The sequence below is a fragment of the Stenotrophomonas bentonitica genome (assembly GCF_013185915.1).
GTDB lineage: Bacteria > Pseudomonadota > Gammaproteobacteria > Xanthomonadales > Xanthomonadaceae > Stenotrophomonas > Stenotrophomonas bentonitica.
Genome location: NZ_JAAZUH010000004.1, coordinates 1 through 229,338 on the forward strand (window position 1 = coordinate 1; position 229,338 = coordinate 229,338).

Genomic DNA, 229,338 nt, shown 5'->3' on the forward strand with positions numbered 1-229,338 from the left:
CGTCCGCCACTCGCCACCCAGAGAGCAAGCTCTCCTGTGCTGCCGTTCGACTTGCATGTGTTAGGCCTACCGCCAGCGTTCACTCTGAGCCAGGATCAAACTCTTCACTTAAAAACGCATAGTCCGAGGACTAAAAATTTAAAGCTGCAGATGCTTGACCGCTGGCAACGTTTCGCTTGCTTTAAAACAATTGATATGTTGCTTGATCAAACGTCTGCAAGATGGACATACATCCTTCCTGCAGGCGCCTTCACAAGATACCTGCGCATACTGTCAAAGAACTTTGGAGTCGGCCTCAGCGCCTTCCTCCGTGTGCCCCGACGTTTCCGTCGTTGCGAGCCGCCCATTATAGCCGGCAAATCCGCTTCGTCAACACCTTTTTTCAAGGCCGTTTCGCCGTAGCGAACCGTTGTTGCCGATGCTGCTTCGTCGTTGCGACCCGGAGGCCTTTTCGTCGAAGCGAGCCGCCTATTATGTCAGGCTTTTCGTTTCCGTCAACACCTTCTTTCGAAGCTTGTTGCCGCCGCTTCGGCTTGGTGTTCACCGGGGTGAAGACCGCGTCGCAGCGAGGGAGCGAATACTAAAGACTTCTGGAAATTCGTCAACCCTTTTTTGATGCTTTCTTCGGATGGAGTGCGTGGGACACGCGTGGCGTGTCGCTACGTTGTTGCGGCATGCGTCATTCGTGCGTGCGTGTTTTGGCAGGAACGCAAAGCGCGCAGCAAGCGCGTTGCGCTTGCTGCGCAGGACTGCCAACAATGCAGTTCTTGTGTGCTCAGGGAAGCAGCGTGATGTCCGGTGGTGCAAAGCGTTCGTTGTGGCGTGATCTCTCGTTGCCTTCTGTAGTGGCTGGCTTCATTACGGTGCTGGTGGGCTTCGCCAGTTCGGCGGTGATCGTGTTCCAGGCTGCACAGGCGGTCGGCGCGACACAGGCGCAGATTGCGTCGTGGATGTGGGCGTTGGGCCTGGGCATGGGCGTGACCTGCATTGGGCTCTCGCTGCGCTATCGCGTGCCCGTGGTCACGGCGTGGTCCACGCCGGGCGCTGCAATGCTGGTAGTGGGTGCAGGCGCTGCGGGCTACAGCGACGCCATCGGTGCGTTCGTGCTGGCTGCGGTGCTGGGGATGCTCGCTGGCTTCTCTGGCGTGTTCGCCAAGGTGATGCGGCGCGTGCCGATGGCGCTGGCCGCCGGCATGCTGGCCGGTGTGCTGCTGCGCTTCGGGCTGGATGTGTTCGTGTCGATGGGCACGCAGCTGGGGATGGCCCTGGCGATGTTCGCCACCTGGCTGCTCGGGCGCCGCCTGTTCGCGCGCTATGCGGTGATTGCCACGTTGCTGGTAGGTGTGGCGGTGGCCGCCGCGCAGGGTCTTCTCCATATAGAGGCGCTCCGGGTCGAACTGGCGGTGCCGGTGTTCACCTGGCCCACGCTGTCCTGGCAGGCGGTGTTCGGCATCGCCCTGCCCCTGTTCGTGGTCACCATGGCCTCGCAGAACATTCCGGGGGTGGCGGTGATCCGGGCGTCCGGCTATGCCACGCCGATCTCACCGGTGATCGGCTGGATCGGGGTGGTCAACACGGTGCTGGCCCCCTTCGGCGCCTATGGGCTCAACCTGGCGGCGATCACGGCGGCGATCTGCATGGGTCGCGAGGCGCATGAGGACCCCGCGCGGCGTTACACCGCAGCGGTGGCTGCGGGTGCCTTCTATCTGCTGGTGGGCTTGTTCGGGGCGACCGTGGCGGCGGTATTCGCTGCGTTCCCGAAGGAACTGGTGGCCTGCGTGGCCGGCATTGCCCTGTTCGGCACCATCGCCAACAGCCTGGCGACCGCCCTGCGCGAGGAAGCCGACCGCGAGGCGGCACTGGTGACCTTCCTGGTGACCGCCTCGGGGTTGTCGCTGGCCGGGATCGGCTCGGCCTTCTGGGGGCTGGTGGCCGGGGGGATCTGCCTGGTGGTGTTGCGGGTGCGGTCGGTGATGTGAGGGGTGGGCTTCGGACGGGGGTGCGTTGAGCCGGCCGGCGGCCGGCACTACCGGGCCACGGCCATACGGGCCGCGTTTCAGAGCGGTTGGACGTTGAACGTTTGCTTGAGGATGTGGCGGGCGCCTGGGGCGAGGGTCACCACGTCTGGGCCGGCGTTGGCGGCTTCCAGGCAGACGTAGTTCTTCCAGCCGGGGCCGACGTCGGCCATGCCGGCTGCGCCCTTCTCGCCCGGGTTCCAGGCCACGAGTGACCGGCTGCCCTGGGTGGTGATCTCGATGCGGCGCTTGAGGCCCGGGTCCTTCAGGACGTAGCGGCCACCGGCCTGGGTATAGATGCGGTCGCTGCGGCCGGGATCGCGTGGGTCGTTGAGCGACCAGTCGCCCTTCTGGACACGCGGGGTGGCGTAGTCCTCGAACTTGTCCAGGTAGCTCAGGCCGTCCAGGCCGGACACGCTGACCTGCAGGGCGTCACTGACCTTGAAGTAGTTGTGCAGCGCCTGGGTGAAGGTGACCGGGGTGGAACCGGTGTTCTCGGTGATCAGCTGCTGTTCCAGGGTGCGGCCGATGCGCAGCTGCATGGTCAGGCGCAGGTCGAGGTTGTCCAGGGTGGGCGGGGCCAGGCTCAGCACCACGGTGCCGTCTGCCTCGCGACGCGCGTCCTTTAGGGTCCACGGCACGTTGCGCACGAACCCATGCGAAGGCACGTCCTTGCCCTGTCCCTGGCGGCCGAAGTACGGCCAGCACACCGGGCTGCCACCGCGGATCGGGGTCGGCAGCGCCTGCGCGGTGGGCGACAGCCACAGCAGGTCCTGGCCCCCCTTGGGAATGAACGACAGCAACTGGCCGCCGAACACCGAGATCGCGGCGCTGGCCAGCGGGGTTTCCACCTTCCAGGCCGGGAAGCCCTGCAGGTCGATCAGGCTCAGCCCCTCCAGCTTCGGCAGGGCGGCGCTGGGCGCGGCCGGCGACTGCACGTAGGCGGCGTGGTTGGGCGGCAGGGTGAACACGGTGCTGTCGGGCATGGCAGTGGTTGGCTTGGGCAAAGGGGGCGCGGTGCGCAGGGTGGTGAGGATGCGTTGGCCGGCACGGCCGTCGGGAGTGGGCCAGCCGAGCTGCTGCTGTTCCAGCTGGATGGCGCGCCGGGTGGCGGTGCCGACCATCCCGTCGGCGGCGCCGATGTCATGGCCGCGCGCGAGCAGCAGGGTCTGCAGCTCGCGCCGCTCGGTGCGGCCCAGGCCGGGGTCGTCGGTCGGCCAGGCCGCGACGATGCCGGGCCCGCCACGCAGGCGGTCGGCCAGGGTGGCGATGGCCAGCGCGTAGCTTTCGGCGGCGTTGTAGGCGTAGATCGCGTCGTAGTTGCGGAACACCAGCCAGGCCGGGCCCTTGGCCCCGGTGGGCAGCAGCAGGGCAGCATTGGCGTCGCCCGGCAGGCCCTCGGGGGCCAGTGCGCCACCGCCGATCGGGGTGATGCCCATGCCGCGCCAGTCGGCCAGCGGCTTGCGCTGGGTGCGTCCGGCCAGCTTGGCGTTGAAGTCCGGCGGCAGCTTGACCTCGATCCCCCATGGCTGGCCGGTGCGCCAGCCGGCCTGCTTCAAATAGTTGGCGGTGGACGCCAGCGCGTCGGGAATGCTGGCGACCAGGTCGCGGCGGCCATCGCCGTCGCCGTCCACCGCGATGCGGGCATAGGTGGACGGCATGAACTGGGTATGGCCGAACGCGCCGGCCCACGAGCCGGTGAGCCCGTCGGCGCTGAGATCGCCGGCATCCAGCAGTTTGAGCAGGGCCAGCAGCTCGCCGCGGAAGAACGGCTGGCGGCGGCCGTTGCAGGACAGCGTGGCCAGCGACTGCAGCAGCGGGCGCTTGCCGAATACGCGACCGTAGTCGCTCTCCACGCCCCACACCGCGACGATGGTGGCCGGATCGACGCCGTACTGCGCAGAGACGCTCGCAAGCAGGTCGCGGTGCTGGGCCAGCTGCGCGCGGCCGTCATCGACGCGCTGGGTGTCGACCAGTGCGGCCAGGTAGTCCCACAGCGGGGTGGTGAACTCCGGCTGCGCGTCCAGCAGCGGCAACACGCTCAGGTCCGGGGTGAGGCCGGCGGTGAGGCGGGTGAAGCCGGCGGTGCTGACCCCCTGCTTGAGCGCCTGCGGCTGCAGCGCGGCCAGGCAGCGGTCGAAGTCGTGCTGCGGCGCGGCCGCGAGCGGGGCGCTGGCCAGGCACAACACGCCGAACAGACCGACGGGGCTGAATCTCATTGGCGTGAATCCGTGCAGCCAAGTAGAACCGCATCATAGCGGCAAGCGATGCGGTTCAGGCCCGTTGCAGCAGACGCAGCCCGAATGCCGGTGATGCCGCATCCCACCGGGTGCGCACGCGCAGGCCGGCTTCTGCGACCAGCGCGGCGAATGATGCGTCGGTGTACTTGTGGCTGTATTCCACGGTCATCGCTTCGCCTTCGGCGAAATCGAAGCTGCGCCCGGCCACGCTCACGCGCTGGCTGCGGGTGCTGACCAGTTCGGTTTCGATGCGCAGGCGCGGCACGCTGTAGCGGGCACGATGCTGGAAGCCGGCCAGGTCGAAGTCGCTGCCGATCTCGCGGTTGAGCCGCTGCAGCAGGTTGAGGGTGAACGCGGCGGTGACCCCGGCGGCGTCGTTGTAGGCGGCCTCGATCAGGGCCGGGTCTTTGTGCAGGTCGATGCCGATCAGGGCCAGGCCGTTCGGGCCCATGGTCTGGCGCATGGCGTCGAGCAGCGCGACCGCGTCGTCGTGGGCGAAGTTGCCGAGCGTGGAGCCGGGGAAGAACAGCAACCGCCGCGCGGGTTCGTTCTGCGGCTCGGGCAGTTCCACCGGACGGGTGAAGTCGGCGCAGACCGGCAGCATTTCGATATCCGGCAGCGCTTCGGCCAGCCGCGCCACGCTGTCGAGCAGGGCCGCGCGCGAGATCTCGATCGGGGTGTAGGCGACCGGGTCGACCAGCGCATGCAGCAGGTGTTCGGTCTTGCGTCCGCTGCCGCTGCCCAGTTCGACCACGTGCACGCGCGGCCCGACCGCGCGGGCGATCTCGCCGGACACGTCTTGCAGCAGCTGCAGTTCGGTGCGGGTGGGGTAGTACTCGGGCTGGCGGGTGATCTGCTCGAACAACGCAGAGCCGCGCGCGTCGTAGAAATACTTGGACGGCAGCTGGCGTGGCTGCAGCGACAGGCCGTGCAGGATGTCGGCGGTGATCCGCGCGCGATCCGGTTGCAGGTCGGTCAACGCGTCGAGGGCATCACTGACAGTGCTCATGCGGCGTCCTTGGCCAGGCGCAGGCCGGCAAACTGCCAGCGCGCCGACGGTGCGAAGAAATTGCGGTAACTGGGGCGGACATGGTCGGCGGGCGTGGCGCAGCTGCCACCGCGCAGCACCCACTGCCCGCACATGAACTTGCCGTTGTACTCGCCGAGGTTGCCTTCGAAGGTGCGGAAGCCGGGATAGGCGCCATACGCGCTGCTGGTCCATTCCCAGACATCGCCGAACAGCTGCTGGTGGCGACCGGCAGGGCCTTCGTGGGCAGGTGCGGACGGGTGCAGGCGGTCATCGTCGGCGAAGTTGCCGGCGGTGCCCTGCCCTGCGGCGGCGGCTTCCCATTCGAACTCGGTGGGCAGGCGCGCACCGGCCCAACGGGCGTAGGCGTCGGCTTCGAAGTAGCTCAGGTGGCAGACCGGCGCATCCGGATCGATCGCGCGCCAGCCGGCCAAGGTGAACTCGCGGGCCAGTGCGTCGTCCCAGTACAGCGGGTGCTGCCAGTGCTCCTGCTGGCACAGGCTCCAGCCTTCGCTCATCCAGAAGCCGGGCTCGCGGTATCCACCGGCTTCGACGAAGCGGCGGAACTCGGCGTTGCTGACCGGGCGCTGCGCCAGTGCATGTGCCGGCACCAGCACGCGGTGCACCGGCGATTCGTTGTCGTAGGCAAATGCGGCGTTGGCCGGCCATGCCGGCGCGCCGATCTCGATGATCTGCTCGGGGCTGTGGATCCATTCCAGCGGCGCAGCGACGCCGGGCCGGCTGACCAGATCGTCGCGGTAGGCCGGCTGCAGCGGGTTGCACCACAGCGCGTGCTTGATGTCGGTGAGCAGCAGCTCCTGGTGCTGCTGTTCGTGGTGCAGGCCCAGTTCCAGTTGCCGCAGTGCCTGCGGGTCGAGCGCGTCGGCCTGCAGCAGTTCGATCACACGCTGGTCGACACGGCTGCGGAACTGCAGCACTTCCTCCAGCGAGGGCCGCGACAGCAGGCCACGCTGCGGCCGCGCATGCGCCGGGCCGATGCTCTGGTAGTAGCTGTTGAACAGGTAGTGCCAGTCGGCGTTGAACGGGGCGTGGTCCGGCTGGGTGCCGAGCACGAAGCGTTCGAAGAACCAGGTGGTGTGGGCCAGGTGCCACTTGGTGGGACTGGCGTCGGGCATGCTCTGCACCATCGCGTCTTCGGCGCTGAGCGGGGCGGCCAGGGCGACGCTGCGGGCGCGCACACTGGCGTAGCGGACGGCCAGCGCGTCGGAGACGCGGGTGGCAGGCGAAGACGGGGCAGCGACAGCGTTCATCCATCCGAGGATCGGCGAGCCCGGGTGAGCACGGTGTCACGGCACGGGGTCTGCCGTATGACCGGTTCACATTGAATGGGGGCTCAGGGAAAGGCGTCGAGGTAGAACCAGCGCCCGTCCAGGCGCACGAAGCGGCTGTGTTCCTGCATTTTGACCGCACTGCCGCCGCCGATCCGGTAGCGCGCGGTGAACCGGACCTGGGCGTGGTCGGGGTCGCCCTTGCTGTGCTCGTGCACGGTCAGCCCCAGCCAGCGCGTGCGCTGCCCGGCGGGCTCGTCCAGCGACAGGGTTTCGGGACGGGTGTCGGGGTGCCAGCTGGCCAGCAGGTACTCGGGCAACTGCTTCACGTAGGCGCTGTAACGCGAGCGCATCAACGCCTCGGCGTCGGGCGCCGCCTCGCCGGCATGGAAACGGCCGCAGCAGGCGGCGTAGGGGTGCGGAAGGCCGCAGGGGCACGGATCGGAAGGGCTCATGCGGGCATTGTCGCCCGAGCGGGCGTATGCTGGCGCGCTTTCCGCCGTGATGTACTGCCGTGTTCGAGCTGGTACCCCCTGAGTTGTTGTGGTTGGTGGCGATTGCCTTCATTGCCGGTCTGGTCGATGCCGCCGTGGGTGGCGGCGGCCTGGTGCAGTTGCCGGGGCTGTTCACGGTGCTGCCGCAGCAGACGCCGGCCATGCTGTTTGGTACCAACAAGTTCAGTTCGATGTTCGGCACCGCCGCGGCGGCATTCCGTTACGCGCGCAATGTGCGCTTCCCGTGGCGGCCGGTGCTGTTCGCAGCGGGCACGGCATTCGTGTTCTCTTTCGCCGGGGCCACCGCGGTCAGCCTGCTGCCCAAGGACGCGGTGCGGCCGCTGGTGCTGGTGCTGCTGGTGGCGATGCTCGGCTACACGCTGTGGAAGAAGGACTTCGGTGCGCTGCACCGGCCGCGCGAGATCGGCCGCAGGGAACTGACCATCGCGCTGGCGATCGGTGCAGTGATCGGCTTCTACGACGGCTTCTTCGGGCCCGGCACCGGCAGCTTCCTGATCTTCCTGTTCGTGCGCTTCTTCGGGCTGGACTTCCTGCGCGCCTCGGCGGCGTCGAAGGTGGTAAACCTGGCCACCAACGTGGCCGCGATCTCGTTCTTCGTGCCCACCGGCAACATCCTGTGGCTGTTCGCGATCCCGATGGCCGCGGCCAACATCACCGGTTCGGTGGTCGGCACGCGGTTGGCGCTGCGCGGCGGTACGCCGTTCATCCGCAAACTGTTCGTCGGCCTGGTCGTGGTGCTGATCGCACGGATGGCCTGGGATACGTTCGCGGGATGAGCGGCCCGGCGCGGGTCAGGCCTCGGCTTCTTCGGCCTGGCGGGTCCGCTCCGGCAGCTTGAGCCGCTTGCCCTCTTCGTCGTACTCGATCAGCAGCACGCCGGAGTCGTGGCGGCCGCTGATCTCGACGAAGCAGGCGCCGCCAATGAACGGTTCGAGCGTCATCACCGACTTCAACGGCGTGGCGACGACCATCTGGAAACCGAAGTTCTCGAAGATGTTCATGGCCAGCGCGGTGAACTCGTTGTCGGCCTTGTCGAAGGCTTCGTCGAGCACCACGGCCGCGTAGCTGGGCAGCTGGCTGTCGGCCCCGCCCAGCTGGTAACGCAGCGCCGCGGCCAGGCAGGTGGTGGCCAGCTTCTGGCGCTGGCCGCCCGACTTGCCGGCACCGCTGCGGTAGATTTCGACCTGCTGGCGGGTGGCGGCGTCCAGTTCGACACCGATGAACTCGACATGCAGGCGCACGTCCAGCACGTTCTCGCGCCAGCGCTTGTCTTCGCCTTCCTGTGAGCCGAGCCGCTTGACCAGCTCGCGCAGGACCGCGAACTGCGATTCGGCCACGTCGCGCTCTTCGGTCTGGTGGTGCGACAGCACCTCGCGCAGCTGCTGGTGGAATTCCAGCACTTCCGGCAGGCGCCGATCGCTGAGTTCGATGGTCAGCAAGGTGCCGCGGTTGAACGGCACCTGCTCCAGCGAGGCGTTGACCTCGTCCAGGCGCTGGCCGATCGACTTGCGCGCTTCGGCGCTGTGCCGCTGCAGGGCCAGCAGGTTGTTCTTGCTCTGGTTCTGCAGCAGGTCGAAGAAGCGTTCTTCGTGCTGCGGCAGGCCATCGCGCTCAAGCCGCTGCAGGCGGGCGAGGAAATCGTCGGCCGAGGCCACCGAGGCGGTGAAATCGCCGGACTCTTCCGGCCAGGCCTGGGCGAAGCGACGGAAACAGGCGACCAGCTGGGTCTCGACGCCGTGCACTTCGTGCTGCGACGAGGCCAGGCTTTCGTTGATGCCCTTGCTGATCTCGCGCATGTGCGCTTCCAGCGTCTCCAGGCCGAGCGTGCCATAGGCGTCCAGGCGCTTCTGCAGCCCGGCCTCCTGGGTCGGGCCCAGCGCCGGCAGCACCAGGGCGCGGCTGTGCTGGCGCCGCGACTCGAGCTTGTCGCGTTCGCGGGTGAGTTCGCGCAGTTCCAGCCGGGTGTCTTCGTAGGTGCGGCGCGCCTGTTCGATGTCGGCGCGGTTGCGGTCGATCTGTGCGGCCAGGCGGGCCAGGTCGGCGTTGCCTTCCTTGAGGTCGCGCAGGGACGATTCGATGTCCTGCAGGCGCTGGGTCGCGGTGGCGACGTCGACCTCTTCCCAGCCGACGTTGACCAGCTGGTTGCAGGCCAGCCGGCGGTCGTTGTCGAGATCACGCTGGCCACGCAGGCGCGCGACGTCCTGGTCGCAGTCGGCGATGCGCTGCGCCAGTTCCTGCGCTTCCCGACGGAACAGCGCGAGCTTCTCCGCGTTGTTGAAGCCCAGCAGCCAGCGGCGGCGGTCGCCGATGGCGTTGCGGTCGTCCTTCTCGAAGCGGTCGCCGGGATGCTTGACCTGCCCTTCTCGCGAGATGCCGCGTTCGACATCGCGCAGCTGCTTGGCGTCCACGCACTCATAGTCATAGCGCTTGCCGAGTTCGCGGCGCAGCCACGGCTCGAACACGCTGTCGCGCAGCTCCAGCTTGTGCAGCAGCGAACGCGCGGACGGCTGGCGCGCCATGGCGTCGTCATTGCGGCGCACGCGATAGTAGGTGAGACGCATGCCGAGGTGGCTGCGGTTCACCCATGCGTTGACCTCGTTGTAATGCTTGTCTTCGACCAGCAGCGACTGCGCGAACCCGAACAGCACGCGCTCGATCGCACCCTGCCACGCGGCATCGTCCTGGCGCACCTGGATCAGCTCGCCGACGAACGGCAGCGCCGCTTCGGGTACGCCGGTCTCTTCGGAAATACGGCTGCGCAGCTTCTGCAGCGGCGCGGGGATGCTGGACGGGTTGCGCTCCATCGCGTCCATTTCGCTGCGGACTTCGGCAAAGCGACGGGTATCGTCCTGCTTGCCGGCCTGGCGCTCGGCGATGGCGTCGTCCAGCGCGGCTGCGGCCTGCTGGCGGTTGTCGAGCTCGGCCTGGGCGCGCCCGATCAGGTGGGCGAAGCCATGGGCGTCGTCGGGCAGCGCTTCCTGCAGCCGTTCGGCGGCCTTGCCGACCTGGGCGCGCTTGGCCTGGCGACGCTCGTGTTCGGACTGCGCGCGGCCCTGCTCGCGCTCCAGCTCCTCGATGCGCTCGCCGCCCTGCTGGCGCCGCTGCAGTTCCAGCTCGGCCAGGTGCTCTTCGTGGTTGGCCAGGGCCTGGCGGCGCTGGGTCTCTTCCCCGAGCAGGCCACGGTGGCGGACGTCGATTTCCTGCAGGCGGGTTTCCAGCAGCTTCTGCAGGCGCGATTCGCGGAAGCTGTCCAGGCCGAGCTTCAGGGTCTCCTCGTCGGCGCGGCGCAGGTTCATCGCCTTCAGTTCGGCGTGCAGCGCGCGCGCCGGCAGCAGGGTTTCCACCTGCTGGCGCGCGGTGACCACCGACTTGTGCGCGCCGTCCAGTTCGGCGAAGTCGCTGACCAGGCGCTCGGACGCGTCGAAGGTGCGGGGCGTGTCGAGCATGAAGTCGCGCAGGAAGACGTTGAGGTCGCCCAGGTTCTTGGCCGACTGCGTCTTGTGCAGCAGGCGCAGCGCCATTTCATTGTCGATGCCGAGAAGGTGGCGGAAGCGCTCCGCATAGCCGGTGAAGCTGTCGAAATGATGCACGTCGCCCAGGCGCTGCTTGAGCTTGCGCAGGTCCAGGTCGAAGCCGCCGAGGTCCTTGGCGATGTCGAACGGCCGCTCGGCGATCAGGTAGTGCTTGCGCACGTCGGCGGCGGCGGCACCGTTGCCGGCGATCCAGAACAGGCGCACCAGGCTGACCACGCGGCCATCGCCGGCGCGGTACTCCAGCACCAGTGCGGTCCAGGTGGCGCCCTTGCGCAGGTACTGCGTGGCGATTTCGCCGGTGCCACGATCCTGCTGATCCGCCCACGCACCACGCACGTAGGACACGAGGTTGCGGTCGCGACCACTGCGTTCGGCTTCACGCGCGGCGGCGTTGAAGTCGACGATGGACGGCGGCACCAGCATGGCCGACATGGCATCGAGCAGGGTCGACTTGCCCGAGCCGGAGCGGCCCACGAACAGGAAGCCGCGCTCGGCGATCGGCACTTCGGTCAGGCCGTTGAACGTGCCCCAGTTGTGGACCTGCAGGCGGCGCATGCGGAACTGCGCCAGCCGCGGATCGGGCAGGCCTTCGGTGAACAGGGCGGGCGTGTGCTTGGAGATGGCCATGCGTAGGGGGTCGTTCCGTTCAGGCGTTGGCGGCCGGGGTCTCGCGCAGCTGTCGGTACACCGACGACAGCGCGGACACGTCTTCGGCGGAGAACAGCAGCTTCAAGGCCGGCGACACTTCGTGCCGGTCTTCCTGGCCGGCCAGCCGGGTCAGGATGTGGTTCTCTTTCATTTTCTGCACCGCCGAGGCGACGCGGCGGTTGAAGCCGGCGCGGTCGGTGGACAGGTTCTTCTCGTAGATGGCCAGCGCTTCGGCCATCTCGGTGTCGGCCACCACCGCGCGGTTGCCGCGCGCATCGGCTTCGGCCAGCTGCTGGCGCAGGTACAGCAGCAGCACCGAGTCGATGAAGGTCAGCGGCGAACTGCGCAGCAGCACCGGCGCTTCGATGTCTTCGGTGTCGGCCTGGCGGGTGAACGCCACGCCGCTGTCGCGGTCCAGCACCAGCTCCAGGAACAGGTCCGAAAGCGCCGAGCGGATCGCCGGCTCGTTGCGGATCAGCGCCGGCCACAGCTTGGCGTGGCGCAGCTGGTCGATGCTGGGACCGATCAGCAGCTGGCACAGCGCGCGCCGCCCGTCGAGCGGCAGGCGGCCGGTGTCGCCCATGTAGAACACGTCGCTGTTGCGCTTCGGCAGCGGGGTGACCACCACCGGTTCGGCGTCGTACTCGTCGCCTGCGCCGTCTACCGGTGCAGCGCCATTGGATTCTTCATGCCAGTTCATGGCGTTTCTCCTGGGTGAACCACACCAGCGGGATGCGGGCGCGTCGCCATTGCCCGTCGTTGCCGCGCCAGTGGGCAAGTTCCTGTTCGCCGTCGACGATGACGCCATGGCGGGTGCCCAGCGACAGGTAACCGATGACGCTGCCCAGGCCCTGCGGCGCGTCGCGCTGCGAGAGTGCCTGGGCGATGCTCAGTTTCGGCTGGATGGCCAGCAGCTCGTGCAGGTCGCGGCGCAGGGTGCGGAAGTCGATTTCCGACGACGCCACGAGATCGCCGACGCTTTCCAGGCTGATGCTGGCCGCGTCGTTGCGCAGCACGCTGCCGTCGACATGCGCGCTGCGCGGGTCGTGCAGCTTCCACTGCGACCAGGAGCGCAGGCGGCTGGTGGTGAGCTGCAGGTCGCGGCCGATCGGCCGCTGGGCGCTGAAGTCGTCGCGCAGGGCCAGCGCTTCGGACTGGGCCTGCTTGAGCAGCTGGTTGAGCCGGCGCTGCTCCAGGTAACCGCGGCTCTGCACGAAGCCGCGCAGGCTGCGCGCGAAGTGCTGCAGCACGTCGTGGACCTGGCCGCCACGGTCGAGCATGGTGCCGGTGAAGCCGCGCAGGAATGCGCGTTCGTTGCGGTCCAGGCGACGGGCGAAGCCGCGCGCCAGCACGGTTTCCAGCGCGGCGTCGAGCTGCGCGCTCTGTTCGGCGTCGTTGAGCAGCCGCCAGAATGCCTGGAAGCTGCGCCCGGCGTCGCTGTCGCCGATCACGTCGACGCCTTCGAACAGCCGCGAGAGCACGTCTCCGCGCTCGCTCTCGTCGTCGATGATGCGTTCGCGGAACTCGCGGTTGAGGCGCTCGAAGTCGTCGCGGACGCGGCGGAAGTCTTCGGTGAGATCGTCGGCCAGGCCGATGATCTGGCGGGCGCGTTCCAGCGCGCGCTTGCCGTCCAAGGTGGTGACCCGGCCGGCGCCGACCCGTGCGATTTCGGCGTCGATGCGGTCGCGTTCGTCGCGCAGCGCCGACAGCCGTGCGTCCGGGTCGGACTCGGTCTGCGCAGCCAGCTGCGAGAGCTGTTCGATCACCAGCGCCAGCCGGCTTTCGGTGGCGGCGACGCGGCTCTGCTCCAGGCTGTCGGCGAAGCGGATCGCCTGCAGGGCCTGGGTGGAGAGCTCGTACTGTTCCTGGTCGGCGCCGTCGGGCAGGCGCCGCTCCAGCCAGCCCTGCGCCAGCCAATGGGCCATGTAGGCCTGGGCGGTACGCGGCAGCTCGCGCGACAGTTCTTCGCCGTTGAGCTGGTCCAGCGCCCGCTGCAGGCGTTCGTGCAGCACCGCCGAGGCCAGCGTGCGCTCGCCGTCCATCAACAGGCTCTGCAGCAGGCCGATGATTTCCGGGGCGTTGGCCGCCGCCAGCAGCTTCCACTGGGGCTGCTCGCGCAGGGTGCGGTAGCGTGTAATCCGTTCGCGGTGCTTCATGTAGTGGGGGCGATCAGCGCTTGCCGCCCACTTCGATGAAACGCAGGAATTCGGCGCGGGTACGCGCGTCCTCGCGGAAGCTGCCGAGCATCTTGGAGGTGACCATGCTGACGCCACGCTTGTGGATGCCGCGGGTGGTCATGCATTCATGCGCACCTTCCACCACCACGCCCACACCGATCGGCTGCAGCACGTCCTGGATGCACTGGGCGATCTGCGCGGTCATCTTTTCCTGGACCTGGAAGCGGCGCGCATAGGCTTCGACCACGCGGGCCAGCTTGCTGATGCCCACCACCTTGCCGGCCGGCAGGTAGCCGACGTGCACGCGGCCGATGATCGGCGCCATGTGGTGTTCGCAGTGGCTTTCGTACTCGATGTCGCGCAGCACGATCAGTTCGTCGTAGCCGGCCACTTCCTCGAAGGTGCGCTCCATGTAGGCGCGCGGGTCGTCGCGGTAGCCGCTGAACCAGTCGCCATACGCTTCGGCCACGCGCCGCGGGGTGTCCAGCAGGCCTTCACGGGTGGGGTCTTCACCGGCCCAGCGCAGCAGGGTGCGCACGGCCGTTTCGGCTTCGGCCTGGGTTACGGGGGTCGCGTCGTTGTCTTTCTGGCTCATGGAATACAGCACCCGAAGGGGGCGAGCATCGTACCCGACGGAGCCCTTGGCCGTCCCCCGCTCCGTTGGGCTGGGGTTCGGCCAGGGGTATTGATAGGATCGTAATTAGTAGTATCCTATCTATCTGCCATGAAACGCTCACTCGACGAACGCACCCAGCTGCAGATGCAGCTCAGCTCCGGCCTGCTCCACTCAGGGCGGCAATGGCAGCGCCTGGCCGACCAGGCCCTGGGCAGCTACGGCATCTCCGCCGCCTGCACCATGCCGCTGCTGATGATCGGCCGCGCCGGCGGCGGTATCCGCCAGGTCACCCTGGCCCAGCAGCTGGGCATGGAAGGCCCCTCGCTGGTCCGCCTGCTGGACAAGCTGTCGGCCAGCGAGCTGGTCCGCCGCGAGAGCGACGCCAGCGACCGCCGCGCCAACCTGCTGTGGCTGACCGACAAGGGCGAGGCCCTGGTCAGCGAACTGGAGCAGCAGCTGATCGGCCTGCGCCAGGACGTGTTCGGCGAGCTCAGCACCGAGGAACTGCGCACGGTGCTGAAGCTGTGGAAGCTGCTGGCCGATGCCTCCGACCGCGTGACGTAAGCCCTGCCCTGCCGTGTTTTCCCGGTGTCGCCCGGCGACGCCGTGGCGTTCCCCTTTCCGCTCCCCTGCGAAGTTCCTGCCCCGATGTACGGTGAATTCAGTCTCTACGGTGTGTTCGTCCCGACCCTGCTCGGGCTGATGCTGCTGGCCTACCTGCTCAAGAGCGGGCTGCGCCTGGTCCTGCAGCGCACCGGCGCCTACCGCCACATCTGGCACCCCGCCCTGTTCAACCTGGCCGTGTACGTGATCGTGCTCGGCGGGTTGTTTTCCCTGATGCGTTGGATGCAATCGTGAACAAGATCCTCAAGCACACCGTCCCGGTCGTCCTGACCGGGGTTGCCGTCATTGCCGCACTGCTGGTGCTGCGCCACCTGTGGTCGTACTACATGGATGAGCCGTGGACCCGCGACGCGCATGTCAGCGCCGACGTCGTCCAGGTAGCGCCGGACGTGTCCGGCCTGGTCGAAGCGGTCAACGTGGCCGACAACCAGCCGGTGAAGCGCGGCGACGTGCTGTTCGTGGTCGACCGCGCGCGCTACCAGATCGCACTGGAGCAGGCCCAGGCAACGCTGGGCGAACGCAACGCCACGCTGCAGCAGCTGCGTCGCGAGATCGCGCGCGACCGCAGCCTGCAGGACCTGGTGGCCGCCGAAGATGCCGAAGTGCGCCGCGCCAAGCTGCAGGCCGCACAGGCCGCGGCGGCCACCGCGCAGGCGGCGGTGGACCTGGCCACGCTCAACCTGGCCCGCACCGAAGTGCGCAGCCCCAGCGACGGCCACGTCAACGACCGTACCGTGCGCGCCGGCGACTATGTCACTGCCGGCCACCCGGTGATGGCGGTGCTCGACACCGGTTCGTTCCGGGTCGATGGCTACTTCGAGGAAACCCGCCTGCGCGGCGTGCACGCCGGGCAGAAGGTCGACATCCGCCTGATGGGCGAGGCGCAGCCGCTGCAGGGCCACGTGCAGAGCATCGCCGCCGGTATCGAGGACCGCTACCGCAGCGAAGGCTCCAGCCTGCTGCCGAACGTGACCCCGGCGTTCGACTGGGTGCGGCTGGCCCAGCGCATCCCGGTGCGCATCCATATCGACAGCGTGCCCGACGGCGTGAACCTGATCGCCGGGCGCACCGCCACCGTCACCATCGAGCCGGACACCGCCCCGGCCACGCCGGCACACCCGGCACGGGCGGCACTGTGAGCCGCCCGGCCCTGCACCGCATCGGCCTGGCGCTGGCCCTGACCAGCCTGGCCGCGTGCCGCACGGTCGGGCCGGACTATGCGGTGCCGGCCGGCGCCGCCTTCCAGCGCCCGGACGCCAACGCTGCTTTCATCGACACCGGCAACGCGCAGATGGCGCCCGGTGCCGAGCTGCCGGCGCGCTGGTGGGAGCTGTACCAGGACCCCACCCTCAACGGGCTGGTCGAGCAGGCGCTGCGCGACAACGTGGAACTCAAGGTCGCCGACGCCAATCTGCGCCGTGCCGCGGCCGTGTACGAACAGGCGCTGGACGCCGGTGGCTTCGAGTACGAAGCCGAGGCCGGGGTCAGCCGCGCGCAGCTGTCGGCCGAGTCGTTCCTGCTCGAGCACGAGCTGCCGCCGATCAACCTGGCCGACGGCAAGTTTGCCGTGTCCTACCAGTTCGACCTGTTCGGCAAGCTCAAGCGCGCCTCCGAGGCGGCGCGGGCCGACGAGCAGGCCACGGCAGCGGCCATGGACCTGGCCCGGGTGTCGCTGGTGGCCCAGGTGGCCGGCAGCTACGTGGAGATCTGCCACGCCAACCACGAGCTGCACGTGGCCGAGCATTCGCTGCAGCTGCAGCAGCGCAGCCGCGAGGTGACCCAGCGCCTGATCGATGCCGGGCGCGGCACGCCGCCGGAGCTGGCGCGTGCCAACGCGCAGGTGGCGATGCTGGAAGCAGCGCTGCCGCCGTTGCGCGCGCAGCGCCAGGCGTCCGAGTACCAGCTGGCGGCCCTGCTCGGGCAGACCCCGGGGCAGATTCCCGCCGGCGTTTCCGATTGCAGCGCGGCGCCGACCCTCGCCCGGCCACTGCCGGTGGGCGATGGCCGCGCGCTGCTGCAGCGCCGCCCGGATATCCGCCAGGCCGAGCGCCGATTGGCTGCTGCCACCGCGCGGATCGGCGTGGCCACTGCCGAGCTGTACCCGGACATCCGCCTGGGCGCCTCGCTGGGCGCAGCCGGCCTGCTGGCCGACTTCGGCGAACCGCTGACCCAGCAGTGGTCGATCGGTCCGCTGATCTCGTGGACGCTGCCGTCCTCGGGCACCCACGCGCGCATCCACGCCACCGAAGCCGGTGCCGACGCGGCGCTGGCCGAATTCGACCACAGCGTGCTGCAGGCGCTGCGCGAAACCCAGACCGCTTTGAGCCGCTATGCGCACGACCTGCAGCGGGTGCAGTCGCTGCAGCAGGCACAGAGCCAGGCCGCGCTGGCTGCCGACCAGAACCGGCGGCTCTACCAGGGCGGGCGCACGCCGTACCTGGCGAGCCTGGACGCCGACCGTACCCTGGTCAGCGCCGACGCGACCCTGGCGCAGGCACAGGCGCAGGTCTCGCGCGACCAGATCCAGCTGTTCCTGGTGCTGGGCGGCGGTTGGAATGTCGACAAGGACTGACCCCATGCTGCTGCTGGACCGCCAGGCGTGGCTGTTTTCGGTGAAGACCTTCCTGGCCGCGCTGGCCGCGCTGTACATCGGCCTGGCCGGCAACCTGTCGCGCCCGTACTGGGCGATGGCCACGGTGTACATCGTGACCCAGCCGATGCTGGGCCCGACCCGGGCCAAGGGCGTGTACCGCATCGTCGGCACCCTGATCGCCGGTGCGGCCACGCTGTGGATGCTGCCGCACCTGGTGGAAACCCCGCTGCTGCTGAGCGCGGCGATGTCGCTGTGGCTGTCGGCGTGCCTGTTCATCGCCCTGCTCAACCGCGGCCCGCGCGGCTACGCGTTCCTGCTGGCGGGCTACACCACTGCCTTCATCGGCTTCCCGGCGGTGACCTCGCCGGACACCATCTTCGACACGGTGGTGGCGCGCAGCGAAGAGATCATCCTGGGCACGGTGGTGGCGGTGCTGTTCGCCTCGCTGTTCTTCCCGAGCTCGGCGCGACCGATGCTGCGCGCGCGGATCGGCAGCTGGATGGGCGATGCGGCGCAGTGGTGCCGGCAGATCCTGCTGCGCGGCCAGGCGCACGCCCCGCGCAACCGGCTGGCCGCCGACCTGGTGCAGTTCGAAGCGCTGATCGAATTCATGCGCCGCGACGACCCGCGCCATGCCGGATCGTCGGTATCGATGGAACGCCTGCGCGAACGCATGCTGCTGATGCTGCCGGTACTGTCCTCGATTGCCGACCGGCTGGGTGCGCTGCGTGCCGGTGGCCGCGCGCTGCCGCCGGGGCTGGAGCCGCTGGTGCAGGACATCGCGGAGTGGCTGGAACAACCGGGCCGTGCCGACAACGCCGACCATGACGCGCTGCGCGCGCGCATCCTGGCGCTGAAACCGGCGGTGGACGGCGAGCTGGACCACCTGTTGCTGGTGACCCTGCTGCTGCGGCTGGAGGAGCTGGTGGACCTGTGGCAGGACTGCGCGACCCTGCAGGACGCCATCGAGCACGGCAGCGCCCCGCGCGATACCGCCCACTACCGGGTGCGGGCCGAACGCATCGGCGATGCGCGCCACGTGGACTACGGCATGGCGCTGTTCTCGGCGGCCAGTGCCGGCGTGGCGCTGATGACCTACTGCGCGCTGTGGATCGGGCTGGGCTGGGAAGGCGGCGGCAACGGCGCGATGATGGCGGCGGTGGCCGCTGCGTTCTTCGCCGCGCAGGACGACCCGGCGCCGAGCATGCTGCAGTTCCTGCTGTGGGCGATCGTGGCCAGCGGCGTTGCGGCGGTGTACCTGTTCGGGGTGTTCCCGGCGGTGCACGACTTCGGTAGCCTGGCGCTGGTACTGGCGGTGATCTTCCTGCCACTGGGCCTGCTGCTGCACCGGCCGAAGACCGCGCTGATCGGGCTGCCGCTGACGGTTAACCTGGTGGCGCTGCTGAATGTGCAGAACACCTACAACGCCAACATCCAGAGCTTCATCAATTCTTCGGTGGCGATGTTCATCGGGATTGGGTTTGCGGTGGTGATGACCCGGGTGTTCCGCTCGGTGGGGGCGGAATGGACCGCGCGCCGCCTGGTCCGCCAGGGCTGGGTGACCCTGGCCGAGGCCGCCGAAGGCCGTGGCCAGCAGGACCGCCAGCGGTTCGCCGCGCGCATGCTGGACCTGCTGGGCCTGCTCGCGCCGCGTCTGGCGGCCACCCCCGAGGGCAGCGACATCGCTTCGGTGGACATGCTGACCGAGGCGCGCATCGGCCTGAACATCCTGCAGCTGCGCCGCGCCCGGCACGGCCTGCCGGCGGCCAGCATGCAGGCCATCGAGACCATCTTGGACGACGTGGCCGCGCACTACCGGGCCCAGGTCGCCCAGCGCCGGCCCCTGCCGGCCCCGCCGGCGTTGCAGGCCCGGCTGGAGGCGTCGCTGCAGCGGGTGCAGACCGTGGACGCCGGCAAGGCCCGCGACGAGGCCCTGATGGGCGTGCTGGGCCTGCGCTATGCGCTGTTCCCCGAGCAGCTGGCGGTCACACAGGGCGGAGTATCCTGACGCCCTGCATTCCTGCATGGCACAAGGTGAAACTTCGATGAGTTATGACGTGATGGTGTTCGACCCGGCCGTGGCGCCGCGCGAAGTCGAAGCGTTCCTGCAGTGGTACGACGCACAGACCGAGTGGAACGAGAAGCACGAGTACGACGACGCAGCCGTCTCGGTGGCGGCGCTGCAGGCGTTCTTCGCCGAGCTGGCCGAAGACTTCCCGCCGATGGACGGTCCGCTCTCGGATGACGAGGATGATCGCCCGCAGGTGAACGACTACAGCATCGGCACCCATGTGATCTACGCCTCGTTCGACGACGAAGTGGCCGAAGACGCGCACGGGCAGGTGCAGATCCTCGCCAACAAGCACGGAGTGGGCTTCTTCGACGTGAGCGGCGACGGCGCGATCGTGTACCCGGACGGCACCGTGCTGGTTCCCGGGGAAGTGGAAGAAGGCGAGTAACGTTGCGTTGTGGAGCCGGGCAGAGCCCGGCTCTACCCGAACAGGTCGCCCTGGGTCGGTGCTTTCGACCCCGCCCCCAACCTGACCGCCAGCCCGGACAACCGGCTGGCGTGGCGCGCCAGCGCTTCCTGCACCACCTCCGCACTGCCCAGTACATGCAGTGCCCGGCGCGCCCGGGTCATGCCGGTGTACACCAGCTCGCGCGACAGCACCCGGTTGTCGCGCCGCGGCAGCTGCAGCCACACCTCGTCGAACTCCGAGCCCTGCGCCTTGTGCACGGTCATCGCGAACGCGCTTTCATGCGCGGGCAGCGCGGCCGGGTGGAACGCGCGCGGGTGTTCCGGGCTGTCGCCGGGGAACCAGGCCAGCACCGCGCCTTCGCTGCTGCGCAGGCACAGGCCGATATCGCCGTTGAACAGGCGGTGCCGATAGCTGTTCTCGGTGATCAGCAGCAGCCGGCCGTGGAAATAGCGCGGCCCACCGCCCGGCCGCGCGCTGCCGGCCAGCGCCGCTTCGATGCGTTCGTTGAGGCCGCGCGCACCCTGCGGCCCTTCGCGCAGCGCGGTGAGCAGGCGCAGCTGGCCGGCCTGGGCCAGCGCCTGCGCCGGGTCCGCCGCCTCGCCGAGTCCGCGCCAGTGCGCCAGCAGGGTCTGCCGATGCTGCTGCAGCGGGTCCACCTGGTCTTCGTGGAAGTGCACGCCGGCCAGCTGGCCGTGCCGCAGCAGCTCCAATGCACGGGCGCTGTCGCCCACGCGCACCGCAGCCGCAAGTGGCGCCAGGTCCAGCGCGTCGCTCTGCCGGTAGCCGCGCTGCAACTGTACGCGACGGCCGGCGAACGGCAGCGGCGCAGCCAGCGGCTGCAACGCGGCCGGCGCCAGCAGCGGGCGCAGCGCAGCGGCATCGTCGGCCTGGGTGCCCAGACCGTCGCCACTGGCCTGCAGCACCGCGCTGAGCACGTCGCCAGCTTCCACCGACGGCAGCTGGTCGGGGTCGCCGAGCAGGATCAGCCGGGTGCCGTTGGCAACCGCCTCCACCAGCTTGGTCATCAGCGGCAGGTCGATCATCGACGCTTCGTCCACCACCACCACATCGAACGGCAACGGGTTGTCGGCGTGATGGCGGAAGCGCGGCGAATCGGGAATCACCCCGAGCAGGCGATGCAGGGTGGCGCCGGTGGTGGGCAGTGCCTCGGCCAGTTCGGCGGCCACCCCGACCAGGCGCAGCCGCTGCAGGGCCAGGCGCAGGCTTTCGGCCATGCGCTCGGCTGCGCGTCCGGTGGGGGCGGCAAGCGCCACCCGGGGCAGCGCGGCGTCGGCCTGCTGCGCCTGTGCGGCCAGCAGCACCAGCAGGCGCGCAATGGTGGTGGTCTTGCCGGTGCCGGGCCCGCCGGTCACCAGCACCAGCGGGTGGCGCAGTGCCACCGCTGCGGCACGCGCCTGGTGATCGATGCCCTCCAGCGCCTGCGGGAACAACTGTGCGAACAGCGGCGCCAGCGCCGCCGGGTCGTGCGCGGGCAGCGGTTGGCTGGCAATGCGCTGCAGGCCCAGCGCCAGCCGCCGTTCGTATTCGCGGTAGCGGCGCAGGTACAGCAGGCCGTGTTCGAGCACGAGCGGTGCATCGGCGGCCGCATGGTCGTCGCGTGCCGGCGTATCCACCCACGGCGAGGCGCGCAGCTGCGCGATCCAGTCGCCGGGCAGCGGCCAGTCCAGGTCGGCATCCACCAGCCGCCGGGGCTGCTGCGGGTCCAGCCCGGCGTGGCCCTGCGCCACCGCCAGCGAGGCCAGCGCGGCTGCGGCGAGCACCGCGTCGGGCGTGTCCGGCTGCAGTCGGCGCAGGCTCTGCGCCAACGCGTGGTCCAGGGTGCGCAGGGTGCCCTGCTGCAACAGCGCGGCGAGCAGGCTCATGCGTCACCCCGCGCGCGTGCCACCAGCCCGGCGTGGGCGTCGGTGCCGCCTGCGAACAGCGCGTCCATCGCCTCCACCAGCGCCGGGTCGAATCGCTGTGCATGCACGCCCGGCGCGTCGGCGCGGCCGGCCTCGAGCCCACGGCAGAACAGGTAGCGGATGCCGCCCATGTCGCGCGCCAGGTCGTAGCCGGCGCCGAGCCGGAAGCGCAGCCAGCGGTGCAGGGCCACGGTGTAGATCAGCGCCTGCAGGTCGTACTCGCTGTGCTGCATGGCCTCGGCCAGGCGCGCGGCGTCGTAGCCAGGGAGACGGTTGGATTTGTAATCGAGCACGTACCAGCGTCCGTCGCGCACGTAGGTGAGGTCGATCTTGCCGGTCATCAGCCCTTCCAGCAGGCGCCGGGTACCAAAGCTGCGCCGGTCGCGCACCAGCCCATGCCGGTGCAGCAGCTGCAGCAGCGCTGGCACGGCGGTGGCCTGCATGGCGAAGTGGAACTCGATCTCGGCGCGACGGTCCTGCGCGGGCAGGCTGCACAGCGCGCCGCCTTCGGGCAGTTGCACGGTCAGGGTCTGCCCGACCAGCGGCACCAGCACTGCCACGCCATCGTCCAGGTCGGCGTCGGCATAGCCTTCGGCGCGCAGCGAGTCGCGCAGCACCCCGGCCTGTTCCGGCGGCGCCGCATCGCCCGCGTGCCAGTCGGACCAGCGCGCGAAGTCGGTGTTCTCCAGCGCATCGTGCAGCACGTTGCCGAAGCGGCTGCCCATGAAGCGCGGATCGATCTCCGGCTGCGGTTCGCTCGGCGCCAGCGGCTCGACCTCGAGCGGCAACTCGCCGCCGGCCGGTTCGTCGGCGGCCGGGGCCGGCGCTTCGGTGGCCATCGCGTCGGTGTCGTGGCCGGCATCCGCGTTGGCCAGCTGGGTAAAGCTGTACACCCACCAGTCGTGCGGCACCCGCCGGGTGACCGCACGCACCGGCGGCAGGTCGCCTTCGCGCTCCACCGGCAGCTGCGCCGGGCGCGGCTCCCCGGGGCCTTCGATCACCTGGATGTCCGGGTTCGCCCGCAGCGCATCGAGGTCGGACAGCATCGGTGCCAGCCGGGTCTTCGCCAGTCCGGCGAGGTCGCCGGCCGCGATCCACAAGCCATGCTCGGCGCGGGTCAGGCCCACGTACAGCAGGCGCGCGTCTTCGGCCTCCTGCTCCTGCGCGGCGCGCGCGCTGGCCGCGCTCCACGCCTCGTCGCGCTCCAGCTTCCAGTGCAGTTCGCGGCGGCCGTCGGCGTACACCGTGCAGTTGGCATCGGTGTTGGCGCCGCCACTGCCGATGCCGACGAAGGGCAGGAACACCAAGGGGTACTCCAGCCCCTTGCTCTTGTGCAGGGTGATGATCTGCACCCGGCGCGCGTCCGATTCCAGCCGCAGCAGCTGCTGTTCGTCGTCCTGGTCGGCGTGCGCCATCTGCACCTGCAGCCAGTCCAGCAGGCCGTGCATGCCCAGCGCCTGGCCGGCCGCCTGCTGCAGCAGTTCACCCAGCTGCAGGTAGTTGGTGAGGCGGCGTTCGCCATCGAGCAGGCCGAGCAGGCGTTCGGCATGTTCGGCGCACAGGTCGGCGATGACCGCGAACGGTCCGCCGCGCAGCCAGCGTTCGCGCCACAGCAGCAGCCGGGTCTGGAACGCGCGCTGCGGGTCGCCGTCGCGTTCCATCGCGTCGATCGCCGCGGCGTTCTCGCCGAGCAGCACGGTCGACAGCGCCGCGCGCAGGCGGCCCTCGTCGGCCGGTTGCAGCAGCGCCAGCAGCAGCACGCGCAGTTCGCGTGCCTCGGCAGTGGCGTACAGGCTCTGCTTGCCGGCGGCCACCGCTGGAATGCCGACCGCACTCAGCGCCTGCTGGATCCGGGTGGCTTCATGGTGGCGGCGCACCAGCACGGCGATGTCACCCGGCTGCACCGGCGCGCCGCGCAGCAGCGCGCGGCCCTGCCGGCCTTCCAGCAGCACCTGGTGGATCGCCGCCACGCAGGCGTCGGTGGCCTGCTGCCGCGACGGGTCGGCCTTGAGTTCGGCACCGTCGTCGCTGCGCAGCAGGCGCAGGGTCAGGCCCGGTGCGGGCTGGTCGTCGCGCAGGAAGTCGGCGTCGCTGCGGGTGCTGCCGGGCAGTACCGGCTCGAAGGCGATGTCCGCTTCCAGGAAGGCGCGTTCGCCCGCCGCGTCGTACAGCGCCTGCAGCGCGCGCAGCACGCCGGGCCGTGAGCGGAAGTTGCGGTTCAAGGCGGGCGCGGCGACCGCCTCGCGCTTGGCCTTGAGGTAGGTGTGGATGTCGCCGCCGCGGAAGCCGTAGATGGCCTGCTTGGGATCGCCGATCAGGAACAGCGCCGGTTCCAGTCCCGCCTCGCGGGTTTCCGGCGAATCGCCGAACACGCGCTGGAAGATGCCCCACTGGCGATCATCGGTGTCCTGGAATTCGTCCACCAGCGCGATCCGGTACTGCGCGCGAAGCTGCCGGACCAGCGCCGCGCGGTGCGGGCCTTCCAGCGCGGCGGCGACGCCGTCGATCAGGTCGTCGTAGGTCTGCACCCGGCCGACCCGCTTCAATTCGTCGAGACGCGCGCGAGCCTGGCCGCGCAGGTCGTGCAGCAGCAGCAGCGCCTGCTGGCGCAGCCACTGGTCATGGCTGTCGGCGGCCTGCCACCAGGTCTGCAGCGCGTCGAACAGCGGCGAGGCCGGGCACAGGCCCTGCTGATCCTCTTTGCAGAAGCCGAGCAGTGCCACCGGCAGCAGCTTGCCCAGGTGCAGCTTGTCGCTGCGCGGCCAGCTGCGCGACGCGCGGCCGGCGAACAGTTCGGCGAAGGCCTTGTCGAAGCTCGGTCGACGTGCGCGGCGGCCGTCGAAGATCTTGCGCTCGAAGGCGTTGGCGATGCTGGCCTGGGCGTCTTCGGCATGCGCGTCGATCGCCAGCGCGAGTGCCTCGGCGGCGTCCTGCAACGCGTCACTGGGATCGTCCAGCCGATGCACGGGCACGGGCGGCAGCAGTGGCAGTGGTTTGATCAGCGCCGACAGGTCGCGTGCCAGCGCGTCCGGATCCGACCACAACCGGGTCAGCGCATCGACCCGTGCGGGGTCGTTGGCGTGCACCCGCCACAGGTCGGCACCGAGCTGGTCGTGCAGTTCGCGCTCGCTGGGCAGCAGGGTCGGCGGGTCGAAGGTGTGGCCGCTCTCCAGCGCGTGTTCGCGCAGCACCCGGGTGCAGAAGCCATGGATGGTGAAGATCGCGGCGAGGTCGATCTCGTCGGCGGCGGTCTGCAGGCGCTGCGCCAGCGCCGCCGGGGTTTCTCGGCCGCGATCCAGTTCGCGCTGCAGCAGGTAGCGGGTGAGCTGCGCGTCGGGCGCTTCGTCTTCAGAGGGCGCGCGCGCCAGCAGCTGCGCGGCCAGGGCCAGGCGCTCGCGGATGCGCTTGCGCAGTTCCTGTGTGGCGGCGTCGGTGAAGGTCACTGCGAGGATCTGGCCGATGCGGTAGCCCTGTTCCACCACCAGCCGGGTGAACAGCGTAGCCAGGGTGAAGGTCTTGCCGGTGCCCGCGCTGGCTTCGATCAGCCGCACGCCGTCCAGCGGCAGGGACAGGTACGGATCGTGCTGCAGGTCCAGGTCGCTCATGCCGGCGCTCCTTCGTCGGTGAAGCCCTGGAACACCCGGCCCTCGCGCACGGCGCAGAACACCCGGAAGCTGGTCTGCAGCAGCTGCTGGTAGCTGTCCGGGTCGGCGAACGGGTCGCGCCCACGCAGGGCCAGCTGCAGGGCGTCGCCGGTGGCCTCGCCCCAGCGGCGGTCGCCGCCATGCCATTGCGCCCAGCCCTCGGCTTCGCGCTTGGCGGCCGGGGTGCGGTACAGCGTCCACGCGGTGTACGGGCCATACAGCAGCGGACCGCGCAGTCCTTCGCCACGCAGCTGCAGCAGGGTCTGCAATGTGGCCTTCGCGGTGGCGGCCGGCAGCGCGGGCAACACGTGCGGCCCTACCCCGTCGTCGCCACCGTCGTGGAACTCGACCAGCGGCAGGGCGTCACCGGCGGCATTGGCCAGCAACCAGTCCAGCCCGTGGCGGATCGCCGCCGGGCCGTTCAGGCCACCGGCGCGCAGGCGCACGATGCCCTGCGGGTGGATGTCGTCGACCCGGCCGTGCAGGCGCACGCCATCGATCTCCACTTCGTAGCGGCGGCTGTCGGCGGTACTGTCGCCGCGCCACTGCGCCAATGCCAGCGCATAGGGGCGGGTCTGCGCCTGCAGCGCCTGGAACTGGCGTTCGCCGAGCGCACCCGATGGCAGCAGCGCGCGTGCGCGCAACCGTGCATACAGCGGCGTGTCATCGCCTTCCAGGGTCGCCTCGATCACCGCATGCTGCAGCAGGCGCTGCTCCAGGCCCCGTCCGGCCAGCACCAGCGGCTCCAGGTCCTCGGCCGTTCCCAGCTCTTCCGGCAGGCGCAGGCCCAGCCGCTGCGACAGGAACTGTCCGGCCGGGTCGGTGAGGAAGCGGCGCAGCGCGTCCAGCGACAGCTCCGGCGCGGCGTCCTCCGGCAACGGCGCCAGCGGCTGCTGGAACCATGCCGGCGGTGTGCGCCGTACGCTGCCGAGCGAGCCTGCCGCCGGGTGCCACTGCTGGCGGTAACTGAAGCGGCGCGGTTCGTCGCCTCCGCCGAACGCGGCCGGCGAGAACGGCTGCAGCGAATGGCGCACGGTGAACTGCTTCACTGCGGCCGGTGGATCCTGGTGGTACTCGGCGGCGGCGTCGATCAGTTCGCTGACCAGCACCGACGGTTCGCGCACGCTGCCGTCGCGGGGGTCTGCGCCCAGGTAGCTCAGGTAGAACACGTCCTGCGCCGAGGCGAACAGCTGCAGGAACAGGAAGCGGTCGTCCTCGCGCAGCGAGCGGTCGCCGTGCCGGCGCTTGTCGGTGCCCAGTTCGGCGGTGAGCTGGTTGAGCCCGGCGGCCGGGTCGCGGCGCGGGAAGTCGCCGTCGTTGAGCCCAAGTACGCAGATCACCCGGAACGGCAGCAGCCGCATCGGCACCATCCGCCCGAAGCTGATGCCACCGGTCAGCAGCGGCGCGCGGGTGTCGGCCTCGCCGAGCACCCCGGCGAAGTGCGCGCGTACCACCTCCGGCGGAACCGGGGCGTTGAAACCGGCGCGTTCGGCCTCGCGGGCGAATTCGTTGATCAGCTTGCGCAGCCGCTCCAGCGCGCGCTGGCTGCTGGCCGCTTCCGGGGTCTCCGGCAGCAGCGCGTCGAGCAGGGCCAGCAGGCGCTGGCGCCACTGCGCCGGGGGCAGTGCATCGCCCAGCGCGCGCTGGTAGCGCGCCAGCACCCGCATCAGCGCGAGCAGGCGGTCCAGCGCGTCCAGCGCGCTGCCTTCCAGCTCCGGCCACGGCGCCACGCCGGCGATGTCGCCGTCGCTGCCGCTGGCATGGCCGAGCAGCAGGCGGTCCAGCGCGAACTGCCAGGTGTAGGCGTCGTCGTTCGGCGCCCGGTGCTGCGCGCGGTGGCTGGCATCCAGGCCCCAGCGCGCGCCGGCGGCCTGCAGCCAGTCGTGCAGGCGGTCGAACGCGGCTGCGTCCAGGCCAGCGGCTTCGGCCAGCGGCGCGCTGGCCAGCAGGTCCAGCACTTCGTTGAGGCCGAAGCGCGACACCGGCAGCCCGAGCAGGTGCACGAACACGTCGGCCAGCGGTTCGCCGGTGAGCGGACTGGTGTCGGCCAGCGCGTAGGGAATGTGGTCCTCGCCACCGCTGCGGCCGCCGAACACCGCCTCCAGGTACGGCACGTAGGGATCGATGTCCGGTGCCAGCACCGCGATATCACGCGCCTGCAGCGGCGGGTCGAAGCGCGGGTCCTGCAGCAGCGCACGCAGCTGGTCGTGCAGGACCTGCAGTTCGCGCAGGCGGGTATGGCAGGCGTGCACCTGCAGGCTGGGGTCGTTGCGCAGCAGCTGCGGGCGCAGCGCGCCTTCCGGCGCGGTGCGGCGGTGGAACAGGTCGCGCTGCAGGCGGTGCAGCAGGCTGTCGGCGAGGCCGCCGTGGGCCATGTCCGCGCGGGTGTCGTCTTCGGGATCGTCGTAGGCGGCGATCTCGCCGGAGGGGTGGACCACTTCGTAGCTGCCCAGCACCGCCATGAAGTCGCGCCCGGCCGCACCCCACGCCTGCAGCAGGCGGTTCTCGTCGGCGCCGCTGCCGAACGGGTCGGCCGCGCCGCTGCGCAGGCGCCCGCCCAGGGTCTGCAGGTCGCCCCAATACGAACGGGTGGGCGTGGGCATGTAGAAGTGCAGCGTGCCCACGCGCGCCTGGGTGGCCACCACCCGCAGCACGTCCGGCGACACGTTCAGGGTGGCAAACGCGAACAGGCGCGGCGGCAGCCCCGCCGGCAACGGTCGCCCGGCGCCTTCGAACTGCTCCAGGTAGGCGTGGATGCGGCGGGCGCGGTACTGGTGGCCGCTGCCGATGCGCCGCCACAGGATCGCCTGCGGGTCGTGCGGGTCGGCACCGGCTTCCCAGCGCAGCAGCCAGTCGCGGCGCCACGCCTGGTACTTCTCGAACACGGCGGCCAGCTCGCCGGCCAGCGCCCACGGCTTGAGCGGGTCCGGTTGGGACAGGTAGGCCTGCAGCGCGCGCAGCGGCGGCTGCGCCATCAGCGCCGGGTCGGTCAGCGCTGCGTAGACCTTCCAGTGCAGCGCGGCGGCGGTGAGATCGTCATGTTCGCCGGGCACATTGGCGTTCAATGCCCGCGCCACGAACTCGCCCGGGGTCAGGAACGCCAGGTTGGCGGCGATGCCATACTCCGCCGCCAGGGTGGACTGCAGCCAGCGCCGCATCGCCACCTGGGGAATCAGCACCACGTCCGGTTCGAGGATCGACTGCCCGGCCACCGGCTCGCGCAGCGTCCTGGCCAGCAGGGCGGCCAGCACATCGAGCGAATTGGAGTGGTACAGGCGGAAGTCTGAAGCGGGGTCGGTCATCGCGGCAGTGTGCCGCAGCGCGGCGCCGATCTCGACCCTCTTTGATATGGACGACGGTGGATGTCGCCCGCGGCCTGCTTTTCGAGATCGCCCGATATGCACTGTTGCAGCCCCCCTCCCCCGTACGGGCGGGGCGCGACAAGACAACATGCGACAATACTGCACGGTCCAGTTCGGTTTTGTTCAGCCGTCCACCACGATCTTAGAACGTTGGAATTTTGTTAATGGCGCCCATGACGGCTTCTGAAGAACCTCTGGTGCAGTTGGACAACGTGCGGATCGACCGCGGCGGTCGCGCCATCCTGCGCGACGTTTCGCTGTCGGTACCGCGTGGCAGCATCACTGCCGTGCTCGGTCCCTCCGGCAGCGGCAAGTCGACGCTGCTCGCGGCGCTGACCGGCGAACTGCGCCCGGCGGCCGGCACCGTGACCCTGTTCGGGCAGCCCATTCCCACCGGCAGCAGCGCCCTGCGCGCGATGCGCCGCAGCGTGGGCGTGCTGCTGCAGGGCAACGGCCTGCTCACCGACCTGACCGTGGCCGAGAACGTGGCGCTGCCGTTGCGCACCCACACGAAGCTGCCGGCCGCCGTGCTGGACCGGCTGGTGGACATGAAGCTGCACGCGGTCGGCCTGCTGGCCGCGGCCGACGCCTGGCCGCGCGAGCTGTCCGGCGGCATGGCGCGCCGCGTGGCGCTGGCCCGCGCGCTGGCGCTGGACCCGCCGCTGATGATTTACGACGAACCGCTGACCGGGCTGGACCCGATCGCCAGCGGCGTGATCATGAGCCTGATCCAACGCCTCAACCACAGCCTGGGCCTGACCAGCATCATCGTCAGCCACCATGTGCATGAAACCCTGCCGATCTGCGACCAGGTGATTGCGATCGCCAATGGCGGGGTGGTGTTCCAGGGCACCCCGGCCGCGCTCGAGTCCAGCCAGGACCCGCTGCTGCGCCAGTTCCTGCACGGGCAGCCGGACGGCCCGATCCCGTTCGATGCCGCGCCCCGCGCGAAGGTGGCCTGATGCCGTTCGTTGAAAGCACCCGCTCACTGGGCCGGGCCGGCCTGTTTTCGCTCACTGTCCTGCGTGGCTCGCTGCCGACCCGCGATTTCCTGGCCGAGCTGACCCGCGAGATCTACAAGATCGGCGCGCGGTCGCTGCCGATCATCGCCGTGGGCGGTGCCTTCGTGGGCCTGGTGCTGACCCTGCAGGGCTACCGCACGCTGACCACGTTCGGCGCCGCCGACGCGCTGTCCACGCTGTTGGGCCTGTCGCTGTACCGCGAGCTGGCACCGGTGCTGACCGCGCTGCTGTTCATCGGCCGCGCCGGCAGCTCGATTGCCGCCGAACTGGGGCTGATGCGCGCCACCGACCAGATCAAGGCGCTGGAGCTGATGGCGATCGATCCGGTCGCCAAGGTGGTGGCGCCGCGCTTCTGGGCAGCGGTGCTGACCGTGCCGCTGCTGACCGGCATCTTCTGCTCGCTGGCAATCAGTGCCAGCTACTTCGAGGCCGTGCACGTGCTCGGCCTGGACAATGGCGTGTTCTGGTCGGCGCTGAGCAACAGCGTGGACTTCCGGGACGACTTCGGCGTGGCAATGCTGAAGTCGGCCATCTTCGGCGGTACCGCCGCGCTGGTGGCTTCGTACGTGGGCTTCCACGCCGAGCCGACCATCGAAGGCACTTCCGTGGCAACCACGCGCGCGGTGGTGAACGCCTCGCTGCTGGTGCTGATGTTCAACTTCGTGCTGTCGGCGATGCTGTTCCGCTGACGCCCTGACGCTCTTCAAATACGGTGATATGAACATGGCCATCCGCGGTCCCAGACTCGAATTTTCCGTCGGCGCTTTCCTGCTGCTGGCGCTGGCCTCGCTGCTGGTGCTGGCGATGGCGTCCACCAACCAGCGCTGGGGGTTCGGCAGCGAAGGGTATGAACTGAAAGCCCGCTTCACCCAGATCGGCCAGCTGCGCAAACAGGCGCCGGTCAAGATCGGCGGCGTTGTGGTGGGCCAGGTCGGCGATATCGACCTGGACCCGACCCGCTTCGATTCGATCGTGACGCTGAAGCTGGATCCGAAGTTCAAGGACCTGCCCGCCGACACCTCCGCCGGCATATTCACCAGCGGTTTGCTTGGCGAAAGCTATATCGGACTGCAGCCGGGCGGCGACCCGGACGTGCTGAAGTCCGGCGACGAGATCGTCTTCACCCAGCCGGCCGTGGACCTGATCCAGATGGTTGGCAAGTACATGTTCAGCGGCCCGGGCAATGCCGGCGCCGCTTCCCAGGATGCTCCCGGCGCAGCCGCGCCGGCAACGGAACCGCAGAAATGAAAAAGACCCTGATTCCGGCGCTGCTTGCTTCGGCCCTGCTCGCCTCCCTGCCCTCGCTGTCCTTCGCCCAGCCCACCCAGGCGGCGGCCGCAGCCACCCAGAGCGCGGCCGGCAAGACCGTGCTCGATGCCAGCTCGCGCATCCTCGCCACGCTGCAGCAGCGCCGCGCCGAGTTCAGCAAGAACCCGGCCGCACTGCGCAGCTACATCGACAGCGAACTGAACCGCACCTTCGACCGCGATTACGCGGCCCGCCTGGTGCTGGGCGCCAACGCGCGCGGCGCTTCGGACGCGGACGTGAAGCTGTTCGCCGACGCCATGGCCGACAACCTGATGCAGCGCTACGGTTCGGCCCTGCTGACCATCCAGGGCAATCCGACCTTCCGGTTCAAGGGTGAAGCGCCGCTGCCGGGCAACCGTGGCGTGAAGGTGTCCACCGAGCTGGTGCGCTCCGGCAGCGAAACCACGCCGGTCGAGTACATGATGCGCAACGTCAACGGCCAGTGGAAAATCTTCGACGTGACCATCGAAGGCATTTCCTACGTGCAGACCTTCCGCACCCAGTTCGACGCGCCGCTGCGCCAGAAGGGCATCAAGCAGGTGGCCGCGGACCTGCGCTCGGGTTCGATGCAGGCCGGGCCGGCCGGCAATGGCAAGTAACAGCGCCAGCGCGCGGATCGACGGGTCGCGCTGCGTGTTCACCGGCGTGCTCGACCGCGACGCCGTGGTGGCGCTGTGGTCGAAGCTGAAGGACCTGCCCGCGAACGTACTGCAGCTGGACCTGAACGCAGTCACGCAGGTGGACAGCGCCGGCCTGGCGCTGCTTGCCGAATTGACTGCACGTGCGCGCGACGACGGGCGTACGCTGGCGGTCAAAGGCAACCCTGCCGGTTTCAACGAACTCAGCGCTGCCTACCGGTTGGCGCCGTCCCTGGATTTCAATGCCTCTACTGCCGCGAGCTGACATGAACGTCGTACGCACCGCCTCCCTTCTCCTGCTGGCCCTGGCGCTCAGCGCCTGCGCGGCCAAGCCGGCCCGCGACAGTGCACCGGCCAGCGTCGTCGTGGCGCCCGCTGCTGCAACCGATGTTGCCGCGCCCGTGACTGACAACGTCGCCTCGACGCCCGCACCGGCACCGACAGCGGCCGTGGACGTTGCACCTGCAGTGACCGGTTCCAGCGCAGCTGCGTCCGACGTGGCCGCCACCGAGGGCGCTGCACCGGCCGCCGGTGGTGCCGCACCCACCGGTGCCGAAGACGACTTCGCCGCGCTGTATGGCGGTCCGGCACCCAACGCTGAAGGCGCCGAGGCGTCGACCTCGGCGTATGACCCGTGGGAAGGCTTCAACCGCCGCGTGCACGCATTCAACAACGTGGTCGACCGCGCCATCGCGCGTCCGCTGGCCACCGCCTACACCACCGTGGTGCCGCGCTTCGCGCGGACCGGCGTGAGCAATTTCTTCAGCAACCTGCGCGCACCGGTGACCATCACCAACCAGCTGCTGCAGGGTCGCCCGGGCGACGCCTGGGACAGCCTGGGCCGGTTCATCATCAACACCACGGTAGGCATCGGCGGCCTGTGGGACCCGGCCAGCGCCGGCCAGGTGCCGCGTCGCAGTGAAGACTTCGGCCAGACCCTGGGCGCGTGGGGCTGGCGCAGCTCGCGTTACGTGGAGCTGCCGTTCTTCGGCCCGCGTACCGTGCGCGATGTGTTCGGCCTGGCCGGCGACATTCCGCTCTCGCCGATCCGGACCATCGAGCAGGACAACATCCGCATTCCGCTGCAGGGCCTGCAGCTGGTGGACATGCGCTCGCAGCTGCTGGCGCTGGACGACATCCGCGACAACGCCGTTGACGAGTACGCGCTCACCCGCGACGCGTGGCTGCAGCGCCGCAACTACCAGATCGTGAACGACCTGCGCGGTCCGCGCGAGCGCGGCAAGGATGCCGACGACTCCGCCCCGATCCCGGTCGACGCGATGCCGATGCCCAACTGGGGTAACTGATCAAAAGAAAAACCCCGCCGAAGCGGGGTTTTTTTTGGCCCCGGATCAGGCGGCGAGGGCCGCTTCGACCGCGGCGAGCAGGCGCGGGTCGTTGGCCGGTACGTCGGGGGCGAAACGGGCGACCACCTGGCCGCTGCGACCGACCAGGAACTTCTCGAAGTTCCACAGCACGCCCGGGGCCGGATTGACCACCAGGTCCGGGTACTTGGCAACCGCGCCCTGCAGCTTTTCGCGCATCGGGCCTTCGCCGGTGGCGGCCGGCTGGGCCTGGGTGAGCTGCTGGTACAGCGGATGGATGTCGTCGCCGGCCACGCTGACCTTGGCGAACATCGGGAAGCTCACGTTGTATTCCAGCTGGCAGAACTGCTGGATCTCCGCCTCGCTGCCCGGCTCCTGGGCCAGGAAGTTGTTGGCCGGGAAGCCCAGTACTTCCAGGCCAGCGGCCTGCTTGTCGGCGTACAGGGCCTGCAGGCCTTCGTACTGCGGGGTCAGGCCGCACTTGGAAGCCACGTTGACCACCAGCAGCACCTTGCCGCGGTAGTCGGCCAGCGAGCTGGGCTGGCCTTCGATGGTGGTGACGGGAATGTCGTAGACGGTCTGGCTCACGGGTGTTCCTGTGCAGTGTGGAAAGGACACATGGGATATGTGCCCCGGAAAGGCGAAATCAATCGACGCAGATCGTGCCCTGGGCAACGCCACCGTCGATGCGCTGGCGGCAGCCGAAGTTCTGGCTGACGTCGGTCTGGCAGATGCCGGTTGCTTTGGTGCCTGCTGCAATCTCCGTTTCGCCATTGGCCAGGCACTGCCCGGTGCAGTCGGCCTTGGCGCTGCAGGTCTTGCCGGCGTCCGCATAGGGAACAACGCACTGCACGCGCTGCAGGCGGCCGACCGGCTTCAGTTCGCCGCCCGAAGCGGCACACGCAGCTGCTTCAGCGGTTGCATCGCCAGCAGGAGCCGGCGCGGCGGTGCTGCCGGCACCAGGTGCAGTGCTGCAGCCGGCCAGCATCAACAGTACGGAGAGCATCAAGGTAAGGCGCATCGATTACGTCCTGGCAGGTCGTGGGCGTGGTCGCACACTGTAGCAACTGCCGATGTCAGTCCTGCGTGGTCGTTGCATCGTCTGCCGACTCGTCCTCGTCGGCCGCGTCCAGTCCGATTCCGCCGAGCAGCTGTTCGGTCTGCTCACTGCCCAGCGACTCCACGCCGCGCAGGCGGCGCTCGATGGTGCGCGTCTTGCGGCTGGCCTCGCCGAGGCTGCGGCCGACCGTGCTGATCTGCTTTTCGGCCTTTTCCAGGATGCCGGCGAACTTGCCGAACTCGCTCTTGACCGCCCCCAGCAGGCTCCACACTTCGCTGGAGCGCTGTTCGATGGCCAGCGTGCGGAAGCCCATCTGCAGGCTGTTGAGCAGCGCGGTGACCGTGGTCGGCCCGGCCACCACCACGCGGTGTTCGCGCTGCAGCAGGTCGACCAGTCCCGGGCGCCGGATCACTTCGGCATACAGCCCTTCGGTGGGCAGGAACATCACCGCGAAGTCGGTGGTGTGCGGCGGCACGATGTACTTGTCGCAGATCGACTTGGCCTGGATGCGGATCGCGCGTTCCAGCTGCGCGCCCTGCACCCGCACGCCGTCGGCGTCGCCCTGCTCCTGCGCATCGAGCAGGCGCTCGTAGTCTTCGCGCGGGAACTTGGAATCGATCGGCAGCCACACGGGCGTGTCTTCATGGCCACGCCCGGGCAGGCGCACCGCGATATCGACCATCTCGCCGCTGTCCGGGCGCACCTTCACCCCGCGCGCGTACTGCTCCTGGGTGAGGGTCTGTTCAAGGATGTTGTCCAGCTGCACTTCGCCCCAGCTGCCGCGGTTCTTGACGTTGGTCAGCACGCGCTTGAGATCGCCCACGCCGGTGGCCAGCTGCTGCATTTCGCCCAGCCCGCGCTGGACCTGTTCCAGGCGGTCGGAGACCAGCTGGAACGAGGCGCCCAGGCGCGCTTCGAGCGTGGTCTGCAGCTTTTCGTCGACGGTGACCCGCATCTGGTCGAGCTTTTCGGCGTTGTCGCTCTGCAGGTTCTTGAGCTGCTGTTCCAGCGTTGCGCGCATCTCGCCGATGCGCAGTTCGTTGCGTTGGGTCATGTCCTGCAGGCGCTGGCCCAGCGATTCGGCCGAACGCTGCTGGGTCACTGCCGCTTCCTCGCGCGCCTTGCGTGCGTCTTCGCCCAGTGCATCGCGCAGCAGGTCCAGGCGCTGGTCGGTGCGGGTGGACAGGTCGGTCAGCGCGCGCGCGAAGGATTCCAGGCGGGCGTCCTGCTGCCGGCCCAGACCCTCCAGCTGCTCGCGCAGTTCGCTGCGGCCCACCCGCGCTTCCTCGCGCAGGGACTGTTCGAGATCGCCATGGCCGGAACGCCGCAGCAGGGACACCAGCTGCAGCACGAGGACGGCACAGAGCAGGCCGCCAAGGATGAGGAATTCAGGTTGCATGGTGGAAGTGTAGGCCGAGCCGGTCTCATCCGCTGCGCCGGCCCACACCCCGATGCGCTGCCTGCGCTCAGAAGCCTTCCAGCACCAGCTTGCCGACCGCGCGGTGGGTTTCGATCAGCGCGTGCGCGCGGCGCAGGTTGGCTGCGTCGATGCGGCCGTAGTTCTCGCCCAGGGTGGTCCGCAGCACGCCGTCATCAACGAGGTCGGCGACCCGGTTGAGCAGGTCGTGCTGGCGCTGCAGGTCCGGGGTGCCGAAGCTGGAGCGGGTGAACATCGACTCCCAGTGCAGCGAGAGGCTCTTGCGCTTGAGCGCCATCACGTCGAGCTGGCCGGGGTCGTCGATCAGGGCCAGCTGGCCCTGCGGTGCCAGCGCGCTGACGATCTGCGCATAGTGCTCGTCGGTGTGGGTCAGGCTGGCCACATGGCTGACCTGCTCGATCCCGATCCGGGCCAGGCCCTCGCCCAGCGGCTGGCTGTGGTCGATCACATGGTGCGCGCCCAGCGCGTACACCCAGTCCTGGCTGTCCGGGCGCGAGGCGGTGCCGATCACGGTCAACCGGGTCAGCTGGCGCGCCAGCTGCACCAGGATCGAGCCAACCCCGCCGGCCGCGCCGATCACCAGCAGGGTCTGGCCTTCGCCGCCGCCTTCGGCAATGCGCAGGCGGTCGAACAGCAGTTCCCAGGCGGTGATCGCGGTCAGCGGCAGTGCGGCGGCGGCGGCATCGTCCAGGCTGGCCGGCTTGCGGCCGACGATGCGCTCGTCCACCAGCTGGTACTCGGCATTGCTGCCGGGGCGGTTGATGTCGCCAGCGTAGTACACCGCATCGCCGGGCTGGAACAGGGTCACTTCGCTGCCGACCGCGTCGACGATGCCGACCGCGTCCCAGCCCAGCACGCGCGGCTCGGACACGGCCGCGCCCTTGCGCACCTTGGTATCGACCGGATTGACCGAGATCGCCCGCACCTGCACGCGCAGGTCTCGCGGACCCGGGGTGGGCACCGGCAGGTCGATGTCGACCAGGGCGGCCGGGTCGGTGATGGGCAGGCCGTGCTGGGTATAGGCGATGGCTTTCATGGGGGAGTCCTTGGGTGAGGCGCTCAGGGTGGCGCGCCCGGGCACCGTCGGAAAGGCGCAGAATGCAGCAGCACTTTCACTGCTGGAATGAAAATGGTCCGTTTCGAGGATCTGCACCTGTTCGCCCGTACCGCCGCGCTGGGCAGCTTCTCCAACGCCGCGCGCGAGGCCGACCTGCTGCCCGGCCAAGTGGCCGCTGCGATCGCCCGGCTGGAACGCGAGCTTGACCTGCGGCTGTTCGTGCGTTCCACCCGCAGCCTGCGCCTGACCGCCGAAGGCGTGCTGTACCTGCCCTACGCGCAGGACATGCTGGCCACCCTGCACGAGGGCCAGGCGCGGGTGCGCGGCGACGAGGCCGAGCTGCAGGGCGTGCTGCAGGTGGCGGCGCCGTCAGACCTGGGCCGCAACGTGCTGTTGCCGTGGCTGACCGAGTTCCGCGCCGCACACCCCAAGCTGCAGCTGCGTCTGCTGCTCTCCGACCAGGTGGCCGACGTGTTCCGCGACCCGGTGGACATCGCCTTCCGGCTGGGTCGCTTCGACACTGCCAGCTACGTGGCGCTGCCGCTGCTGCCGGGCAACCGGCGGGTGCTGGTGGCCTCGCCCGGTTACCTGGCACGGCGTGGAGCGCCCACCGACCTGGACGCACTGAAAGACCACCAGTGCCTGGTCTATCAGCTCGCCGGACGACCGTACGACCGCTGGAGCTTCGAGCAGGACGGGCGGCGCGTGGTGGTGCCCGTACGCGGGCCGCTGGTGTGCGACGACGCCGACGTGGTGCGGCGCTGGGCGGTCGCCGGCGAAGGGATCGTGTTCAAGTCATGGCTGGATGTGTGCGATGACGTGCGTGCCGGGCGCCTGCAGGTGCTGCTGGGGGGCACAGGCGACAGCCTGCCGCTCAATCTGGTGTGCCCGCACCGCAAGCAGTTTTCACCGGCAATCCGCCAGCTGCACGCGTTGTGCGTGCAGCGCCTGGCGCCGATGCTGGCGGATCTGCCCGGGCACGCCACGTAGCGCTGTCCCGGCAGCGCCGGGTAGCCGACAATGGCGCCCCCCCGTTGTCGAGTCGCCGCCATGCCGTGGATGGGCATCCAGGACCTGTGGACCTTCGTCGTTGCCGTGCTGGTATTCCTGGCGCTGCCCGGTCCGGGCACCTTCACCCTGCTCACCGCCACCGGCCGTGGTGGCGTGCGCGGCGGTTACACCGCGCTGTTCGGGCTGCTGCTGGGCGACCAGATCCTGATGTGGCTGGCGGTGGCCGGCGTGGCCGCCCTGCTCCGCGCCAATCCGCTGGTCTTCCACGCCGTGCAGTACCTCGGTGCGGCCTATCTGGTGTGGGTAGGCATCGGCCTGCTGCGTCCCGCCCGCGCCGGCGCTGAAGACGGCGAGGGCGGTGGCATCCGCCTGCAGCCGGGCCGTTACTTCCGCCAGGCGATCCTGATCAGCCTGCTCAATCCGAAGGCGATCATCTTCTACATGGCGTTCCTGCCGTTGTTCATCGACCCGGCCCGGCACCAGGGCGTGCTGACCTTCGCGACCATGGCGGTGCTGATCTTCGTGCTGAGCCTGGCGTACTGCTCGCTTTTGATCGGGGTGGGCAACCTGCTCCGGCGCAGGATCATCCAGCACCCGCGTGTCGGGGTGGTGCTGAAGCGCGTGGCAGGCGTGTTCCTGATCGGGTTCGGGGTGCGGCTGGGGCTGAACGGCTGACCAGCGCGGCATGGTTGGGCACGACACGCGCGCGGCGCGGCAGGCCCGATGGATCGCAAGCGGCCCGTTCGGTTGTGCCGGATTCGTCAAACCCGGTCATTTGAAATGATCGTCAAGCGATTCACGACGCCCGGCAGTAGTAATGCTGCGCCGCGTTCGGTCACACTCGGGAAATTGTCGATACCAGTCACCCTGTGAGGTTCCATGTCATCGCTGCTACGGCGCAAGTCGCTCGATTCCGTCACCGTCCATGAAGCCGGCAGGAGCCTGGTCCGCACCCTGAGCTGGCCGCACCTGATCGCCATGGGGATCGGCGCCATCGTCGGCACCGGCATCTATACCCTGATCGGCGTGGGCGCCAACCTGGCCGGCCCGGCGGTGCTGATCTCCTTCGCCATCGCCGGTGCGGTCTGCGCCTGCGCCGCGCTGTCCTATGCCGAGCTCTCCACCATGATGCCGGCGGCCGGCAGCGCCTATACCTACAGCTACACCGCACTCGGCGAGATCTTCGCGTGGGTGGTGGGGTGGAGCCTGATCCTGGAGTACTCGCTGGTGGTGAGTACCGTGGCGGTCGGGTGGTCCGGCTACTTCGTCGGCTTCCTGGAATGGGTGCATACCCAGATGGGCATCGACATCCGCCTGCCGGCGGCGCTGTCGGCCGGTCCGCACGTGGACGGCGGCCTGTTCAACCTGCCTGCGGTGATCATCACCTGGATCGTGGCCGGCGGCCTGATGCTGGGCACCAAGGAAAGCGCCACACTCAACGCCATCCTGGTGGTGTTGAAGCTGATCGCGCTGGCGGTGTTCGTGGCGGTCGCCCTGCCCGCCTTCGACTCGGCCAACCTGCAGCCGTTCATGCCGTATGGCTTTGCCAAGTCGATGGGCCCGGACGGCATCGAGCGCGGCGTGATGGCGGCGGCGGCGATCATCTTCTTCGCCTTCTATGGCTTCGATGCGATCTCCACCGCGGCCGAGGAAACCAAGAACCCGGGCCGCGACCTGTCGATCGGCATCATCGGTTCCATGGTTGGCTGCACCATCGTCTACATGCTGGTTGCGCTGGGCGCGATCGGCGCGATGAGCTACGCCGTGTTCGGCAGCAGCGCCGAGCCGCTGGCGCTGATCATGCGCCAGCTGGGCCACCCGACCGCGGCATTGGTGATCGGCATCGTCGCCATCGTCGCGCTGCCCACCGTGCTGCTGGCCTTCCTGTTCGGCCAGAGCCGCGTGTTCTTCGTCATGGGCCGCGACGGCCTGCTGCCGCGTGGCCTGTCGGCCGTGAACAAGCGCACCGGCACCCCGGTCGCCACCACGCTGTTCAGTGCCCTGCTGGTCTCGGCCCTTGCGGGCGTGGCGCGCCTGGATGAAATTGCCGCGCTGGCCAATGCCGGTACCCTGGCCGCGTTCACTGCGGTGGGCATCTGCCTGGTAGTGATGCGTCGCCGTGCGCCGGACGCCAAGCGCAGCTTCCGTACCCCGCTGGCCTGGATCGTCGGGCCGGCTGCTGCGCTGGGCTGCATTTACCTGTTCATCAGCCTGCCGCACAGCACCCAGAAGTACTTCCTGATCTGGAACGCGATCGGCCTGGCGGTGTACTTCCTGTACAGCCGCCGGAATGCGTTGATCGGTCGGTAACGGCCAACCCGTGGTGCCGGCCAGCGGCCGGCACTACGGCGCCTTGTACGCCTGCGCCTGCTGCATCACCCGCAGCAGGTTGCCGCCCCAGATGTCGGCGATCTGCTTCTCGCTGTAGCCCTTGCGCAGCAACCACGCGGTGATCTTCGGCAGCGCGCTCACGTCCTGCAGGTCGGCCAGGCCGCCGCCGCCATCCCAGTCCAGCCCGATGCCGACGTGCTCGGGACCGACCACGCCCAGGATGTGCTCGAAGTGGGCGAAGAAGTCGTCCAAGGTGGCCTTGCGCAGGGGCAGCTGCTGGTCGAGCTCGGCCAGGCCCTGCTTCAACGCCACTCCCTGGGCCATGCTCAGGTCGTCGTACTCCGCACCGATCTTCTTGATCAGCGCCTCTTCGGCCTGCTTGCGGGCATCGGTCTTGCCGGTGTCGATCAGGTAGCCGCCATAGGCGTTGACCTGGATCACGCCACCCGCCTTGGCCAGCTGCTTCAGGCGTGCGTCATCCAGGTTGCGCGGGTGGTTGTAGATCGCCTTGGCCGAGCTGTGCGACAGCACGAACGGCACCGGCATGCGCTGGATCAGGTCGTCGAACACCGCGTCGGAGGCATGCGACTGGTCGATGACGATGCCCAGCCGCACCGCCTCGTCCACCAGCGCCTTGCCGGCCGGGCTCAGCCCCTTCCATTCAGCACCCTTTTCATCGGTGGCCGAATCGGCGAACTCGTTGTTGGCGAAGTGCACAGTGCTGAGCAGGCGCAGGCCGGCCGCGTGATAGAAGCTGAGCAGCGAAGGATCGTCCACCAGCGGGCTGGCGTTTTCCATGCTGATGTAGACCACGCGCTTGCCCTCGCGCTTGATCCGCGCGGCATCGGCCGGCGTCAGTGCCAGCGCAAACGTGTCCGGGTGCGCGGCCAGCATTTCGCGGATTTCCATCAGGCGCAGCAGGCCGGCGTCCCGGTCGTGGCGGTGCGCGGCCGGGCTGCGGTCGCCCTGGTCGGTGTAGATGGCGAAGAAGCCGCCATCGAGCGCGCCTTCCTGCATGCGCGGCAGGTCCACCTGCGAAAGCGCGTTGTGGTCATGCCGCTGCGCGATGTCGAAGCCTTCGCGATGGAAGTTGGCCGGCGTGTCCAGGTGGCTGTCGAGGGTGAGCAGCTTCTTCTGCAGCGTTGCAGCGCGCGCCAGCTCCTGCGCGCTGAACTCGATGGCCTGGGCGGACAGCGGCGCGGTGAGCGCCAACGACACCAGCAACGACAGAACACGCACGGTCATGACGCCTCACCACGGATGGGAAACGTCAGACGTTAGCGCAGTTGGGTCCGCGATGACACGCATGGCGTGTCACTACGCGGCTTGGATCGCCAGGGTGGTTTTAATCCACTACCCGGCAGAAGACTGCCTTGAGGTAACGCGACTCCTGCACGTGCGCCATGAACGGATGGTCCGGACCGGCGCCGGCGACCTTCAGGATCTGGATGGTGCGGCCGGAGTAGAACGCTGCGCGGCGCAGCATGTCCAGGAACTGCTCTTCGGACACCAGGCCGGTGCACGAGAACGTGGCAAACAGGCCGCCCGGCTTGACCACGCCCAGCGCCAGCTTGTTCATGTCCAGGTACTTCTTCAGCGCGGTGATCACCTGGTCGCGGTCGCGGGTCATCTTGGCCGGGTCCAGGATCACCACATCAAACTGCTCGCCGCGGTTGGCCGCGTCGCGCAGCCACGGGAAGATGTCGGACTGCACGAAGCGCGGGCGCACGTTGTTCAGGCGCCCATTGGCCTTGGCAATGGCGATCACGTCTTCGTCGATGTCGATGCCCAGCACATCCGAGGCACCGCGCGCGGCGGCGTACACCGCAAAGCCACCGGTGTTGCAGCACAGGTCCAGCACCGACTTGCCTTCCACTTCCTGGCTCAGCCACTGGCGGTTCTCGCGCTGGTCGGCGAAGAAGCCGGTCTTGTGCGCGCCGGCCGGGTCGGCGCGGAACTTCACGCCGTACTCGGTGATCACCGAGGCTTCGGTGGTGGTGTTGCCGTGGAAGTCGAAGCTTTCCTGCTTCTGCACGTGTTCGTCGGCGAAGCTGTGGAAGCGGCAGCCCGGGAACTGCTCGCGCAGGGCCTCATAGACCCACTCGCGGTGGCGGAACATGCCGGCGGCGAAGAACTCCACCACCACCAGGTCGCCATAGCGGTCCACCACCAGGCCGGACAGGCCGTCGCCCTCGCTGTGGACCACGCGCCAGGCGTCGGACACCGTGTCCAGCTTCAGGACATCACGGCGCAATGACACCGCCTGCGCGATCTTCCGCGAGAACCAGCCGGCATCGACGGGGACCCGCTGGTCGGTTTCCAGGATTCGCACCGCAATGCGCGAGTGGCCGTTGTAGAAACCGCGGCCGATCCACTCCCCGTCCACGCCGACCACGTCGACGATGGCACCGGGCTTGGGCCGGACAGCGGGCTTTTCGACCAGTTTCTGGAAGATCCAAGGGTGGCTGGAGCGCCAGGCGTTCTTGAGGCGGACTACGGGGGCAGGGGTATTCATATGTCCATTGTATCCGGGCCGGCGGCTGTCCGATTTGACGCAGGGGCGGCATGCCCCCAGAATCGACCGCAGAAGGGGAGTAGCTCCCAGACGTTGTCGCCGTCAATTCGAGCCCGCAGGCTCCGGTGCAACGGCAGTTCCCACCGCTGGGGACTGCGAGCGAGACCTTCGCCGCATGGCGAAGCTCTGTCCCTGGATCCCCCCTGGTGTTCCGTTGCAGGTCCTCGCCGTCCGGCTTGAGGCATTTCATTCATTCAACGGACAAGACGATGCAGACGATCGGTAATGTGTGGTTATGGGGTGGCTTCGGCGCGGTGGTGATCATCGCGCTGCTGATCGACCTGGTATTGATGCGCCACGGCGGCCCGCACAAGGTGACCTTCAAGGAGGCCCTGTGGTGGTCGGTGGGCTGGGTGGCACTGGCCCTGGCCTTCAACGCGGGCCTCTGGTACTACCTGAACGAGACCGCCGGCCAAGTCGTGGCCAACAAGGTCGGCCTGGAGTTCCTGACCGGTTACCTGGTCGAGAAGGCCCTGGCGGTGGACAACATCTTCGTGTTCCTGATGATCATGGGCTACTTCGCGGTGCCTGAGGAACAGCGTCAAAAGGTGTTGATCATCGGCATCCTTGGCGCCATCGTGCTGCGAACGATCATGATCTTCGCCGGCAGCGTGCTGCTCACCAAGTTCCACTGGCTGCTCTACGTGTTCGGCGCCTTCCTGCTCTTCACCGGCTGGAAGATGTGGTTCTCGGCGGGCCAGGAGCCGGACCTGGAGACCAACCCCGCCCTGCGCTGGATGCGCAAGCACCTGCGCCTGCTGCCGGACTATGCCGGCAATGCCCTGAGCGTCATGCGCGACGGCAAGCGCTGGTACACCCCGCTGTTCGTGGTGCTGATCCTGATCGCGGTGACCGACGTTATCTTCGCCGTGGACAGCATCCCGGCGATCTTCGCGATCACCACCGACCCGTTCATCGTGCTCACCTCCAACGTGTTCGCGGTGCTGGGCCTGCGGGCGATGTTCTTCCTGCTGGCCGGCATGGCCGACCGCTTCCACCTGCTGCCGTACGGCCTGGCCCTGGTGCTGGCGTTCATCGGCATCAAGATGATGCTGATCGACATCTTCAAGATCCCGACCCCGATCTCGCTGGGCGTGGTCGCGGTGATCATCGCCGCCACCGTGGTGCTGAGCCTGAAGAACCCGCCAAAGACCGGCGACGCGTGACCCTGCGTGCCGCCGGCGGGATTGTCCCGCCGGCGGTACCACTCTCTCCCGCTGCGTTGCCCTTGTGTTCAGCCTGGGGCGGCGCAATCCATGAAGGTATGAACGCCAACCTGCCCCTGCCCGCCGGCGAGCCGCCGGTCTCCCCCCGCACCGACCGCGGTCGCGTGATGCGGGCGTTCAACCTGAGCCTGGCCTTCGTGCTGGTGCTGGTGGCGGTGTATACCGCGCAGGGCCACTTCGACTGGCGGCCATGGGCGGTGGCGCCGCTGGAATCGGCCGGGCTGCTGGGCATCCTGGGCGCGCCGCTGCTGCATGGCTCGGTCCAGCACCTGGCCGCCAATAGCTTCGCTCTATTGATCCTTGGCACTTTGGCAGGCAGCGTCTATCCAAAGGCCACCCTGCGCGCCTTCCCGCTGCTGTGGATCGGCTCGGGCCTGGGCGCCTGGCTGCTCGGCGACATCGGCAGCCGCCATCTGGGCGCCAGTGGGATCACCCACGGCCTGATGTTCCTGGTGTTCGTGCTCGGCCTGCTGCGCCGCGACCGGCCCGCCATCGCGGCCGGGCTGATCGCGTTCCTGTTCTACGGCAGCATGCTGATCACCATCCTCCCCCACGAACCGGGCGTATCCTGGCAGTCGCACATGGGCGGCGCCTTCGCCGGCATCATCAGCGCGCTGCTGTTCCGTCTTTCCGACCCGATGGCGCCGCGGAAGCTGTACAGCTGGGAGGAAGAGGAAGAAGACGACCTGGAGGTCCAGCGCGACAGCGATCTGGAGCCGCCCTCCCCGCACCGGGTGCCGGTGTTGTGGCAGCCGCGCGAAGGGCGGGATTTCGTCGTGTTGCCGTTCCGGCGGCCTGACGAGCGGTGATGGACCGCGTGGGACACGCATGGCGTGTCTCTACGCGGCTGCCCGTCCACGCGTAGCGACACGCCACGCGTGTCCCACGCATCACCGTGCCGCGTTCGACTCCCCATCCACCGCGCGCCTGCCCAACGCCGGGTCATCGGTAAAGAACGCATCGATCCCGGTCGCCAGATAGGCGCGCATCTCCGCCACCGACCCGTCCGGGTTCCGCGCGTTCGCCTCGCCCTTGCGGTACTCGGCGGCCATGAACGAATTCTCCGGGCGGAACGTATACGGCACCACCATCAACCCCGCCGCATGCGCGTCGCGCACCAGCGTGGTCGGCGTGCCCAGGCGCCCGCTGGCGTCCAGCGGAATCACCATGCGCAGGCTCGGTCCGATCCCATCGGCATAGCCGGCAATCTGGTCCAGCCCGGCCGGGGTGATCATGTCGGCATAGCGCTGGCTGCCCTTTGCGGCCAGCACATCGCCCGGCTGCTGCTTCGGGTCGCCCAGCAGCTGCAGGAGGCGGATGTTGCTGTCCTTGCCCAGCGTGCTGCGCAGGTAGCGCAGGTTGCTGATCTCGAAGGACTGGATGGTCACCGGCGCCACGCGCGTATACGGGTTGGCCTGCAGGGTCCTCACCAGCAGGTCTTCCATCGGCAGGCCGATCCCCTTGAAGTAGGTGCCGTGCTTGATCTCCGGCACCAACCCGATGCCACGCCCGGCGCGGCCGGCCTGCTGGACCAGGAAGGTGATGATCTCGTCCAGCGTGGCAATCCGGAACTGGCCGTCGAACGCGGTGCTGCGCACCTGCGGCAGGCGCTCGCGCACGTACAGCGTCTTCAGCTCGGCCAAGGTGAAGTCTTCGGTGAACCAGCCTTCCACCCGCTCGCCGTCGATGGTCTTGACGGTCTTGCGGCTGGCGAACTCGGGGTGGGCCGCCACGTCGGTGGTGCCGCTGATCTCGTTCTCGTGGCGGGACACCAGCACCCCGTCCCGGGTCATCACTAGGTCCGGCTCGATGTAGTCGGCGCCGTCGGCAATGGCCTGGGCGTAGGCGGCCAGGGTGTGTTCGGGCAGCAGCGCGCTGGCCCCGCGGTGACCATAGACCGCCGCCTTGCGCGACACCGGGGTGGAGGATTCAGCGCTCATGGCCACCGATGGTGCCACGGCCAGCGACAACAGCAACGCACAACCCCACAACGACTTCGACACTGCAACACCCCTGTTGGTACCGCCCCGCCAGTGCGGCAAGGGCCGGAAAAGACGTGCGGCATTGTGCCGAGGTGGTGTTACAGCCGCAAGAAACGGTGATGCGGGACACGCATGGCGTGTCGCTACTTGCCGATGCAGAAGCTGGAGAAGATGCGGCCCAGCAGGTCGTCGGCGCTCATGCGTCCGGTGATCTCGCCCAGTGCTTCGTGTGCCAGCCGCAGTTCTTCGGCGGCGAGCTCCAGGTGTTCGTGCACCAGCTCGCTTTCGGCGCGTTCGGCGTGGCCGATAGCCAGGGTGATGGCTTCCACGTGACGCGCGCGGGCGGAGAACTCGCCTTCGACGCTGTCGCCTGCGCTGCCGCTGGCCAGTTCGCGCAGGCGGGTGTGCAGGCGCTCCAGGCCTTGGCCGGTGGCGGCCGAGACGTGCACGACGTTGGCGTCGATGTCGGCCGGCAGGGTCTCCAGCAGGTCGCTCTTGTTGTGGATCCACAGCTGCAGCGGGACGTCGACGATGGCGTCGGCCACCGCTTCATGGCCGGCCTGGGGATCGCGGGCGTCGAGCACGATGATGGCCAGGTCGGTGCGCTGCATCTCGGCGCGGGCGCGGCGCATGCCTTCGCGTTCGATGGCGTCTCCGCCTTCGCGCAGGCCGGCGGTGTCGACCAGGGTCAGCTCGAGGCCGTCGATGCGGATGGTTTCGCGCAGGGTGTCGCGGGTGGTGCCGGCAATGTCGGTGACGATGGCGCGTTCGCTGCCGGCTAGTGCGTTGAGCAGCGAGCTCTTGCCCGCATTCGGCGGACCGACCAGCACCGCGTGCAGGCCATCACGCAGGCGGCGACCGCGTTCGGCGTCGTCGCGCAGGGTGACCAGCGCGCGCATGACCTCGCCCAGCCCCTGGCGCACCTGATCGCCGCCCAGGGTATCCAGCGGTTCGTCGGCGAAGTCGATGGCGGCTTCCACATGGATGCGCAGGCGCACCAGCTGCTCACCGGCGTCCTCCACCCGGCGTGAGAACACGCCGTCCAGCGAACGACGCGCGGCACGCGCGGCGCGGGTGTCGCTGGCGGCAATCAGGTCGGCGATGGCTTCGGCCTGGGCGAGGTCGAGCTTGCCGTTGAGGAAGGCCCGCTCGCTGAACTCGCCGGGGCGCGCCTGGCGCGCGCCGAGCGCGATGCAGCGCGCCACCAGCTGCTGCAGCACGACCGGGCTGCCGTGGCCCTGAAGTTCCACCACGTCTTCGCCGGTGAAGCTGCGCGGATTCGGGAAATACAGGGCAATGCCGTCATCGAGGACCTCGCCGGCCGCATCGCGGAAGCGGGCGTAGTGCGCGTGGCGCGGCTGCAGGTTCGGGCAGCCCAGGTCCACGGCAATGCGCAGTGCCTGCGGGCCGGACACGCGCAGCATGCCCACGCCGCCGGCGCCGGGCGCGGTGGCGATGGCAACGATGGTCTCGGTGGTCGCGTTCATGGCTCAGAGCTTCTCCAGCTGGGCGCGGGCCTGCGCAGCGCCACTGCCCTGCGGCTGCAACGCCAGGTAGGTGGTGTAGGCCTGCTTCGCCTTGGCCTTGTCGCCCGCGTTGAAGTACGCGTCGCCCAGGTTGAGGTGGGCCACGGCGCGCGACGGGTCGATCTTCAGCGTGTTCTCCAGCCAGCGCGCGGCTTCAGCGTAGCGCTGCTGGCGGTAATAGACGAAGCCGAGGTTGTTGGCGGCCTGGGCGAAGTCCGGGCGCAGCTTGAGCGCCTCGGTGAACTGGGCCACCGATTCGTCGTAGCGCTTTTCGCGGTACAGCTGCAGGCCGCGGTCGTTGGCCTGCTGTGCGCGCTGGCGGTCGGAGGTCGGCACGGCGGACGGTACCACCAGCGTGCTCCTGCCGCCCTGCAGGTCGGCCACGGTGACCGGCGCCTTGTCGGGCGCGGCGTCCTTGGCGGCATCGACCTTGGTGTTCAGCGCGATGGCGTCTGCGGTGAGCTGGCTCGTGTCGGCATTAAGGTATTCCTGGCTGTCGGGCACCTGGAACACGAACTCGCCGCCCTGCGAACCGGGCAGACTGCCGAATGCCGGGGTCTGGCGGGAGACAGCCGACACCGCCGGTGCCACATAGGCGGCCAGCTCGGTGCCGGTGATCAGGCCGTCGCCATTGAGGTCGCCCTTCCCGGCCAGCGCCTGCAGCAGCACCCAGGTGAATACCGAATGGCCGTTCGGGCCACTGTCGGCCACCTGCTGGTCGCTGCCGCCGGCGGTGAGCATCTGGCGGGCGCTGCGGCGCGCGTTCTCGCGCAGGAAGGCCGACGAGGACGGACCGGCCCGGGTCAGGCCCAGGCCGCTGTAGCAGGCATCCATCACGAACATCACGTGCTTGGCCTGCATGCTTTCGGCGATGTTCTGGATGTCGGTCATGGCGATCGCGTCGGTGGCGAAGGCGTTTGGGTCCGAGTCGACCGGGATGATGTAGCCCAGGTCGCGGCCCGAGGCCAGGCGCTGGGTAGCGCCATGGCCGGCAAAGAACACGAACACGCGGTCGTTGCGGCCGGTGCGGTCATCGGCCAGGCGGTCGTGGAACGCGGCCAGGATGTTGTTGCGGGTGGCCTGCTGGTCCTTGAGCACGATCACCTGCGAGGACGGGAAGCCGAACTGCCCGGTGAGGGTGTCGGCGATGGCCTGCGCATCGTGGCTGGCGTACTCCAGCTTCGGCCACTTGGCATACTGGTCGATGCCGATAACGATCGCCCACGACTTCTCGTAGCCGGTGGTGACCGTGGCCTCGCTGGCGGCGGCATTGCGGGCGCGGCTGACGGTGAATTCGCGGCCGTTCCAGCCGGCGAACTGGTAACCCTCGGCGATCAGCCGGTCCAGGATCTGCGGCAGCGCCTTCACCGCACGGTCGTGGATGTCGTGGAACAGGATGATCCCGCGCTGTTCCTTCTGCACCTGGCCCAGCACGCGCTGCACGATCGACTCGGGCACCGGGTCGGCCCAGTCCATCGAATCGATATTCCACATGATCGACTTCAGGCCGGCTTCGTTGAGCAGCTGCAGGCCTTCGGCATTGCGCGCGCCATAGGGGAAGCGGAACAGCGGTGCGCGGCGCGTGTCCACATCCTTGAGCAGGGTGTCGGTGGCCAGCACCTGCTCGCGCAGCGCATCGCCGGTGGTGCGCGAGAGCTGGGCGTGGGTCAGGCTGTGGTTGCCCACGGCGTAACCCTGCTCCATCAGGTTGCGGCTGATGCCGGCCATCGGGCCCAGCTTGATGCTGCCATCGGCGTGCACCTCGCCGAGGTTGCGGCCGACTTCAAAGAACACGCCGGGCACGTCGTAGCGCTTGAGGATGGCGACGACCTCGTCGGTATAGGCCTTGTGCGGGCCGTCGTCGAAGGTGAGCACCACGGTCTTGGGCGGGAGGTCGCGGCCGAAGATCTCGCGGTCGCTGTCCTTCATCGACATCGGGTAGGGCTCGATCACGCCGTAATCGCGGAGGATCGCGTCGCGGCTGTAGTGCTTCTGCAGGTGCGCGATGTAGTCCACCCACTTCTCGCGCTTCAGTTCAATCGCACGGGTGCGGTCGAAGCGGCTGAAGATGCGGGTGATCTCCTGGTTGTAGTTGCGCTCGATCTCATCGAGGGCGTCCAGGTCTTCGCCGATGCGCTGGTGCAGCTTCACCGCCGGCAGCGAGGAGTCGGCGCCGACGCGCTCGTGCAGGTCGCGCAGGACTTCGCGGAACGCCAGGCGGTCGGCGTCGAACAGCTCCGGGGCCGATTCGATGTAGTCCAGCACCGTGCCGAGGGTGGTGAAGCGCTGCGGGTTGGCAGTGCGCAGCAGCTGGTCGAACTGGGTGGCAATTTCCGTGCGCAGCTCCAACCCGTCGTGGAACAGCTGCTGGCCGATGCGGCTGGAGGTCTCGCGATCGCGCGCGGACTGTTTCTCTTCATCGGCGAGCAGCACGATGATGCGGCGGTGGCCGTCGAGCTGCTTCTGCAGGGCGGCCAGCAGGGGGGCGGCGGCGGGATCCGCAGCAGCAGCGGCCTGCGCGCTGGGTTGCCGCGGCGTGGTTGCGCCCGGGGCCGGGCTGTCCGTGTTGTTTCCGCAGGCGGCGATGGCCAGGGTCAGCAGTGCGGCGATGGAAAAGCGGAACAGCGACGGCGCGCGGGGCATGGGCAATCCATTGGGGGTGCAGCGGGTGGCGTGCCCGCGATTGTATCGCCGGCAAAGAAAAACCCGCCGGGTGGCGGGTTTTTCCGATTATTTCTTGGCGGGTGCCGGCACCGGGTCGCTGCCGTGGCGCTTGGTCATCCACCACTGCTGCAACAGGCCCAGGCCGCCGTTGACCACCCAGTACAGGACCAGGCCGGACGGCATGAAGGCCATCATGACGCCGAAGATCAGCGGCATCATCTGCATCATCTTGGCCTGCATCGGGTCCATGCCCGGGGCCGGGGTCAGCTTCTGCGTGGCCCACATCACCGCCACGTTGATCACCGGCAGGATGAAGTACGGGTCGCGCGCGGTCAGGTCCTGGATCCAGCCGAGCCACGGCGCCTGGCGCAGTTCCACCGATTCCACCAGCACCCAGTACAGCGCGAAGAAGATCGGCATCTGGATGAGGATCGGCAGGCAGCCGCCCATCGGATTGATCTTTTCCTTCTTGTACAGCTCCATCATTGCGGTCTGGAACTTCTGGCGGTCATCGCCATAGCGCTCCTTGAGCTGCGCGATGCGCGGCTGGAAGCGACGCATCTTCGCGCCGCTCTTGTACTGCACCGCCGACAGCGGGTAAAGCACCAGCTTCAGCAGCACCACCAGGCCCACGATGGCCCAGCCCCAGTTGTTGACGACCTTGTGGACCTGGTTCAGTACCCAGAACAGGCCCTGGCCGATCACGGCCATGATCGAGAAGCGGCTGTAGTCGACGACGCGGTCCAGGCCCGGCACGTCTTCCTTGGCGATCTGGTTGACCAGCTTCGGACCCACCCACAGGCGCGCCTCGGTGCTGGCCGTGCTGCCCGGGGCCACGGTGAACGCCGGGCCGGTAGCCTGGATCTGGTCGCGGCCGTCATGCTGGGACAGCTGGTAGTTCGCGGCCTGGTCCTTCTGCGGCACCCACGCGGTGAAGAAGTGGTGCTGAAGCATCGCCACCCAGCCACCGGTGACCTGCTGGTTCAGCGGGCCGTCTTCCAGGAAGTCCTTGAACGCACGACGCTGGTACTTGCCGTCGTTGTCGAACCAGGTCGCGCCGTTGAAGCTGAACGAGTCCGGATTGGTCATGCTGCGCGAGAGGATGGTCGGGGTACGGTCCAGGGTGCGGTACACGTAGCCGCTCCACGGGGTGGTACCGGCATTGACGACCTCGTCCTTGACCTTCACCGCGTACTCGTTGCGGTTGACGGTGAAGGTACGGCGGATGGTCACGCCGTTCGGGCCGTTCCACACGAACGGGATCTGCAGCTCGTTCTGGCCCTTGGCCAGCACGAAGTCCTTCGCATCGCCGACCAGGGTGAAGCCGCTGGCTTCCGGCACCGGCATGCTCTTGTCCTGGCTGGTCCAGCCGGTCACCGCGCGGTACGGGTGGGCCGGGTCTTCGGTCAGCAGGCGGACCGGCGGGCTGCCTTCGGCCTTGGTCTGCGGGAACTGCAGCAGCTCGGCGTCGAGCACGTTGCCGCCATCGAGCACCAGGCGCAGCACGTCGGTGGTGACGGTCACGCGCGGGGCGCCGGCAGCGGCCGCGGTGGCCTGCACGGCCGGGGCGCTGCCCGGCGCCTGCGGCACGTTGGCGCTGGGCACGGTGCCCGCAGCACCCGGCACGGTGCCCTGGGTCTGGGCGGCAACCGGTGCGGTCGGGGCCGGCGCGGTCTTGTCGCGCCCCCACTCCGTCCACAACAGGATGGCCACCATCAGCCAGGCAACAATCAGGAAAACGCGGGTCTGGTTCATCAGCGTGCAGGCTCGACGGGGCTGGCACCAGGTGCCGGCTCGGACTGGGAAGGGGGTAGCGGCGGCATTGTGCCGTCCGCAGCGGGCATGGGCAATGCGCCCAGCCGGCGCAACAGGCGCTCGAAGGCCTGGCGGATCTCGGTATTGCTTGCGGTGCGGGCCGCGCTGCGGGCTACCACGACGTAGTCGCCGGCAGTCATCCACGGTCGCAGGTGGCGTGTGGCCTCGCGCAGCACACGCTTGATGCGGTTGCGACCCACGGCTCGGGGATCGACTTTGCGCGAAACGGCAAGACCCAGCCTGGCTGGCGTGTCGCTCTTCAGCCAGTGCAGGGTCATCAGCGGTTCGGACACACGGCGGGCGCCGTCGAAGACCGTTGTATATTCGGCACGCGTACGAACCCGCGCCGAGCGAGGGAATCGCTTGCGCGGGTCGGAACTGCTCACAGTCAGGATTGCGTCTGCCGCGGGAAGCGGCATCGCAATCAAGCGCTCAGGACTTTACGGCCCTTGGCGCGGCGACGCGACAGGATCTTGCGGCCGTCAGCGGTCTTCATACGGGCACGGAAGCCATGGTCGCGCTTACGCTTGAGGTTGCTGGGTTGGAAAGTGCGCTTGGTGGCCATGCGGGGCCTCTATGAAGGGGACGGAAAGAGCCGGAAAGTCTATAGGGCTGCATATGGCCGCGTCAAGCCTGTGTCACTACGGGATTTCATCGGCCTGTGCAATAGCTGTGGATCATTTTGTGAATAACTTCGGGACAAGCATTCCCGGACCCGGGCGTCGGTGGTAGTCTGCGCCATCCATTCTTTCCCCTTCCGGCCTGCGCTGCTGCGGTTTTCCACGCGCATGCGCCGGCCCCAGACGATTATTGCCGATGGATGCCTGGTCACGTTGCCTCGAACGCCTTGAGGCGGAGTTCCCGCCCGAAGATGTTCACACCTGGTTGAAGCCGCTGCAGGCCGATCTGCGCGTGGACAGCTTGGTGCTGTATGCCCCCAATGCCTTCATCGTGGACCAGGTCCGGGCGCTGTACCTGCCCCGGATCAAGGAACTGATGCTGCATTTCTCCGGTTCGGGCGACGTTTTTCTTGATATCGGCTCGCGTCCGCGCGCCGTGGAGGCGCAGATCGCGCCGATTTCGGCCGTTTCCGCGCCTGCCGCGCCGGCCGAGCCGCTGGTGCCGTTCGCCGGCAACCTGGATTCGCACTACACCTTCGCCAACTTCGTGGAAGGCCGCAGCAACCAGCTGGGCCTGGCTGCGGCGTTCCAGGCGGCGCAGAAGCCCGGCGACCGCGCGCACAACCCGCTGCTGCTGTACGGGGGCACGGGCCTGGGCAAGACCCACCTGATGTTCGCCGCCGGCAACGCCATGCGCCAGGCCAATCCGGCTGCCAAGGTGCTTTACCTGCGCTCCGAACAGTTCTTCAGCGCCATGATCCGGGCCTTGCAGGAAAAGACCATGGATCAGTTCAAGCGCCAGTTCCAGCAGGTCGACGCGCTGCTGATCGACGACATCCAGTTCTTCGCCGGCAAGGACCGCACCCAGGAAGAGTTCTTCCACACCTTCAACGCCCTGTTCGACGGCAAGCAGCAGATCATCCTGACCTGCGACCGGTACCCGCGCGAAGTGGAAGGCCTGGAAGCGCGCCTGAAGTCGCGGCTTGCCTGGGGCCTGTCGGTCGCGATCGAGCCACCGGACTTCGAGACGCGCGCGGCGATCGTGCTGGCCAAGGCCCGCGAGCGCGGTGCGGAGATTCCCGACGATGTGGCGTTTCTGATTGCCAAGAAGATGCGCTCCAACGTGCGCGACCTCGAGGGCGCGCTGAATACCCTGACCGCCCGCGCCAATTTCACCGGCCGCGCGATCACCACCGACTTCGCCCAGGAAACCCTGCGCGACCTGCTTCGCGCCCAGCAGCAGGCGATCAGCATTCCCAACATCCAGAAGACCGTGGCCGACTACTACGGGCTGCAGATCAAGGATCTGCTGTCCAAGCGTCGGACCCGCTCACTGGCCCGTCCGCGACAGGTCGCCATGGCCCTGACCAAGGAACTGACCGAGCACAGCCTGCCTGAGATCGGCGATGCCTTTGCCGGTCGCGACCACACCACGGTGCTGCATGCGTGCCGGCAGATCCGGACGTTGATGGAGACCGACGGCAAGTTGCGGGAAGACTGGGACAAGCTGATCCGGAAGTTGAGCGAATGATGCACGCACGCCACCCAAGCGTCATCGCATAAAACGGTGCAAAATCCGGGTGTAAGCGAGGGACAGGTTGTGGATAAAAACGCCGTTTGAGTCGGGCCGATTTTTATCCACAGCTTTCCCCACCCCTTGGGGGGCAGTAGTGCAGAGGGTTTGAAGGCTATAAAGCTCTTTATTTACAAAGACTTAGCTATGTTTTCCAGCGATTCTGGCACTACCATCACCACCAAGCTTTTGATTTATTCCACATTTTTTTAAAGCATAGGGGCACGGAACCACATGCGTTTCACACTGCAGCGCGAAGCCTTTCTCAAGCCGTTGGCACAAGTCGTCAACGTGGTCGAACGCCGCCAGACCTTGCCGGTTCTGGCTAATTTCCTGGTCCAGGTCCAGAACGGCCAGCTTTCGCTGACCGGTACCGACCTGGAAGTGGAGATGGTGTCGCGGATCGCGGTGGAAGATGCCCAGGACGGCGAAACCACCATCCCGGCACGCAAGCTGTTCGAGATCATCCGCGCCCTGCCCGATGGCAGCCGGATCACCGTCTCGCAGAGCGGCGACAAGATCACCGTCCAGGCCGGGCGCAGCCGTTTCACCCTGGCCACCCTGCCGGCCAACGACTTCCCGTCGGTGGACGAAGTGGAAGCCACCGAGCGCGTAGCCATTGGCGAAGCGACCCTGAAGGAGCTGATCGAGCGCACCGCGTTTGCTATGGCCCAGCAGGACGTCCGCTACTACCTCAACGGTCTGCTGTTCGACCTGCGCGGTGATGCCCTGCGCACCGTGGCCACCGACGGCCATCGCCTGGCGCTGTGCGAAACCGACCTGGAAAAGGCCAGTGGCGCCAAGCGTCAGATCATCGTGCCGCGCAAGGGCGTGACCGAGCTGCAGCGCCTGCTGGAAAGCGGCGATCGCGAGATCGAGCTGGAAGTTGGCCGCAGCCACGTCCGGGTCAAGCGCGACGATGTGACCTTCACCTCCAAGCTGATCGATGGCCGTTTCCCGGATTACGAGGCCGTGATCCCGATCGGCGCCGACCGCGAAGTGAAGGTGGATCGCGAAGCCCTGCGTGCCTCGCTGCAGCGCGCCGCGATCCTGTCCAACGAGAAGTACCGCGGTATCCGCGTGGAAGTGTCGCCGGGCAACCTCAAGATCAGCGCGCACAACCCGGAGCAGGAAGAAGCCCAGGAAGAGATCGAAGCGGACACCACCGTCAGCGACCTCGCCATCGGCTTCAACGTGAACTACCTGCTTGACGCGCTCTCGGCCCTGCGCGACGAGCATGTGGTCATCCAGCTGCGCGATTCGAACTCCTCGGCTCTGGTTCGTGAAGCCAGCAGCGAGAAGTCGCGTCACGTGGTGATGCCGCTGCGCCTCTGACCTGTTCCACGTGGAACAGCGATGAAAAGAACCCGGCCATGCGCCGGGTTTCTTTTTGCCTGGACGTTCCACGTGGATCATTGGGTAGGAGCACCCCGCGTGTCCGAGGTACCCGACCAGCCCGTAGAGACACGCCATGCGTTTCTGGCTCTTCAACCGATTCGAAACCGCCCGGTAGAGCCACGCCCTGCGTGGCTGTTCTCCACCACGTGTCCAGGTCGCCGGCCTGAACGCAGACACGCATGGCGTGTCCCTACCGGGTGCCCCCGGATCACAGCTCTATGCTTTAAAAACTGTATATAAATCTAAAGCTAGGTGGTGATGGTAGGGCCAGATCTGGTTGAAAACTACCTTATCTTATTGAATTTAAAGAGAAATATAGGCCTGAAACCCCCTGTAAAAAGGCCCCTGAAGGTGGGGGTCAGCCTGTGGATATGTTTCAGCGGTGGATTTGGCGGGATTTTTATCCACAACCTGCCCAGCGCTTGTGCATAAGTCATACAGACTGCGTGTGGGTAAGTCGAACCGCATTGCGCTGGATGTTTCACGATCTGTGGAACCTTGCCGGGGCATTGCTCGCAGATTTCAAAGAATTTGGTCCTGGGATCAACCGATGTCCTTCCACAGCCGCTTCGCAAAGCCTCAAATTCTTTGAAATCTGCAAGGCAGAGGCCCTGCCCGTCCTCCAGATTTGAAGGAATTCCGGGTTGGGAAACGCCATGCATGCCCGGTGAAGAGCAGCCACGCAGGGCGTGGCTCTACCGGTTGGTTTCGATCCGGTCGGAAAAGCAGACACGCATGGCGTGCCTCTACAATGGCGGGATGCATATCCGCCGTCTTTCCCTCCACAACGTTCGTCGCTTCGACAGCGTGGAACTTGCTCCACAACCTGGCATCAACCTGATTACGGGCGACAACGGCGCCGGCAAGACCAGCGTGCTGGAAGCCCTGCATGTGATGGCCTATGGGCGGAGTTTCCGTGGGCGGGTGCGCGATGGCCTGGTGCGACAAGGGTTGGAGGCGCTGGATGTCTTCGTCGAGTGGGACGAACAGCGCGCTGGCGCCGATTCGCCCACACGGCGCAAGGCGGGCCTGCGGCATAGCGGCCAGGACTGGAAAGGCCGGCTGGATGGCGAAGACGTCGCCCAGCTGGGAAATCTGTGCGCGGCGCTGGCAGTAGTGACCTTCGAACCTGGGAGCCACGCACTGGTGAGTGGTGGCGGTGAACCACGTCGCCGCTTCCTCGATTGGGGACTGTTCCACGTGGAACCAGACTTCCTGGCACTGTGGCGGCGTTATTCGCGCGCGCTCAAACAGCGCAACGCCCTGCTCAAGCAGGGCGGGCACCCGCACGCGCTGGATGCCTGGGACCACGAGCTGGCCGAGGCGGGCGAACCCCTCACCAGCCGCCGTCAGCACTATCTGGACAGACTGCAGGACCGTGCGATCAGCCTGGCGCAGGACCTGGCGCCGAACCTGGGCATCCAGTCGCTCAGCCTCAGCCCCGGCTGGCGCAAGCAGGACCTGTCCCTGTCCGACGCCCTGCTGCTGGCCCGGGACCGCGATCGCCTGGCGGGTTACACCTCGGTCGGTCCGCACCGCGCAGACTGGAGCGTGGGTTTCGCGAGCATTCCGGGCCGGGACGCGCTCTCACGTGGGCAGGCCAAGCTCACCGCCCTCACCTGCCTGCTGGCCCAGGCCGAGGACTACGCCGAGCAGCGCGGCGAATGGCCGGTGATCGCGCTCGACGACATCGCCTCCGAGCTCGACCGCACCCACCAGGCCCGGGTGCTGGACCGTCTGCGGACCGGCCCGGCGCAGATCTTCATCACCGCCACCGAAACACCGGCAGCACTCGAAGGCCGCGCCGACATCACCCGGTTCCACGTGGAACATGGGCAGGTTCAGCCTGTGCCATAGTGCGGGCAGGGGCGGAAGCGCCCGGCTGGTATAATTGCTGTTGCAACCCCTAAACCCATCGGCGCCCTGCCCCAAGGCGGTGGCCCGACCTGCGGAGCCTATGGCAAGCGCGATGACTGAAGAACAGAACACTCCGGCACCTACCGGCAATTACGACGCCAACAGCATCACCGCACTGGAAGGCCTGGAGGCGGTCCGCAAGCGCCCCGGCATGTACATCGGCGACGTCCATGACGGCACCGGTCTGCACCACATGGTGTTCGAAGTCGTCGACAACTCGATCGACGAAGCGCTGGCCGGCCATGCCGACCACGTGGCCGTGACGATCCACGCCGACGGCTCGGTCTCGGTGTCGGACAACGGCCGCGGCATTCCCACCGGCAAGCACGCGCAGATGAGCCAGAAGCTCGGTCGCGAAGTCTCTGCTGCCGAAGTGGTCATGACCGTGCTGCACGCCGGCGGCAAGTTCGACGACAACAGCTACAAGGTGTCCGGCGGCCTGCACGGCGTGGGCGTCAGCGTGGTGAATGCGCTGTCGCAGAAGCTCACCCTGGACATCTTCCAGGGCGGCTTCCACTACCACCAGGAATACGCCGATGGCGCAGCGGTCAGCCCGCTTGCGCAGGTCGAAGCCAGCAGCAAGCGCGGCACCACCCTGCGCTTCTGGCCGTCGGTCACCGCGTTCCACGACAACGTCGAGTTCCACTACGAGATCCTGGCGCGTCGCCTGCGCGAACTCTCGTTCCTGAACTCCGGGGTCAAGATCGTGCTGGTCGACGAGCGCGGCGATGGCCGTCGCGACGACTTCCACTACGAAGGCGGCATCCGCAGCTTCGTCGAGCATCTGGCCCAGCTGAAGACCCCGCTGCATCCGAACGTGATCTCGGTGGTTGGCGAATCCAATGGCATCACCGTGGACGTGGCGCTGCAGTGGACCGATTCCTACCAGGAAACGATGTACTGCTTCACCAACAACATCCCGCAGAAGGACGGCGGTACCCACCTTGCCGGCTTCCGCGGCGCGCTGACCCGCGTGCTCAACAACTACATCGAGCAGAACGGCATCGCCAAGCAGGCCAAGATCAACCTGACCGGCGATGACATGCGCGAAGGCATGATCGCGGTGCTGTCGGTGAAGGTGCCCGACCCCAGCTTCTCCAGCCAGACCAAGGAAAAGCTGGTCAGCTCGGACGTGCGTCCTGCCGTGGAAAGCGCGTTCGGTACCCGTCTGGAAGAGTTCCTGCAGGAAAACCCGAACGAAGCCAAGGCCATCGCCGGCAAGATCGTCGACGCCGCCCGTGCACGCGAAGCCGCCCGCAAGGCGCGCGACCTGACCCGTCGCAAGGGCGCGCTGGACATCGCCGGCCTGCCCGGCAAGCTGGCCGACTGCCAGGAAAAGGACCCGGCGCTGTCCGAACTGTTCATCGTCGAGGGTGACTCCGCAGGTGGTTCGGCCAAGCAGGGCCGCAACCGCAAGAACCAGGCGGTACTGCCGTTGCGCGGCAAGATCCTCAACGTGGAACGCGCACGCTTCGACCGCATGCTCGCCTCCGACCAGGTCGGTACCCTGATCACCGCGCTGGGCACCGGCATCGGGCGTGACGAGTACAACCCGGACAAGCTGCGTTACCACCGCATCATCATCATGACCGACGCCGACGTCGACGGCGCGCACATCCGTACGCTGCTGTTGACCTTCTTCTACCGGCAGATGCCGGAGCTGATCGAGCGTGGTCACGTCTACATCGGCCTGCCGCCGCTGTACAAGATCAAGCAGGGCAAGCAGGAGCTGTACCTGAAGGACGACCCCGCGCTGGACGCCTACCTGGCCAGCAATGCGGTGGAAAACGCCTCGCTGATTCCGGCCGAGAACGAGCCGGCCATCGAAGGCGTGGCGTTGGAGAAGCTGCTGCTGGCCTACGCCTCGGCGCAGGAAGCGATCGGCCGCAACGCCCATCGCTACGACCGCCAGCTGCTCGAAGCCCTGGTCGACTTCACCCCGATGGACCTGGAGCACCTGCGCAAGGCCGGCGAAGGCGAAGGCCTTTCCGCATTGGCTGCGCGTCTCAACCAGGGCAGCCTGGGCTCGCCGCGCTTCAGCCTGGAACTGCAGGAACCCACCGAAGAGCGCCCCGCCGCCGTGCTGGTCACCCGTCGCCACATGGGCGAGGTGCTGATCCAGGTGCTGCCGCTGGCCGCGTTCGAGACCGGCGAACTGCGTGCCCTGCACCAGTCGTCGCTGCTGCTGCACGGCCTGATCCGCAGCGGTGCGAAGATCGTGCGCGGCGCCAAGTCGTCGGAGATCAGCGGTTTCGCCGACGCGCGCAACTGGCTGCTGGACGAAGCCAAGAAGGGTCGCCAGATCCAGCGCTTCAAGGGCCTGGGCGAAATGAATCCGGAACAGCTGTGGGACACCACGGTGAATCCGGATACGCGTCGCCTGCTGCAGGTACGCATCGAAGATGCCGTGGCCGCCGACCAGATATTCAGCACCCTGATGGGCGATGTGGTGGAGCCGCGCCGCGACTTCATCGAAGACAACGCCCTGCGGGTCGCCAATCTGGATATCTGACACAATCGGGCCAGGGCCGGCCGGTTGCGACCTGCAACCGGCCCGGCTGCCGCCTCTTGCTGCCAGGAACCCGATGTCCGCTACCGCCCCGGCGTCCACGACGCCTCCGCTGCCCCCCGCCGTTCCCAAGGCGCCTCAACGGAAGCCCGGTTCCCCGATCGCGGGGTTCCTGATCGATCTCGGTATCGGCACGCTCGCCCTGCTCGGGTTGAGCATGGCCAGCGGCCTGCTGTGGGGCATGTACCGCGCGATCATCGTGGTGCGCGACACCGGCGCGCAGCCGGCGGAAGCACTCGCCCAGCACGTGGGCCAGCCCGGCGCACTCGCACAGATCCTGATGGCCCTGTTCGCCACCGGTGGTGCGGCGGTGTTCCTGTACTTCCTGCGCCGGCGCGCCGATGCCGCCGAACGCAGTGCCTCGTTCGAAGCTGCGCGCCGTCCCTCGACCTGGGGCTGGACCCTGCTGGTGGCCACGTGCGTGGTGATCGGCAGCAACGGCATTGCGTGGCTGGCCCGGCAGGCCGGCATCGAACCGGTGCCCACCAACCTGGCCCTGATGGAACAGGCGCTGGCCCGATTCCCCTGGTTCCTGGCCCTGTTTGCGATCGTGCTGGCGCCGGCCTACGAAGAGCTGCTGTTCCGCCGCGTGCTATTCGGTCGCCTGTGGAAGGCCGGTCGGCCGTGGTTGGGCATGCTGCTCAGCAGCCTGGCCTTCGCATTGGTCCATGAAGTGCCCGGCACCAGCGCCAACGGCCCGTGGGAAATCGCCCAGCTGTGGCTGGTGTACGGCGGCATGGGGGCTGCGTTTGCCTGGCTGTACCAGCGCACCGGCACGTTGTGGGCGCCGATTGCCGCGCATGCGCTGAACAACGCCATCGCCTTGGCCGCGTTGGTTTTCCTGGGCATCCACTGACATGACACCGGCTTGACGAAACCTTACGTACGGTCAGCGACACTGCTGACATGAACACGGGAGTTCCGCCTTGAAACCGTTGCTGCTTGGACTGGTCATTACCCTGCTGGCCACCGGCTGCGCCACTACCACCTCGCCTACAGGGCGCAGGCAGATGGTGGGCGGCGTTTCCCAGGCCGACCTGGACCAGCTCGGTGCCAAGGCGTTCGCCGAAACCAAGCAGAAAGAGAAAATCAGCACCGACGGCCGCCAGAACGGCTATGTGCAGTGCGTGGTCAATGCGCTGGTTGCGCAGTTGCCCCCTCAGTACCAGGGCGTACGGTGGGAAACCGCCGTCTTCGTAGATGCCGAGCCAAACGCGTTTGCGCTGCCCGGCGGCAAGGTCGGGGTCAACACCGGCATCTTCACCGTGGCCAAGAACCAGGACCAGCTCGCAGCCGTGATCGGGCACGAGATCGGCCATGTCATCTCGCGCCACCACGAAGAACGCCTGACCCGCCAGATGGGCGCGCAGACCGGCCTTGCCGTGCTTGGCGCGCTGGCCGGCGCGGCCTACGGCGACGGCGCCGCCAGCACCGTCAACCAGCTCGGTGGCGCAGGCGCACAAGCGGCGTTCCTGCTGCCCGGCTCACGCACCCAGGAAAGCGAGGCTGACGTGGTCGGCCAGCGGCTGATGGCCGAGGCGGGCTTCGACCCGGCGCAGGCGGTCAACCTGTGGCAGAACATGATGGCGGCCAGCGGCGGTCGTTCCCCGCAGTGGTTGTCCACCCACCCCGACCCGGCCAACCGGATCCGCGAACTCCAGCGCGACGCACCGGCACTGAGCGGCGTATTCCAGCGGGCGCAGGCCGCCGGACGGCGCCCCAAGTGCGGGTGATTCGACTAAAGGATGCTGTGCCGCAGCATCGGAAACGATTTCTCACGCCACCAGTTTCTGATACGTTTGGCGGCTCAGATTTTTCTGACAGTCCGTTTTGATGCCGCCACGGCGGTTTGACCGAGGTGAAAGATGATTCTCCGCAACCCAAAGCAAGCCGTGCTTACCGTACTCATCGCGACCGCCCTCGGTGGCGTCGTGGTCACTGACGCCATCGCGCAGTCCCGCGGCACCGACCGCAGCGCCGATCGTCGGGGTGGCAAGAAGGACCAGGCCAAGGCCGAAGTCCTGTACCCGAACGCCACCCGCGAAGAGCCGAGCGTCAAGGCCTCGCCGAAGCTGGGCAAGCAGCTGCAGAAGCTGATCGACAGCTACAACGATCAGAAGTTCCCGGAGACCCTGGCCGCGGCCAATGAAATCCTGGCCAACAGTGCTGCCAATACCTACGACAAGTCCCTGGCTGCCCAGCTTGCCTCGCAGGCGGCCTATCAGTCCGACGACAGTGCGGCTGCCATCGGCTACCTGAAGCAGGTGCTGGAATTCAACGGCCTGGACAACAACGGCCACTTCCAGTCGATGCTGATGCTGGGCCAGCTGCAGATCCAGGACGACAAGACCGCCGAAGGCCTGGCCACCCTGGACAAGTACTTCGCCGAATCCAAGTCCAACAAGCCGGAAGAGCTGATCATCAAGGGCCAGGCCCTGTACCAGCTCGAGCGCTATCAGGAAGCCATCCCGGTGATCAAGGCGGCCATCGCTGCCAGCACCACGCCGAAGGACAACTGGAACCAGCTGCTGATGGGCGCCATGGCCGAAGCCGGCCAGACCGGTGAAGCGGTCAAGGAAGCCGAAGCCCTGGCGGCCAAGAACCCGAACGACAAGAAGGCCCAGATGAACCTGGCCAGCATGTACCTGCAGGCCGACCAGATGGCCCAGGCCGCTGCGGTCATGGACAAGCTGCTGGCGGCCGGTCAGCTCACTGAAGAACGTGAGTACAAGCAGGCCTACTCCATCTACGCCAACACCGAGAACCAGGAAAAGAAGGTCATCCAGGTCATCGATGACGGCCTGGCCAAGGGTGTGCTGAAGCCGGATTACCAGGTTTACCTGGCCCTGGCCCAGGCCAACTACTACATGGACCCGCCGCAGGTGGAAAAGGCGATCGACGCGTGGCAGAAGGCCGCCCCGCTTTCCAAGGACGGTGAGACCTACCTGAATCTGGCACGCGTCTTGCACTCAGAAGGTCGCGTTCCGGAAGCCAAGCAGGCTGCACAGCAGGCGCTGGCCAAAGGTGTGAAGAATCAGGCAGATGCCAAGAAAATCATCAACCTGAAGTAAGTAGGAATAACGCCTGAACGCCTGCGCAGGTGATGCGCAGGCGCTCAGGATTGGTATAAGCTTGGAGGTTCCTGCGGTGTCATGCACCGCTGATCATGGGTTACCTGCCCCGGGTACCCGGCCCCACTAATGAGCTCTTGGCGCATGACGGAACAACTAGTCGTTCACAGGTACGAACAACGCGATGACACCGGCCTCAGCTGGCCGCGCATCGTGGGTATCGCCTTTGTAATCGCATTGCATCTCGCCGCCCTGATGCTGCTCCTCATTCCTGCCGTGGCCCCCAAGGCCGTCGCGGAAAAGGAACGCAACATCATGGTGACCCTGGTCGACGCTCCGCCGCCGCCCCCACCGCCGCCGCCGCCGCCGCCGCCGACCGAACAGCCGCCGCCGCCGGTGAAGAACCTGTCGCCGCCGAAGCCCTCGCCGGTGCCGCCGCCGCCGCAGGCGCCGGTGATCGACGTGCCGGAACCGCGTCCGAACGACATCGTCACGCCGCCGAGTCCGCCGAGTCCGCCGCAGCCGCCGAGCTCCATCGAGGCCAGCGTCGATATCTCGTCGAAGGCCATGAATCCCCCGCGTTACCCGCCGGCTGCATTCCGCGCAGGTATCCAGGGTGAAGTCATCCTGATCATTGATGTCGATGCCGCCGGCAACGTCACCAATGTGACGGTCGAAAAGTCCAGCCGTAACCGCGATCTGGACCGTGCCGCGATGGAAGCCGCCCGTAAATGGCGCTTTAACGCTGCCGAATCGGGCGGGAAGAAAGCTGCAGGTCGCGTCCGCGTCCCGGTCAACTTTGCGCTGAATTGATGGGTCGGGTGGCCTGGGCCACCCACCCCTCACTTGAACCTAGCTACAACATTCATCACCACACACAACAAAGGTAAGCGTCATGCTGCAGGAACTCTTCATCGCCGCTGCTGCCGGGGGCAACCCGTCGAATGCCCTCTCGCAGATGGGCTTCGAGCATCTGATCCACGAAATGACCTCCAAGCCGGGCGACTTCGCCGTCTCCTGGGTCGTGCTTCTGACCCTGGTGATCATGTCGGCCATGTCCTGGTACTGGACCGTCATCAACATCTTCCGCGCTACCCGTCTGAAGAGCGCTGCTGACAAGGTCGTGAGCCTGTTCTGGGATACCCCGAACGCCCAGGACGCCATCCGTGCGATGGAAGAGCAGCCGGCTTCCGAGCCGTTCTCGAAGATCGCCCTGGACGCTGCGCAGGCTGCTGCCCACCACCAGCGTGCCGAAGGCGGCGCCACCGGTGGCCTGGGTGAAAACCTGAGCCGTTCGGAGTTCGTCGACCGCGCCCTGCGTCAGGCCGTGACCCGCGAAAGCAACAACCTGCAGTCGGGCATGACCCTGCTGGCCACCGTCGGCGCAACCGCTCCGTTCGTCGGTCTGCTCGGTACCGTGTGGGGCATCTACGGCGCGCTGATCAAGATCGGTGCAACCGGTTCCGCCTCGATCGACGCCGTTGCCGGCCCGGTGGGTGAAGCCCTGATCATGACCGCCATCGGTCTGTTCGTGGCAATCCCGGCCGTGTTCGCCTTCAACTTCTTCAGCAAGATCAACAGCGCCACGATCAGCAAGTTCGATACGTTCGCTCACGACCTGCACGACTTCTTCGCCACCGGTTCGCGCGTCCGCTAATTGCGACGCGCTGTACCCAGCGAGAACGTAGTCAACACGATCTAGACGGAGCCCGTTATGGCTTTCAGTAGTGGTAACAGCGGCGGCCCCATGGCCGACATCAACGTTACGCCCCTCGTGGACGTGATGCTGGTGCTGCTGATCATTTTCATCATCACGGCGCCCCTGATGTCCCACAAGGTCAAGGTCGAACTGCCCGAGGCCAACCTGGTGCAGAATCCGGAAGATGCGGCCGACCGCAAGGGTCCGATCACCCTGGCAGTCAAGGAAGACGGCTCCATCTTCTGGAACGACGAAGAAATCGACAAGCAGACTCTCGAGTCGCGCCTGGCGACCGCCGCCCAGCAGACCCCCCAGCCCCCGCTCAATCTGCGTGGTGACCGCACCACCAAGATGCGTGTCATCAACGAGATGACCAAGATCGCGCAGGAGCAGGGCATGCTCGACGTTGGCTTCGTTGCCACCAAAGAGAAGGGGCAGTAAGCCATGGCATTCAGTTCTGGTGGTGGCAAGGGCCCAATGGCCGACATCAACGTTACGCCCCTCGTGGACGTGATGCTGGTGCTGTTGATCATCTTCATCGTTACCGCGCCGATCATGACGTACCCGATCGCCGTGGACCTGCCGCAGCGCGTGCTCAACCCACCGCCGCAGCTGGTCGAACCGCCGCCGCCGATCGAGCTGCGGGTGGACGCCAGCAACCAGGTGTTCTGGAACAACAGCCCGGTTGCAGTGGGCGAACTCCAGCAGCGCATGGAGCAGGAAGTGCAGCGTGACCCGACCAACCAGCCCGAGCTGCGCATCGACGCCAGCCCGGACTCCGAGTACGACGTGATGGCCAAGGTTTTGGCTGCCGCGAAGAATGCTCAGATGAAGAAGATCGGGTTCCAGCAGCAGCAGTAATACGCAACACCAAGTCATGACGCGACTGGAAAGCGCCCCTGGAAACAGGGGCGCTTTTTTTGTGCGCGCACCGGACACCCGCGTCCGGCTATGATCCGCGCATGCTTGCCACCTACCCCGCTCTTGCCGACTGGCTCCACTGGATGGATGCGATTCCGCACCTGCGTCCGCTGATGATTGCCGCCTATGTGCTGTACCTGCTGTGGCTGATCGGCTGGATCATGCTGCAGAAGCGCGAGCCGGTCGCCACGCTCAGCTGGATCCTGTCGCTGGCGGCCCTGCCCTACCTCGGGCTCTTCATCTATTACCTGCTGGGCCCGCAGAAGGTGAAGCGCCAGCGCCTGCGGCGCGGCCGTGCGCGCTCGGGCATGGAGCACTACAACAGCGTGTGCCCACCCGATGCCGACTGCACCGAGCTGGCCAAGATCGGCCAGGCCACCACCGGGCTGGCGCCGAGTTCGGCTACCGAAGTGGAATGGCTGGTCGACGGCGCGCAGACCTATGCCGCCCTGTTGAAGGCGGTGGCACAGGCACGCGACCACCTGCATGTGGAGTACTACATCTTCAACCCCGACCACGCCGGCACCGCGCTGCGTGATGCACTGGTCGAACGCGCCCGCGCCGGTGTGCGCGTGCGCCTGCTGCTGGATGCGGTCGGCTCGTCGTCGATCCGCAAGCGTTTCCTCAAACCGCTGCTCGATGCGGGCGCGGAAGTGGCCTGGTTCCATCCGCGGCAATTGCTCAAGCCGTTCAAGCGGCCGTGGATGAACATGCGCACGCACCGCAAGCTGGTGGTGATCGACGGCCGCGTTGCGTTCACCGGTGGCATCAACATCACCGATGAGGAAGACGAAAGCCGCAACCCGAATGCCTACCGCGACCTGCACATGCGCCTGGCCGGGCACGTGGTGCGCAGCCTGCAGCTGGTGTTCGTCGAAGACTGGATCTACGCCACCGGCGAGCCCAAGGAACGTTTCAACATCGCGCAGCTGTGGCCCAACGACATGCCGGCGCGCAAGGACGGTGCCATCACCACGCAGGTGCTGGTATCCGGGCCGGACTCTTCATGGGAAACCATCCATCGCCTGCAGGTTGCAGCCATCCACGAAGCGCGCGAACGGGTGTGGCTGGTGACCCCGTACTTCGTCCCGGGCGAAGCCGCGCGCATGGCGCTGACCTCGGCCGCGCTCGGTGGCCTGGACGTGCGCCTGCTGGTGCCGAAAATGAGCGACTCCTGGTTCGTCACCCAGGCGGCGCGCTCCTACTTCGACGAGCTGCTGCAGGCCGGGGTGAAGATCTACGAGTATGGCCCGCGCATGCTGCACACCAAGGCCTTCATTGCCGACCACGACGTGTGCATCGCCGGCAGTGCCAACTTCGACCACCGCAGCTTCCGGCTCAACTTCGAGCTTTCGATGATGATCAGCAACGAGGCCTGCGTGGCCGAGCTGGAGAAGATCCTCATTGCAGAGTTCGCCGCTTCCAGCCCGGTCCGCAACGACCGCCGCCGCTCGCTGTGGCTGCACCGGGTTCCCGAGGCCTTCGCCCGCCTCGCCTCGCCGCTGCTGTAGGCACCGCCACGTGGAACCGGGCCCGGCAGCGGCGCTACACTGGCGCGGTCAACCGGGGAGAATGACAATGTATTGGCTGTTCATGCTGCTGGCGATCGGCTGCTTCGCCTTCGCCGTCAAAACGCCCTCGACCGGGCTGATGATGCTTTCACTGTTCGGCGCCCTGCTGTTCCTGTTGGCCTGGGTCCGTGGCCGCTATGTCGCCACCTTCGGCGGCAGCCAGCGCGACACCGGCAGCGAGATCTACAACGCCATCGACCCCACCGAACTGCGCCGGTTGCGCGAGCAGGCGCAGGCCCGCCGCGACGCCGAACGCGACCCGAACGACCTGCCCCCGAGCCCATGACCCAGCTCAGCGTCAACGTGAACAAGATCGCCGTCCTGCGCAACTCGCGGGGCGGCCACGACCCGGATGTGGTGCAGGCGGCGACCGCCTGCCTGGACGCCGGTGCGCATGGCATTACCGTGCACCCGCGGCCGGACCGCCGGCACATCCATGCCGAGGACGTGATCGCGTTGTCCGCACTGACCCGCGCCCGTGGCGTGGAATTCAACATCGAAGGCAACCCGTTCGCCCCGCCGCGCCCGGGCTATCCCGGCCTGCTCCCGCTGTGCGAGCAGACCCGGCCGGCGCAGGCCACCCTGGTGCCGGACGGAGACGGCCAGCTCACCTCCGACCACGGCTTCGACTTCGGTCGCGACGCCGAGCGGCTGCGCCCGCTGATTGCCGAACTGAAGTCGTATGGGTGCCGGGTCAGCCTGTTTGTCGACGCTGGTAACCCGGACATTGCACAGGCGGCCGTGATCGGTGCCGACCGTATCGAGCTCTACACCGGCCCGTACGCCGAAGCCCACGCGGCGGGCGATGCCGCGGTGATGCTGGCGCTGTTCGCCGAGGCCGCGCGCACGGCGCAGGCGGCGGGGTTGGGGGTGAATGCGGGGCACGATCTTTCGCAGGACAACCTGCGGGACTTCCTGCAGGCGGTCCCCGACGTGCTGGAGGTTTCGATCGGGCACGCACTGATCGGGGAGGCGCTTTACGCCGGGCTGGACGCTACGGTCAAGCGGTATCTCGCGCTGGTTTGAGATGGCTTTGACACGCATGGCGTGTCACTACGCGGTCGGGCCATGCCGCATATCGGCGCCCATGACGACCGCGCAAACCGCGTAGCGACACGCCATGCGTGTCCCACGGAAACCCTCCCGAAACCAGGAAACGTTTCCCTGTGGATAACCATGGGGAGAAACCCCAACCGGTTCATCCAGAACCCAACCGCCACAACGCTTCCCCTTCCAAACGCGGCTGTGGTTAGTAATACTACTAACCCTTGAACACCCGATTCCCGCCCGCTTCCGCCGCCCAGACGTCTCAGTCAATGAGACGCCCCAGCCCTACCCTGTAACCACATGGGTATCGCAATCAAAGGCCGCGGCTCCACCACGCACCTGGCAGGCCGTTTCGAGGTCACCGTCAGCGAAGCCATGGACGACGGCTGGGAACCGGACACCCGCGAAGAATTCGCCGCCCCGCGCCTGCGTACTGAAGTCCGCGCCGAAACCGCGCGCAGCATCATCAGCCGCAACAAGTCCCCCGACGTGGGCTTCAGCCAATCGGTCAATCCCTACCGCGGTTGCGAGCACGGCTGCTCCTACTGCTTCGCCCGGCCCTCGCACGCGTTCCTCAACCTGTCCCCGGGCCTGGACTTCGAAACCAAGCTGTTCGCCAAGACCAACGCGCCGCAGCTGCTGCGCAGGGAACTCTCGCGCCCGGCCTACACGCCGCAACCCATTGCGCTGGGCATCAACACCGACGCCTACCAGCCGATCGAACGCAAACTCAAGCTGACCCGACAGCTCATCGAAGTGATGCTGGAAACCCAGCACCCGTTCTCGCTGATCACCAAGAACGCCCTGGTGGAGCGCGACATCGACCTGCTCGCGCCGCTGGCGGAAAAGAACCTGGTCAGCGTGCACTTCTCGGTCACCTCGCTCGACCCGCATCTTTCGGCACGGCTCGAACCCCGCGCCTCCGCACCGCACGCACGCCTGCGCGCCATGCGCCGCCTGCATGACGCCGGCATTCCTGTCGGCGTGATGGTGGCCCCGGTCATTCCCTGGATCAACGACGCCGAACTGGAAGCGGTACTGGAAGCGGCGCGCGACGCCGGCGCCAGCACCGCCGGCTACGTGCTGCTGCGCCTGCCACTGGAAGTCGCCCCGCTGTTCCGCGACTGGCTCGACACCCATCACCCCGACCGCGCCGCGCACGTGATGAGCACCATCAACCAGTTGCGCGGCGGTAAGGATTACAACAGCGAGTTCGGCACCCGCATGCGCGGCGAAGGCGTCTACGCCGATCTGCTCTCGCACCGCTTCAAACTGGCGCGCCGGCGGCTCGGCTTCGATGCGCAGAACAGCCACTGGCCGAAGCTGGACTGCACCAGGTTCGTGCGACCGCTTCCGCCGCGCGAAGACTCGCCACAGGGTTCATTGTTCTAGCCACACTAGCCAGGCTTCTGCGCCTGGTCGCGACGGAACAGCTCCCACTCGTCCACACGGGTGCCGTCCGGCAGGTGGCAGATGCCCTTCTGGTTTCCCTGCGCGTCCTTCTCGATCTCCACCTTGCCGCCCACCTTCTCACAGTGCACCGAAGCGGGGTTCGCCATTCCCACCTGGCTTTCGTGCACCTTCTGGCTCTGCTGGGAACACCCTGCCAGGCCCGCCACGGCAACGGCTGCCAGCACGATCACATAGCTACGCATGACGCTTCTCCAGTGCGGCCGCCATCGGCTCACCGCAGTCTGGAACCGTGGGCGTGAAAGCTCCGTGCGCCGACCAGTAAATCTACTGGGCGCCCGGATGCACCGGCCGAGCGGCGTTATCCTTTGCATATCCAGCCTCTGCGGGTGCGTCCTTGGGAGTGCATGTATGGGTCTGCTCGCGATTCTGATTTCACTGGCGCTGTTGATGTGGCTGGCTTACCGGGGCTGGAGCGTGCTGCTGCTGGCGCCCGCGGCGGCATTGCTGACCGCCATCCTGTCCGGCGAGGTGGTGCTGGCCAATTGGACCACCACTTTCATGTCCGGTGCGGGCAGCTTCGTCATACGCTGGTTCCCGCTGTTCCTGCTCGGCGGCATCTTCGGCAAGCTGATGGACGACACCGGGTCCATCACCTCCATTGCGAAGTACCTGACGAAACAGCTCGGGGTGAAGCGCACCATGCTGGCCGTGGTGCTGGCCTCTGCGGTGGTCACCTACGGTGGCGTCAGCGTCTTCGTGGCGTTCTTCGTGCTGGTGCCGATGACCCGCGAGATGTTCAAGGCCGCCAACATTCCGTCGCGGCTGATGCCTGCGGCCATCGGCCTGGGCGCCTTCACCTTCACCATGTCGGCGATGCCGGGCAGCCCGTCCACCAACAACGCCATTCCGATGCCGTACTTCGGCACCACCACCTTCGCCGCGCCGGGACTGGGCATCGTCGCCTCGATCATCACCATGGCGTTCGGCATGTGGTGGCTGCACCGCGCCGAAGCCAAGGCGCGCACGGCGGGCGAGTCGTATACCGAAGACGATGGAAAGATCGTCATTCCTGAAAAGACCCGCGAGCAGGCCACCAACTCCGGCGACTTCGACCCGGCCGAACTCGAGCACGGCAAGCGCACCGAGGACTACCCCTCCTTCATCGTCGCTGTCATGCCACTGGTCGTGGTCATCGTGGTCAACTTCCTGATGGCGCTGATCGTGCTGCCGCGCGTGGACTTTTCCGCATTGGAAAGCGCGCCGTGGGGGATCGACGTCAACGCATCCATCGGTGTCTGGTCGGTGCTGATCGCGCTGGCCACCGCCAACCTCACCGCCGTGGTGCTCAACTTCAAACGCCTGCAGTCGCTGCGTGAAAGCCTGGATGCCGGCGCCAACTCCTCCGCACTGCCGATCCTCACCATCGCCAGCCTGGTCGGCTTCGGCGCGGTGGTCGCGGCCATGCCTACCTTCGAAGTGGTGCGCGATGCGGTGCTGCAGATCCCGGGCGGCCCACTGGTTTCACTGGTAGTCGCGATGAACTCACTGGCCGCGCTGACCGGCACGGCATCGGGCGGCATGGCCATCGCGCTGAACGCGCTGGGCAGCGAATACATGCGGATGGCCGCCGAGTACGGCATCGACCCGGCATTGATGCACCGACTTACCGTGGTCAGCGCCGGCACCCTGGATGCGCTGCCGCACAACGGCACGGTCCTGCTGCTGCTTCAGATCAGCAAGCAGACCCATGCCAACAGCTACTTCGACATGTTCATGACGGTGATCGTCGGCGTGCTGATCTCGCTGGTGGCGATCTTCTTCCTCGGTGCCACATTCGGTTCCTTCTGAACACAACATCGCTTCCGTATCTGGAGAGTCAGCCATGAAAACGTTGGTGAAGTTCCTCGCGGCCACATCGCTCCTGCTGGCCTTCCCTGCATTGGGGCACGTCAGCGCGACCGACCACGCGCACACCGACTTCGCCGCAGGCCTGGCGCATCCCTTCCTGGGGGTGGACCACATCCTGGCCATGGTCGCGGTGGGTCTGTGGGCGAGTACCCTGGGCCGGCGCGGACTGATCGCGGTGCCTGCCGCGTTCGTGGGGGTGATGGTGCTGGGCTTCCTGGCTGCGCTGGGCGGACTGTCGCTGCCGCTGGTGGAGCCGGTGATCCTGGCGTCGGTGGCGGTGCTCGGGCTGGCCATCGCTTTTGCGCTGCCGGTATCGCCCTTGTTTGGCGCTGCAGTTGCCGGCTTCTTCGGGTTCTTCCATGGCTATGCGCACGGCGCGGAAATCGGCGGCGCGCACATGCTCACCTACGGCGCCGGATTCGTGCTCGCGACCGTGGTGCTGCATGCGGTTGGACTGGGCCTCGGCGTGGGCGCCGGGCGGCTGATGAACGCCAAGGCCGGGCGTCTCTCGCTTCGCGTGGCGGGAGGCGCCATCGCCGCCTGGGGTCTGCTGATGATGGTGGGCTGAAGTGGATTCCAGACCGTGGACTGCTTCGATCCTTCATCTGCACTGCCCCTGCACCTGCTGCGGCTGATAAGCCCCAGCCAGCCGGTTGGCAGCTTCTCGTACTCCAGGGGCCTGGAGCCGGCCGTGCATGCTGGCGTGGTGCACGATGAGCGCACGGCCACCTGCTGGATCCTGGGAGTGCTTGAGCACAGCTACGCGCTGCTCGACGGCGCCCTGTTCTCGCGCATGGCCCATGCCCTGGAGCAGGACGACGGCGCAGCGTTCCTGTCAGCCAACGCCTGGCTGGCCGCAGGACGCGAAAGCAGGGAGCTGGAACTGGAAGACCGGCGCATGAGCGAATCGCTGCTGCGCCTGCTCATCGACCTCGGCGTGCAGCGGGCCAGTGACCATGCCCGCGTGCGACTCACCTATCCCGCGTCCTTTGCATTGGCCTGCGCCCACTGGGACGTAGCGCCACCCACGGCGCTGCGCGGGCTGATGTGGAGCGTCGTGGAAGCCCAGGTCGCCGCCGCGATGCGCCTGGTGCCGTTGGGGCACACCTCCGGCCAACGCATCCTGATCGCCTCGATGCCGGTCATCGAGCGCGCCGCTGGACGCGCGATGACGGTGAGTGACGATGATGTCGGCAACGTCTCACCGGCGCTGGCGATGATGAGCGCGTGGCACGAAACCCAGTACAGCCGGCTGTTCCGCTCCTGATCAGGGCGGGGATTGCGCAACGTGGCGCCGCCGGTTGTCTTCCGGCGTGGTCGACTCGGCCGGCGGCACCGGGACCAGCGCCTTGAAGGCGTACTGCCCGATCAGCATCAACCAGGTCACGATCACGAACGACGAGGTCAGCACCGGCATGCCGATCGGCTTGAGGAAGATCGCCACCGACGCCCACAACCACGCCGACACCGCTGCGCCGAACAGCGCGTAGCAGAAGCTGCGCCAGGTCAGCACCAGGAAGATGCCCCCCAGTGCCATCGCGGTCAGCGCCGCGTTGTAGCCGAACAGGCCATCGCGGATCGCCCCTTCCGGGCCGCCGAACAGGGCGGCGACCACCGTACCCGTGATCGCACCCAGCAGGCACATCCCCGCCGCAATGCGCGAATGCAGGGCGATGCCCAGCAGGATGATGTAGCCGGTGATCCAGTTGTCCTGGAAGAAGATCTGGCCGACCGACGCGCCGATGCCCATGTACCAGGTGGGCAGCACATACGGCGCGACGTATGAGAACTGATCCGGCGACACCGGCTTGGCCATGGGACCGGCCTCGATGGCGTCGAACTTCAGGATGGCGAACAGGAACAACCAGCCGATCAGCACAAACGGCATCGTCAGCGGCGCCACCTTGTGCGGGCCCAGCAGCGCGGCCAGGCTGGCGAAGGCCAGGGTGCTCATGGCCGCGCCACAGACCAGGTAGACGAACATCGCAACGGACGGGACCGCGCCGGTCTGGAAGTCTTCACTGGTGAACGCAATCAGCGCGAGTGCCACCAGCGCGCCGTTGAAGCCGAACAGCCCATCGCGGACCAGCCCGCGGTCGGCCTTGAGGACGACCGCCGTCAACGTGCTGGCCAGCACGCCGACCACGCAGATGGCGGCGTAGATCCAGGAGTTGAACGCGATGCCCAGCAGGATGACCAGGCCGCTCCAGGGGTTGTTCTGGAAGACGACCTGGCCGATCCCGCGCAGTGTCCAGCTGGCCACGTTCATCGCGCTGGCCTAGAACAGGAAGTAGCGCTGGGCCATGGGCAACACATCCACGGGCTCGCAGGTGATCAGCTCGCCGTCCACGCGGACCTGGTAGTTCTGCGGGTCGACCTCCAGCTTGGGGGTGAGCCCGTTGTGGATCATGTCCTTCTTGCGCAGCGAGCGGATCCCCTTGACCGCTACCAGGTGCTTGTTGAGCTTGAGCTTCTCGCCGATGCCATCGGCCAGCGCGCTGCGGGAAACGAACGTGACCCCGGTGGAGGCACCCGCACGGCCCATGCCCGCGTACATGGGCCGGTAATGCACCGGCTGCGGCGTGGAAATGGACGCGTTCGGGTCGCCCATCGGCGCCACCGCGATCATGCCGCCAATCAGCACGGCCTTGGGTTTCACCCCGAAGAAGTCGGTCTTCCACAGCGCGAGGTCGGCGCGCTTGCCGACCTCGATCGAGCCCACCTCGTGCGCCAGGCCGTGGGTGATCGCCGGGTTGATCGTGTACTTGGCCACGTAGCGCTTGACCCGGAAGTTGTCGTTGCGCGCGTTGTCTTCGGGCAACGGCCCGCGCTGCACCTTCATCTTGTGCGCGGTCTGCCAGCAGCGCAGCGTGGTTTCGCCGATGCGTCCCATCGCCTGCGAGTCCGAGGACATCATCGAGAACACACCCATGTCGTGCAGGATGTCTTCGGCGGCGATGGTCTCGCGGCGGATCCGCGACTCGGCAAAGGCGACGTCCTCGGGCACCTGCGAACTGAGGTGATGGCACACCATCAGCATGTCCAGGTGCTCGTCCACGGTATTGATCGTGTACGGCCGGGTCGGATTGGTGGACGAGGGCAGGATGTTCTCTTCCCCGGCGGCAGTGATGATGTCCGGCGCATGGCCACCGCCGGCGCCTTCGGTATGGAAGCTGTGAATGGTGCGGCCCTTCATGGCGGCGAAGCTGTCGCGCACGAAGCCGCTCTCGTTGAGCGTGTCGGTGTGGATCGCGACCTGGATGTCTTCCTCGTCGGCCACAGTCAGGCAGTTGTCGATGGTCGCCGGGGTGGTGCCCCAGTCTTCATGCAGCTTCAGCCCGATCACGCCCGCGCGGATCTGCTCGCGCAGCGGCTCGGGCTGGCTCGCATTGCCCTTGCCCAGCAGGCCGATGTTGAGCGGCAGCACATCGGCGGCCTCCAGCATGCGGTGGATCGCCCACGGTCCGGGCGTCACCGTGGTAGCCAGGGTGCCCACGGTGGGGCCGGTGCCGCCGCCGACCAGCGTGGTGGTGCCGCTGGCCAGTGCCTCGTCGGCCTGCTGCGGGCAGATGAAGTGGATATGCGTGTCGATGCCACCGGCGGTGACGATGTTGCCTTCGCCGGCGATGACGTCCGTACCGGGGCCGATCACGATGTCCACGCCGGGCTGGATGTCCGGATTGCCGGCCTTGCCGATGCCGGAAATGCGCCCGTCCTTGATCCCGATGTCGGCCTTGATGATGCCCCAGTGGTCGAGAATGATCACACTGGTAATGACCACGTCGGCCACCTCGCTGGCCAGGCGTTGGCCCTGGCCCATGCCGTCGCGGATGACCTTGCCACCGCCGAAGATGACCTCTTCACCGTAGATGGTGCGGTCTTCCTCGATCTCGATGATCAGCTCGGTGTCGGCCAGCCGTACACGGTCGCCCTTGGTCGGGCCATAAAGATTCGCATAGGCGTCGCGGGTGATGGTAACCATATGCCTGCCCCTACAGTTTGCCCATGATCAAGCCGTTGAACCCATAGACCTCGCGCGCTCCAGCGAGCGCCACAAGCTCCACCGTGCGGTCCTGGCCCGGCTCGAAACGTACTGCGGTGCCGGCAGGGATGTTCAGACGGAAGCCGCGGGCCTGGTCGCGATCGAACAGCAGTGCCGTGTTGGTTTCGAAGAAGTGGTAATGCGAGCCGACCTGGATGGGACGGTCGCCGGAATTGCTCACCTGCAGGCTGCGGCGTTCGCGTCCCTGGTTGAGCTCGATCGATCCTTCTTCGATGAAATACTCTCCGGGAATCATGGCAGGCACCTCACGGGATCGGATTGTGGACGGTGACCAGCTTGGTGCCGTCCGGGAACGTGGCTTCCACCTGGATGTCGTGGATCATCTCCGCCACGCCTTCCATCACATCGCTGCGGGTCAGCAGCGTGGCGCCATACGACATCAGGTCGGCTACGGTCCTGCCGTCACGCGCGCCCTCCACCACCGCTGCGGAAATCAATGCCACCGCTTCGGGGTAGTTGAGCTTCACGCCCCGCGCCTTGCGTCGTTCGGCGACCAACGCCGCAGTGAACAGCAGCAGCTTGTCTTTTTCACGTGGCAACAGGTCCATGGCTCTGCTCTCGTTGGTTGTCTCAGGTCGCCCAGATGCGCGGTGCGACGCCGCCCTTGCCGATACCGCCCTCGCGCAGCACGTGCCACGCCCTGCGGAACAGCGACTTGGCCTGCGACATGTGGTCGCCCAGATAACGGCAGACCACCACGCGCTCCAGCGCGCTCACCGAGAACACATGCTGCGCGTCCTCGCCGAGTGTGTCGCGGACACGCGCGGCCGCGTCTTCAATGGACGGTCCGGCGTACACCAGCGTGCCCATGATCGGTTGGCCTGCCAGCACGAAGGGCTGGTCTTTCACCGCCTCCGGCCCTGACACGCAGAAGCGTTCGAACCAGATCGGTTCGCCGTCGCGCACGATCTCCACGCACTGCCGGAACGTGCCTGCGCCGAAACGTTCGCCCGCAGCTGGCCGTCCGAAACTTACGAAGTCCCAGCCGATATACACGGCATCAGCCGCGAGCACGGCCTGGGTCTTCATGGAGGCGGTGGCACCGGCGAACACGATGGTCTCCTGGGGAAGGTACTCACAGACCGCTCCAGCGGCGACGTCGATGCGAACCTGCTGCATGCTGGTCCGTTCTTCGCTGCGGTAGAACTTGGTTGCGCCCGGTGTAGTGAGCACCGTCCGCGCCTGCTCGGCCAGGTGGCAGTCGATCACCAGCTGGTCGCCACCGGCAATGCCACCGGGTGGGTGCAGTATGTACACATGTGCGGATCCGTCGGTTTCTGGATAGAACGCGCGCTGCACAGCCAGTGGCCCAACATGCTGGCGTCGCATGAGGCGGGTCTTGCCTTCCTGGTGCTCGAACCACAGCTCAAGCTTGCCACGCCAATCGTTCGCAGCCATCAAGGACTCCCTGTGACTTGCAGGCCAACGACGCATTCGAACCAACTGCGCTAGAGTAGATTCATTGGACACCCGTCATGTTCAGCCGGAGTGAAAGATGCTTAAGGCCATCGCGGTAGAAGACGGTTCCATCGAACCCGGCTGGTTGCCCCGCGTTTCACTGGGCACGCTGGTGCTGAGTTACGACGAACGGCATGTGCGCCGGCGCGCGCTCTCACTGCCGAGCGGCGAGAAGATACTGCTGGACCTGCCTGAACCGGTGGTGCTCGCATCCGGCGCGCAGCTGCTGCTGGAAGACGGCACCGTGGTCCACATTCATGCAGCAGAAGAAGAACTGCTGGAAGTCACCGCGAAGAACCCGCTGCACCTCACCGAACTGGCGTGGCACATCGGCAACCGGCACCTCGCCGCCGCCATCTATCCCGACCGCATCCTGATCGCGCGCGACCACGTCATCACCGCCATGCTGGAAGGCCTTGGTGCGAAGGTGCGCGAAGTCAATGAACCGTTCAGTCCCGTGCGCGGTGCCTACAGCCACCAGCATTCGCATTCGCACGGACATACGCCATGAGCTCACAACATGGTCCCCTGCGCATCGGTATCGGCGGGCCGGTCGGCTCCGGCAAGACCACGCTGACCGAGAAGCTGTGCAAGGCGCTGCGTGATCGCCTCTCCATCGCGGTGATCACCAACGACATCTACACCAAGGAAGACGCGATGATCCTCGCGCGTCGGCAGGCATTGTCCGAAGACCGGATCATGGCGGTGGAAACCGGGGGCTGCCCGCACACCGCCATCCGCGAAGACGCGTCGATCAACCTGCAGGCGATTGCCGAGATGAACCGCGCCTTCCCTGACCTGGACGTGGTGTTCATCGAATCCGGTGGCGACAATCTGGCCGCTACATTCTCACCGGACCTGGCCGACCTTACCCTCTACGTGATCTCGGTCTGCCAGGGCGAGGAAATTCCGCGCAAGGGCGGGCCAGGCATCACCAAGTCTGACTTCCTGGTCATCAACAAGAGCGACCTCGCGCCGTACGTGGATGTTGATCTCGAGGTGATGCAGCGCGACGCGCTGAAAATGCGCGGCACCCGTCCGTTCGGCTTCACGGACCTTTCCAGAGGAAAAGGGCTGGATGAAATTGTCGACTTCATCATGGAAAACGGCGGGCTCCGCGCCTGACGCGGTGACGTCGGGCGATGCGACCGCGTTGCCCGATTCCACGGTCGAGGTGGCGCAGCTGTTCGGCTTCGACAGCGGCATGCGCGTACCCGCCTATGCAGAAGCAGGCGCGCACGTACCAGAGATCGATCCGGACTACGTATTCCATCGCGAGACCACGCTGGCCATTCTCGCCGGCTTCGCCCACCGGCGCCGGGTGATGGTCTCGGGCTACCACGGCACCGGCAAGTCCACCCATATCGAGCAGGTTGCGGCGCGGCTGAACTGGCCGTGCGTGCGCATCAACCTGGACAGCCATGTCAGCCGCATCGATCTGATCGGCAAGGACGCCATCGTGATCCGGGACGGCAGGCAGGTCACCGAGTTCCGCGATGGCATCCTGCCGTGGGCCTACCAGAACAACGTGGCGCTGGTACTCGATGAGTACGACGCCGGTCGGCCGGACGTGATGTTCGTCATCCAGCGCGTGCTGGAGTCCTCCAGCCGGCTTACCCTGCTCGACCAGGCGCGCGTGCTGTTGCCGCACCCCGCATTTCGCCTGTTCGCTACCGCCAACACGGTAGGGCTTGGCGACAGTACCGGCCTGTACCACGGCACGCAGCAGATCAACCAGGCGCAGATGGACCGCTGGTCGATCGTGGCCGCGCTCAACTACCTGGCGCAGGACGATGAAGTGGCGATCGTGCTGGCCAAGGCCAGGCACTACCGCAACGATGCGGGGCGCGAGACGGTGGTGCGGATGGTGCAGGTTGCGAATCTGACCCGCGCCGCATTCACCAACGGCGACATCGCCACGGTGATGAGCCCGCGCACGGTCATTACCTGGGCCGAGAACGCGGAGATCTTCGGCGACATCGCGTTTGCCTTCCGGATCACCTTCCTCAACAAGTGCGACGAACTGGAACGCGGCATCGTGGCGGAGTTCTATCAACGCGTCTTCGGCGAGGAGTTGCCGGAGTCGATAGCCAACGTGCAGTTGCGTTGACATGAACGCGAAGCATGGGCCGGCACAGGATGCGGTCCGGCTGGCCCTGGACGCATGCTCACGCGCCCTTGCAGGTGACCGCATCGTTGAACAGGCCGCTCCGCGAAGCAGTGTCGCGCTGACCCGGCTTGCCGTCACCCGAGGCATCAGCGATGCGCGTGCGCTGCGCCGGGCTCACCATGACGCGCGCATCCATGAGGACATGGCACCGAAGAACCCACAGGCGCGTGCGCTGTACGACGCGTTGGAGAACGTTCGCATTGAAGCCGTGGGAGCCGTTCGCATGCGCGGCGTAGCGCGAAACCTGGCTGCTGCATTGGAGAACGCGCTGGACGAGCGCGAGGCGGACGCAACGACGGCGCTTGCGCTGATCCTTCGAACGCGGCTGACCAGTGAGCCGTCGCCAGTGAGTGGAGCGGCGGCACTCGCGAAGCATGGTGCGTGGGTGCACGACCAGTTCGAAAATATGCTGCAGGAACTTCCATACGTTATGTACGAGCAGTCCAGCTTCGCACGTGTTGTCACCAGGCATCTGGATGCACTGACGGTCGATGTGTTGCTGGAAGCGCACATGGATCGCGCACCTTTGAACAACGCGGGCACCACGTGCACGGGTAACGCTGGCCAGAACAACGTGGCACGTGATGAACAGCGTGAGCACGTCGAAGAGGCGACCGGCTTGGACGAGCCCGCCGTTGCAGATGCGCCTTCACCCCCGGACAGGCGGGATGGACAGCCATTGAATCCGGCACGACTACGCGCGGCGAGCGGAGCGGTGGCCGCTGAGACCGGCTATCGCGTCTTCACCACCGAATTCGATCAGACTGCAAACGCGTGGGACCTTCGCACTCCGCAGGAGCTGCAGCGGCTGCGCGGTGTGCTGGACCGGCATCGCGCCGTGCACCGCGTCACCGTAGGGCGGCTGGCGGCGCGACTCCAGCGGCATCTGATGGCACGCCAGCAGCGCGACTGGGCGTTCGACCTCGAAGAAGGCGAGCTGGACACCGCCCGGGTTGCGCGCATCATCATCGACCCGACGCAGCCGCTGTCGTTCAAGCAGGAGCGCGAGAGTCGCTTCCGGGACACGGCGGTCACCCTGCTGATCGACAACTCCGGCTCCATGCACGGTCGCCCCATCGCCGTGGCTGCGGTCTGTTGCGACATCCTTGCCGCCACGCTGGAGCGCTGTGGTGTCAGCGTTGAGATCCTCGGCTTCACCACAGGCGCATGGAACGGTGGACAGCCACGCGAGACGTGGTTGAAGGCAGGCAGGCCCGCCGCACCCGGTCGCCTCAACCAGACCCGCCACATCATCTACAAATCCGCGCGGCAGCCGCTGCGTCGCGCCAGAAGCAGCCTCGGCCTGATGCTCTGCAGCGATCTCCTGAAGGAGAACATCGACGGTGAGGCCCTGCTATGGGCACACCAGCGCCTGCTCGCCCGACCCGAGCAACGCAGACTTCTCATCGTCGTATCCGACGGCGCGCCCGCCGATGACGCCACCCTTTCAGCCAATCCACGTGACTACCTTGAGCGCCACCTGCGCGCGGTGATCGACATGATCGAAAAGCGCTCGCCCGTAGAGCTGGTGGCGATAGGCATGGGCCATGACGTTGGCAGGTACTACGCGGGTGCAGTAACCATCCGCGAGCCGGAGCAACTGGCAGGTGCGCTGACAGATGAGCTCGGCGGGCTGCTCGTGCAACGCGCCGCCCGTTGACATCACTGCGCCGGCGCCGGCGCCACATCCAGCCGCAGCACCAGGTAACGCATGAAGAACTGTGTGATCGGCCCCACGCACAGTGCGAACACCACCGTCCCCACACCGGCAATGCCACCCAGGGCGAAACCTAGCGCCAGCACCACCAGCTCGATGCAGGTGCGGACCCGCTGGATGGACCACCCCGCACGCCGGGCAAAGCCGGTCATCAGGCCATCGCGCGGGCCGGTGCCCAGTTGCGCGCCGACGTACAGCGCTGTGGCGATCGCGCAGACCACTACGCCGGTGAGCAGGTAGAGCCAGCGCAGCCCCAGGGCCTCAGGCGCGTCGAAAAACTGCAGGTTGATGTCGGTGAACGGCCCCAGCAGCAGGGTGTTGGCCAGCGTGCCCAGCCCGGGCATCTGCCGCAGCGGTATCCACAGCAGCAGCACCACCAGCGCCACCAGCACCATGATCGTGCCCAGCGACAGCGGCAGGTGCCGCGCGGCGCCCTCGTGGAACACCACCCACGGAGAGCCGCCGAGCGTGCTGCGCATCAGCAGCGCGTTGGAAATGCCGTACAGATACAGCCCGACCAGCAGCCGTACCAGGCGTTCGGGCAGTCGGCCCGCACGGAGCTGGGCGAGAGGGCCGAGATTGGCCAGTCCAAGCGGAGAGGTGTTCAGGTTCATGGGGCCAGTATCTCGACAAGTGGCACTTCCACGTAGAGCCAGTTCAGCCATAGTGGCCCCATGAATCGCGCCCTGACTCCCCAGCACCTGGCCACCCTGGTTGGCCAGTTCCCGCGCAAGCCGGCATATCGCGGCCTGCGCCAGGTCCTGCAGGAACTCATCGGCGACGGGCGCATTCCGCTCGACACCCGCCTGCCGAGCGAGCGCGCGGTCTCCGTGCAGCTCGGGGTGTCCCGCAACACAGTCACGCGCGCCTATGCCGACCTTGTGGCTGCCGGTTTCGCCAGCACCCGCCACGGCGCCGGCACGTTCGCCGCAGTGCCCGCCGAACGCCGTCGCGCGCACGACCACGCACTGCGTTCGGTGGCCAATCCGCACGACCCGGAGGGCAGCATCGACCTCACCTGCGCGTCCACCACGGCCATACCTGGCATAGGCGCTGCCTATGAGCGCGCCATGGAGCGATTGCCCGGATACCTGGGCAGCGATGGCTACCGTCCCACCGGCCTGCCCGCGCTGCGTGCCCTGATCGCCCAGCAGTTCGCCCAACGCGGGCTGCCTACCGATCCCGGCCAGATCATGGTGTGCTCAGGCGCATTGGCCGCCACCGCCGTGGTGGCGCGGGCGCTGTCGCGTCCCGGCGACCGGGTGATGATCGAATCGCCGGTCTACCCCAACGTCATCGAAGCGCTTCGGCTGGGCGGCGCGCGGCTGGTGGCCTCTCCCATGGGCGACGCGCTGGGCGAAGAAGGCTGGGACCTGGACGGCGTCGCCGCCACCCTTACCCAGACCCGGCCGCATCTGGCGTACCTCATTCCCGACTTCCAGAATCCCACCGGCTTCCTGATGCGCGACGACCAGCGCGCACGCTATGCCGCCGAACTGAAGGCCACGCGCACCGTCCCCATCGTCGACGAGTCGTTGCAGGCACTGTCGCTCACAGACGCGTCAATGCCGCTGCCGTTCGCCGCGCATGCCCCGGAGACGATCACCCTGGGCAGTGTGTCCAAGCTGTACTGGAGCGGTCTGCGCGTGGGCTGGATCCGCGCGCCGCAGGGAATGATGGACAAGCTCATCAAGGCACGGCTGCAGTTGGACCTGGGCACCGCCCTGTTCGACCAGCTGGTGGTGACCGAACTGCTGCAGGACGGAGCGTTGATGGCCGCCCGCCGCACCCAGCTGCGCGAGCGCCGCGACGCGCTGGCCAACGCCATCATCGAACACCTGCCGGAGTGGCGCTTCCGTCTTCCGCAGGGCGGCATGACGCTGTGGCTGCAGCTGCCTGCCGGCACCAGTGCCACCCAGTTCGCGACCCGCCTGGAAGCTGCCGGCGTACACATCCCGCCCGGCCCGATGTTCAGCGTGGAAGGTGGCGGCGACCAATGGCTGCGCATCCCCTTCGTGCGGCCGGAGGCGGACCTGATCGAAGCCGTGCGGCGCATCGCTGAGGTCTGGTCGAGCGCCCCGTTGCGCCCATCCGCGCGCAGGCAGGGTGCACAGGTCGTGATCCTCTGATTGGTTCACCGCGCTCAACACGCCGTTTCCCGTCCACCGTCTACCGTGCGTCCACGCGCCTGCCTATCGTGCTCCGAACCCCCACGTTCCGGAAACACCATGCAGACCCTCCATGGCAAAACCGCCCTGATCACCGGCGGCAGCAGCGGCATTGGACTGGCGACCGCGAAGCTCTTCGCAGCACAGGGCGCCCAGGTCATCATCACCGGGCGGCGAAAAGACGTCGTTGACGCCGCAGTGGCCTCCATCGGCAGCGCGGCCACGGGCCTTGTTGGAGACGTCGCGGACATCGCCCACCACGACGCAGTGGCGGCGGAGCTGAAGCAACGCTTTGGCGGCCTGGACATCTACATGGCCAACGCCGGCCTGAATACCATCAACGACTCGGCCCAGGTCAGCCCGGACGAATTCGATGCCCAGTTCAGCGCCAATGCGCGCGGCGTGTTTTTCGGCGTGCAGAACATTGCGCCGATCATGCGTGACGGCGGCGCCATCATCATCACCAGCTCGATCGCCAGCCAGAAGGTGCTGGACGGCCACGCCGTGTACGCGGGTTCGAAGGCCGCCATCGAAGCCTTCGCGCGCAGTTGGATGGTCGAGTTCCGCGCACGCCGCATCCGCGTCAACGTGCTCAGCCCGGGTCCGGTCAACACCCCCATCCTGGACAAGCTCGGCATCCCGCCGGAACAGCGAGGTGACTTCGAACAGCAGGTCGCAAGCGCCATCCCATTGGGCCGGCTTGGTGAGCCGGAGGAGCTGGCCAGCGCCGCACTCTTCCTGGCCTCGGACGCGGGCAGCTTCGTCAACGGCGTGGTGCTGCGCGTGGATGGCGGGATGTCGGTGCTGTAGGCACGTCAGATTTCCCTGATACTGCGGCTTCCGCGAACCCGCTAGCATCGGACGCCAACGCCCATCACGATGGCCTACCGATGACAAGCATCAAGGCAATGAAGCTGTTGTTCGCCGGGTTGATCCTGGCAGCTGGAGTGTTCGTAGTCGGCTACCACGGCGGCAAGCAGTTGGCGAAGGCTGAGATCGCCGCGCAGACGTTGACCACGCAGAAGTGATGAAGCGTTGACGGCAGGCGTGCGTTACCTGCCCGCGCGGTCTCCCTGCTCAATGCCAGACGCATCCCGTGGCTTCGTCGAAGCTGGGGACGACAGGTTCTTCAGAACCGACTTGTCGATCCTGGCGGCGACGCCAACGCTGCGCCCAGCCAGATTCACCACTTGGTACTGCACCGCGACACCCAATACCTGGGTGGCTTCGGCCATGTTCAATCCATGGCTTCCGCGCAACCACTGCAGCATGCCGGAGGTAGCCAAGCGCAGCGCGTCGTCACTCGAGCCGCCCTGACCCAACGTCATGATCTGGGTTGGCGACTCCACGCGCGGGGTGTTGATCGAGTGCTGTTTCAGCAGTTCCACCTTCACCACCACATCCAGCGAGGTTTCCAGCGCCCACTGCGTGGTCTCACCATCGCCCTGCAACGCGTGGCCGTCGCCCAGGTACAGCAGTGCACCGGGCTGCTGCACCGGCAGGTACACGGTGTTGCCCTCAACAGCCGCGTTGAAATCCATGTTGCCGCCGAACTCAACCGTGTCGCCGGTAGAAAACGGCGGGTAACCAAAACCGGGTGCCACGGCGATGCCGCCCAGCATCGGCTTCACCGGGATCTCGAAGTTCTTCAGCCCGCCCGTGGCCCCCTGCGGGCGCGCAACGCCTTTGACACGGTCCAGCTCCCAGCGGGCGGGCTGGCCAAGGGAGGCGGTTCATGCCGTGAACGCATGGGTGATGCGTCTGTCCCGATGGTTGGTATCGGGCTGGTCGCTCTGGCCGCGCATCTTCGCGTCATCGATCTGGCCCTCGAAATGATAGGCCTGCCCCTGTGAATCCCTGGCAGTGAACTGCAGTCGCCCACCACGCAGTGACCCGGTGACCGGATCGGCGTCGAGCTTGCCGCTGACCTGTTCACCTTGTACGTCCATGTGCAGGGTCTGGTAATTGGTGCTGCCCCACCAGTCGGTAGCTACGACCCACTGCTCGGCGGCAAGGGCTGGCAACGGCAGCGCCGCCAGCAGCAGGAACAGCTTGGGAGCGAAGGGCATTGCGGAGCTCCATGCAGACCGACAAGGCAGGTTCCGGGAACTTATGGAGGGTGGGGAGGCAGCAGCAGTGTCAAACGTAACGACGGCTTTGCGCACAGTATTCCCGATCAGACAAGATTCCCCTTTCCAATGCCTTCGGCCAAGATCGACCGATCCAGACAGAGGGCAGCGGGAATGAATGCATGGATCTACCTGGCGGTGGCGATCCTCAGTGAGGTCATCGCCACCAGCGCATTGAAGGCCAGCGAAGGCTTCTCCAAGGTGGGGCCTTCCATTCTGGTCGTGCTCTTCTACGGCGTGTCCTTCTATTGCCTCTCGCAGACCCTCAAGAGCGTTCCAGTCGGGGTGGCCTACGCCATCTGGTCCGGCGTCGGGATCGTGTTCATCACACTGGTTGCCTGGGTCCTGCATGGTCAGAAGATCGACCTGTGGGGCGTGATCGGCATGGCGATGATTACCGGCGGCGTAGTGGTCATGAACACGCTCTCCAAGACGTCGGGCCACTGACGAGGAAGATGTATGGTTCAGGGAAAAGCCGTTGAGCTGCGCCAGTCCACCGGACACACTGGCTTCCAGACCACCAACTGACGTATCGGAATCTGCATGTTGAGGCGGCCCCGCGTTCTACTGGTTGAAGACCAGCTGGACCTGCGCGATCTGATTGGTAATGCACTGGCGGACCATGGCGTTGACGTCGTCCTGGCAGAGGACGGCCGATGCGCCGAGGAGCTGATCAGGCTTCATGGCGATTTCGATGTCGTCTTCAGTGACATTGAGATGCCGAACGGCGTATCGGGAATTGAACTGGCCGAAACCGTGGCACGCCACCTGCCCCAGGCGCAGGTGATCCTGGCCTCGGGTTACGCCCGCAGCCAGCTGCCGCCGCTGCCGGAGGGCGTCACCTTCCTGTCCAAGCCCTATCGTCTCAAACAACTCATGGCGCTGTTCAATGCTGTCACGCGCGCCGAGGGTGGAAGCAACGCTTCAGGAACCGATCCGTTCGTTTCGACACCGGGATAGCGCATGAAAGAGTCCGTCGATGTGTTCACTGCCCTTCGCGACCTGCTGCTCCCCTATCGGCAACGGCTCCTCATCGTCCACGATCAAGACGGCCACTTCTACGCCAATTGCCAGAAGCCCGACGTCAAAGGAAAAGCCCAGTTCTTTGGTGCGGTAAAGGCGTCAGGGCGCAAGCAGGTGCTGCATTTCATGCCGGTGTACGACTTCCCGGAGCTGCTGGACAACATCAGCCCTGCACTGAAGAAACGCATGCAGGGGAAGTCGTGCTTCAACTTCGATGCCTGCGATGCTGCCGTGATGGATGAGCTGAAGCAGGTGATCGAGCAGGGTGTATCGCGTTACGAAGGCGCAGGTAAGCTTTAAGCCGCCGCTAGATCCATGATCCGTTGATGACAGCCTCGATTCGGTGTCCGTCCGGGTCCATCAGGAAGGCCGCGTAATAGTGGTCTCCATAGTCGAGGCGTACGCCAGGAGCGCCGTTGCAGGTGCCACCGACGTTCAGCGCGGACACGTGGAAGTCCTGCACGGCTGCACGCGATGGCGCTGCAAAGGCAAGGTGGAAGCCTTCCCCGGGCGGCTGCGCATTCTCCCGCAGCTTCAGGCATAGCAGATCCTCGTCGTCGACCAGCCCGTACCCGACCGCCGTTTCATCTTCGAAGACGCGACGGAAACCCAATGCGCCCAGGGCGGCATCGTAGAAGCGCGCCGATAGATCGAGATCGCGGACGCCGATGGAGATGTGGTGGAGCATCGACGATTACCTTGATCAGAAGCGTTCTTCTACCGCGTATGAATTCTAAATTACGCTTTGCATGCAGGAACATCCGCGGGCGCAGGACTCATGTAGGTTACCTGTCCCGCACAGACTTGAAAAGCGAACGAGATGCTGGCCACGCCGGGGTCTGGAACGCTGGCCGTGTGCATGACCTTGCCGTCGGGCGAGAGCAACTTGATGCGGGCGCCATCCGGACTGCTCGGGTTGCCCGGCGTCGTCAGCTCAAGGGTAAAGCCATCGGAGAGCTGAACCGTGGCGGCTTCGCGAGACGGTAACTGAAGGTCAACGGCGACTGCCGGCAGTGCATCCCGCTGCAGGGTGCCGGTGAACTGCACCCTTTGCGGAGCAGCCGCAGACGAAGAGAACGAAACGCAACAAAGGGACAGTAAAGCGGCTGCGACCTTCATGGTGCACCTCCAATGTGTGGGATATCCGTTCTTGATCAGGGCTTCAATGCCGCAGCGTAACGGTCTGCCGCATTTTCGAAGCCGCCATTTTCTGTTTCCACCCGCTTGAAGAATGACTCGTCGAGGTCACTGAACGGGTCAGTGTCATCATCGAAATCATCCCAGACCTTGTCCAGCGCATCCTCGCGCTCGGAGCGCTCACGAGGATACGTCGGACCAAAGACCTGCATCGCCTTGTCGATCAGCTCTGCGGTCTCTGGCATACCCAAGGCACGGAACGCCTGCACGCCTTCCGGCGCCAGCACGCCCGTGCTGTTGGAAAAGAACTGCTCGAACCCGCCGTTGTTGATCTCGGACTGGCACCAGTGCGCCGCGAACAGGACGCGTGATGCCTCGGGCGAGGCGGTGTACTGCTGGAGGAATACATCGCCACCGTCGTAGATCGATACGGTGTCCCAGATCGGCTCAACCAGCGTCCAATAGCCCACGCACACTCTCCAGAGGGGGCCGGAACGATGCGTCCGACCACCCGCGCAGCGTCGCCGCTGCCGCGCGGAGAATCAAGTGCCCTCAGGCGGCCATCCCGCCGGCGTTGTCCCGCAGTTCCTGCCGGTAGGTCCGGCTGCACGGCAAGGTGGTGCCATCGCGCAGGTGCACGCGCGCATCGCCGGTTTCCAGCGGCTCGATCGAGGCCACGTGCGGCAGGGCCACCATGTAGCTGCGGTGGATGCGTACGAAGCGCTGCGGGTCCAGCCGCGTTTCCACGCCAGCCAGGGTGCTGCGCAGCGGGTAGTCATGCCCGCGCACGCGCAGGTTTACGTAGTTGCCGGCGGCCTGCACCCACTCGATGTCGCTGGCGGCGATCAGGAACTCCCTTCCCAGCTTGCGCACCAGGAAGCGCTCCGGTCGATCCACCGGCTCCAGCGGCGGGCCCTGGTCCGGCGCGCTCAACAGGCTGACCTCGCCCCGCCAGCGTCGCATCACGAACCGGTAGCCTTCCATCACCAGGACGATGGAGATGAAGCTGCGCACGTCCTTGAGGTACTCGTAGGCCAGCTCGCGCGGCCAGGGGCCGAAGTCGTACTCCTGGCCGACCGTACGGTACGCCAGCATCCGCAGCGCCACCATGGCGGTTACGTGTACCAGGCACACGGCCATGCTCACCGGGATGTACTGGATCAGGCGCCGGCGCCAGTTGTCCCACAGCAGCGGGAAGCGGCGGGTGTACCAAGCCAGGAACGGGATGAGCACCAGCAGCCAGACCACCGCGCTGCTGGCCTCCCACACCACCGGCTTCCAGGTCTCGAAACCGGCGTTGAGCCGGCGCAGGTCGATCACCGTGGTGATGCTGTTGCCCAGCAGGTTGGTCCCCACCAGCAACACCCAGAAGCCCCACTCCACCCAACGCCGCCAGGGGAGATATCGTTCGTAGGGCATGGGATCGGGATGGGTCATCGGGAAAGTGTAGGCCGCAGGCCGGTGTCACACCATTCCGGTTCGTCCCCGTGGGTCTGCGGCTCGTCCCTCAGCCCTTGCGGGACGGCCCTTCGCGCTGGCGGGGCCGGGCGACTGGGCCCAGCGTAGGGCTACCTGCCAACTGGAGAGCACCCATGCAACGCCGATACGACCTGGACTGGGTGCGCGTCTGCGCCTTTGGCGTGCTGGTCCTGTACCACGTGGGCATGTACTACGTGACCTGGGACTGGCATGTAAAAAGCCCGAATGCCAGCCACGCGCTGGAGCCCTTCATGGTGCTGACTGCGCCGTGGCGGCTGTCGCTGCTGTTCCTGGTCTCCGGCGCAGCGACCGCCTTCATGTTCGGAAAGATCGACGCCAGGGCGGGGTCCGGCGGCAGCCGGTTGCGGCTGCTGGGGAGCCGCTCGTGGTTCCTGCTGGTGCCATTGATCTTCGGCATGGTCGTGGTCGTGACGCCGCAGTCCTACTACGAGGTGGTGGAGCAGCTGCCGGGTGGGTACCACCACGGCTACCTGACCTTCTGGGGCCAGTACCTTTCCGGCTACGAGGGCTTCTGCGACGCGGACGGCTGCCTGCGGGTGCCCACCTGGAACCATTTGTGGTTCGTTGCCTACCTGTGGGTGTACACGGTGGTGATCTGGCTGCTGTGGAGCCTGGCGCCCGGTGCGCTGCGGGCGATGGGACGGGGACTGGAGCGCATGCTCTCGGGGTACGGCGCTCTGATCTGGCCCGCCGTATTGCTGGCGGTGCTGCGGGTAACGCTTTCCGGTCGCTTCGAATCGACCCACGCGCTGGCGGGCGACTGGTACAACCACGCGCAGTACGGGGCGGTGTTCCTGCTCGGCTTCCTGCTGGCAAGAGCGGAGACGTTCTGGAACGTCCTGGCCCGCCTGCGTTGGACCGCGCTGATCCTGTGGCTCGCCAGCTGGGCAGGACTGATCGCCTACTTCGTGACCTATTACGCCGACGGTGAGCCGCTGCCGGCACTACGCCTGGTCATGCGCGCGGTGTGGGGCGTGAATCAATGGTGCGCCATCGTCGCGGTGCTGGGCTTTGCCCGGCATTGGAACCCCGGTGACAATCGCGCGCTGCGTTATCTCGTCCCAGCGGTGTTCCCGGTGTACATCCTGCACCAGACCATCATCGTGGTGGCCGCGCACAACCTGAAGCCGCTGGGTCTTGCGCCGCTGGTGGAGGGGCCGTTGCTGGTGGTGGTGACGTTTGCGCTGGCGTTCCTGTTCTACGAGGTGATCCGACGGCTGGCGTGGCTGCGGCCCTTGTTTGGTTTGAAGATGCGCGGGCCGACCGTCGCAGCGCCGCTGGCAAGCCGGCCGGCGTGCTAGCCTGCGCGGCTGCGCCCAACCTGTTGCCCGCCCATGCCCTCGTCCCAAGCCCGCGTCGCCACCCGGGACACCGGTTCTGCGTTTCGTACCCTGTGGCCGCTGCTGGTGGTCATGCTGTTCTTCCTCGGCAGTGGGTTCCTGGCCGGCAAGAACATCCAGACCATCCGCGAAGGCAGCGCGCTGGTCATCCGCTCGCAGGAGACGATGAACGCCATGGGCGACGTCCTCTCTGCGGTGCAGGACGCCGAGACCGGCCAGCGCGGCTACCTGCTGACCGGGGACGAAAGCTACCTCGAGCCCTATCGAACCGCGCTGGCCGTGGCCAGCACACGGCTGGAGGCCATGGAAAGCGCGCTCGCAGACGATCCCGCGCAAGGGGACCGGCTCAAGCTGCTGGCGCGCCGGGTCCAGGACAAGATGGACGAGCTGCACGAGACCATCGAACTGCGCCGCACCCAAGGGTTCGAAGCGGCCTTGGCGGTGGTCAATTCCAACAGCGGCAAAGCCGCCATGGACGACATCCGTGCGCGGCTCGCCTCCATGCGCGCGATCGAGCTCGACAAGCGGGCCCAGCGCCTGACGGAAATGGAGTCCGCGTACAACACGGCGCTGAGCTCGGGCACGGCCAGCGCGGTGCTGGGGACGGTACTGACCATCTTCATCGCCTTCCTGCTGCGCCGCCATACCCGCGCCCGCGAACGCGACGCCTGGCTGCAGCGCGGCCGGCTGGAGCTGGCCACCGCGACCGGTGGCGACCTGGACAGCGGTACGCTTGCGCGCACCAGCCTGGGCTTCCTCGCCCGATTCACCGGCGCCGAGGCCGGCATGCTGTTCGTACCGGAGGGCACCGGCTTCAGGCAGATCGGTGCAGTGGGCACCGCCTCGCCGGCCGATGCGCCCGAAGGCGGCGAGCTGCGCGGCAGCGGCAGTCTGCTCGGCCGCGCCGTGGACGAAAAGCGCGTGATCGTGGTGTCCGACGTGCCGCCGGGCTACTTCACCGTCGGTTCGGGCCTGGGCCAGGCCCAGCCGCGCCATCTGGTGATCGCACCCAGCGTCCACGAGGGCGAAACAAGCGGCGTCATCGAGCTGGGCTTCTTCGGTGCGGTGCCGGCCGAGGTGGTGGAGCTGCTCGAGCGCGCCTCCGGAGACATGGCTGTCGCCCTGCGCTCCGCCGCTTACCGCGCCAAGCTCTCCGAGCTGCTGGCCAAGACCCAGCGGCAGTCCGAAACGCTGCAGGTACAGAGCGAGGAGCTGCGCGTCTCCAACGAGGAGCTGGAAGAACAGAGCCGCGCGCTGCGCGCGTCCCAGCACGAGCTGGAAGAGCAGCAGGCCGAGCTGGAGCAGACCAACAACCAGCTGTTCGACCAGTCGCAGCAGCTGGAAGACGAGCGCGACAAACTCGCCCGCGCCAATGCGGCGATCGTGGCCGAATCCAACAACGTGCAGCGCGCCAGCCAGTACAAGTCCGAGTTCCTGGCCAACATGTCGCACGAGCTGCGCACGCCGCTGAACTCCGCGCTCATTCTCTCCAAGCTGCTGGGCGACAACCGCGACGGCAACCTCAGCGCGGAACAGGTGAAGTTCGCGCGGACCATCCACGCGTCCGGCACCGACCTGCTCAACCTGATCAACGAGATCCTGGACCTGTCCAAGATCGAGGCGGGCCACATCGAAGTGCACGCCGAGCGCTTCGGGGTGGAGAAGCTGCTGACCGACATCTCGGCGCTGCTGGGTCCGGTGGCCAACGAGAAGGGGCTGACGTTCGACGTGTCGGCGACTGCTGACTGCCCGGCAGTCATCGAGTCGGATCGCCAGCGCATCGAACAGATCCTCAAGAACCTGTTGTCCAACGCGCTGAAGTTCACCGAAGTGGGCGGCGTCAGCGTGGTCGCTTCGGCGACGCGCGACGGCAAGGTCGCGTTTGCGGTAACCGACAGCGGCATCGGCATCGCACCCGAACAGCAGTCGCGCATCTTCGAAGCGTTCCAGCAGGCCGATGGATCCATCAGCCGGCGCTACGGCGGTACCGGCCTCGGGCTGTCGATCTCGCAGGAGCTTGCGCGCCTGCTTGGCGGCGACATCAGCGTGGAAAGCGAGCCCGGCAAGGGCAGCTGCTTCCGCCTGGTGGTCGCGGCCCGCTTGGCCAACACGGAGCGTCCTACGGCACCTGCAGCGGCACCGGTAGCCGTGCCTGCCACGTTGGCCCCTGCCCGCCCGTCCAAGGCACCGGACATGCGTACCTCGACGCCCAGCGGCACCGGTCGCGGGCTGATCCTGATCATCGAAGACGACATCGCCTTCGGCGAAATCGTCAGCGACCTGGCGCAGGAGATGGGCTTCAGGGCGCAGGTAGCACGCACCGCGAGCGAAGCGCTCGCTGCAGCCCGCAGCGAGCTTCCGCACGCCATCGTGCTGGACATCGGCCTGCCCGACCAGTCCGGCCTCTCGGTACTCGACGTGCTCAAGCACGACATGCGCACCCGCCACATCCCCATCCACGTGGTCTCTGCGATGGACCATTCGCACAAGGCGCTGTCGCTGGGTGCGGTGGGCTATCTCGGCAAGCCGGCCACCCGCGAAGAACTCGCCGGCGTGCTCGACTCGCTGGAGCGCCGCCTGTCGCAGCGCCCGCGCCGGGTGCTGGTGGTGGAGGACGACGCCGTGCAGCTGGACGCCGTGCGCGAACTGCTGGCGGTAGCGGATGTGGAAACCATCGGTGCGCGCTCCGCATCGGAGTGCCTGCAGGCGCTCGAACAGCACAGCTTCGACTGCATGGTGCTCGACCTCACGCTGCCCGACGCCTCCGGCTTCGAGCTGCTCGAGCTGCTCACAGAGAAGAGCGTGCACGCACTGCCGCCTGTGATCGTCTACACCGGCCGCGTGCTCTCGCAAGCCGAAGAGATGCGCCTGGGCCGTTCCTCCAGTTCCATCATCATCAAGGGCGCGCGCTCACCCGAGCGCCTGCTCGATGAAGTCACCCTGTTCCTGCACAAGGTGGTCAGCGACCTGCCGGAATCGCAGCAGGGCATGATCCGCACCGCGCAGCATCGCGATACCGCGTTGGAGGGGCGCCGCGTGCTGATCGTCGAAGACGACGTGCGCAACATCTACGCACTGATGAATGTGCTGGAGCCGCATGGCTGCAAGGTCACCATCGCGCGCAATGGCCAGGAGGCCATCGACACGCTGACCAACGCGGTCGATGGCCCCGCACCGATCGAGCTGGTGCTGATGGACATCATGATGCCGGTCAAGGATGGCCTGACCGCCACCCGCGAGATCCGCCACGACGGTCGCTTCAGCAAGTTGCCGATCATCGCCCTCACCGCCAAGGCGATGCCCGACGACCAGCAGCAGTGCATCCAGGCCGGTGCCAGCGACTATGTGGCCAAGCCGCTGGACGTGGACAAGCTGGTGTCGCTTATCCGGGTGTGGTTGATGGCGTGAGTGCGGGCTAGGTGCGTGCCCTATCCGCCGGATGGTTGACGCCGTCCTCAACCGGTACGTCCGCAATGGCGAACGGATTGATGCCCTCCAGGCAACCCACGTTGAAACCGAACTGCTCCGGGTTTGAACGGCGCTGGTGATGCGTGTAGATCCCACAGATGCCACAGAAGTAATGCTTGGCCGCGTGGGTGTTGAACTGGTAAAGCTTCAGCTGTTCTGCACCCTTCACGACGTGCAGCCCGGCCAGGGGCACGGACGCCACCACCGCACCCTTGCGCCGGCAGATGGAGCAGTCACACCGGCGCGGGCTCACGATGCCATCGGGCAGATCAAGCTGAAGTTCCACCGCGCCGCAGTGGCAGGTGGCGCGGTGTCTGGGCTGGATGGGGACGCCGCCTACTTCCTTAAGCATCTTTCAGGTCTCCGGCGCACATGGAAAAACTTGCTTGATGCAAGCACGACCTCAGCTGGTCGCGCCCAATTGGCCATCCGTGGCTTGCCGCGACGCGCGCAGGTAGCGGCAGTACTTGCCGATGAAGATACCGGTGAATCCGCCGGACAGCAGCAGGTAGGCAGCGCTGAACGTGGCGTTCGCGCTCAGCGAAGGCGACACCGCCAGTGCGGACTCGAAGCCATACTTCACTGCGAACGTGATCAGCAGCAGCGGCAGCAGGGTGAAGTCCGCGCTGCGCCACAGCTTGCCCGTGGCCGGGTTCAGGGTCAGCGTGGCGCGACGCAGGAGCATCCAGCCGGTGCCCATGCCTGCAATGATGCCGACCAGCCACTCACCCCAGGCGACCCATGAAGCGCCGTAGCGCTGGCTGATCGACCACAGGCCCCAGACGGTGAACAGCGCGGGCACGATCGCCAGCTTGGCCAGCGAGGTTGCCCCGGGCTTCCTGGCGGCGATGCCACGGGTCAGCAGGAAGATGAGAAGCGCCCAGACCCAGATGGGGGTATGCGAGGCGAACTGCTGCAGCATGTTCATGGGACGTCCTTGGCTTCGATTGGGGCGCCGGTACAGCGCCGCGGTGTAGGCAGATTCTCCGATTACGCCCCCCGGGGGCCAAGTGACAGCTGTCAGCCATCGCGGCGTACACCCGGAGGTAGAGCCGGGCCCTGCCCGGCTGTCAGAGATCCGTCCGGAAGTGGAAGGAACTCACCGTAAGCCCCTCGCGGAAATAGAACCGGTGCGCCTGCGCGCGCTGCACCCCGGAGTCCAGGTGGAGCTGCACGCATCCCCTGGCCCGGGCCTCCTCCTTGAGCCAGTCCAGCAGTGCACGACCATGGCCCCGGGAGCGCTGGTGCGCGTCGGTACTCAAGTCATCCACGTACATCAGCGACCCGCCGGTATAGAGCATCTCGAAGATCCGGAAACCTCCCACGGCGCGCACCTCGCCGTCCTCGAACACCGCCGCCTGGCGATAGCCGCCTTCCATCATGCGCCGCACCGTGGCGAGGTAGTCTCCGGCTGCAATGTCCGGGCGAAGCTGACGCATGACATCGCGGGCGGCAAGAATCTCTTCATCGGAGCGCAATTCGGCAACGTTCATGGCAGATCGCCTCGTGTTGAAACAGCGGTGTACGTCGGACGTCGCAGGTAGCGCCAGGAGACAGCAAGCGCAACGCCGAATGTAATGAGCATCGACGCAATGACCCAGGGCCACAGTCGATTCAAGGTTGGTGGCCCATTTGCGATGGTCGGGTAGTAGTTGCTGTCGATCAGGACGAACGCATGCGGCAGGAACACCGTGATAATCGGCGTCGGCACAGGAGCGACCAGCAGTGTGGCAACCAAGGAGAACACCACGACAGCTGCCGTGCTGCGGACGGCCCGACGGCGCATGTAGCGTGCAAAGAGGTAGAACCCAAGCAGCAAGGGCGAGGACAGGATTGCCCAGAGCAAAAGCCAGAAGGGTATGGCGATCACAAGCTGCATGGGTGGATCCGCCGGGGGCCGCCGCCAGTCTACCTCCGCCGACGCCCGGGATTCATGTGCCCGTCTGCGCCCCGCCGCTTACAGGTACTTCAACCACGCGATATCACGCCGGGCCGCCTTGAAGCGGGAGAACCAGGCGGTCGGGATGTACAGCGGAATGATCAGCGCCACGTACCAGGCCAGCACCCAGCCGTAGTTCCCGACGCCGAACACGCTCCCCTGGTTTGGCCCCCAGAGGGCGAGGGCACCGTGGTAGAGCAGGCGCAGCACGCTGAGGTGGAGCAGGTAGAAGAACATCGGGGCGCCGCCGAACACCGCCAGCGCCGCCGAGATCCGGCCATCGCGCAGCAGCTCGAAGGCGGCCAGCAGCAGCGCACCCACGCCCAGCGTGAGCAGCAGGAACAGCAGCGAAGGCGGGTACTTGGTCAGCGCCAGGAAGCTCATCACCGTGCGCATCGGGTCGCCTTCCACCACGAACCACGGCGTATCGCCGTAACCGTTCCACAGGCGCACCAGGACGAACGCCAGCAGCATGACCACGCCCAGACAGATCAGCCGACGCCGGCGCACGGGAGCGGCGACACCCGGCGAGAACCACGGGCCAATGGCAAAGCCGAGCACGATCACGCCGATCCACGACAACACCGGGTAGGTGGTCTTGGCGACAAAGCCGAACGGAAGCTCGATGACATCACGCTGGTGCAGCATCGCCCACGGCGCGAACAGCGGATGACCCGGTTCCAGCCGGATGCCGTCAAGCAGGTTGTGGCCGCACACGATCAGCAGGCCACCGGCCAGCAGCAGCCGGCGCGGCAGGCCGATGAGCAGCGCCAGCACGATCATGCACACGCCGATGCACCAGATGACCTGCAGCCAGAAGGTGGGCGCGGCAATGCCCCAGTACAGCTCGGACAGGAAGAACACTTCAAGCGCCATCAGCACCAGGCCGCGCTTGATCAGATACATGCGGGTTTCCGCCAGCGTGTGCTTCGTGCTGAACAGGTAGGCAGAGATACCCGTGAGCGCCACGAAGATGGGGGCACACAGACTCACCGCCAGGCGCGCCCAGTACATCGCCGGCAGCGCCGTGGTGGCATCGATGGGATCGGCCACCGGTACATGCAGGAACCACGTCTCGCGCAGGTGGTCGAGCAGCATCAGGACCATGACGAAGCCGCGCAGCGCGTCGATGCTGTGCAGGCGACCCGCACCCGGCTTGGGGCCGAGGGGAGCGTTCATCCCCATCGGCATGGAAGTCGGGGTACCGGTCATCTGTTCTCCTGCGCGGGGAAAATGGACCGGAATGTTATAATATTCCAATAGCGCAGACAAACATTGAACGGCCTGCCCCGCTGAACCAACGCGGACGTGCGCCAGGCAACCTGCCCGGCGCACGTTGACCACTTCACATCAGGTGCGGACGCTCCGAACCGAACAGCAGGCGCTTGGCCCCTTCGCGCCATACCTGCGGGCACGACTGGCCGCGCACGACGGCTGCAACGGTATAGGCGTAGCCACGGTTGCTCGGGTTGACGTGGCCAAGCACGGCCTCGGCCTGCTGTACGGAGGCGTTCGCACGTACCGCATCGACGAACGCCACCATGCGCGCCGCCTCGTCCGGGTCGGTGGCCAGCACCTTCTCGCGCCATGCCGCTTCATCGCGGCCGTGCCGCAGCGCCAGCGCCCACATGCTCCAGGTGGAGTCCGTGTCCGCACCCGCCTCGGCCGGGAGACCCAATGCCTTCTCGGCCACGTCAGCCGACGCGCCATCGGACGCGGCAACGAGGCGAACCATGCGTGGCAACAGATCGGCATCGGCCTGCGCCAGGTCCAGCGCCTGCTTGTACTCGCCCCGCCCAAGCGGCAGATAGGCATCGTACGGTGAGCCGGTCGCTTCGCCGCTGTCGAGCGCCAGCATGTTGGTCAGGTAGGCCGACTGGGACGCCAGCGACTCAATCTCGCCCTGGCTGGCGCCGAGCATGCGCTTGATGCGTGCCAACTCCGGTGCCACGAACTCCGCCGTCTGTGGCGACATCGCCGACTTCGACAGGACTTCGTTGGCGCCGGCCCAGTCGCTGCGGGCGGCAAGCACGTAACCGGTCGCAAGCGCGAACCAGGGTTCCTGCGGCCAGCGGCGGTGTCCAGCGAAGAACGCCTCGTCCTGCTCCGGACCATCGGCCATGCAGCGCACCGCCAGGTAGGCCAGCCCTGAAGATGCGGGCTTGCGTTCGGACATCTGCCGCTGGCGATCACACACCGCCTCGTGCGCCTGGCCGTCGCCAAGCTCCTGCTCCATGCGCAGCGTTGCCACGTCTTCGGGATACCGGGTCAATCGATCTGCGATGAGGCCCGGCATGTTGTCGGAGTACATCGCCGCTGCAGAGAGCCAGGTTGTCAGGTGGCGCGACCCCGGTGCATCCCAGCGCGCATGGGCCATGACCATGGCCGCGCGCTGTTCATCGCTGTTCACGAAGCCCAGCTGCTGCTGCGGAGACAGATCGCCCATGGCCGTCAGCACCGAACGCGTACCGCCGCTCCCATGCTTGGTCGATATGGAGGTCGGAGGCGTTTCAAGCACGACGTCGGCGTCGGTGGCCGACCAGCGCTGCGCACCCAGCTTGCGGTCGGGGCCGCCCTCAGCACCGCCATAGACCGCCGTCCATTCCACCAGCGGCGCGGCACCCGCGACGTTGTACGTGAAGTGCGAACGGCCAGGCATGCGTTCACTGTCGAAGGACTCGATCAGCTGCCCGTCCGCGCTGTGCGTGACCACCTTGTGCGCGGTCCCCGGTGCCACGTCCACGGTGGCGCTCTGCTGGGGCTGCAGCGCGACCGTAGTGCCGTCGACGGTCACCCGCACCGCCGTGGCCAGGCCGTTGTACAGCGAGACCGTCGCGGTGCCGGTGTGCATGCCGAACACCAGCACGCCCACCACGATGGCCGCCGCAACCGACGCACGCACGATGCTGGCCGCCCAGCCGTCGGCGGTCTGGAATCGATCCCACCAGCCCAGCTTGGTCTGCAGCTTGCGCTCCTGGCCGGGGACCAGCACCGGGTAGCCCGTGGGAACCCGCGACGGCGTCGGTGCGGCCGGCGCCGCCTCGCCCGAATCCAGGCGCCCGACCACGGCGTCTTCGTTCGCCAGCAGCGCTTCCAGCGTCGCCGCGCGCAGCAGCGACAGCGCGCCGCAGGTATGCGCCACCCAACCGCCCGCGCGCTGCACCCAGTCGTTGATGTTCTGCTGCGACGGGCCGAGCAGGCCCAGCTCGCCCAGCGCCTGCGCCAGGGGCTGGCCACCGTGCTCGATCACGGTCGCGTCGACGACGCAGTCACCGGCGCGGTCATAGATGAATCCCAGGGCGCGTTGGACACGGTCCGCGTCGCCGAGCAGTCGGCGCATCTCCTTGTCGGAAACGCGCTTGTCGGCCGTCACCACGTGCAGCGTGTTGACGAAGACCCCGTACACATCGCGCAGGTCCGCTTCCACGTGCTCGCAGAAGTGCAGCAGGGCAACCTGCCCTTCCAGCACCGCCTCCCAGCCTTCGCTGCTGCGGCGCGCGGCAAGCCGGTGCAGGCTGCGGCATTCCTGGTCGTGCTGGACCACGGCCTGGCGCAGCGGCGCGATCTCCGCATCCAGGGCCGCAATGGCCGGGCCGAGGCGCCGGGCGTCCAGCACCTGGCCGCGCCAATGCACGCGGTTTCCCGACGCACGCAGGTGACCCAGGCGGGCAGCGTCCAGCGTGGCGCGCTCTTCTTCCAGCACGCGCAGCTGCTGCAGTGCCTGACCATGCCGGGCTGCATACAGGCCGGCGATGCGCTCGCGCACCTCGGTGTTGTCCAGTGGCGTGAGCGTACGCAGGAACAGCTCGGCGGGCGTGGCCACACCGCGCACGAACGAGCGCCGCAGGTAGGTTCCCTGGTAGCGCTGGTGCATGGCGCGGATGTCGAACTCGGCGTCGAGCCGGCTCAGCGTTTCCGCACCGTCGGCGAACGCCGGCGGCGTCTCGCGGAGCATGTCGCGGGTGATCTGGTGCCGGAGCGCGTCCGCATCGCGGAACAGCAGCATGGCAGGGCGTTCGTCGATGGCGGCCGCCACGTAACGTCGCTTCAGATTGTTCTCGCGGTCGGCGTTGGCCGGATGCGTGGACCACATCTGCGGCACCCGCACCATCGCACTGCGGAACACGCGATGCTGCTCGCGGTCGCTCTCCGGCAGCTGCGGTGGATCGGCATACAGCGGGTCGGGCGACACCCGGCGCAGGTTGGCCAGCATCCGCGTCTGCACCGCGAACAGGTCGGCCACGGCGCGACCGGCCTCGAACTCGCGCGAGGCGAAGGCGACCGACCGGTCCCAGGCTTCATCCGCCGCACCCAGCCGGTGCAGCGCGTGCACCAGTGCATCACTGCCAGCCAGCGAGGCGGCCACCAGATCGGCCTGGTACTCCATTTCGCGCGACAGGGCACGCTCGGACAGTGCGACCACACTGAAGGCGGTGTCCACCAGCGAGCGGATCGCCCAGACCACGAGCGACAGCAGCCAGCCCACCCAGGCGATGCGGAAGTCCGTGCGCGAAAGGCCGGCCAGGAAGGTATCCAGCGCATCGCGCCGGGCCACCAGCTGGCTGGCGATCTGGTGGGCCACGTACACCCAGCGCCCCACCGCCATCGTGCGCTGCGCGAAGTGGCCGAACTCATGGCCCAGCACCGCCTTGAACTCGGTCAGGTTCAGCGCATTGACCAGCGCCAGGCCGATGTCCAGGTTCTTGCGCGAGGGCAGCAGCAGGTTGAACAGCGAAAGGTCGTAGAAGACCCCGGCGTTGACCCGCGAGGACAGATACACCCGCTTGGGCCGGGGCGCGCCGGCCTCGTCGGCCAGGCGGTGCAGGAACGCGAACAGCTCGGGCTGATCGGCTGGCTTGAGCTCCAGCTCCTTGGAGGCCTGGCCACGCTTGAGGAAGATCAGCCCCTTGGCCATGAACGCGGCCAGGAACAGGGCGCACACGCCCACGATGATGTTCACCAGCGTATTGCCACCCTCGCCAGACACGAGCGTGCGGAGTACACGGAACGCGGTCCAGCCAAACCAGCCCATCAGGGCAAAGTAGGCGGCGGCGAAACTCAGCAGGCCGGCCACCGCAAGCCATGCATGGCGTCGGTACGCGGAGCTGGGTGCGGTCAACTGAGCAGGCACGGCCGAAGGCCCCGCCGGATAAAGCGAATCCAACATGATCATCCCCCTGTTGTAATGCCCCGCGCGGTCCCCCCGGACATGGCGCGGAACGTACCCGGCGTCATGCCCGGTCCCGGGGCGATTGTGCACTTTGTGGGGCGGGTGGGATATACCCCTGCTCAGATAATCAGCCGGAATGAATCTCGCCAGCGCAAGGAAGGTTCCTTACCCGAATCCAATCTGATGCGCGGTTCGAAGCCACGTCGCATCAGTGGGGCCCTTGAACCCAACCACCGCATCAACACCGCAGCGCGGGCACAGCGCGGTCTGACCCTGGTCCTCACCGTCGCACCATTCTTCAACAGCGCTCGGCGGAAACTCCGAAAAGCAGTAGTAGCAGGCCGCTACATCGCTTGCCAGCAGCGCTTCGCGGTGCATGGATGATTCGCAGGTTCTTACCACTGTGTCGTCTCCAAGGTTCGGAAGTGGAAACTGCCCGGGGACCTGTCACCGAATCAGGTCGAACTTGTCCACAGCGACGGCTATTGCCGTAACCACGCCAAGAGCCAGGTAGAGCCACGGGCGAGCCCTCGCTTCGGACGCATGCGGCTTTTTCGGGCGCATCATTCGCCACCACCCAATGCAAAGGACGACCGAAACGAAGCCAAAAAATCCGACAAGAAAGGCATCCATCTGCACTTCGTCCATCGGAAGGCCCAGCGCGATCATGGTCAGCAGGGAAACAATCAAGCTGGTAATAACCACCAGGGCACTCCACGGGGAGCCTTGGGAGACACTGACGCCTTGTTCGTACGCGAGGGCTGAGGCGACCAGGAACGGCCAGGCAAAACTCAATGCCCAGAATATGTTCGGTGAGCTCACTGGATTGCTCCATATCAGTCGGAGCAGGATCAAGGTAAAGAGCGCGCCCAACCCAGCTCTGAAGAACCTATTGCCCAACACTTTCATTTGCCATCCTGCCGCCGAAGCTGCAGCACGATAGCTGCGCCCACTTCCACGCGTTGTTCGACTGAAGGGACTGAGAGAACTGCGGGCGCAGAAACAGGGTGGACTCGGGCAATGGACGCGACTGCCTCGAAACTCGCCGGCTGCGATACCAGTATCGAGACGGCGTTGCCGGACGTCGAGCGCTTGTGATGCAGGAGTTCAGCGTATGAACAGGAGAGCGTCAGAATCTGGATAGCTGGGCGTGCTCCTCGAAACGTCTCAATCTCGACTTCAATGACACTGATGTCCATCTGGAGTCCCCGTCCATGATCCCAACAACTTCTGTCGTGCCAAAACCGCAGGCCCGCCAAGCAAGTGGATGTTCGCTACCGCATCCCGCACGTCGCCCCAACACACGCCCCACTCTCAACAAACCGAACCTCTGAATGCCCGGGATCTCCCGTCGGAGCCGCTACGCCGGGGGCCACGAAGAAGGTGGCCGAGTGAGCACCATACAGACCTGCGGGAATGGCAAACGGCTTCACCACCGTATAGCTGCGGTAAGGCACGCTTTGTCCCTTCATCGCATTGGCTCCTTCGATGCGCGGAATGTCCGGCGCCCCCATGTCTCGCCTCGCTGCCGCTTCCCAGGCGCGCAGGTCCGAGAGTGTCGTCGGGCGCAGGATGCCGCTGCGCATCGCCGCGTCGATACCGGCCTGCCCAGCGGGTGGGGTGTCCTTCAACTGGAAGTCTTCCACCGGCTTGGCCGAAGCATCGGTCACCAGCCGCGCCCCCGGCGGGATCTGGCCGATGATCGCCTTGCCATCGCGCGCCTCGTACGCCACGTCCACCGGGCGACCGAACACCTCGCGTGCCAACGGGTTGAGCTTGGCCGACCCCTCGCCGCCCACATAGGCATGAGCGCAGGGGCCCCGGTCCTCATACGAACTCACCAACAGCGGCAGGTCTGCGGGAAGACCAATTACCTGCTGACGGTGATAGCCGGTGACAACCACAGCCGCAATCTGCGTGCCCCCCGTCCAGCCAACGCTCCACACCGTGGGTTCGTAGGCGCCCAGTAACAGCACCACAGGCACGTTGGGTTCATGCACCGCCACCTGCATGGTAGTGGCCTGGTGACCACTCTGGTCGATCTGGAAGTTGGACTCCTTGCCGCCGTAGGCTCCCGCCGCGTAAACCTTGGCGTTGGCCGGCATGACCAGACCTTCGATGCGGCAGTGGCTGGCCGGCGAGGGCGCCGCCGCAGAAGGCGCTTCGAAGGCAAAAGGCTTGGTTTCCCGGGCCGGGTCGGCAGCCACCGGGACAGTTGTATCCGGTTCGACCTGGGGTGATGGTCCAGCGGTGCCGGCGTCGGAACGATCGCCCGCGGAGGGCTGTACGTGTGGCTCCGACAGCGGAGGCTCGGTGCAGGCGGCCAGAAGCAGCATGACAGCCACGGCAATCCACGGACGGATGGACACCTGCTCGTTGCGCTTCATGCGTGATCCTTCACCTGCGATGCGAGAAGTAGAACATTATCCGATTCAGGCATGTCTGGCGGAGCGAACCCGATGAACATCAGATTGATCCTGCCCCTGGCGGTCCTGGCGCTGGTCGGCAATGCGACGGCCGCGCCCAGCGAGACCGCGCGCCGCGAAATCGCTTCGTTGATCGGCGCGCTGGACGGTTCGACCTGCCGCTTCCAGCGCAACGGCAGCTGGCACGATGCTGCCGAAGCCCGGGCGCACCTGCAGCGCAAGTACGACTACCTGCTCAAGAAGGACAAGGTGGATACCGCCGAGCAGTTCATCGAGCGGGCGGCCAGCCGCAGCAGCATCAGCGGCAAGCCCTACCGGATCGCCTGCCCGGGGCAGCCCGAGCAGAGTGCGGCGTCGTGGTTTGGCGCGCGGCTGCAGGCGCTGCGGGCGCGCTGAACCCGCGCTTCTTTCAGTCCGCGACTTCGCCGTATCTCACAGCGAGCACTTTGGCATTTTCGGGCGGCGCATCGCGCCAGTTCGGCCTCACCGTGATTTCGTCGATCCTGCCCTCGATCCTGATCTCCGACCCTACCTCGAAGCCCAGGCCACGCAGCCAGGCGCCGCGGATCATCACGAAGGGGATGGGGCCGTACTCGTCGCGGTCGAGGGCGTTGATCTGCGGTACGGCGCGCACGCTGCGGAGCTGTACGGCCTTCAAGGTCTCGTCGCGGGGAGTGAGTCGGTTGTCGTCCGGGTGAACCTGCTTCAAGTTCGCGTTCATGGATGTACCTCCAATTCCAACGGGGAATGGCCCTCGCCGGTAAGGGCGAGGGCGTCGGGAGGTCAAAAACCGAAAGCAACCGATCGGCGGGCGTATTCCCCCGTGGAGGGTCTTGTATTAGCCGCCCTCCCGACATGGGTTATCCACAAGTTTGGTTGCTTTGGAGTTTTTGCGCTCCGGCGCGAACCTTGCGGAGATCGAGCGGGAAACACAAAGCGTTTGTTTCTGTTGATTTTTCCGTTTCGATAGACGGCGCCTACTGATTGACGCGTCTGACCCGCGCAGCATCCCGAATGCTGTATTCACATGTGAACGCGGTCGCAGTTCTTACCCAGCCCCAAACAGCGTCTGCGCGTTCTGGAACAGGATCCAGCTTGTCGCAATGAACTTGTCCCCGCCCTCGGGGCGGTTCCCCCGGTGGGTGTGCGTGAAGGCCGTGGGTGCAATCAACAGGCTGCCGGTGCGCGGTGCGATCTTCCGTTCCTGGAACAGGAACTCGGTCTCCCCCGCTTCGAATTCATCGTTGAGGTACAGCGTCCACAGCAGGTGGCGATGCAGGGTTTCACCGGCCGGATCGCGCGGATACAGCTCGCAATGCCAGTAGGGGTAGCCGCCCTCGCCTGCCGCATACCACTGCAGGTTGATGGCGCCCGGGCGCAGGCACGTACGGGCCAGTTCGGAAAGCGCGTTGTCGTCCATGCCGGGGAAATCCTCGGCGCGCAGGCGACGTGCGGTGCCATCGTTGTCTTGCACCTGCAACATGAGCGGGGAAATCAGCGCCTGTGGATAACGGCGTAGATAACTCAAAACCCCGCTGAATACTGCCTGCTGCAGCTGGATTTCCACCTGGCGCCATTCCGGGCGCCCGCTGATGCGGAGATCCTTGCTGTGCTTGAGTTCCGGGAAGACGCCGCTGCCAACTTCGCCAGGCAACAACTGTGCGCTGGCTCGCATCTGGGCCTGGATCGCGGCGCAGGCGTCGGCGGGAATGGCGTTGTGGATTACTTCGATGAAGTCGCGCGGTGTTTCGGCCGTCATGGGGTCATCCGTGGGCGTTTGAGCCCGATGGTGACCTGTGTTGGTGCATGTGTCACCCCGTTGCCATGTGGCAACGGGGTGGCGCGCGGTCAGGCCTGCGCGTCGTGCTCGCGGTGGTAACGGGTGGCTTCGGCCACTTCGTTGCGCGAACCCAGGAACACCGGCACGCGCTGGTGCAGCTGGTCCGGCTGGATGTCCAGGATGCGCTCGCGGCCGGTGGTGGCGGCGCCGCCGGCCTGTTCCACCAGCAGGCCCATCGGGTTGGCTTCGTACATCAGGCGCAGCTTGCCGGCCTTGCCGGGGTCCTTCTTGTCCCACGGGTAGATGAAGATGCCGCCGCGGGTGAGGATGCGGTGCACGTCCGCCACCATGCTGGCGATCCAGCGCATGTTGAAGTTCTTGCCGCGCGCGCCTTCCTTGCCGGCCAGCAGGTCCTGCACGTAGCCCTGCATGGGGGCTTCCCAGTGGCGCTGGTTGGACATGTTGATGGCGAATTCCTGGGTGTCTTCGGGAATCTGCATGCCGCGCTGGGTCAGCACGAACTCGCCGGTTTCACGGTCCAGGGTGAACGAGTGGGTGCCGTGGCCGGTGGTCAGCACCATCTGGGTGCTGGGGCCGTAGATGCAGTAGCCGGCGGCGATCTGGGCAGTGCCCGGCTGCAGGAAACTGGCGTCGGTGGGCTGCTCGGTGCCGGCCGGGCTGCGAAGCACCGAGAAGATGGTGCCGACCGAGACGTTCACGTCGATGTTGGAGCTGCCGTCCAGGGGATCGAACAGGAGCAGGAAGTCGCCGCGCGGGTAGGTGTCCGGCACCGGCTGGCAGTGGTCCATTTCCTCGGAGGCGCAGGCGGCGAGGTGGCCGCCCCAGGCGTTGGCTTCGAGCAGGATCTCGTTGCTGATGACGTCCAGCTTCTTCTGCGCTTCGCCCTGTACGTTGCCGGTGCCTGCATCGCCGAGTACGCCGCCCAGCGCGCCCTTGCTGACCGCGATGGAGATGTTGGTGCAGGCGCGGCCCACCACTGCAATGAGCTGGCGCAGGTCGGCGTTGATGCGGCCGGCGTGCTGCTCTTCGATGAGGTACCGGGTAAGCGACGTACGGGACATGGAATGGCTGCCAAAGACATTTCGGGGGCCGTATTGTGGCCCGTCGGTGGCGGTATTACGAGGCAGGTTTTTTCGTAAACGGTTTCATGGCCACCAGATACAACAACGGCCGCACTGGGCGGCCGTTGTGTTCAAACCGTTACGAAGCTCAGCCCTTGGCGACGGTCGCCACGGCCTTGGCCACGTATTCCAGGTTGCCCTGGTTGAGCGCGGCCACGCAGATGCGGCCGGTGCCCACGGCGTAGATGCCGTACTCGTCGCGCAGGCGTTCCACCTGCGGGCGGCTCAGGCCCGAGTACGAGAACATGCCGGCCTGGTCGTTGATGAAGGCGAACTCCGGTGCACCGGCGGCCACCAGCTTGTCCACCAGGCCGTGGCGCAGGGCGTGGATGCGCTCGCGCATTTCGGTCAGTTCCTGCTCCCACAGCTGGCGCAGCTCGGGGCTGGTCAGCACGCCGGCCACCAGTGCAGCGCCGTGGTTGGACGGGCTGGAATAGATGGTGCGGATGATGCGCTTGACCTGCGACTGCACGGCCTTGGCCGCGTCAGCGGTGGGCGCCACGATCGACAGCGCGCCAATGCGTTCGCCGTACAGCGAGAACGACTTGGAGTACGAGTTGGCGACCACGAAGCTGTCGATGCCGGCCTCGGCAATGATGCGCACGGCCGCGCCGTCCTGCTCGATGCCCTTGTCGAAGCCCTGGTAGGCCATGTCGATGAAGGGGAACAGCTGGCGTTCCTTCAGCAGCTCGGCCACCTGCTTCCACTGGGCCACGGTGAGGTCGGCGCCGGTGGGGTTGTGGCAGCAGGCGTGCAGCAGCACCACGGTGCCCGGCTGCAGCTTGTTCAGGTCGGCGACCATGGCGTCGAAATCCACGCCGTGGGTCTTCGGGTCGAAGTAGCTGTATTCCACGACCTCGAAGCCGGCCGCGCCGAACACCGCGCGGTGGTTTTCCCAGCTGGGGTTGCTGATGGCGATGGTGGCGTGCGGCAGCAGGCGGTGCAGCAGGTCCGCGCCAACGCGCAGGGCGCCGCTGCCACCGATGGTCTGCGAGGTCGCCACGCGGCCGGCAGCCAGCAGCGGGGAGTCTTTGCCGAACACCAGTTCGCGGGTGGCCTGGTTGTAGGCGGGCAGGCCGTCGATGGGCAGGTAGCCGCGCGGCTTGGCTTCGTTGGCCAGCTGCTGCTCGATCTGCTTCACGGCGCGAAGCAGCGGAATACGGCCGCTTTCGTCGTAGTAGATGCCCACGCCCAGGTTGACCTTGGTGGGTCGGCTGTCGGCGTTGTACGCTTCGGTCAGACCCAGGATCGGGTCGCCCGGGACCAGTTCCACATTTGCAAAGAAGGACACGGCGGTACTCTTTCGATGACGGAGGGGGGGACCGCATCGTAACAAAGCCGCAGCGGGGGCGCGGCGCCTGCCGTCACGTTGAAGTCCGTACCCTGTCGTGCGGTACCTGTTTTCCGGAGAGCCCCCTCTGAATATCTTTCGTTTGACCCCCCTGGCGCGCGCGTGTGCGCTGCTTTCGGCCACGGCCCTGTCGAACCTGGCACAGGCCCAGGCCAGCGCGCCCGCAGCTGCCGCCATCGAGCGCCTGCCCACGGTTCAGGTGCAGGCTGCGCGGGGCCAGCAGGTGGCCGACGTGGACCTGCCGGCGTCGATCAGCACGGTCTGGCTGGATGATGAAACCAATGGAAACCTGGCCCAGATCGCTGACGCATTGAGCGGGGTGCCCGGCGTGGTGGCGCGCGATCGGCAGAACCTGGCCCAGGACACCCAGCTGTCGATCCGGGGGTTTGGCGCGCGTTCCACCTTCGGCGTGCGCGGGGTGCGGGTGCTGGTGGACGGGGTGCCGGCCACCATGCCCGACGGCCAGGGCCAGCTTTCCCACGCCAGCATGCTCTCGGCGCAGCGGGTGGAGGTGCTGCGCGGACCGTTCTCGGCGCTGTACGGCAATTCCTCGGGCGGCGTGGTGCAGATCTGGAGTGCCGACGGGCAGGCCGGAGACCCCTGGCGGGTACGGATGGCCGGCGGCAGCGACGGCACCCTCAGCACCGGCGCGCAGCTGCGCGGCGAGCAGGGGCCGGTGCGCTACAACGTGGCGGCCAACCATTTCCGCACCGACGGCTGGCGCGACCACAGCGCGGCGCGGCGCGAGTCGGTCAACGCGCGGCTGGGTACGGACCTGGCCGGCGGCCAGCTCGACCTGGTGCTGAACTACTTTGATTCGCCCGACGCGCAGGACCCGCTGGGCCTCACCCGCGAGCAGGTGCGGCAGGACCCGCGCCAGGCCACGGCGGTGGCCACCCAGTACAACACCCGCAAATCCGCACGCCAGGCCCAGGCCGGGCTGGTATTCACCCGCACCGAGGGCGCGCAGACCTGGCGCGCCATGGGCTATGCCGGGCAGCGCAGCGTGGAGCAGTACCTGGCGATCCCGCCGGGGCCGCAGGCCAACCCGCTGCACGCCGGTGGGGTGATCGACCTGGAGGGCGGCTACGGCGGGCTGGACCTGCGCTGGGGCTGGCAGGGCGGCTGGGCGGGGCGGCCGCTGGAAGTGGTGATCGGCGCCAATGCCGACCAACAGCAGCAGGATCGGCGCGGTTACGAGAATTTCGTGGGATCCGAGCTGGGCGTGCGCGGGGCGCTGCGGCGCGACCAGAGCGACCGGGTGCGCAACGTGGACCAGTTCGCGCAGGCGTTCTGGCAGTGGGCACCGCGATGGTCGCTGCTGCTGGGCGTGCGCCACAGCGAGGTGCGCTTCCGTTCCAACGACCACTACATCACCGCGCGCAATCCCGACGACAGCGGGGCGCGCGACTATTCGGCCACCACCCCGGTAGCGGGCGTGGTGTTCCATGCCAGCGACGCGTGGCGGGTGTATGCCTCGGCCGGGCGCGGGTTTGAAACGCCCACCTTCAACGAGCTGGGCTACCGGGCCGACGGCGCGCCCGGGCTGGCGCTGAACCTGTCGGCGGCGCGCAGCCGGAACCTGGAGCTGGGCACCAAGTGGCGCGGCAGCGGCGGCGCGGCGTTCGAGGCGGCGGTGTTCCGCGCCGATACCGACGACGAGCTGGCCGTGGCCAGCAACACCAACGGCCGCAGCACCTAAGCACCTACCGCAACATCGGGCGCACCCGCCGGCAGGGGCTGGAAGCCAGCCTGCTCTACCCGATCAGCGCCGAGCTGGAGGCCAGCCTGGCCTACACCTACCTGGAGGCGACGGTACGCCAGCCCTACCTCATCTGCGCCAGTACCGGCTGCGCCACCCCGAACACCCCCGTACCAGCCGGCTCACGCCTGCCGGGCGTGCCGGAGCAGCAGTGGTTCGGCCGCCTGCAGTACCAGCCGGGCGCGTGGCAGTGGGCCGGCGAGGTGGTCGCCTCCAGCGACACGGTGGTCAACGACCTGGCCACGGACAGCGCGCCGGGCTATGCACTGCTGAACCTGGAGGCGGCGCGCCGCTGGACCACGGCACAGGGCGCGCTGCGGGTATTCGCGCGGGTGGACAACGTGCTCGACCAGCGCTACATCGGTTCGGTGATCGTCAACGACGGCAATCAGCGCTACTTCGAGCCAGGCCCGGACCGGCGTTACAGCGTGGGCGTGCAGTGGGCCTGGCGGTAATCCTCCGCGCATTCACTTCGGAATCTTGGCCGGGACAAACGGCGACGTAGGATCGCTGGCGGGGAACGTCTCCTCCAGCGCCTCGTCCTGGTTGTCGCTCTCATGCGCCTTGCGCGCGGCGCGGTGGTGCGGGTGTTCCTCGCAGTCCGCATTCGGCTGGCCGGAGGGATCCTTGCGGTCGCGAGACGCGGCGTGCACCGGGTCGATGCCGGTACGCAGGTGTTCGGGGGCTTCGGAAGGGGACATGCCGGCGCCGCGGTCTTCGGCGTCCTGCAGGTCATGTTTGGCGCGCTGTTCGCCGGGAACCGGGGGGTGGGCTTCGCGCAGGGGATCGCGTGGCATGGTGATTGGCTCCACAACTGGGGGGTGAAACACGGCCCGATGCCGTGCGAAAAAAGCATACGCACCAAGGGTGGATGGCCGACGTGAAGCAATGCCAAGGCCACCACAACGCATCTGTCACGGCTGGATAACGGCACCGGGGCTATTCCTGCCAGCCCCACCCTCGCCGGAGACGTGTCATGCCCCGCCTGGATCGCCGCAACGCCCCCGTGCTGTTCAACGCCTATCTGCAGCCGGACCGGAGTGCGCGGCGGGGCCGCCGCCCGCGCGCTGAAGAACCCGAAGCAGTGGCGCAGGACTACCTGCAGTACATGCGCAACGACTACGAGCGTCGCCGCAGTCAGGGAAGGCGCAGCTGGAAAGACCTGTACCCGGCCTACACCTTCGCGCTCACCACCCACTACGCCGACTGGCCGCGTGGCGACGACGACGACACCGACGGCGAGCTGGCCGAACATTGGGAGCAAATGCGTGGCCAGTCGCGACTCGGCTGGTCGCAGGCGCGCGCCATCGTGGAAGACGCCTGGCTGGCCCTCGACCACATGCCCGCAGCAGCCGTCCACGGCGCCCTGCAGTAACGCGCGACGCCCCGTCATGATCCCGCGTAGCGACACGCCATGCGTGTCCCGCGCGGTGCCAGCCACGCCCACTACACGGCCCCACCACAACCGTTTCACACCCCCCAAGCTAAAGCTGGCGCCTCTCTCTGCACTGGAGTGGCGCCGCCATGGCCCGACCGATCTGGACCGGAACCCTGTCATTCGGGCTGTTGAACGTGCCGGTCTCGCTGATGTCGGGCGAGCGCAAGGTCGACCTGCAGTTCCGCATGCTCGATTCGCGCGACAAGAAGCCGATCCGCTTCGAGCGGGTGAATGCGGACACCGGCGAAGAAGTGCCGTGGAAGGACATCGTCAAAGCCTACGAGTACGACAAGGGCAGCTACGTCGTACTGGAAGAGAGCGACATCAAGTCCGCGGCGCCTGAAAGCCATGAAACAGTAGAAGTGGAAAGCTTCGTCGACGCCGGCCAGATCGACCCGCGCTACTACGAGAAACCTTACCTTCTGGTGCCCGGCAAGAAAGCCGAGAAAGGCTACGTGCTGCTGCGCGAAACGCTGCGCAGCACCGGCAAGGTGGGCATCGCCCGCGTGGTGGTGCGCACCCGCGAGTACCTGTGCGCGGTAATGCCGCATGACGACGCCCTGGTGCTGATGATCCTGCGCTACCCGCAGGAGCTGGTGGACCCGGAAGACTACAAGCTGCCCACCGGCTCGGTGTCCGACTACCGGATCAGCAGCAAGGAAACCGCGATGGCCGAACAGCTGATCGAGTCGATGGCCGGCGAGTGGAAGCCGGACGAGTACCACGACGAATTCCGCGAACGCCTGCAGACGCTGCTGACCAAACGCATCAAGTCCAAGGGCGGCACCACCACGGTGGAAGACGAGCCCGCACCAAGCGAAGACGCCACCACCAACGTGGTGGACTTCATGTCGCTGCTGCAGAAGAGCCTCGATGCGAAGAAGCGAACCCCGGCCAAGAAGAGCGCCGCCGTCTCCAAGGTAGTGAAGAAAGCCAAACCGGCCAAGAAGGCGGCGAAGACCACCAAGACCGCGAGCAAGGCCACCAAGGCTACGAAAAAGGCGGCGGCCAAGCGCGCGACGACGCGCAAGGCGGGGTAAGCGGCTGTGTCGTTGCAGGAATACCGCCGCAAGCGCCGCTTCGGGGAAACGCCGGAGCCCGACCATGACCCGCACGGTGCCACCGCGCGCCGGCCGATCTTCGTGGTGCAGCTGCACCATGCCAGCTCGCGGCACTACGACTTCCGCCTGGAAGCCGACGGCGTGCTGAAGAGCTGGGCGGTACCGAAGGGCCCGTCGCTGCGCGTGGGCGAGAAACGGTTGGCGGTAGAAGTGGAAGACCACCCGATTTCCTATGCCACGTTTGAAGGCGACATTCCGAAGGGCCACTACGGGGCCGGGCATGTGGACGTGTTCGACCACGGCACCTGGGCCTGCGAGGGCGACCCGCTGGAGGCGATCGCCGCCGGAAAACTGGACTTCGTGCTGCATGGCACCCGCCTCAACGGCGGCTGGAAGCTGGTGCGCACCGCGATGAAAGGCCGCCAGCATCAATGGCTGCTGATCAAGCGCGATGACGGCGAGGCGCGTGATGCCGACGCCGACGCACTGCTGGAGGAACCCGTGGCCAAGGTAAAGACCGTCCGAACAAGCAAGACCTCGTCGTCAGCCAAAACCACAAAAAAAAGTACGAAGACCACCACCACCCGGACCACCAGACCTGCTTCCGGCCGGAACGCAGACGCGCGCTGGGCCAAGCGCGCTCTGCAGCTTGAACACGCCCGCGACAAGCCCTACCCCCACGATTTCAAACCGCAGCTCACCGACCACCGCGACAGCGCGCCCGATGGCGATGCCTGGCTGCACGAGATCAAATGGGACGGCTACCGCCTGCTGGCCGACGTGACCGGGGGCGTGGCCTCGCTGCGCTCGCGCGGTGGATTGAACTGGAGCAACGACTTTCCCGAAGTGGTCCAGGCCATCACCGCCCTGCCGGTCACCGACCTGCGCCTGGACGGCGAACTGGTGGTGCTGGACGCGGACGGCCGCAGCGACTTCACCGCATTGCAAAAGGTCATCGACGGCACCAGCAGACAGCCGCTGCGCTACGTGGTGTTCGACATGCCCGGTATCGCGGGCGTGGACATCAGCCGCTCGCCGCTGCTGGACCGCAAGGAACTGCTGAAGGACCTGCTGGGCGATGTGCCTGGCACCCTGGCCTACAGCGATCATGTGCTTGACCATGGCCCGGAGGTGTTTGCCGCCAGCGGCGCTGCAGGGTTTGAAGGCATCGTCAGCAAGAGGGTGGACGCGGCGTATGTCAACGCGCGCTCGCCGAGCTGGGTGAAGGTGAAGCACGAGAACACCGATGAGTTCCTGATCGTGGGCTACACCGATCCCAAGGGCTCGCGCAGAGGCTTCGGCTCGCTGCTGATGGCGACGCCCGATAAAGGCGGCCTGCGTTACGTGGGTCGCGTAGGTACCGGCTTCGACGATGCCAAGCTGGCGGCCATGCACAAGCAGCTCAAGGCGCTGGCGACCGACAAGGCGGCGGTGGCACTGCCTTCGCACGTGCCGTTCAAGGCCAGCAGCGTGCACTGGGTGAAGCCCACGCTGGTGGCCGAAGTCGCGTACCGTGGCTGGGCCAAGGAAGGGTTGCTGCGCCAGGCCAGCTTCAAGCGACTGCGCGAGGACAAGACTGCCAAGGACCTGGGCGCTGGGGCGACGAAGGCGGCGACCGGTGCAGGCAGCAAAGTGAAAGCCCCGGTTGCGAAGGTCGCTGCAGCGAAATCACGCGCAGGAGCCAAGTCGGTTGGCGTTGAGGTCGCGGATGTAGCCATCAGCCATCCCGAACGCGTGGTCTTTGCGAAGGCCAAGCTCACCAAGGGCGACGTGGCCGACTACTACCGGCAGATGGCGCGATGGATCCTGCCGGAAGTAGCACGCCGCCCGCTGTCGCTGCTGCGCTGCCCCGATGGCGTGGACAAGCAGTGCTTCTTCCAGAAACACCACGGCACCGGCCTCGGCGACGCGGTGCAGGCGATACCGCTGCAGCAGAAGAGCGGGCGCGAGGATTACCTGTACGTCGAAGACGTGGAAGGCCTGCTGCAGCTGGTGCAGATGAACACCCTGGAGCTGCATCCGTGGGGCGCCACGGTGGACGACCCGGAACATCCGGACCGGATGGTGTTTGACCTGGATCCAGGCGAAGGCGTGACCTGGGCCGCGATCAAAGCGGCCGCCCGTGATATCCGTGCGCGGCTTCAGGAAGTGGGACTGGAAAGTTTCGTGCGCCTCTCTGGTGGCAAGGGCGTGCACGTGGTGGTGCCGCTGAAGCCCAAAGCGGACTGGGCACAGGCCAAGGATTTCTGCGAATCGTTCGCGCAGGCCATGGCCGAGCACGCGCCGGAGCGCTACGTGGCCACCATGAGCAAGGCCAAGCGCAACGGCGTGATCTTCATCGACTGGCTGCGCAATGCGCGCGGCGCCACCAGCGTGTGTTCGTGGTCGTTGCGCGCGCGGCCGTCAGCGGGCGTGGCGGTACCGTTGCGTTGGGAAGAGCTGGGGCGGATCACCGCCGCCGACGCATTCCCAATGCCGAAAGCGCTGCAGCGGGCGCAGCGGTTGAAAGCCGATCCGTGGGAAGGAATTGAAGACGTGGATCAGGTGTTACCAATGTCGTGAGGCGACGGGTAGGCCCGTAGTGCCGGCCGCCGGCCGGCTCCACGGAATGTTACCGGGGCCGATACCGCGCCCCGATCCAGATCCCCACCGCCTGCACCGGCAGCGACACCAGCAGCGTCACCACGAACCAGAACGGGAAATCGTTGCCCAGGTCCCACGCCGCAAACGCGGACGCACCGGCAATCAGGAACCACACCACCCCGCCATGCACATACGGTGCATTCGGCGCATAGCGCGCAGCGAACGCCGTGGCCGCCACCCCACCGAGGATGGTCCAGGCCAGGTCCCACGCCAGCCGCAGCTGGCTGTCGCCCAGTCCCACCCACGGCGCGGTCCATCCGGCGATGCCACTGACCATGCCCAGCACGAACAGCGCCACCACCACCGACAACACGGACAGCACCACGGTTTTTGCGATCGACAAAGCAGACATGGGTCACACAGACGGCAGCGGAACTGCCGTCATTATGAGCGCCTCAGCCGACCAGCGCAGCCGATGCCCTTGCCAGCCCTTCAATGCCCGCCCAGTCCTTCGCCTGCAGCAGTGCACGCGTGGTCAGCCACGAACCGCCCACGCACAGCACGTTGGGCAGGTGCAGGAAGTCGCGCGCGGTCTGCGCGCTGATGCCGCCGGTGGGACAGAAGCGCACGTCGCCAAACGGGCCGTTCCAGGCCTGCAGCATGCCGATGCCACCGGCCTGCACCGCCGGGAAGAACTTGAAGGTGTCCAGCCCGTGCTCCAGGCCCAGGATCAGCTCCGACGAGGTCGCCACGCCCGGCAGGAACGGCAGGTCGGTATCGCGCGCGGCGGCATACAGCCGCTCGGTAGCGCCCGGCGCCACCGCAAACCGCCCGCCCACGGACTTCACCTTCTCCATCTGCGCGGCCGTCAGCACCGTGCCCGCGCCCACCACCGCGTCCGGCACGGCCTCCACCATCGCCTGGATCGCGTCCATCGCCACGGCGGTGCGCAGGGTCACTTCGATCACCGGCAGGCCGCCGTTGAACAGCGCCTGGGCCACCTGCACGGCCTCGTCCACGCTTTCCGGGGTGTACACCGGAATCACCGGGGCCAGTTTCAATACTGCGCGTACGCGCGGATCAGCGCCGGACATCGAATCGCTCCTCGCCCGTCAGGGCCAGTACGTCAGCTTCACTGACGGGGTTGAAATCACCAGGGATCGAATGCTTCAGGCTGGCCGCAGCCAGGCCGAAACGCACGATCGCGTCCGGTTCGAAGCCCTGCATCATGCCATGCAGGATCCCGGCGGCGAACGCATCGCCACCGCCGATGCGGTCCACGATGCCGATCATCTCGCGCGTGGGCGCCACCGCGCGGGTGCCGTCGCGACCCAGCAGCATCGCCCCCAGCGCGTGGTGGTCAACGCTGTGGGTCGTGCGCTGCGTGCAGGCCATCCACTGCAGGCGCGGGAACGCCGCGAACGCCTGCACGGCGGCGGCATCCACGCGCTCGGCCAGCGCGGCCTGCTCGAACTGCCCGCCCAGCACCACGCCGATGTCGCGGTAGTCGGCGAAGGCGACCGTGGCACAGGCGAACAGCTCCCGCAGGATGGCCGGCGCATCGCCTTCCCAGCGCGCCCACAGCGAGGGCCGGAAGTTGCCGTCGAAGGACACCTTGACCCCGCGCTCGCAGGCGGCGCGCGCGGCCACCAGGGTGGCCTCGGCCATGGCCGGGTTCAGCGCCGGGCTCACGCCGGAAAGATGCAGCCACTGCACGCCGCGCAGCAGCGTGTCCCAGTCGTAGTCGCTGGCCTGGCCCAGCGAGAATGCCGAGTCCACGCGGTCGTAGACCACTTCGCTGGCGCGCTGCACCGCGCCGGTGGTGAGGAAGTACAGGCCCATGCGGCCCGGGCGGGTCTGCACGTGGGTGGTGTCCACCCCGTGCCGGCGCAGTTCCCCGGCCACGTACTGGCCCAGCGGATTGGCCGGGAGCGTGCTGACCATCTGCACGCTGTGACCGAAGTGGGCCAGCGACACGCCCACGTTGGCCTCCGCGCCGCCGGCGTGCACCGCCAGCTGCGGCGTCTGCAGCAGCAGTTCACGGCCCGGCGCGCTCATGCGCAGCAACAACTCCCCGAAACAGACAACACGACTCATGGCGATGGATCCTTCGTGGTGGTCATGACCCGGGGACAGGCCCCGAATCGCAATGGCTAGCGGTGTCATTCTAGCGGTGTGGCGCGCTCCGTCCACCGGTTCGGTGGGCAGAAACCATTGTCCCGCAGACGTCTACGGGACATTTCAAGTCTGTTGCGGTGCAAGATGCTCGATTCCCAACGGACTGTTAACGTCGGCTCTGACCAGCGGTGTCATTGCACTGACATGTCGCCGGATAGCTGTTTCATGTAGCACCTTGGGAGAGGGAAAACATGCAATATCGAAACATCCATAAAAAGACACCGGTTACCTTGCTCGCCCTGTCGATCGGCCTGGCGCTGAGCGGAACCACCCTGGCGCAGGATCCGGCCCCGGCTTCGGCCACCGACCTGGACACCGTCACCGTCACCGGCTACCGCGCCAGCGTCGAAAAGGCGCTGGACATCAAGCGCGGCGAAGCCGGCGTAGTCGATGCCATCGTCGCCGAAGACATCGGCAAGTTCCCCGATCTGAACCTGGCCGAGTCGCTGCAGCGCGTGCCCGGCGTGGTCATCACCCGCGAAGCCGGCGAAGGCCGCAACATCTCGGTGCGCGGCCTGGGCCCGGACTTCACCCGCGTGCGCATCAATGGCATGGAAGCGCTGACCACGGTCGGCGCCGGCGACCAGAGCGGCGGCACCAACCGTGGCCGCGGCTTCGACTTCAACGTGTTCGCCTCGGACCTGTTCTCGCAGCTGCTGGTGCGCAAGACCGCCTCGGCCGACGTGGAAGAAGGCTCGCTGGGCGCCACCGTCGACCTGCGCACCGCGCGCCCGTTCGACTACGACGGCTTCACCTTCGCCGCCAGCGGCCAGGCCAGCTACAACGCGATGGCTGAAAAGGCCGACCCGCGCGTGGCCGCGCTGATCTCCAACACCTGGGCCGATGGCACCTTCGGCGCACTGCTGTCGGTGGCCTACTCCGAGCGCCAGGCACTGGAAGAAGGCTCCAACACCGGCCGCTGGGCCAATGGTCCGAGCAACGGCAACTTCAATGCCGCCTCGCCGTTCACCCAGGCGCGTTCGGCCAGCGTGTACCACCCGCGCTTCCCGCGTTACGTGCAGATGGAGCACGAGCAGAAGCGCCTGGGCGTGACCGGCACCCTGCAGTGGAAGCCGACCGACGCCACTGAGATCTCGCTGGACACGCTGTACTCGAAGATCGACGCCAAGCGCGACGAGCACTACATCGAAGCCATTTCCTTCAGCCGCGGCACCAGCACCAACCCGCGCCTGGTCGGCAAGCCGGCGATGATCGTCAAGGACGGCGTGATCGAGAACAACGCGCTGGTCTACGGTGAGTTCGACAACGTCGACATCCGCACCGAAAACCGCCACGACGAGTGGAGCACCGAGTTCAAGCAGATCGCGCTGAACGGCCAGCACCGTTTCGGCGACGACTTCACCTTGTCCGGCAAGGTCGGCATCTCGCGCTCCAAGCACGAGAACCCGATCCAGACCACCATCATCATGGACAAGTACGATGTGGATGGTTACAGCTACGACTACCGTGGCAACAGCCGCTTCCCCAAGCTGAACTACGGCATCGACCCGACCAACCCGGTCGGTTGGGAACTGGCTGAGATCCGTCTGCGTCCGCAGTACGTGGACAACGACTTCGACACCGGCCAGGTCGACTTCAACTGGAACCTGACCCCCGGCTTCCGCCTGAAGGGCGGTATCCTCGCGAAGAACTACACCTTCGACACCGTGGAAATGCGCCGCGCCAGCGAGCTGGCCGTGCCCAACTTCCCCAACGGCACCAAGATCGTGCCGGTGGACATGACCCAGCAGGCCGGTCTCAAGGGCATCACCGGTACGCCTGACCAGTGGGTGGTGCCGAACCTGGACGCCATTGCCGACCAGTTCGACATCTACAGCACCAGCGGCACCTTCGCCGTCGCCCCGCGCGCCAACAACTCGCGCAGCGTGGAAGAAGAAGACCGCGGCGGCTACCTGATGGGTGAGTTCTCCACCGAACTGGGCAGCATTCCGTTCTCGGGCAACTTCGGCGTGCGCTATGTAAAGACCAAGCAGAGCTCCACCGGTCTTTCCACGCTGGCCACCGGCACCGTAGCGACCACGGTGGATCGTGAGTACGACGACACCCTGCCCTCGTTCAACCTGGTCGCGGAAATCACCCCGGACTTCCTGATCCGCCTCGGTGCGGCCAAGGTAATGAGCCGCCCGGGCCTGGGCAGCCTGACCCCGGGTGCCACCGTGGCCGTGGCCGGCGGTGCGCGCACCATCTCCAGCGGCAACCCGTACCTGGACCCGATCCGCGCCAAGAACGTGGACCTGGGCTTCGAGTGGTACTTCTCCGAAGGCGCGATGGCCGGCATCGGCCTGTTCTACAAGGACATCGAGAGCTTCGTGCAGACCACCCGCGAAGTGGCGCCGTACAGCGCCAGCGGCCTGCCCTACTCGCTGCTGATCGGTACCGGCGCTTCGCCGTCGGATGACTTCACCTACACCAAGCCGGTCAACACCCCGGGTGGCGAACTGCACGGCGTGGAAGCGAACTACATCCAGCCGTTCACCTTCCTGCCGGGCAACTGGTCGAACCTGGGCATCCAGTTGAACTACACCTGGGTCGAATCGCAGATCCAGTACATCAACTCCAGCGGCCAGCCGGTGATGAAGGCCGACCTGACCGGTCTGTCCAAGTCGTCCTGGAACGCCACGCTGTTCTATGAAGGCACCGTCTGGTCCGGCCGCGTCTCGGCCACCAACCGCGACGATTACCTGACCCAGGTGCCGGGCACCGAAGCAGGCTTCAACGTGGACGGTACCCACGGCATGACCGGCACCACCTTCATCGACGCCTCGATCCGCTATGCGATCAGCGACCAGCTGGAGCTGAGTCTGGAAGGCATGAACCTGACCAACGAAGCCAGCGACGAGTGGGTGTACTCGCCGGCCACCGGTCGCCTGCCGTTGCAATACACCGAAACCGGCCGGCAGTACCAGCTGGGCGTTCGTTACAAGTTCTGAGTGCGCGTAACCGGCAGCGGCGTGGGCAACCACGCCGCTGTTGCGGCGCAAGATGCCGCACTGCTTCCCGTTTGCTAGTTTCTGGCGGCCCTGCGCATACGCTGCGGCCGTGGTGATGTGCTGTGGAAAGGAAAGGTCACATGGTGCTTTGGGGTGGAGTGGTTCGGGCCGTTTCGGGCGTTGACGGGTGTGCGAGGGTCGGCCAGCGGCCGACGCTACCGCGAACGTTGGCACTGGCGGTGTTGGTCGCCTTGTCCGGCACTGCCACCGCGCAGACTGCGCCACAGCTGCTGTTCCATGTCTCGGCCGAGCACGGCCTGGAGGCCGACCACGCCGAAGGCGATGCCGTTCCCAACTTCGTCGACAAAGTCACCACCGTGGCAGACGGTGCGCGTGGCCGCGCCATCCAGTGGGCCGACGATGGTGTGCTGTCGTGGAACGCCCCGGGCAACATCCAGGCCCAGCGCGGCACCCTCGGTTTTTACTGGCGTTCGCGCTATGCGGTTGGCGAAGCGCCGTTCGTGATCTTCCGGGTCGGCTACGCCGACCACAGCAGCTGGGACATGGCCTGGCTGCGCATCGACTGGAACGGCCACGGCTTTGATGCCTTCGTGACCGACGCCAACCTGGCGCGCACCCGCGTGTCGTTCAAGCTCGACAAGACGCCCGATCCCCAACAGTGGCAGCACATCGCCTTCGGCTGGGACGAGAACCACGGCGTGCGCTTGTACGTGGATGGCAAGGAGGTCGCCCGCGCGGAGACCACCGCCGACTACGACGCGGCGCTGGACCAGCTCGGCCTGGCCGGGCGGGTGATGGCGCCCTACCAGGTGCAGAGCCGCTACAACTTCCTGCGCGGCAGCGACTTCGACGAGATCCGCGTCTACGACCGCCTGCTCGACCCTGCCGGCATGGCGGCGCTGGCCGCCAACAAGGCACCGGGCAGCAGCGTAGCCGACACTGGTCTGATGCGCGCCTGGAATCATCGCTTCGGGTGGGACAGCGCCGCACCGCCGGCACTCACCGCACCCACCACCACCATCCGCAAGATCGAGTTCGCCGATACCAGGGACTACAAGCAGTGGATGTGGAAGGCGACCGACGGCATCGCCGAAACCACCTGGCCGGGCGTGTACAACCGCTCGCGCCTGCCCGGCCGCAACGACTACTTCCAGCTGCCGGACTGGAACACCTACGTGGAAGGCGGCCAGCAGCTCGACCTGACCGTCCCCGCCGGTGAGACCGTCAACCGCATTGAAGTACGCGGCGCGGCCTTCGGTGGGCTCAGCCACAGCGCGGGCGATGCCGCTGCCACGCCGCTGCTGCAGCGCCCGCAGGGCGTGGTGCGCAGCGTGGACGACATTCCGGCGCAGACCGGAGGGGTGCTGCACTTCCGCAATACCGCGCAGGAAACGCCGATCCAGGAGATCTGGGCCTACCAGGTCAGCGACGCCGCCGAGCCGGAAGGCACGGTGAAGCAGCGCTACCTGATCGACAGCCAGGCCCTCCCCGACTACCTCAACATCACCACGCTGCGCGAGTACATCGACGGTCGCTACCCGGCCGCCGAACGCAGCACGGTGATGGCGCTGCCCAAGGGCGCCGGATCGCGTCGCCGCGGCGCGGACACGCTGCCGGCGCAGCCGCTCCCGATCGTGCACGTGCTGATTCCTTCCGGCGTGGGCGACGCTCCCGCAGCGCAGCCGCTGATCCGCAGCTGGGCGCACAGCTGGGAAAACATGTACGACGGGCTCGACGGCGTGGCCATCGACCTGCCGGCGCTGGACCTGCCGGCCGCGCGTGATGGCCTGATCCCGCTCAACATCCGCATCAAGGACCCGATCTGGCCGGCGCGCGACATGATCGATGTGTCGGTCTCGGTAAAGCCGAACCAGAAGCGCACGCTGTGGCTGGACCTGCGTGATCGCATCCTCACCGCCGACAGTTTGTGGATCAGCATCGCCTCGGGTGCGCCGGGCTTCAACGCCGCTTCGCTGGACGGTGCGGAGATCCGCATGGTCTACAAGGACCGCGCCGAGGCGAAGAAGGAGCACATTGCCGACCGTTTCAACCAGGTGCGCGACAACTGGGGTTTCCTGGTCGAAGAGCACACCACCTCCAAGCGCCAGCGCCTGTATGCGCGCGTGTACGCGGACCTGAGCGACCTGCTGCGGGTGGACCCGGACCACGCGCTGGGGCGCCTGTACTGGAACTACATCAGCTACAACAGCCAGGGCAAACCGCCGTTCACCCAGCCCGAAGCGCCCAAGGACGTGCCGCTGTGGGCATTCCGGCAGACCGAAGACCTGAAGTACGTGCGTCGCTTCGTGGACTGGTGGATCGACAACCGGCAGATCGCCTACGGCGACTTCGGTGGCGGCATCTCCGACGACACCGACCTCACCCAGCAATGGCCGGGGCTGGCGCTGATGGGCGTGCAGCCAGACCGCCTGAACCGCTCGCTCACCGCGCTGTCCGACGCGGTGTACCGCAACGGCATGTTCTCCAACGGCCTGAGCACCATCGAAACCGATGAGCTGCATTCCTACGAGGAAGGCATCAACGCCAACAGCGCGATGCTGTACCTCAACTGGGGCGATCCGCTCACCCTGGAACGCCTTATGGAAACGGTGAAGGCGTTCGACGAACGCATCATCCTGCCCAATCCGCAGGGCAACCTGCTGTTTTCCAGCAACTGGTTCGGCGGCAACAAGGTGTACCGCGAGCCGAACTGGCAATGGCAGAAGCCGTACTCCTTCCCGGCGCTGCACCCGGCCTTCCTGGTCGGCCAGTACAACGCCGACCCGACCGGTCGCAAGCTGGTCACCGGCCTGGCCGACAGCTACCTGGCGCACGCCTACACCGACGACAAGGGCCGCTGGGCGCTGCCCAACGAGATCAACTGGCAGACAGGAAAGGTGCGCGGCGGCGAGCTCAACAACGGCTCGGGCGGTGGCGATGTGATGCACACCTTCTGGGCAGCTTGGCGCTGGAGCGGCGACGACAAGTACCTGAAGGCGCTGGATTACCGCGTGCAGCGCGGCGGCCCCGGTGCATTGGCCAACCTGGGCGAGAACTTCGTCGAGGTGCTGGGCAAGGGCACCGAATGGAACCCGAAGCTGGTGGCCGACGCCGACGCCGGCAATACCGGTTTCTCCAGCCTGATGGCGTGGCAGGCCACCGGCGACAAGAAGTACCTGGAAGCACTGCATGCCGACGGCATCCAGGCCAAGGCGCAACGCGAGTACATGAACACCGAAGGCCACTGGTGGTCCGACCGCGTGGAAGCACCGAGCGAGTTCCTGCAGCGTGCACGCCTCGGCGGCATTGCGCTCAAGCGCAACCAGAGCTGGCCGGGACACACGGTGAGCTGGCGCTTCGCGCAGCCCGACGCCGCAGAGCAGGTGGCCCTACTGGTGCATGCGCCGTCCACCGAGCGCTTCACGGTGATCGGCTACAACCTGGGCACGCGCGCCGCCGATGCGGAGATGAGCACCTGGAACGTCACCGCAGGGCAGTGGCGGATGACCAGCGGCGTCGACCGTGACAGCGACGACCGCATCGATGGCAAGGGCGAAACGCGGGAGATGACGCTGGAGCGCAGCGCAAGCGTTCCGCTGCGGTTCGCACCGGGCGTGGCGCAGGTGTTCGAGTTCGAACTGATCAAGGCCGGCACGCCGGTGGAGCTGCGCCCGGACCTGGGCGTGGGCCGTGGCGACGTGCGCGTGGACGGTCGCCAGGTGCACGTGACCGTGCACAGCCTGGGGCACGTGGGTACACCGGTGGGTACGGCGGTGCTGGAAGATGCGAACGGGCGTGAGCTGGCGCGGATCGAGATTCCGGCGATGGAAGCGCCGGTGGATCTGGTGCCGAAGACCACCACCGTGAGCCTGCCGTTGCCGGCAGGCAACCGCAGCGGCCTTCGCGTGCGCGTGGCATTGCAGGATGGCGGCGCGGAAGTGACGCAGCGGAACAATAACGTAACCTTCTGACGTAGAGCCGGGCTCTGCCCGGCTCGGTGCCTCCGTGCAGCCGGGCAGAGCCCGGCTCTACAGCGTTACGGCACCCTCGATACAGGTGACGCACGCCCCCCCAATCCACAACGCATCGCCATCACGCTCCACCTGCACCCGACCCGCACGCCCCAACACCGTGCCCTGGCTGATCACATACCGCGCCGGCGCCTCGCCCAGCAACCACCGCGCAATGCCCGCGTTGAGGCTGCCGGTCACCGGATCCTCCGGCGCCGCCTCCCCCGCGATGAACGCACGCGACTCGTACTGTGCGTCTACTTCGTCGCCCTCACCGCACGCGGCAAACACGCCCACCATCAGCCCGTCCAACGCCGCGTAATCCGGCCGCACGGCCAACACTGCTGCCCGGGTGCGCAGGCGCACCGCAATCCACGGCGGCCCGTTGTCCACCCACCGGGCATCCACCACGTCGTCGGCGGCCACGCCAAGGCCTGCAAGAACGCGTTGCCGCAACGCAGCTTCCAGCGGCCCCTCACGCAACAGCGGCGGCGCATCGAAGGCAAACCCGGTGTCATTGCGGCGAATCCGTACCAGGCCAATCCCGCATTCCTGCACGATCTCCACGCCCTGCGGCACGCCGCCAGTGGCCAACCACGCATGGCAACTACCCAGGGTGGGATGCCCGGCAAAGGGCAACTCGCCCAGCGTGGTGAAGATACGCACGCGGTAGTCCGCACGCGGGTCGCTGGGCGCGGAAACGAAGATGGTCTCGCTCAGGTTGGTCCAGCGGGCAAACGCCGCCATGCGGGCATCGCCCAGCCCGTCGGCATTGAGCACCACCGCAAGCGGGTTGCCGAGTAGTGGGTCTGTACTGAAAACGTTGACCTGGGCGAATGGATAGGTGGACACGGAAACTCTCCTGTTATGCGATGAACACGATTGAGCAGATCGCGTCAGACAACCCTGTCAATCTCATGCTGTCATAGCCACGTTCCATGCAGTTCGCGACAAAGTGCGCACCTATCGCTCTGTTCGGAATGAGTGTAGATCACGCCGCTCCAAAGTGTGAGCAAGTTCGCGTGGCACCCAGAAGACCTTGCAGTTTCTATTCCTTCATGTCCTCTCATGCGGGCCTGCAGCTCTCCATGAATTGATGATCTTCTGAAAATCTCCAGGTGCCATTGCCATCATTCCGCCCCATCGATACCGTCCGCGCCTCGTCAGTGTTCAAAAGAGGGAACAGCCCATGGAACGGTGGAAGCGCAGCTTTGAAATGAAGCTCCCCATTGAGTCAGTTGGCTTCGTTCTTGCTGCCGCTTACGCGCTGTCCTGCTGGGCGGCGCGGCAGGTATCGATGGATCAGTTTCACCTTCCCGCAGGACTTCGTGTTGCTGCGCTTCTGATGTTTCCCATGCGCCTGTGGCCGTACCTGATACTGGGTGAGTACGCGTACTTCGCGCACATGCGCTTTCCCATGATCGATACATATGGTTTGGCGTGGACGATTCTGTCGTCAGTATCTCTAATGCCCGCGGTTGCCCTGATCGTGCACTGGCACCGACGGCTGATGGACGCGAGAACAGATGCCTGGTTTATCTCCGCCGCAATGACTTCTGCGCTGGTGGTAACGCTGCTGAATCTCGGCTTCTCGCATCTGTTGTGGCCCGTTCCCCACCGCAACGATTTCCTGACAGACGCCACAAGAGGCGCGTTGGGGCAGTTCATCGGCATCCTCACGCTCGCGCCGCTGGCCTTGCTCTGGACACGCAGGAAGTCCGGCTGGGAGTGGAATCGACGATACGCCGCTGCAACCGCTGGTGCTGCCGCCGTGATCGTGGGATTGGGACTGTTGACGCTTCTGGTACCGACCAGTGCGCCATCGCTGAAGATCACGCTACAGCTGCTGGTTGCTCTGCCTGCCATTGCCTTGACATGCATGCATGGTTGGCGTGGCGCCGCGATAGCGGTTCCATTGGTGAACATGGTCATTGGATTGACCAGTAGAGGAAGTGAACCCTGGTCGTTCGACTCGTCCACGTTCGTGGCACAGCAGATACTGATGATTGCGGGCGTGGCTCTACTTACGCTCGGGTACAGCATCAGTCACTACTATCACCACTACACAAGCGGTCGAAAGAGGGAACTCGTCACGGCCGCGCATGCGAGGGCGTCGCACTTTGCCGGTGAGATGGACCTGCGTCGCCGCGTACTGGAGATGCGAAAGATGGGGGATGGCATCGATCATTCCCTGAGCGAGATTGCATACTACCTCCGGGACAATGGTCATCCGGACATGGCGCACTCGTTGCTGCAGGTGTCCGTCGCGAACTCGAGAAAGTTTCGGGAGCATACAAGCCTGGTGTATCCCACCGCCCTGGAACACGTTGGGCTTTACTTGAGCGTACAGTTGAGCGGCCTGGGAGAACACTGGAGAAGCTCGCGGCGCGTATTGTCTCCGCGGATGGTGGGGGACCCATGCGGGATGAGTACCGGCTTGCAGCTCGCTGCGTACCGAGCAATGGCGGAGGCAGTCTCGGTACTGCTGGAGCACGAGGAGGACCAGATCAGGGTACACGCGCGCTGTGGCCAGATCGGCGGTACGCGGGGAATCTTCGTGGTCGTCGCGCTGATCGACCCGCAAAGGCACATCACAGAAGGGACAATGGGTATCACCACTGAGCGGCTTACCGGACGGACGCTGCCCTACGGCGGCACTGTTCAGTGCCGCCGCAATCGGGTTCGGATTCTTCTGGTTGAATCCAGCGAGGCGGAGGAGCCGCCCTTGAGCTGAAGAGCTCTCAGCGGGCCTCTTCCACTGACCAGACGGTGTTGCTGCCGTCCTGGTAGTGAATCAGGGAGATCTCCTCATCGGAGTAGACAAGGGTAGGCACGGCGTCTTCGGAAATCTTGAGGCGCCATGAGGGAAGCGAGGTTCTGGCAGATGGCTTGCCGGCAGGCAGCGCCCACATGATCTCGTCTACTTTTCCGACCACGACGTGGACGTTGTCGTTGCGATCATTGACCTGATAGTAGCGGATGCCATCCCGGTCGAAGCGGTAGGCCTTCCAGTTGTCGCTCAGACTTACGTTCGCGGTCGATGGTTGGGGGTGACCCAACCCCTGTGCTTCATTGCCATTCCAATCCTGCTGGGCATTTGAGACGGCAGGGGCGGTGGTAAGCAGCAACGCAGTGGTGGCCATGACGATTGCTCGATTTTGCATGCTGTGCTCCAGCACTGGTGACGGGAAAATCCCGCACGATGCTAGGTAGCAGTCGCATCACAAGCTCTACACAATCTCTGATACGAGCGCGAAAGAGCCTGGAAGGAATCGACGTATCGATACGCGTGTCCGGCCGGCCGGAAGTCGAGGGGGTCGATCACGTCAGCAGAGACATCGCCATGTCCCGAACGCGAGTTTCTGAAGTTCCAGACGATCAGGCTTCGTCGGTTTCCAGTTCCTTGAGGTGGCGTTCGTACCAGCCGTTGCCTTCGGGCTCGAAGATGGCGGTGCGGATCATTTCGCCCTGGTAGACGTGCACGGACACGGCGAGCTCGGTGTCGCTGGCGTTGCGGATGGTGTGATACTCGTGCGGCGGGATCAGGCTGCCCGCACTGCCGCAGCCGCCGATGACTGCGGGCTCGGCGCGGAAGCGGAAGCGCTCGCCGTTGCGTTCGAGCAGGGCGTACTGGGTGACTTCCAGCTGGCCCAGCCACACCCCTTCCACGCACCACAGGCCGCTGTGGTCGTGCAGCGGCGTGCCCTGCCCCGGCGCCCAGCTCATCGCCACGATGCTGTAACCGAGGGTCGGGCTGCGGTAGAGCTCGCGGCGGGCGTAGTGGTCGCTGATCGGCTGGTGCACGCAGGCCGGCAGCTGGATGCGGCTGTCAGCGATGGCCTCGCACAGTGCACCACGCAGGGTCGTGGCGATCTGCTGCGGATCGTCATTCTGGACCGCATGGTCGACGGCGGCGATCAATCGATCGCGTCCATGGAACCGCGGAAAGGCATCGCAATGGGCTTGCATGCCTCCAGTCTAGGCGATGAACGTTAAGGCGATGTTTGATCTGAATCACGACAAATCGCCGCACGTTGGCCGGAAAATCAATCGATTTCCGTTGTTCGGTAGGCGCTGTCTATCGGTTTGCCGTGTAATCGTGCCAATTGCGACAACCTCGTAGCGACACGCCATGCGTGTCCCACGGATTGCAGGCCACGTTCTGGACACGCATGGCGTGTCCCTACGCGGTGCCTCGCTGTACGAACGGGGCCTGCTGGTACAACCTGCGTTCGCCACCGCGTGGATCGTCTTCCTGCCTGGAACGGGTGTCGAACACCATCGTCTGCCGCCGCTCCAACCCGTACTGCGCCCACTGCGGCAGGCCCCCATGGTTCGGGTTCCCCGTGCGGGCAAATGCCAGCAGGGCCTCGCTCATGACATCGGCCATGCGCTGCGCATCGGCCCCATCGCCAGTGCGCGAGCCTTCCGCGCGCGTGTTGTCGAACACCAGCGGGATATCCAGCGTGTGGAACGCGCCGAGCTTTCCACCCTCCAATGGTGAGCCCCAGTCCAGCTGGTAGGCCCAGGTCGGTGCGCCCTGCCGTGCCCGCGCCTCCAGTTCTTCGACTGCGCCGCGCCAGGAGCGCCCGGCGGTGGTGGCAGCAAAGAACACCTCTGACGGCGTGTAATGCGGATACAGGCGCCGATATTCGGCGATCACCACCGAAGGCAGCAGGTCCACGAACTGCTCCTTTTCCAGCTTCGCCGGCAGCGTTTCCCAGGTCAGCGCGAAATTGGCCGGCTCGTTGCCGAGGAAGGCGCGGGTTTCGTCATGGGTGTTGCCGATCACCATCGGGATCCGGGCGGACTGCGCCGGCGCCTGTGGCCAGAACGGATGCACCGGCAAGCTTCCGCCGTCCACCACCGGGCCGAAGTACAGCGAGGTGCTCTCCACCCGCGAGGGATCACGTGCGCGGGTGGCGGCCAGCAGGGCGTCGGCCGGGAGCGCAAGCAGCGCGTCCACGTCGCGCGCGCCCACCGCGTCCATCGCAATGCGCGCGCGCTGGGTAGCCGCACGCGGCCCGGCGGCGGTGACCTGCTGGCCGCTCATCGTCCACGCGCGCTGGAACAGGCCGCGTGCCGCCGGCATGGCCATCAGCGTGGCGATCTTGGCGCCGCCGCCGGACTGGCCGAACACGGTGATGTTGCCTGCATCGCCACCGAACTCGGCAGCATGCTCGCGCACCCAGTGCAGCGCCTGGACCAGGTCGAGCTGGCCCACGTTGCCGGAGTCGGCGAAACGCGCGTCGCCCAGCTGCGCCAGGTACAGGTAGCCGAACACGTTGAGCCGGTGGTTCACGCTGACCACCACCACGTCGCCACGCCGGCACAGCGCGCTGCCGTCGTACTGCGGGTCGCTGCCGGAGCCGTTGTTGTAGGCGCCACCGTGGATGTAGAACAGGATCGGGCGCGGTTTGCCGTCGCGCAGCGCCGGGGTCCACACGTTGAGGTACAGGCAGTCTTCGCTGCCGGGGCCGTCGTCCTTGCTGCCCTGTGGCGCGGCAGGCCCGTAGGCCAGCGCGTCGCGCACGCCGCGCCACGGCAGCTCCTGCAGCGCTGGCTCGAAGCGGCGGGTGGCGGTGTCGGCGCCGTAGGGCACGCCCCGGAAGCTGTGCACGCCCTGCACGTAGCGACCCCGCAGGCGCCCGCTTCGCACCTTGGCCAGTGAATCGGTGTCGGCGCCGGCAGGTGCGTTGGCCAGTGCAGCGGCCATCGGCAACGAACCGGCTGCCAGCAGCAGGGCGTAGCGCGCGCTGTCGCGCAGGAAACGGCGGCGCTGCAGGTCGGCCGGGCTCATGGCGTGCCCTCCCCGCGCTGCGCCTGCATCCAGCGCAATGCGAGCGTGGGCCACTGCGTGGTGGTGAGCGCGGCGGGAATGCGCACGCCGAAGCCATGGCCGCCGTGCGCGAACAGGTGCATTTCACTGGGCACGCCCGCGTCCAGCAGCGCCTGGTAGTACAGCAGGCTGTTCTGCACCGGCACCACGCTGTCGTCCTGGGCGTGCACCAGGAAGGTAGGCGGTGTCTGCGCGGTCACCTGGGACTGCTGGGAGAACTGCCTTTCCAGCGCGGCGCTGGGCCGCTCGCCGAGCAGGCGGGAACGCGAACCCGTATGCGCCTGCGCGCCCATGTCGATCACCGGGTACAGCAGCAGGGCGAAGTCCGGGCGCGCGCTGACCGCGTCCACGGCGTCACCGATGCCCGGGAGCGCGGCTGCAAATCCGGTGCTCAAACGCGCGGCCACGTGGCCGCCGGCGGAAAAGCCCATCACCCCGATCCGGTGCGGGTCCAGCTGCCATCGGTTCGCGTTGCTGCGGATCAGGCGCAGGGCGCGCTGCGCGTCGGCCAGCGCCGCCTGGCGGTCACTGCGGCCGGCCGGCAGGCGATAGCGCAGCACGAACAGGGTCACCCCGCCCTGGTCCACGAAGGCGGGCACCAGCGCGGTGCCCTCCTTGTCCAGCACGATGCGCTGGTAGCCGCCGCCGGGAATGACCAGCAGCGCGCTGCCGTTGGGCCGGGCCGGGCGGTAGGCCACCAGGTACGGGGCACTGACGTTGTCGATGTAGCGGTCGGGAAGCGCGCTGTTGTTGCTGCGTTCGACGACGTTCGCCGCGCTGGGCGTGGTGGACTCTCCGGGTACCTGACCCGCCGGCCACAGGTCGATGCGGTCGGGCGCGCCGGGAGAGGGCTCGGTCTGCGGCACCGGCCGTTCGGCGGCATGGGCCAGCGAGGGGGCAACGGCGAGGGCGGAAAGCAGCAAGCCCCCCAGCAGGGGCATCAACACGAGACAACGCATCCGGGGATCCTTGGCATGGGAAACGACCGCGTGCCGGGCGATGGCAGCTTCTGATGCGCTGCACATTGCCAATGACACCGGTTTACCATATACAGCTCATCCAAGCACTGTCGATGGGCAGTGCAACAAAACAACGGGAGACCCGCTTGAGCAACGATCAGGGCAAACAGGATCTGCCAGAACAGGGATTGGGCGACATCGCCCAAGCGTTCGTTTCGGCCCGCCAGCAGGGCCGTTCACTGCCGGATTTCCCGGGAACCATCCCGGACGACCTGGTCACCGCCTACCAGGTGCAGGACCACGCCATTGCGCTGTGGGACGCCGGGGTCGTGGGCTGGAAGGTCGGCTACATCGCCGCCGAGCGCCGCGATGCCTCCGGGGACGACCGCCTGCTGGGCCCGATCTTCTCCAATCGGCTCTGGAATGCTACCGGTGGAACAGCGGACATTCCGGTCTTCCTCGGCGGCTTCGGCGCGGTCGAGGCCGAGTACGTGTTCCAGCTGACCGAGGACGCCCCGGCCGACAAGCTGCACTGGACCCCGGAAGAGGCCGAAGCCCAGCCGGCGCGCCTGTTCATCGGCGTGGAAGTCGCCAGCAGCCCGCTGGCCACGATCAACAAGCTGGGCCCGCTGGTGGTGGTCTCGGACTTCGGCAACAACAACGGCCTGGTGCTGGGCCCGGAAATTCCGGACTGGACCACGCTGGACGACGCCGACCTGCGTGCCGAAACGCGCATCGACGGCGCGGTGGTGGGCACCGGCGGCGCCACCCTGCTGCCGGGTGGGCTGCGCACCGCATTCGCGTTCGCACTGGGCCGTTCCGCCCAGCGCGGGCGCCCGCTGAAGGCCGGCGATCTGATCGCCAGTGGCAATGCCACCGGTATCCATGACATCGCCGTAGGCCAACAGGCACTGATCCGTTTCGCCGGTTACGGCGACATTACCTGCAGGGCCATCGCCGCCGGGTAACCGGTCGGCCATGGCGAGTACGCTTGGGAGGGCGCAGATGATTACTCGCAGAAAGTTCCTGGCTACCGGCGTGGGCGCGCTCAGCGTGCCCCTGTTGTCGGCCGGGTGTTCCCGTTCCACCGGCACGGCGCCCGAAGGCGCGCGCCTGCTCACCGCGACCGACGTGCACGTGGCCGACTACCCCACCGTGACCGCGGTGAAGTGGATCGGGCAGCAGCTCGAAGAGAAGACCGGCGGCCGCCTGAAGCTGCGCCAGTACCATTCCGGCCAGCTGGGCCGCGAATCGGAAGCGATCGACATGGCCCGCTTCGGCGCGATCGACATCACCCGGGTGTACTCCGGCGCGCTCAACAATGCGTTCCCGCTGACCCAGGCGCTGTGCCTGCCGTACGTGTTCGAGTCGGTGGCGCACATGCGCCGCGCGCTCGATGGCGGTATCGCCGACGACGTGCTGCGCGGCTTTGAAAGCCGCGGCCTGGTGGGCCTGGCGATCTACGACTCCGGCGCGCGCTGCTTCTACAACACCAAGCATCCGATCGTGGAGCCGAAGGACCTGCACGGCCTGAAGCTGCGCGTGGCCTCGTCGGACATCTTCATCCAGCTGATGCGCCTGCTCGGTGCCAACCCGACTCCGATGTCGCTGGGCGACACGTTCTCGGGCATGGAAACGCACATGATCGACGGTGCGGAAAACAACATGCGCAGCTTCCATTCCAGCCGCCATTTCGAAGCGGCGCGCTACTGGTCGCAGAGCGATCATTCCTATGCGCCGGACGTGCTGCTGATGTCCCGCCGCACCTTCGAGGAACTCAGCCCGGCCGATCGCCAGCTGCTGCTGCAGACCGCGCGCGAGTCCGTCACGGTGATGCGCCAGCAGTGGGATGCGTCGGAAAGCACCGCCCGCCAGGCAGTGGCCGAGTTCGGCATCCAGTTCAACGAGGTCGACATGCCGGCCTTCCGCAAGGCCGCCGACCCGTTGCTGCAGCAGTACCTGCAGCAGCCGGAACTGGCTGCGCTCACCCGTCGCATCCGCGACTTCGCCTGAGGAACGCCGCGATGTCAGAGACGACTTCCGAAACCACCGTAGACGTGCGCTCGGCGCCCCAGCGTGCGCTGGACCTGATTGCCGACATCACCATCCATATCGCCGTGCTGGCCCTGCTAGGGCTGGTGGTGGTGCAGGGCTGGCAGGTGTTCGCGCGCTATGTGATCAACGATTCGCCCAGCTGGACCGAGCCGGTCACGCTGCTGCTGCTGGCCACGGCGATGAGCCTGGGCGCAGCCACCGGCGTGCACACCCGCCGCCACTTCGGCTTCTTCCTGCTGGCCGCGCACATGGGCCCGCGCCTGCGCCGCGCGGTGGATGTATTCGCCTCGCTGGTGGTGGCGGTGCTGGGCGTGGTGATTGCCTGGTGGGCCTGGGTGCTGCTGATGGACGGGCTGGACATCAAGACCGCCGGCGCCAACCTGCCGCAGAGCATCAACTACCTGCCGCTGAGCATTGGCGGTGCGCTGATGGCGATATTCGCCGTGAACCAGATGGTGCAGGCCGTGCAACCGGCTGCTGTCGACCCAGAGGGAGATCGCTGAGTCATGGGTATTACGATTCTTTTCACTGTCTTCGCAGTGCTGCTCCTGCTGGGTGTGCCGGTGGCGTATGCGCTGGCCGCCGCCGCGCTTGCCACGCTCTGGTACCTGGACCTGCCCACGCTGGTGCTGGTGCAGCAGATCTCAGCCGGTACCGGTTCCGCTTCGCTGATTGCGATTCCACTGTTCATCTTCGCCGGCGAAATCATGATGCGCGGCGGCATTTCCGAACGCCTTATCGCGTTGGCCTCGTCGCTGGTCGGCCGCATGCGCGGTGGCCTGGGCCAGGTCTCGATTCTGTCCTCGCTGTTCTTCGGCGGTGTGTCCGGTTCGGCCATTGCAGACGTATCGGCAGTGGGCGGCACGATGATTCCGCAGATGGTCAAGCGCGGCTATGACCGCGACTTCGCGGTGAACGTGAGCATCACCGCCGCGCTGGTGGCGCTGCTGGTGCCGCCTTCGCACAACCTGATCCTGTTCTCGGCCGCGGCCGGCGGTGGCCTGTCCATCGCCGACCTGTTTGCAGCCGGCATCGTGCCGGCGCTGCTGATGACGGTGGCGCTGATGGTCACCGGCTACGTGGTGGCGCGTCGTCGCGGCTATGGCGTGGAAGTGTTCCCGGGCTGGCGCGCGGTGCTGTTGCGCATGGTCTCCGCCCTGCCCGGCCTGGGCCTGGTGGCGTTGATCTTCATCGGTATCCGCGCGGGCATCTTCACTGCGGTGGAAAGTGCGGCCATCGCGGTGGTGTACGCGCTGCTGGTGACCACGGTGCTGTACCGCCAGCTCAACTGGCGCGAGTTCATGGGCACGGTGACCCACGCCGCGCGCAGCACCGGTGTGATCCTGTTCGTGATCGCCACGGCGGCGGTGTTCGGCTGGCTGCTGGCCTTCCTGCAGGTGCCGACGGCCGCGGTGGACTTCCTGCAGTCGTTCGCGCACAGCCAGTTCATGGTGCTGCTGATGATCGTGGTGATGTTGCTGCTGCTGGGCACCTTCATGGACCTGGCGCCGATGATCCTGATCTGCACGCCGATCTTCCTGCCGGTGGCCAAGGCCTACGGGATCGACCCGATCCACTTCGGCCTGGTGCTGGTGCTGACCGGTGGCCTGGGCCTGGTGACGCCGCCGGTAGGCTCGGTGCTGTTCATCGGCACCGCCATCGGCAAGATCAGCGTGGGCGAAAGCATGCGCTCGATCTGGCCGTTCTGGTTCGCCGCGGTGGGCGTGCTGCTGATCGTGACCTTCTTCCCGCAGCTGTCGCTGTGGTTGCCGGCGCTGCTGCGCGCCTGATTGGGTGGCGGCTTCGGCCGCCACGCTGTTGATGGAGAAACACCCATGCATCTGAAGACCCTGCTTGCCGGGCTGGTGACCGCTGGCCTGTTGCTCACCGGTGGTGCCCATGCTGCCGAATCCGCCGCCCCCACGTGGAAGCGCGGCATCGAAAACCAGCGCCAGGCCGACCTCGGCAACGGCACCTTCCTCAACCCGGTGTTCGCCGGCGACCGCCCGGACCCGTCGGTGCTGAAGGACGGCGACGACTACTACCTCACCCTGTCCTCGTTCGATGCCTACCCCGGCCTGCCGATCTGGCACTCGCGCGACCTGGTGAACTGGCAGCCACTGGGCCACGCGATCACGAAGAACGTGGGCGCGATCTGGGCGCCGGACATCGTCAAGCATGACGGCCGCTACTACATCTACTTCCCGGCGCGCACCGGCGAAACCCGCAGCAATTTCGTGGTCTGGTCCGACAACATCCGCGGGCCGTGGAGTGAGCCGATCGACATCGGCCTGGGCGGCTACATCGACCCCGGGCATGCGGTGGGCGAAGACGGCAAGCGCTACCTGTTCCTGAGCGGCGGCGCCTATGTGCAGCTGGCCGACGACGGGCTGAGCGTGGTCGGCAAGCCCAAGCACGTGTACGACGGCTGGAAGTACCCGGAAAGCTGGGACGTGGAGGCCTACGCCCAGGAAGGTCCGAAGATCAATTTCCACAACGGCTGGTACTACATGACCACTGCCGTGGGCGGCACCGCCGGTCCGCCGACCGGGCACATGGTCATCACCGCGCGCTCGCGCTCGATCCATGGGCCGTGGGTGAACGCGCCGAACAACCCGATCACGCGTACGAAGTCGGCGGCCGAGCCGTGGTGGTCGCGCGGCCACGCCACGGTGGTGGAAGGCACCGACGGGCGCTGGTGGATGATCTACCACGGCTATGAGAACGGTTACTGGACGCTGGGTCGCCAGGCGCTGCTGGAGCCGATCGAGTGGACCGACGACGGCTGGTTCGTGGCCAAGGGCGGCGACCTCGGCCAGCCGCTGGCCAAGCCCTCGGGCGAATCGGTGGGCCAGCACGGCATGGCGCTCTCGGACGACTTCCGCGGCAGCACGCTGGGCGCGCAGTGGAGCTTCTTCAACCCCGCCCAGGACGAGTACAGGCGACTCGGCTTCAGCGCGGATGGCATGACCCTGCAGGGCAAGGGCGACACCCCGCGCGACAGCTCGCCGCTGACCGCCATTGCCGGCGATAAGGCCTACCAGTTCGAGGTCGAAATGGACATCGAACCCGGCGCGGTGGGCGGCGCCCTGCTCTTCTACAGCGACCGCCTGTACGTGGGCGTGGGCAGCAACGGGGAGAAATTCATCATGCACCGCTACGGCGAGGAACGGCCGACCCGGCTGGACCGGAGTGCCAAAGGCGGCAAGCTGTGGCTGCGGGTGACCAACAACCGGCACATCGTCACCATCCATTCCAGCACCGATGGCAAAACCTGGAAGAAGTACCCGGTTCAGATGGAAGTCTCCGGCTACCATCACAATGTGGCCGGGAAGTTCCTCGCCCTGAAGCCGGCCCTGTACGCTGCCGGCGACGGCAAGGTCCACTTCCGCCAGTTCCGCTACCGCGCCCTCGAGTGAGTGGCCCGGTAGACTCTTTCGACCTCTCTCGGTTTGAACACATGTCACTGCGCAGCAAGAGCGACCCGGCACCGCACGGGTTGACCAAGGGCAAGGCCGCCACGATCAACGACATCGCGCGGCTGTCGGGTGTTTCCAAGAAAACGGTTTCGCGGATCATCAACAACTCGCCGTTGGTGCGCAAAGACACCCGCGAGAAGGTGGAAACGCTGATGCGCGAGGTGGGCTACACGCCCGACCCGCTGGCCCGAGGCCTGGCCTTCCGCCGCTCGTTCCTGATCGGCATGGTCTACGACAACCCCACCGCGCAGTACATCGTGGACATGCAGTACGGCGCGCTGGACGCGCTGCGCGGCTCCAGCTTCGAGCTGGTGGTGCACCCCTGCGACTCACGCAGCCCCGGCTACATCGAAGGCGTGCGCCGCTTCGTGCAGCAGCAGAAGCTGCATGCGGTGATCCTGGTCCCCCGTGCTTCGGAAGACCAGGCGCTGGTGGACATGCTGGACGAAATTGGCTGCCGCTTCACTCGCATCGCCTCGGCCGCGCTGGATGAAACCTCGCAGATGGTGGTCACCCACGACCGCGACGGCGCTGCCGAAGCAGCCGACTACCTGCTCTCGCTGGGCCACCGCGACATCGCGCTGGTCACCGGCCCGAGCGCCTACCGTTCGGCCCACGACCGCACCGCAGGCTTCCTGGACGCGCTGGCCCAGCGTGGCATCGAACTGCCGCCGGGGCGCATCATCGAAGCAGGCTATACCTTCGAATCGGGTGTGGCCGCGGCCGAGAAGCTGCTGCTGGGCAAGCAGCGCCCGACCGCGATCTTCACCGGCAACGACGAAATGGCTGCCGGCATCTACAAGGTGGCCCTGCGGACCGGGATCAGCATCCCGCGCCAGCTGTCCATCATCGGCTACGACGACAGCCCGCTGGCCTCGCGCCTGTGGCCGTCGCTGACTTCGGTGCGCCGGCACACGCGCGACACCGGGCGCACGGCGGCAGCGATGCTGATCCAGCCCGAGGGCCAGGCCGCGCTGCAGATCGCCAGCGTGCGCCCGCACCTGATCGTTCGGGATTCCTGCCAGCCGCCCGAAGACTGACCGCTACGCGGTCAGTCCTCGGGACGCCTCCCGCTCCCCTACCGCACCGCAAAATGACACCGGTTTCCTCTCCGGCTAGACTTAGGGGAAATCGCGCCAAGGCCGACCCGTCGGCCCACCCCTGCTCTGGAGACGCCATGTACTGCAAGACCCACTACGCCACCCATCCCGACGCCATCAAGGGCGCCAGCAACGACGACCTGCGCGAGCTCTACCTGCTCGACGGTCTGTTCAATGCCGACGCGGTGACCCTGAAGTACACCCACTACGAGCGCTTCGTGCTGGGCGGCGCCGCCCCGGTGAAGGGCCCGGTGTCCCTGCCGAAGCAGACCGAACCGGCCTCGGCCGCCGGCCATGCCTTCCTGGAGCGCCGCGAGCTGGGCGTGATCAACGTCGGCGCCGGCAGCGGCACCGTGACCGTCGATGGCACCGTGTACAAGCTCGGTCCGAAGGACGGCCTGTACGTGGCGATGGGCAGCGAAGACGTGGTGTTCGCCTCGGATGACGCCGCCACCCCGGCGCAGTTCTACCTGGCCTCGACCCCCGCGCATGCGCGCTTCGAGACCAAGCAGCTGTCGATCAAGGACGCCGTTGCCCTGGAACGTGGCGCGCTGGAAACCAGCAACGAGCGCACCATCTACCAGTACATCGTGCCGGCCACCTGCCAGAGCTCGCAGCTGCTGCTGGGCCTGACCGTGCTCAAGCCGGGCAGCGTGTGGAACACCATGCCGCCGCACCTGCACGACCGCCGCAGCGAAGTGTATTTCTACTTCGACCTGGGCCAGAACGACCGCGTGTACCACTTCATGGGCGAGCCGGACGCGCAGCGCCACATCGTGATCCAGAACAACGAAGCGGTGGTGTCGCCCCCGTGGTCGATCCACATGGGCGCCGGTACCAGCAACTACGCCTTCATCTGGGCGATGGGCGGCGAAAACCTGGATTACACCGACATGCACGTGCTGGACATCTGCCAGCTCAAGTGACCCACACCGCATTGGATAAGGACCGTACCCGCAATGGCTAATCCGTTCAGTCTGGAAGGCAAGATCGCCCTGGTCACCGGTGGCAACACCGGCCTGGGGCAGGGCATCGCCGTCGCGTTGGCGCAGGCCGGCGCCGACGTCGCCGTGGCCGGCATCGCGCCGCCCACCGAGACCATCGCAAAGATCACCGCGCTGGGCCGCCGCTGCCTGGCGGTGGAAGCGAACCTGATCAGCATCGAGCCGGTGGAGCGGGTGATCCGCGAAACCGTGGAAGGGCTGGGCGGGCTGGACATCCTGGTCAACAACGCCGGCCTGATCCGCCGTGCCGATGCAGTGGACTTCAGCGAGCAGGACTGGGACGACGTGATGAACGTCAACATCAAGTCTGCGTTCTTCATCTCGCAGGCCGCTGGCCGTCATTTCATCGCACAGGGTCGCGGCAAGATCATCAACATCGCCTCGATGCTGTCGTTCCAGGGTGGCATCCGCGTGCCGTCGTACACCGCCAGCAAGAGCGGCATCGCCGGCATCACCCGCCTGCTGGCCAATGAGTGGGCCAACAAGGGCATCAACGTCAACGCGATCGCCCCGGGCTACATGGCCACCGACAACACCGCCGCGCTGCGCGCCGACCAGGACCGCAACAAGTCGATCCTGGACCGCATTCCGGCCGGGCGTTGGGGTACGCCGGAAGACCTGGCGGGTACCGCAGTATTCCTGGCGTCGAGTGCATCGGACTACGTCAACGGCTCGGTCATTCCGGTCGATGGCGGCTGGCTTGCGAGGTAATACCCCGGTACCGACCAACGGTCGGTATCTACCGCGTAGCGCCGGGCTCTGCCCGGCCCACGCACACTGACATCATGCGACAGCCGGGCAGGGCCCGGCGCTACGAGGCACGACCATGCTGCGTCCTTCGTTGATGCTGTGCCTGCTGTTGTTGACGACCGGCGCATACGCTGCCCCGCATCGCATCTTCATCGCGGGCGATTCCACGGCGGCCGAGTACGGCCCGGAGCGCGCCCCGCAGGCGGGGTGGGGCCAGGCGCTGCAGAGCTACCTTGACCCGGCGCTGTGGGAAGTACGCAACCACGCCAAAGGCGGGCGCAGTGCGCGCAGCTTCGTTGAAGAGAAACGCCTGGACGCCATCGCCGCCGAGCTCAAGCCCGGCGACGTGCTGCTGATCGGCTTCGGCCACAACGACGCAAAGTTCGAAGACCCCACGCGCTACAACGATCCTGCGCAGGCGTACCCGCAGTATCTGCAGCGCTACGTGCAGCTGGCCCGCGACAAGCAGGCCACGCCGTTGTTCATCACTCCGCCAGCGCGGTTGCTGTACGACTTCGGTTCGCTGCTGGACACGCACGGCCTGTACACCCAGGCGATGCAGCAACTGGCGGCGCGCGAGCAGGTGCCGCTGATCGATCTCAACGCCAGCTCCACGCGCTGGATCCGCGCGCTGGGCGAGCAGGGCGCCAAACCCTATTTCATGTTCGTGCCGGAGCAGAACAAGGCCGACGGCACCCACTTCACCGTAGCCGGAGCGACAGCGGTGGCGTGCCTGGTGATGCGCGACTGGGTGGCGCTGCAGCCGACGATGAAAACCGCACTGAAGCGCGACATCGACTGCGACGTGAGCCAGGCCGTGGGGCAGGGCAGCGACCCGGCCAAGCCGTCGCGCGTGGTGCATGAGCGCGACATCGCGATCAGCCAGCCTGGGCCGCATGGTGGGGCGGGTCCGACGACGGCATATCCGTTCTTCGCTGACGACAAGGACCTGCCATTCGTGCTGCGCAAGCGCGTGCTGCACAAGGGCGCAGGCATCGGCCTGCACCCGCAGCACAAGGACGAGATCTATTACATCATCAGCGGGCAGGGCAGCTACGTGCTGGATGGGAAGCAGTACGACGTCGCCGCCGGCGATGCGCTGCTGACCCGGGTGGGCAGCCTGCATGCGCTGCAGCAGCGCGGGGAGCAGGATCTGGTGGTGCTGTTGGCGTACCCGCGGTAATGCCCCGGCCGGGCAGAGCCCGGCGCTACGTCTGGACGTACCGCTAACCTTCAAAAGCTCGGGAGGCTTTTGAAGGTTACGTGGCTAAACTTCAAAAGCATTGGCGAGAAACGTCAATCGGGGCGGCGAAGCGGGGCGAATCAGACGTCGCCGCCGTCCGCCCAGCCCTCACCGGTGCCCTTCTGGAACACGCGGTCTCCGTCCTGCACGTCACCGGCCGGCAGGTGCTCCTGCGCTTCCAGTGCCGCATAGATCGGCGTGAAGTCAGGCGAGGTGGCCTCCATCAACTGCTCGTAGCTGTCGATGACGAAGTAGGTCTTCTGGAACGTATCGATGCGGTACTTCGTGCGCATGATGCGCTCGAGGTCGAAGCCGATCCGGTTCGGCGCGGCCGATTCCAGCGAGTACAACGACTCGCCCTTGGACGAGACGATGCCGGCGCCGTAGATGCGCAGGCCTTCCGGTGCATTGATCAGGCCGAATTCCACCGTGTACCAGTACAGGCGGGTGAGGTGCTGCAGCGCTTCCGGGCCGATGGCATGGGCCTTGACGCCGCCACGACCGTAAGCGGCCATGTAGTCGGCGAACACCGGGTTCATCAGCAGCGGCACGTGGCCGAACAGGTCGTGGAACATATCCGGTTCGGCGATGTAGTCGATCTGGTCGGGGCGGCGGATCCACCAGGTCACCGGGAAGCGGCGGTTGGCCAGGTGGTCGAAGAAATCCAGTTCCGGCAGCAGGCCCTCAACGCCCACCAGAGTCCAGCCGGTGGCGGCGCCCAGCACCTCGTTGAGCTGGTCGAAGCGCGGAATCATGTGCGCGTTCATGCCCATCTCGTCCTGCGCCTGCAGGAACTCTTTGCTGGCGCGGCCTTCGAGCAGCTCGCGCTGGCGCTGGTACAGCGTGCTCCAGGTGGCATGGTCGTCGGCGGTGTAGCTCTCCCACGGCTGTTCCACCACGGCGGTGGTGTACACCGGCACGTAGCCCTTGTCGGTCTGCTGGTGTTCGACGCGGCGCGGGGCGGTGGCGGTTTCCATCACGGTGGGCTCCTGGAAGGTCATCCGTTGATGCTAGGGCAGGGGACGCGCAAGAGGCTTGCAAAGTTGCACGGATATGCCGACTTGGCGCAATATCGTTGCGTCCATTCAATGTTGCGGAGCAGCAATGTCCGGGGATAACCAGTTCGACCGCACGGATCTGCGTCTCCTGGCGGAGATCCAGCAGCACGGGCGCGCCACCAACGCCGAACTGGCGGCGCGGGTGAACCTGTCCCCGTCGGCCTGCCTGCGGCGGGTCCAGCGGCTGGAAACCGAAGGGGTGATCGCCGGTTACGGCGCGCGCCTCGAGCCCCGGCGGATCGGCCTGGGCCTGCAGGCGTTCGTGCGCGTGCAGCTGGAGAAGCACGACCAGCACGCCATCGGGGTGTTCGCCGAGAGCGTGGTGGAGTGGGATGAAGTGGTGGCCTGCCATGCGCTCACCGGCGACATGGACTACCTGCTGCACATCTACGTGCGCGACCTGGAGCACTTCTCCAGCTTCCTGCTGGACAAGCTTCTCAACGCGGCCGGGGTGGCCGACGTGAACTCCAGTTTCGTGCTGCGCACGGTGAAGGATTTCCGGGCGCTGCCGTTGTCGCAGCTGGAATGACGCGGCGCGTTACGCGCACTTCTCCTTGCGCCCCATCAGCTTGCCCACGCGCGAGGGTTCCTCGCACTTCGGAGCGGGCGGCGGCGGTGCAATGGCCGCGGCACGCGCGCGCTGCAGCTGCTGGATCTTGTTGCGGATCTGCGGCATCGCCGCCATCGCAGCCTTCTCGCCTTCCAGGATCGCGTTGTTGCGCTGGCTGAAATCGGCCGCGCCGATGTCCAGCACCTTGGGCCGGATGATGATATCGGCGCGTGCCAGTTCCTGTTCGCCCAGGCGCTGGCCCATGATCGAGATGGACTGGTTGACGATGCCCAGCATGCCGGTCGGCGCCTTGCCGCTGGCCTTGCTGGAAATGTCCACGGCGATCACGAAGTCCGCGCCCAGCTGGCGCGCGGCGTCCACCGGCACCGGGCTGACCACGCCACCATCCACGAACATGTTGCTGCCGATCTTCACCGGCTCGAACACGCCGGGAATGCTGCTGGAGGCGCGCACGGCCTGGCCGACGTTGCCGCGCACGAACACCGCGCGGTCGCCGGTGTCCAGGTTGGTGGCCACGGCGGCAAACGGCTTCTTCAGTTTCTCGGCCGGGCGGTTGTCGACCTGCGCGTTGACGTAGTCCTGCAGCTTCTGGCCCTGCACCAACCCACCGGAGAACAGGCGCACGTCGCGGATGCTGGCTTCGTCCAGCGCCACGGCCTTGGACTGCATCTGGAACGCATCCATGCCGCTGGCGTATAGGGCGCCGACCACGCTGCCGGCGCTGGTGCCGGAAACGACCACCGGCTCAAAGCCGTTGGCTTCCAGCATCTTGATCACACCGATGTGCGCGAAGCCCTTGGCCGCACCGCCGCCGAGCGCAATGCCGATCCTGACCGGCTTGGCCTGCGCGGCCGGCACCGCCACCGGGTTGACCGGGGCAGGGCGGGTGTTCTCACCGCCACAGCCGGCCAGCAGGCCGAGCAGGGCAACGGACAACGTCAGGCGGGTGCGGCGGAAGGCAGTCATGGGCGGCAGGTAAGTGAATAGGGACCGTAAAGGTCGCCAGCATACCGGTAGTGCCGGCCGCCGGCCGGCAACCTCGCGATGCCATTTAGCGGGGGGCGGGTGGATTGCGGCGTTGGGTGGGGGTGCTTGGGACACGCGTGGCGTGTCGCTACGCGGCAAAAAGGAGGAGGGGCCCGACACTGCGGACCCCTCCATTTGCCTTTCGGCCAACGCCTCCAGCATATGGCGACTTGGCTGCTCATTCGATGGTGGAGAACGCCAGGCGTGGTAGCGGATGACCCGAACTCTCCCTGAAGGCGTTCATCTATCAAGTCTTCCGGTTTTACATTTCAAGCCCCGGAACTTGGTAATCAATGATCCGCATTTGCGACGCTGTTGTTGTACTGCAACAATTGTCTGGTAGCGCCGGTCCACCACCCCTCCCAACACAGCCTAATCGCCATGTTCTCGAACCGCACTGCCCACGGCCGTACTCCGTCCGTGCACCCCCTCGTACTCGCTCTTGCCGCCCTGCTGCCATTGACGGCCGCAGCCCAGGATGCCCCCGCCACCAAGGACCCGGTCGCGCTCGATACCCTGCAGGTCACGGCGCAGCGCCGTGTGGAAAACGCCAAGGACGTGCCGGTTTCGATCTCCGCCATCCAGGGTGAGAAGCTCGACGTACTCGGTTCGGCCGGTGACGACATCCGCTTCCTGTCGGCGCGCGTGCCGAGCCTGAACATCGAATCGTCCTACGGTCGTGCCTTCCCGCGCTTCTACATCCGCGGCCTGGGCAATACCGATTTCGATCTGAATGCCTCGCAGCCGGTGTCGCTGGTGTATGACGACGTGGTGCAGGAGAGCCCGCTGCTGAAGGGCTTCCCGCTGTTCGACCTGGCCGGCGTGGAAGTGCTGCGCGGCCCCCAGGGCACCCTGTTCGGGCGCAATACCCCCGCCGGCGTGGTCAAGTTCGACTCGGCCCGTCCGTCGCAGGACGCCGATGGGTACGTGAAGGTCTCCTACGGCACCTATGACACCTGGAACACCCAGGCCGCGTACGGTGGCCCGCTGACCGACCGCTGGTCCGCACGCGTGTCGGCGCTGTACCAGCGCCGCGACAACTACGTCGACAACACCCGCCCGAACGCCCCGGCAGAGGGCTTTGAAGGCTATGACGAAGCCGCTGGTCGCGTGCAGTTCCTGTACGAAGGCGACGAGTTCGAAGCGCTGTTCAACCTGCACAAGCGCAAGCTCAACGGCACCGCGCGCCTGTTCCGCGCCAACATCATCCAGCCGGGCAGCAATGCGCTGGTGGAAAATTTCGACCGCGACAAGGTCTCCAACGACGGTGTGAACTTCTCCGAGCTGGAAACCTGGGGCGGCAGCGCACGCCTGCAGTGGAACCTGGGCAGCGTGACCCTGCACTCCATCACCGGCTATGAAACCGCCGAGTCGCTCAACCATGGCGATATCGACGGCGGCTACGGCGCCAGCTTCCTGGGTGCCGGCAACTACGGCCCGGGCTTCATTCCGTTCCCGTCCGAGTCGGCCGACGGTCTGCCGCACCACCGCCAGTGGACCCAGGAATTCCGCGTGGAATCCAACGAGTGGGGCCGCTTCGACTGGCAGGCCGGCGTGTTCTACTTCGATGAAGACGTCACCATCGACAGCTTCAACTACGACTCGCTGACCCCGGGCAACCCGCAGACCGGCCACGCCGTGCAGAGCCAGCGCAACAAGGCGTGGGCGGCGTTCGCCTCCGGCGACTTCGACGTCACCGACAAGTTCAAGCTGCGCGGCGGCGTACGCTACACGCAGGACAAGAAGGACTTCACCGCCAGCGTGCTGCAGGCCGTGCCGGGCGGTACGCCGGTGAGCGGTCCGTACCTGGCCAACACCGATGTCGACGATGTCAGCTGGGACCTGAGCGGTGTCTACCAGGTCACCGACAACGTCAACACCTACGCCCGCGTGGCCAAGGGTTTCCGCGCACCGTCCATCCAGGGCCGCCTGGCCTTCGGTGGCGTTTCGCAGGCCGATTCGGAGAAGGTGATTTCGTACGAAGTGGGCGTCAAGGCCGACCTGTTCGACCGTCGCGCACGCCTGGGCTTCAACATCTTCCGCTACAACGTCGATGGCCAGCAGCTGATCGCCGTGGGCGGCGCCAACAATACCGCCACCCTGCTCAACGCCGACAAGACCATCGGCCAGGGCGCGGAGCTGGACTTCGAGGCCTACCTGACCGACCACGTGCTGTTGACCCTGGGCAGCAGCTACAACGACACCGAGATCAAGGACCGCGACCTGGCGGTGGCGATCTGCGGCGGCGGCTGCACCATCACCGACCCGACCACGGTGATCAACGGCGGCACCTACGCGCTGGTCAACGGCAATCCGCTGCCGCAGGCGCCGAAGTGGATCCACAACATGACCCTGCGCGCCGGCTTCCCGCTCAGCGACGCCAGCGAACTGTACGTGTACACCGACTGGGCCTACCGCAGCCCGGTGAACTTCTTCCTGTACGAGTCGCCGGAATTCCGCAGCCGCTCGTCGCTGGAAGGCGGCCTGCGCCTGGGCTACAACTGGGAATACGGCCAGTACGACGTGGCGGTGTTCGGTCGCAACCTGACCAACCAGACCCGCGTGGTCGGCGCGATCGACTTCAACAACCTGACCGGCTTCCTCAACGAGCCGCGTACGTTTGGCGTGGAGTTCACCTCGAAGTTCTGATCGCGGTGTGATCGGATGAAACGAGAACGGCGCGGAGAGATCCGCGCCGTTCTTGTTTACGTCACAGCGCGCTGGCGGGCCTGATCTTCAGCACGCTCTCTTCGGCCGCGCAGTCGCGGCTGGAAACCACCCCAGCCTTTCGTGCCGCCGCGATCTCCTTGCGGGCGGCCAGCAGGTCGCTCTGGAACGCCGCGTTGTCATGCAGACGCGCCACCGCCGCCGCACCCATGAAGCGGCCCTCCAGGATGTCGCTCTGCCAGTGCACGTTGCACACCAGCCGGCTTTCGCCGTAGTTGCGGCCACGTGCCTGGATGGCGTCCGCACGCTCGGGCACGATTTCCGAGAGGATCAGGGCCCACGCCCAGCCGATCGAGGTGTGGCCGGAGGGGTAGGAGCCGTTCTTGCGCAGGCCGTCCTCATCTTCGGGCGTGCAGGTCGGTTCGCCGTTGACCATGAACGGCCGTTCCCGCTGGTAGTGGTGCTTGGCCGCGCGCGTGGCAGCGCTGGCGTCGATCCGGCTGCGCTCCAGCAGGCGGTACAGCGCCGGGGTCTTCTCCGCATCCACATCCAGCCCGATCGCGCAGCTGAACTGGTTGGCGCCTTCTGGGAAACCGAGCTCGGCGTCGCGGTGCGCCTGTTCCCAGCGCGGGCTGCCGCGCAGCGCGCGGGCCTCGCGGCTGACCTGTTCATCCAGCGCGAACCCGGCCGAACCCGCCAGCGGCGGCGCCGGCACCAGCGCCAGGCTGGCCGGCACGGCATCGGCGGCAAGGTAGCCCACCGCCTTGGTCACCACCGAGGCCTCCACCGGCGTGGCCGGGGCCGGTACCGAGGCGCAGCCCGCCAGAACCCCCAGCAGGGCGGTGGTCAGCAGGGGACGGAGGAGGGCGGTGGCAGAAGGCATGGGCGGGTCTCGACGTGCGTGAAGGCGGCATGATCGCAGCTTCGCGCCCGCCTGCCAGCCGCCGCAGGTCATGCCGCCAGACCCGGCACGGCGCGCTGCGCCGCAGCAGTGGGATTCGTTTCAAATGCGACGAACCCTGTACTGGGTCACGGACTGAGATCGCCAGCCGGCATAGCTTCTGCATCGGCGCCATCACCCGCCAGCCGGATCTGCATAGACAGCGTCGATGGCAAACGGGCGCCAACGCTCAGGGGGAAAACCAAAACGCGGTAGAGCGGGGCTCTGCCCCGCTACTCCCGCTGCCCAAACGGAGACGAAAGAATGCAAACCACTGCAGTGGGGAAGGGCATCGGCCTTGCCCTGGGACTCATGCTGGCGAGCACCAGCGCCCACGCCGCCGATGTGCTGGGCGTGGCGTTCGTGCACGGCACCGGCAAGCAGACCGATGCGCGCGCCGACTACTGGCAGCCGGGCATCATCGACACGGTGCGCCAGGGGCTGCCCAACAGCGCCAATTACACCGTGGTCAACTGCGACTTCGAGCAGTACATGTGGAAGCCCGAAGCCGCCGGCTGCCTGGCCGGCCAGCTCACCAGCTTCATCAACAGTCGGGGTATCACCAAGCTGGTGGTCATCACCCATTCCAACGGCGGAAACGTGGTGCGCTGGATCCTGTCCAACCCCACTTACGACAGCCGCTACCCGAAGCTGATCCAGACCATCAGCAAGGTCACCGCGCTGGCGCCGTCGTCGGCCGGTACGCCGCTGGCCGACGCGGTGCTCAACGGCAACGCCTTCGAGGCCTCGGTGGGCTGGTTGCTGGGCTATCAGAACGACGCGGTCCGCATGCAGCAGGTGGGTTGGATGGCCACCTACAACGCGCAGAACCTGTACGGCACCGCCGGCCGCCCGGCCTTGCCCAAGCCGTTCCGCGCGGTGGTCGGCTCCGACGTGGAGTCGGCGGTATGGGACAGCAACAGCTACTGCGGTGGCTATGCGCAGAACGTGGGGCTGGAGCTCACCCAGAACTGGCTCAACAGCTGCTCCGACGGCTTCCTGGAGTGCAGCAGCCAGAGGGCGGCGGGCAGCGTGCTGTTCACCGACAAGGCGCGCACCAACGGCGCGGAGCCGCTCAGCCACAACCAGAGCCGCCGCGAATGCTTCGGCCTGGGCGCGATCCTGCGCAACGACCTGACCCTTTGAGGAGCACGCCATGACTTCACGACTGAGCTTGTCCCTGGCCGTGGCCTCTGCGGTCTTCGCGCTGCCGGTGCAGGCCGCGCAGCCGATGCCCGATGCGACCACCGAGCGTGCCCCGGTGCAGTTCGCCTGGGCGCTGGAGCCGACCCAGGCGCTGACCGCGCCGGCGCCCTTCACCGCGCTGAGCCGCAGCTACTGGGACACGGTGGACGCCGCCAGCCTGCAACGCGGCCTGGAGCTGCCGCTGACCGCACCGGACGCGGTGATCCAGGTCAGCCCGGTGCAGGGCGCGCGCGCATTGGAGGTGGAGCAGTTGCAGGTGCGCGACCCCAACGGTGCGCAGGCGCTGGACACGGTGGTCGACACTCAACAGCTGCGTGCCGCCGGCATGGGCGTCAACGAGGGCAGCGCGATGGCGCGCACCGGCGCCAGCACGGCGGTGGGCAGCTACCGCCTGCAGGCGCCACAGGCCCAGGGCCGCTATGTGGTGCAGGTGCTGGAACCGAACAGCCCGATCGCATTGCAGCTGCAGGCCGACCGCCAGCAGGTGCTGGCCGGGGGCCGGGTAGCGCTTACCGCCCGCCTGCAGAACGATGGCGGCAGCGCGGCGTTGGCGGCAGGGCGCTCGGTGGCGCGGGTGCTGCCGGCGGCGGGCGAGGCCCTGCTGGTGGCGCCGGACGGCCGCAGCTGGCCGGTACCGCTGGTCGCAGGCAAGGACGGGCTGCGTGCACAGGTGACCATTCCCGAGGACATCGGCCAGGCGCAGGGCCTGTGGGAACTGCAGGCGTTCGTGACCGCGCAGGGCGTGCAGCGCGACGCCAAGGTGGCGTTCTCGGTGGCCCGGCCGACCGCGCGTTTCAGTGGGCAGGCCGCGGCGGATGCGGCGCAGCGCCAGGTACGGCTGCCGCTGCGGATCGGCGCGCCGGGGCGGTATGAGGCGCGCGGCACGCTGTATGCCACCGGGCCCGGGGGCACGCTGCGGCCAGTGGCGCAGGCGCACAGTGCGGCGTGGTTCGAGAGCGCCGGTGCGGGTGAGCTCACGCTGGCATTCGACAGCGTGGCCTTGCCCGGCGGCTATGCGGCGCCGTTCGAGCTGCGCGACCTGCAGTTGCTGGACCAGGGCCGGATGGCGCCGATCGAGACCAGGGCGGTGGCGGTCAGGTTCTGATGGATTGCCGGGGAGCCACGCAGGGCGTGGCTCTACCGGGATAACGAGCACGTGCGTGGGATAACCGGCACAGGCGGGGGTAGAGCCACGCCCTGCGTGGCTGCGCATCACCCCGCGAACGCGGTCAATCGCCCGTCATGCTCCACCACCTGGATCGGCCCACCGAATACCTCCGACAGCGGCCCGTCACGCAGCAGCTCCCCGCGCGTTCCATCGGCCGCAATCCGCCCACCGCGAAGCAGCACCACGCGTTCGATCTCCGGAATCACTTCTTCGATGTGATGGGTCACCAGCACCAACGTGATGCCCTGCGCGGCCAAGGTGCGCATGGTAGCGATCAGATGCTGGCGGGCCACCAGGTCCAGCCCGGTGGAGGGCTCGTCCAGCAACAGCGCCTGCGGGCGGTTGACCAGCGCCCGCGCGATCAGCACGCGGCGGGTCTCACCGGCCGACAGCTCGGCGTAGCCCCGCTGCAGCAGCGGCAGTGCGCCGGTCAGGGCCAGGGTTTCGCGCACCCGGGCGCGCATCTCGTCGGTGACCTCGCGGAACGCCGGCACCACGAAGCTGGCGAAGAAGCCCGACAGCACCGCTTCCTCCACGGTCAGCCCGGGCATGTCCGACAGGTTGCTGCTCAGGTCGCCGGTGACGATGCCCAGCTGCGAGCGCAGCCGGTCCACCTGCCAGCGGTTCTGGCCGAGCACGCGCACCGCCACGGTGCCGTCGGCATGCGCCAGCGGGTACAGCTCGCGGGTGATGAGCTTGATGAAAGAGGACTTGCCGCAGCCGTTGGGGCCCAGCAGCGCGGTGTGCTGGCCCTGCGCGATGCGCAGGCTGAGGTCGTGCAGGACCCGCACCTGGCCGCGGATGACGCAGGCCCGGTCCAGTTCGATCAGGGGAGCGGCGGCCGACGGAGGGGTAGCAGCAGTCATGAATGCGGGGGCAATGCTCACGAAGGGGGAAAACAACTGAATGACTACGCAAAAATGGCACCAGACGGATGAAGTTTGCAACGTCTGGCCCCATCATGGCGGGAACTGCCCTGTTTCCCTGCTGGCCGATCCGGCCCGGAGTCCTGCGATGCCCGACGTCCTCCTCAACTTCCTGACCGGCGGCGTCGTCGGCCTCGGCTGGTGGGGCATGGGGCTGGTGCTGCTGGTGTTCACCCAGCTCACCATCTTCGCCGTGACCCTGTACCTGCACCGCAGCCAGGCGCATCGCGGCGTGGACTTCCACCCGGCCATCGCGCACTTCTTCCGCTTCTGGACCTGGCTCACCACGTCCATGATCACCAAGGAGTGGGTGGCCATCCACCGCAAGCACCACGCCAAGGTGGAAACCGAAGAAGACCCGCACAGCCCGGTCACCAAGGGCATCGGCACGGTGTTCTGGCGTGGCGTGGAGCTGTACCGCGAAGCGCGTGGCATGCGCGCGGACATCGAGCAGTACGGCCGTGGCGCACCGGAAGACTGGATCGAGCGCCACCTGTACACCCCGCACGCCAACCTGGGCCCGGTCGCGCTGTTCGCGCTGAACCTGGTGCTGTTCGGCCTGCCCGGCGTCGCGCTGTGGGCGATCCAGATGGCCTGGATCCCGTTCTGGGCGGCCGGCGTGGTCAACGGCCTGGGCCACTGGTGGGGCTACCGCAACTTCGAGTCGGCCGACACCTCCACCAACCTCACGCCGTGGGCGTTCTGGATCGGTGGCGAAGAACTGCACAACAACCACCATGCCTTCCCCAGCTCGGCGCGCTTCTCGATGCGCCGCTGGGAGTTCGACATCGGCTGGGCCGCCATCCGTGGCCTGCAGGCCGTGCGTCTGGCCAAGGTGCTGCGCGTGGCGCCGAGCATGGACGTGCGCCCGAACATCGCCGTGCCCGATGCCGAAACCCTGAAGGCGCTGCTCTCGCACCGCTTCCAGGCGATGACCGACTACCAGCGCAACGTGTTCGTACCGGCCCTGCGCGAAGAAGCGGCCATGGCCGGTGCCAAGCTGCGCCAGCTGCTGCCGCGGCGCATGCGCCGTGGCCTGGTCAACGACGGCCGCTGGCTCAAGCCGGACTGCCGCGCCGAACTGAGCAGCTGGGTCGAACAGCGCCCGCGCATCCGCGTGCTGGTCGAACACCGCGCCCGCCTCTCGGCCCTGCTCGAAGCCCGTGGCAATGACGCCGCCGAACGCTTGAAGCTGCTGCAGGCCTGGTGCCACGAGGCCGAGGCCAGCGGCATCGCCGCGCTGCAGAACTACGCAGCGCGCCTGAAGGGCTACTCGTTGTCGGCGCACTGAGCGGTGCGCCGGCGTTTCTGCTGCGCAGCGCTTCTGTTGCTGGCCACCACCGCGCAGGCCCAGGTCACCGACACCGGGACCTACCTGCAACGCATGGACGCAGACGGCGACGGCAAGGTGAGCGTGGAGGAGTACGTACAGTGGATGCTGTACGCCTTCGACCGCATGGACCGAAACGGCGATGGCGTGCTCAGCGCCGACGAACTGCCCGGCGGCAAGGGCAAGCCGATCACCCGCGAGCAGCAGCGCCAGACCATTGTCGAGCGCTTCCACAAGCAGGACGCCAACGGCGACGGGTTCCTGAGCGCGAAGGAACTCTCCGCGCCGCCGCGTTGAACATGGGACCCCCGTCGTAATGCCCGAACTTCCCGAAGTAGAAACCACCCGCCGTGGCCTGGCGCCGCACCTGGAAGGCCGCCGCGTGCACGGCGTCATCCTGCGCCGGCCGGACCTGCGCTGGCCGATTCCCGACGAAATCGGCGCGCTGCTGCCCGGCCAGGCGATCGAAGGCGTGCGCCGGCGGGCCAAGTACCTGCTGCTGGATACCGCCATCGGCAGTGCGGTGCTGCACCTGGGTATGTCTGGCAGCCTGCGCGTACTACCGGGAGACACCCCGGTCCGCGCGCATGACCATGTCGACATCAGCCTCGACAACGGCCGCCTGCTGCGCTTCAACGACCCGCGCCGGTTCGGCAGCCTGCTGTGGCAGCCGGCCGGTGACACCCACCCGCTGCTGGCCGGACTGGGTCCGGAACCGCTGGACGACGCCTTCGACGGCGACTACCTGTTCCAGCGCAGCCGCGGCCGCAGCGCCTCGGTGAAGACCTTCCTGATGGACCAGGCGATCGTGGTCGGGGTCGGCAACATCTATGCCGCCGAAAGCCTGTTCATGGCTGGCATCAACCCGCTGCGTGAGGCCGGAAAGATCTCGCGTGAGCGCTACCAACGGCTGGCCACGGCGGTGAAGCAGATCCTGGGCCACGCCATCACTCGCGGCGGCACCACCCTGCGCGACTTCATCAGTCCAGACGGCGCGCCCGGCTATTTCGAGCAGGAACTGCTGGTGTACGGGCGTGAAGGCGAACCCTGCCGGCAGTGCGGCCGGCCCCTGCGCCACGCCACCATCGGCCAGCGTGCCAGCGTCTGGTGTGGGCACTGCCAACGCTGAGGCGTAGCGCGCGCGGCACCAACGGGCGTTATAGTCGGGCAAACGTCACCGGCGGGGTGTGCGATGGACGATAGCCCGGATATCACCGTATGGCTCGATTCGGCCCGCGCGGGCGACCGCGCCTCGCTGGATCGGGTGCTGACCCTGCTGTACCAGGAACTGCACAGCATGGCCCGGCGCCAACTGGCGGGGCAGCAGGGGCGCACGCTTGATGCGACCTCGCTGGTGCACGAGTCCTACCTGAAACTGCTCGGGGCACGCGGTGCGGCGCGCTTCGAGGACCGCGCGCATTTCTTCGCCTATGCGGCCTCGGCGATGCGCAGCGTGGTGGTGGATTACGCGCGCAACCGGCTGGCGCGCAAGCGCGGCGGCGACCTCAAGCGGGTGGCGGAAATTCCCGAGAACAGCAGCAGCGGCGTACGCCTGGACGAAGACCTGCTGGCGCTGGACGTGGCGCTGGCGCGGCTGCAGGCGGTGGACAACCACCTGGCCAAGGTGGTGGAGCTGCGCTACTTCGCCGGGCTGTCCGAACAGGAGATCGCCGACCTGTGCCAGCGCTCGGAGCGCAGCATCCGGCGCGACTGGCAGAAGGCACGGATGTTCCTGCTGGCCTCGGTCCGCGAGGACTGAGATGGACGCCGCGCGCTGGCGGCAGCTGTCTTCGCTGCTGGATCAGTTGCTGGAAATGCCCCACGACCAGCGCAGCGCGCGGCTGGCGCAGCTGCGTGCGGTCGACGCGACGCTGGCCGACGACCTGGAACGGCTGCTCGCACACGAGCAGGAAAGCCAGGACTTCATGGCCCAGCCGCTGTGGACGGCGGCGCCCGAAGACAGTCGCGCCGGTACCCACATCGGGCCGTACCAGCTGCTGCGCCAGCTCGGCGAAGGCGGCATGGGCGAGGTCTGGCTGGCCGAGCGCGCCGACGGCCTGTACCAGCGCCAGGTGGCGTTGAAGCTGCTGCGCAGCGGCTATGCGGACCCCGGGCTGCGCCAGCGCTTCAGCCGCGAACGCGAGATCCTGGCGCGCCTGCAGCACCCGCACCTGGCGCAGTTGCTGGACGCCGGCGTGGACCTGCAGGGCCAGCCGTATCTCGCGCTGGCCTACGTGGAAGGCGAGCCGATCACCGATTACTGCCAGCGCCTGCAGCTGCCGCTGGAGCGCCGCCTGCAGTTGATGCTGCAGGTGTGCGCGGTGGTCAGCCATGCGCATGCCAACCTGATCGTGCATCGCGACCTGAAACCTTCCAACATCCTGGTCACCGCCGAAGGCGAGGTGAAGCTGCTGGACTTCGGCATCGCCAAGCTGCTGGCCGGCGACGAACTGCCTGCCAACGCCGCGCATCCGCCGACCGAAGCGCGCGCGTTCACCCTGCACTACGCCGCGCCCGAGCAGGTGCGCGGCGAACCGGTGACCACGCTGACCGATGTGTACTCGCTGGGCGTGGTGCTGTTCGAGGTGATCACCGGCCGCAAGCCGTACCGCCTGCGCCGGCACAGCGATGCCGAGTGGGAGCGCTCGATCCTGGAGGTGGAAGCGCCGCGCGCCTCCAGCGTGCTGCTGCGTGGCGACGGCAGCGATGCCGGCGTCACGCCGGCCACGCGGCGGCTGGCCCGTCGATTGCGCGGCGACCTCGACACGGTGCTGCTCAAGGCCCTGCAGAAGGATCCCGCGCAGCGCTATGCCTCGGTGGAGGCGTTGGCCCAGGACCTGCAGCGCTTCCTTGAAGGCCGCCCGATCCAGGCGCGCCCGCAGCGCTCGCTGTACCGCCTGCGCAAGTACCTGGGCCGGCATCGCTGGGGCGTGGCGTTGGCGCTGGTGGCGGTGCTGGCGCTGGTCGCGCTGGCGGCACTGGCGCTGTGGCAGATGCAGCAGGCGCGGCGCGAGATCGCGCGCGCGCAGGCCATGCAGGACTTCACCATCGGCCTGTTCGACCGCGCCGCCAGCGTGCGCCACGGCAGTTTCGACGTGCGCCAGCTGCTGGCCACCGGGCAGCAGCGGGGCGAGGCCGAGCTGGCCGACCAGCCGCTGCCGCTGGCCGACCTGGAAGGGGTGATCGGGCGGCTGCGGATCGGCATGGGCGATTACGCGCTGGCACTGGAAACCCTGGACCGCCAGCGTGCGCTGCTGGAGCGGGTCAAGGACGTGCCGCCGGGGCTGCAGCTGGAAGCGGTGACCCAGCGCGGCCGCGCGCTGCGGATGCTGGGGCGCTCGCGCGAGTGCGTGGCCCACCTGCTGCCGATGCAGGGGCTGGCGGAGGAGCAGCGCGAGGTGCTGCCTACCCTGGTGGCCGAATACCACGCACAACTGGGACGCTGCCAGCAGTTGCTGGGGTACCGCGACGAAGCGCGGGAAGCCTTCCAGCAGGCGTTGGCACTGCGCCGCGACGTGTCACACGACGCCACCGGCACCGCCGAAAGCCTGGCCGACCTGGCCGCGCTGGAAAATGACGAAGGCAATGCGCCGGCCGCGTTGGCCGGGTACCGCCAAGCGCTGCAACTGCTGCAGGCCCGAACCACCGACCGCCACCCGCAACTGGTCACGCTGCGTCGCCACCTGGGTGAGACGCTGGCCGCGCAGGGCGACCTCGACGGTGCCGAACAGGCACTTCGGGCGGCCTCGGCCGATGCGGTGCTGCTGTACGGTGCAGACCATCCCGAAACCCTGAGCATCCGCCGCCTGCGCGCAACGCTTGCGATGCAGCGCGGCGACCTCGCACAGGCGGGAGAGGCGTTGCAGGAGGTGCACCGGCTCACCCGCAAGGCGCTGGGTGAACAGCACCGCGACACCGGCCAGACCTGGCATGCGCTGGGCCGGGTGGCGCTGGAACAGGGAGACAGCGCTACGGCAGTGGATGACCTGGCGCGGGCGGTCGCGATCTGGCGGCAACCGGACTGCATCGGGCTGCTGCCGCAGGGGCTGTTCGACTACGCCAACGCGCTGGCCGACAGCGGCCGCTGGCAGGACGCGCTGGCCGCGCTTCGCGAGAGCCGCCAATGGCAGGCGGCACAACGCGGTGACGACGATCCGGACGTGCAGCGGGCCGATCGGCGGATGGCCGAGATCATCGGCGAGCACGTCGATCCCTGGCAGGCCGGCGAGCGGCTGGCCGGGCTGATGCGCCAGTCCGCGCGCGGTGGTCCGGACGCGCGCCTGCAGCAGCAGGCAGTGCAGCTGGCATGGGGGCGCAACCTGATCCGCATGCAGCAGCCCGCGGAGGCGCAGCGCGTGCTGCAGCCGCTGGTGGCCGGCGAGGCGATGGACCCGCGCAACGTGCACCTGCGCTGGCTGGCCCGGTCCGCGCTGGGCCAGCTGGACTGTGAGCGGTCCCCGGCTCGGGGGCGCGAGACCCTTCTGGGCCTGCAGGCCGAGGTCCGCCAGCAGCGGCCGCAGGGAGGTCGGGTTCCGCGCCAGATCGAACGCGCCTTGAAAGCCTGCCAGCCTGAACGGCAATCGCGCGCCACAGCGGCGAATTAACGCGGGCATGCCTATGATGGCCGGCCCTTTCCTGCCATCGCTGCCTGCATGCAACGACGCGACTTCATCCGCAACGCTTCCCTGGCCCTGGCGGCCATTGGTTTCCCCGCGCTGCCGGCCTGCGCCGCTGCGGGCGGCCAGGTCGGCCTGCGCCGGCTCGGCGAGCCGCAGCCGTTCGACTTCGCGATCCTCAAGGGCCAGGCGCGCGCGCTGTCCGAGGCCGCCTACAAGACCCATCGGCGCACCCTGCCGGGGCCGCTGGAGGCGTTGGACTGGGACCAGTACCAGTCGATCCGCTACCGCCAGGACCACGCGCTGTGGGCCGACCAGCCCGGCCGATTCCAGGCCAAGTTCTTCCACCTGGGCCTGTATTTCCATTCGCCGGTACGCATGTTCGACGTGGTCGACGGCAAGGCGCAGGAACTGGCCTATGACCCGGCCGCGTTCGACTACGGCAGCAGCGGCCTGAAGAACGGCCACCTGCCAGCCGACCTGGGCTTTGCCGGGTTCCGCCTCAATACCCGCCAGGACACCGACCGCGACTTCGCCGCGTTCCTGGGCGCCAGCTACTTCCGCGCGGTGGGCAAGGAGGGCCAGTACGGCCAGTCCGCGCGTGGCCTGGCGATCGACACCGGCATGGACCGCCCGGAGGAATTCCCGGACTTCATCGCCTACTTCCTCGAGCAGCCGGCCAAGGACTCCAACACCCTGGTGGTGTACGCGCTGCTGGACTCGCCCAGCGTGGCCGGCGCGTACCGCTTCGCGATCACCAACGGCGACGTGCTGCTGATGGACGTGGACGTGGCTCTGTATCCGCGCAAGGCGATCGAGCGCCTGGGCATCGCACCGTGCACCAGCATGTACCAGGTGGGCGAGAACGACCGCCGCATGGCCTGGGACTGGCGACCGGAGATCCATGACACCGACGGCCTGTCGATGTGGACCGGCGCCGGCGAATGGATCTGGCGGCCGCTGTCCAACCCGCGCCAGCTGCGCTTCAACATGTTCGTGGACAACAACCCGCGCGGGTTCGGCCTGCTGCAGCGCGACCGCAACTTCGACCATTACCAGGACGACGGCGTGTTCTACGAGAAGCGCCCGTGCCTGTGGGTGGAGCCGAAGGGGCAGTGGGGCAAGGGCTCGGTCCAGCTGGTGGAGATTCCCACCGTGGACGAGACCTTCGACAACATCGTGGCGTTCTGGAACCCGGAAGCGAAGCCGCAGCCGGGCCAGGAAATGCTGATCGGCTACCGCCTGTACTGGGGCGCCGAGCCGCCGGCACGCCCGCCGCTGGCCCAGGCCGTGGCCACACGCACCGGCTTGGGCGGGGTGATCGGCAAGAAGCGCGAGCGCTTCTCGTGGCGCTTCGCGGTCGACTTCCAGGGCGGCGAACTGGCGTCCCTGATCGACAAGGGCGAAGTAGAAGCCGTAGTGCAGACCAGCCGCGGCACCACCGAGATCGTCTCGGCCCGCCCGCTGCGCGAGATCAAGGGCTACCGCGCCATGTTCGACCTGGTCCCGCCCGATGAGAGCACCGACCAGATCGACATCCGCCTGTACCTCCGCAGCGGTGGAAAAACACTGACCGAAACCTGGCTGTACCAATACAACCCACCGCCGGCCGGTGCACCGGAACGCACGTTGTATTGATTACAACGGCAATTGGGATTGGGCGGGTTCGATCCTGCTCTCGCCGCGCGTGATCTTCTTGAACTCCGCGCGGCTCACCGACACGTAGCGTTCGTTGCCGCCGATCTCCACCTGCGGGCCGTCCTGTACCGCGTGGCCGTGTTCGTCCACGCGTACGGTCATGGTGGCCTTCTTGCCGCTGTGGCAGATGGTCTTGATCTCCTGCATCTCGTCGGCCCAGGCCAGCAGGTACTGGCTGCCTTCGAACAGCTCGCCGCGGAAGTCGGTGCGCAAGCCGTAGCAGAGCACCGGGATGCGCAGCTGGTCGACCACCTCGCTGAGCTGCCAGACCTGGCTGCGGCTCAGGAACTGCGCTTCGTCCACCAGCACGCACCCCAGCGGCCCTTGGGTGGCCAGGTCGTCCCGGATCAGCCGCTCAAGATCGGTTTCGCGGTCGAAGGCCACGCCGTCGGCCTTCAGGCCGATCCGCGAAGCCACCACGCCACGCCCGGCCCGGTCGTCCAGGCGCGGGGTCAGGATCGCCACGCGCATGCCGCGCTCGCGGTAGTTGTGCGCCGACTGCAGCAGCGTGGTGGTCTTGCCGGCGTTCATCGCCGAATAGTAGAAATAGAGCTTGGCCATGGGCCCATTCTATCCGGCGCCCGGGCGGGGTGAGGAGCATGAACGGGTTCGCCGGGCCGCAGCCGCCCCGGACCGCTACAATGCCGTTCCCACGGAGAAGGCATGCACGGTCTCAATCCCCCCCAGCAAGCGGCAGTGATGCACTGCGAAGGTCCCCTGCTGGTGCTGGCCGGCGCCGGCAGTGGCAAGACGCGCGTGATCGTGGAAAAGATCGCGCAGCTGATCGGCAGCCGGCGTTATCCGGCCAAGCGCATCGCGGCGATCACCTTCACCAACAAGTCCGCCAAGGAAATGCGCGAGCGCGTGGCCAAGCGGCTGCGCGGCGGCGATGCGGACGAGGTGACCATCTGCACCTTCCATGCGCTGGGCCTGAAATTCCTGCAGATCGAACATGCGGCGGTCGGGCTCAAGCGCGGCTTTTCGATCTTCGACGCCGACGATTCCACCTCGCAGGTCAAAGACCTGATGTACGGCGCCAAGCCGGACGACATCGAGGACGTGAAGAACCTGATCTCGCGCGCGAAGAACGCCGGGCTCTCGCCCGAGCAGGCGATGCAGGCCGCGCGCAGTAACCGCGAGAAGGAAGCGGCCAGCGTCTACGAGCGCTACCAGCTGCGCCTGACCGCGTTCAACGCGGTGGACTTCGACGACCTGATCCGGCTGCCGGTGCAGGTGCTGGAAGAGAATCCGGACATCGCCCTGGCCTGGCGCGAGCGGATCGGCTACCTGCTGGTCGACGAATGCCAGGACACCAACGACGCGCAGTACCGGCTGCTCAGGCAGCTGGCCGGCAGCGCGGGCAACTTCACCTGCGTGGGCGACGACGACCAGTCCATCTACGCCTGGCGCGGTGCCAACCCGGAAAACCTGCAGCAGATGGGGCGCGACTATCCCGCGCTGGAGATCATCAAGCTGGAGCAGAACTACCGCTGTTCCAACCGCGTACTGCGCGCGGCCAATGCGCTGATCGCCAACAACCCGCACGAGCACCTGAAGAAGCTCTGGAGCGACCAGGCCGACGGCGAGCGCATCCGCGTGTGGGAGTGCCGCAACAGCGAACACGAGGCTGAGAAGGTCGCTGCCGAGATCGCGTACATCGCACAGACGAAGCAGGTGCCGTGGAGCGATTTCTGCATCCTGTTCCGCGGCAACTTCCAGTCGCGCCCGCTGGAAAAGGCGTTGCAGCTCGTGCGCGTGCCGTACCACATCACCGGTGGCACCGCGTTCCTGAAGCGGCAGGAAGTAAAGGACACGCTGTCGTGGCTGCGGCTGCTGGTGAACCCCGATGACGACACCGCGTTCATGCGCGCGGTGCAGTCGCCCAAGCGCGAAGTGGGCGCCGGCACGCTGGCCAAGCTCGCTGAACTTGCGTCGGAGAAGGACCTGCCGATGGCGCACGCGGCCGAGGCGATCGGTGCGCTGGCGCAGCTGCCGCCGCGCGCGGCCAACGGCCTGAGCCGCTTCACCGACATCCTGCGCGACCTGCGCGCGGAGATGCCCAAGCTGAGCTCGGGTGACCTGGTGCGGCGGCTGGTCAAGGACTCGGGACTGGTTTCCGAACTGCGCGGCGCGTGCAAGGAAGAGTCGGTGTACCAGCGCCGGCTGGCCAACCTGGAAGAGCTGGCGCAGTGGTTCGAAGGCGGCCCGCGTGGCGCCTCCACCGCCGACCTGGCGGCGCAGCTGGCGTTGCTGTCGCGCAACGACAAGGACGACGGCGGCAACCAGGTGCGCATGATGACCCTGCATGCGTCCAAGGGCCTGGAGTTCCCGTATGTGTTCATCGTCGGCTGCGAGGACGGCGTGCTGCCGCACCAGGTGAGCCTGGATGAAGGCAACCTGCAGGAAGAGCGGCGGCTGCTGTACGTGGGCATCACCCGCGCGAAGATCCAGTTGTGGATGAGCCACAGCAAGCTGACCCGAAAGTTCGGCGAGCACGTGCGGCTCAAGCCCAGCCGGTTCTTCGATGAGATTCCGGCCGAGGAAATGCAGCGCGATGGTGCAGATCCGGTGGCCGATGCGGCGCGCAAGAAGGAGCGGGCGAGTGCGGGGTTGGCGGCGATCCAGGCGTTGTTTGATTGATCCTTGACACGCATGGCGTGTCACTACGCACAATCGGGCTGTCCCTCCTGAGCGGTAGCCGTATGTCCACATTGATCCAGACCGAACGCCTGCACCTGCGCCTGATGGATCCGGACCGGGACGCGGCCGACATGCTGGCCCTGCTCAACGAGCCGGGCTTCATCCGCAACATCGCCGACCGCAAGGTGCGCACGCTGGCGCAGGCACGCGATTACACCGCTGAGCGGGTGCTGGGCAGCTACACGCTCAACGGGTTTGGGATGTACGCGATCGTCCGCCGCAGTGACGGTGCATGGCTGGGCAATGCCGGGCTGGTGCGTCGTGCCGAATTGCCGGGGCCGGACATCGGCTATGCGCTGCGGGCCGAATTCGAAGGGCAGGGTTACGCGCTGGAAGCCGCGCGCGGGGTGCAGCATTACGCACGCGACGTGCTCGGATACCCGGAACTGTTCGGCATCGTCGCCCCGCACAACGATCGTTCCGCAGCATTGCTGCGCAAGCTGGGGATGGAGGCGCGCGGTACGCTGCATTTGCCGCCGCCGGTGGATGAGCAGGTATTGGTGTTCGCGACGCCGGGTGCGGCGATGGTCCCGGGTTCGCCGTAAATCCCGTGGGACACGCATGGCGTGTCGCTACGCGACCTCGCCCCGTCGTCGCCATGCCCGCGTAGAGACACGCCATGCGTGTCCCTCGCAATCTCAATCGCCCAGCTGCGCCCGCAATTCCGCCATCTGCTCCTGCAGCGTCGCCACGACGGTCTCCAGCTCCTGCACGCGCGCTTCCAATGCCGCGTTGCCACCCCCGCTGCCACCCGGCGCGCCCTTGTACGCCTCCGCCAGCGCTTCAACATCCACCGGCCCGCACAGCAGGTGCATGTAGCGGTCTTCGCGCTGCCCGCCGGCGCGCGGCACCTGCACCGCCAGGCCGCGCTGGATCATGCGCTCCACGTGGTGGCGGACTTCGTCGGCGTCCTGGAACTGGAACTGGCGCTCGCTGCGGGTCTGCAGCTCGTTCACCGTCTGCGGGCCCCGCAGCAGCAACAGGCCCAGGATTGCCAGCTGCTGCCGGGTCAGGTCCAGCGCGGTGGCGGTGCGGTGCTCGAACCGCTCGGCACGCGAGGAGAACTGCTGCCGCGCCAGGCCCAGCGTCTCCAGCTGGCGCAGCGCGTGGTGCACGTCTCCAGCCGACAGCTGCATCACCGGCTCGCGCGCGGTCTTCTGGTTGGCCGCCACCTGGGTGGCATTCACGGTCAGCGGGTAAGCGTCCGGCGTGGTGGCTTCCTTCTCGATCAGGCAGCCCAACGCGCGGGCCTGGGCCGCGCTGAGCACGGGGAGGGCGGGGGTCTGGGTGTCGTCGGTCATGGCAGCGCTCCGGGGGCTTTCTGGGGCGTGCAGCATAGCCGAGCCCCGCCGAAGGCATGAACGCAGGCGGCCAAGCCGGTAAACTGGCGCCACTCCGTTCTGGTGATCCCCATGCGTCGCAACGCTGTTTCCCTGTCCGTGCTTGCCTGTGCCGTGATCGCGCTCGGCGCGTGCAAGCGCACCGAAGCCCCCGCTGATGCGGCGGCCCCGGCCCCCGCTGCGGCCGCTGCCGCCCCGGTTGCCAAGGGCGATGCCGCCGTCGCAGCCAACGACAACCTCAATGCGGTGCTGTGGATGCAGCGTTCGCAGGAGTACCGGGCGATCACCGAGCAGACCTACCGCGCCGCCGCCGACCACCTGGACAAGGCGCTCAAGGAAGCCAACTGGGACGCGCTGGTGCCCGAAGAGCGCGGCAACGCCGCCAAGGGCCTGAAGCCGGCCGTGGTGCTGGACGTGGACGAAACCGTGCTGGACAACTCGCCCTACCAGGCGCGCCTGGTCCGCGACGGCAATGAATACGACGAAATGACCTGGGACCAGTGGGTCGCCGAGAAGAAGGCCAAGGCCATTCCCGGCGTGGTCGACTTCGCCAAGGCGGCCAACGCCAAGGGCGTGACCCTGCTGTACATCTCCAACCGCGCCGTGCACCTGAAGGAGGCCACCTTGGCCAACCTGCGCGCCGAAGGCCTGCCGGTCGCCGACGACAGCGTGTTCCTGGGCCTGGGCACCGTGGTCAAGGACTGCGAGCAGGCTGGCAGCGAGAAGAACTGCCGCCGCCGCCTGGCCGGGCAGAACTACCGCGTGCTGATGCAGTTCGGCGACCAGCTCGGCGACTTCGTGGAAGTGACCGCCAACACCAACGAAGGTCGCGACGCCCTGCTGCAGCAGTACCACGACTGGTTCGGCGAGCGCTGGTGGATGCTGCCCAATCCGACCTACGGCGGCTTCGAGCCGGCCCAGTTCAACAACGACTACACCCAGTCGCGCCAGGCCCGCCACGACGCCAAGCGCGCCGCGCTGGACTACGCACCGTGAGCCGCGCCCCGCTGCCGCTGCGCGATGACGAGCGCCTGATCTTCGCGCTCGACGTACCGGGTCGCGAGGACGCGCTGGCGTGGGTGGACCGGCTGGGCGATGCGGTGTCGTTCTACAAGATCGGCATGGAGCTGCTCGCCTCCGGCGAGTACTTCCAGGTGCTGGACGCGCTGGCCGCGCGCGACAAGCGCGTGTTCGTCGACCTGAAGTTCTTCGACATCCCGGCCACCGCCGCCGCCGTCATCAAGCGCCTGTCGCAGTGGCCGGTGAGCTACGCCACCATCCATGGCTGGCACCCGGCCATGATGGAGGCCTGCGCGGCCGCCAACAGCAGCGACATGCGGCTGCTGGCGGTGACCGTGTTGACCTCGATGGGCCGTGACGACCTGCGCGGCATGGGCATCGACCGCGAGCCGGTGGAGGTGGTGGTCGAGCGCGCGCTGGCCGCACAGGCCGCCGGCATCGACGGCGTGATCGCCTCCGGCCAGGAAGCCGGTCCGATCCGCGCCGCCACCGGCACGGGCTTCTCGATCGTGTGTCCCGGCATCCGCCCGGGTGGCCCGGTCGGCGATGACCAGAAGCGCACTGTCGGCGTGGCGCAGGCCTTTGCCGACGGCGCCGACGCGATCGTGGTCGGTCGCCCGATCCGCCTCGCGGCCGATCCGCGCGCGGCGGCCCTGGCCATCCAGGACGAGATCCGCAGCGCACGGCGCTGACGGAACTGCGTCGCGGTATCGACTTGCGCTGGTTCGCAGGATCGGAAACATCAATCGCCGGCAGCCTGCCGGCGTTTTCAAAACGGGACCGACCACGCAGTCGGCCCGGCTGCTTTGCCGTCGAATCGGACGGGCACGCGCTGTTGTGCGCGGTGCCTGTTGATTCCACTTTTCGCAAAGGAGTTGCTGTATGCGTAACGTTTACCGCTCGGCCGGGACGTTCGGCCTGACACTTTCCGCGGCATCTGTCGCTGTTGCCCTTCTCGTTTCAGGTACGGCGCAGGCCACCCCCGGCCCGGACACGTCCCCGCGCATCATCGGCGGTACCGACGCCGAACCCGGCCAGTACCCCTTCATGGCCAGCCTGCAGTCGCTGCACCGCGGCGACAGCGACCGCGACCGGCACCGCTGTGGCGCCACCCTGATCTCGCCCTCCTGGGTGCTGACCGCCGCGCACTGCGTGGACGGCATGCTGCCACCGCAGCTGGCGGTGCTGGTGGGGCACACCCTGGGCACCACGCCGCGCCGCCGCACCTCCAACATCAAGGCGATCCACGTGCACCCGGCGTATGACGCCGAGGACCTGATCAACGACGTGGCGCTGATCCAGCTGAAGCGGCCGGTCAACGGGGTGGAGACCGCCGAGCCGATGCTCGGTCGCGACAGCGCCTGGCTGCGGCCGGGGCGCGCCTTCACGGTGATCGGCTGGGGAGTGACCGAATTCCCCGGTGACGCCCGGCCCACCGTCCTGCAGACCGTGCAGGCCCCGTTCGTGCCGTTCAAGACCTGCCGCGAGGCCTACCCCGGGCTGCAGGCGGGCAGCGTGATCTGCGCCGGCACCGAGGGCATCGACAGCTGCCAGGGCGACTCCGGCGGCCCGCTGCTGGTGAAGCGGAAGACCGGCTGGACGGTGTTGGGCACGGTCAGCTGGGGCGAAGGCTGTGCCCTGCCGGACCTGCCCGGGGTCTATGCGCGGCTGTCGCAGGGCTATGTGCGCGACTTCATCCAGACCACCTGGACGCGTGACTGAATCTTCGTGAAAACAATGCGTTATGAGCACCTTGCCCGTTCTGCGGGCAAGGTGGCTTGCCGCTGTAATGCGCAGGCCGCAAGATGCGGACCGGTCCGGGGAAGTCCGAATTCATGTCCATGCCATTGATGACAGGGCGCTGCCGACCCTGGGTGATGACGCTCTCGCTGTGCGGCCTGGTGCTGCTCGGCGCGTGCAAGCGCGATGCGATCGACCCGCACAAGCCGGCCGCCGAGCCGGTGGCAGCGCTGCAGCAGATCGCCCGCCACGTGGCCGAGAACGACCTGGTCGGTTACGCCCGCGCGTCGGTGCCCCCGGCCCAGTACACCCGCCTGCAGGCGGCCTGGGCGGACGGCCACAGCCGCTGGCCGCTGACCGACCTGCCGCTGGACGGGCAGCTGCTGCCGATGCTGGCCGCGCTGTCGGCCCCGGAGGCACCGCAGCGCCTGCAGCGTTCGTTCGATACCCAGATCGCCGGGCAGGCCACCGGCGTGCGCCAGGCCGCCCACTCGATGGGCCTGTTCGGTGTGCAGTACCTGCGCAACCAGACCGACTACAGCGACACCGAGCGCGCCCACTACAGCCAGGTGGTGGACGTGCTGAGCCGCTGGGCCGCGGCCGCGCCGCTGACCGACAAGCAGCGCGCGAAGACCACCATTACCCTGCTGACCGCCACCGCACGCACCGCCGGGCTGTCCACCGACGCCCAGTTGCAGGCCGCCGGCATGGAAGACAGCCTGCGCCGGCTGGGACCGTTCGCCAAGGCGTTCAAGACCGCGCTCGCCAGCTATGGGCTGTCGCTGGATGCAGCGCTGACCGGCGTGCAGGGCGAACTGGTCTCCCAGCAGGGCGACAGCGCGGTGGTGCGGATCCAGTACCCGCTGGCCGGCGAGCAGATCGAAGCCCAGCTGCGCATGGCCCGCCGCGACGGCCACTGGTACTTGGCGCGTACCCTGGAAGAGACCGACGCGCTGCTGGCCGCCGCCGATGAAGCGGCCGCCGCCGACGCCGCAAAAGCTGAACACGACGCCCGCCAGGCCGCCGAAGCAGAGGCCGCCGCACAGGTCAAGGACGGTGCTTCTGCACCGGCTAAGCCATAATGAAGCCGATGCCGAACCAGAATCCCCTGCCTTTCCCCGGCGAAGAGCCGCCCAAGACGCCGGACGCCCCGTCCGCGTCGCCCGACACCGCGCCTGCGCCCGCAGCCGCCACCGACCCGGCCGCGATCGTGCCGAGCCCGGTGGGCGCCGTGGCCCGCGCCCCGTCCGGACGCCGCCCGTGGTGGGCGCGCCTGCTCGGCCGGCTGGTCGAGCCGTGGCTCTCGCTCAAGATCGAACCCGAACACCCCGGCCAGTACGACGACGGCCGCCCGGTGGTCTATGTGCTGGAAGACTATGGTCTTTCCAATGCGCTGATCCTGGACAAGGCCTGCCGTGAAGCCGGCCTGCCCTCGCCGCTGGTGCCCATTGCCGGTGACCCGACCGGGCGCAAGCGCGCCTACCTGGCGCTGTCGCGGCGGAGCAGCAGCAATTCGCTGATCCCCGAGCAGCGCGGCGCCAAGACCCATTCCGATTCGCTGGCCAAGGTCCTGCAGGCGCACCGCGCGCGCGGCGAGCTGGACGTGAACCTGGTGCCGGTGTCGATCTTCGTCGGCCGCGCGCCGGACAAGCAGAGCGGCTGGTTCGCGGTGCTGTTCTCGGAAAACTGGGCCCTGGTGGGCCGTTTCCGCCGCCTGCTGGCGGTACTGCTCAACGGCCGCAGCACCATCGTGCGGTTCGCCCCGCCGATCTCCCTGCGCGCCACCGTGGACGAGGGGCTGGACCCCGAGCGCACCGTGCGCAAGCTGCAGCGCGTGCTGCGCACCCACTTCCGCCGCATCCGCGAATCGGTGATCGGGCCGGACCTGTCCACCCGCCGCCTGCTGGTGGACAAGGTGCTGGAAGCGGACACCGTGCGCGAGGCGATCGCCTCGCAGGCAAAGCGCGACAACACCAAGCCGGCCGACGCCTGGAAGAAGGCGCACGCCTACGCCTGGGAAATCGCCGCCGACTACTCCAGCCCGGTGGTGCGTTCGGCCAGCTTCATGCTCAGCCATGTCTGGAACCGCATCTACGCCGGCGTGCTGGTCCACCACCTGGACAAGTTCAAGGCCGCCGCGCCGGGCCATGAAGTGGTGTACGTGCCCAGCCACCGCAGCCACATGGACTACCTGCTGCTGTCCTACCTGCTGTACGACCGCGGCATCGTGCCGCCGCACATCGTGGCCGGCATCAACCTGAACCTGCCGGTGGTCGGCACGCTGCTGCGCAAGGGCGGCGCGTTCTTCATCCGTCGTTCGATCCGCGGCAACGCGCTGTACTCGGCGGTGTTGAGCGAGTACGTGGCGCAGCTGGTGGCCGGTGGCTATTCGATCGAGTACTTCGTCGAAGGCGGCCGCTCGCGTACCGGACGGCTGCTGCAGCCCAAGGGCGGCATGATTTCGATGACGCTGCGCGCGTTCCTGCGCCAGCCGCGCAAGCCGGTGCTGTTCCAGCCGGTGTACATCGGCTATGAAAAGCTGATGGAGGGCGGCAGCTACCTGGACGAACTGTCCGGCCGGCCGAAGGAAAAGGAATCGATCTGGCAGCTGCTGTGGTCCATTCCCAAGGTGCTCAAGCAGAACTACGGCCAGGTGGTGGTGAACTTCGGCGAGCCGATCGCGCTCAACGACGTGCTCGCCCGCCAGGCGCCGGAATGGGATGGCGCGCCGGTGGCCGAAGACGAGAAGCCGGCCTGGTTGTCGGGCACGGTGGACCACCTGGCCGAACGCATCCAGGTGCACATCAACGGCGCGGCCGACGTCAACCCGATCAACCTGCTGGCGCTGGCGCTGCTGTCCACGCCCAAGCACGCGATGGGCGAGGCCGACCTGATCGCGCAGATCGAGCTGTGCAAGACCCTGCTGGTGGAAATGCCGTACTCGGACCGGGTCACGGTGACCCCGCATTCGCCGGAGCGGATCATCGCGCACGCCGAGGAGATCAATGTCCTCACCCGCATCAAGCACCCGCTGGGCGACGTGCTCAGCGTGAGCGGCGACACCGCAGTTCTGCTGAGCTACTTCCGCAACAACGTGATCCACCTGTTCACTGCGTCGTCGTGGGTGGCGTGCTGCTTCCAGAACAACCGCCGCATGAGCCGCACCGGGCTGGTGCAGCTGGGCCGCACCGTGTACCCGTTCCTGCAGGCCGAGCTGTTCCTGCCGTGGACCGAAGACCAGTTCGCCCAGCGCATCGAGCAGACCATTGCGGTGTTCGTGCGCGAAGGGCTGCTGCAGAACGTCAACGACGACGACGGCGGCATCCTGGCGCGCAACACCGGGCAGACCGACGAGGTGTTCCGCCTTCGTGCGATCGGCCATTCGCTGCAGCAGGCATTCGAGCGCTACTACATCGCCATTTCGGTGCTGGTCAAGAACGGCCCGGGCACGCTGGGTGCGGCCGAGCTGGAAAGCCTGTGCCAGCAGGCGGCGCAGCGCCTGAGCCTGCTGTACGCCCCGGCCGCGCCGGAGTTCTTCGACCGCACCCTCTTCCGCGGCTTCATCCAGAAGCTGCGCGAGTTGCGCCTGGTGTGGCCGGATGAAAACAGCAAGCTGCTGTTCGACGAACGCCTGGACGCCTGGGCCAAGGACGCCAAGTTCATCCTGGGCCGCGAGTTGCGGCACACGATCGAACGGGTCAGCCCGGAAGCGGCGAAGCCGGAAGAGCCGGTCGCGGTGGATTGATCAGGCCGGCTCGTCCGGAATCTGCATGTCTTCGAGCTTGGCGATGCAGTCCTTGAGCTGGAGCTTGCGCCGTTTCAGGCGCTTGGCTTCCAGCTCGTCCTCGCCGTTGGCGGCCATGCGTTCGATGTCCGTGTCCAGCTGGCGGTGCTCCCTGCGGAGAACCTGCAGACGTTCGGCGATCTGTTCGGGCGTATAGGTATCCACAGCCTCCGAGCATACACACTGCGCGTGACCGGCGGGGGTGAACGCAGTCACTTCCCGGGTCCGGCCGGGGCCGTGCCGAGCCGGTAGAATGGCCGGATGCCTTCGGTCCTGCCCCTGCTCGATCCCACCCCGCGCGCGCCACGCGCGGACGCGGCCGCGCAGGACAAGCTGGGGCGCCAACTGCGCCGCCAGGTGGGCCAGGCAATCGCCGACTTCGGCATGATCGAGGACGGCGACCGCATCATGGTCTGCCTGTCCGGCGGCAAGGACAGCTACACCCTGCTGGACATGCTGCTGCAGCTGCAGAAGAAGGCCCCTGTCGCGTTCGAGCTGGTCGCGGTCAACCTGGACCAGAAACAGCCCGGGTTTCCCGAGCACGTGCTGCCGGAGTACCTGGCCTCGATTGGCGTGGCCTACCAGATCATCGAGCAGGACACCTATTCGGTGGTCAGCCGGGTGATCCCCGAAGGCCGCACGATGTGTTCGCTGTGCTCGCGGCTGCGCCGGGGCGCGCTGTACCGGCACGCCGCCGAAAACGGCTTCAGCAAGATCGCGCTGGGCCACCACCGCGACGACAGCGTGGCCACCTTCTTCCTCAACCTGTTCCACCACGCCAAGCTCTCGGCCATGCCGCCCAAGCTGCGCAGCGATGACGGCCAGCACGTCGTGATCCGTCCGCTGGCCTACGTCAGTGAACGCGATATCGAGGACTACGCGCAGGCGCGCCGCTTCCCGATCATTCCGTGCACGCTGTGCGGCAGCCAGGACAACCTGCAGCGCCGCCAGGTGGCGCAGATGCTGCAGCAGTGGGAAGACCAGCACCCCGGGCGGATCGACCAGATCGCGCGCGCGCTGGGCAACATCCATCCTTCGCAGCTGGCCGACCCGACGCTGTTCGACTTCATGGCGCTGGGCCGCACCCCCTGACCTTTCCTTTTCACGCCCTTATTCCGGAATTCCATGTTCTTTCGCAACCTGACCCTGTTCCGCTTCCCCACCGCCACCGATTTTTCCGAAGTCGACACCCTGCTGCCGCAGGTGCTGCTCAAGCCGGTAGGCCCGCTGGAAATGAGTTCGCGCGGTTTCATTTCGCCGTTCGGCCGTGAAGAAAAGGCCGTGTTCTCGCACCGCGTCGGCGACGCGCTGTGGCTGACCGTGGGCGGTGAGGACAAGATCCTGCCGGGCGCGGTGGTCAACGACCTACTGGCGCGCAAGCTGGAAGAGATCGAAGAGAAGGAAGGGCGCAAGCCGGGCGGCCGCGAGCGCAAGCGCATGAAGGACGACCTGCTGCACGAACTGATGCCGCGCGCCTTCGTGAAGAGCTCGCGCACCGACGCGCTGGTTGACCTGACCCATGGTTTCGTCGCGGTGGACTGCTCGAGCAGCAAGAAGGGCGAGAACATGATGTCCGACATCCGGGGCCTGCTCGGCAGCTTCCCGGCCATGCCGCTGAACGCCGAAGTGGCGCCGCGCTCGATCCTGACCGGCTGGATCGCCGGCGAGCCGCTGCCGACCGGGCTGAGCCTGGGCGAAGAGTGCGAGATGAAGGACCCGGCCGAGGGCGGCGCGGTGGTCAAGTGCCAGCACCAGGAACTGCGCTGCGACGAGATCGACAAGCACCTGGACGCCGGCAAGCAGGTCACCAAGCTGGCCCTGGTGTTCGAGGACAACCTGTCTTTCGTGCTGGGCGATGACCTGATCGTGCGCAAGCTGAAGTTCCTGGATGGCGCGCTGGACCAGCTCGAGCATGCCGACGAAGACGGCCGCCGCGCCGAACTGGACGCCCGCTTCGCGCTGCAGAGCGGCGAAGTGCGCCGCCTGTTCCTGCTGCTGGAAGAGGCGTTCAAGCTCAGCAAGGCGGATTGACATCACGCCGTAGAGCGGGGCTCTGCCCCGCTGCACGCCGTCCGGACAGCGGGGCAGAGCCCCGCTCTACGACTCCGTATCCCCCAGTCATTTCGCCCGCCAGCGCGGGCGCTATGCTATCCCCATGCCTGGCTTCCTCCGCCGCCTGATCTCCCCGGCCGCCGCCCCGACCCTGCAGCGCGACACCGTGCGCCTGCGGCTGGAGGACGACGCCGAGATCGACGTGCTGCGCGTGCGCGATCCGCGCGCGCGCCGGATCAAGCTGAGCGTGGACGAACGCGGCGTGCGCCTGACCCTGCCGCCGCGCGCCAGCCTGGTGATGGGCGAACGCTTCCTGCAGCAGCACCGTGACTGGTTGTCCGCGCAGCTGCGCAACTACCAGGCCACGAACCTGCCGCCGCCGCTGGTGATCGGCGAACCGGGGCTGCTGCCATTGCGCGGGGAGCTGTTGCCGCTGCGTTGGGACACCGGCCGCTATGCGCACCTGGAGCTCGATGCGGACGGTGCCTGCATGCACCTGCCCGCGCGTGGCACCGAGGCCACGGTTCGCCGCACGCTGCGCGAATTCTACGAAGCGCAGACCCGCGCCGATGTCGGCCAGTGGCTGCCGCGTTACCTGCCGAACCTGCCGCGCGCGCCGGCCAGGTTGCGGCTGAAGGTGATGTCGTCGCAATGGGGATCGCTGGCCCCGGACGGCAGCATGGCGCTGGACCTGGCGCTGGTACTGGGCCGGCCTTCGGCGTTCGAGTACGTGCTGGTGCACGAGCTCTGCCATCTGATCCAGCCGAACCACTCGCCGGCGTTCTGGGCCGAGGTGGAGCAGCGGTTCCCGGCGTGGCGGGAGGAGCGGGATTACTTCCAGCTGGAAGGGCGGCGTTTGAAGGCGATGCTTCGGCAGCTGCTGTAAAGCCACGCAGGGCGTGGCTCTACCGCCGGGTATCGGCGTTGTTGCATGGTTTGGCGCTGCGCTGGTCGCGAATCTGGTGGCCTCTGCCGCTATTCGGGAGCGCCCCATGTCATCCATGGCCTCGGTTGCCTTCGACGTACTCACCAATGTGCTGGCCGCTGCGTTACTCGGCGGCGCGGCGATGTTGCGCGCGCGCGTGCCGGACATTTCCGGTGTCTGGACCTTGACCCGTTACGCACCCGACCAACCGGGCCGCGCAGAAGCGGTGTACCTGGTGATGCTGTCGCAGAGCGGAGTGCGCGTCGAAGGCGTGGCCGAGTGCGTGCAGTGCCGCGACGGATTGGGCTTCGGGCCGCTGCGGCTGCTGCCCGAGCGCGAGCGCCCGCGCGTGGAGGTGAGCGGCGGGCTGTACGGCAGCGTGTTCCACCGCAAGCGCTTCCGGCTGCTGTTCCGCGAAACCGCGCGCCGCCAGGGCAGCATCGCCACGCATGGCATGGACCGCCGCGAGAACGACGACCACTGGCGCGGCAGCTACATCGTCAGTGCCGGCGGTCGCACTGGCGACAGCGAGTGGCGGCGCGGGCAGGGGGCGCACGGCTTTGCCAGCCCGGGCCGTGAGGATGGACCCGCTGCGGTCAGCGCACGCGCAGTGCGGCCGCCTGCGCCCAGCGTGCCGCAACCCGTGGTGCCGTGATGCACACGGCCTGGTCGGTCACGGTGGTCACCGCGCGCTCGAGCAGCTGGATGTCGGCCTCGTGCTGGCGCGCCACGTGCGGGTCCTCGAAGAAAATCGCGCGCTGGCAGCGGCCTTCCAGCACCCGGTCGGCAATCTGCGCGTCGCCGCCCATCGGACCGCTCTGGTAGCGGGTCACCCATTCCTGGTCGCTGGGCCAGCTGCGGCTCCAGGCCAGCTCGTTGAGGCGCTGGCCGGTGGTGCCGGTGCCGACCCGGCTGTGGAAGCGCGACAACACGTCGAAATGCTCGTCGGCGAACGCCAGCATGGCCGGCTTCATCGCGTCGTGCGCGATCAGGGCCAGGGTGTGCTGCTCGAACGCGTGGAGGTCGTCAGCGCCCCGATCGGGTGCCAGCCCGGCGTGGAGGCGTTCCACCTCGATCCAGTCGCGTGCGGTGGCCACGGTCGAGATGAAGGGCTTGCCGTGGATCACGCACTGGCGCTTGAGCGCGGTGGCTTCGGGGAACACCGAGGAGGGATCGACCGGGTCCATCAGGTAGATCGCCCCGTCCAGGGTGCGTTCCGGGGTGCCCATGCCGACCACCTCCGCTACCAGCTTCATCAGACCGCCCTCGCGGCCGTTTGGATAGCGGCGCAGTGCCTCCAGGTCCTTGAGGAAGCCGAAGCGCTGGATCGCGTCGAAGGTGCGGCCTACCGCGTGCAGTTCGACACCCAGCTCGCGCAGGCCGGCCTCGCACGGGCCGAGCCAGCGGAACAGCGCCGCCTGCCTGTCATGGTGATGCAGCCGGTTGGCGGCCAGGCCGATGCGCATGGGAGTCCTTCAGCGGGGTGGATTGCGACATTCTAGGCGCGTTGGGTTACCGGTTGAGATCGGGCGCCGCGTGGGACACGCATGGCGTGTCACTACGCGCTGATCGACGCCACGATACTCGCCGCCGCGTCCCGCCCTTCCGCCACCGCGGTCACCACCAGGTCCGCGCCGCGCACTGCGTCGCCACCGGCGAACAGCTTCGGATGCGCGGTCTGGAACGGCAGACGCCCGTTACCACCGGCCAGGATGCGGCCGTTGCTGGCTGCTTCCACGCCTTGGGCGGTCAGCCACTCCGGTGCAGTGGGCGAGAACCCGAACGCGATGATCACCACGTCCGCTTCCAGCAGCGATTCGCTGCCCTCGATCGGCACCGCGTTGCGGCGGCCCCGCGCATCGGGTTCGCCCAGGTGCGTCTCCACCACGGTCACGCCGATTGCTTCGTCATCGGCACCCGCTTCAATCGACAACGGCTGGCGGTTGAACAGGAAGCGCACGCCTTCTTCGCGCGCATTGGCCACTTCGCGCGCCGAGCCAGGCATGCTCGCTTCATCGCGACGGTAGGCACAGGTGACCCGTGCCGCGCCCAGCCGTACCGCGCTGCGCACGCAGTCCATGCCGGTGTCGCCGCCGCCCAGCACCACCACGCGCTTGCCTTCCAGGTCGGGCAGGGCGAGGGTGTCTTCCCAGCCGGCAATCGGACGGCCGTGCGCGTCGCTGCCACCGACGATGCGGCTGTTCTGCACCAGGAACGGCAGTGCCGGCAGCACGTTCTTCAGGTCCTGCCCGGGCAGCCCGCCGTCCGTATAGCGGTAAGCGCCGGTGCCGACGAACACGGCGTCGTAGTCGGCCAGCAGGGTGTCCAGGGTGATGTCGCGGCCGATCTCCACGCCCAGCCGGAACTGCACGCCCATGCCTTCAAGCACGTTGCGGCGACGGCTGATCACCGACTTGTCCAGCTTGAAACTGGGAATGCCGAACTGCAGCAGGCCGCCGATCTGTTCGTAGCGGTCGTACACCACCGCCTGTACGCCGGCATGCGCCAGGCGATCGGCACAGGCCAGTCCGGCCGGGCCAGCGCCGATCACCGCCACGCGCTTGCCGGTGCTCTCCACCGCCGCCAGGTCCGGACGCCAGCCGGTGGCCAGTGCGGTGTCGACGATGTACTTCTCCACCGCGCCGATGGTGACCGCGCCGAACTCTTCCAGCGTGCAGCTGCCTTCGCACAGGCGGTCCTGCGGGCACACCCGGCCGCACACTTCCGGCAGCGGGTTGGTGGAATGGCACAGCGTGGCGGCTTCGTGGATGCGGTTTTCCTGCACCAGCTGCAGCCACTGCGGAATGGCGTTGTGCACCGGGCACTTCCAGCTGCAGTACGGGTTGCCGCAGTCCAGGCAGCGTCCGGCCTGGTACTGGGCGTCTTCCTTGCCGAATTTGCCGTACAGCTCGCCCCAGTCGCCGGAGGTGCGCAGCTCCACCGGGATGCGCTGCGGCATGGTCCGGGGCAGGTCGAGGAACTGGAAGGCTTGCTTGCGGCTCATGGCTTGCTCTGGATTCTTGGGTGTTGCCGGCCGGCGGCCGGCACTACAGGGTTCGTGTCGCTACGCGGCGCGGCGCAACGATTCGGTGAGCGATTCGATGCTGGCGGCCTTGGGTTTGACCAGCCAGAACTTGCCGACGTAGTCGCGGAACTCGTCGAGGATCTGCTGGGCCCAGATGCTGCCGGTGAGTTCGCGGTGGCGGCTGATCAGGGTGTGCAGGTGCTGGCGATGGTTCTCGAAGCCTTCGGCCGAGATGCGGTGGATGTCGATCAGTTCGTGGTTGTAGCGGTCCACGAAGTCGCGGTCGATATCCAGCACGTAGGCCAGGCCGCCGGTGAAACCGGCACCGAAGTTCAGGCCGACCTTGCCCAGCACCAGCACGATGCCGTCGGTCATGTACTCGCAGCAGTGGTCGCCGGCGCCTTCGATCACCGCCAGCGCGCCGGAGTTGCGCACGCCGAAGCGCTCGCCGGCACGGCCTGCGGCGAACAGCTCGCCGCCGGTGGCGCCGTACAGGCAGGTGTTGCCGATGATTGCGGTGTTGCGCGCCTCGAAGCGCGCGCCGCGCGGCGGGCGTACCACCAAGCGGCCGCCGGCCATGCCCTTGCCCACGTAGTCGTTGGCTTCGCCTTCCACTTCCAGCTGCAGGCCGCCGACGTTGAACGCGCCGAAGCTCTGCCCGGCCGTGCCGCGGAAGCGCAGGGTCAGCGGCGCATCGCTCATGCCCTGGTTGCCATGCGCGCGGGCGATGGCGCCGGACAGGCGGGTGCCGATGGAGCGGTCGGTGTTGTGGATCAGGAAGCGGTGTTCGCCACCGAGCTTGCCGGCAATGGCCGGGGCCAGCAGCCCGTCCATCTGCGTGGCCAGGCTGTCCGGTGACTCGTACAGGCGCTGCGCGGCGCAGTGGCTGCCGGCGTACTGCGCCGGGTTGAGCAGGCGCGACAGATCCACCTTGACGCCCGGGCGCGGCGCGACCTCCAGCTGCTGCAGCAGGTCGGTGCGGCCAACGATCTCGTCCAGCGAGCGCACGCCCAGGTACGACAACCAGCCACGCACTTCCTCGGCCAGCAGCCGGAAGAAGTTCTCCACGCGCTCGGGCAGGCCGGTGAAGTACTGCGCGCGCAGGCGCTCGTCCTGGGTGGCCACGCCGGTGGCGCAGTTGTTGAGGTGGCAGATGCGCAGGTACTTGCAGCCCAGCACGATCATCGGCGCGGTGCCGAAGCCGAAGCTGTCCGCGCCCAGCAGTGCCGCCTTGATCACGTCCAGGCCGGTCTTCAACCCGCCGTCGGTCTGCAGCAGGGTGCGCCCGCGCAGGTCGTTGGCCACCAGCGCCTGGTGCGATTCGGCTACGCCCAGCTCCCACGGCACGCCCGCATAGCGGATCGAGCTGACCGGGCTGGCACCGGTGCCGCCGTCATGGCCGGACACGGTGATCAGGTCGGCGCCGGCCTTGACCACGCCGGCGGCAATCGTGCCTACGCCGGCATGCGAGACCAGCTTCACCGAGACCAGCGCGTCCGGGTTGACCTGCTTGAGGTCATAGATCAGCTGGGCGAGGTCTTCGATGGAGTAGATGTCGTGGTGCGGCGGCGGCGAGATCAGGCCGATGCCCGGCTTGGCGTAACGCAGCCGCGCGATCAGCTCGTTGACCTTGTGCCCGGGCAGCTGCCCGCCCTCGCCGGGCTTGGCGCCCTGGGCAACCTTGATCTGCAGCACTTCGGCATTGACCAGGTATTCGGCGGTGACGCCGAAGCGGCCCGAGGCCACCTGCTTGATCTTGCTGCGCTTGTTCGTGCCGTAGCGCAACGGGTCTTCGCCGCCTTCGCCGGAGTTGCTGCGCCCGCCGAGCTTGTTCATGGCGATGGCCAGCGCTTCGTGCGCTTCGGGCGAGAGCGCGCCCAGGCTGATCGCGGCGGTGTCGAAGCGGCGGAACAGGTCTTCGGCCGGCGCCACTTCACTCAGCGGGGTCGGCGTGGGTGCGGCCTTGAGCTGCAGCAGGTCGCGCAGTGCCGACACCGGGCGGCCGTGCACCGCCTCGCAGTAGCGTTGCCAGTCGGCCGCATCGCCGCTGCGCGCGGCGCGCTGCAGGGTCATGACCACGTCCGGGTTGTACATGTGGTACTCGCCGCCGTGCACGTACTTGAGCACGCCGCCCACGTCCGGGCGCAGCAGGTCGTTCCAGGCGCGCACGGTGAGCTCGCGCGCTTCGTCGTCCAGGCGGGCGAAGCCCACCCCGGCCACGCGCGAGGCGGTGTCCGGGAAGCACAGGTTCACCACCTCGTCGTCCAGGCCGACGATCTCGAACAGCTGCGCGCCGCGATAGCTCGCCACGGTACAGATGCCCATCTTGGAGATGATCTTGGACAGGCCCTTGTAGATGCCCTTGCGGTAGCTGCGGCCGATCTGCGACTGCTCGCCGCCCTTCTTCAGCTGCAGGATGCCGCGCCGACCGAGGTCGAACAGGGTCTGGTAGGCCAGGTACGGATACACCGCGGTGGCACCGAAACCGAGCAGGCAGGCCATGTGGTGCGGGTCGCGCGCGGAGCCGGTTTCCAGGATCAGGTTCACCTCGCAGCGCAGGCCGGCGTTGGAGAGGTGGTGGTGCACCGCGCTGGTGGCCAGCAGCGCATGCACCATCGGCCGGTCGGCGACCGGGTAGCGGTCGCTGAGCAGCAGCATGACGATGCCTTCGCGGGCGGCCGCCTCGGCTTCGGCGCAGATCCGCTCGATGCCGGCCTTGAGCCCTTCGTCCAGGCTGTAGGACAGGTCGATCAGGCGGTTGCGGTCCGCGTACTGCGGCATCTTGATCAGCTGGCGCAGTTTGCGCTGGCTGAGCACCGGCGAGTTGAGGATGACGTGGTTCACCGTCTCGGCGCCGGCGTGGAAGATGTTGGTCTCCTTGCCGAGCTGGGTGGTGAGCGACATCACGCAGTCTTCCCGCAGCGGGTCGATCGGCGGGTTGGTGACCTGCGCGAAGGCCTGGCGGAAGTAGTCGTAGAGCGGGCGGCTGTGCTGGCTGAGCACCGCCATCGGGGTGTCGTCGCCCATCGAGCCGGTGGCTTCCTGCTCGGTCTCGGCCAGTGGGCGCAGGATCTGCTCCACTTCCTCGGTGCTGAGCTGGAACAGCTTGTGGTAACTGCGCAGGGTGCGTTCGTCGAACGGCTCTTCGACCAGCGAGGGGTCGATCAGCTCGGTCTGCAGGTAGGTCACGCCCTGCTGCAGCCACTGCTTGTACGGCGCGCGGCCGCGGTTGATGCGGTCGATGGCGTCCGAATCGAGCAGGTCGCCACGCTTGAGGTCGATGGCCATCATCTCGCCCGGACCAAGCTTGCCCTTGCGCACCACGCGTTCGGCCGGCACTTCCCACACGCCTGCTTCGGAGGCGACCAGGAAGTGGCGGTCGGAGGTGAGCATCCAGCGCGCCGGGCGCAGCCCGTTGCGGTCCAGGGTGCAGGCGGCATAGCGGCCGTCGCAGGCGACGATGCCGGCCGGGCCGTCCCACGGCTCGCTGTTGAGCCCGTAGAACTCGTAGAACGCGGCCAGGTCGGCGTCCTTGAACTCCAGCGACTGCGTTGCCGGCGGCACCAGGATGCGCAGCGCCTGGATCAGGTCCATGCCGGCACTGACCATCAGCTCCAGCATGTTGTCCAGGCTCTGCGAATCCGAGCCGTGCATGGAGATCACCGGGTCGAATTGCGCGATGTCGAAGCGCGGGGTCTTCCACACCTTGCTGCGCGCCTGCGCCCAGCGACGGTTGCCTTCGATGGTGTTGATCTCGCCGTTGTGGGCGAGCATGCGGAACGGGTGCGCCAGCGGCCAGCGCGGCAGGGTGTTGGTGGAGAAGCGCTGGTGGAACACGATCGCGCTGGAGGCCAGGTCGCTGCGCTGCAGGTCCGGGTAGAACCGGCTCAGCTTGTCCGGCAGCACCATGCCCTTGTAGCTGATCGAGGTCGGGCTGAGCGTGGTGACGTAGTAGTCGGCGTGCTCGCGCAGCTGCTGTTCGCTGCGGCGGCGGGCCAGGAACAAGGCCAGGGTGAAGGCCGCTTCGTCCTGGCCGGGGCCGGCGTCGACGAACAGCTGTTCGATCTGCGGCAGGGTGTCGCGTGCGAGCTGGCCGCACACGCTCGGGTCGGTCGGCACCACGCGCCAGCCGAGCGGCTGGCAGCCGGCGTCGCGCAGTTCCTGTTCCAAGGTGGCGCGGCAGGCCTGGGCGGCGCTGGCGTCGTGTGGCAGGAACACCACGCCGGCGGCAGGGTGCGCGCCAAGGGTGATGCCGGCTTCGGCAGCCAGTGCTTTCAGGAAGGCGTCCGGACGACGCAGCAGCAGGCCGCAGCCGTCACCGGTGATGCCGTCGGCCGCGACGCCACCGCGATGGGTCATGCGCGACAGCGCGGCGATGGCGGTGTCGACCAGCAGCCGTGACGGCTGGTCGTCCAGTTGCGCGACCATGCCGAAACCACAGGCGTCGCGTTCGTCTTGCGGGTCGTAAAGCCCTTGGCGGTTGCGGGGGGCCATCTCTGCCTCAAAGTCGGGTGAGCGGCGACACTCGTCCCCGCTCACTCCGTTGAGCGCATCGGGAGGCACCGGATGCTTCGACTAGATCACAGTTGTTGCAACGCCGCAATACACGGTTGCGGCTGCAACCAAACCCGTTGAAAACCCGCCAATTCAGCCGCAGCGCACGCCGCTGACCACGCCCTTTTCGTCGACTTCGATGTTCAGGCGTTCGCCGACGAACTCCATGGTGGTCATGTCGGTCGGCTTGAGCACGCGCAGCTCCTTGGCGCCGGAATCCTGCTGCGCCTGTCCACCGATCTCGTCGGTGTAGGCCTGGCCGACCAGGCTCTGCACCTGTTCGGCGTCGCAGTTGCCAACCGGCGGCGCTTCGGTAGCCTTGCCGGCGGTGGCATCGGCGGGAGCAGCCGCTTCTTCAGCCGCCTTCTGTGCGTGCGCGCCGGCGGCGTCCTGTTCGTCCATGGGCGGCGCCTTGCAGGCACCCAGCAGCAGCACGGTGGGGAGCAGGACGGCACCCAGCAGCCTGGGACCGATGGAGGGAAGCGCGCGGCGGAACGACAAGGACGACATCGAGACTCCTGAAGGGGTAACCAGTAAGGCGGTGAGCATATCGTCAAGAACGGCGTGAGGTGTTTGTGTTGCGTTATTGACGCGGTGCCGCAGGTGCGCCGACCACACTGCAGGCCCGTCCCTGCCGCTGCCATCATGCCCGCACGCCTTGCCACCCCCGAAGCCGCCGCTGCCCGCGACGCCGGCCTGCGTTACGTCAGCGACGAGCAGCCCGGCATCGCCCGGCGCAAGGCGGGCAAGGGTTTCAGTTACCGCGATGCCGATGGCCACGCGGTGCGCGACGCCGCCACGCTGGCCCGGATCCGCGCGCTGGCGATTCCACCGGCCTACACCGAGGTGTGGATCTGCGCCTCGGCCAACGGCCACCTGCAGGCGACCGGGCGCGACGCGCGCCGGCGCAAGCAGTACCGCTACCACCCGGACTGGGCGCGGGTCCGCGGCGACGGCAAGTTCGACCGGGTGATCGCCTTCGGCCAGGCGCTGCCGACCCTGCGCCGGCGCCTGCGTCGCGACCTCAAGCTGCCGGGTTATCCGCAGGACAAGGTGCTGGCCATCGTGGTCGCGCTGTTGGCCGAAACCCTGGTGCGGGTGGGCAACCCCGAGTACGCGCGCGACAACCGTTCCTACGGGTTGACCACGCTGCGCAACCGCCACCTGGAGATGGTCAAGGGCGGTCGCGCGCGCATGCGCTTCCGCGGCAAATCCGGCCAGCAGCAGGAGGTGGAGATCGATGACAAGCAGCTGGCGAAGCTGATCAAGGGGTGCCAGCAGTTGCCGGGGCAGGCGCTGTTCCAGTACCGCGACGACGACGGCACCGTGCAGCCGGTGGACTCCGGCCAGGTCAACGCTTACCTGCGCGATGCGATGGGCGCGGACTTCAGTGCCAAGGACTTCCGCACCTGGGGCGGCACCATGGCCGCACTGCGCCAGTTCGCCGCGACCGCGCTACCCGAAGCGCCCAGCGAGCGCGCGCTGGCCGCGCTGCAGAAACAGGTGGTGTGCGAAGTGGCGGCCCGCCTGGGCAATACCCCGGCGGTATGCCGCAAGGCCTACATCGACCCCAGCGTATTCGACGGCTGGCGCGACGGCGCCCTGGTGAAGCTGGCCGGCCTGCGCGGCGAGCGCCAATGGGAACAGGCCACACTCCGCTTCCTGCGCACCGCACGCAAGGCAGTGAAAAAAGCCAAACCCGCGAAAAACACCAAACCCGCGTAGAGACACGCCATGCGTGTCTGGGCAGGCCGCGCGCTGACGCAGCGGCCTGCCAACACAACCATTACCCGCAGAAGATCGCCGTAATGTTGTTGGTCCGCCCAGTCTCAATGGTCAGCCGCTCACCGCCACTCTCCGCACCGGCCGGCGTCGTATTGGCAGCGCCACTGGCGGTCGCGCCGCTTTCCATGCGCTGTCCGCGCACCACCACCACCTGCAGGCTGTCGCTGTCCACGCGGGCGCGCTCCACGGTGGCGGCCGAGGCGGCCAACCCGACCGCGCCGCGCACCTTGTCGATATGGCACTGGCCGGAGATGACGCCGTCGATCGGCTGGACCTGCGCCATCGGCGTGCTGCTGCAGGCGGTCAGGGCGGTGAGTGCGGCAACGGCAAACAAGGGACGCAACATGGGGTGGCTCCAGCGGGATTCTGGCGTTAACGATGCCGCCGCAGGCGTATGCGGCGGATGAAGCCGGTCACGGCACGCCGACATGTCATTCACCGTATGCGGCCGGCGTGTTGGAGACACTGCCTTGGCCCTGCTACCCCCTCCCGGCACGGCAACAGAGTTGAAGGAGTTCCCCATGGCCACCGCCAAGAAGACCCGTAAACGCGCTGCCTCCAAGCCCATCGCCAGCGACGCGAAGCCCGCCCGCGAACGCACCCCGGTGGTGAAGACCGCCACCCGCAAGGCGGCCGCCGCCGATCCGCGCGCGGCGCGCGTGGCGGCCCGCCAGCGCCGCCTGCAGGACCAGGAAAAGGCCAAGGACGCGCGCGCTGCCAAAAAGGCCACAAAAAAGACGGCGAAGAAAGCCACCCAGGCAGGCACGCGCAAGCAGCCTGAAACCATGCCGGGCCAGAGCATCGCCAAGCCCGGCAACGAGCATGCGCTCGATCTCGCCCCACGATTCCTCGCGCCGGACTACGTCGGCAGCGGCAAGCTGCAGGGCAGGCGCGCCATCATCACCGGCGGCGACTCCGGCATCGGTCGCGCCGTGGCCGTGCTGTTCGCGCGCGAAGGCGCCGACGTGGCGGTGCTGCACCTGGATGAGAAAGAGGACGCCGAGGTCACCCGCCAGCACGTGGAAGCCGAAGGCACGCGGTGCCTGGTCATTGCCGGCGACGTGCGCGATCCGAAGTTCTGCAACCGGGCGGTCAAGCAGGTGGCCAAGGTGTTCGGCGGCATCGACATCCTGGTCAACAACGCCGCGTTCCAGCTGCACTGCGAACGCCTGGAAGACCTGGAAGACGCGCACCTGCAGGAGACGCTGCAGACCAACATCGGTGGCTACATCCAGATGGCGCGCGCGGTGTTGCCGCACCTGGAGGAAGGCGACTGCATCATCAATACCGGGTCGGAAACCGGCCTGTTCGGCAGCAAGGCGCTGATCGATTACTCGTCGACCAAGGGCGCCATCCACGCCTTCACCAAGGCGCTGGCCAGCCAGCTGCTGCCGCGTGGCATCCGGGTCAACGCCGTGGCACCGGGCCCGGTGTGGACCCCGCTAAACCCGGCCGACAAGCAGGCGCCGGACGTGGCCGAGTTCGGCAAGAACAGCGACATGGGTCGTGCCGCGCAGCCGGAAGAGCTGTCGCCGGCGTACGTGTTCCTGGCCTCGCCGGTGACCGCCAGTTACATCAGCGGCGTCATCCTGCCGGTAATGGGTGGTCCCCACGGGTAATTGACCGTTCGTCGGCTCCCAGCGTCCGACACTTGACGACAACTGTAGTCACTGGCACGGTGACGACACGTGTAGTCATCGGAGAGTGTCATGCGCGGCAAGACGATCGGGGACCAGGAACTGGCCCTGCTGCAGTACGTAGCAGAACAGAACAGCGCCAGCGTGGGCGAGGTGGCGGCCGGCTTCGGCGAGGAGCGTGGCCTGGCCCGTTCCACCGTGCTGACCATGATGGAACGCCTGCGCGGCAAGGCTTACCTGCAGCGCCAGCAGGTCGAGGGCGTGTACCGCTACTCGGCCACCGGCGAACAGGACAGCGTGGTCCAGGGTGCGGTCGCCAGCTTCGTGGAGAAGACCCTGCAGGGTTCGGTCTCCCCCTTCGTGGCCTTCATGTCGCACAAGGCCGAGGTCAGCGATACCGAGCTGGCCGAACTCGAAGCGCTGGTCGCCCAGCTCCAGTCGCGCAAGCGGGAGGGCTGAGCCATGGAGACCCAGATGATGGAACTGCTGACCCGGCTGGCCTGGACCAGCGTGCAGAGCGCAGTGCTGGTGGCGCTGGTGTGGGGCGTGTGCCGCCTGCTGCCGCGCCTGCCGGCCGCCACCCGTTGCCGGTTGTGGTGGCTGGTCGCCGTGCAGGCCGTACTCGGCCTGGTGTGGAGCAGCCCGCTGGAACTGGCGGTGCTGCCGGCGCCCGGTATCGAAACGGCAACGCTGGTCGAAGCACCGCTGTTGCCCGTACAGCTTGAGTTGAATGGTGCCGCGGTCGCGACCGACCCTGCACCCTTCGTCGCCGCGACGTCGCCCGTGCCCAGTTGGCAGACCGCGCTATTCGCGCTGTGGGCCGCCGGCGTGCTGGTGATGCTGCTGCACAGCCTGCGCGCCTACCGCCAGAGCCGCGCACTGGTGCGCAGTGCCGCCCCCTGCACCGACGCGGGCCTGCAGCAGGCGCTGCAGCTGGCCGCCGAAGCACACGGCCTGGCGCGCGCGCCGCAGCTGAAGATCTCCGCGCAGATCACGTCGCCGCAGTTGATCGGTCCGTGGAACCCGGTGCTGCTGCTGCCTGCGCGTGAGCTGCCGGCGATGGCCGCAGACGACCTGGACATGGCGCTGACCCACGAGCTGGTGCACCTGCAACGCCGCGACCTGTGGTGGGGCCTGCTGCCTTCGCTGGCCCAGCACCTGCTGTTCTTCCATCCGCTGGTGCACCTGGCCGCGCGCGAATACGCACTGGCCCGCGAGGAAGCCTGCGACAGCGCCGTGGTTGCAGGCCACGGGCACTGCCGTCACGACTACGGCCGCCTGCTGGTGCAGCTGGGCGTGGCCCCGCGCCCGGCGGTTGGCGTGGCCAGCGCCTCGCCGAACTTCCGCAGCCTCAAGCGTCGCCTGCTCACCCTGCAGCAGACCGGCTCGTTGCCGCGCGTGGTGTCGGTGGGCGTGACCGCGCTGTTCGTGCTGGTGGGCGTAGCGCCGCTGCGACTGGTCGCCGCGGTTCCGCCGCCGCCGCCGGCACCGCCTGCGTTGGCCGCACCTGCGGTTCCGGCTGCACCGGCACTTCCCGCTGCACCGCCCGCACCGCCGGCCGTGGCCGCGCCGAAGCCGGCCCCCGCGCCGCGCCCGGCTGCTGCGCCCCATGCGCCTGCGGTGCCTGCTGCACCGCGTGCGCCAGACGCCCCGGCGCCGCCGCCGCATCCCGACCATGTCAGCATCAACAGCTCCAGCTCCAGTACTACGATGGTCACCCACGGCCGGTTGGACCTGTCGCACCAGCCGTCACAGGCGTACGTGCTGCGCATGGGCAAGGACAACTTCGTCGACGCCTCGATGGCCGACCTCACGCAGTCGCAGCGCGACGCACCGAGTGGCGAGCCGGTGCTGTGGGTGCGCCGTGGCACTGACCGCTATGTGATCCGTGACCAGGCCCTGATCCGGTCGCTCAGCCAGTCGCAGAAGGAAATCGCCGACCTGGGCCGCGCACAGGGCGCCCTGGGCGAGCAGCAGGGGCGGTTGGGCGAACAACAGGGTCGCCTGGGCGAGCGCATGGCCGCCATCTCGCTGCAGGCCAGCCGCGAGGCGCTGGACGCCAGCCGTGAGGCCATGCAGATGGATGCGGCGGAAATGGCCAACCAAGCCGCGCACCAGGGCAGCACTGACGCCACCCGAGCGCTGGCGGCACGCCGCGCCTCCGAACGTGCCCGCGAGAAGGCCGAGCAGCTTCGCAACGACACGTCCCGACAGCAGCAGACCGAGCAGGCCGCCCGCCAGCAGGCCGAACTGGCCCGCCAGCAGCAGGGTCTGGCACGCCAGCAGGAAGCGTTGGCGCAACGCCAGAGCGTGGCCTCGGCCAAGGTCGCACGCGATGTGCGCTCGGCCATCGACCTGGCCTTGGCCAACGGCACCGCAAAGCGGGTGAATTAGCCCGGGTGAGGTAGAGCCACGCCCTGCGTGGCTCTACGGGCTCAATTGCAACCGATGCTGGTGATCTTGTTGTTCTCGTCCACCTGGATGGTGAGGCGGTCTTCGCGGAAATCCATGGTCACCGCCATGCCCGGCTTCACCACGCGGGCATGCTTGGCACCGGCGGCCTTGACCGTCTTGTCCACCAGCGCCTGCGAGGCCACCTGGCCTTCCAACCCCTTCAACGCCTCGGGATTGCACTTCGTGCCGTTCCCCATGCCGGTCGGGATCGGATCCACCACCGCCTGCGGCGGCTCTTCGGTGTTCTTCGGCGGCGGGCTGCTGCACGCCGAGAGCGGCAGGGCACAGCTGATCAACAGCAACATGGGCAGGCGCATCGCGTACTCCTTGGCAGGGATGTGGGGCCAGCTTGCACCGGCCCGGCTGCACGGCGCGTCAACAAGGTGAATACGAGGTCATGCCTGCGGATCTGTCGCTGACAGTTCCAGCGTTTCCCGGTCGCGCTGCTCCTCGGCCACCAGCCGCAGCATGAGCAGCGACAGGGTCACCACGTCCTGGTGGTTGTGTTCGGCCACCCGGCGCAGGTTCACCGCGCTGCCGCCGCGCAGGTAGTTCAACCACGCAGCCGGCGCTTCCGAGCCCGGCAGGTCGTCCTCGCGGATCACCTGCAGCAGCTGCCGTTCGATGGTGGCCAGCCGGCAGTTCTCCCAGGTGCCCCGGTAACGGCGGCGGGTGGGGAACAGCAGGTCCACATGGTCCAGCGGGGTGATCGGGCAGCGCTGGCGGGCCAGGCGGTAGCGGGTCTTCAGCAGCGGTGCGTCGTAGCAGCGGCCGTTGTAGCTGGAGAACACGGTGCTGGGCTGCAGCCAGCCGGCGAATTCCCGCAGCATCGCGGTTTCGGCGGCCATGGTGGTCATCAGCAGCTGGCGGATGCGCAGGCCCTCGCCGCGCGCGGCATCGCGATGCCAGTCGGCCGCGCCGATCATGAAGGCGCGGGTGCCGGTGCCCCCGGCCAGGCCGGTGGTCTCGGTATCGAAGAACAACAGGTCCTGCGGCCGCACCTGTTCGCCGTCGCGTTTGGCGAAGGCCAGCGACAGCGGCAGGGTGGGAATGGCGCGGGGCAGGAACGATTCGATCAGGAACAGCCCGGGCGCGATCTCCTCGCCGGGTACACGGCGGTCCTGTGCGTCCGCGCGCGGTCGCGTGGCGGCCGCACCCCGATCGCGCAGGCCCAGCAGGCGGTGCAGGCCGCCCACTTCGGGCTTGCGCAGCGCTACTGCGGGCGGCGCGGCGGGCGCCCGTTCCCCGGTCGGCTTGTGCCGGATTTCCTTGTCGACCCAGTCGAACACCGAGTCCGGTGCCGCCCGTCGTGCGTGGGCATCGTTGGCCGCTGCGGGCACCACCGGCGCCGACGCTTCAGGCACGGCCGCATGGCCTGCCGCCTGTGCCGCGGGTGCAACGCTGTCTGCAGCCGGGCGTGGCGTGGCATCGCCCGCCTGCCGGCGCAGCAGCCGCAGCTTGTCCAGGCTCAGGCTCAAAACGGCACCACGTCGGCATCGATCCGCTCGCGCTCGGCGGCGCTGGGCAGCGCGTGTTCGTCGAACAGCGCCAGCACCTTCAGCGCCAGCGCCTTCGGCGTGGTGGCGTCTTCTTCCTGGCCGGCCAGCACCGGGCCCACGCAGGCCGGGCAGCCAGCCTTGCAGTCGCAGCGCTGCACCAGTTCCTGCGCGCGCTGCAGCAGTTCGGCCTGGCGCAGCCACAGCGGTTCGCTCAGGCCCACGCCGCCGGGGAAGTTGTCGTACAGGTACACGGTGGGTACGAACTGTTGCTGCAGCTCGATCGCGCTGGCGTCGAACTCGGCGCCACGCAGCTGCCCGCGCCCGCTCTGGTCGGCCACCGCAAACCACGCGCCGTCGCCATTGCCCACCGCCTTCTGCAGGTCGCGTGCGTCGGCCATCACCGCCACGGTGGCGACGATATGCAGCGCATAGGCCGCGCCAAGGAAACCATCCAGCGCTTCCTGCTTGGAATCGAATGCGGTCAGCAGCAGCGCCTGCGGCAACTGCCACCACACTGCGGTGGTATGCAGCTCCTGGTCGGGCAGGTTGACCGGGCCGTAGCCGATGTTTTCATGGGTGTAGTAGCGGATCTTCTTGTAACCGGCCACGCGCCGCACCACGTGCACTTCGCCATGGTGCGCGTCGCCGCGCCCGGCCATGCAGCCGTCGAAACGGTCCAGCACCTTGAGCTTGGTGAAGTCGATGCTGTCGGTGTAGTAGTCCACGTGGGTGCGGGTGACATAGGCCTTGCGGCCTTCCCAGTCCAGTCGCTCCACCTGGTAGGGCGTGGACTGCACCATGTGGATGGCGCCTTCATACAGGGTGAGCGCGGCGGCGGAGTAGTCCACCTCGGCGATGATCTGCTGCTTGCCGTCGCTGCGGTCGACCACCACGAAGTTGCCGTCGGCCACCGAACGCAGGCTCACCGCGTTGGCCGGGTAGCTGTCGGCGATCCACTCCCAGCGGTCGCCTTCACGATGCACCACTTCGGTTTCGGCCAGGGCTTCGAGGAACACCAGCGGATCGATCGGCCCGAACGGGTCGCCGGCCAGGAACGGCAGCTCGAACGCCGCGCAGCGGATGTGGTCGAACAGGATCAGTGGCTGGTCCGGCGCAATGCGTGCGTGCTCGGGCGAGGCGTCGGCGAAGAAGTCCGGGTGGCGCACCACGTACTGGTCCAGCGGCTGCGAGCTGGCCACCAGCACGCCCAGGGCCGGCTGCTGGCGGCGGCCGGCGCGGCCGAAGCGCTGCCAGGTGGCGGCCACGCTGCCGGGATAGCCATTGAGCACCACCACGTCCAGGCTGCCGATATCCACGCCGAGCTCCAGCGCCGAGGTGCTGACGATGCCGTCGATGCTGCCGGCGCGCATGGCGCGTTCGGTTTCGCGGCGCTCGGTGGGCAGGTAGCCACCCCGGTAGGCGCGGATGCGCGCCGGCTTGCGCGGGTCGTGGTCGAAGATGTCCTTCAGGTACTTGGTGAGCACTTCGACCATCAACCGGCTCTGCGCGAAGATCAGCGTCTTCAGCCCCGACTTGATCGCGATGCGCGCGATGCGGTTGCTCTGCGAGCGTGCCGAAGCACGCAGCCCCAGGTCGGCGTTCACCACCGGCGGGTTCCACAGCAGCACGTGCTTGGGCCCGGTCGGCGCGCCGGATTCGGTGACGGCGGTCACCGGCGCTTCGATCAGCGCTTCGGCATGCGCCTGCGGGTTGCCGATGGTGGCCGAGCACAGGATGAACTGCGGTTCCACGCCGTAGAACGCGCAGATCCGCTTGAGCCGGCGCAGCACGTTGGTGACATGGCTGCCGAACACGCCGCGGTAGGTGTGCACTTCGTCGATCACCACGTAGCGCAGGTTCTCGAAGAACTGCGCCCACTTGGTGTGATGCGGCAGGATCGCCTGGTGCAGCATGTCCGGGTTGGAGACCACGATGTCGCCGTGCAGGCGGATCGCCTGGCGGGCGTCGCCGGGGGTGTCGCCGTCGAAGGTGAAGGCCTTCACCCCCAGGTCGCCGGCGCGGTTGAGCTCGAGCAGCTCGGCCACCTGGTCCTGGGCCAGCGCCTTGGTCGGGAACAGGTACAGCGCCTTGGCCTTGCCCTGCATGGCGGCACTGACCACCGGCAGGGTGTAGCACAGCGACTTGCCGCTGGCGGTGGGGGTGACGATGGCCACGTGCTCGCCGCGCTGGGTGGCGTCCCAGGCTTCGGCCTGGTGGCTGTACAGCTGTTCGATGCCACGCGCCTTCAGGGCGGCGGTCAACGCCGCCGGCACATCGGCCGGGATCGGGGCGTAGCTTCCCTCGCGGCCGGAAATGGTGAAGCTGCCGGTGATGCGGTCGGAGTAGCGCCGCTGCAGCCGCTCGGTGAGCAGCGCGCCGTTGCGCGAGGGCAGCCCGTCGGTGGTCGCAAGGCGCCGTTCGGCGTCTTCGGTGCGCTTGGCGAGTTCGTAAGCCATGGGAAACAACGGTCTGCAAAGGACGCCATGGAAACACAAAGCGGTCTCAGTGACTGAGACACGGCGGCGCGAACCGGTGAACGGTTCAGTGCCCAACGAAATCTGAAGGAGGTGCTGCGTATGCTCCGCCGACGATGCTGGTCACAGGACAGGACGCATGGCACACGGCAAGGGAGTGCGGGGAACCACGCTGCTGGCGGGCGCGCTGCTGGTGGGCGCGGCGCAGGGACAGGAGGGCAGGGCGCAGCCGCCCGAACGCGCCAACGACCAGGTCACCACGCTCGGCGAAGTCCGTGCGCTCAAGCCGGATGAAGAGGTGCCCGTGGACCTGTATCGCTTCAAGAATCCGGTAGAGCCTGCGCCCAATGCGTTCAACCGTGCCTGGCGGGAGCCGCCGTCGCTGCAGGAAGTGGGCATGCGCGGCGGCTACGTGATGATGGGCATCTATTACGCCATCGCCAAGACCTCGCAGGGGCTGCACACCCTGACCCGCGCGCCAGACCAGATCCAACCCGCCGTTGCCCGTCCGCCGCCGGGTCTGGATGCGGACCAGCAGCGAAGGGCGTTGCAGGTTTGTGAGGCGGAGCAGGGGTGTGGCGCTGCGGTGGGAGATTGACGGTCGCGTAACGCGTAGGGACTCGCCATGCGTGTCCTGCGTGGTGGCAGGCATGGCTTGGGACACGCGTGGCGAGTCGCTACGCGTTTCCGCGCTTTCGTTCGAGGTACCACAGCAGTCCGGCGACTGCGATGAAGGCGAGCAGCCAGGGCCCGCGTGGGCCGGGTGTCTTGTCGGACGTAGTTGCGACGGTGCTGCGGGTTTCGGTCAGGCGCTGTGCGGTGGCGTCGCGCAGTTGCTGGCGGTGCAGTGGCTGGGCCGAAGCGGGATCGAATACGTAGAAGGACTGCGCAATCTTGCCGTGCTGCAGCTGGTGCCAGCCCGGCTGCTGCGGCCAGTAGCCGGCGCAGCGCTGGGTGCCGGTGGCGGGGTCGACCTGCAGGGCGACGCTGTGGCCTGCGGGGTCGCGAACCTGGGTGGTATCCGGTACATCGCACAGGGTCACGCGCTCGCCGGACCACGGCGTGGTGGGCAGGCGCATCGCCGGTGCGCCGGGCAACGCGCGGGCCACCTGGGCGAGCACGTCGGACCACAGTTCGGCATGGCGATCGTCGCGGCCTGACAGCACCAGCCGGTAGCTGTCGGTGACCGGCAACAGCGCGATGCGGCCGCGACCGACGCTGCGCCAGCCGCCAATGGCTGCGCCCTTGGCATCGTGCAGCAGGGCGTCGCTGCCGGGCAGGTCCACCTCGAATCGTTCCAGTGCGGGCGGTGCCGCGCTGTGCGAAGCAGTGTCGGCCTCGTCGGTGTAGGCGGTGCGTTCGCTGGCCGGGCGCTGCGGACCGCGACGGGCCTGCAGCAGCGCAGCTTCCGGATCGGCAGCCAACACCAGCGGTACGGCACGGGTGCCACCGCTTGCCGGCAGTCCCCAGCTGCGCAGGGCCTGGCGGGTGGTGTCGTTGAGCGGGCCGGTAGTGCGGACCACTACGCCCAGCCCGGCGCGCAGTGCCTGCGTAACCACACTGCGTTGCGCCGCGCCGAGCGAGGCCAGGCTGCGTTCGTCGAGGACCAGCACGTCCGTGGCAGCCAGGCGTGCGGCGGTGAGGGCGACCGGGGCGTCGCCGAGCATGACGCCGCCTCCGGCGCTGGACTGCGCCTGCACCTCCAGCCCGGTGTCGGTGGCCCAGCGTCGCAGGTACTTCAGCTCCGGGCCCGGTGCGCCGGCGATGACCAGCAGGCGTGGTGCGGGGGCGGCAAGGGTCTGCAGCGGTACCGGAACGGTGTCCACGGCGTGTTGCTGGGCGTCGAGCAGGCGCAGGGTGAACTCGCTGCGGCCGGCGGCGCGCGCAGTGCCTTGCAGGCGCACCTGTCCCTGCGCATCGAGCGGGGCGCGGTCGACCACCACGCCGGCCGGGTCGAGCAGCTCGGCGCGCGCGTTGGCGACGCCATTGGCGCGGGCACTGACCTGGAAAAGGCTTCCCGGCGCGGTGGTGGCCGGTGGCTGCAGTGCCACCCAGCTGGTCGGCGCAGGCGCGGCCTGCAGCGTGGTGCGCGCGGGCAGGGCGGTATCGCGGTCGCGTGCGGCCAGGCCATCGCCGACCAGCACCAGCGCGGTGCTGCCGGGGTGCTGGCGCAGGGCGGTGGCGAGGTCCGGGACGCGGGTGGCGCCTGCGGTGGGTGGGGCCTCGGGCAGGGCGATCAGTGCTGCGCTCGGCGGCAGGCTACCCGCGAGTGCGGCGTTGCCGGTCAGCACGGTGAGCTGGCCGGCGTCCACGCTGCGCTGTGGCGGCAGCAGCGTGAAGTACAGGAGCAGCGCGGCGAGTGCCTGCAGCGCGATCAGTGCTGTGCGATGGAGCGGGCGCGCAGAGCCGGGCGCCGCGAGGCGCAGCGTGCCCAGGATGACGATGATGGCCAGCGCGATCGCGACCCACAGTGCCGTGCTCATCGGGTGGCCTCCAGCGCGTCAAGGTACCGCTGCGCCATCGGGTCCGGTGCGGCCCTGCGCTCCACCTGCGGCAACGGCCGCAGCAGGGCGCGCCACAGCTGCGCGCGCAGCGTGCTGCGGCAGGCCACGCAGTCTGGCTGGATGCGCAGTTCTTCGATGGCGGCGGCCAGGCTCAGCGGATCGGCCAGGCGCCGCTCGTTGCGGCCCAGCCAGTGGCTGAGCACATCCAGGTCCGGCGCGTTGCCGGTGTCGGCCAGCTGCTGCCAGACCGCGACGATGGCCGGGTCCGGTGCGGCGACCGGACTGATCGCCAGCGTGCGGCTGCCGAGGTCGGCGCGGTCGCCGCCCATGCGGCGCCCCTCGTCGATGGGCGGCAACTCCGGCCCGACCCGCGCCAGGTAGATGCGCTCGGCTTGCTGCACCTTCTTGATGAACTCCAGCGCCTTGTTGGCGAACGGCAGGGCGCGCTCGGGACGCCCCTGGCGCAGCTCGCCTTCTGACGACCACATCTGGTCCAGCGCGGCCTTCAGGATCGCGCGGGTTTCCGGATCGAGCAGCGTGGCCGCCTCGGCGTGGTCGTGGGTATGGCCGTACTCGGAGAGCACGTCGGTGGCCGCGCCGAAGACGGGTGCAGCGTCGGCCTTCGACGCGCCATGGTCGTGATCGTCGTGGCTGTCCTGCGCGGTGGCGGGCGCGTGCGCGTGATCGTCGTCGTGGTCGGCGGCGGTGGTATCGCTGGTCGGCAGGCTGTCGCTGGTCGGCGGCGCCTTGGGCGCGCCCTCGCTTTCCTCGCCGAGGAACTGGCCATAGCGCAGGCGCAGGATGCGCTGGTCCACGCCGATGGCATCGCTGCGTTTCACGAACTCCTCCGCAGACAGATTTCCACGTTGTTTGATCAACGCTTCGGCGTCGATGATGATCTGGCGCTGGCTGCGGAAGTACGCCGGCAGGGTTTTCTTGACCATGCCTTCCAGGTCCGCGCCCAGCACCTGTTCTTCGCTGGGCAGGCGCAGGATCAGGCTGGTGCTCTGTGCGGTCTGCGGCGTGGGAGTGTGGTTGTCGCGCACGTGCAGCTGCGCGATCACATCATTGCCGGGACCTGCACCCAGCGCCGCCAGGTCCAGCGTGCGTGCGAAACGGCGCTGCGTGGCCGGGCCGGTGCCGGTCAGCGCGATGCGCTGTTCGCGGAAGGTGATGTTCTCGCCGCTGCCCTGGGCCAGGGTCAGCGCCAGCTCGGCGTTGGCGGCCACGCCGAAGTCGTCGCTGGCTTCGAACTGCAGGGTCCACTGGCGCTGGCCGGGCGTGGCCAGCACCAGGGTGCGGTCCGGCGCGATGACGCGCACGCTCGGCGGCCGGTCAGGCACCACGTCCAGGCGATACAGGCGCGGAGCGCTCAACGCGGGCTCGGTGACGATGCGGTACAGGGTCGGGCGACTGGCGTTCCACTGCGCCACCCACGCTTCGCCGTCGCGGCGCAGCGCGATGCGGGTGCCGTCGTGCAGTTGCAGGGCCGCCGTGCTGGGCTGCGCGGTGAAGCGCAAGGACCAGTCCAGCGCGCTGCCCTGCACCACCTTGGCGTCCAGCGCGGTCTGGGTGCGCGCGGCCTGCCCGGTGTACGTCGGGGCACGGATCTGCAGGCGCGCGGACTGCAGGCGCGGCGGCAGCGCGACGCTGGCCTCGGGCGCGGCGGTGCCTGGCAGCACCGGCAGCGGTGCGCCCGGCGCGGGCCAGCCCACCGCCAGCACCGTGACGAGCAGGCCACCCAACCACGACGCCACCAGCCAGCGGCGCGGCCACTTCGTGCGAAGGTCGGGCATGGCGCCGTGCAGGGTGCGGCTGATGCGGTCGCGTTGCAGCTGCTGCAACGGGTTGAGCGTTGCGGTGTCGGCGAACAACAGGTCGGCACTGTCCTGCGCTACCGGGTCCGCATCCAGCCGGCGCACCAGCCACTGCCGGTCGAGCCGACGCGCGCGCCAGGTGGCGGTGCCCACGACCAGCAACAGGGTGACCAGCAGCACCACCGAACCCATGCTGATGCCCGCCAGGCGCACCGCCACGGCGGTCACGGCCAGCGCCAGCGGCAGCAGCACGGCCGCAACGGCCAGCCACTGGCGACGACGCGCGCGCTGCCACGCCTGCTGCAGCGGACTCATGCGCCCGCTCCGCGACGGCGTGACGTGGCCATCCAGCGTTCCAGCGCGAACAGGCAGACGATGGCGATCAGCAGCCACGAGCTCAAATCACGCGGTTGTACGAGGGGCGCGGCGGTGCCGGTCAACGGGCGCTGCGTGGCGGCGGGTGCGATCCGGGGGGCGACTGCGGGGTGCAGCTGTTCCAGCAGACGGCGCGGGAATGCGGGGTCGCGCAGGATGGGCAAGGCGTCGGGGGTCAATGCGGCAGTGAAGCGCAGCACCTGGCCGCGACCGAGTGCGTGACGGACGAGGGCGGGCTTGCCCTCGCTGTCCGTCAGGATGGGCGTGCCCTTGTCGGCTACGGCAGTCGCGGACAGCGCGAGCACACTGTTGCCCGCTTCCACCCACGTGCGCCATGCGTCGGACAGCGGCGCGTCGGACCGCCACACGCCGATCTCGCCATTGGCGGGCACCGCGTCCCCTTCGAGCGGTGCGGACAGCGGTTGCGCGTTCCACGCGCGCTGCACGGCGTCGAGCACGCGCAGCGTCTGTGCATCGTCTGTCCCGGATGCGGCGCCGCTGACGCGCAGGCGTTGCGCAGTGTCGCCGGTAGTTGCATTGACCGGCGCGGGCACGGGCCGCCATTCGACCGTGCGCGACAGCCGGGGCCGCTCGCCATCCAGGCCGGGCATCGGGTCGGGCACGTAAACGGTCAACGCGGTGCCGCTCGGCAGCTGTTGGTCCAGCTCACGCAGCAGGCTGGCCAGCGGCTGCGTGGTGCCCGGTGCGGTCTCCTGCAACGGCGGGAACCCCGGCGCCAGCCAGCGGCCTTCGCTGCCTTCGGGCACCGTCACCGGGGCCAGCCCCGGTGCAACCACCAGCCACGGCGGCGCCTGTACCGGCGCGCCATGCAGCAGCGGCCGTGCCAGCAGCAGCGCCAGGGCCGCCAGCAGCAACAGGCGCACCAGCAGCAGCGGCCATTCGTCGAACCGTATCCGCTGGCGCGGACGCGCCTTGGCGCGCAGCCAGCGCAGCGCGGCGAACTCCAGCGGTGCGTAGTGATGGCGGCGCGCCAGGTGGATCAGCAACGGCACCAGCAGTGCCGCCAGCGCCAGCAGCCCCATCGGGAACAGCAGCGAAAGACTCATCGGCCAACCCCGGCGAGCGCGCGCAGCGGCGCATCCAGCGGCTGGTCGGTATGGGTGACCACATGTGCGATGCCGCCGCGCTGAAGGCGCGACTGCAGCAGGCGCTGGGCTTCGGCGAAGCGTGCCAGGTAGTCGTCGCGGATCGCACGGCCATCGCCGAGCAGCTCTTCACCGGTTTCCGGGTCGCGGAAACGGTGGCCGTCCTGGAACGGGAAGTCGCGCTCGTCAGCGGTGAGGATCTGCAGCTGCGCCACATCGCGGCGCGCGGCGGCCAGCCGTTCCAGCAGCACGGTGCCGGCTTCGTCGAAGCCATCGCCCAGCGCAATGAGCATGTCGTTGGCCTGGACCCGCTCCCATACCGGTCGCAACGCGTCCGAGGCCGGCCAGGCGCCGTGCGCACGCAGGCGGTGCAACAGCAGATGGATGCGGTCGCGTTGGCGCGCACCGCTGCCGGCCGGTACCAGCTGCACGCCCTCGCCACTGATGGCAATCAGCCCTAAGCGGTCGCCCTGCTGCAACGCCAGTTCGATGATGCAGGCTGCGACCGCGCTGGCGTGGTCGAGCCGGGATACAGCCGGGCGTGCGCGGTCGCACTGGCCGGCCGATGCAGTGGCGTCGAGCAGGATCCAGATCGTGACCGGGCTTTCGCGCTCGGATTCGCGCACGAAGAAGCGGTCCGAACGCGCGTACAGCTTCCAGTCGATCTGGCGCAGCTCGTCGCCGGGCTCGTACGCGCGGTACTGCGCGAACTCCAGCCCGGCGCCGCGACTGCGGCTGGCATGTTGCCCGATGCTCTGGGCGCCCACGGCACGCCGCGGCAACAGGCGCAGTGCCTTCAGGCGGCTGCGCACATCGGCGGGAATGGCGATCGGAGCGTGCATGCGCGGTGCGGGATCAGGCGGGGAACGGCACGGCCTGCAGCAACGCAGCGATCACGTCGTCGGCGCTTTTCTGCTCGGCTTCGGCTGCAAAGGACAGCAGCAGGCGGTGACGCATCACCGGCGCCATCAGCGCCTGCACGTCGTCGCGGGTGGCGGCGAAGCGGCCCTGCAGCAGCGCGCGTGCCTTGGCCGCCAGCACCAGCGACTGGCCGGCGCGCGGGCCAGCGCCCCACTTGATCCAGTGGTTCACTGCCGCAGGCGCACCATCGCCAGGACGACTGGCGCGGACCAGGCGGGTGATCCAGGTCAGCACGTCGTCGCTGACATGCACCTGCCGCACCGCGGCCTGCAGGGCCAGCACGTCTTCGGCGTGCATCACCCTGGGCACCGCACCGCTGCTGCTGCCGGTGGTCTGCACCAGGATGTCGCGCTCTTCCTGTTCGGTGGGGTAGTCCACCCGCACGTGCAGCAGGAAACGATCCAGCTGCGCTTCGGGCAGCGGGTAGGTGCCGGCCTGTTCGATCGGGTTCTGCGTGGCCAGCACGAAGAACGGCGCGGGCAGCGAATAGGTGGTGCCGGCGTAGCTGACGGTACGTTCCTGCATCGCTTCCAGCAGCGCCGCCTGGGTCTTGGGCGGCGTACGGTTGAGCTCGTCGGCCAGCAGCAGGTTGGTGAAGATCGGGCCCTGCTGGAAACGGAAGTGCCGATGGCCGGTGCCATGGTCCTCTTCAAGCAGCTCGGTACCGAGGATGTCGCTGGGCATCAGGTCGGGGGTGAACTGCACGCGCCGGAACTGCAGTTCCAGCGCCTGCCCGAGCGAGCGCACCAGCAGGGTCTTGCCCAGCCCCGGCGCACCTTCCAGCAGCACGTGGCCGCCGGCCAGCAGGCCGATCAGCAGCTGCTCCACCACGTCGTGCTGGCCGACCACGGCCTGGCCCAGCGCATCGCGCAGCGGCTGCAGCTTCTGGAGGAGGGCATCAATCGGGCTGTCATTCTGCATGGCAAACTCACATTAATCGGCGGTAGAGCCACGCCCTGCGTGGCTGGATTAATCGGCGAAACTAGTTGTTCAACGCATACATCACGATGTTCACGCCGAATCGCGTGTTGTCTTCCGCAAGGAAACGCTTGTTGCGCCAGTCGTAGTCCCACTCGCAACCGTAGTCCTTGTTGCTGTAGAGCACGCCCAGCCGGCCATCGACCTCGATGCCCTTCAGGTAATCGTGTACCAGGTCGTCGCCCCAGCCATTGAGTTCGAAGCCGGTCGCCGGTGGTCCGTCCGGGAACTTGAAGAAGCTGCGGTACAGCGCATGGGTGTTGGGCAGCTTCTTCAACGCCGCCGGCCCGAACAGCTTGGCCATCTGCGCTTCGAACGACTTGGCGAAAAGTCCGTCGATGTCGTGGTTGCAGTCGTCCACGAACACGAACCCGCCATTGCGCACGTAGCGCACGAAGTTCTGCCGCTCGGCCGCGTTGAACTCCACCAGCTTGTGCCCCGCCAGGTAGCAGAACGGCGCGTCCAGCATGCGCGGGTCCGACAGCGCGATCACCCGCTCGGTCGGGTCCACCCGCAACGTGGTGTAGTCGATCAGCGAAGTGATCAGGTTGGACGGCATGCGCGCGTCCACGTCCCAGTCGCCGGAGTCGTACTTGAGCCGGGTGAACCAGAAGTCGTAGCGCCCGGCCTGCGCGCGGGCGAACGAGGGCAGGGCCGCCATGGCGGCCCCGCCCAACATCAACCGCAGGAACTGCGCGCGGTTCATTGCCGCACGCGTTCCATCAGACCGCGTCGGACAGCGAGGTGAAGGTGAAATCGCGCAGCTTCATCGGCGGGATCATCATCACGAAGCTGGACTCGTCACCGGCCACGCGCACCGGCTTGCCCAGCTCTTCGATGTTGTTGAGCATGATCACCGGCGACTCGTTGAAGCGGAAGTTCTTCACCGGGTACTTGATCTGGCCATTCTCGATGTAGAAGGTGCCGTCGCGGGTCAGGCCGGTCAGCAGCACGGTCTGCGGGTCGACCATGCGGATGTACCAGGTGCGGGTGACCAGGATGCCCTTCTGGGTGCCACGCACCAGATCGGCGGTGCTCTTGTCGCCACCGCTCATCAGCAGGTTGCCCGGGGTGGCATTGGCGGTCTTGCCCTGCTTCTGCGCCCAGAAGCGCGAGTAGTCCAGGTTGGCGACCTTGCCGTTCTCGATGATCGCCAGCTTGTTGCGCGGCAGGCCCTGCTGGTCCCACGGCAGCACCGGTGCTTCCGCGTGCCACGGATCGGCGTACATGTTCACGCGCGGGTCGTAGACCTGCTCACCGAGCTTGTTGCCGCCGCCCTTCTTCGACAGGAAGCTGCGGCCTTCGTCAGCCGAGCGCGCATCGAAGAAGTTCATCATGAAGCTGATCAGGCCGGCGGCAGCGGCCGGTTCCAGGATCACGGTGTACTTGCCCGGCTCCAGCGCCTTGGCTTCGGACGATTCGGTCGCCTTGCGCATGGCGATGCGGATGTCCTGGTCGGCCTTGAAGTCGGCCGCGTCCTTCAGGTTGCGACCCACCCAGCCCGAGCCGCGGCCGTCTTCGGTGCGCACCGTGCAGGTGTAATCGAAGTTGGTGGTGCGCTGGTAGCCGAAGTTGCCATTGCTGTTGGCGGTGGCCTGGAAGCCCTGGCCGTCTTCCAGGAAGCCGGCGGCGATCAGGCCGTTGCCACGGCACGGGGCGATCGAGTCGGCGGCCACCTTGGCGCGGAAGGCCGGGTCGATGGCGGCGGTGGACTCGCTGAAGGTCGGGCTGGCGGTGTAGCTCTGCTTGCCGATGGCCGGCAGGAACTCCGGGTTTTCCGGGGCCAGGCGGGCCAGGTCTTCGGCGCGGCGGACCACGCGTTCCAGCGCCTTGTCGTCGAATTCGTTGATCGAGGCGGTGCCCACGCGCTTGCCGAAGGCCACCGTGACGGCCAGTTCGGTGTTGTCCACGATGCCGCTGGTGGACACGTTGTTGAGCGCGAAGCGAATGTTGCCGTTGACTGAGCCGGCCAGCACCGCGGTGGTTTCATCGGCCTTGGACAGCGCGATGACCTTGTCGAGGATGGCCTTGGCCTGGGCTTCGGTGAAGATACTCATGGAATAAGGGCTCCTGAACGGTCAGCCGAGGCTGCGCGCGGTGTTGATGACGTTGATGCCGTTGAAGCGCGCGGTGGACGAACCGTGCGAAACCGCCGAGACCTGGCCCGGCTGGCCCTTGCCGTCGAAGAAGGACCCGCCCAGGCGGTAGTCGCGTTCGTCGGCCACGGCGCTGCAGGCGTTCCAGAACTCCGGCGTGCGGATCTGGTAGGCCACGTCCTCGAGCATGCGGGTGATCTGGCCGTTCTTGATCTCGTAGAACAGCTGGCCACCGAACTGCGCGTTGTAGCGCTGCTGGTCGATGGAGAACGAGCCGTCGCCGATGATGTAGATGCCGTTTTCCACGTCCTTGATCATGTCGGCCACGCTCAGCGGGGTCTTGCCCGGCGCCATCGACACGTTGGCCATGCGCTGGAACTGCACGCTGGACCAGGAATCGGCATAGCAGCAGCCGTCCGATTCGGTCTTGCCCAGGATGTGGGCCTGGTCGCGGATGGTCTGGTAGTCCACCAGCTTGCCGTTGCTGATCAGGTCCCAGCGCTTGGTCTTGACGCCTTCATCGTCGTAGGCAACCGCGCCGAGGCTGCCCGGCTGGGTCTTGTCGGCGAAGATGTTGACCAGGTCGCTGCCGTACTGGAAATGCTGCTCGCGCTTGTCCAGGGTGGCGAAGCTGGTGCCGGCGTAGTTGGCTTCGTAGCCAAGCACGCGGTCCAGTTCCAGCGGGTGGCCGACCGACTCGTGGATGGTCAGCCAGGTGTGCGAGGGGTCCAGCACCAGGTCGTACTTGCCCGGCTTGACCGACGGCGCCTTGAGCTTCTCCTGCGCCTGCTTGGCCGCCGCGATGGCGTCTTCCTTCATGTCGTAGGAAGAACCGTAATTGACCACGCCGTTCGGGGTGAGCACCTTGCCCGCCGCAGCGCCGTCCAGGTATTCGTAGCCCATGCCCATCGGTGCGGACAGGCCTTCGCGGGTGCGGAACTTGCCGCTGGCCTTGTCGATGGCGGTGACCGTCATCGGCGCCCAGATGCGGTGCACGTCCTGGTCGATGTAGGAGCCGTCGGTGGAGGCGAAGTACTTCTGTTCGTTGACCAGGAACAGCATCGAGTTGACGAAGCTGGCACCGGCGCCCATGGCCGCGGCATTGACGTCCAGCAGCAGGTCGACCTTGTCCTTGATCGGCACTTCCATCGCGTTCTTGCGGATGGGCGTCTTCCAGCTCACTTCGCCCACGCCGGGCGCGGCGGCCAGCTGCACCTTGGCGGTCTGCACGCCGGCATTGGCCTTGGCGATGGCGGCGGCCTGCTGTGCGGCACGGGCCACGTCGGTGGGGCTGAGCTGGTTGGTAGCGGCAAAGCCCCAGGCGCCGTTGACGATCACGCGGATGCCCACACCGGTGGACTCGGTGTTGACCACGTTCTGCACCTTGTCTTCGCGGGTGATCACGAACTGGCGCAGGTAGCGGCCGATGCGCACGTCGCAGTAGGTGGCGCCGGCCTGGCGGGCGGACGCCAGTGCGGCGTCGGCCAGGCGCTTCTTCAGCGCCGGGTCGAGCGTACTCTGCAGCTGCTCGGCGGCGATCGCCCTGCCAAAGAACGACGGCACGATCAGGCCGCCAGCAGTAAGCCCGGTCAGGGCAAGGAAGTCACGTCTTTGCAAGGCAGCTCTCCACGTCGGTGTGGGGGTGGCAGGAACAGCGGGTGTTTGATTCTTGCGGGCGCAGCGGTCCAGCGGTAGTGACGTTTGGCACGGTGGCCCGGGCAGTCAGCCCAGGCTGCGTGCGGTGTTGATGATGTTGATGCCATCGAAGCGGGTGGTGGCCGAACCGTGCGACACCGCCGACACCTGGCCGGGCTGGCCCTTGCCGTCGAAGAACGAACCGCCGAAGCGGAAGTCGCGCTCGTCGCAGATCGCGCTGCAGGCATTCCAGAACTCCGGCGTGCGGATCTGGTAGGCCGCGTCTTCGACCATGCCGGCGATCTGCCCGTTCCTGATCTGGTAGTACAGCTGCCCGCCGAACTGCGCGTTGAAGCGCTGCTGGTCGATGGAGTACGAACCGCGGCCATGGATGTAGATGCCGTTCTCCACGTCCTTGATCATGTCGGCAACGCTCAGCGGGGTCTTGCCCGGCGCCAGCGAGACGTTGGCCATGCGCTGGAACTGCACGCTGGACCAGGAATCGGCATAGCTGCAGCCATGCGATTCGGTTTCGCCCAGCAGGTGCACCTCATCGCGGGTGGCCTGGTAGTTGACCAGGATGCCGTCCTTGACCAGGTCCCAGCGCTTGGTCTTGACCCCTTCATCGTCGTAGCCCACCGCGCCGAGGCTGCCCGGTGCGGTCTTGTCGGCGAAGAAGTTGACCCGCTCGCTGCCCCAGCGGTAGCCGGCGTCGCGCTTGTCCAGCGTGGCGAAGCTGGTGCCGGCGTAGTTGGCTTCGTAGCCGAGCACGCGGTCCAGCTCCAGCGGGTGGCCCACATTCTCGTGGATGGTCAGGAACAGGTTCGACGGGTCAAGCACCAGGTCGTACCTGCCCGGCTTGACCGACGGCGCCTTGAGCTTCTCGCGGGCATGGCGCGCGGCAGCGATGGCGTCTTCCACCGGGTCGTAGGAATCGCGGTAGGCGGTGATGCCGCCGGGCAGCTGGATCTTGCCGCTGGCATCCCCGTCGAGGAATTCGTAGCCCATGCCCATCGGCGATGACAGGCCGGCGCGGGTGCGGAACTTGCCGGTGGCCTTGTCGATGGCGGTGGCGGTGAACGGCAGCCAGATCCGGTGCACGTCCTGGTCGATGAACGAGCCGTCGCTGGAGGCGAAGTACTTCTGCTCGTTGACCAGGAAGAGGGTGGAGTTGATGAAGTCGGCGCCGGCGTTGATCGCGGCCGCATTCAGGCTGAGCAGCAGCTCGACCTTGTCCTGGATCGGCACCGCCATGGCGTTCTTGCGGATCGGCGTCTTCCAGCTCACATCGCCCACCCCGGTCACCGGGGCCAGCTGCACCGGACGGGTCTGGATGCTGGCATTGGCGCGGGCGATGGCTGCGGCCTGCTCGACGGCGGCCAGGATCGCGGCCGGGGTCTGCTTGTGGGTGGCGGCGAAACCCCACGCGCCATTGACGATGACGCGCACGCCAATGCCGGACGATTCGCTGTTGGTCACGTTCTGCACCCGCGCTTCGCGGGTGATCACGGCCTGGTTGAGGTAGCGGCCGATGCGCACGTCGCAGTAGCTGGCGCCTGCCCGCTTGGCGGCGGCGAGCGCGGCTTCGGCCAGGGCCTTGTTGCGGGTCGCGTTGGCGGGCTCGAGCAGCTGCTCGGCGGCGATCGCGCGGGAATACGGCAGCATCAGGCCGGCAAGGCCCATACCGGACAGGGTCAGAAACTCACGGCGTTGCACAGCTGGCGATTCCCCGGGAACGATCAGCCTTCGACTGTCGTTTGCGACCCGGTGCTGGCACAAGTGACTGCGGTCATGGTTGGATGTGCGCTGACCCGACATTTCCAATGATCATGAGCCGACAACGCTGGTCCGAGGCCTGCGAGCGCAACCGCGACCCGATCCTGGCCGTGCTGCGCCGGCACCTGCAGGACCGCCGCCGGGTGCTGGAGATCGGAAGCGGCACCGGCCAGCACGCCGCGTATTTCGCCGAGCACCTGCCGCACCTGCTGTGGCAGGCCAGCGACCACCCGGATTACCTGCCCGGCATTGCCGAGCGGCTGGAAGAGGCGGCGTTGCCTAATGCCCCGGCGCCGTGGCCGCTGCAGGCGGAGCTGGCGCCGGGGCAGGGATTGGCGCCGTTGCCCGAAGCGTTCGAGCCCTTCGATGCCGTATTCAGCGCCAATACCCTGCACATCATGAGCTGGCCGCACGTGCAGGCGTTGTTTGCGGGTTTGTCGGCGGTGATGGGGGAGGGCGCGCTCTTTTGCGTGTATGGGCCTTTCAACTACAACGGGACCTACAGCAGTGAGAGCAACCGGCAGTTCGATGCGTGGCTGAAGGCGCGCGACCCGGAATCGGGGATCCGCGACGCCGAAGCGGTGGATGCATTGGCCCTGGAGCAGGGGTTGGTGCTGGTTGAGGACGTGGTCATGCCTGCGAACAACCGGGTGCGGATCTGGCGTCGATGACACGCATGCGTGTCACTACCGTGCAAACCCGCCCATGGTCTGCGCCTCAACCACCTGCGCAACACTTTGCTGCGCGTGAAATGCCTGCTGCTGGTCTATCTCGCGGTTCGCCAACTCGAGCTTCTGATCCGAAACCGCTACCGGCATCTGCTTGGCCAGCTCCACATCAAACGGCACCCGCTGCAGGTCATGCGGGCCATTACCGTGCTGGACCAGAAACGCGTAACCCTTCGAGCCGATCACTACCTCGTCCACCCGTGAGATCTCCGCGCCGTGCAGCGGTTCCGACCCCTGTCCCGGGTAGAGCGACTGCCGCGTTTCCCGGTTGTCCTTCATGCACGCCAACGCCGAGCGGCAAAACTGCTCGCGCTGCTGGTCGCCCGTAAAACTGATCTGGCCTGCGTTCTCCGCTGCCCGCGCGCCGTCTCGAATACGCAGCAGCGCGTCATGATCGGGGTGCTCGGGATGCTCGGGGCCATCCGGCTCAGGCCGGGAAAGCGCTCGACTGTCCGGTTGCTTCACAAGATCCCGCTCCGACGCCTGCTCTACCAGTGCCTGCAACTGCTGCCGCTCCACGGTGTCGACCGGGATGCTGCGGTGTTCGAACTGCGCTGCCAGCGCCTGGTCAATTGGTTCGGAGCCCTTGCACGGGTCCACGATCTTGCAGTTGGCCAAGGCTTCACGCAGGTTGCGCTGGTCGTCCCCGTCCATCCGCAGCCCATACAGCGAGGTGGCACCACCGGCCTGGTACAGCATCATCGCCGCCAGATCCTCGGGTACCGGGCGCTTCTCGAACAGCGGTTCATCGCGCAACGTGTTCAGGTAGTCGATGGCCGCATTGCCGGTCAGAATCTCCAGGCCCGCATCGCGATTGCCACCTCCCACGTTGGAATGCCCGCCGGGCGCGGCAACGGTGATCGCGCGCCCGTCCGGCGTCATGCCGGGCTCGTTGATGGTCTGATGCGGAAACAGCTCACGCCGTTCGTGCGCGGCCATGATGGATACCCGGGAAATCACGCTCGGCGGCAGGCGCGCGTCGAAGTTGCGCGGCATGTTGGTTGCGACGGGGTCAAAGAGCAGGGCTGCCTGCGCCACGTTGCCGGGGGCTACCAACGGTGGGGACGCGCTGATGACGCTGATGTTGCCGGTGTTGTCTTGACCGAACTCAAGGTCAGACGGGTCCGCTATCCCGTATCGGTCGATCAGCCTCAGCAGACCGGCTGTCTGCACCGCGCCGCGACTGTAGCCAGTGCCGACAACACGGATTTCCGCGTCAGGATCGCTTCTCACCCAACCGCTCGCTCTACGCGCCAGCGCTGCATACGCTTCTTTGATCCCATCGTCCCACGAGTGCGCAAGCATTCCGTCCAAGGCACGGCCCATGGCTCTCGGCTGGGTGCCGATGCCTCTGGAGTAGTGTGCATCGATGTGGCTGTCTGGCTCGTTTGACCTGGCTAGTACCTGCTTGAACAGTAGCCCGACGTTGGTTTCCGGACCGAGCTTCGGATTGTTCAGGTCCTGACCTGTTCCATCAAGAAAAGCAAAGAACAAATAGTCGTGAGCGTCGCCCTGTCGCTGCAGGATAGGGACCGCGAGCTGGCCCAGCTCCTCTCTCATGACCTGTTCCATCCTGAGATCATCAGCGGCAGCAGCAGTACTGCGGCGGTTGGAACTTCCCTTTCCCATGATGAGCTTCCTTGACTCAGTAAGTGTACGTCCGCACCAGGACAAGGTCGTCGCGGAATCCGCTGCGCCTATTCCCTGGTATCTGAAGATGCCTGGTCGGTACATACGCGCTCATGTACACCCGGATGGTGCGGTCATTTACCTCCAGCAACACAGAGGGATCAACGACTATTTCTCCGTTCGGTACTTCTGCAATCTCTTCGCGTGGCACAAAGTGTTGGACCAGCTCGTCGCTGAATATCTGGCCGATGTCGATGTCAGCTTCATGGCTGGTGCCATCTTTCGAGCGCCAAACCACTTGGGCAGCGATGGGAAAGTTCGGAACGGCGCCGTAACTTCCCGTCCAGCCCTTCAGGTAGTCAGGGCCATATGATGCCGATGACTTCGTTGGTTCATTTACGCCAAAACTAAAGTTGTCATAGACTACTTCGCACTGCAGCGTGTCATAGCAGCGAGGTCCGAAGCTGTGCTTCTTGAAACGCAGCGGCCACGCGACCGGCTTGTAGTTCATCTTGGTAGCGATAGCAGGATCGCCATCGGGCTGCAATTCACCGCTGACAAGGACTGCCGTCTCCGGATACGTGTAGCGTGCACGTTGCATCGGCGCAGTCTCCTGCATGTTCGTCGGCTGGGACGTTGCCGCCCCGGGAGTCGCGCAGGCGGCCAGTGCCAGGCTGGCGACGGCGGAAACCTGTAGGGGAATTTTCGGCATCGCACTTTCCTTGTCATCAAAACCGTCGGGTACCGGCCCCAGCTCTGGCAGCGAGGCTGGCTTGCGCTTGGGTAGGATCGGTAGGCCGCCGGCTGGCAGTTCACCGAGCAGTTCCGCGGTTCGCGTGTTGATGATGGCCAGGTCGCGCAGCAACCAGGCGTCTTGTGGCGCGTCCCGCGATGCTGAATTCGTTTTGCTACGCGGCTTTTTGTCGCCTTCCATCGGCCGCCCCCATCATCCTTGTGATGCCCCGATCATAGACGAGCCACCGCCTACCGCGTGCCGGTCGATGCAGCAAACACGTGTCGGGATCCCCCGCGCCACGCGTTCTCATCAATCAATGACCTGCAGCGAACTGCCGAAGGCAGCGTTGGCAGCTACTGCTGATTTCCGCCAGAAGCTGATCCAGCACGCTGTGATCAATACCCTCACTGACCATAAGGTCGCGCTGCTGTTCTGCGATGCTGGGCAGGTGCAGGCACATACTGGCGATCACAGTGAGCGCTTCGTCTACATCCAACCGCATGGCGGTTGCCGTTGCGCGCCAGTCGTTGAGCGTGATGTCCCACCATCGGTAGTGGCTTCCCACCTTCATTGCCAGCTTGAGCTTGCGTTTCTGCAGTTGGGGGTAGGGCAGTGCGCTGGAGATGTCATACAGCGGCGCCAGGCGAACCTCGCCGGAGCCCCCGAACAACAGTGAGTAATTCTTTGCGTGGGCGTCGGTACCGCCAATCAAATAGTTGAAGACAAGTGCTCGGAACAGCATCTCCACGTCACGCCGCGGCTGGCTGGCGTTGTCCCACAGTACTCTGGCGAGTGCTTCGGCGCCGGGCCCGCCTTGGTTCTGGTACTTGATCTGCGGCATCACTCCCAGTGCCTGGCAAAAGTCCTCCTGGTGCACACGCGCCCAACCTGCATCTGTGCGCACTCTGTCGTAGCGCTCCACGGAGATTGCGGTCTCGTCACCCAGTGCAAGCCGATCCGACTGCGCGGTGGGCATCCCCATGGCGCGTGCCAACCGCAGGCAGAACATTTCGTTCTCCACGAAACCACTGTAATCGGTACCGGGCGGTTTCAGGATATGGGTAGTGGGAATACGTCCGCTGGGAACAGCCCAACCATCGTCCAATCGGAGCAATGCAATCTTTGCCTGTGCGCCTGCGAGGCTGAAATGGCCGATATCGCCAAGCCAGTGCCCCGTACCGACATCGTGACGAACCTGGGCGAGTCGGCTTGCGACCTCTTCGTCGGTCAGCGGCTCGATACCGTCGGCGTCCCCTGAGAGTACTTCCGACAGACGCTCGGCGGTGACGAACTGGACCGCACCGGCGCAGTCTTCACCCACGTGGGCCAGCAGCGCAACGGGATTACGCGGCGAAACGTGGAAGCGTGCTCCCCACCCGTGCAGTGTGTTGTCGTTGTCGGGCAACAGGCCCCAGATGACTGCCGCAACGGTCGCCGACGCGTGGGTGTCGCGGTGTAGCGGCAGACTCAGCGACAACGGAAAAGCGTCTGGCAGTGCCACCCAATCCGCCTCGTAGGCGAACTGCGGTTGGCCATGCCCATCCATGGTCAAGCGCCCCATCTGCCTGCCCTGCATCAGCACGTGCAGCATCATGGCTTCTTCTTTGAAGTGCGGCGATAGGTCGCTGGCGTTTCGTGCACGGACAATACTGGGGCGCCGACACCCGGTGGCGGCATCTGCCTTGCCCTTTCAAGAATCTCCGCGTAGGACAAGGTGCCAGCGTTTGATTGAGCCGAGCCCTGCCCGCGGGGTGAGCGATGCCGATCCACGATCTCATTGATGTCCACCTGCGGGACATCCGCTTCGCGGTTCACCACGGGCGTTGATGCCGTCAACGGAATGCCCAGGACGTTCATCACCCGAAGCACCAATTGCAACTCTGCGCGTGGCTTTCCCTTCTCGACCTCAATCACCCACTGTCGGCTGACGCCGGCGTCATGAGCCAGTCGTGCCTGATCCCACCCCAGCGCTTTGCGCCGCTGCCGGATGAGACTACCCAGATCATCGGGGGTCTTGAGGATGGCCATGGGACAAATGTAAGCGAGTGCCTACATTTGCACAAGACCTCTATCGGAAGATAATTTCAGTTATTTCAGTCAATTAGATAGAAAATGCCTATCGCTGAGTGTGCGATCACATACATCTGGTGAAATGTATGCGATCGATGACATTGTCGCGAATGTTGGCGTTCGCTTACACGAAGCTTACGCCACCTGCACGATATGCAGCGCCTTCGGGTTGCGCCACTGCGCCAGCAGCACGGCCTCACGCGCCTTGGCCTTGTGCAGGTGCGCTTCCTTGACGTGCCCATAGCCGCGGATGTGCTCCGGAATGCTGGCAATCTCCACCGCCAGCGCCACCCGGTCATCGCTCAGGCCGTCCAGCAGCAGCGCCACGGTCTGCTCGTAATCGGCAATCAGCTGACGCTCGCCACGACGCTCTTCGGTGCGCCCGAACACGTCGAACGTGCCGCCACGCAGGAACTTCAACTTCGCCAACAGCCCGAATGCCTTCAGCATCCACGGGCCGTACTCCTGCTTGATCAGGCGGCCCTGCTCGTCCTTCTTCGCGAACAGCGGCGGCGCCAGGTGGAAGCGCACTTCGAAGTCGCCTTCGAACTGCTGCTGCAGGCGGCGCTGGAACTCGCCGCTGGTGTACAGGCGCGCCACTTCGTACTCGTCCTTGTATGCCAGCAGCTTGAAGTAATAGCGCGCCACGGTTTCGGTCAGCGCGGTGCTGCCCGCCTTGTCCCACTCCACGCTGCGCACGCGGTCGACCAGTGCGCGGTAACGCGCGGCGTAGGCAGCGTCCTGGTAATCGGTAAGGAACTTGACCCGACGCTCCACCAGTTCATCCAGCGAACGCGACAGGCGTTCGTCGTCCAGCGGCAGGAACGCGACTTCGCCACCACCCCCGTGACCGGGCAACCCGCGCAGCTCGCGCTCGTCGCCGGTCTCGCGCGGTGCGGCGGTGGCGCCCCATTCGTTGCCTTCCCACTCGCCCGGCGGCAGGTCCTGCAGCGGGCCCGGGGTGCGTTCGGCGTCGGTGTGGCCGTTGCGGACCAGGCCGGCGGCCTGCTGCACGGCCTGCGGATCCACCACGGCCAGGCGACCCCAGGCGAAGGCCTGCTGGTTCATTGCAACGGCGGCACCGTTGAGCTCGATCGCGCGCATCAGCGCGTCGAACGAGATCGGCACCAGGCCCTGCTGCCAGGCGTAGCCCAGGATGAACAGGTTGGAGGCGATCGCATCGCCGAGCAGCGCGGTGGCCAGCTGGGTCGCGTCGAGCAGCAGCGGGTCGCGCCCGCCCAGCGCCACGCGGATGCCGGCAATGATGTCGGCCGCGGGGAACTGCATGTCCGGGCGGGTGGTGAAGGTGCCCGGCATCGCCTCGTAGGTGTTGAGCACCACCTGCGAACGCTCGGCACGCACCTTGGACAGTGCCCAGTAGTCGTTCACCACCACCATGTCGCAGCCCACCACCAGGTCGGCTTCGCCGGCGGCGATGCGCACCGCGTGGATGTCTTCCGGGCGTTTTGCAATGCGGATATGGGTGGTCACCGCGCCGCCCTTCTGGGCCAGCCCGGTCTGGTCGAGCACGCTGGCGCCCTTGCCTTCCAGGTGGCCGGCCATGCCCAGCAGCGCGCCGATGGTGACCACGCCGGTGCCACCGACGCCGGTGATCAGGATGTTCCAGGGCTGATCCAGAGCGGTGCGGAAGGTCGGCGTCGGCAGGTTCTCGAGAAGCGCGCTGCGGTCGCTGCGCGCGCCCTTGCGCAGCTTGCCGCCGTGCACGGTGACGAAGCTGGGGCAGAACCCGGTGGTGCACGAATAGTCCTTGTTGCAGTTGGACTGGTCGATGTCGCGCTTGCGCCCGAACTCGGTTTCCTTCGGCAGCACCGACACGCAGAAGCTCTTCTGGCCGCAGTCGCCGCAGCCTTCGCAGACCAGCGAGTTGACCACCACCCGCTTGGGCGGGTCGACCAGCTTGCCGCGCTTGCGTCGGCGGCGCTTTTCAGTGGCGCAGGTTTGTTCGTAGATCAGGATGCTGGTGCCCTTCACCTCGCGCAGCTGCTTCTGCACCGCGTCCAGTTCGGCGCGGTCGAAGAACTCCACGCCGTCGGGGAACAGCTCGCGCTTGTTCCACTTCCCGATCTCGTCGCTGACCAGCATGATCGTCTGCACGCCCTCGGCGCGCATCTGGTGGGCGATCTGCGGCACGGTCAGTGTGCCGTCCACCGGCTGCCCGCCGGTCATCGCCACCGCGTCGTTGTAGAGGATCTTGTAGGTGATGTTGACCCCGGCGGCAATCGCCTGGCGGATCGCCAGCGAACCACTGTGGAAGTAGGTGCCATCGCCCAGGTTCTGGAACACGTGTTCGGTGTCGGTGAACGCGGCCTGCCCGGCCCAGGTCACGCCTTCGCCGCCCATGTGGGTGAAGGTGTCGGTGCTGCGGTCCATCCAGGTGACCATGTAATGGCAGCCGATGCCGCCCAGCGCGCGCGAGCCTTCCGGCACGCGGGTGGAGGTGTTGTGCGGGCAGCCCGAGCAGTAGTGCGGCACGCGCGGGAAGCTGGCACGCGGCAGCGCGAGCTCGGCTTCCTTCTCGTCCATCCAGCGCAGGCGCTGTTCGATCGAGTCGTTGCTGAAGAACTTCTGGATGCGGCGGCCGATGACACCGGCGATGGTGGCCGGCGTCAGCTCATTGGTGGAGGGCAGGATCCACTGGCCGGCTTCGTCGTACTTGCCGACGATGGACGGGCGCGGGCCCGCACTGGCCGGCCAGTTGTAGAACTGCTCCTTCATCTGGCGCTCGATGAAGGCACGCTTCTCCTCCACCACCACGATGTCTTCCAGGCCCTGCGCGAAGCGCGCGATGCCTTCCGGCTCCAGCGGCCAGGTCATGCCGACCTTGTACACGCGGATGCCGATCTCGGCGCAGGCGCGCTCGTCCAGCCCCAGGTATTCCAGCGCCTGCAGCACGTCCAGGTAGCTCTTGCCGGTAGTGACGATGCCCAGCCGCGCGCGCGGCGAGTCCATCACTACCCGGTCGATGCCGTTGGCGCGGGCGAACGCCTGCGCGGCCTTGACCGCATAACGGTGCAGGCGCATTTCCTGGTCCAGCGGCGGGTCCGGCCAGCGGATGTTGAGGCCGCCGGCCGGCATCTCGAAGTCTTCCGGCAGCACGATCCGGCGCGCGAACGGGTCCACCTGCACCGAGGCGGACGATTCGACCGTTTCGGCGATGGTCTTGAAGCCGATCCAGCGCCCGGTATAGCGGCTCATGGCCCAGCCGAGCAGGCCCATGTCCAGGATGTCCTGCACGCCGGCCGGGTTGAGCACCGGCATCATCGCGCTGACGAATTCATCTTCGCTGCCGTGGGGCAGGGTGGAGCTGCGGCAGGCATGGTCGTCGGCGGCCAGCGCCAGCACGCCACCGTGCACCGAAGTGCCTGCAGCGTTGGCATGCTTGAACACGTCGCCGCAGCGGTCCACGCCCGGGCCCTTGCCGTACCACATGCCGTACACGCCCTGGACCCTGGCCCCGGGGAACAGGTTGGTCTGCTGGGTGCCCCAGACCATGGTCGCGCCCAGGTCCTCGTTGAGGCCCGGGGTGAACTTCACCTTCGCCGCCTCCAAATGCTGGCGGGCGCGCCACAGTTCCAGGTCGAAGCCGCCCAGCGGGCTGCCGCGGTAGCCGCTGATGAAGCCGGCCGTGTCCAGCCCGGCGGCCTGGTCGCGCAGCTGCTGCATCAGCGGCAGGCGCACCAGTGCCTGCACCCCGCTCAGGTAAATGCGGCCGTCGGTACGGGTGTACTTGTGGTCCAGCGTGTAGCTGTCGTCCAGCGGCCCGGCAGGCAGGTTGGCGGACGAAGGCGAGGTAGGTTCGGCGGTACTGGTCATGGCTGGCCCGTGCTGACGGCTGGCACGGCCACCGCAGGGGCGGCCGGAAAGGGCGGAATTGTATCAGCCGGGCATTTTCTGCCCCTGGGGACTCGCACCGGGGGCGAGCTGGGGTTAGGATCGGGGAGGGAGGTTGTTGTGACAACCTGGGGGAATTTGTATGGCAGTGGGAAGAAACATGCTGACCGGCATCGTGCTGGCGGCGGGGATGACGGTGTTCGGGGCGTCGGCGCAATCATTGCCGGCATTGCAGGAGTTCTACTTCGATGACGACGTGGCTGCGGTCTCGCCCGTGGTCGTGCCTGCCGACAGCGCCGATGTCGTCGATCAGTTGATGAAACAACGCGAACGTGGCCGCAAGGCACTGGAAGCCACCGTGCAGCTGGCCAGCGTGGCCTATGCGCAGGGGCGCCCTGAGCTGGGTCGCGAGCTGTATGCCGACGCGGAAAAGAACGCACCGGTCTCTTCGGCACCGGGACGCATGGTGCGCTGGAACCATGGCTGGGACCTGTTCCGCCAGGGCGATGCCGAAGCGGCACTGACGCAGTGGCACACCGCACAGCAGGGCCTGCGTGGCAATGCATCGTGGGTGCCGCCGACCTACGCGCTGGCGTTGTGGTCGCTCGGTCGCAAGGATGAGGCCGTGAAGTGGTACGCCGCCGCCGTGCGCACCGAACCGCAGCGCTGGAGTACCAGCGATGCGTATGCGCAGCTGCTGCCGACGTGGCGCGACAGCGAACGTGCCAGCCTGGCCGAAGTGCAGCAGGCATGGGCCGCGCAGCCGCCGGCCTGGCCGTGATGCGTTGATGGTGCAGCCGGGCAGAGCCCGGCTCTACTCGTCCGCGCTGACCGTTCGGCCTTTTGCCCACTCGCGAAGGCCGTTGACCTGTTCGGCCATCAGCACCGACAACGGGCGGCTGCTGCGGATTTCGGTCATCAGCAGCTCGGTGTCCAGCGTGCGCTGCTCGGCGTGCGCCGCGTACAGCCCGGCCACCACCGCCTGTTCGATCTCCGCACCGGAGAAGCCATCGCTGGCCGCCGCCAACGCCGGCAACGCGAAGTCGTCGGCGTTGAGCTGGCGCCGGCCCAGGTGCAGGCGCAGCAGTTCGACCCGGGTGTTGGGGTCGGGCAGGTCGACGAAGAAGATCTCGTCGAAGCGGCCCTTGCGCAGCAGCTCGGCCGGCAGTTCGTGCACCTGGTTGGCGGTGGCGACGATGAACACCGTGCTCCTGCGCTCGGCCAGCCAGGTCAGCAGGTGGCCCAGTACCCGGCGCGACACGCCACCGTCTTCGCCGCCGCTGGCCAGGCCCTTCTCGATCTCGTCGATCCACAGCACGCACGGCGCCAGCTGTTCGGCCGAGGCCAGCGCCTCGCGCAGGTTCTTTTCGGTTTCGCCGTGGAACTTGTCGTACAGGCTGCCGAAGTCCAGGCGCAGCAACGGCACCCCGAAGCCGGCGGCGGTGGCCTTGGCCAGCATCGACTTGCCGCAGCCCTGCACGCCCAGCAGCAGCATGCCCTTGGGCGGATCCAGCCCGGCCGGGCCCTGGCCGCCGAGGAACACCGCCCGGCGCTGGTTGACCCAGCGCTTGAGCCGGTTGGCCCCGGCTACGTCGGAGAAGCGCGTGGTGTCATATTCGTAATGCAGGTGCCCGGCACGGTTGAGCAGCTCGAACTTGAGTTTGGCCAGCTGCGGCAGGTCGTCCTGGCTGATCGCGCCGTCGGCGAAGATCAACTGGCGGGCGATCCGGCGCGCATCCACCAGGCTCAGCCCGCGCAGGTTGTGCAGGATCTTCTGGACCGCGTCGTTGTCCACCTCCACGCGGCGGCCGCCGTTCTCCCTGGCATAGTCCGCCACTTCCTCGCGCAGCATCTTGAGCAGCGCGTTGGGGTCGGGCAGGCGCGGGTTGAAGCGGGTGGCCAGGGCCTCCAGCTCGGCCGGCAGCTCCACCTTGGCCCCCACCAGCACCAGCACATGGGCTTCGCAATGGCGGCGCTGGATCAGGTCGCGCAGCGCGCGCTGGTGGCTGGCGTAGCCCAGGTAGGGGTGGAAATCGAGCAGCAGGTAGATGCCGCGCTGGTCCGCCTGGCGGATCATCTGCAGCGCCGAGCTGGCATCGGGCGGGCCGACCGCGTCATCCTCGCGGTCCATGTCGATCCGGCGCAGGCCTTCGGTGATCGACCAGCGGTGCAGGGCCCGCCACACATGCATCAGGGTCTGCCGGAACAGCTCCACGATGCGACCCTCGTCCTGGGTCTCGATCACGATCAGCGGGGTGTTGGCGCGGATCAACGCGCTCAGGTCCTGTAACTCGCTCATGCCGGCTTGCATTCCTTTGGATCGCGCACGATAGCAAAGCGCCGGGGCATGCAGTGGGTTCAGCCGCGCGACTATCTCCATCACAACGGGCGGTGTACGCTCGGGGCTCGTTCCCCGGAAGCGAGGCTGGCATGAAGACGATCCTGGTAGCCGGTTCCAAGGGTGGGGTGGGTAAAACCACCGTCGCCACCCACTTGGCGGCGCAGGCCGCCCTGGCCGGCAAACGGACCGTACTGGCCGACGCCGACCCCCAAGGCTCCAGCACCCGCTGGGCCGAACGCCGTGCCGGGCTGGAAAGCGCGGTGCTGCCCATCGACGCCACCGGCAAGAACCCGCTCAAGAAAGTGCCCGACGACACCGAGGTACTGATCATCGACGCCCCGGCCGGTGCGCGCGCGGGCGAGCTGGACGCTTTTCTCGACGTGGCCGACGCGGTGGTGGTGCCGGTGCTGCCCTCGGCGCTGGACATCGAAGCCATCGTCGGCTTCCTCAACAGCCTGTCCAAGGTGTCGCGCATCCATAAGCGCAAGCTGCCGGTGGGGCTGGTGCTCAACCGCACCAAGTCGTGGACCCAGACCTCGCAGCAGGCGCTGCAGATGCTGGGCGAATGGCCCTACCCGGTGGTCGCGCAGCTGCGCGACAGCCAGAGCTACGTGGTCATGACCGGCCTGGGCCGCAGCCTGTTCGATTACCGCTCCGCGCAGGTGCGCGAGCACCAGAGTGACTGGGAGCCACTCCTGCAGTGGTTGAAACAAGACTGATCTTGAAAGGGAACCCCATGCGAGAACTGATACTGCTGCGTCACGCCCATGCCGAAACTGCCAGTCCCGGCCAGGCCGACCTGGACCGGCCGCTTTCCACGGTTGGCCTGGCCGAAGCCGAGGCTGCCGGGAAGTGGCTGAAGGAACACAACCTGCTCCCCGACTGCGTACTGTGTTCTCCGTCGCGACGTACCCGCGAGACGCTCGAAGCGGTGCTGCGGATCACCGGTTATGCAGAACAGAAGCTTGAAGATGCTGTCTACGAGGCCACTCCTGGAACGCTCATCGGCCTGGTAACCGAGCGCAGCGATGTGGAACGGCTGCTGGTGGTAGGGCACAACCCGGGACTGGAGCAACTGGTGGCCCAGCTGACCGAAGGCAGCACCAGTGACTATCGCGGCATGCCGCCGGGTGGCATCGCTGTCCTTCACTTCCCACAGGACGCGCCCATTGAGCCGGGCGTTGCGACGCTGAACGCCTTCTGGTGGCCGTAACCGGTGAAAGCAGTACACACCCTGCTGGGCTGTCTGCTCGGGCTGGCGGCGGGTTCGGCCTTGGCCGAACCCCCGGTACCGTTCCCCTCCACGCCCGCCAATCCCCTGGCTGCGCCGGCCCAGCTGCCGTCGCACGTCCTGCAGGTCGACGCGGCCCGCTCCCACTTCGGGTTCGAGATCCGCACCCGCCTGGGCCAGCGCATCGAAGGGGTGTTCCCGCGCTTTGAAGGCCGGGTGGACGTGCTGCCCGACGGCCGCCACCAGGTCCACCTGCGCATGTTCAGCCGCTACGTGGAAATTCCCGGCAAGGAACGCTACACCGCGTGGATGCGCGGCGAGGAGTTCTTCGACTCGGCCCGCTACCCGGTGGTGGAGTTCGATTCCAAGCCTTACTGGCCCGACCCCGTCCACCAGGGCGGGGTGATCGAGGGCCAGCTGATCCTGCGCGGCGTGTCCCACCCGGAGGTCCTGAAGGTCGAGCCGGCGGTCTGCCCCCGGGCCGGGTATGATTGCGACGTGGTCAGCCGCGGTACCGTGCAGCGGGGCCGGTATGGAATGGACAGCTGGCAGCTAGCCCTGAGTGATCGAGTGACCTTCGTATTGCGTGCACGCCTCCACGAGGCGCCGAAACCGTGAATTCACTGCTGCGGGTGTTGCTGCTGGCAACGCTGTTGCTGGGCAGTGGCTGTGCGTCGCTGTCCCATGCCGAACGCGACCGCGCCGCCGGCATTGCCAGCCAGGCGCGCTCCCAGGTGGTCGATTGCGACAAGCCGGACCGCTGCGCGCTGGACTCCCCGCTGCGCGCGCTGGCCGGGGACGCCTTCAGCCAGTCCACCCAGGCCGCGCCGCGCCATTACGCCACCATCCTGGACGAGGGCGAGACCACCCTGGTGGCGCGCCTGAACCTGATCCGCAGCGCCACCCGCAGCATCGACCTGCAGACCTACATCTTCGACAAGGACGACAGCGCCCGGCTGGTGCTGGACGAACTGCTGGCCGCCGCCCGGCGCGGGGTCAAGGTGCGGGTGCTGATCGACCAGCTCTCGGCGATCTCCGACCTGGAGATCCTGGCCGCGCTGGCCAGCAGCCACCAGAACTTCGAGCTGCGGGTGTACAACCCGACCTTCGGCAAGGCCAAGCTCAACTACGCCGACTATGCCGGCAGCGTGCTGTGCTGCTTCCGCCGCTTCAACCAGCGCATGCACAACAAGCTGCTGGTGATCGACGATGCGATCGGCGTGGTCGGCGGCCGCAACTACCAGGACGACTATTACGACTGGGACAGCGAATACAACTTCCGCGATCGCGACGTGGTGGTGGCCGGCCCGGTGGCACGCGGCATGGCGGTCAACTTCGAAGCCTACTGGCTGGCTCCGCGCAGCGTGCCGGCAGAGCGCCTCAACGATGTCGGCGCCACCCTGCTCCGGCAGGGCGCGCCGGCCATGCCGCCGGCCGACTACCGCCGCCCCGACCGGGTCGAGCAGGTGTTGCAGGAAGCGCAGGACCCGGCCTACATCCAGCGCATGTTCGTCGACCCCGCATTCCGGGTCGGTCCGGTGCGCTACGTGGCCGACCTGCCGCGCAAGCACCGCAATGAATCGTCCAGCCAGCCCGGCAATGGCCAGCACGTGACCGAGCCGCAGCTGGATTCGCTGATTGCCGGGGCGCAGACCGAAGTGCTGCTGCAGACCCCGTACCTGGTGCTGTCCAAGCCGGCGCGCAAGCTGTTCGAGGCCCTCAAGGCACGCGAAAAGCCCCCGCGCGTGGTGGTCTCCACCAATAGCCTGGCTGCCACCGACAACCCGATCGTGTACGCGCTGTCCTACAAGTACAAGCGCCGCAACCTGCGCGAGCTGGGCTTCAACATCTACGAGTACAAGCCGTTCCCGCTGGATGCGCCGGTCGACTACCGCAACCTGGTGCCGGCGCCGTTGGGCACCGCGCCCAGCAGCGAGCGCAACAGCAGCCTGCTGGGCGGCAGCGCGGCGGGCAGCAATGCGCGACGGGGCGGCAGGGACGACGACGCGACCCCGGTCGAACCGGATGCCCGGCGGCCGCAGCCCACCCCGGGCCCCGCCGCGCGCCGCCAGACCGACGGCAGCGTGGTCGAACGGCGCGTGCTGCGTGCCGAAACCCGGCCCTCGTTCCTGGGCACCCAGGCCGTGAACAAGCCGGTACCGGTAACCCGCAGCGGCGCGCGCATGGGCCTGCATGCCAAGTCGCTGGTGGTCGACCGCCGCATCGGCGTGATCGGCACCCACAACTTCGACCCGCGCAGCGAGAACTACAACACCGAAGGCGCGGTGATCATCGAAGACCCGGCCTTCGCCGAAGCGCTGGCGCAGAGCATCCTGCGCGACATCCACCCGAAGAACTCGTGGGTGGTGGCACCGCGCGCCAAGCCGCCGGTGCTGTCCGGCCTGAACTACAGCGTGGGCAAAGCCTCTGAAGCGTTGCCGCTGCTCGACTTCTGGCCGTGGCGTTACGCCACCGATTACGAATTCCAACCTGGCCCGGACTGCCCGGAGCCACTGCGTCGGCAGGACCCTGCGTTCCATTCCTGCTACGTCGCCGTGGGCGACTTCCCCGAGGTCAACGTCGGCCCGAAGTGGTTGCTGGTGCGCATGCTCACCGCATTCGGCGCTGGCCTGGTTCCCATCCTGTAGTTCCCATTCGTCGTACGGAGACGCCCCCATGACCCAGGTATTCCGCGAACCGGTTTCGATCGACGCGCTCAACGCGCTCAGCCGCAACACCCTGATCGAACACCTGGGCATCGTGTTCACCGCCGCCGGCGAGGACTGGGTGAGCGCTACCATGCCGGTCGACGCGCGCACCCGCCAGCCTTACGGCATCCTGCATGGCGGTGCCTCGGTGGTGCTGGCCGAAACCCTGGGCAGCAGTGCCGGCAACCTGTGCGTGGACACTACCCAGCAGGTCTGCGTCGGCCTGGAGATCAACGCCAACCACATCCGCGCCCAGCGCGGCGGCACCGTAACCGGCACCGCACGGGCGGTGCATGTGGGTCGCAGCACCCATGTCTGGGACATCCGGATCGAAGACGAGGCCGGCAAGCTGGTGTGCACCTCGCGGCTGACCCTGGCCGTGGTTCCGGCCGTCCGCCCTTGACCGCCGCTGGCGGTTTGCCCGCGATCAGCTGGCAGACCCCGCAGCGCTGGAGTATCGTGCGCGGATGACTTCCCCCCCTTCGGCCTCGCGTGGCGGCGTGGCGCGCGTATGCCGTTACCTGTATCGCGTTCCCCTCCTGCTGGTGCACCTCCTGCTGTTCCTGCCGCTGACCCTGATTGGCATGCTGCCGCCGTGGGGCCGTGTGCGCGTGGGCGGCTGGCCGCTGGAACACCGCGTGGTCAACGCCTGGTCGGCCGGCCTGATGTGGATCTTCGGCTTCCGCCTGCACCGCATCGGCACGCCGCTGCCGGGCGCGGTGCTGTTCGTGGCCAACCATGTCAGCTGGGTCGACATCTGCATGCTGCACAGCCAGCGCATGATGGGCTTCGTGGCCAAGCGTGAGATCGCCGGCTGGCCGGTGGTCGGCTGGCTGGCCGCACGCGGCCAGACCATCTTCCACCAGCGTGGCAGCACCGAATCGCTCGGTGGGGTCATGCAGGTCATGGTCGAACGCCTGCAGGAAGGCAAGGCGGTGGGCGTGTTCCCGGAAGGACGCACCCGTGGCGGGCACGAAGTGGGCCCGTTCCACGCGCGCATCTTCCAGGCCGCGGTGGAAACCCAGGTGCCGGTGCAGCCGGTGGCGCTGCGCTACGGCGTGCACGGCAACGCGCAGACCGTGGTTGCCTTCGGCGAGCGCGAAAGCTTCTTCGCCAACTTCCTGCGCCTGCTGGGCGAACCGGCACGTCGGGCAGAAGTGCATTTCCTCGCGCCCATTGGCACCCACGACCTGGAAGGCCGTCGCCGCATCGCGGAAACCTCGCGTGCGCGCATCGTGGCGGCCATGACTGCCCCGTAGCGCGATGCTGACCGCTGCCGACTACTGTCCGCCGCGTTGGCTGCGCAACCCGCACCTGCAGTCGATGCTCAGTTCCAGCCGTATGCGCATGCAGCGCGGCCTGGTGCTGCTGGCGGCGACCGGCGCAGTGACCGACGAATTGATCCTGGACGGTGGCGAAGGCGTGCGCCTGCAGGGCTGGCACAGCCGCATCGAAGGCCGCGAACCGGTCGGCATGGCGCTGCTGCTGCATGGCTGGGAGGGCAGCGCCGAATCCAGCTACATGCGCATGACCGCGGCGCGCATGCTCGAGGCCGGCTATGACGTGGTGCGCCTGAATTTCCGCGACCACGGCAACACCCACCACCTCAATCCCGGCATCTTCCATTCAAACCGCATCGACGAAGTGGTGCAGGCCGCCGGCGACATCGCGCGGCGCTGGCCGCAGCTGCCGCTGGTGGCGGCCGGCTATTCGCTGGGCGGCAACTTCGTGCTGCGGCTGGCGCTGCGCGCGCCGGCGGCCGGGGTGCCGCTGCGCCGGGTGGCCTCGGTGTGCCCGGTGCTGGACCCGGCCATCACCATGGAAAGCATTGAGAACGGCCCGGCGATGTACGACTGGTACTTCCGCCGCAAGTGGGCCGGGTCGCTGCGCCGCAAGCGCGACCTGTTCCCCGAGCTGAGCGACTGGGACGACCGCGTGCTCAAGCTCGACATCCGCGCGCTGACCGCGTGGCTGGTCGAACACCACACCGAGTTCGGCACCCTGCAGGCCTACTTCGACGGCTACTCGATCGCCGGCGACCGCCTGGCCGGGCTGGAAGTGCCGGCCGACATCCTGATGGCCCAGGACGACCCGGTCATCCCCTACGCCACCTTCGACGGCTGGCGCCTGCCGGCCCATGCCCGGCTGGAAATCGCGCCCTGGGGCGGGCACTGCGGGTTCCTCGAAAACTGGCGCGGCGACGGCTTCTCCGAGCGCTGGGTGGCCCAGCGCCTGGGCCTGGAAGCGCTGCCCTGAGGGCCGCCCCGGCGCGCCGCCGCCGGTGTTCTACAATCGGGGTTTGACCCCGAGCTGGACCGTCATGCAAGACAAGATTCTGCAAGCCCTGCGCCGCAACGCAGCGGACGAAGCCGCGCAGCTGGCGCGCGAATGGACCCAGGCCGAGCCGGAGCAGCCGCAGGCGCATCGCTGGCTGGCACTGGCGCTGCAACAGCAGGGCCAGCACGACGCCGCGCTGGCCAGCCTGCAGCGTGGGCTGGAACTGGCGCCGGACAATGCCGAGCTGCACCTGCAGCACGCCGGCCTGCTGCTGGCCCTGCGCCAGTTCGACGCGGCCAACACCGCGCTGGACCGCACCGCCGCGCTCAACCCCAATGAACTCTCCGCCTACCTGATGCAGGCGCACCTGGCGCTGTCGCGCAACGATGTGGACGAGGCCGAGAAGATCACCCGCACCGCCGCGCGGGTCGACGAAGACCACCCGGAAGTGGTCGCGCTGGCCGGCATGATCGCGCTGCGCCGCAACGACGCCGACCGCGCACTGGCGCTGCTCTCGGCGGCCAGCGAAGCGCTGCCCAACGATGCGCGCATCCTGTACGCGCTGGGTTTCGCCTACATGGGCAACGACCTGCTGGCGTTCGCCGAACAGGCGTTCCGCCGCGTGCTGGAGATCAACCCCGGCATCACCTCGCTGCAGGGCCTGCTGGTCCAGTTGTCGCTGCGCCAGGGCAATACCGAAGCCGCCGCCGCCACCGTGAACCAGGTGCTGTCCCGGCCGGAGACCGACACCCCGGCCATGCGCCGCCTGGCCGGCGAGCTGGCCCTGCAGTCCGGCGAGCCGCTGAAGGCGATCGAGCACCTGCTGCCGGTGCTGGAGCAGTGGCCATCCGACCGCCAGACCCTGCAACTGCTGTTGATGGCCTGGCAGCGCCTGGGCCGCGAAGCGCAGGCGCGCGACACGCTGGACGCCACCCTGGCCGCCCATCCGGCCGAACACAACGTGTGGCTGGCGCGGCTGTCGGTCGAGGTCGTGGGCAGCCCGGAAGCGGCCGCTGTCGCCGACCGTTGGATCGAGGCCATGCCCGGCCACATGGCCGCGCTGGAAACGCGCATGCGCCTGCACGACATGCGCGGCGAACCCGACGCGGCCGAAGCCATCGCGCGCCGCATCATCGCGCTGGAGCCGGGCCGCAGCAGTGGTGAGATGCGCGTGGTCGACGCCCTGCTGGCGCGCGACCCCGCTGCCGCCGTCGCCCATGTGGAGCAGCTGATCGAACAGGTGCCGGCCGAGGCCCGGCCCGGCCTGCGCGCCTGGCTCGGCTCGGTGCAGGACCGCGCCGGGCTGCGCGCCGCCGCACTGGCCACCTGGACCAGCCTGCATGCCGCCGAAGCGCCCACGCGCCTCCCGCTGCCGCCGCAGGCCAAGGCACCGTTGAGCTGGCCGGCGCTCGGCGAGGTCGCCGCCGACGTCGGTGCCCGCCCCATGTTCGTATGGGGCGCACCGGGCTCGGGCGTGGAGCGTGCCGTGGCTGCCATCGCGGCGGCCAGCCCGGTGGTGCGGGGCGACCGTTTCAGTCCGAACCCGCCCAACGACGCGTTCCAGAGTTACCACACGCTGCAGGACCTCTCCACCGGCAAGCTGGCGCCGGAGCAGCTGGCGGCGCAGTGGCGCGCGGCCCTGCCCGAACGCGGCCTGGCCGACGGCAACGTGATCGACTGGCTGCTGTGGTGGGACAACGCGTTGCTGTGGGCGCTGCGCCCGCAGTTGCCGGAAGGCCGCCTGCTGCTGGTGCTGCGCGACCCGCGCGACATGCTGCTGGAGTGGCTGGCGCACGGTGCACCGGCGCCGTTCGCGCTCAACTCGGTGGCCGAGGCGGCCGAGTGGCTGGCGCGCGCGCTGGCCCAGGTCGCCACCCTGCACGAGCAGGACCTGTACCCGCATGCGCTGGTGCGCATCGACGAGATCGGCAACGACCCGGCGGCCATGGCCGAGCATCTGGGCCGCCTGTTTGGCGTGCAGTTCCCGCCCGCACAGACGCTGGGCCCGGCGCGGTTCCCCGCCGGCCACTGGCGCCAGTACAGCGACGTGCTGTCGACCGCGTTCGCCCAGCTCACCCCGGTTGCGGTGCGGCTTGGCTATACCGAAGCCTGAGGAGACGTTGATGAAACTCACCAGCACCCATCTGCGCAATGGCGAGCCGATCGACAGCCGCTTCGCTGCGGGCGATGCGAACGGCTTTGCCGCCAACCGCAACCCGCCGCTGGCGTGGAGCGAGGTGCCCGAGGGCACCCGATCGTTCGCGCTGCTGTGCATCGACCCGGACGTGCCCACCGTGCCGGAAACGGTCGGCCGCACCGACTGCAGCGTGCCGGCCGACCAGCCGCGCGCCAACTTCACCCACTGGGCGATGGCGGATATTCCGGCCAACCTGCGGGACATTGCCGAAGGCAGCTGCAGCGACGGCTTCGTTGCCAAAGGCAAGCCGCAGCCGGCCGGCCCGGCCGGCGCGCGCCAGGGCCTGAACGACTTCACCGGCTGGTTCGCCGGCAACCCGGACATGGCGGGTCAGTACCTGGGCTATGACGGCCCGTACCCGCCGTTCAACGACGAGCGCGTGCACCGCTATTTCTTCCGGCTGTTCGCGCTGGACGTGGCCACGCTGGACCTGCCCACGCCGTTCACCGCCGCCGACGTGCACAAGGCGATGCACGGCCACGTGCTCGCCGAAGCGGCGTTGCATGGCACGTACACGTTGAACCCGCGCCTCAGTAGCAGTGACGCACCGCGCTGAAGAACGCGTCGCTACGCGCCCGTGCAACGAAGGGCCGACAACACCGAAGCGCCGGCCATGTGCCGGCGCTTCGCGCGATCACTTCTCGACAGCAGACTCCACCACCATATCCAGCACATACGCCTTCGACGACGCATCGGCCGGCGGGTTGGCCACGTTGAAGCGCTTCACCCGCAGCACGTTGCGCGTGCCGGCTTCGTGGGTATAGCCCTCGATCACGTCGTAGAAGTTCTCGAACGCACCCGGCGTCCCCTTCTTGATCCCGTTCTCGTCGAACTGGATCTCGCGCGTCTGCAGGCACTGCTTGTCGCGGATCATCGGGTGCGGACACGGCTTGGTCTGCGCGGCCACTTCAATGAACACCGTCTCGCCCGGGCCGCCGAAGCGGGTTTCGGCGGTCGGCTGCGGGGTGAACACCAGCACGTCGCCGCTGGCGGTGCGCAGGGTCAGCTGGCCTTCGGTGCCCAGTTCGGTCTTCAGCGCGCCTTCCAGCCGCGAGCCCACCGCCTGGTCCAGCGCCATCAGCGCCTTGTCGGTGCAGGCCATCATGGTCGAGGCCATCGGCGAAACGGTCAGCGTGCCGTCGGCCAGGGTGTAACCCCCGCCCATGCGGTTGCAGGTATTGCTCACCGCCAGGCGGCCGTCGATGAAGTCCAGCGTCACCGGCTTGTCGGCGCGCGCGAACAGCGCGTCGATGCGCTTGCCGCTGGCGTCGGTGGCACTGTCGAGCACCCAGTGGTTGCCCTGCAGGCGCTGCACGTCCAGCTGCGCGGCGGCCTTCTGGTCGGCCGCGGCGGTCGGCGCCGGGGCCAGGTCGTCGCGACCGGGGCCGGCGGGGGCCTGGCTGGAGGGGTTGCTGCACGCGGCCAGCAGGGCCAGCGGCAGGATCAGCATCAGGTTGCGGGTGGTTTTCATGGACATCTCCTTGGGGGACTTCAGTTACCAGCAGGCAGGAACAGCAGCAGTGCCGCGCCCAGCGCGATCCGGTAGTACGCGAACGCGGTGAAGCGGTGCGCCTTGATATAGCCCAGCAGCCACTTCACTACGACGAAGCCGGTGATGACCGCGGCAACAAAGGCCACGCCCACGTCGGTCCAGTTCTCGCTGGCCAGCTTGCCGTCCTTGGCCAGTTCCAGGAACGCGTAGCCACTGGCGGCGAACATGGTCGGAATACCGACCAGGAACACGAATTCAGTGGCCGCCGCGCGCCGGCTCAGGCCGAACAGCATGGCGATGAAGATCGCCGCCGCCGAGCGCGACGTGCCCGGGAACACGCCCGCCACGACCTGGGCCAGGCCGACCAGCACGGCCACCTTCCAGGTGACCTCGTCACGGTCGGGCAGGCGCGCGGCGCGCATTTCCACCAGGATCATCCAGATGCCGCCGATGATCAGCGCCCAGGCGATCGGGGTCACCGTCTCCGGCAGCTCCCAGCCGGCCAGGCGTACCGGCAGGCCGACCACGGCGGTGACCAGGAAGGCGGTGCCCAGCTTCAGCACGTAGTCGCGGTTGGCGCGGTCGTGCAGGCCGGTGGCCAGCGACCACAGGCGCTGGCGGAACACCAGGGTGATGGCCAGGATCGCGCCGGCCTGGATCACGATGTTGAAGAAGTCCGAGCGCGCGCCCAGCCAGTGCTGGGCGATCAGCAGGTGGCCGGTGCTGGAAATCGGCAGGAATTCGGTAAGGCCTTCAAGAATGCCCAACAGCAGGGCGGAAAACAGGTCGGACATCGGCGGGCAACGGCTCGGAAAATGAACTCGATCATAAAACATCACTGCCCGCACCAAATGTGTGCGTGGTGCGGCCGTTGCACCATCGTGGTGCGGAACGTTCAGGCGCCAGTTCAGTGCAGGCCGTGTGAAATCAACCACTTGTGTGCCGCAGAAAGTTGGCACGGGGATTGCTCTGTCCACACAGGCAATCACCCATCTGAGGTTTCACCGATGTCCGTGGAAAACGTTGAGAAGCTGATCAAGGACAACCAGATCGAGTTCATCGACCTGCGTTTCGTCGATATGCGCGGTGTGGAACAACACGTCACCTTCCCCGTCAGCATCGTGGAACCGTCGCTGTTCGAAGAAGGCAAGATGTTCGACGGCAGCTCCATCGCCGGTTGGAAGGGCATCGCCGAGTCGGACATGGTCCTGCTGCCGGACCCGGCCAGCGCCTACGTCGACCCGTTCTACCAGCACCCGACCCTGGTGATCAGCTGCGACATCCTCGACCCGGCCACCATGCAGCCGTACGGCCGCTGCCCGCGCGGCATCGCCAAACGCGCCGAAGCCTACCTGAAGTCCTCCGGCATCGCCGAGCAGGCCTTCTTCGGTCCGGAGCCGGAATTCTTCATCTTCGACTCGGTCCGTTTCGCCAACGACATGGGCAACACCTTCTTCAAGATCGACTCTGAAGAAGCGGCCTGGAGCACCGGCGACAAGTATGACGGCGCCAACAGCGGCTACCGTCCGGCAGTGAAGGGGGGTTACTTCCCCGTGCCGCCGACCGACTCGCTGCACGACCTGCGCGCTGAAATGTGCAAGGTGCTGGAACAGGTCGGCATCGAAGTGGAAGTGCAGCACCACGAAGTGGCCACCGCTGGCCAGTGCGAGATCGGCACCAAGTTCAGCACCCTGGTGCAGAAGGCCGACGAACTGCTGCGCATGAAGCACGTCATCAAGAACGTCGCCCACCGCAACGGCAAGACCGCCACCTTCATGCCCAAGCCGATCGTCGGCGATAACGGCAGCGGCATGCACGTGCACCAGTCGCTGTCCAAGGGCGGCACCAACCTGTTCTCCGGCGACGGCTACGGCGGCCTGAGCCAGATGGCGCTGTGGTACATCGGCGGCATCTTCAAGCACGCCAAGGCGATCAACGCGTTCGCCAACTCCGGCACCAACAGCTACAAGCGCCTGGTCCCGGGCTTCGAAGCCCCGGTCATGCTGGCCTACTCGGCACGCAACCGTTCCGCCTCGTGCCGCATTCCGTGGGTGTCCAACCCGAAGGCGCGCCGCATTGAAATGCGCTTCCCCGATCCGATCCAGTCCGGCTACCTGACCTTCACCGTGCTGATGATGGCCGGCCTGGACGGCATCAAGAACCAGATCGACCCGGGCGCGCCGAGCGACAAGGACCTGTACGACCTGCCGCCGGAAGAAGAGAAGCTGATCCCGCAGGTCTGCTCCAGCCTCGACCAGGCGCTGGAAGCGCTGGACAAGGACCGTGAGTTCCTCAAGGCCGGCGGCGTGATGACCGACGACTTCATCGACGGTTACATCGCGCTGAAGATGCAGGAAGTGACCCGCTTCCGCGCTGCGACCCACCCGCTGGAATACCAGATGTACTACGCGGTCTGAGCAACAGGTGGCGATGCCGAAGGACTTCCCTCCCACCTTCTGCATCGCCACCGCTTTTCGCACCACCGCGCACCGGCTGGGGAGCCAGGCGCGGGCACCACGCACCACCGTTTTACAGGGGCAAGAGAGACCGGACGCGCAGCATGGGCCTTCCTCCCTCCCGCGTCATCGCGGTCCATGCAGTCCGGCGCAAACGACCGGCGGCCATGTGCAAGTGGCCGTCGGCTCCATCCATCTTCGGGGCATGCGCATGAAATTGATCTCCGCCATCATCCGGCCGTTCAAGCTCGACGAGGTCCGCGAGGCCCTCTCCGATGCGGGCGTGTCGGGCATCACCGTGACTGAAGTAAAAGGCTTCGGCCGCCAGAAGGGCCACACCGAGTTGTATCGCGGCGCCGAGTACGTCGTGGATTTCCTGCCCAAGATCAAGATCGAAACCGTGGTAACCGACGAACGCCTGGACGCCGTGGTTGAAGCGATCCAGACCGCCGCCGGCACCGGCAAGATCGGCGACGGCAAGATCTTCGTCACCGCCGTCGAACAGGTCATCCGGATCCGCACCGGCGAATTCGGCGCAGACGCGCTCTAACCCCACTCGGAGCCCACAATGAAGACTTCCTTGTTCACCGGGTGGCAAGCCCGGTTCCATGCCGTGTGCCTGTTGATGCTGTTCAGCGCGCTCGCGGTGGGTGCATTCAGCGGTACCGCGCACGCGCAGGCACAGGTCTCGCCGGCGCCGAGCGAAACCGTCGCGGTCGAGCCGCTGCCGTCGCCCGAAGCGGCCCCGGCGCTCGCCGCGGAAGCAGAAGCCGCGCCCGCTTTTGATCGCGGCGACGTCGCCTGGATGCTCACCTCCACGCTGCTGGTGCTGCTGATGGTGGTGCCCGGTCTTGCGCTGTTCTACGGCGGCCTGGTGCGCTCGAAGAACGTACTTTCGGTTCTCAGCCAGATCCTGGTGGTGTTCTCGCTGGTGCTGATGCTATGGGTGGCCTACGGCTACAGCGCGGTGTTCAGCGAAGGCAACCAGTTCTTCGGTTCGTTCACCCAGTTCGCGTTCCTCAAGGGCTTCACGCCGGAGTCGGTGGGCAACACCCCGATCAAGGGCCTGCCGGACTATCTGTTCGTGGCGTTCCAGTCCACCTTCGCCGGCATCACCACCGCGCTGATCGTCGGCGCGTTCGCAGAACGCATCAAGTTCAAGGCGGTGCTGCTGTTCTCGGCGCTGTGGTTCACCCTCAGCTACATCCCGATGGCGCACATCGTGTGGGGTGGCGGCTACCTGGGCGCGATGGGCGCGATCGACTTTGCCGGTGGCACCGTGGTGCACATCAATGCCGGCGTGGCCGGCCTGGTTGCGGCGTACTTCGTCGGCAAGCGCATCGGCTACGGCCAGACCGCGCTGAAGCCGCACAACGTGCCGTTCACCTATATCGGCGCGATGCTGCTGTGGGTGGGCTGGTTCGGCTTCAATGCTGGCTCGGCCGCTGCCGCCGACACCGTCGCCTCGCTGGCCTTCATCAACACCATCCTCGCCACCGCGGCCGCGGTACTAGGCTGGACCCTGGTGGAAGCGGTCAGCAAGGGCAAGCCGTCCGCACTGGGCGCCGCCTCCGGCGCGGTGGCCGGCCTGGTCGGCATCACCCCGGCCTGCGGCACCGTCGGTCCACTGGGCGCGATCGTGATCGGCCTGGTCACCGGCGTGGTCTGCGTGTGGGGCGTCACCGGCCTCAAGCGACTGCTCAAGGTGGACGACACCGCCGACGTGTTCGGCGTGCACGGCGTCGGTGGCATCGTCGGCGCCCTGCTCACCGGTGTGTTCAGTGCACAGTCGCTGGGCGGGACCAAGGCCGACCTCGATATCGGCCACCAGGTCTGGGTGCAGTTCGTCAGCGTCGCCTTCACCATCGTGTGGTGCGCCGTGGTCACCGTGGCGATCCTGCTGGTGGTGCGCATGGTGTTCGGCCTGCGCGTGAACGAGGAAGCCGAACGCACCGGCCTGGACGTCACCTCGCACGGCGAGTCGGCCTACGAGGTCTGAGCGCGCGACATCACACAATCTTCGGGGCAACACCTTTGCTTCTGATGGACGTTACCTCTTGACGTCACAGCCGGCGGCCTTCGGACCGCCGGCTTTTTAATGCGCTCAAGGCTTCACGGCGATGTCTCACTTTCACGCAAAGTGCGGACTTTTCCTACACGCGCACGCGCTAATCCGGCGCTGGTTCCCGCTGTGCAATTCAATTAGAGTTGCCACGCCGCAGGCTGTCCGTTCGCCGCGTGCACCAGACTCAGCTGCCAGGGAAGCGCGTGAAAGGGGATCAGGGGGATATCGACCGCAGCCGTGCGCTGCGCTGGCGGTTGGCCGTGGCTGTTGCCATCGCCTGCCTGCCCACCGCCGTGGGCGCGCAGGTGGCGCGGCCTTCGGACCAGGAACTGTTGCGCCAGCAGGAGCGTGAGCGTGTGCTGCGCGAGCAGCAGGAAACCACGCCCGACGTGCGCCTGCAGGCCACGCCTGAGGAAGCCGTAGGTCGCCTGCCGGCCAACGAGTCGCCGTGCTTCACCATCGATCACATCGTGCTGGAGGGCGACCTCGCCGAGCGCTTCCGCTGGGCGCTGAAGGCTGCCGATACGCGCAACGATCCGGCCAGCGGCCGCTGCCTGGGCACCGCCGGGGTGGACATCGTGATGAAGCGTGTGCAGAACGCGATCATCGCGCGCGGCTTCGTCACCACCCGCATCCTGGCCGCGCCGCAGGACCTCAAGACCGGCACGCTCACGCTCACCGTGGTGCCCGGGCGTATCCATGCGGTGCGCTTTGCCAGTGACGAGGGGCGCACTCCGGCGCTCTGGAATGCGCTGTCGGTCGGCCCGGGCGACCTGCTCAACCTGCGCGACATCGAGCAGGCGCTGGAGAACCTGCAGCGCGTCCCCACTGCCGCGGTCGACATCCAGATCGCGCCGCCGCAGGAAGGCGCTGCGGCCCGGCCCGGCGAAAGCGACCTGGTGATCAGCTGGAGCCAGCGCGCACCGGTACGCCTGAACCTGACCCTGGACGATGCCGGCAGCACCTCCACCGGCAAGCTGCAGGCCGGTGCCACGCTGTCGCTGGACAACATGGCCGGGCTCAGCGACCTGTTCTACTTCAACGCCGGTAAGTCGGTGTTCAACGGCAGCGCACGCGGCACCGACAGTTGGGCCGCGCACTACAGCGTGCCGATGGGCTGGTGGCAGCTGGGCGCCAACGCCAGCGAGTACGACTACGAGCAGACCGTGGCCGGTGCATTCGAGACCTACGAGTACAGCGGCTCCAGCCGCAACGCCGAGCTGCGCCTGACCCGCATGCTGTATCGCAACGCCCACGCGAAGACCAGCATGTACGGGCGTGGCTGGTACCGCGAGTCGGACAATTTCATCGACGACACCGAGATCCTGGTGCAGCGCCGGCGCATGGCCGGCTGGGAGCTGGGACTGGGCCACCGCCACTTCATCGGCAAGGCGACGCTCGACGCGAACTTGGCCTACCGGCGCGGCACCGGCGCGTTCGACGCGCTGGAAGCACCGGAACAGGGCTTCGGCGAGGGCACCGCACGCGGCAAGATCATCACCGCCGACGCCCAGCTCACCGTGCCGATGCAGTGGGGCAGGCAGGCGCTGCGCTATACCGGCAGCTGGCGCGCGCAGTGGAACCGTACGCGACTGGTACCGCAGGACCGCTTCTCCATCGGCGGCCGCTACACCGTGCGCGGGTTCGATGGCGAAGTCTCGCTCACCGGCGAGCGCGGCTGGCTGCTGCGCAATGAGCTGGCGTTCGCCCTCGGCGGCGGCGTCGAAAGCTACGTCGCGGTGGACCACGGCCAGGTCAGCGGGCCGTCCACCGAGTACCTGCTGGGCGACCGCCTTACCGGCATGGCGCTGGGCCTGCGCGGTGGCACCCGCCACCTGCAGTGGGAGGGCTTCGTCGGCAGCCCGCTGCACAAACCCGACGGTTTCCAGACCGCCTACACCACGTTTGGCATGAACCTCGGCGTCTCGTTCTGACGCCAGCTGCATGGCCGCGTGCCTGACCGGTGCGCGCACCCTACACCGCATTGAAAGGAAGCAACGCCGTGAATCGAGTCTACCGCCTGGTCTTCAACCGCACGTTGGGTGTCATGCAGGTCGCTTCGGAGCTGGTCAACGCACCACGCGGCGGCTGCGACGCACGCGGTGGCAACAGCGTGGCCACGCTGCGGCCGATGAGCTTCGCACTGTGGCTGGCGCTGGGCTGGGTCGGCGTGGTGCAGCCGCTTTCCGCGCAGCAGTCGCCCAATGCCGGCCGCATCATCGCCGACCCGAATGCACCGGCCGAGCAGCGCCCCACCGTGGTCACCTCGGCCAACGGCACACCGCAGGTCAACATCACCACGCCCAGCCGGGCAGGTGTGTCGCGCAACCAGTACCAGCAGTTCGACGTCGGTTCGCAGGGCGCCATCC

Annotated in this window: 195 protein-coding genes, 1 rRNA gene and 1 pseudogene (1 of these 197 only partly in view); 107 read left to right on the plus strand and 90 right to left on the minus strand. The window is 67.3% G+C overall.

Going from position 1 to position 229,338, the window contains the following annotated elements:
- Positions 1-111: ribosomal RNA gene (locus tag HGB51_RS17860) — 16S ribosomal RNA — on the minus strand; the annotation flags it as partial.
- Between the two features lie 680 nt (positions 112-791).
- Between HGB51_RS17860 and HGB51_RS17865 the strand changes: the two genes are divergently transcribed.
- Positions 792-1,979, plus strand: coding sequence for a benzoate/H(+) symporter BenE family transporter (locus HGB51_RS17865; RefSeq protein WP_070208320.1), 1,188 nt, complete (start codon positions 792-794; stop codon positions 1,977-1,979).
- A 77-nt stretch (positions 1,980-2,056) separates the two neighbouring features.
- Here the strand turns inward: HGB51_RS17865 and HGB51_RS17870 are convergent, their stop codons facing one another.
- The 4 genes from HGB51_RS17870 to HGB51_RS17885 form a co-directional block, all read right to left on the minus strand.
- Positions 2,057-4,234, minus strand: a complete 2,178-nt coding sequence (locus HGB51_RS17870) for a lytic murein transglycosylase (protein ID WP_070208319.1) — start codon at positions 4,232-4,234, stop codon at positions 2,057-2,059.
- A 55-nt stretch (positions 4,235-4,289) separates the two neighbouring features.
- Positions 4,290-5,264 carry an L-histidine N(alpha)-methyltransferase gene (egtD, locus tag HGB51_RS17875; RefSeq protein ID WP_070208318.1) on the minus strand — a complete coding sequence of 325 codons (975 nt, stop codon included), beginning with the start codon at positions 5,262-5,264 and terminating at the stop codon, positions 4,290-4,292.
- Positions 5,261-6,553 (minus strand): ergothioneine biosynthesis protein EgtB, encoded by a 1,293-nt coding sequence (gene egtB / locus HGB51_RS17880; RefSeq protein WP_070208317.1) that lies wholly within the window; start codon positions 6,551-6,553, stop codon positions 5,261-5,263. The genes egtD and egtB overlap by 4 nt, the downstream gene beginning before the upstream one ends.
- Positions 6,554-6,636: 83 nt before the next feature.
- Positions 6,637-7,026 (minus strand): YchJ family metal-binding protein, encoded by a 390-nt coding sequence (locus tag HGB51_RS17885; protein WP_070208316.1) that lies wholly within the window; start codon positions 7,024-7,026, stop codon positions 6,637-6,639.
- A 59-nt stretch (positions 7,027-7,085) separates the two neighbouring features.
- On the opposite strand from HGB51_RS17885, the gene HGB51_RS17890 reads away from it, so the two are divergent.
- Complete coding sequence (locus tag HGB51_RS17890; RefSeq protein WP_070208315.1) at positions 7,086-7,862, plus strand: sulfite exporter TauE/SafE family protein; 777 nt, start codon at positions 7,086-7,088, stop codon at positions 7,860-7,862.
- A gap of 15 nt (positions 7,863-7,877) precedes the next feature.
- Here the strand turns inward: HGB51_RS17890 and HGB51_RS17895 are convergent, their stop codons facing one another.
- From HGB51_RS17895 to folE, 4 genes are read right to left on the minus strand one after another with little or no spacing between them, the layout of a single operon-like run.
- Positions 7,878-11,246 carry an ATP-binding protein gene (locus HGB51_RS17895; RefSeq protein ID WP_070208314.1) on the minus strand — a complete coding sequence of 1,123 codons (3,369 nt, stop codon included), beginning with the start codon at positions 11,244-11,246 and terminating at the stop codon, positions 7,878-7,880.
- Positions 11,247-11,265: 19 nt separating this feature from the next.
- On the minus strand, positions 11,266-11,967 hold the full coding sequence (locus HGB51_RS17900) for a DUF4194 domain-containing protein (RefSeq protein WP_070208313.1): 702 nt from the start codon (positions 11,965-11,967) through the stop codon (positions 11,266-11,268).
- Positions 11,954-13,423, minus strand: a complete 1,470-nt coding sequence (locus HGB51_RS17905) for a DUF3375 domain-containing protein (protein ID WP_070208312.1) — start codon at positions 13,421-13,423, stop codon at positions 11,954-11,956. Before HGB51_RS17905 ends, HGB51_RS17900 begins: the two co-directional genes overlap by 14 nt.
- Positions 13,424-13,436: 13 nt before the next feature.
- Positions 13,437-14,039, minus strand: coding sequence for a GTP cyclohydrolase I FolE (gene folE, locus HGB51_RS17910; protein WP_070208311.1), 603 nt, complete (start codon positions 14,037-14,039; stop codon positions 13,437-13,439).
- A gap of 129 nt (positions 14,040-14,168) precedes the next feature.
- Here folE and HGB51_RS17915 point away from each other — a divergent pair, with 129 nt between their 5' ends.
- The 6 genes from HGB51_RS17915 (at position 14,169) to HGB51_RS17940 (ending at position 19,736) form a co-directional block, all read left to right on the plus strand.
- Positions 14,169-14,624: a MarR family winged helix-turn-helix transcriptional regulator gene (locus HGB51_RS17915; protein ID WP_070208310.1), complete on the plus strand. Its 456-nt coding sequence runs from the start codon at positions 14,169-14,171 to the stop codon at positions 14,622-14,624.
- Between the two features lie 84 nt (positions 14,625-14,708).
- Positions 14,709-14,918, plus strand: coding sequence for a DUF1656 domain-containing protein (locus HGB51_RS17920; protein WP_017354740.1), 210 nt, complete (start codon positions 14,709-14,711; stop codon positions 14,916-14,918).
- A complete protein-coding gene (locus HGB51_RS17925) occupies positions 14,915-15,823 on the plus strand; it encodes an efflux RND transporter periplasmic adaptor subunit (RefSeq protein WP_070208309.1) in 909 nt (302 codons plus the stop codon). The genes HGB51_RS17920 and HGB51_RS17925 overlap by 4 nt, the downstream gene beginning before the upstream one ends.
- Positions 15,820-17,256 (plus strand): efflux transporter outer membrane subunit, encoded by a 1,437-nt coding sequence (locus HGB51_RS17930; RefSeq protein ID WP_070208308.1) that lies wholly within the window; start codon positions 15,820-15,822, stop codon positions 17,254-17,256. The genes HGB51_RS17925 and HGB51_RS17930 overlap by 4 nt, the downstream gene beginning before the upstream one ends.
- A gap of 4 nt (positions 17,257-17,260) precedes the next feature.
- Complete coding sequence (locus HGB51_RS17935; RefSeq protein ID WP_070208307.1) at positions 17,261-19,285, plus strand: FUSC family protein; 2,025 nt, start codon at positions 17,261-17,263, stop codon at positions 19,283-19,285.
- Positions 19,286-19,322: 37 nt separating this feature from the next.
- A complete protein-coding gene (locus HGB51_RS17940) occupies positions 19,323-19,736 on the plus strand; it encodes a hypothetical protein (protein WP_070208306.1) in 414 nt (137 codons plus the stop codon).
- 32 nt (positions 19,737-19,768) lie between these two features.
- Here HGB51_RS17940 and recD read toward each other — a convergent pair whose 3' ends face one another.
- Genes recD through recC form a run of 3 tightly spaced genes read right to left on the minus strand, consistent with a single transcriptional unit; the run spans position 19,769 to position 28,625 of the window.
- On the minus strand, positions 19,769-21,640 hold the full coding sequence (gene recD, locus HGB51_RS17945) for an exodeoxyribonuclease V subunit alpha (RefSeq protein WP_070208305.1): 1,872 nt from the start codon (positions 21,638-21,640) through the stop codon (positions 19,769-19,771).
- The gene (gene recB / locus HGB51_RS17950; protein WP_070208304.1) at positions 21,637-25,284 is read right to left on the minus strand and encodes an exodeoxyribonuclease V subunit beta; all 3,648 of its coding nucleotides are present in this window, start codon (positions 25,282-25,284) and stop codon (positions 21,637-21,639) included. Before recB ends, recD begins: the two co-directional genes overlap by 4 nt.
- Complete coding sequence (gene recC / locus HGB51_RS17955) at positions 25,281-28,625, minus strand: exodeoxyribonuclease V subunit gamma (protein ID WP_070208303.1); 3,345 nt, start codon at positions 28,623-28,625, stop codon at positions 25,281-25,283. Before recC ends, recB begins: the two co-directional genes overlap by 4 nt.
- Before the next feature lie 233 nt (positions 28,626-28,858).
- Between recC and HGB51_RS17960 the strand changes: the two genes are divergently transcribed.
- Genes HGB51_RS17960 through HGB51_RS17985 form a run of 6 tightly spaced genes read left to right on the plus strand, consistent with a single transcriptional unit; the run spans position 28,859 to position 32,960 of the window.
- Positions 28,859-29,647, plus strand: coding sequence for an ABC transporter ATP-binding protein (locus HGB51_RS17960; protein WP_070208302.1), 789 nt, complete (start codon positions 28,859-28,861; stop codon positions 29,645-29,647).
- Positions 29,647-30,396 carry an MlaE family lipid ABC transporter permease subunit gene (locus HGB51_RS17965; RefSeq protein WP_070208301.1) on the plus strand — a complete coding sequence of 250 codons (750 nt, stop codon included), beginning with the start codon at positions 29,647-29,649 and terminating at the stop codon, positions 30,394-30,396. The genes HGB51_RS17960 and HGB51_RS17965 overlap by 1 nt, the downstream gene beginning before the upstream one ends.
- Positions 30,397-30,430: 34 nt before the next feature.
- Complete coding sequence (gene mlaD, locus HGB51_RS17970; RefSeq protein ID WP_070208321.1) at positions 30,431-30,955, plus strand: outer membrane lipid asymmetry maintenance protein MlaD; 525 nt, start codon at positions 30,431-30,433, stop codon at positions 30,953-30,955.
- A complete protein-coding gene (locus tag HGB51_RS17975; protein ID WP_171966917.1) occupies positions 30,952-31,614 on the plus strand; it encodes an MlaC/ttg2D family ABC transporter substrate-binding protein in 663 nt (220 codons plus the stop codon). Before mlaD ends, HGB51_RS17975 begins: the two co-directional genes overlap by 4 nt.
- Complete coding sequence (locus HGB51_RS17980; protein ID WP_070208052.1) at positions 31,604-31,918, plus strand: STAS domain-containing protein; 315 nt, start codon at positions 31,604-31,606, stop codon at positions 31,916-31,918. Before HGB51_RS17975 ends, HGB51_RS17980 begins: the two co-directional genes overlap by 11 nt.
- Before the next feature lies 1 nt (position 31,919).
- Positions 31,920-32,960 (plus strand): MlaA family lipoprotein, encoded by a 1,041-nt coding sequence (locus HGB51_RS17985; RefSeq protein ID WP_070208051.1) that lies wholly within the window; start codon positions 31,920-31,922, stop codon positions 32,958-32,960.
- Between the two features lie 45 nt (positions 32,961-33,005).
- On the opposite strand, the gene HGB51_RS17990 is transcribed toward HGB51_RS17985, so the two are convergent.
- The 4 genes from HGB51_RS17990 to HGB51_RS18005 all read right to left on the minus strand — a co-directional run bounded on the left by HGB51_RS17990 (position 33,006) and on the right by HGB51_RS18005 (position 36,512).
- Positions 33,006-33,566, minus strand: coding sequence for a glutathione peroxidase (locus HGB51_RS17990; RefSeq protein WP_070208050.1), 561 nt, complete (start codon positions 33,564-33,566; stop codon positions 33,006-33,008).
- A 58-nt stretch (positions 33,567-33,624) separates the two neighbouring features.
- On the minus strand, positions 33,625-33,999 hold the full coding sequence (locus tag HGB51_RS17995) for a hypothetical protein (RefSeq protein ID WP_070208049.1): 375 nt from the start codon (positions 33,997-33,999) through the stop codon (positions 33,625-33,627).
- Between the two features lie 55 nt (positions 34,000-34,054).
- Positions 34,055-35,437: a DNA recombination protein RmuC gene (locus tag HGB51_RS18000; RefSeq protein ID WP_070208057.1), complete on the minus strand. Its 1,383-nt coding sequence runs from the start codon at positions 35,435-35,437 to the stop codon at positions 34,055-34,057.
- A 67-nt stretch (positions 35,438-35,504) separates the two neighbouring features.
- Positions 35,505-36,512 (minus strand): zinc-binding alcohol dehydrogenase family protein, encoded by a 1,008-nt coding sequence (locus HGB51_RS18005; RefSeq protein WP_070208048.1) that lies wholly within the window; start codon positions 36,510-36,512, stop codon positions 35,505-35,507.
- Between the two features lie 87 nt (positions 36,513-36,599).
- Here HGB51_RS18005 and HGB51_RS18010 point away from each other — a divergent pair, with 87 nt between their 5' ends.
- From HGB51_RS18010 to HGB51_RS18020, 3 genes are all read left to right on the plus strand, one after another.
- Positions 36,600-37,523 carry a LysR family transcriptional regulator gene (locus HGB51_RS18010; RefSeq protein WP_070208047.1) on the plus strand — a complete coding sequence of 308 codons (924 nt, stop codon included), beginning with the start codon at positions 36,600-36,602 and terminating at the stop codon, positions 37,521-37,523.
- 60 nt (positions 37,524-37,583) lie between these two features.
- Entirely contained in the window at positions 37,584-38,219 is a 636-nt protein-coding gene (leuE, locus tag HGB51_RS18015; protein ID WP_070208046.1) for a leucine efflux protein LeuE, read from the plus strand.
- 204 nt (positions 38,220-38,423) lie between these two features.
- A complete protein-coding gene (locus HGB51_RS18020) occupies positions 38,424-39,854 on the plus strand; it encodes an amino acid permease (protein WP_070208045.1) in 1,431 nt (476 codons plus the stop codon).
- Between the two features lie 33 nt (positions 39,855-39,887).
- On the opposite strand, the gene HGB51_RS18025 is transcribed toward HGB51_RS18020, so the two are convergent.
- Positions 39,888-41,120: a dipeptidase gene (locus HGB51_RS18025; RefSeq protein ID WP_070208044.1), complete on the minus strand. Its 1,233-nt coding sequence runs from the start codon at positions 41,118-41,120 to the stop codon at positions 39,888-39,890.
- A gap of 100 nt (positions 41,121-41,220) precedes the next feature.
- The gene (locus tag HGB51_RS18030; RefSeq protein WP_070208043.1) at positions 41,221-42,390 is read right to left on the minus strand and encodes a class I SAM-dependent rRNA methyltransferase; all 1,170 of its coding nucleotides are present in this window, start codon (positions 42,388-42,390) and stop codon (positions 41,221-41,223) included.
- A gap of 269 nt (positions 42,391-42,659) precedes the next feature.
- Here HGB51_RS18030 and HGB51_RS18035 point away from each other — a divergent pair, with 269 nt between their 5' ends.
- On the plus strand, positions 42,660-43,616 hold the full coding sequence (locus HGB51_RS18035) for a TerC family protein (RefSeq protein ID WP_070208042.1): 957 nt from the start codon (positions 42,660-42,662) through the stop codon (positions 43,614-43,616).
- A 98-nt stretch (positions 43,617-43,714) separates the two neighbouring features.
- Positions 43,715-44,485 (plus strand): rhomboid family intramembrane serine protease, encoded by a 771-nt coding sequence (locus tag HGB51_RS18040; protein ID WP_070208041.1) that lies wholly within the window; start codon positions 43,715-43,717, stop codon positions 44,483-44,485.
- Between the two features lie 81 nt (positions 44,486-44,566).
- On the opposite strand, the gene HGB51_RS18045 is transcribed toward HGB51_RS18040, so the two are convergent.
- From HGB51_RS18045 to rpmH, 6 genes are all read right to left on the minus strand, one after another.
- Complete coding sequence (locus HGB51_RS18045) at positions 44,567-45,616, minus strand: glycerophosphodiester phosphodiesterase (RefSeq protein WP_070208056.1); 1,050 nt, start codon at positions 45,614-45,616, stop codon at positions 44,567-44,569.
- A gap of 185 nt (positions 45,617-45,801) precedes the next feature.
- Positions 45,802-47,145 (minus strand): tRNA uridine-5-carboxymethylaminomethyl(34) synthesis GTPase MnmE, encoded by a 1,344-nt coding sequence (mnmE, locus tag HGB51_RS18050; RefSeq protein ID WP_070208040.1) that lies wholly within the window; start codon positions 47,143-47,145, stop codon positions 45,802-45,804.
- Between the two features lie 3 nt (positions 47,146-47,148).
- Positions 47,149-49,827: a polysaccharide deacetylase family protein gene (locus HGB51_RS18055; protein WP_070208039.1), complete on the minus strand. Its 2,679-nt coding sequence runs from the start codon at positions 49,825-49,827 to the stop codon at positions 47,149-47,151.
- An 87-nt stretch (positions 49,828-49,914) separates the two neighbouring features.
- The gene (gene yidC, locus HGB51_RS18060; RefSeq protein ID WP_070208038.1) at positions 49,915-51,603 is read right to left on the minus strand and encodes a membrane protein insertase YidC; all 1,689 of its coding nucleotides are present in this window, start codon (positions 51,601-51,603) and stop codon (positions 49,915-49,917) included.
- Positions 51,603-52,082: a ribonuclease P protein component gene (gene rnpA, locus HGB51_RS18065; protein WP_084738968.1), complete on the minus strand. Its 480-nt coding sequence runs from the start codon at positions 52,080-52,082 to the stop codon at positions 51,603-51,605. Before rnpA ends, yidC begins: the two co-directional genes overlap by 1 nt.
- Positions 52,083-52,087: 5 nt before the next feature.
- On the minus strand, positions 52,088-52,228 hold the full coding sequence (rpmH, locus tag HGB51_RS18070; RefSeq protein WP_006404565.1) for a 50S ribosomal protein L34: 141 nt from the start codon (positions 52,226-52,228) through the stop codon (positions 52,088-52,090).
- A 251-nt stretch (positions 52,229-52,479) separates the two neighbouring features.
- Here rpmH and dnaA point away from each other — a divergent pair, with 251 nt between their 5' ends.
- From dnaA to HGB51_RS18145, 15 genes are all read left to right on the plus strand, one after another.
- On the plus strand, positions 52,480-53,814 hold the full coding sequence (dnaA, locus tag HGB51_RS18075; RefSeq protein WP_070208037.1) for a chromosomal replication initiator protein DnaA: 1,335 nt from the start codon (positions 52,480-52,482) through the stop codon (positions 53,812-53,814).
- Positions 53,815-54,090: 276 nt separating this feature from the next.
- Positions 54,091-55,191, plus strand: a complete 1,101-nt coding sequence (gene dnaN, locus HGB51_RS18080) for a DNA polymerase III subunit beta (protein ID WP_070208036.1) — start codon at positions 54,091-54,093, stop codon at positions 55,189-55,191.
- 822 nt (positions 55,192-56,013) lie between these two features.
- Positions 56,014-57,111: a DNA replication/repair protein RecF gene (recF, locus tag HGB51_RS18085; protein ID WP_070208054.1), complete on the plus strand. Its 1,098-nt coding sequence runs from the start codon at positions 56,014-56,016 to the stop codon at positions 57,109-57,111.
- Positions 57,112-57,223: 112 nt separating this feature from the next.
- Positions 57,224-59,683: a DNA topoisomerase (ATP-hydrolyzing) subunit B gene (gene gyrB, locus HGB51_RS18090; RefSeq protein WP_070208035.1), complete on the plus strand. Its 2,460-nt coding sequence runs from the start codon at positions 57,224-57,226 to the stop codon at positions 59,681-59,683.
- 73 nt (positions 59,684-59,756) lie between these two features.
- Positions 59,757-60,596: a CPBP family intramembrane glutamic endopeptidase gene (locus HGB51_RS18095; protein WP_070208034.1), complete on the plus strand. Its 840-nt coding sequence runs from the start codon at positions 59,757-59,759 to the stop codon at positions 60,594-60,596.
- Positions 60,597-60,666: 70 nt separating this feature from the next.
- Positions 60,667-61,473 carry a M48 family metallopeptidase gene (locus HGB51_RS18100; RefSeq protein WP_070208033.1) on the plus strand — a complete coding sequence of 269 codons (807 nt, stop codon included), beginning with the start codon at positions 60,667-60,669 and terminating at the stop codon, positions 61,471-61,473.
- A 132-nt stretch (positions 61,474-61,605) separates the two neighbouring features.
- The gene (locus tag HGB51_RS18105) at positions 61,606-62,811 is read left to right on the plus strand and encodes a tetratricopeptide repeat protein (RefSeq protein WP_070208032.1); all 1,206 of its coding nucleotides are present in this window, start codon (positions 61,606-61,608) and stop codon (positions 62,809-62,811) included.
- 144 nt (positions 62,812-62,955) lie between these two features.
- Positions 62,956-63,624 carry an energy transducer TonB gene (locus tag HGB51_RS18110; RefSeq protein ID WP_070208031.1) on the plus strand — a complete coding sequence of 223 codons (669 nt, stop codon included), beginning with the start codon at positions 62,956-62,958 and terminating at the stop codon, positions 63,622-63,624.
- Between the two features lie 82 nt (positions 63,625-63,706).
- Complete coding sequence (gene exbB, locus HGB51_RS18115; RefSeq protein WP_068848033.1) at positions 63,707-64,468, plus strand: TonB-system energizer ExbB; 762 nt, start codon at positions 63,707-63,709, stop codon at positions 64,466-64,468.
- A gap of 57 nt (positions 64,469-64,525) precedes the next feature.
- Complete coding sequence (locus tag HGB51_RS18120; protein ID WP_171966918.1) at positions 64,526-64,951, plus strand: ExbD/TolR family protein; 426 nt, start codon at positions 64,526-64,528, stop codon at positions 64,949-64,951.
- Positions 64,952-64,954: 3 nt separating this feature from the next.
- On the plus strand, positions 64,955-65,371 hold the full coding sequence (locus tag HGB51_RS18125; RefSeq protein WP_102947117.1) for an ExbD/TolR family protein: 417 nt from the start codon (positions 64,955-64,957) through the stop codon (positions 65,369-65,371).
- A 101-nt stretch (positions 65,372-65,472) separates the two neighbouring features.
- The gene (gene cls, locus HGB51_RS18130) at positions 65,473-66,942 is read left to right on the plus strand and encodes a cardiolipin synthase (RefSeq protein WP_070209676.1); all 1,470 of its coding nucleotides are present in this window, start codon (positions 65,473-65,475) and stop codon (positions 66,940-66,942) included.
- Positions 66,943-67,009: 67 nt separating this feature from the next.
- Positions 67,010-67,288: a hypothetical protein gene (locus HGB51_RS18135; protein ID WP_070209677.1), complete on the plus strand. Its 279-nt coding sequence runs from the start codon at positions 67,010-67,012 to the stop codon at positions 67,286-67,288.
- Complete coding sequence (locus HGB51_RS18140; RefSeq protein WP_070209678.1) at positions 67,285-68,028, plus strand: pyridoxine 5'-phosphate synthase; 744 nt, start codon at positions 67,285-67,287, stop codon at positions 68,026-68,028. The genes HGB51_RS18135 and HGB51_RS18140 overlap by 4 nt, the downstream gene beginning before the upstream one ends.
- 321 nt (positions 68,029-68,349) lie before the next feature.
- Positions 68,350-69,441: a PA0069 family radical SAM protein gene (locus tag HGB51_RS18145; protein WP_070207780.1), complete on the plus strand. Its 1,092-nt coding sequence runs from the start codon at positions 68,350-68,352 to the stop codon at positions 69,439-69,441.
- Positions 69,442-69,446: 5 nt separating this feature from the next.
- Here the strand turns inward: HGB51_RS18145 and HGB51_RS18150 are convergent, their stop codons facing one another.
- Positions 69,447-69,704, minus strand: coding sequence for a putative hemolysin (locus tag HGB51_RS18150; RefSeq protein ID WP_070207781.1), 258 nt, complete (start codon positions 69,702-69,704; stop codon positions 69,447-69,449).
- 166 nt (positions 69,705-69,870) lie between these two features.
- Here HGB51_RS18150 and HGB51_RS18155 point away from each other — a divergent pair, with 166 nt between their 5' ends.
- Genes HGB51_RS18155 through HGB51_RS18165 form a run of 3 tightly spaced genes read left to right on the plus strand, consistent with a single transcriptional unit; the run spans position 69,871 to position 72,637 of the window.
- Positions 69,871-71,310: a GntP family permease gene (locus HGB51_RS18155; RefSeq protein WP_070207782.1), complete on the plus strand. Its 1,440-nt coding sequence runs from the start codon at positions 69,871-69,873 to the stop codon at positions 71,308-71,310.
- A gap of 34 nt (positions 71,311-71,344) precedes the next feature.
- Positions 71,345-71,938: a HupE/UreJ family protein gene (locus HGB51_RS18160; RefSeq protein WP_070207783.1), complete on the plus strand. Its 594-nt coding sequence runs from the start codon at positions 71,345-71,347 to the stop codon at positions 71,936-71,938.
- A gap of 15 nt (positions 71,939-71,953) precedes the next feature.
- Positions 71,954-72,637, plus strand: coding sequence for an urease accessory protein UreF (locus HGB51_RS18165; RefSeq protein WP_070207784.1), 684 nt, complete (start codon positions 71,954-71,956; stop codon positions 72,635-72,637).
- Here HGB51_RS18165 and HGB51_RS18170 read toward each other — a convergent pair whose 3' ends face one another.
- From HGB51_RS18170 to HGB51_RS18190, 5 genes are read right to left on the minus strand one after another with little or no spacing between them, the layout of a single operon-like run.
- Positions 72,638-73,639, minus strand: coding sequence for an urea transporter (locus HGB51_RS18170; protein WP_070207785.1), 1,002 nt, complete (start codon positions 73,637-73,639; stop codon positions 72,638-72,640).
- A 9-nt stretch (positions 73,640-73,648) separates the two neighbouring features.
- The gene (gene ureC, locus HGB51_RS18175) at positions 73,649-75,352 is read right to left on the minus strand and encodes an urease subunit alpha (protein ID WP_070207786.1); all 1,704 of its coding nucleotides are present in this window, start codon (positions 75,350-75,352) and stop codon (positions 73,649-73,651) included.
- A gap of 10 nt (positions 75,353-75,362) precedes the next feature.
- Complete coding sequence (locus tag HGB51_RS18180; RefSeq protein WP_070207787.1) at positions 75,363-75,668, minus strand: urease subunit beta; 306 nt, start codon at positions 75,666-75,668, stop codon at positions 75,363-75,365.
- A gap of 10 nt (positions 75,669-75,678) precedes the next feature.
- A complete protein-coding gene (ureA, locus tag HGB51_RS18185; protein WP_070207788.1) occupies positions 75,679-75,981 on the minus strand; it encodes an urease subunit gamma in 303 nt (100 codons plus the stop codon).
- A 22-nt stretch (positions 75,982-76,003) separates the two neighbouring features.
- Positions 76,004-76,831: an urease accessory protein UreD gene (locus HGB51_RS18190; protein WP_084738925.1), complete on the minus strand. Its 828-nt coding sequence runs from the start codon at positions 76,829-76,831 to the stop codon at positions 76,004-76,006.
- A 97-nt stretch (positions 76,832-76,928) separates the two neighbouring features.
- Here HGB51_RS18190 and HGB51_RS18195 point away from each other — a divergent pair, with 97 nt between their 5' ends.
- Genes HGB51_RS18195 through HGB51_RS18210 form a run of 4 tightly spaced genes read left to right on the plus strand, consistent with a single transcriptional unit; the run spans position 76,929 to position 80,721 of the window.
- Positions 76,929-77,402 (plus strand): urease accessory protein UreE, encoded by a 474-nt coding sequence (locus HGB51_RS18195; RefSeq protein WP_070207790.1) that lies wholly within the window; start codon positions 76,929-76,931, stop codon positions 77,400-77,402.
- Positions 77,399-78,016: an urease accessory protein UreG gene (gene ureG / locus HGB51_RS18200; protein WP_070207791.1), complete on the plus strand. Its 618-nt coding sequence runs from the start codon at positions 77,399-77,401 to the stop codon at positions 78,014-78,016. The genes HGB51_RS18195 and ureG overlap by 4 nt, the downstream gene beginning before the upstream one ends.
- Positions 77,970-79,001, plus strand: coding sequence for a cobaltochelatase subunit CobS (cobS, locus tag HGB51_RS18205; protein WP_084738926.1), 1,032 nt, complete (start codon positions 77,970-77,972; stop codon positions 78,999-79,001). Before ureG ends, cobS begins: the two co-directional genes overlap by 47 nt.
- A gap of 1 nt (position 79,002) precedes the next feature.
- Positions 79,003-80,721, plus strand: a complete 1,719-nt coding sequence (locus tag HGB51_RS18210; protein ID WP_070207793.1) for a cobaltochelatase CobT-related protein — start codon at positions 79,003-79,005, stop codon at positions 80,719-80,721.
- Between the two features lie 2 nt (positions 80,722-80,723).
- On the opposite strand, the gene yczE is transcribed toward HGB51_RS18210, so the two are convergent.
- Positions 80,724-81,392 carry a membrane protein YczE gene (gene yczE, locus HGB51_RS18215; protein WP_070207794.1) on the minus strand — a complete coding sequence of 223 codons (669 nt, stop codon included), beginning with the start codon at positions 81,390-81,392 and terminating at the stop codon, positions 80,724-80,726.
- A gap of 60 nt (positions 81,393-81,452) precedes the next feature.
- Between yczE and yczR the strand changes: the two genes are divergently transcribed.
- Positions 81,453-82,907 carry a MocR-like transcription factor YczR gene (gene yczR, locus HGB51_RS18220; protein WP_070207795.1) on the plus strand — a complete coding sequence of 485 codons (1,455 nt, stop codon included), beginning with the start codon at positions 81,453-81,455 and terminating at the stop codon, positions 82,905-82,907.
- Positions 82,908-83,006: 99 nt separating this feature from the next.
- Positions 83,007-83,756 carry an SDR family NAD(P)-dependent oxidoreductase gene (locus HGB51_RS18225; RefSeq protein ID WP_070207796.1) on the plus strand — a complete coding sequence of 250 codons (750 nt, stop codon included), beginning with the start codon at positions 83,007-83,009 and terminating at the stop codon, positions 83,754-83,756.
- Between the two features lie 242 nt (positions 83,757-83,998).
- Here HGB51_RS18225 and HGB51_RS20185 read toward each other — a convergent pair whose 3' ends face one another.
- Together HGB51_RS20185 and HGB51_RS20190 are read right to left on the minus strand one after the other, a co-directional pair.
- Positions 83,999-84,568 (minus strand): acetamidase/formamidase family protein, encoded by a 570-nt coding sequence (locus tag HGB51_RS20185; RefSeq protein WP_070207797.1) that lies wholly within the window; start codon positions 84,566-84,568, stop codon positions 83,999-84,001.
- A gap of 111 nt (positions 84,569-84,679) precedes the next feature.
- Positions 84,680-85,015 (minus strand): hypothetical protein, encoded by a 336-nt coding sequence (locus tag HGB51_RS20190; RefSeq protein ID WP_070207798.1) that lies wholly within the window; start codon positions 85,013-85,015, stop codon positions 84,680-84,682.
- A gap of 174 nt (positions 85,016-85,189) precedes the next feature.
- Here HGB51_RS20190 and HGB51_RS18235 point away from each other — a divergent pair, with 174 nt between their 5' ends.
- From HGB51_RS18235 to HGB51_RS18245, 3 genes are all read left to right on the plus strand, one after another.
- The gene (locus HGB51_RS18235) at positions 85,190-85,522 is read left to right on the plus strand and encodes a DMT family transporter (protein ID WP_070207799.1); all 333 of its coding nucleotides are present in this window, start codon (positions 85,190-85,192) and stop codon (positions 85,520-85,522) included.
- A gap of 96 nt (positions 85,523-85,618) precedes the next feature.
- Positions 85,619-86,035 (plus strand): response regulator, encoded by a 417-nt coding sequence (locus tag HGB51_RS18240; RefSeq protein ID WP_084738927.1) that lies wholly within the window; start codon positions 85,619-85,621, stop codon positions 86,033-86,035.
- A 3-nt stretch (positions 86,036-86,038) separates the two neighbouring features.
- Entirely contained in the window at positions 86,039-86,398 is a 360-nt protein-coding gene (locus HGB51_RS18245) for a hypothetical protein (RefSeq protein ID WP_070207801.1), read from the plus strand.
- Positions 86,399-86,405: 7 nt separating this feature from the next.
- Here the strand turns inward: HGB51_RS18245 and HGB51_RS18250 are convergent, their stop codons facing one another.
- The 4 genes from HGB51_RS18250 to HGB51_RS18265 form a co-directional block, all read right to left on the minus strand.
- Entirely contained in the window at positions 86,406-86,786 is a 381-nt protein-coding gene (locus tag HGB51_RS18250) for a VOC family protein (RefSeq protein ID WP_070207802.1), read from the minus strand.
- A gap of 50 nt (positions 86,787-86,836) precedes the next feature.
- Positions 86,837-87,217 carry a hypothetical protein gene (locus HGB51_RS18255; RefSeq protein ID WP_141739121.1) on the minus strand — a complete coding sequence of 127 codons (381 nt, stop codon included), beginning with the start codon at positions 87,215-87,217 and terminating at the stop codon, positions 86,837-86,839.
- 35 nt (positions 87,218-87,252) lie between these two features.
- Positions 87,253-87,705: a DMP19 family protein gene (locus HGB51_RS18260; RefSeq protein WP_070207804.1), complete on the minus strand. Its 453-nt coding sequence runs from the start codon at positions 87,703-87,705 to the stop codon at positions 87,253-87,255.
- Between the two features lie 82 nt (positions 87,706-87,787).
- Positions 87,788-88,654 carry a LytR/AlgR family response regulator transcription factor gene (locus HGB51_RS18265; RefSeq protein WP_246233697.1) on the minus strand — a complete coding sequence of 289 codons (867 nt, stop codon included), beginning with the start codon at positions 88,652-88,654 and terminating at the stop codon, positions 87,788-87,790.
- Positions 88,655-88,827: 173 nt separating this feature from the next.
- Between HGB51_RS18265 and HGB51_RS18270 the strand changes: the two genes are divergently transcribed.
- Both HGB51_RS18270 and HGB51_RS18275 read left to right on the plus strand, forming a co-directional pair.
- Positions 88,828-90,036 (plus strand): acyltransferase family protein, encoded by a 1,209-nt coding sequence (locus HGB51_RS18270; protein WP_070207806.1) that lies wholly within the window; start codon positions 88,828-88,830, stop codon positions 90,034-90,036.
- A gap of 33 nt (positions 90,037-90,069) precedes the next feature.
- The gene (locus HGB51_RS18275) at positions 90,070-93,483 is read left to right on the plus strand and encodes a response regulator (protein ID WP_084738930.1); all 3,414 of its coding nucleotides are present in this window, start codon (positions 90,070-90,072) and stop codon (positions 93,481-93,483) included.
- A 7-nt stretch (positions 93,484-93,490) separates the two neighbouring features.
- Here the strand turns inward: HGB51_RS18275 and HGB51_RS18280 are convergent, their stop codons facing one another.
- From HGB51_RS18280 to HGB51_RS18315, 8 genes are all read right to left on the minus strand, one after another.
- A complete protein-coding gene (locus HGB51_RS18280; protein ID WP_070207807.1) occupies positions 93,491-93,895 on the minus strand; it encodes a GFA family protein in 405 nt (134 codons plus the stop codon).
- Positions 93,896-93,946: 51 nt separating this feature from the next.
- On the minus strand, positions 93,947-94,471 hold the full coding sequence (locus HGB51_RS18285) for a DUF6622 family protein (RefSeq protein ID WP_070207808.1): 525 nt from the start codon (positions 94,469-94,471) through the stop codon (positions 93,947-93,949).
- A gap of 142 nt (positions 94,472-94,613) precedes the next feature.
- Positions 94,614-95,036, minus strand: coding sequence for a GNAT family N-acetyltransferase (locus tag HGB51_RS18290; protein WP_070207809.1), 423 nt, complete (start codon positions 95,034-95,036; stop codon positions 94,614-94,616).
- Positions 95,033-95,422 carry a hypothetical protein gene (locus tag HGB51_RS18295; RefSeq protein WP_070207810.1) on the minus strand — a complete coding sequence of 130 codons (390 nt, stop codon included), beginning with the start codon at positions 95,420-95,422 and terminating at the stop codon, positions 95,033-95,035. Before HGB51_RS18295 ends, HGB51_RS18290 begins: the two co-directional genes overlap by 4 nt.
- A gap of 78 nt (positions 95,423-95,500) precedes the next feature.
- Complete coding sequence (locus tag HGB51_RS18300; RefSeq protein WP_141739122.1) at positions 95,501-96,694, minus strand: heparan-alpha-glucosaminide N-acetyltransferase domain-containing protein; 1,194 nt, start codon at positions 96,692-96,694, stop codon at positions 95,501-95,503.
- 133 nt (positions 96,695-96,827) lie between these two features.
- The gene (locus HGB51_RS18305; RefSeq protein ID WP_216666915.1) at positions 96,828-100,649 is read right to left on the minus strand and encodes a M48 family metallopeptidase; all 3,822 of its coding nucleotides are present in this window, start codon (positions 100,647-100,649) and stop codon (positions 96,828-96,830) included.
- A gap of 450 nt (positions 100,650-101,099) precedes the next feature.
- Positions 101,100-101,561, minus strand: coding sequence for a hypothetical protein (locus HGB51_RS18310; protein ID WP_070207812.1), 462 nt, complete (start codon positions 101,559-101,561; stop codon positions 101,100-101,102).
- 365 nt (positions 101,562-101,926) lie between these two features.
- Positions 101,927-103,039 (minus strand): hypothetical protein, encoded by a 1,113-nt coding sequence (locus HGB51_RS18315; protein ID WP_070207813.1) that lies wholly within the window; start codon positions 103,037-103,039, stop codon positions 101,927-101,929.
- A 72-nt stretch (positions 103,040-103,111) separates the two neighbouring features.
- Between HGB51_RS18315 and HGB51_RS18320 the strand changes: the two genes are divergently transcribed.
- The gene (locus HGB51_RS18320) at positions 103,112-103,474 is read left to right on the plus strand and encodes a YfeK family protein (RefSeq protein WP_070207814.1); all 363 of its coding nucleotides are present in this window, start codon (positions 103,112-103,114) and stop codon (positions 103,472-103,474) included.
- 13 nt (positions 103,475-103,487) lie between these two features.
- Here HGB51_RS18320 and HGB51_RS18325 read toward each other — a convergent pair whose 3' ends face one another.
- The 4 genes from HGB51_RS18325 to HGB51_RS18340 all read right to left on the minus strand — a co-directional run bounded on the left by HGB51_RS18325 (position 103,488) and on the right by HGB51_RS18340 (position 107,291).
- On the minus strand, positions 103,488-103,799 hold the full coding sequence (locus HGB51_RS18325) for a SymE family type I addiction module toxin (protein WP_070207815.1): 312 nt from the start codon (positions 103,797-103,799) through the stop codon (positions 103,488-103,490).
- Positions 103,800-104,126: 327 nt separating this feature from the next.
- Positions 104,127-104,837, minus strand: coding sequence for a 2OG-Fe(II) oxygenase (locus HGB51_RS18330; RefSeq protein ID WP_070207816.1), 711 nt, complete (start codon positions 104,835-104,837; stop codon positions 104,127-104,129).
- 89 nt (positions 104,838-104,926) lie between these two features.
- Positions 104,927-105,940 (minus strand): class 1 fructose-bisphosphatase, encoded by a 1,014-nt coding sequence (locus tag HGB51_RS18335; protein ID WP_070207817.1) that lies wholly within the window; start codon positions 105,938-105,940, stop codon positions 104,927-104,929.
- Positions 105,941-106,088: 148 nt separating this feature from the next.
- Positions 106,089-107,291: an aromatic amino acid transaminase gene (locus HGB51_RS18340; protein WP_171966919.1), complete on the minus strand. Its 1,203-nt coding sequence runs from the start codon at positions 107,289-107,291 to the stop codon at positions 106,089-106,091.
- Positions 107,292-107,583: 292 nt separating this feature from the next.
- Here HGB51_RS18340 and HGB51_RS18345 point away from each other — a divergent pair.
- Positions 107,584-109,568 (plus strand): annotated as a pseudogene (locus HGB51_RS18345) (TonB-dependent receptor family protein).
- A 12-nt stretch (positions 109,569-109,580) separates the two neighbouring features.
- Here the strand turns inward: HGB51_RS18345 and HGB51_RS18350 are convergent.
- Complete coding sequence (locus HGB51_RS18350; protein WP_171966920.1) at positions 109,581-109,910, minus strand: hypothetical protein; 330 nt, start codon at positions 109,908-109,910, stop codon at positions 109,581-109,583.
- A 179-nt stretch (positions 109,911-110,089) separates the two neighbouring features.
- On the opposite strand from HGB51_RS18350, the gene HGB51_RS18355 reads away from it, so the two are divergent.
- From HGB51_RS18355 to ligD, 3 genes are all read left to right on the plus strand, one after another.
- Positions 110,090-110,488 (plus strand): hypothetical protein, encoded by a 399-nt coding sequence (locus HGB51_RS18355; RefSeq protein WP_070209627.1) that lies wholly within the window; start codon positions 110,090-110,092, stop codon positions 110,486-110,488.
- Between the two features lie 149 nt (positions 110,489-110,637).
- Positions 110,638-111,591 carry a non-homologous end joining protein Ku gene (gene ku, locus HGB51_RS18360; RefSeq protein ID WP_171966921.1) on the plus strand — a complete coding sequence of 318 codons (954 nt, stop codon included), beginning with the start codon at positions 110,638-110,640 and terminating at the stop codon, positions 111,589-111,591.
- A 6-nt stretch (positions 111,592-111,597) separates the two neighbouring features.
- Positions 111,598-114,174, plus strand: a complete 2,577-nt coding sequence (ligD, locus tag HGB51_RS18365; protein WP_070208678.1) for a DNA ligase D — start codon at positions 111,598-111,600, stop codon at positions 114,172-114,174.
- A 49-nt stretch (positions 114,175-114,223) separates the two neighbouring features.
- Here ligD and HGB51_RS18370 read toward each other — a convergent pair whose 3' ends face one another.
- The 3 genes from HGB51_RS18370 to HGB51_RS18380 are packed head-to-tail and all read right to left on the minus strand — an operon-like array spanning position 114,224 to position 116,292.
- A complete protein-coding gene (locus HGB51_RS18370) occupies positions 114,224-114,607 on the minus strand; it encodes a hypothetical protein (RefSeq protein WP_070208677.1) in 384 nt (127 codons plus the stop codon).
- A 43-nt stretch (positions 114,608-114,650) separates the two neighbouring features.
- A complete protein-coding gene (eda, locus tag HGB51_RS18375) occupies positions 114,651-115,289 on the minus strand; it encodes a bifunctional 4-hydroxy-2-oxoglutarate aldolase/2-dehydro-3-deoxy-phosphogluconate aldolase (RefSeq protein ID WP_070208676.1) in 639 nt (212 codons plus the stop codon).
- A complete protein-coding gene (locus HGB51_RS18380; protein WP_084739063.1) occupies positions 115,276-116,292 on the minus strand; it encodes a sugar kinase in 1,017 nt (338 codons plus the stop codon). The genes eda and HGB51_RS18380 overlap by 14 nt, the downstream gene beginning before the upstream one ends.
- A gap of 272 nt (positions 116,293-116,564) precedes the next feature.
- Here HGB51_RS18380 and HGB51_RS18385 point away from each other — a divergent pair, with 272 nt between their 5' ends.
- Entirely contained in the window at positions 116,565-119,324 is a 2,760-nt protein-coding gene (locus HGB51_RS18385; protein WP_070208675.1) for a TonB-dependent receptor, read from the plus strand.
- A gap of 251 nt (positions 119,325-119,575) precedes the next feature.
- Positions 119,576-123,316 (plus strand): LamG-like jellyroll fold domain-containing protein, encoded by a 3,741-nt coding sequence (locus HGB51_RS18390; protein ID WP_425505394.1) that lies wholly within the window; start codon positions 119,576-119,578, stop codon positions 123,314-123,316.
- 57 nt (positions 123,317-123,373) lie between these two features.
- Here the strand turns inward: HGB51_RS18390 and HGB51_RS18395 are convergent, their stop codons facing one another.
- Entirely contained in the window at positions 123,374-124,207 is an 834-nt protein-coding gene (locus HGB51_RS18395; RefSeq protein WP_070208673.1) for a PhzF family phenazine biosynthesis protein, read from the minus strand.
- Between the two features lie 337 nt (positions 124,208-124,544).
- Between HGB51_RS18395 and HGB51_RS18400 the strand changes: the two genes are divergently transcribed.
- The gene (locus tag HGB51_RS18400) at positions 124,545-126,089 is read left to right on the plus strand and encodes an MASE1 domain-containing protein (protein ID WP_070208672.1); all 1,545 of its coding nucleotides are present in this window, start codon (positions 124,545-124,547) and stop codon (positions 126,087-126,089) included.
- Positions 126,090-126,096: 7 nt separating this feature from the next.
- Here the strand turns inward: HGB51_RS18400 and HGB51_RS18405 are convergent, their stop codons facing one another.
- From HGB51_RS18405 to HGB51_RS18420, 4 genes are all read right to left on the minus strand, one after another.
- Complete coding sequence (locus HGB51_RS18405; protein WP_141739192.1) at positions 126,097-126,519, minus strand: hypothetical protein; 423 nt, start codon at positions 126,517-126,519, stop codon at positions 126,097-126,099.
- Between the two features lie 214 nt (positions 126,520-126,733).
- Complete coding sequence (locus HGB51_RS18410) at positions 126,734-127,324, minus strand: cysteine dioxygenase family protein (protein WP_070208670.1); 591 nt, start codon at positions 127,322-127,324, stop codon at positions 126,734-126,736.
- Positions 127,325-127,538: 214 nt separating this feature from the next.
- Positions 127,539-129,155: a carboxylesterase/lipase family protein gene (locus HGB51_RS18415; RefSeq protein WP_070208669.1), complete on the minus strand. Its 1,617-nt coding sequence runs from the start codon at positions 129,153-129,155 to the stop codon at positions 127,539-127,541.
- A complete protein-coding gene (locus HGB51_RS18420) occupies positions 129,152-130,153 on the minus strand; it encodes an alpha/beta hydrolase (protein WP_246233698.1) in 1,002 nt (333 codons plus the stop codon). Before HGB51_RS18420 ends, HGB51_RS18415 begins: the two co-directional genes overlap by 4 nt.
- Before the next feature lie 146 nt (positions 130,154-130,299).
- On the opposite strand from HGB51_RS18420, the gene HGB51_RS18425 reads away from it, so the two are divergent.
- The 9 genes from HGB51_RS18425 (at position 130,300) to HGB51_RS18465 (ending at position 139,724) form a co-directional block, all read left to right on the plus strand.
- The gene (locus HGB51_RS18425) at positions 130,300-131,121 is read left to right on the plus strand and encodes a 2-keto-4-pentenoate hydratase (RefSeq protein WP_070208667.1); all 822 of its coding nucleotides are present in this window, start codon (positions 130,300-130,302) and stop codon (positions 131,119-131,121) included.
- Between the two features lie 37 nt (positions 131,122-131,158).
- Positions 131,159-132,166 carry a TRAP transporter substrate-binding protein gene (locus HGB51_RS18430; RefSeq protein WP_070208666.1) on the plus strand — a complete coding sequence of 336 codons (1,008 nt, stop codon included), beginning with the start codon at positions 131,159-131,161 and terminating at the stop codon, positions 132,164-132,166.
- Between the two features lie 11 nt (positions 132,167-132,177).
- Positions 132,178-132,711 carry a TRAP transporter small permease gene (locus tag HGB51_RS18435; RefSeq protein WP_070208665.1) on the plus strand — a complete coding sequence of 178 codons (534 nt, stop codon included), beginning with the start codon at positions 132,178-132,180 and terminating at the stop codon, positions 132,709-132,711.
- A gap of 3 nt (positions 132,712-132,714) precedes the next feature.
- Complete coding sequence (locus HGB51_RS18440) at positions 132,715-133,998, plus strand: TRAP transporter large permease (protein ID WP_070208664.1); 1,284 nt, start codon at positions 132,715-132,717, stop codon at positions 133,996-133,998.
- A 45-nt stretch (positions 133,999-134,043) separates the two neighbouring features.
- Positions 134,044-135,627, plus strand: coding sequence for a family 43 glycosylhydrolase (locus tag HGB51_RS18445; protein WP_070208663.1), 1,584 nt, complete (start codon positions 134,044-134,046; stop codon positions 135,625-135,627).
- A gap of 41 nt (positions 135,628-135,668) precedes the next feature.
- Complete coding sequence (locus HGB51_RS18450; RefSeq protein WP_171966922.1) at positions 135,669-136,727, plus strand: LacI family DNA-binding transcriptional regulator; 1,059 nt, start codon at positions 135,669-135,671, stop codon at positions 136,725-136,727.
- A gap of 137 nt (positions 136,728-136,864) precedes the next feature.
- On the plus strand, positions 136,865-137,713 hold the full coding sequence (gene kduI / locus HGB51_RS18455) for a 5-dehydro-4-deoxy-D-glucuronate isomerase (RefSeq protein WP_070209191.1): 849 nt from the start codon (positions 136,865-136,867) through the stop codon (positions 137,711-137,713).
- Positions 137,714-137,746: 33 nt separating this feature from the next.
- The gene (gene kduD / locus HGB51_RS18460) at positions 137,747-138,502 is read left to right on the plus strand and encodes a 2-dehydro-3-deoxy-D-gluconate 5-dehydrogenase KduD (RefSeq protein WP_070209190.1); all 756 of its coding nucleotides are present in this window, start codon (positions 137,747-137,749) and stop codon (positions 138,500-138,502) included.
- A gap of 115 nt (positions 138,503-138,617) precedes the next feature.
- The gene (locus HGB51_RS18465) at positions 138,618-139,724 is read left to right on the plus strand and encodes a GDSL-type esterase/lipase family protein (protein ID WP_070209189.1); all 1,107 of its coding nucleotides are present in this window, start codon (positions 138,618-138,620) and stop codon (positions 139,722-139,724) included.
- Positions 139,725-139,864: 140 nt separating this feature from the next.
- Here the strand turns inward: HGB51_RS18465 and phhA are convergent, their stop codons facing one another.
- On the minus strand, positions 139,865-140,761 hold the full coding sequence (phhA, locus tag HGB51_RS18470) for a phenylalanine 4-monooxygenase (RefSeq protein ID WP_070209192.1): 897 nt from the start codon (positions 140,759-140,761) through the stop codon (positions 139,865-139,867).
- Positions 140,762-140,888: 127 nt separating this feature from the next.
- Here phhA and HGB51_RS18475 point away from each other — a divergent pair, with 127 nt between their 5' ends.
- Positions 140,889-141,371 carry an Lrp/AsnC family transcriptional regulator gene (locus HGB51_RS18475; protein WP_070209188.1) on the plus strand — a complete coding sequence of 161 codons (483 nt, stop codon included), beginning with the start codon at positions 140,889-140,891 and terminating at the stop codon, positions 141,369-141,371.
- A gap of 9 nt (positions 141,372-141,380) precedes the next feature.
- On the opposite strand, the gene HGB51_RS18480 is transcribed toward HGB51_RS18475, so the two are convergent.
- Positions 141,381-142,379 carry a patatin-like phospholipase family protein gene (locus HGB51_RS18480; protein ID WP_070209187.1) on the minus strand — a complete coding sequence of 333 codons (999 nt, stop codon included), beginning with the start codon at positions 142,377-142,379 and terminating at the stop codon, positions 141,381-141,383.
- A gap of 441 nt (positions 142,380-142,820) precedes the next feature.
- On the opposite strand from HGB51_RS18480, the gene HGB51_RS18485 reads away from it, so the two are divergent.
- Positions 142,821-145,088 (plus strand): TonB-dependent receptor, encoded by a 2,268-nt coding sequence (locus HGB51_RS18485; protein WP_070209186.1) that lies wholly within the window; start codon positions 142,821-142,823, stop codon positions 145,086-145,088.
- Between the two features lie 61 nt (positions 145,089-145,149).
- Here the strand turns inward: HGB51_RS18485 and HGB51_RS18490 are convergent, their stop codons facing one another.
- Positions 145,150-145,989 (minus strand): acid phosphatase, encoded by an 840-nt coding sequence (locus tag HGB51_RS18490; protein ID WP_070209185.1) that lies wholly within the window; start codon positions 145,987-145,989, stop codon positions 145,150-145,152.
- A 321-nt stretch (positions 145,990-146,310) separates the two neighbouring features.
- On the opposite strand from HGB51_RS18490, the gene HGB51_RS18495 reads away from it, so the two are divergent.
- Both HGB51_RS18495 and HGB51_RS18500 read left to right on the plus strand, forming a co-directional pair.
- Positions 146,311-147,192 (plus strand): lipase family protein, encoded by an 882-nt coding sequence (locus HGB51_RS18495; protein ID WP_070209184.1) that lies wholly within the window; start codon positions 146,311-146,313, stop codon positions 147,190-147,192.
- Between the two features lie 10 nt (positions 147,193-147,202).
- Complete coding sequence (locus HGB51_RS18500; protein ID WP_070209183.1) at positions 147,203-148,357, plus strand: DUF4785 domain-containing protein; 1,155 nt, start codon at positions 147,203-147,205, stop codon at positions 148,355-148,357.
- Between the two features lie 107 nt (positions 148,358-148,464).
- On the opposite strand, the gene HGB51_RS18505 is transcribed toward HGB51_RS18500, so the two are convergent.
- Positions 148,465-149,286 carry an ABC transporter ATP-binding protein gene (locus HGB51_RS18505; protein ID WP_070209182.1) on the minus strand — a complete coding sequence of 274 codons (822 nt, stop codon included), beginning with the start codon at positions 149,284-149,286 and terminating at the stop codon, positions 148,465-148,467.
- A 148-nt stretch (positions 149,287-149,434) separates the two neighbouring features.
- Between HGB51_RS18505 and HGB51_RS18510 the strand changes: the two genes are divergently transcribed.
- The 6 genes from HGB51_RS18510 (at position 149,435) to HGB51_RS18535 (ending at position 156,930) form a co-directional block, all read left to right on the plus strand.
- Complete coding sequence (locus HGB51_RS18510) at positions 149,435-150,637, plus strand: DesA family fatty acid desaturase (protein WP_171966923.1); 1,203 nt, start codon at positions 149,435-149,437, stop codon at positions 150,635-150,637.
- A gap of 33 nt (positions 150,638-150,670) precedes the next feature.
- Positions 150,671-150,973, plus strand: coding sequence for an EF-hand domain-containing protein (locus tag HGB51_RS18515; RefSeq protein WP_246233706.1), 303 nt, complete (start codon positions 150,671-150,673; stop codon positions 150,971-150,973).
- Between the two features lie 19 nt (positions 150,974-150,992).
- Positions 150,993-151,805 carry a bifunctional DNA-formamidopyrimidine glycosylase/DNA-(apurinic or apyrimidinic site) lyase gene (gene mutM, locus HGB51_RS18520; protein WP_070209125.1) on the plus strand — a complete coding sequence of 271 codons (813 nt, stop codon included), beginning with the start codon at positions 150,993-150,995 and terminating at the stop codon, positions 151,803-151,805.
- 63 nt (positions 151,806-151,868) lie between these two features.
- Positions 151,869-152,435: an ECF-type sigma factor gene (locus HGB51_RS18525; protein WP_070209124.1), complete on the plus strand. Its 567-nt coding sequence runs from the start codon at positions 151,869-151,871 to the stop codon at positions 152,433-152,435.
- Between the two features lies 1 nt (position 152,436).
- Positions 152,437-155,280: a protein kinase domain-containing protein gene (locus HGB51_RS18530; RefSeq protein ID WP_070209123.1), complete on the plus strand. Its 2,844-nt coding sequence runs from the start codon at positions 152,437-152,439 to the stop codon at positions 155,278-155,280.
- A gap of 48 nt (positions 155,281-155,328) precedes the next feature.
- On the plus strand, positions 155,329-156,930 hold the full coding sequence (locus tag HGB51_RS18535) for an OpgD/OpgG family glucan biosynthesis protein (protein WP_070209122.1): 1,602 nt from the start codon (positions 155,329-155,331) through the stop codon (positions 156,928-156,930).
- Here HGB51_RS18535 and HGB51_RS18540 read toward each other — a convergent pair whose 3' ends face one another.
- The gene (locus HGB51_RS18540) at positions 156,931-157,551 is read right to left on the minus strand and encodes a thymidine kinase (protein ID WP_070209121.1); all 621 of its coding nucleotides are present in this window, start codon (positions 157,549-157,551) and stop codon (positions 156,931-156,933) included.
- A 102-nt stretch (positions 157,552-157,653) separates the two neighbouring features.
- Between HGB51_RS18540 and HGB51_RS18545 the strand changes: the two genes are divergently transcribed.
- The gene (locus HGB51_RS18545; RefSeq protein WP_070209120.1) at positions 157,654-159,630 is read left to right on the plus strand and encodes a UvrD-helicase domain-containing protein; all 1,977 of its coding nucleotides are present in this window, start codon (positions 157,654-157,656) and stop codon (positions 159,628-159,630) included.
- A 62-nt stretch (positions 159,631-159,692) separates the two neighbouring features.
- A complete protein-coding gene (locus HGB51_RS18550) occupies positions 159,693-160,235 on the plus strand; it encodes a GNAT family N-acetyltransferase (RefSeq protein WP_070209119.1) in 543 nt (180 codons plus the stop codon).
- Between the two features lie 93 nt (positions 160,236-160,328).
- Here the strand turns inward: HGB51_RS18550 and HGB51_RS18555 are convergent, their stop codons facing one another.
- Positions 160,329-160,991, minus strand: a complete 663-nt coding sequence (locus HGB51_RS18555) for a YceH family protein (protein ID WP_070209118.1) — start codon at positions 160,989-160,991, stop codon at positions 160,329-160,331.
- Between the two features lie 111 nt (positions 160,992-161,102).
- On the opposite strand from HGB51_RS18555, the gene HGB51_RS18560 reads away from it, so the two are divergent.
- From HGB51_RS18560 to plsB, 5 genes are all read left to right on the plus strand, one after another.
- On the plus strand, positions 161,103-162,026 hold the full coding sequence (locus HGB51_RS18560; RefSeq protein WP_070209117.1) for a 5'-nucleotidase, lipoprotein e(P4) family: 924 nt from the start codon (positions 161,103-161,105) through the stop codon (positions 162,024-162,026).
- A complete protein-coding gene (pyrF, locus tag HGB51_RS18565; RefSeq protein WP_070209116.1) occupies positions 162,023-162,742 on the plus strand; it encodes an orotidine-5'-phosphate decarboxylase in 720 nt (239 codons plus the stop codon). Before HGB51_RS18560 ends, pyrF begins: the two co-directional genes overlap by 4 nt.
- Positions 162,743-162,932: 190 nt before the next feature.
- Positions 162,933-163,772, plus strand: a complete 840-nt coding sequence (locus tag HGB51_RS18570; protein WP_070209115.1) for a S1 family peptidase — start codon at positions 162,933-162,935, stop codon at positions 163,770-163,772.
- A gap of 113 nt (positions 163,773-163,885) precedes the next feature.
- Entirely contained in the window at positions 163,886-164,872 is a 987-nt protein-coding gene (locus HGB51_RS18575) for a hypothetical protein (RefSeq protein WP_070209127.1), read from the plus strand.
- Complete coding sequence (gene plsB / locus HGB51_RS18580) at positions 164,872-167,535, plus strand: glycerol-3-phosphate 1-O-acyltransferase PlsB (RefSeq protein ID WP_171966924.1); 2,664 nt, start codon at positions 164,872-164,874, stop codon at positions 167,533-167,535. Before HGB51_RS18575 ends, plsB begins: the two co-directional genes overlap by 1 nt.
- On the opposite strand, the gene HGB51_RS18585 is transcribed toward plsB, so the two are convergent.
- The gene (locus HGB51_RS18585) at positions 167,536-167,739 is read right to left on the minus strand and encodes a YdcH family protein (protein ID WP_070207711.1); all 204 of its coding nucleotides are present in this window, start codon (positions 167,737-167,739) and stop codon (positions 167,536-167,538) included.
- A gap of 96 nt (positions 167,740-167,835) precedes the next feature.
- On the opposite strand from HGB51_RS18585, the gene ttcA reads away from it, so the two are divergent.
- The 4 genes from ttcA (at position 167,836) to HGB51_RS18605 (ending at position 171,206) form a co-directional block, all read left to right on the plus strand.
- On the plus strand, positions 167,836-168,666 hold the full coding sequence (gene ttcA, locus HGB51_RS18590) for a tRNA 2-thiocytidine(32) synthetase TtcA (protein ID WP_070207710.1): 831 nt from the start codon (positions 167,836-167,838) through the stop codon (positions 168,664-168,666).
- 33 nt (positions 168,667-168,699) lie between these two features.
- Positions 168,700-169,605: a recombination-associated protein RdgC gene (locus HGB51_RS18595; RefSeq protein ID WP_070207709.1), complete on the plus strand. Its 906-nt coding sequence runs from the start codon at positions 168,700-168,702 to the stop codon at positions 169,603-169,605.
- Between the two features lie 124 nt (positions 169,606-169,729).
- Positions 169,730-170,512 (plus strand): YgjP family zinc-dependent metalloprotease, encoded by a 783-nt coding sequence (locus HGB51_RS18600; RefSeq protein ID WP_070207708.1) that lies wholly within the window; start codon positions 169,730-169,732, stop codon positions 170,510-170,512.
- A gap of 106 nt (positions 170,513-170,618) precedes the next feature.
- On the plus strand, positions 170,619-171,206 hold the full coding sequence (locus HGB51_RS18605) for a hypothetical protein (RefSeq protein WP_141739116.1): 588 nt from the start codon (positions 170,619-170,621) through the stop codon (positions 171,204-171,206).
- Here the strand turns inward: HGB51_RS18605 and HGB51_RS18610 are convergent.
- The 4 genes from HGB51_RS18610 to HGB51_RS18625 all read right to left on the minus strand — a co-directional run bounded on the left by HGB51_RS18610 (position 171,148) and on the right by HGB51_RS18625 (position 178,640).
- Positions 171,148-172,017 carry a methylglyoxal synthase gene (locus tag HGB51_RS18610; protein ID WP_070207706.1) on the minus strand — a complete coding sequence of 290 codons (870 nt, stop codon included), beginning with the start codon at positions 172,015-172,017 and terminating at the stop codon, positions 171,148-171,150. The two genes, HGB51_RS18605 and HGB51_RS18610, sit on opposite strands and share 59 nt — an antisense overlap.
- A 92-nt stretch (positions 172,018-172,109) precedes the next feature.
- Positions 172,110-173,555, minus strand: a complete 1,446-nt coding sequence (locus HGB51_RS18615; protein WP_070207705.1) for an FAD-dependent oxidoreductase — start codon at positions 173,553-173,555, stop codon at positions 172,110-172,112.
- 60 nt (positions 173,556-173,615) lie between these two features.
- Positions 173,616-178,070 carry a glutamate synthase large subunit gene (gltB, locus tag HGB51_RS18620; protein WP_070207704.1) on the minus strand — a complete coding sequence of 1,485 codons (4,455 nt, stop codon included), beginning with the start codon at positions 178,068-178,070 and terminating at the stop codon, positions 173,616-173,618.
- A 153-nt stretch (positions 178,071-178,223) separates the two neighbouring features.
- A complete protein-coding gene (locus HGB51_RS18625; RefSeq protein WP_070207703.1) occupies positions 178,224-178,640 on the minus strand; it encodes an I78 family peptidase inhibitor in 417 nt (138 codons plus the stop codon).
- A gap of 135 nt (positions 178,641-178,775) precedes the next feature.
- Here HGB51_RS18625 and HGB51_RS18630 point away from each other — a divergent pair, with 135 nt between their 5' ends.
- Complete coding sequence (locus HGB51_RS18630) at positions 178,776-179,855, plus strand: DNA topoisomerase IB (protein ID WP_070207702.1); 1,080 nt, start codon at positions 178,776-178,778, stop codon at positions 179,853-179,855.
- A 61-nt stretch (positions 179,856-179,916) separates the two neighbouring features.
- On the opposite strand, the gene HGB51_RS18635 is transcribed toward HGB51_RS18630, so the two are convergent.
- Entirely contained in the window at positions 179,917-180,261 is a 345-nt protein-coding gene (locus HGB51_RS18635) for a hypothetical protein (RefSeq protein ID WP_070207701.1), read from the minus strand.
- 175 nt (positions 180,262-180,436) lie between these two features.
- Here HGB51_RS18635 and HGB51_RS18640 point away from each other — a divergent pair, with 175 nt between their 5' ends.
- From HGB51_RS18640 to HGB51_RS18650, 3 genes are all read left to right on the plus strand, one after another.
- On the plus strand, positions 180,437-181,534 hold the full coding sequence (locus HGB51_RS18640; RefSeq protein WP_070207700.1) for an SDR family oxidoreductase: 1,098 nt from the start codon (positions 180,437-180,439) through the stop codon (positions 181,532-181,534).
- A gap of 90 nt (positions 181,535-181,624) precedes the next feature.
- Positions 181,625-182,011: a BlaI/MecI/CopY family transcriptional regulator gene (locus tag HGB51_RS18645; RefSeq protein ID WP_070207699.1), complete on the plus strand. Its 387-nt coding sequence runs from the start codon at positions 181,625-181,627 to the stop codon at positions 182,009-182,011.
- Between the two features lie 3 nt (positions 182,012-182,014).
- Positions 182,015-183,946 carry a M56 family metallopeptidase gene (locus tag HGB51_RS18650; RefSeq protein ID WP_070207698.1) on the plus strand — a complete coding sequence of 644 codons (1,932 nt, stop codon included), beginning with the start codon at positions 182,015-182,017 and terminating at the stop codon, positions 183,944-183,946.
- Positions 183,947-183,987: 41 nt separating this feature from the next.
- Here the strand turns inward: HGB51_RS18650 and HGB51_RS18655 are convergent, their stop codons facing one another.
- The 3 genes from HGB51_RS18655 to HGB51_RS18665 all read right to left on the minus strand — a co-directional run bounded on the left by HGB51_RS18655 (position 183,988) and on the right by HGB51_RS18665 (position 187,961).
- Positions 183,988-184,323: an I78 family peptidase inhibitor gene (locus HGB51_RS18655; protein WP_070207697.1), complete on the minus strand. Its 336-nt coding sequence runs from the start codon at positions 184,321-184,323 to the stop codon at positions 183,988-183,990.
- Between the two features lie 78 nt (positions 184,324-184,401).
- Positions 184,402-185,484: a ribonuclease H-like domain-containing protein gene (locus HGB51_RS18660; protein WP_070207696.1), complete on the minus strand. Its 1,083-nt coding sequence runs from the start codon at positions 185,482-185,484 to the stop codon at positions 184,402-184,404.
- Positions 185,481-187,961 carry a DEAD/DEAH box helicase gene (locus tag HGB51_RS18665; protein ID WP_070207695.1) on the minus strand — a complete coding sequence of 827 codons (2,481 nt, stop codon included), beginning with the start codon at positions 187,959-187,961 and terminating at the stop codon, positions 185,481-185,483. Before HGB51_RS18665 ends, HGB51_RS18660 begins: the two co-directional genes overlap by 4 nt.
- A 157-nt stretch (positions 187,962-188,118) precedes the next feature.
- On the opposite strand from HGB51_RS18665, the gene HGB51_RS18670 reads away from it, so the two are divergent.
- Positions 188,119-188,577, plus strand: a complete 459-nt coding sequence (locus HGB51_RS18670) for a hypothetical protein (protein ID WP_070207694.1) — start codon at positions 188,119-188,121, stop codon at positions 188,575-188,577.
- A 79-nt stretch (positions 188,578-188,656) separates the two neighbouring features.
- On the opposite strand, the gene HGB51_RS18675 is transcribed toward HGB51_RS18670, so the two are convergent.
- The 9 genes from HGB51_RS18675 to HGB51_RS18715 all read right to left on the minus strand — a co-directional run bounded on the left by HGB51_RS18675 (position 188,657) and on the right by HGB51_RS18715 (position 201,127).
- Positions 188,657-190,462 carry a hypothetical protein gene (locus tag HGB51_RS18675; protein WP_070207693.1) on the minus strand — a complete coding sequence of 602 codons (1,806 nt, stop codon included), beginning with the start codon at positions 190,460-190,462 and terminating at the stop codon, positions 188,657-188,659.
- Entirely contained in the window at positions 190,459-192,615 is a 2,157-nt protein-coding gene (locus tag HGB51_RS18680; RefSeq protein WP_070207692.1) for a hypothetical protein, read from the minus strand. The genes HGB51_RS18675 and HGB51_RS18680 overlap by 4 nt, the downstream gene beginning before the upstream one ends.
- A complete protein-coding gene (locus tag HGB51_RS18685; RefSeq protein WP_070207691.1) occupies positions 192,612-193,742 on the minus strand; it encodes a BatA domain-containing protein in 1,131 nt (376 codons plus the stop codon). The genes HGB51_RS18680 and HGB51_RS18685 overlap by 4 nt, the downstream gene beginning before the upstream one ends.
- Positions 193,739-194,623, minus strand: a complete 885-nt coding sequence (locus HGB51_RS18690; RefSeq protein WP_070207690.1) for a DUF58 domain-containing protein — start codon at positions 194,621-194,623, stop codon at positions 193,739-193,741. The genes HGB51_RS18685 and HGB51_RS18690 overlap by 4 nt, the downstream gene beginning before the upstream one ends.
- A 13-nt stretch (positions 194,624-194,636) precedes the next feature.
- Positions 194,637-195,623, minus strand: coding sequence for an AAA family ATPase (locus HGB51_RS18695; RefSeq protein WP_070207689.1), 987 nt, complete (start codon positions 195,621-195,623; stop codon positions 194,637-194,639).
- A gap of 61 nt (positions 195,624-195,684) precedes the next feature.
- The gene (locus HGB51_RS18700) at positions 195,685-196,386 is read right to left on the minus strand and encodes a DUF4159 domain-containing protein (protein ID WP_070207688.1); all 702 of its coding nucleotides are present in this window, start codon (positions 196,384-196,386) and stop codon (positions 195,685-195,687) included.
- Positions 196,387-196,402: 16 nt separating this feature from the next.
- Complete coding sequence (locus HGB51_RS18705) at positions 196,403-197,737, minus strand: TldD/PmbA family protein (RefSeq protein WP_070207687.1); 1,335 nt, start codon at positions 197,735-197,737, stop codon at positions 196,403-196,405.
- Positions 197,738-197,758: 21 nt separating this feature from the next.
- The gene (locus tag HGB51_RS18710) at positions 197,759-199,393 is read right to left on the minus strand and encodes a TldD/PmbA family protein (protein WP_070207686.1); all 1,635 of its coding nucleotides are present in this window, start codon (positions 199,391-199,393) and stop codon (positions 197,759-197,761) included.
- Positions 199,394-199,498: 105 nt separating this feature from the next.
- Complete coding sequence (locus tag HGB51_RS18715; RefSeq protein WP_070207685.1) at positions 199,499-201,127, minus strand: TldD/PmbA family protein; 1,629 nt, start codon at positions 201,125-201,127, stop codon at positions 199,499-199,501.
- A 113-nt stretch (positions 201,128-201,240) separates the two neighbouring features.
- Between HGB51_RS18715 and HGB51_RS18720 the strand changes: the two genes are divergently transcribed.
- Positions 201,241-201,858 (plus strand): DUF938 domain-containing protein, encoded by a 618-nt coding sequence (locus HGB51_RS18720; protein ID WP_070207713.1) that lies wholly within the window; start codon positions 201,241-201,243, stop codon positions 201,856-201,858.
- 15 nt (positions 201,859-201,873) lie between these two features.
- Here the strand turns inward: HGB51_RS18720 and HGB51_RS18725 are convergent, their stop codons facing one another.
- The 5 genes from HGB51_RS18725 to HGB51_RS18745 all read right to left on the minus strand — a co-directional run bounded on the left by HGB51_RS18725 (position 201,874) and on the right by HGB51_RS18745 (position 210,184).
- Complete coding sequence (locus HGB51_RS18725; RefSeq protein ID WP_171966925.1) at positions 201,874-203,475, minus strand: phospholipase effector Tle1 domain-containing protein; 1,602 nt, start codon at positions 203,473-203,475, stop codon at positions 201,874-201,876.
- 85 nt (positions 203,476-203,560) lie between these two features.
- On the minus strand, positions 203,561-204,478 hold the full coding sequence (locus HGB51_RS20360) for a hypothetical protein (RefSeq protein WP_246233699.1): 918 nt from the start codon (positions 204,476-204,478) through the stop codon (positions 203,561-203,563).
- Between the two features lie 115 nt (positions 204,479-204,593).
- Positions 204,594-205,874, minus strand: a complete 1,281-nt coding sequence (locus tag HGB51_RS18735) for a type II toxin-antitoxin system HipA family toxin (RefSeq protein ID WP_070207683.1) — start codon at positions 205,872-205,874, stop codon at positions 204,594-204,596.
- Positions 205,871-206,308, minus strand: a complete 438-nt coding sequence (locus HGB51_RS18740; RefSeq protein ID WP_171966926.1) for a helix-turn-helix transcriptional regulator — start codon at positions 206,306-206,308, stop codon at positions 205,871-205,873. Before HGB51_RS18740 ends, HGB51_RS18735 begins: the two co-directional genes overlap by 4 nt.
- Positions 206,309-206,485: 177 nt before the next feature.
- Positions 206,486-210,184 (minus strand): indolepyruvate ferredoxin oxidoreductase family protein, encoded by a 3,699-nt coding sequence (locus HGB51_RS18745; protein ID WP_070207916.1) that lies wholly within the window; start codon positions 210,182-210,184, stop codon positions 206,486-206,488.
- A 160-nt stretch (positions 210,185-210,344) separates the two neighbouring features.
- Here HGB51_RS18745 and HGB51_RS18750 point away from each other — a divergent pair, with 160 nt between their 5' ends.
- On the plus strand, positions 210,345-210,983 hold the full coding sequence (locus tag HGB51_RS18750) for a tetratricopeptide repeat protein (RefSeq protein ID WP_070207917.1): 639 nt from the start codon (positions 210,345-210,347) through the stop codon (positions 210,981-210,983).
- 33 nt (positions 210,984-211,016) lie between these two features.
- Here the strand turns inward: HGB51_RS18750 and HGB51_RS18755 are convergent, their stop codons facing one another.
- Complete coding sequence (locus HGB51_RS18755) at positions 211,017-212,501, minus strand: AAA family ATPase (RefSeq protein ID WP_070207918.1); 1,485 nt, start codon at positions 212,499-212,501, stop codon at positions 211,017-211,019.
- Positions 212,502-212,632: 131 nt separating this feature from the next.
- On the opposite strand from HGB51_RS18755, the gene HGB51_RS18760 reads away from it, so the two are divergent.
- From HGB51_RS18760 to HGB51_RS18800, 9 genes are all read left to right on the plus strand, one after another.
- Positions 212,633-213,262, plus strand: a complete 630-nt coding sequence (locus HGB51_RS18760) for a ParA family protein (RefSeq protein WP_070207919.1) — start codon at positions 212,633-212,635, stop codon at positions 213,260-213,262.
- 17 nt (positions 213,263-213,279) lie between these two features.
- Positions 213,280-213,756, plus strand: a complete 477-nt coding sequence (locus HGB51_RS18765; RefSeq protein ID WP_070207920.1) for a SixA phosphatase family protein — start codon at positions 213,280-213,282, stop codon at positions 213,754-213,756.
- 105 nt (positions 213,757-213,861) lie between these two features.
- The gene (locus HGB51_RS18770) at positions 213,862-214,392 is read left to right on the plus strand and encodes a YceI family protein (RefSeq protein ID WP_246233707.1); all 531 of its coding nucleotides are present in this window, start codon (positions 213,862-213,864) and stop codon (positions 214,390-214,392) included.
- A complete protein-coding gene (locus HGB51_RS18775; protein WP_070207921.1) occupies positions 214,389-216,422 on the plus strand; it encodes a phospholipase D family protein in 2,034 nt (677 codons plus the stop codon). Before HGB51_RS18770 ends, HGB51_RS18775 begins: the two co-directional genes overlap by 4 nt.
- 28 nt (positions 216,423-216,450) lie before the next feature.
- Positions 216,451-216,885, plus strand: coding sequence for a hotdog fold thioesterase (locus HGB51_RS18780; protein ID WP_070207922.1), 435 nt, complete (start codon positions 216,451-216,453; stop codon positions 216,883-216,885).
- A gap of 64 nt (positions 216,886-216,949) precedes the next feature.
- Positions 216,950-217,741 carry a lysophospholipid acyltransferase family protein gene (locus HGB51_RS18785; RefSeq protein ID WP_070207923.1) on the plus strand — a complete coding sequence of 264 codons (792 nt, stop codon included), beginning with the start codon at positions 216,950-216,952 and terminating at the stop codon, positions 217,739-217,741.
- A 4-nt stretch (positions 217,742-217,745) separates the two neighbouring features.
- Positions 217,746-218,738: a YheT family hydrolase gene (locus tag HGB51_RS18790; protein WP_070207924.1), complete on the plus strand. Its 993-nt coding sequence runs from the start codon at positions 217,746-217,748 to the stop codon at positions 218,736-218,738.
- A gap of 64 nt (positions 218,739-218,802) precedes the next feature.
- Entirely contained in the window at positions 218,803-220,872 is a 2,070-nt protein-coding gene (locus tag HGB51_RS18795) for a tetratricopeptide repeat protein (RefSeq protein ID WP_070207925.1), read from the plus strand.
- Positions 220,873-220,882: 10 nt separating this feature from the next.
- The gene (locus tag HGB51_RS18800) at positions 220,883-221,512 is read left to right on the plus strand and encodes a YbhB/YbcL family Raf kinase inhibitor-like protein (RefSeq protein ID WP_070207926.1); all 630 of its coding nucleotides are present in this window, start codon (positions 220,883-220,885) and stop codon (positions 221,510-221,512) included.
- A gap of 78 nt (positions 221,513-221,590) precedes the next feature.
- Here HGB51_RS18800 and HGB51_RS18805 read toward each other — a convergent pair whose 3' ends face one another.
- Positions 221,591-222,427, minus strand: coding sequence for an META and DUF4377 domain-containing protein (locus tag HGB51_RS18805; protein WP_070207932.1), 837 nt, complete (start codon positions 222,425-222,427; stop codon positions 221,591-221,593).
- A gap of 20 nt (positions 222,428-222,447) precedes the next feature.
- Complete coding sequence (locus tag HGB51_RS18810) at positions 222,448-223,242, minus strand: undecaprenyl-diphosphate phosphatase (RefSeq protein WP_070207927.1); 795 nt, start codon at positions 223,240-223,242, stop codon at positions 222,448-222,450.
- 213 nt (positions 223,243-223,455) lie between these two features.
- On the opposite strand from HGB51_RS18810, the gene glnA reads away from it, so the two are divergent.
- The 5 genes from glnA to HGB51_RS18835 form a co-directional block, all read left to right on the plus strand.
- Complete coding sequence (gene glnA / locus HGB51_RS18815; RefSeq protein WP_070207928.1) at positions 223,456-224,865, plus strand: type I glutamate--ammonia ligase; 1,410 nt, start codon at positions 223,456-223,458, stop codon at positions 224,863-224,865.
- A gap of 250 nt (positions 224,866-225,115) precedes the next feature.
- Complete coding sequence (locus tag HGB51_RS18820; RefSeq protein WP_070207933.1) at positions 225,116-225,454, plus strand: P-II family nitrogen regulator; 339 nt, start codon at positions 225,116-225,118, stop codon at positions 225,452-225,454.
- A gap of 18 nt (positions 225,455-225,472) precedes the next feature.
- Positions 225,473-226,903: an ammonium transporter gene (locus HGB51_RS18825; RefSeq protein WP_070207929.1), complete on the plus strand. Its 1,431-nt coding sequence runs from the start codon at positions 225,473-225,475 to the stop codon at positions 226,901-226,903.
- A 269-nt stretch (positions 226,904-227,172) separates the two neighbouring features.
- Entirely contained in the window at positions 227,173-228,903 is a 1,731-nt protein-coding gene (locus HGB51_RS18830; protein ID WP_141739132.1) for a ShlB/FhaC/HecB family hemolysin secretion/activation protein, read from the plus strand.
- A gap of 68 nt (positions 228,904-228,971) precedes the next feature.
- Positions 228,972-229,338: the 5' end (the start) of a hemagglutinin repeat-containing protein gene (locus HGB51_RS18835; protein WP_171966927.1), read on the plus strand. 14,495 nt of this gene lie beyond the right edge of the window; the window shows 367 of its 14,862 coding nt (coding positions 1-367); the start codon lies at positions 228,972-228,974; the stop codon falls past the right edge of the window.

Coding starts and splice junctions, on each gene's coding strand:
- HGB51_RS18530 (WP_070209123.1), top strand. CDS start 152,437: ATGGACGCCGCGCGCTGGCGGCAGCTGTCTTCGCTGCTGGATCAGTTG.
- HGB51_RS18535 (WP_070209122.1), top strand. CDS start 155,329: ATGCAACGACGCGACTTCATCCGCAACGCTTCCCTGGCCCTGGCGGCC.
- ku (WP_171966921.1), top strand. CDS start 110,638: ATGGCCCGACCGATCTGGACCGGAACCCTGTCATTCGGGCTGTTGAAC.
- HGB51_RS18045 (WP_070208056.1), bottom strand. CDS start 45,616: ATGAGCGCTGAATCCTCCACCCCGGTGTCGCGCAAGGCGGCGGTCTAT.
- HGB51_RS18095 (WP_070208034.1), top strand. CDS start 59,757: ATGTCCGCTACCGCCCCGGCGTCCACGACGCCTCCGCTGCCCCCCGCC.
- HGB51_RS20360 (WP_246233699.1), bottom strand. CDS start 204,478: ATGGAAGGCGACAAAAAGCCGCGTAGCAAAACGAATTCAGCATCGCGG.
- HGB51_RS18265 (WP_246233697.1), bottom strand. CDS start 88,654: ATGCCCTACGAACGATATCTCCCCTGGCGGCGTTGGGTGGAGTGGGGC.
- HGB51_RS18105 (WP_070208032.1), top strand. CDS start 61,606: ATGATTCTCCGCAACCCAAAGCAAGCCGTGCTTACCGTACTCATCGCG.
- HGB51_RS18725 (WP_171966925.1), bottom strand. CDS start 203,475: ATGAGAGAGGAGCTGGGCCAGCTCGCGGTCCCTATCCTGCAGCGACAG.
- HGB51_RS18685 (WP_070207691.1), bottom strand. CDS start 193,742: ATGAGTCTTTCGCTGCTGTTCCCGATGGGGCTGCTGGCGCTGGCGGCA.
- HGB51_RS18560 (WP_070209117.1), top strand. CDS start 161,103: ATGCGTCGCAACGCTGTTTCCCTGTCCGTGCTTGCCTGTGCCGTGATC.
- HGB51_RS18305 (WP_216666915.1), bottom strand. CDS start 100,649: ATGTTGGATTCGCTTTATCCGGCGGGGCCTTCGGCCGTGCCTGCTCAG.
- HGB51_RS18550 (WP_070209119.1), top strand. CDS start 159,693: ATGTCCACATTGATCCAGACCGAACGCCTGCACCTGCGCCTGATGGAT.
- kduD (WP_070209190.1), top strand. CDS start 137,747: ATGGCTAATCCGTTCAGTCTGGAAGGCAAGATCGCCCTGGTCACCGGT.
- HGB51_RS18695 (WP_070207689.1), bottom strand. CDS start 195,623: ATGCAGAATGACAGCCCGATTGATGCCCTCCTCCAGAAGCTGCAGCCG.
- HGB51_RS17905 (WP_070208312.1), bottom strand. CDS start 13,423: ATGAAGCACCGCGAACGGATTACACGCTACCGCACCCTGCGCGAGCAG.
- HGB51_RS17885 (WP_070208316.1), bottom strand. CDS start 7,026: ATGAGCCCTTCCGATCCGTGCCCCTGCGGCCTTCCGCACCCCTACGCC.
- HGB51_RS18780 (WP_070207922.1), top strand. CDS start 216,451: ATGACCCAGGTATTCCGCGAACCGGTTTCGATCGACGCGCTCAACGCG.
- dnaA (WP_070208037.1), top strand. CDS start 52,480: ATGGATGCCTGGTCACGTTGCCTCGAACGCCTTGAGGCGGAGTTCCCG.
- HGB51_RS18150 (WP_070207781.1), bottom strand. CDS start 69,704: ATGCGTAGCTATGTGATCGTGCTGGCAGCCGTTGCCGTGGCGGGCCTG.
- HGB51_RS18000 (WP_070208057.1), bottom strand. CDS start 35,437: ATGCAACCTGAATTCCTCATCCTTGGCGGCCTGCTCTGTGCCGTCCTC.
- HGB51_RS18675 (WP_070207693.1), bottom strand. CDS start 190,462: ATGAGCACGGCACTGTGGGTCGCGATCGCGCTGGCCATCATCGTCATC.
- HGB51_RS18170 (WP_070207785.1), bottom strand. CDS start 73,639: ATGAACGTGGCCAGCTGGACACTGCGCGGGATCGGCCAGGTCGTCTTC.
- mnmE (WP_070208040.1), bottom strand. CDS start 47,145: ATGAACGCGACCACCGAGACCATCGTTGCCATCGCCACCGCGCCCGGC.
- HGB51_RS18510 (WP_171966923.1), top strand. CDS start 149,435: ATGCCCGACGTCCTCCTCAACTTCCTGACCGGCGGCGTCGTCGGCCTC.
- HGB51_RS18410 (WP_070208670.1), bottom strand. CDS start 127,324: ATGCAAGCCCATTGCGATGCCTTTCCGCGGTTCCATGGACGCGATCGA.
- HGB51_RS17870 (WP_070208319.1), bottom strand. CDS start 4,234: ATGAGATTCAGCCCCGTCGGTCTGTTCGGCGTGTTGTGCCTGGCCAGC.
- HGB51_RS18480 (WP_070209187.1), bottom strand. CDS start 142,379: ATGACTGCCTTCCGCCGCACCCGCCTGACGTTGTCCGTTGCCCTGCTC.
- HGB51_RS18145 (WP_070207780.1), top strand. CDS start 68,350: ATGGGTATCGCAATCAAAGGCCGCGGCTCCACCACGCACCTGGCAGGC.
- HGB51_RS18025 (WP_070208044.1), bottom strand. CDS start 41,120: ATGACCGTGCGTGTTCTGTCGTTGCTGGTGTCGTTGGCGCTCACCGCG.
- HGB51_RS18315 (WP_070207813.1), bottom strand. CDS start 103,039: ATGAAGCGCAACGAGCAGGTGTCCATCCGTCCGTGGATTGCCGTGGCT.
- HGB51_RS18040 (WP_070208041.1), top strand. CDS start 43,715: ATGAACGCCAACCTGCCCCTGCCCGCCGGCGAGCCGCCGGTCTCCCCC.
- HGB51_RS17980 (WP_070208052.1), top strand. CDS start 31,604: ATGGCAAGTAACAGCGCCAGCGCGCGGATCGACGGGTCGCGCTGCGTG.
- HGB51_RS17900 (WP_070208313.1), bottom strand. CDS start 11,967: ATGAACTGGCATGAAGAATCCAATGGCGCTGCACCGGTAGACGGCGCA.
- cls (WP_070209676.1), top strand. CDS start 65,473: ATGCTTGCCACCTACCCCGCTCTTGCCGACTGGCTCCACTGGATGGAT.
- HGB51_RS18450 (WP_171966922.1), top strand. CDS start 135,669: ATGTCACTGCGCAGCAAGAGCGACCCGGCACCGCACGGGTTGACCAAG.
- HGB51_RS18820 (WP_070207933.1), top strand. CDS start 225,116: ATGAAATTGATCTCCGCCATCATCCGGCCGTTCAAGCTCGACGAGGTC.
- HGB51_RS18445 (WP_070208663.1), top strand. CDS start 134,044: ATGCATCTGAAGACCCTGCTTGCCGGGCTGGTGACCGCTGGCCTGTTG.
- HGB51_RS18670 (WP_070207694.1), top strand. CDS start 188,119: ATGGCACACGGCAAGGGAGTGCGGGGAACCACGCTGCTGGCGGGCGCG.
- HGB51_RS18290 (WP_070207809.1), bottom strand. CDS start 95,036: ATGAACGTTGCCGAATTGCGCTCCGATGAAGAGATTCTTGCCGCCCGC.
- HGB51_RS18720 (WP_070207713.1), top strand. CDS start 201,241: ATGAGCCGACAACGCTGGTCCGAGGCCTGCGAGCGCAACCGCGACCCG.
- plsB (WP_171966924.1), top strand. CDS start 164,872: ATGAAGCCGATGCCGAACCAGAATCCCCTGCCTTTCCCCGGCGAAGAG.
- ureC (WP_070207786.1), bottom strand. CDS start 75,352: ATGGTTACCATCACCCGCGACGCCTATGCGAATCTTTATGGCCCGACC.
- HGB51_RS18570 (WP_070209115.1), top strand. CDS start 162,933: ATGCGTAACGTTTACCGCTCGGCCGGGACGTTCGGCCTGACACTTTCC.
- gyrB (WP_070208035.1), top strand. CDS start 57,224: ATGACTGAAGAACAGAACACTCCGGCACCTACCGGCAATTACGACGCC.
- HGB51_RS18600 (WP_070207708.1), top strand. CDS start 169,730: ATGCCTGGCTTCCTCCGCCGCCTGATCTCCCCGGCCGCCGCCCCGACC.
- HGB51_RS18690 (WP_070207690.1), bottom strand. CDS start 194,623: ATGCACGCTCCGATCGCCATTCCCGCCGATGTGCGCAGCCGCCTGAAG.
- HGB51_RS18310 (WP_070207812.1), bottom strand. CDS start 101,561: ATGAAAGTGTTGGGCAATAGGTTCTTCAGAGCTGGGTTGGGCGCGCTC.
- HGB51_RS17920 (WP_017354740.1), top strand. CDS start 14,709: ATGTACGGTGAATTCAGTCTCTACGGTGTGTTCGTCCCGACCCTGCTC.
- HGB51_RS18525 (WP_070209124.1), top strand. CDS start 151,869: ATGGACGATAGCCCGGATATCACCGTATGGCTCGATTCGGCCCGCGCG.
- HGB51_RS18330 (WP_070207816.1), bottom strand. CDS start 104,837: ATGACGGCCGAAACACCGCGCGACTTCATCGAAGTAATCCACAACGCC.
- recD (WP_070208305.1), bottom strand. CDS start 21,640: ATGAGCCTGCTCGCCGCGCTGTTGCAGCAGGGCACCCTGCGCACCCTG.
- HGB51_RS18195 (WP_070207790.1), top strand. CDS start 76,929: ATGCTTAAGGCCATCGCGGTAGAAGACGGTTCCATCGAACCCGGCTGG.
- HGB51_RS18320 (WP_070207814.1), top strand. CDS start 103,112: ATGAACATCAGATTGATCCTGCCCCTGGCGGTCCTGGCGCTGGTCGGC.
- recC (WP_070208303.1), bottom strand. CDS start 28,625: ATGACCGACCCCGCTTCAGACTTCCGCCTGTACCACTCCAATTCGCTC.
- yidC (WP_070208038.1), bottom strand. CDS start 51,603: ATGAACCAGACCCGCGTTTTCCTGATTGTTGCCTGGCTGATGGTGGCC.
- HGB51_RS18055 (WP_070208039.1), bottom strand. CDS start 49,827: ATGCCCCGCGCGCCGTCGCTGTTCCGCTTTTCCATCGCCGCACTGCTG.
- HGB51_RS17995 (WP_070208049.1), bottom strand. CDS start 33,999: ATGCGCCTTACCTTGATGCTCTCCGTACTGTTGATGCTGGCCGGCTGC.
- HGB51_RS17975 (WP_171966917.1), top strand. CDS start 30,952: ATGAAAAAGACCCTGATTCCGGCGCTGCTTGCTTCGGCCCTGCTCGCC.
- HGB51_RS18190 (WP_084738925.1), bottom strand. CDS start 76,831: ATGGCTGCGAACGATTGGCGTGGCAAGCTTGAGCTGTGGTTCGAGCAC.
- HGB51_RS17865 (WP_070208320.1), top strand. CDS start 792: ATGTCCGGTGGTGCAAAGCGTTCGTTGTGGCGTGATCTCTCGTTGCCT.
- HGB51_RS18275 (WP_084738930.1), top strand. CDS start 90,070: ATGCCCTCGTCCCAAGCCCGCGTCGCCACCCGGGACACCGGTTCTGCG.
- HGB51_RS17960 (WP_070208302.1), top strand. CDS start 28,859: ATGACGGCTTCTGAAGAACCTCTGGTGCAGTTGGACAACGTGCGGATC.
- HGB51_RS18415 (WP_070208669.1), bottom strand. CDS start 129,155: ATGAGCCCGGCCGACCTGCAGCGCCGCCGTTTCCTGCGCGACAGCGCG.
- HGB51_RS18120 (WP_171966918.1), top strand. CDS start 64,526: ATGGCTTTCAGTAGTGGTAACAGCGGCGGCCCCATGGCCGACATCAAC.
- HGB51_RS18430 (WP_070208666.1), top strand. CDS start 131,159: ATGATTACTCGCAGAAAGTTCCTGGCTACCGGCGTGGGCGCGCTCAGC.
- HGB51_RS18800 (WP_070207926.1), top strand. CDS start 220,883: ATGAAACTCACCAGCACCCATCTGCGCAATGGCGAGCCGATCGACAGC.
- HGB51_RS18285 (WP_070207808.1), bottom strand. CDS start 94,471: ATGAACATGCTGCAGCAGTTCGCCTCGCATACCCCCATCTGGGTCTGG.
- HGB51_RS18745 (WP_070207916.1), bottom strand. CDS start 210,184: ATGACCAGTACCGCCGAACCTACCTCGCCTTCGTCCGCCAACCTGCCT.
- HGB51_RS18325 (WP_070207815.1), bottom strand. CDS start 103,799: ATGAACGCGAACTTGAAGCAGGTTCACCCGGACGACAACCGACTCACT.
- HGB51_RS18380 (WP_084739063.1), bottom strand. CDS start 116,292: ATGAGTCGTGTTGTCTGTTTCGGGGAGTTGTTGCTGCGCATGAGCGCG.
- phhA (WP_070209192.1), bottom strand. CDS start 140,761: ATGGAAACCGCCACCGCCCCGCGCCGCGTCGAACACCAGCAGACCGAC.
- HGB51_RS18435 (WP_070208665.1), top strand. CDS start 132,178: ATGTCAGAGACGACTTCCGAAACCACCGTAGACGTGCGCTCGGCGCCC.
- HGB51_RS18575 (WP_070209127.1), top strand. CDS start 163,886: ATGTCCATGCCATTGATGACAGGGCGCTGCCGACCCTGGGTGATGACG.
- HGB51_RS18400 (WP_070208672.1), top strand. CDS start 124,545: ATGGAACGGTGGAAGCGCAGCTTTGAAATGAAGCTCCCCATTGAGTCA.
- glnA (WP_070207928.1), top strand. CDS start 223,456: ATGTCCGTGGAAAACGTTGAGAAGCTGATCAAGGACAACCAGATCGAG.
- HGB51_RS18210 (WP_070207793.1), top strand. CDS start 79,003: ATGAACGCGAAGCATGGGCCGGCACAGGATGCGGTCCGGCTGGCCCTG.
- HGB51_RS17935 (WP_070208307.1), top strand. CDS start 17,261: ATGCTGCTGCTGGACCGCCAGGCGTGGCTGTTTTCGGTGAAGACCTTC.
- HGB51_RS18245 (WP_070207801.1), top strand. CDS start 86,039: ATGAAAGAGTCCGTCGATGTGTTCACTGCCCTTCGCGACCTGCTGCTC.
- HGB51_RS18540 (WP_070209121.1), bottom strand. CDS start 157,551: ATGGCCAAGCTCTATTTCTACTATTCGGCGATGAACGCCGGCAAGACC.
- HGB51_RS18240 (WP_084738927.1), top strand. CDS start 85,619: ATGTTGAGGCGGCCCCGCGTTCTACTGGTTGAAGACCAGCTGGACCTG.
- HGB51_RS18125 (WP_102947117.1), top strand. CDS start 64,955: ATGGCATTCAGTTCTGGTGGTGGCAAGGGCCCAATGGCCGACATCAAC.
- HGB51_RS18765 (WP_070207920.1), top strand. CDS start 213,280: ATGCGAGAACTGATACTGCTGCGTCACGCCCATGCCGAAACTGCCAGT.
- HGB51_RS18555 (WP_070209118.1), bottom strand. CDS start 160,991: ATGACCGACGACACCCAGACCCCCGCCCTCCCCGTGCTCAGCGCGGCC.
- HGB51_RS17915 (WP_070208310.1), top strand. CDS start 14,169: ATGAAACGCTCACTCGACGAACGCACCCAGCTGCAGATGCAGCTCAGC.
- rnpA (WP_084738968.1), bottom strand. CDS start 52,082: ATGCCGCTTCCCGCGGCAGACGCAATCCTGACTGTGAGCAGTTCCGAC.
- ureA (WP_070207788.1), bottom strand. CDS start 75,981: ATGGACCTGTTGCCACGTGAAAAAGACAAGCTGCTGCTGTTCACTGCG.
- ureG (WP_070207791.1), top strand. CDS start 77,399: ATGAGCTCACAACATGGTCCCCTGCGCATCGGTATCGGCGGGCCGGTC.
- HGB51_RS18735 (WP_070207683.1), bottom strand. CDS start 205,874: ATGATGCTGCACGTGCTGATGCAGGGCAGGCAGATGGGGCGCTTGACC.
- HGB51_RS18505 (WP_070209182.1), bottom strand. CDS start 149,286: ATGACTGCTGCTACCCCTCCGTCGGCCGCCGCTCCCCTGATCGAACTG.
- HGB51_RS18140 (WP_070209678.1), top strand. CDS start 67,285: ATGACCCAGCTCAGCGTCAACGTGAACAAGATCGCCGTCCTGCGCAAC.
- HGB51_RS18795 (WP_070207925.1), top strand. CDS start 218,803: ATGCAAGACAAGATTCTGCAAGCCCTGCGCCGCAACGCAGCGGACGAA.
- HGB51_RS18155 (WP_070207782.1), top strand. CDS start 69,871: ATGGGTCTGCTCGCGATTCTGATTTCACTGGCGCTGTTGATGTGGCTG.
- HGB51_RS17965 (WP_070208301.1), top strand. CDS start 29,647: ATGCCGTTCGTTGAAAGCACCCGCTCACTGGGCCGGGCCGGCCTGTTT.
- HGB51_RS18545 (WP_070209120.1), top strand. CDS start 157,654: ATGCACGGTCTCAATCCCCCCCAGCAAGCGGCAGTGATGCACTGCGAA.
- HGB51_RS18280 (WP_070207807.1), bottom strand. CDS start 93,895: ATGCTTAAGGAAGTAGGCGGCGTCCCCATCCAGCCCAGACACCGCGCC.
- HGB51_RS18295 (WP_070207810.1), bottom strand. CDS start 95,422: ATGCAGCTTGTGATCGCCATACCCTTCTGGCTTTTGCTCTGGGCAATC.
- HGB51_RS18760 (WP_070207919.1), top strand. CDS start 212,633: ATGAAGACGATCCTGGTAGCCGGTTCCAAGGGTGGGGTGGGTAAAACC.
- HGB51_RS18665 (WP_070207695.1), bottom strand. CDS start 187,961: ATGGCTTACGAACTCGCCAAGCGCACCGAAGACGCCGAACGGCGCCTT.
- gltB (WP_070207704.1), bottom strand. CDS start 178,070: ATGGCCCCCCGCAACCGCCAAGGGCTTTACGACCCGCAAGACGAACGC.
- HGB51_RS18495 (WP_070209184.1), top strand. CDS start 146,311: ATGCAAACCACTGCAGTGGGGAAGGGCATCGGCCTTGCCCTGGGACTC.
- HGB51_RS18500 (WP_070209183.1), top strand. CDS start 147,203: ATGACTTCACGACTGAGCTTGTCCCTGGCCGTGGCCTCTGCGGTCTTC.
- HGB51_RS18645 (WP_070207699.1), top strand. CDS start 181,625: ATGCGCGGCAAGACGATCGGGGACCAGGAACTGGCCCTGCTGCAGTAC.
- HGB51_RS18605 (WP_141739116.1), top strand. CDS start 170,619: ATGTCATCCATGGCCTCGGTTGCCTTCGACGTACTCACCAATGTGCTG.
- HGB51_RS18385 (WP_070208675.1), top strand. CDS start 116,565: ATGCAATATCGAAACATCCATAAAAAGACACCGGTTACCTTGCTCGCC.
- HGB51_RS18490 (WP_070209185.1), bottom strand. CDS start 145,989: ATGCCTTCTGCCACCGCCCTCCTCCGTCCCCTGCTGACCACCGCCCTG.
- HGB51_RS18655 (WP_070207697.1), bottom strand. CDS start 184,323: ATGCGCCTGCCCATGTTGCTGTTGATCAGCTGTGCCCTGCCGCTCTCG.
- egtD (WP_070208318.1), bottom strand. CDS start 5,264: ATGAGCACTGTCAGTGATGCCCTCGACGCGTTGACCGACCTGCAACCG.
- eda (WP_070208676.1), bottom strand. CDS start 115,289: ATGTCCGGCGCTGATCCGCGCGTACGCGCAGTATTGAAACTGGCCCCG.
- HGB51_RS18420 (WP_246233698.1), bottom strand. CDS start 130,153: ATGCGTTGTCTCGTGTTGATGCCCCTGCTGGGGGGCTTGCTGCTTTCC.
- HGB51_RS18705 (WP_070207687.1), bottom strand. CDS start 197,737: ATGAGTATCTTCACCGAAGCCCAGGCCAAGGCCATCCTCGACAAGGTC.
- yczE (WP_070207794.1), bottom strand. CDS start 81,392: ATGAACCTGAACACCTCTCCGCTTGGACTGGCCAATCTCGGCCCTCTC.
- HGB51_RS18805 (WP_070207932.1), bottom strand. CDS start 222,427: ATGAAAACCACCCGCAACCTGATGCTGATCCTGCCGCTGGCCCTGCTG.
- exbB (WP_068848033.1), top strand. CDS start 63,707: ATGCTGCAGGAACTCTTCATCGCCGCTGCTGCCGGGGGCAACCCGTCG.
- HGB51_RS18640 (WP_070207700.1), top strand. CDS start 180,437: ATGGCCACCGCCAAGAAGACCCGTAAACGCGCTGCCTCCAAGCCCATC.
- HGB51_RS18630 (WP_070207702.1), top strand. CDS start 178,776: ATGCCCGCACGCCTTGCCACCCCCGAAGCCGCCGCTGCCCGCGACGCC.
- HGB51_RS18825 (WP_070207929.1), top strand. CDS start 225,473: ATGAAGACTTCCTTGTTCACCGGGTGGCAAGCCCGGTTCCATGCCGTG.
- HGB51_RS18030 (WP_070208043.1), bottom strand. CDS start 42,390: ATGAATACCCCTGCCCCCGTAGTCCGCCTCAAGAACGCCTGGCGCTCC.
- HGB51_RS20185 (WP_070207797.1), bottom strand. CDS start 84,568: ATGCTGGGCGGCATCGCCGTGGCACCCGGTTTTGGTTACCCGCCGTTT.
- kduI (WP_070209191.1), top strand. CDS start 136,865: ATGTACTGCAAGACCCACTACGCCACCCATCCCGACGCCATCAAGGGC.
- mutM (WP_070209125.1), top strand. CDS start 150,993: ATGCCCGAACTTCCCGAAGTAGAAACCACCCGCCGTGGCCTGGCGCCG.
- HGB51_RS18110 (WP_070208031.1), top strand. CDS start 62,956: ATGACGGAACAACTAGTCGTTCACAGGTACGAACAACGCGATGACACC.
- HGB51_RS18370 (WP_070208677.1), bottom strand. CDS start 114,607: ATGTCTGCTTTGTCGATCGCAAAAACCGTGGTGCTGTCCGTGTTGTCG.
- HGB51_RS18615 (WP_070207705.1), bottom strand. CDS start 173,555: ATGAGCCGCAAGCAAGCCTTCCAGTTCCTCGACCTGCCCCGGACCATG.
- yczR (WP_070207795.1), top strand. CDS start 81,453: ATGAATCGCGCCCTGACTCCCCAGCACCTGGCCACCCTGGTTGGCCAG.
- HGB51_RS18475 (WP_070209188.1), top strand. CDS start 140,889: ATGTCCGGGGATAACCAGTTCGACCGCACGGATCTGCGTCTCCTGGCG.
- ttcA (WP_070207710.1), top strand. CDS start 167,836: ATGCCTTCGGTCCTGCCCCTGCTCGATCCCACCCCGCGCGCGCCACGC.
- HGB51_RS18250 (WP_070207802.1), bottom strand. CDS start 86,786: ATGCTCCACCACATCTCCATCGGCGTCCGCGATCTCGATCTATCGGCG.
- HGB51_RS18700 (WP_070207688.1), bottom strand. CDS start 196,386: ATGAACCGCGCGCAGTTCCTGCGGTTGATGTTGGGCGGGGCCGCCATG.
- HGB51_RS18680 (WP_070207692.1), bottom strand. CDS start 192,615: ATGAGTCCGCTGCAGCAGGCGTGGCAGCGCGCGCGTCGTCGCCAGTGG.
- HGB51_RS17985 (WP_070208051.1), top strand. CDS start 31,920: ATGAACGTCGTACGCACCGCCTCCCTTCTCCTGCTGGCCCTGGCGCTC.
- HGB51_RS18225 (WP_070207796.1), top strand. CDS start 83,007: ATGCAGACCCTCCATGGCAAAACCGCCCTGATCACCGGCGGCAGCAGC.
- folE (WP_070208311.1), bottom strand. CDS start 14,039: ATGAGCCAGAAAGACAACGACGCGACCCCCGTAACCCAGGCCGAAGCC.
- HGB51_RS18650 (WP_070207698.1), top strand. CDS start 182,015: ATGGAGACCCAGATGATGGAACTGCTGACCCGGCTGGCCTGGACCAGC.
- mlaD (WP_070208321.1), top strand. CDS start 30,431: ATGGCCATCCGCGGTCCCAGACTCGAATTTTCCGTCGGCGCTTTCCTG.
- HGB51_RS18625 (WP_070207703.1), bottom strand. CDS start 178,640: ATGTCGTCCTTGTCGTTCCGCCGCGCGCTTCCCTCCATCGGTCCCAGG.
- HGB51_RS20190 (WP_070207798.1), bottom strand. CDS start 85,015: ATGCCCTTCGCTCCCAAGCTGTTCCTGCTGCTGGCGGCGCTGCCGTTG.
- HGB51_RS18405 (WP_141739192.1), bottom strand. CDS start 126,519: ATGCAAAATCGAGCAATCGTCATGGCCACCACTGCGTTGCTGCTTACC.
- HGB51_RS18485 (WP_070209186.1), top strand. CDS start 142,821: ATGTTCTCGAACCGCACTGCCCACGGCCGTACTCCGTCCGTGCACCCC.
- HGB51_RS18135 (WP_070209677.1), top strand. CDS start 67,010: ATGTATTGGCTGTTCATGCTGCTGGCGATCGGCTGCTTCGCCTTCGCC.
- HGB51_RS18750 (WP_070207917.1), top strand. CDS start 210,345: ATGGCAGTGGGAAGAAACATGCTGACCGGCATCGTGCTGGCGGCGGGG.
- HGB51_RS17940 (WP_070208306.1), top strand. CDS start 19,323: ATGAGTTATGACGTGATGGTGTTCGACCCGGCCGTGGCGCCGCGCGAA.
- HGB51_RS18020 (WP_070208045.1), top strand. CDS start 38,424: ATGTCATCGCTGCTACGGCGCAAGTCGCTCGATTCCGTCACCGTCCAT.
- HGB51_RS18755 (WP_070207918.1), bottom strand. CDS start 212,501: ATGAGCGAGTTACAGGACCTGAGCGCGTTGATCCGCGCCAACACCCCG.
- cobS (WP_084738926.1), top strand. CDS start 77,970: ATGAAATTGTCGACTTCATCATGGAAAACGGCGGGCTCCGCGCCTGAC.
- HGB51_RS18270 (WP_070207806.1), top strand. CDS start 88,828: ATGCAACGCCGATACGACCTGGACTGGGTGCGCGTCTGCGCCTTTGGC.
- recF (WP_070208054.1), top strand. CDS start 56,014: ATGCATATCCGCCGTCTTTCCCTCCACAACGTTCGTCGCTTCGACAGC.
- HGB51_RS18790 (WP_070207924.1), top strand. CDS start 217,746: ATGCTGACCGCTGCCGACTACTGTCCGCCGCGTTGGCTGCGCAACCCG.
- leuE (WP_070208046.1), top strand. CDS start 37,584: ATGCCGTGGATGGGCATCCAGGACCTGTGGACCTTCGTCGTTGCCGTG.
- rpmH (WP_006404565.1), bottom strand. CDS start 52,228: ATGGCCACCAAGCGCACTTTCCAACCCAGCAACCTCAAGCGTAAGCGC.
- HGB51_RS18035 (WP_070208042.1), top strand. CDS start 42,660: ATGCAGACGATCGGTAATGTGTGGTTATGGGGTGGCTTCGGCGCGGTG.
- dnaN (WP_070208036.1), top strand. CDS start 54,091: ATGCGTTTCACACTGCAGCGCGAAGCCTTTCTCAAGCCGTTGGCACAA.
- recB (WP_070208304.1), bottom strand. CDS start 25,284: ATGAGCGACCTGGACCTGCAGCACGATCCGTACCTGTCCCTGCCGCTG.
- HGB51_RS18300 (WP_141739122.1), bottom strand. CDS start 96,694: ATGACCGGTACCCCGACTTCCATGCCGATGGGGATGAACGCTCCCCTC.
- HGB51_RS18180 (WP_070207787.1), bottom strand. CDS start 75,668: ATGATTCCCGGAGAGTATTTCATCGAAGAAGGATCGATCGAGCTCAAC.
- HGB51_RS18440 (WP_070208664.1), top strand. CDS start 132,715: ATGGGTATTACGATTCTTTTCACTGTCTTCGCAGTGCTGCTCCTGCTG.
- egtB (WP_070208317.1), bottom strand. CDS start 6,553: ATGAACGCTGTCGCTGCCCCGTCTTCGCCTGCCACCCGCGTCTCCGAC.
- HGB51_RS18810 (WP_070207927.1), bottom strand. CDS start 223,242: ATGTCCGACCTGTTTTCCGCCCTGCTGTTGGGCATTCTTGAAGGCCTT.
- HGB51_RS18595 (WP_070207709.1), top strand. CDS start 168,700: ATGTTCTTTCGCAACCTGACCCTGTTCCGCTTCCCCACCGCCACCGAT.
- HGB51_RS18785 (WP_070207923.1), top strand. CDS start 216,950: ATGACTTCCCCCCCTTCGGCCTCGCGTGGCGGCGTGGCGCGCGTATGC.
- HGB51_RS17895 (WP_070208314.1), bottom strand. CDS start 11,246: ATGGCCATCTCCAAGCACACGCCCGCCCTGTTCACCGAAGGCCTGCCC.
- HGB51_RS18235 (WP_070207799.1), top strand. CDS start 85,190: ATGAATGCATGGATCTACCTGGCGGTGGCGATCCTCAGTGAGGTCATC.
- HGB51_RS18160 (WP_070207783.1), top strand. CDS start 71,345: ATGAAAACGTTGGTGAAGTTCCTCGCGGCCACATCGCTCCTGCTGGCC.
- HGB51_RS18740 (WP_171966926.1), bottom strand. CDS start 206,308: ATGGCCATCCTCAAGACCCCCGATGATCTGGGTAGTCTCATCCGGCAG.
- HGB51_RS18635 (WP_070207701.1), bottom strand. CDS start 180,261: ATGTTGCGTCCCTTGTTTGCCGTTGCCGCACTCACCGCCCTGACCGCC.
- HGB51_RS18010 (WP_070208047.1), top strand. CDS start 36,600: ATGAAAATGGTCCGTTTCGAGGATCTGCACCTGTTCGCCCGTACCGCC.
- HGB51_RS18005 (WP_070208048.1), bottom strand. CDS start 36,512: ATGAAAGCCATCGCCTATACCCAGCACGGCCTGCCCATCACCGACCCG.
- HGB51_RS18255 (WP_141739121.1), bottom strand. CDS start 87,217: ATGAAGGTCGCAGCCGCTTTACTGTCCCTTTGTTGCGTTTCGTTCTCT.
- HGB51_RS18465 (WP_070209189.1), top strand. CDS start 138,618: ATGCTGCGTCCTTCGTTGATGCTGTGCCTGCTGTTGTTGACGACCGGC.
- HGB51_RS18350 (WP_171966920.1), bottom strand. CDS start 109,910: ATGCCACGCGATCCCCTGCGCGAAGCCCACCCCCCGGTTCCCGGCGAA.
- HGB51_RS18335 (WP_070207817.1), bottom strand. CDS start 105,940: ATGTCCCGTACGTCGCTTACCCGGTACCTCATCGAAGAGCAGCACGCC.
- HGB51_RS18355 (WP_070209627.1), top strand. CDS start 110,090: ATGCCCCGCCTGGATCGCCGCAACGCCCCCGTGCTGTTCAACGCCTAT.
- HGB51_RS18610 (WP_070207706.1), bottom strand. CDS start 172,017: ATGCGCATCGGCCTGGCCGCCAACCGGCTGCATCACCATGACAGGCAG.